General features: G+C 33.9%; 221 protein-coding genes, 5 pseudogenes and 5 riboswitches (2 of these 231 only partly in view). Of the genes and pseudogenes, 86 read left to right on the forward strand and 140 right to left on the reverse strand.

What is annotated here, in order from left to right:
• The 9 genes from EQM13_RS15880 to EQM13_RS15920 form a co-directional block, all read right to left on the reverse strand.
• Positions 1-427, reverse strand: partial view of a GNAT family N-acetyltransferase gene (locus tag EQM13_RS15880; protein WP_128753184.1) — the 5' portion only. 35 nt of this gene lie to the left of the window's left edge; the window shows 427 of its 462 coding nt (coding positions 1-427); it begins with the start codon at positions 425-427; its stop codon lies beyond the left edge, outside the window.
• A 2-nt stretch (positions 428-429) separates the two neighbouring features.
• Entirely contained in the window at positions 430-1,071 is a 642-nt protein-coding gene (locus EQM13_RS15885; protein WP_128753185.1) for a Vat family streptogramin A O-acetyltransferase, read from the reverse strand.
• Positions 1,068-1,907, reverse strand: coding sequence for a nucleotidyltransferase domain-containing protein (locus tag EQM13_RS15890; protein ID WP_024040688.1), 840 nt, complete (start codon positions 1,905-1,907; stop codon positions 1,068-1,070). Before EQM13_RS15890 ends, EQM13_RS15885 begins: the two co-directional genes overlap by 4 nt.
• 18 nt (positions 1,908-1,925) lie before the next feature.
• Positions 1,926-3,143 (reverse strand): macrolide efflux MFS transporter Mef(A), encoded by a 1,218-nt coding sequence (mef(A), locus tag EQM13_RS15895; protein WP_128753186.1) that lies wholly within the window; start codon positions 3,141-3,143, stop codon positions 1,926-1,928.
• Positions 3,144-3,577: 434 nt separating this feature from the next.
• Entirely contained in the window at positions 3,578-4,168 is a 591-nt protein-coding gene (locus EQM13_RS15900; RefSeq protein ID WP_128753187.1) for a helix-turn-helix domain-containing protein, read from the reverse strand.
• A 36-nt stretch (positions 4,169-4,204) separates the two neighbouring features.
• Entirely contained in the window at positions 4,205-6,244 is a 2,040-nt protein-coding gene (locus EQM13_RS15905; RefSeq protein WP_128753188.1) for an AAA family ATPase, read from the reverse strand.
• A gap of 1 nt (position 6,245) precedes the next feature.
• On the reverse strand, positions 6,246-6,710 hold the full coding sequence (locus EQM13_RS15910) for a DUF6530 family protein (RefSeq protein ID WP_206172727.1): 465 nt from the start codon (positions 6,708-6,710) through the stop codon (positions 6,246-6,248).
• On the reverse strand, positions 6,707-7,051 hold the full coding sequence (locus tag EQM13_RS15915; protein WP_206172728.1) for a GIY-YIG nuclease family protein: 345 nt from the start codon (positions 7,049-7,051) through the stop codon (positions 6,707-6,709). The genes EQM13_RS15910 and EQM13_RS15915 overlap by 4 nt, the downstream gene beginning before the upstream one ends.
• Before the next feature lie 224 nt (positions 7,052-7,275).
• Positions 7,276-7,422: an integrase gene (locus tag EQM13_RS15920; protein WP_206172729.1), complete on the reverse strand. Its 147-nt coding sequence runs from the start codon at positions 7,420-7,422 to the stop codon at positions 7,276-7,278.
• A gap of 257 nt (positions 7,423-7,679) precedes the next feature.
• Between EQM13_RS15920 and EQM13_RS15925 the strand changes: the two genes are divergently transcribed.
• Positions 7,680-8,189 carry a helix-turn-helix domain-containing protein gene (locus EQM13_RS15925; protein WP_128753191.1) on the forward strand — a complete coding sequence of 170 codons (510 nt, stop codon included), beginning with the start codon at positions 7,680-7,682 and terminating at the stop codon, positions 8,187-8,189.
• Positions 8,190-8,284: 95 nt separating this feature from the next.
• Here EQM13_RS15925 and EQM13_RS15930 read toward each other — a convergent pair whose 3' ends face one another.
• The 5 genes and pseudogenes from EQM13_RS15930 to EQM13_RS15955 all read right to left on the reverse strand — a co-directional run.
• A complete protein-coding gene (locus EQM13_RS15930; RefSeq protein WP_128753192.1) occupies positions 8,285-8,536 on the reverse strand; it encodes a hypothetical protein in 252 nt (83 codons plus the stop codon).
• 411 nt (positions 8,537-8,947) lie between these two features.
• Complete coding sequence (locus EQM13_RS15935) at positions 8,948-9,193, reverse strand: accessory gene regulator B family protein (RefSeq protein WP_128753193.1); 246 nt, start codon at positions 9,191-9,193, stop codon at positions 8,948-8,950.
• A gap of 139 nt (positions 9,194-9,332) precedes the next feature.
• Positions 9,333-10,159: pseudogene (locus tag EQM13_RS15945) on the reverse strand (ATP-binding protein).
• A 111-nt stretch (positions 10,160-10,270) separates the two neighbouring features.
• Positions 10,271-10,651, reverse strand: a complete 381-nt coding sequence (locus EQM13_RS15950; RefSeq protein ID WP_206172730.1) for a LytR/AlgR family response regulator transcription factor — start codon at positions 10,649-10,651, stop codon at positions 10,271-10,273.
• 32 nt (positions 10,652-10,683) lie between these two features.
• A pseudogene (locus EQM13_RS15955) lies at positions 10,684-10,866 on the reverse strand (tyrosine--tRNA ligase); the annotation flags it as partial.
• 583 nt (positions 10,867-11,449) lie between these two features.
• Between EQM13_RS15955 and EQM13_RS15960 the strand changes: the two are divergent.
• The 7 genes from EQM13_RS15960 to EQM13_RS16000 all read left to right on the forward strand — a co-directional run bounded on the left by EQM13_RS15960 (position 11,450) and on the right by EQM13_RS16000 (position 19,869).
• A complete protein-coding gene (locus tag EQM13_RS15960; protein ID WP_128753198.1) occupies positions 11,450-12,349 on the forward strand; it encodes a helix-turn-helix domain-containing protein in 900 nt (299 codons plus the stop codon).
• Positions 12,350-12,363: 14 nt separating this feature from the next.
• Entirely contained in the window at positions 12,364-13,131 is a 768-nt protein-coding gene (locus EQM13_RS15965) for an ABC transporter ATP-binding protein (protein ID WP_128753199.1), read from the forward strand.
• Positions 13,132-13,133: 2 nt separating this feature from the next.
• Positions 13,134-13,904 carry an ABC transporter permease gene (locus tag EQM13_RS15970; RefSeq protein WP_128753200.1) on the forward strand — a complete coding sequence of 257 codons (771 nt, stop codon included), beginning with the start codon at positions 13,134-13,136 and terminating at the stop codon, positions 13,902-13,904.
• A gap of 48 nt (positions 13,905-13,952) precedes the next feature.
• A complete protein-coding gene (locus tag EQM13_RS15975; RefSeq protein ID WP_128753201.1) occupies positions 13,953-14,141 on the forward strand; it encodes a cysteine-rich KTR domain-containing protein in 189 nt (62 codons plus the stop codon).
• Between the two features lie 121 nt (positions 14,142-14,262).
• The gene (locus tag EQM13_RS15980; RefSeq protein WP_128753202.1) at positions 14,263-14,958 is read left to right on the forward strand and encodes an ABC transporter ATP-binding protein; all 696 of its coding nucleotides are present in this window, start codon (positions 14,263-14,265) and stop codon (positions 14,956-14,958) included.
• Between the two features lie 26 nt (positions 14,959-14,984).
• Positions 14,985-17,306 (forward strand): ABC transporter permease, encoded by a 2,322-nt coding sequence (locus EQM13_RS18570; protein ID WP_206172731.1) that lies wholly within the window; start codon positions 14,985-14,987, stop codon positions 17,304-17,306.
• 919 nt (positions 17,307-18,225) lie between these two features.
• On the forward strand, positions 18,226-19,869 hold the full coding sequence (locus tag EQM13_RS16000; RefSeq protein ID WP_128753203.1) for a recombinase family protein: 1,644 nt from the start codon (positions 18,226-18,228) through the stop codon (positions 19,867-19,869).
• A gap of 140 nt (positions 19,870-20,009) precedes the next feature.
• Here EQM13_RS16000 and EQM13_RS16005 read toward each other — a convergent pair whose 3' ends face one another.
• The 12 genes from EQM13_RS16005 to istA form a co-directional block, all read right to left on the reverse strand.
• Positions 20,010-20,423, reverse strand: coding sequence for a DUF3795 domain-containing protein (locus EQM13_RS16005; RefSeq protein ID WP_161567289.1), 414 nt, complete (start codon positions 20,421-20,423; stop codon positions 20,010-20,012).
• 8 nt (positions 20,424-20,431) lie between these two features.
• Entirely contained in the window at positions 20,432-20,845 is a 414-nt protein-coding gene (locus EQM13_RS16010; protein ID WP_128753205.1) for a DUF3788 domain-containing protein, read from the reverse strand.
• Positions 20,846-21,379: 534 nt separating this feature from the next.
• Entirely contained in the window at positions 21,380-21,874 is a 495-nt protein-coding gene (locus tag EQM13_RS16015) for a nucleotidyltransferase domain-containing protein (protein WP_000253894.1), read from the reverse strand.
• Positions 21,875-21,974: 100 nt separating this feature from the next.
• Positions 21,975-22,553, reverse strand: a complete 579-nt coding sequence (locus tag EQM13_RS16020) for a hypothetical protein (RefSeq protein WP_001286136.1) — start codon at positions 22,551-22,553, stop codon at positions 21,975-21,977.
• A gap of 27 nt (positions 22,554-22,580) precedes the next feature.
• Positions 22,581-23,495 (reverse strand): hypothetical protein, encoded by a 915-nt coding sequence (locus EQM13_RS16025; RefSeq protein WP_000998178.1) that lies wholly within the window; start codon positions 23,493-23,495, stop codon positions 22,581-22,583.
• Positions 23,496-23,522: 27 nt separating this feature from the next.
• Complete coding sequence (locus tag EQM13_RS16030; protein ID WP_206172732.1) at positions 23,523-24,377, reverse strand: hypothetical protein; 855 nt, start codon at positions 24,375-24,377, stop codon at positions 23,523-23,525.
• Positions 24,378-24,418: 41 nt separating this feature from the next.
• Positions 24,419-24,658, reverse strand: coding sequence for a single-stranded DNA-binding protein (locus EQM13_RS16035; RefSeq protein ID WP_000567890.1), 240 nt, complete (start codon positions 24,656-24,658; stop codon positions 24,419-24,421).
• Positions 24,659-24,798: 140 nt separating this feature from the next.
• A complete protein-coding gene (locus EQM13_RS16040) occupies positions 24,799-25,695 on the reverse strand; it encodes a DUF2268 domain-containing protein (protein ID WP_001167590.1) in 897 nt (298 codons plus the stop codon).
• Complete coding sequence (locus EQM13_RS16045) at positions 25,679-26,455, reverse strand: MerR family transcriptional regulator (protein ID WP_000062149.1); 777 nt, start codon at positions 26,453-26,455, stop codon at positions 25,679-25,681. The genes EQM13_RS16040 and EQM13_RS16045 overlap by 17 nt, the downstream gene beginning before the upstream one ends.
• Positions 26,456-26,605: 150 nt before the next feature.
• A complete protein-coding gene (locus EQM13_RS16050) occupies positions 26,606-27,190 on the reverse strand; it encodes a recombinase zinc beta ribbon domain-containing protein (RefSeq protein ID WP_240662953.1) in 585 nt (194 codons plus the stop codon).
• Positions 27,191-27,389: 199 nt separating this feature from the next.
• A complete protein-coding gene (locus EQM13_RS16055; RefSeq protein WP_128753206.1) occupies positions 27,390-28,076 on the reverse strand; it encodes an ATP-binding protein in 687 nt (228 codons plus the stop codon).
• Positions 28,069-29,541 (reverse strand): IS21 family transposase, encoded by a 1,473-nt coding sequence (gene istA, locus EQM13_RS16060; RefSeq protein ID WP_128753207.1) that lies wholly within the window; start codon positions 29,539-29,541, stop codon positions 28,069-28,071. Before istA ends, EQM13_RS16055 begins: the two co-directional genes overlap by 8 nt.
• A 223-nt stretch (positions 29,542-29,764) precedes the next feature.
• On the opposite strand from istA, the pseudogene EQM13_RS16065 reads away from it, so the two are divergent.
• A pseudogene (locus EQM13_RS16065) lies at positions 29,765-31,145 on the forward strand (transposase).
• Positions 31,146-31,436: 291 nt separating this feature from the next.
• Here the strand turns inward: EQM13_RS16065 and EQM13_RS16070 are convergent.
• The 6 genes from EQM13_RS16070 to EQM13_RS16095 are packed head-to-tail and all read right to left on the reverse strand — an operon-like array spanning position 31,437 to position 40,248.
• Positions 31,437-32,522, reverse strand: a complete 1,086-nt coding sequence (locus EQM13_RS16070; RefSeq protein ID WP_114218904.1) for a hypothetical protein — start codon at positions 32,520-32,522, stop codon at positions 31,437-31,439.
• A gap of 59 nt (positions 32,523-32,581) precedes the next feature.
• Complete coding sequence (locus EQM13_RS16075) at positions 32,582-33,538, reverse strand: HNH endonuclease (protein ID WP_206172733.1); 957 nt, start codon at positions 33,536-33,538, stop codon at positions 32,582-32,584.
• A 24-nt stretch (positions 33,539-33,562) separates the two neighbouring features.
• Positions 33,563-36,718 carry a type I restriction endonuclease subunit R gene (locus EQM13_RS16080; RefSeq protein ID WP_114218902.1) on the reverse strand — a complete coding sequence of 1,052 codons (3,156 nt, stop codon included), beginning with the start codon at positions 36,716-36,718 and terminating at the stop codon, positions 33,563-33,565.
• Between the two features lies 1 nt (position 36,719).
• Positions 36,720-37,703, reverse strand: a complete 984-nt coding sequence (locus EQM13_RS16085) for a DUF3644 domain-containing protein (RefSeq protein ID WP_066067885.1) — start codon at positions 37,701-37,703, stop codon at positions 36,720-36,722.
• Positions 37,704-37,705: 2 nt separating this feature from the next.
• Positions 37,706-38,836, reverse strand: coding sequence for a restriction endonuclease subunit S (locus EQM13_RS16090; protein WP_128753209.1), 1,131 nt, complete (start codon positions 38,834-38,836; stop codon positions 37,706-37,708).
• A complete protein-coding gene (locus EQM13_RS16095) occupies positions 38,833-40,248 on the reverse strand; it encodes an N-6 DNA methylase (RefSeq protein ID WP_320054953.1) in 1,416 nt (471 codons plus the stop codon). The genes EQM13_RS16090 and EQM13_RS16095 overlap by 4 nt, the downstream gene beginning before the upstream one ends.
• Before the next feature lie 339 nt (positions 40,249-40,587).
• On the opposite strand from EQM13_RS16095, the gene EQM13_RS16100 reads away from it, so the two are divergent.
• The gene (locus EQM13_RS16100; protein WP_128753211.1) at positions 40,588-41,151 is read left to right on the forward strand and encodes a hypothetical protein; all 564 of its coding nucleotides are present in this window, start codon (positions 40,588-40,590) and stop codon (positions 41,149-41,151) included.
• 549 nt (positions 41,152-41,700) lie between these two features.
• Positions 41,701-43,203, forward strand: coding sequence for a DNA (cytosine-5-)-methyltransferase (dcm, locus tag EQM13_RS16105; RefSeq protein WP_128753212.1), 1,503 nt, complete (start codon positions 41,701-41,703; stop codon positions 43,201-43,203).
• Between the two features lie 21 nt (positions 43,204-43,224).
• Here dcm and EQM13_RS16110 read toward each other — a convergent pair whose 3' ends face one another.
• Genes EQM13_RS16110 through EQM13_RS16130 form a run of 5 tightly spaced genes read right to left on the reverse strand, consistent with a single transcriptional unit; the run spans position 43,225 to position 47,418 of the window.
• Complete coding sequence (locus EQM13_RS16110) at positions 43,225-43,881, reverse strand: NgoBV family restriction endonuclease (protein WP_053965563.1); 657 nt, start codon at positions 43,879-43,881, stop codon at positions 43,225-43,227.
• 14 nt (positions 43,882-43,895) lie between these two features.
• Complete coding sequence (locus tag EQM13_RS16115) at positions 43,896-44,102, reverse strand: helix-turn-helix domain-containing protein (RefSeq protein WP_053965564.1); 207 nt, start codon at positions 44,100-44,102, stop codon at positions 43,896-43,898.
• A gap of 30 nt (positions 44,103-44,132) precedes the next feature.
• Positions 44,133-45,965, reverse strand: coding sequence for a coiled-coil domain-containing protein (locus EQM13_RS16120; protein WP_128753213.1), 1,833 nt, complete (start codon positions 45,963-45,965; stop codon positions 44,133-44,135).
• A 3-nt stretch (positions 45,966-45,968) separates the two neighbouring features.
• Positions 45,969-46,424 carry an ABC-three component system middle component 2 gene (locus EQM13_RS16125; protein WP_053965566.1) on the reverse strand — a complete coding sequence of 152 codons (456 nt, stop codon included), beginning with the start codon at positions 46,422-46,424 and terminating at the stop codon, positions 45,969-45,971.
• A complete protein-coding gene (locus EQM13_RS16130; protein ID WP_128753214.1) occupies positions 46,417-47,418 on the reverse strand; it encodes an ABC-three component system protein in 1,002 nt (333 codons plus the stop codon). The genes EQM13_RS16125 and EQM13_RS16130 overlap by 8 nt, the downstream gene beginning before the upstream one ends.
• A gap of 287 nt (positions 47,419-47,705) precedes the next feature.
• On the opposite strand from EQM13_RS16130, the gene EQM13_RS18410 reads away from it, so the two are divergent.
• From EQM13_RS18410 to EQM13_RS16370, 50 genes are all read left to right on the forward strand, one after another.
• On the forward strand, positions 47,706-47,864 hold the full coding sequence (locus EQM13_RS18410) for a hypothetical protein (RefSeq protein WP_170177317.1): 159 nt from the start codon (positions 47,706-47,708) through the stop codon (positions 47,862-47,864).
• 151 nt (positions 47,865-48,015) lie between these two features.
• On the forward strand, positions 48,016-48,654 hold the full coding sequence (locus EQM13_RS16135; RefSeq protein ID WP_128753215.1) for a hypothetical protein: 639 nt from the start codon (positions 48,016-48,018) through the stop codon (positions 48,652-48,654).
• A gap of 79 nt (positions 48,655-48,733) precedes the next feature.
• Positions 48,734-49,066, forward strand: coding sequence for a DNA ligase (locus tag EQM13_RS16140; protein ID WP_128753216.1), 333 nt, complete (start codon positions 48,734-48,736; stop codon positions 49,064-49,066).
• Entirely contained in the window at positions 49,059-50,180 is a 1,122-nt protein-coding gene (locus EQM13_RS16145) for a DUF2800 domain-containing protein (protein ID WP_128753217.1), read from the forward strand. Before EQM13_RS16140 ends, EQM13_RS16145 begins: the two co-directional genes overlap by 8 nt.
• Positions 50,181-50,193: 13 nt before the next feature.
• Positions 50,194-50,757 (forward strand): DUF2815 family protein, encoded by a 564-nt coding sequence (locus tag EQM13_RS16150; RefSeq protein WP_128753218.1) that lies wholly within the window; start codon positions 50,194-50,196, stop codon positions 50,755-50,757.
• Between the two features lie 62 nt (positions 50,758-50,819).
• Positions 50,820-52,760 carry a DNA polymerase gene (locus tag EQM13_RS16155; protein WP_128753219.1) on the forward strand — a complete coding sequence of 647 codons (1,941 nt, stop codon included), beginning with the start codon at positions 50,820-50,822 and terminating at the stop codon, positions 52,758-52,760.
• Positions 52,761-52,841: 81 nt separating this feature from the next.
• Positions 52,842-53,075 (forward strand): hypothetical protein, encoded by a 234-nt coding sequence (locus EQM13_RS16160; protein ID WP_128753220.1) that lies wholly within the window; start codon positions 52,842-52,844, stop codon positions 53,073-53,075.
• Positions 53,062-53,457, forward strand: coding sequence for a DUF7768 domain-containing protein (locus EQM13_RS16165; RefSeq protein ID WP_128753221.1), 396 nt, complete (start codon positions 53,062-53,064; stop codon positions 53,455-53,457). Before EQM13_RS16160 ends, EQM13_RS16165 begins: the two co-directional genes overlap by 14 nt.
• Positions 53,454-54,092: an antA/AntB antirepressor family protein gene (locus EQM13_RS16170; protein WP_128753222.1), complete on the forward strand. Its 639-nt coding sequence runs from the start codon at positions 53,454-53,456 to the stop codon at positions 54,090-54,092. The genes EQM13_RS16165 and EQM13_RS16170 overlap by 4 nt, the downstream gene beginning before the upstream one ends.
• Positions 54,089-56,335, forward strand: a complete 2,247-nt coding sequence (locus tag EQM13_RS16175) for a phage/plasmid primase, P4 family (protein ID WP_128753223.1) — start codon at positions 54,089-54,091, stop codon at positions 56,333-56,335. The genes EQM13_RS16170 and EQM13_RS16175 overlap by 4 nt, the downstream gene beginning before the upstream one ends.
• 236 nt (positions 56,336-56,571) lie before the next feature.
• Positions 56,572-56,862 carry a VRR-NUC domain-containing protein gene (locus EQM13_RS16180; protein WP_128753224.1) on the forward strand — a complete coding sequence of 97 codons (291 nt, stop codon included), beginning with the start codon at positions 56,572-56,574 and terminating at the stop codon, positions 56,860-56,862.
• 127 nt (positions 56,863-56,989) lie between these two features.
• Positions 56,990-58,228: an SNF2-related protein gene (locus tag EQM13_RS16185; RefSeq protein WP_454665255.1), complete on the forward strand. Its 1,239-nt coding sequence runs from the start codon at positions 56,990-56,992 to the stop codon at positions 58,226-58,228.
• Positions 58,221-58,439, forward strand: a complete 219-nt coding sequence (locus tag EQM13_RS16190) for a hypothetical protein (RefSeq protein WP_128753225.1) — start codon at positions 58,221-58,223, stop codon at positions 58,437-58,439. Before EQM13_RS16185 ends, EQM13_RS16190 begins: the two co-directional genes overlap by 8 nt.
• The gene (locus tag EQM13_RS16195; RefSeq protein ID WP_128753226.1) at positions 58,439-58,855 is read left to right on the forward strand and encodes a DUF1492 domain-containing protein; all 417 of its coding nucleotides are present in this window, start codon (positions 58,439-58,441) and stop codon (positions 58,853-58,855) included. The genes EQM13_RS16190 and EQM13_RS16195 overlap by 1 nt, the downstream gene beginning before the upstream one ends.
• Before the next feature lie 202 nt (positions 58,856-59,057).
• A complete protein-coding gene (locus tag EQM13_RS16200; RefSeq protein WP_454665261.1) occupies positions 59,058-59,324 on the forward strand; it encodes an HNH endonuclease in 267 nt (88 codons plus the stop codon).
• A 107-nt stretch (positions 59,325-59,431) separates the two neighbouring features.
• Entirely contained in the window at positions 59,432-59,983 is a 552-nt protein-coding gene (locus EQM13_RS16205; RefSeq protein WP_128753228.1) for a P27 family phage terminase small subunit, read from the forward strand.
• A 13-nt stretch (positions 59,984-59,996) separates the two neighbouring features.
• The gene (metK, locus tag EQM13_RS16210) at positions 59,997-61,169 is read left to right on the forward strand and encodes a methionine adenosyltransferase (protein WP_128753229.1); all 1,173 of its coding nucleotides are present in this window, start codon (positions 59,997-59,999) and stop codon (positions 61,167-61,169) included.
• Positions 61,150-62,391, forward strand: coding sequence for a site-specific DNA-methyltransferase (locus EQM13_RS16215; RefSeq protein WP_128753230.1), 1,242 nt, complete (start codon positions 61,150-61,152; stop codon positions 62,389-62,391). The genes metK and EQM13_RS16215 overlap by 20 nt, the downstream gene beginning before the upstream one ends.
• Positions 62,381-63,544, forward strand: a complete 1,164-nt coding sequence (locus EQM13_RS16220; RefSeq protein WP_128753231.1) for a DNA cytosine methyltransferase — start codon at positions 62,381-62,383, stop codon at positions 63,542-63,544. Before EQM13_RS16215 ends, EQM13_RS16220 begins: the two co-directional genes overlap by 11 nt.
• 136 nt (positions 63,545-63,680) lie before the next feature.
• Complete coding sequence (locus EQM13_RS16225) at positions 63,681-64,340, forward strand: virulence-related protein (RefSeq protein WP_128753232.1); 660 nt, start codon at positions 63,681-63,683, stop codon at positions 64,338-64,340.
• Positions 64,333-64,515, forward strand: coding sequence for a SymE family type I addiction module toxin (locus tag EQM13_RS16230; RefSeq protein ID WP_128753233.1), 183 nt, complete (start codon positions 64,333-64,335; stop codon positions 64,513-64,515). Before EQM13_RS16225 ends, EQM13_RS16230 begins: the two co-directional genes overlap by 8 nt.
• The gene (locus EQM13_RS16235) at positions 64,508-64,696 is read left to right on the forward strand and encodes a hypothetical protein (RefSeq protein ID WP_128753234.1); all 189 of its coding nucleotides are present in this window, start codon (positions 64,508-64,510) and stop codon (positions 64,694-64,696) included. The genes EQM13_RS16230 and EQM13_RS16235 overlap by 8 nt, the downstream gene beginning before the upstream one ends.
• A gap of 97 nt (positions 64,697-64,793) precedes the next feature.
• The gene (locus EQM13_RS16240; RefSeq protein ID WP_128753235.1) at positions 64,794-65,687 is read left to right on the forward strand and encodes an amidoligase family protein; all 894 of its coding nucleotides are present in this window, start codon (positions 64,794-64,796) and stop codon (positions 65,685-65,687) included.
• 110 nt (positions 65,688-65,797) lie between these two features.
• Positions 65,798-66,253, forward strand: a complete 456-nt coding sequence (locus EQM13_RS16245; protein WP_128753236.1) for a gamma-glutamylcyclotransferase family protein — start codon at positions 65,798-65,800, stop codon at positions 66,251-66,253.
• Between the two features lie 89 nt (positions 66,254-66,342).
• On the forward strand, positions 66,343-66,549 hold the full coding sequence (locus EQM13_RS16250; protein ID WP_128753237.1) for a gamma-glutamylcyclotransferase: 207 nt from the start codon (positions 66,343-66,345) through the stop codon (positions 66,547-66,549).
• Between the two features lie 104 nt (positions 66,550-66,653).
• A complete protein-coding gene (locus tag EQM13_RS16255; protein ID WP_206172734.1) occupies positions 66,654-68,219 on the forward strand; it encodes a terminase large subunit in 1,566 nt (521 codons plus the stop codon).
• Between the two features lie 96 nt (positions 68,220-68,315).
• Complete coding sequence (locus EQM13_RS16260; protein WP_128753239.1) at positions 68,316-70,238, forward strand: hypothetical protein; 1,923 nt, start codon at positions 68,316-68,318, stop codon at positions 70,236-70,238.
• 157 nt (positions 70,239-70,395) lie between these two features.
• Positions 70,396-71,637, forward strand: coding sequence for a phage portal protein (locus tag EQM13_RS16265; RefSeq protein WP_320054954.1), 1,242 nt, complete (start codon positions 70,396-70,398; stop codon positions 71,635-71,637).
• Positions 71,606-72,307 (forward strand): head maturation protease, ClpP-related, encoded by a 702-nt coding sequence (locus tag EQM13_RS16270; RefSeq protein ID WP_128753241.1) that lies wholly within the window; start codon positions 71,606-71,608, stop codon positions 72,305-72,307. Before EQM13_RS16265 ends, EQM13_RS16270 begins: the two co-directional genes overlap by 32 nt.
• A 14-nt stretch (positions 72,308-72,321) precedes the next feature.
• Positions 72,322-73,518 carry a phage major capsid protein gene (locus EQM13_RS16275; RefSeq protein ID WP_128753242.1) on the forward strand — a complete coding sequence of 399 codons (1,197 nt, stop codon included), beginning with the start codon at positions 72,322-72,324 and terminating at the stop codon, positions 73,516-73,518.
• Positions 73,519-73,527: 9 nt separating this feature from the next.
• Positions 73,528-73,749: a Head fiber protein gene (locus EQM13_RS16280; protein WP_128753243.1), complete on the forward strand. Its 222-nt coding sequence runs from the start codon at positions 73,528-73,530 to the stop codon at positions 73,747-73,749.
• 18 nt (positions 73,750-73,767) lie between these two features.
• On the forward strand, positions 73,768-74,070 hold the full coding sequence (locus EQM13_RS16285; RefSeq protein ID WP_128753244.1) for a head-tail connector protein: 303 nt from the start codon (positions 73,768-73,770) through the stop codon (positions 74,068-74,070).
• Positions 74,071-74,074: 4 nt separating this feature from the next.
• Positions 74,075-74,401 carry a phage head closure protein gene (locus EQM13_RS16290; RefSeq protein WP_128753245.1) on the forward strand — a complete coding sequence of 109 codons (327 nt, stop codon included), beginning with the start codon at positions 74,075-74,077 and terminating at the stop codon, positions 74,399-74,401.
• Positions 74,394-74,765, forward strand: coding sequence for an HK97-gp10 family putative phage morphogenesis protein (locus EQM13_RS16295; protein WP_128753246.1), 372 nt, complete (start codon positions 74,394-74,396; stop codon positions 74,763-74,765). Before EQM13_RS16290 ends, EQM13_RS16295 begins: the two co-directional genes overlap by 8 nt.
• Positions 74,762-75,091, forward strand: a complete 330-nt coding sequence (locus tag EQM13_RS16300; protein ID WP_128753247.1) for a hypothetical protein — start codon at positions 74,762-74,764, stop codon at positions 75,089-75,091. The genes EQM13_RS16295 and EQM13_RS16300 overlap by 4 nt, the downstream gene beginning before the upstream one ends.
• Positions 75,088-75,891: a major tail protein gene (locus EQM13_RS16305; protein ID WP_128753248.1), complete on the forward strand. Its 804-nt coding sequence runs from the start codon at positions 75,088-75,090 to the stop codon at positions 75,889-75,891. The genes EQM13_RS16300 and EQM13_RS16305 overlap by 4 nt, the downstream gene beginning before the upstream one ends.
• A 13-nt stretch (positions 75,892-75,904) precedes the next feature.
• A complete protein-coding gene (gpG, locus tag EQM13_RS16310; RefSeq protein ID WP_128753249.1) occupies positions 75,905-76,219 on the forward strand; it encodes a phage tail assembly chaperone G in 315 nt (104 codons plus the stop codon).
• Between the two features lie 193 nt (positions 76,220-76,412).
• The gene (locus EQM13_RS16315) at positions 76,413-79,112 is read left to right on the forward strand and encodes a phage tail tape measure protein (protein ID WP_161567290.1); all 2,700 of its coding nucleotides are present in this window, start codon (positions 76,413-76,415) and stop codon (positions 79,110-79,112) included.
• Positions 79,112-79,816, forward strand: coding sequence for a distal tail protein Dit (locus tag EQM13_RS16320; protein ID WP_128753251.1), 705 nt, complete (start codon positions 79,112-79,114; stop codon positions 79,814-79,816). Before EQM13_RS16315 ends, EQM13_RS16320 begins: the two co-directional genes overlap by 1 nt.
• Positions 79,816-81,717, forward strand: coding sequence for a phage tail spike protein (locus tag EQM13_RS16325; RefSeq protein WP_128753252.1), 1,902 nt, complete (start codon positions 79,816-79,818; stop codon positions 81,715-81,717). Before EQM13_RS16320 ends, EQM13_RS16325 begins: the two co-directional genes overlap by 1 nt.
• Before the next feature lies 1 nt (position 81,718).
• A complete protein-coding gene (locus EQM13_RS16330; protein ID WP_128753253.1) occupies positions 81,719-82,888 on the forward strand; it encodes a hypothetical protein in 1,170 nt (389 codons plus the stop codon).
• 9 nt (positions 82,889-82,897) lie between these two features.
• A complete protein-coding gene (locus tag EQM13_RS16335; RefSeq protein WP_128753254.1) occupies positions 82,898-84,571 on the forward strand; it encodes a hypothetical protein in 1,674 nt (557 codons plus the stop codon).
• A 15-nt stretch (positions 84,572-84,586) separates the two neighbouring features.
• Entirely contained in the window at positions 84,587-84,988 is a 402-nt protein-coding gene (locus tag EQM13_RS16340) for a phage holin family protein (protein ID WP_128753255.1), read from the forward strand.
• Positions 84,988-85,695 (forward strand): N-acetylmuramoyl-L-alanine amidase, encoded by a 708-nt coding sequence (locus EQM13_RS16345; RefSeq protein WP_128753256.1) that lies wholly within the window; start codon positions 84,988-84,990, stop codon positions 85,693-85,695. Before EQM13_RS16340 ends, EQM13_RS16345 begins: the two co-directional genes overlap by 1 nt.
• An 83-nt stretch (positions 85,696-85,778) precedes the next feature.
• Positions 85,779-86,192, forward strand: a complete 414-nt coding sequence (locus tag EQM13_RS16350) for a helix-turn-helix domain-containing protein (RefSeq protein WP_128753257.1) — start codon at positions 85,779-85,781, stop codon at positions 86,190-86,192.
• A complete protein-coding gene (locus EQM13_RS18415) occupies positions 86,185-86,355 on the forward strand; it encodes an SHOCT domain-containing protein (RefSeq protein ID WP_170177318.1) in 171 nt (56 codons plus the stop codon). Before EQM13_RS16350 ends, EQM13_RS18415 begins: the two co-directional genes overlap by 8 nt.
• A 48-nt stretch (positions 86,356-86,403) precedes the next feature.
• Complete coding sequence (locus tag EQM13_RS16355; protein WP_128753258.1) at positions 86,404-87,762, forward strand: recombinase family protein; 1,359 nt, start codon at positions 86,404-86,406, stop codon at positions 87,760-87,762.
• Positions 87,746-89,326 carry a recombinase family protein gene (locus tag EQM13_RS16360; protein WP_128753259.1) on the forward strand — a complete coding sequence of 527 codons (1,581 nt, stop codon included), beginning with the start codon at positions 87,746-87,748 and terminating at the stop codon, positions 89,324-89,326. The genes EQM13_RS16355 and EQM13_RS16360 overlap by 17 nt, the downstream gene beginning before the upstream one ends.
• A 100-nt stretch (positions 89,327-89,426) precedes the next feature.
• Positions 89,427-90,107 (forward strand): helix-turn-helix domain-containing protein, encoded by a 681-nt coding sequence (locus EQM13_RS16365; protein WP_128753260.1) that lies wholly within the window; start codon positions 89,427-89,429, stop codon positions 90,105-90,107.
• Between the two features lie 32 nt (positions 90,108-90,139).
• Positions 90,140-90,991 (forward strand): IS3 family transposase, encoded by an 852-nt coding sequence (locus tag EQM13_RS16370; RefSeq protein ID WP_255417576.1) that lies wholly within the window; start codon positions 90,140-90,142, stop codon positions 90,989-90,991.
• Between the two features lie 213 nt (positions 90,992-91,204).
• Here EQM13_RS16370 and ltrA read toward each other — a convergent pair whose 3' ends face one another.
• The 17 genes from ltrA to EQM13_RS16455 form a co-directional block, all read right to left on the reverse strand.
• Positions 91,205-92,488 (reverse strand): group II intron reverse transcriptase/maturase, encoded by a 1,284-nt coding sequence (gene ltrA / locus EQM13_RS16375; protein ID WP_128753262.1) that lies wholly within the window; start codon positions 92,486-92,488, stop codon positions 91,205-91,207.
• A 614-nt stretch (positions 92,489-93,102) separates the two neighbouring features.
• Positions 93,103-93,630 (reverse strand): hypothetical protein, encoded by a 528-nt coding sequence (locus tag EQM13_RS16380; RefSeq protein ID WP_128753263.1) that lies wholly within the window; start codon positions 93,628-93,630, stop codon positions 93,103-93,105.
• Positions 93,631-93,657: 27 nt separating this feature from the next.
• Complete coding sequence (locus EQM13_RS16385) at positions 93,658-93,966, reverse strand: hypothetical protein (protein WP_128753264.1); 309 nt, start codon at positions 93,964-93,966, stop codon at positions 93,658-93,660.
• Between the two features lie 17 nt (positions 93,967-93,983).
• A complete protein-coding gene (locus EQM13_RS16390; RefSeq protein ID WP_128753265.1) occupies positions 93,984-94,838 on the reverse strand; it encodes a GIY-YIG nuclease family protein in 855 nt (284 codons plus the stop codon).
• Between the two features lie 89 nt (positions 94,839-94,927).
• Entirely contained in the window at positions 94,928-95,740 is an 813-nt protein-coding gene (locus EQM13_RS16395) for a hypothetical protein (protein WP_128753266.1), read from the reverse strand.
• A gap of 154 nt (positions 95,741-95,894) precedes the next feature.
• Positions 95,895-96,797, reverse strand: a complete 903-nt coding sequence (locus tag EQM13_RS16400; RefSeq protein ID WP_128753267.1) for a 3-deoxy-7-phosphoheptulonate synthase — start codon at positions 96,795-96,797, stop codon at positions 95,895-95,897.
• A gap of 154 nt (positions 96,798-96,951) precedes the next feature.
• Positions 96,952-97,596 carry a type I restriction-modification system subunit M N-terminal domain-containing protein gene (locus tag EQM13_RS16405; RefSeq protein WP_128753268.1) on the reverse strand — a complete coding sequence of 215 codons (645 nt, stop codon included), beginning with the start codon at positions 97,594-97,596 and terminating at the stop codon, positions 96,952-96,954.
• 42 nt (positions 97,597-97,638) lie between these two features.
• A complete protein-coding gene (locus EQM13_RS16410) occupies positions 97,639-97,848 on the reverse strand; it encodes a helix-turn-helix domain-containing protein (RefSeq protein ID WP_058259153.1) in 210 nt (69 codons plus the stop codon).
• A 374-nt stretch (positions 97,849-98,222) separates the two neighbouring features.
• Positions 98,223-99,581: a 23S rRNA (uracil(1939)-C(5))-methyltransferase RlmD gene (rlmD, locus tag EQM13_RS16415; protein WP_206172735.1), complete on the reverse strand. Its 1,359-nt coding sequence runs from the start codon at positions 99,579-99,581 to the stop codon at positions 98,223-98,225.
• Between the two features lie 532 nt (positions 99,582-100,113).
• Positions 100,114-100,536, reverse strand: a complete 423-nt coding sequence (locus EQM13_RS16425) for a GTP pyrophosphokinase (RefSeq protein ID WP_071139256.1) — start codon at positions 100,534-100,536, stop codon at positions 100,114-100,116.
• A 107-nt stretch (positions 100,537-100,643) separates the two neighbouring features.
• Positions 100,644-101,213, reverse strand: coding sequence for a GNAT family N-acetyltransferase (locus EQM13_RS16430; protein ID WP_128753269.1), 570 nt, complete (start codon positions 101,211-101,213; stop codon positions 100,644-100,646).
• 89 nt (positions 101,214-101,302) lie between these two features.
• Positions 101,303-102,352, reverse strand: coding sequence for a 5-methylcytosine restriction system specificity protein McrC (locus EQM13_RS16435; RefSeq protein WP_071139258.1), 1,050 nt, complete (start codon positions 102,350-102,352; stop codon positions 101,303-101,305).
• Between the two features lie 5 nt (positions 102,353-102,357).
• Positions 102,358-104,343, reverse strand: a complete 1,986-nt coding sequence (locus tag EQM13_RS16440) for an AAA family ATPase (RefSeq protein ID WP_071139259.1) — start codon at positions 104,341-104,343, stop codon at positions 102,358-102,360.
• 106 nt (positions 104,344-104,449) lie between these two features.
• Entirely contained in the window at positions 104,450-105,472 is a 1,023-nt protein-coding gene (locus EQM13_RS16445) for a DNA adenine methylase (protein WP_071139260.1), read from the reverse strand.
• Positions 105,473-105,524: 52 nt separating this feature from the next.
• Positions 105,525-105,761 (reverse strand): hypothetical protein, encoded by a 237-nt coding sequence (locus tag EQM13_RS16450; protein ID WP_071139261.1) that lies wholly within the window; start codon positions 105,759-105,761, stop codon positions 105,525-105,527.
• A gap of 110 nt (positions 105,762-105,871) precedes the next feature.
• A complete protein-coding gene (locus EQM13_RS18890; RefSeq protein WP_255401533.1) occupies positions 105,872-106,006 on the reverse strand; it encodes a hypothetical protein in 135 nt (44 codons plus the stop codon).
• A 349-nt stretch (positions 106,007-106,355) separates the two neighbouring features.
• Positions 106,356-108,698, reverse strand: coding sequence for an ATP-dependent DNA helicase (locus tag EQM13_RS16455; RefSeq protein WP_071139262.1), 2,343 nt, complete (start codon positions 108,696-108,698; stop codon positions 106,356-106,358).
• A 210-nt stretch (positions 108,699-108,908) separates the two neighbouring features.
• On the opposite strand from EQM13_RS16455, the gene EQM13_RS16460 reads away from it, so the two are divergent.
• Positions 108,909-110,144 carry an aminopeptidase gene (locus tag EQM13_RS16460; RefSeq protein ID WP_071139263.1) on the forward strand — a complete coding sequence of 412 codons (1,236 nt, stop codon included), beginning with the start codon at positions 108,909-108,911 and terminating at the stop codon, positions 110,142-110,144.
• A 20-nt stretch (positions 110,145-110,164) separates the two neighbouring features.
• A complete protein-coding gene (locus EQM13_RS16465) occupies positions 110,165-111,529 on the forward strand; it encodes a B12-binding domain-containing radical SAM protein (protein WP_240662955.1) in 1,365 nt (454 codons plus the stop codon).
• A gap of 53 nt (positions 111,530-111,582) precedes the next feature.
• On the opposite strand, the gene EQM13_RS16470 is transcribed toward EQM13_RS16465, so the two are convergent.
• The 13 genes and pseudogenes from EQM13_RS16470 to EQM13_RS16530 all read right to left on the reverse strand — a co-directional run bounded on the left by EQM13_RS16470 (position 111,583) and on the right by EQM13_RS16530 (position 124,154).
• Complete coding sequence (locus tag EQM13_RS16470; protein WP_128753271.1) at positions 111,583-112,269, reverse strand: BPL-N domain-containing protein; 687 nt, start codon at positions 112,267-112,269, stop codon at positions 111,583-111,585.
• A 29-nt stretch (positions 112,270-112,298) separates the two neighbouring features.
• A complete protein-coding gene (locus EQM13_RS16475; RefSeq protein WP_128753272.1) occupies positions 112,299-113,030 on the reverse strand; it encodes a sugar isomerase domain-containing protein in 732 nt (243 codons plus the stop codon).
• Positions 113,031-114,152, reverse strand: a complete 1,122-nt coding sequence (locus EQM13_RS16480; protein ID WP_128753273.1) for a M20 family metallopeptidase — start codon at positions 114,150-114,152, stop codon at positions 113,031-113,033. It lies immediately after the preceding gene.
• Positions 114,136-115,422 (reverse strand): neutral/alkaline non-lysosomal ceramidase N-terminal domain-containing protein, encoded by a 1,287-nt coding sequence (locus tag EQM13_RS16485; protein WP_161567291.1) that lies wholly within the window; start codon positions 115,420-115,422, stop codon positions 114,136-114,138. Before EQM13_RS16485 ends, EQM13_RS16480 begins: the two co-directional genes overlap by 17 nt.
• Before the next feature lie 72 nt (positions 115,423-115,494).
• Positions 115,495-116,307 carry a PTS system mannose/fructose/sorbose family transporter subunit IID gene (locus EQM13_RS16490; RefSeq protein ID WP_128753275.1) on the reverse strand — a complete coding sequence of 271 codons (813 nt, stop codon included), beginning with the start codon at positions 116,305-116,307 and terminating at the stop codon, positions 115,495-115,497.
• On the reverse strand, positions 116,307-117,074 hold the full coding sequence (locus EQM13_RS16495) for a PTS mannose/fructose/sorbose/N-acetylgalactosamine transporter subunit IIC (RefSeq protein WP_128753276.1): 768 nt from the start codon (positions 117,072-117,074) through the stop codon (positions 116,307-116,309). The genes EQM13_RS16490 and EQM13_RS16495 overlap by 1 nt, the downstream gene beginning before the upstream one ends.
• 15 nt (positions 117,075-117,089) lie before the next feature.
• Positions 117,090-117,563: a PTS system mannose/fructose/N-acetylgalactosamine-transporter subunit IIB gene (locus EQM13_RS16500; protein WP_128753277.1), complete on the reverse strand. Its 474-nt coding sequence runs from the start codon at positions 117,561-117,563 to the stop codon at positions 117,090-117,092.
• 17 nt (positions 117,564-117,580) lie between these two features.
• Positions 117,581-118,000, reverse strand: coding sequence for a PTS sugar transporter subunit IIA (locus tag EQM13_RS16505; RefSeq protein WP_128753278.1), 420 nt, complete (start codon positions 117,998-118,000; stop codon positions 117,581-117,583).
• Positions 117,993-118,037 (reverse strand): annotated as a pseudogene (locus EQM13_RS19075) (KxYKxGKxW signal peptide domain-containing protein); the annotation flags it as partial. The pseudogene EQM13_RS19075 and the gene EQM13_RS16505, both read right to left, overlap by 8 nt.
• Before the next feature lie 138 nt (positions 118,038-118,175).
• On the reverse strand, positions 118,176-120,998 hold the full coding sequence (locus EQM13_RS16515) for a sigma 54-interacting transcriptional regulator (RefSeq protein WP_128753279.1): 2,823 nt from the start codon (positions 120,996-120,998) through the stop codon (positions 118,176-118,178).
• 314 nt (positions 120,999-121,312) lie between these two features.
• On the reverse strand, positions 121,313-121,810 hold the full coding sequence (locus EQM13_RS16520; protein ID WP_240662956.1) for an ECF transporter S component: 498 nt from the start codon (positions 121,808-121,810) through the stop codon (positions 121,313-121,315).
• Positions 121,811-122,023: 213 nt separating this feature from the next.
• Positions 122,024-123,367 (reverse strand): putative bifunctional diguanylate cyclase/phosphodiesterase, encoded by a 1,344-nt coding sequence (locus tag EQM13_RS16525; protein ID WP_071139265.1) that lies wholly within the window; start codon positions 123,365-123,367, stop codon positions 122,024-122,026.
• A 115-nt stretch (positions 123,368-123,482) separates the two neighbouring features.
• On the reverse strand, positions 123,483-124,154 hold the full coding sequence (locus tag EQM13_RS16530) for a TraX family protein (protein WP_206172736.1): 672 nt from the start codon (positions 124,152-124,154) through the stop codon (positions 123,483-123,485).
• A 299-nt stretch (positions 124,155-124,453) separates the two neighbouring features.
• On the opposite strand from EQM13_RS16530, the gene EQM13_RS16535 reads away from it, so the two are divergent.
• Positions 124,454-125,128, forward strand: coding sequence for a hydrolase (locus tag EQM13_RS16535; RefSeq protein ID WP_071139267.1), 675 nt, complete (start codon positions 124,454-124,456; stop codon positions 125,126-125,128).
• A gap of 11 nt (positions 125,129-125,139) precedes the next feature.
• Here EQM13_RS16535 and EQM13_RS16540 read toward each other — a convergent pair whose 3' ends face one another.
• Positions 125,140-126,030, reverse strand: a complete 891-nt coding sequence (locus tag EQM13_RS16540) for a DMT family transporter (protein WP_071139268.1) — start codon at positions 126,028-126,030, stop codon at positions 125,140-125,142.
• A 146-nt stretch (positions 126,031-126,176) separates the two neighbouring features.
• On the opposite strand from EQM13_RS16540, the gene EQM13_RS16545 reads away from it, so the two are divergent.
• From EQM13_RS16545 to EQM13_RS16555, 3 genes are read left to right on the forward strand one after another with little or no spacing between them, the layout of a single operon-like run.
• Entirely contained in the window at positions 126,177-127,466 is a 1,290-nt protein-coding gene (locus tag EQM13_RS16545; RefSeq protein ID WP_083381789.1) for an aminotransferase class V-fold PLP-dependent enzyme, read from the forward strand.
• A 24-nt stretch (positions 127,467-127,490) separates the two neighbouring features.
• Positions 127,491-127,967, forward strand: a complete 477-nt coding sequence (locus tag EQM13_RS16550) for a DsrE/DsrF/DrsH-like family protein (RefSeq protein WP_071139270.1) — start codon at positions 127,491-127,493, stop codon at positions 127,965-127,967.
• A gap of 46 nt (positions 127,968-128,013) precedes the next feature.
• The gene (locus EQM13_RS16555) at positions 128,014-129,336 is read left to right on the forward strand and encodes a D-serine ammonia-lyase (protein ID WP_128753281.1); all 1,323 of its coding nucleotides are present in this window, start codon (positions 128,014-128,016) and stop codon (positions 129,334-129,336) included.
• 44 nt (positions 129,337-129,380) lie between these two features.
• Here EQM13_RS16555 and EQM13_RS16560 read toward each other — a convergent pair whose 3' ends face one another.
• The 11 genes from EQM13_RS16560 to EQM13_RS16610 form a co-directional block, all read right to left on the reverse strand.
• Positions 129,381-130,337: an ABC transporter ATP-binding protein gene (locus tag EQM13_RS16560; RefSeq protein ID WP_071139272.1), complete on the reverse strand. Its 957-nt coding sequence runs from the start codon at positions 130,335-130,337 to the stop codon at positions 129,381-129,383.
• Positions 130,338-130,341: 4 nt separating this feature from the next.
• On the reverse strand, positions 130,342-131,400 hold the full coding sequence (locus EQM13_RS16565) for an ABC transporter ATP-binding protein (RefSeq protein ID WP_114218687.1): 1,059 nt from the start codon (positions 131,398-131,400) through the stop codon (positions 130,342-130,344).
• A 10-nt stretch (positions 131,401-131,410) separates the two neighbouring features.
• Complete coding sequence (locus EQM13_RS16570) at positions 131,411-132,466, reverse strand: ABC transporter permease (RefSeq protein ID WP_128753282.1); 1,056 nt, start codon at positions 132,464-132,466, stop codon at positions 131,411-131,413.
• The gene (gene opp3b / locus EQM13_RS16575) at positions 132,466-133,407 is read right to left on the reverse strand and encodes an oligopeptide ABC transporter permease (RefSeq protein WP_071139275.1); all 942 of its coding nucleotides are present in this window, start codon (positions 133,405-133,407) and stop codon (positions 132,466-132,468) included. Before opp3b ends, EQM13_RS16570 begins: the two co-directional genes overlap by 1 nt.
• Before the next feature lie 104 nt (positions 133,408-133,511).
• Positions 133,512-133,937: a periplasmic substrate-binding domain-containing protein gene (locus EQM13_RS16580; protein WP_128753283.1), complete on the reverse strand. Its 426-nt coding sequence runs from the start codon at positions 133,935-133,937 to the stop codon at positions 133,512-133,514.
• Positions 133,922-135,184: a peptide ABC transporter substrate-binding protein gene (locus tag EQM13_RS16585; RefSeq protein ID WP_161567292.1), complete on the reverse strand. Its 1,263-nt coding sequence runs from the start codon at positions 135,182-135,184 to the stop codon at positions 133,922-133,924. The genes EQM13_RS16580 and EQM13_RS16585 overlap by 16 nt, the downstream gene beginning before the upstream one ends.
• Positions 135,185-135,439: 255 nt before the next feature.
• Positions 135,440-135,557, reverse strand: a riboswitch (SAM riboswitch).
• Between the two features lie 189 nt (positions 135,558-135,746).
• Positions 135,747-136,502 carry a reverse transcriptase domain-containing protein gene (locus EQM13_RS16590; RefSeq protein WP_128753285.1) on the reverse strand — a complete coding sequence of 252 codons (756 nt, stop codon included), beginning with the start codon at positions 136,500-136,502 and terminating at the stop codon, positions 135,747-135,749.
• 541 nt (positions 136,503-137,043) lie between these two features.
• A riboswitch (SAM riboswitch) is annotated at positions 137,044-137,160 on the reverse strand.
• A gap of 82 nt (positions 137,161-137,242) precedes the next feature.
• Positions 137,243-137,902: an ABC-2 transporter permease gene (locus tag EQM13_RS16595; RefSeq protein WP_128753286.1), complete on the reverse strand. Its 660-nt coding sequence runs from the start codon at positions 137,900-137,902 to the stop codon at positions 137,243-137,245.
• 11 nt (positions 137,903-137,913) lie between these two features.
• Positions 137,914-138,540, reverse strand: a complete 627-nt coding sequence (locus EQM13_RS16600; protein ID WP_071139283.1) for an ABC-2 transporter permease — start codon at positions 138,538-138,540, stop codon at positions 137,914-137,916.
• Positions 138,541-138,544: 4 nt separating this feature from the next.
• Positions 138,545-139,399, reverse strand: a complete 855-nt coding sequence (locus EQM13_RS16605) for an ABC transporter ATP-binding protein (RefSeq protein ID WP_071139284.1) — start codon at positions 139,397-139,399, stop codon at positions 138,545-138,547.
• 2 nt (positions 139,400-139,401) lie between these two features.
• The gene (locus tag EQM13_RS16610) at positions 139,402-139,776 is read right to left on the reverse strand and encodes a GntR family transcriptional regulator (RefSeq protein ID WP_071139285.1); all 375 of its coding nucleotides are present in this window, start codon (positions 139,774-139,776) and stop codon (positions 139,402-139,404) included.
• A gap of 195 nt (positions 139,777-139,971) precedes the next feature.
• Between EQM13_RS16610 and EQM13_RS16615 the strand changes: the two genes are divergently transcribed.
• Positions 139,972-140,529, forward strand: a complete 558-nt coding sequence (locus tag EQM13_RS16615; RefSeq protein WP_071139286.1) for a biotin transporter BioY — start codon at positions 139,972-139,974, stop codon at positions 140,527-140,529.
• A 150-nt stretch (positions 140,530-140,679) separates the two neighbouring features.
• Here EQM13_RS16615 and EQM13_RS16620 read toward each other — a convergent pair whose 3' ends face one another.
• The 6 genes from EQM13_RS16620 to EQM13_RS16645 all read right to left on the reverse strand — a co-directional run bounded on the left by EQM13_RS16620 (position 140,680) and on the right by EQM13_RS16645 (position 152,455).
• Complete coding sequence (locus EQM13_RS16620) at positions 140,680-142,179, reverse strand: IMP dehydrogenase (protein ID WP_128753287.1); 1,500 nt, start codon at positions 142,177-142,179, stop codon at positions 140,680-140,682.
• Positions 142,180-142,315: 136 nt separating this feature from the next.
• Positions 142,316-142,642, reverse strand: coding sequence for an HAD family hydrolase (locus tag EQM13_RS16625; RefSeq protein ID WP_083381792.1), 327 nt, complete (start codon positions 142,640-142,642; stop codon positions 142,316-142,318).
• The gene (locus EQM13_RS16630; protein ID WP_071139288.1) at positions 142,597-143,580 is read right to left on the reverse strand and encodes a biotin--[acetyl-CoA-carboxylase] ligase; all 984 of its coding nucleotides are present in this window, start codon (positions 143,578-143,580) and stop codon (positions 142,597-142,599) included. The genes EQM13_RS16625 and EQM13_RS16630 overlap by 46 nt, the downstream gene beginning before the upstream one ends.
• A gap of 62 nt (positions 143,581-143,642) precedes the next feature.
• A complete protein-coding gene (locus EQM13_RS16635; protein WP_071139289.1) occupies positions 143,643-143,849 on the reverse strand; it encodes a DUF4177 domain-containing protein in 207 nt (68 codons plus the stop codon).
• A gap of 203 nt (positions 143,850-144,052) precedes the next feature.
• A complete protein-coding gene (locus tag EQM13_RS16640; protein ID WP_161567293.1) occupies positions 144,053-151,174 on the reverse strand; it encodes an S-layer homology domain-containing protein in 7,122 nt (2,373 codons plus the stop codon).
• 119 nt (positions 151,175-151,293) lie between these two features.
• A riboswitch (cobalamin riboswitch) is annotated at positions 151,294-151,481 on the reverse strand.
• A 200-nt stretch (positions 151,482-151,681) separates the two neighbouring features.
• Positions 151,682-152,455, reverse strand: a complete 774-nt coding sequence (locus EQM13_RS16645) for a DUF4430 domain-containing protein (protein ID WP_128753289.1) — start codon at positions 152,453-152,455, stop codon at positions 151,682-151,684.
• A 239-nt stretch (positions 152,456-152,694) separates the two neighbouring features.
• A riboswitch (cobalamin riboswitch) is annotated at positions 152,695-152,891 on the reverse strand.
• A 193-nt stretch (positions 152,892-153,084) separates the two neighbouring features.
• On the opposite strand from EQM13_RS16645, the gene EQM13_RS19080 reads away from it, so the two are divergent.
• A complete protein-coding gene (locus EQM13_RS19080; RefSeq protein ID WP_406565230.1) occupies positions 153,085-153,183 on the forward strand; it encodes a putative holin-like toxin in 99 nt (32 codons plus the stop codon).
• Between the two features lie 143 nt (positions 153,184-153,326).
• On the opposite strand, the gene EQM13_RS16650 is transcribed toward EQM13_RS19080, so the two are convergent.
• The 15 genes from EQM13_RS16650 to EQM13_RS16720 form a co-directional block, all read right to left on the reverse strand.
• The gene (locus EQM13_RS16650; protein ID WP_128753290.1) at positions 153,327-153,935 is read right to left on the reverse strand and encodes a hypothetical protein; all 609 of its coding nucleotides are present in this window, start codon (positions 153,933-153,935) and stop codon (positions 153,327-153,329) included.
• A gap of 130 nt (positions 153,936-154,065) precedes the next feature.
• Positions 154,066-154,746: an ECF transporter S component gene (locus EQM13_RS16655; protein ID WP_114218680.1), complete on the reverse strand. Its 681-nt coding sequence runs from the start codon at positions 154,744-154,746 to the stop codon at positions 154,066-154,068.
• Positions 154,739-156,346, reverse strand: coding sequence for an ABC transporter ATP-binding protein (locus tag EQM13_RS16660; protein WP_128753291.1), 1,608 nt, complete (start codon positions 156,344-156,346; stop codon positions 154,739-154,741). Before EQM13_RS16660 ends, EQM13_RS16655 begins: the two co-directional genes overlap by 8 nt.
• A complete protein-coding gene (locus EQM13_RS16665; protein ID WP_128753292.1) occupies positions 156,328-157,254 on the reverse strand; it encodes an energy-coupling factor transporter transmembrane component T in 927 nt (308 codons plus the stop codon). The genes EQM13_RS16660 and EQM13_RS16665 overlap by 19 nt, the downstream gene beginning before the upstream one ends.
• 22 nt (positions 157,255-157,276) lie before the next feature.
• A complete protein-coding gene (locus EQM13_RS16670) occupies positions 157,277-158,881 on the reverse strand; it encodes an S-layer homology domain-containing protein (protein ID WP_114218677.1) in 1,605 nt (534 codons plus the stop codon).
• Positions 158,882-158,895: 14 nt separating this feature from the next.
• Positions 158,896-160,215 carry a DUF4430 domain-containing protein gene (locus EQM13_RS16675; protein WP_128753293.1) on the reverse strand — a complete coding sequence of 440 codons (1,320 nt, stop codon included), beginning with the start codon at positions 160,213-160,215 and terminating at the stop codon, positions 158,896-158,898.
• A gap of 1 nt (position 160,216) precedes the next feature.
• Positions 160,217-162,646 carry a VWA domain-containing protein gene (locus EQM13_RS16680; RefSeq protein ID WP_128753294.1) on the reverse strand — a complete coding sequence of 810 codons (2,430 nt, stop codon included), beginning with the start codon at positions 162,644-162,646 and terminating at the stop codon, positions 160,217-160,219.
• Complete coding sequence (locus EQM13_RS16685; RefSeq protein ID WP_128753295.1) at positions 162,636-164,186, reverse strand: vWA domain-containing protein; 1,551 nt, start codon at positions 164,184-164,186, stop codon at positions 162,636-162,638. Before EQM13_RS16685 ends, EQM13_RS16680 begins: the two co-directional genes overlap by 11 nt.
• A complete protein-coding gene (locus EQM13_RS16690; RefSeq protein WP_128753296.1) occupies positions 164,187-165,032 on the reverse strand; it encodes a DUF58 domain-containing protein in 846 nt (281 codons plus the stop codon).
• A complete protein-coding gene (locus EQM13_RS16695) occupies positions 165,033-166,004 on the reverse strand; it encodes an AAA family ATPase (RefSeq protein ID WP_128753297.1) in 972 nt (323 codons plus the stop codon).
• Positions 166,005-167,519, reverse strand: coding sequence for a hypothetical protein (locus EQM13_RS16700; RefSeq protein ID WP_128753298.1), 1,515 nt, complete (start codon positions 167,517-167,519; stop codon positions 166,005-166,007). It lies immediately after the preceding gene.
• Positions 167,506-168,198, reverse strand: a complete 693-nt coding sequence (locus EQM13_RS16705; protein ID WP_114218670.1) for a hypothetical protein — start codon at positions 168,196-168,198, stop codon at positions 167,506-167,508. The genes EQM13_RS16700 and EQM13_RS16705 overlap by 14 nt, the downstream gene beginning before the upstream one ends.
• Positions 168,191-170,203, reverse strand: coding sequence for a hypothetical protein (locus EQM13_RS16710; protein ID WP_114218669.1), 2,013 nt, complete (start codon positions 170,201-170,203; stop codon positions 168,191-168,193). The genes EQM13_RS16705 and EQM13_RS16710 overlap by 8 nt, the downstream gene beginning before the upstream one ends.
• A gap of 94 nt (positions 170,204-170,297) precedes the next feature.
• Positions 170,298-170,476, reverse strand: a riboswitch (cobalamin riboswitch).
• Positions 170,477-170,519: 43 nt separating this feature from the next.
• The gene (nrdG, locus tag EQM13_RS16715) at positions 170,520-171,029 is read right to left on the reverse strand and encodes an anaerobic ribonucleoside-triphosphate reductase activating protein (protein ID WP_114218668.1); all 510 of its coding nucleotides are present in this window, start codon (positions 171,027-171,029) and stop codon (positions 170,520-170,522) included.
• A 10-nt stretch (positions 171,030-171,039) separates the two neighbouring features.
• Positions 171,040-173,367, reverse strand: coding sequence for an anaerobic ribonucleoside triphosphate reductase (locus EQM13_RS16720; protein ID WP_114218667.1), 2,328 nt, complete (start codon positions 173,365-173,367; stop codon positions 171,040-171,042).
• 334 nt (positions 173,368-173,701) lie between these two features.
• Here EQM13_RS16720 and EQM13_RS16725 point away from each other — a divergent pair, with 334 nt between their 5' ends.
• The 3 genes from EQM13_RS16725 (at position 173,702) to EQM13_RS16735 (ending at position 176,468) form a co-directional block, all read left to right on the forward strand.
• The gene (locus EQM13_RS16725; RefSeq protein WP_071139323.1) at positions 173,702-174,580 is read left to right on the forward strand and encodes a VIT1/CCC1 transporter family protein; all 879 of its coding nucleotides are present in this window, start codon (positions 173,702-173,704) and stop codon (positions 174,578-174,580) included.
• A 55-nt stretch (positions 174,581-174,635) separates the two neighbouring features.
• Positions 174,636-175,280, forward strand: coding sequence for a YiiX/YebB-like N1pC/P60 family cysteine hydrolase (locus EQM13_RS16730; RefSeq protein ID WP_071139324.1), 645 nt, complete (start codon positions 174,636-174,638; stop codon positions 175,278-175,280).
• Positions 175,281-175,409: 129 nt separating this feature from the next.
• A complete protein-coding gene (locus EQM13_RS16735) occupies positions 175,410-176,468 on the forward strand; it encodes a hypothetical protein (protein ID WP_128753299.1) in 1,059 nt (352 codons plus the stop codon).
• A 28-nt stretch (positions 176,469-176,496) separates the two neighbouring features.
• On the opposite strand, the gene EQM13_RS16740 is transcribed toward EQM13_RS16735, so the two are convergent.
• Positions 176,497-177,144 carry a pentapeptide repeat-containing protein gene (locus EQM13_RS16740; RefSeq protein WP_071139326.1) on the reverse strand — a complete coding sequence of 216 codons (648 nt, stop codon included), beginning with the start codon at positions 177,142-177,144 and terminating at the stop codon, positions 176,497-176,499.
• Between the two features lie 187 nt (positions 177,145-177,331).
• On the opposite strand from EQM13_RS16740, the gene EQM13_RS16745 reads away from it, so the two are divergent.
• The 4 genes from EQM13_RS16745 to hydF all read left to right on the forward strand — a co-directional run bounded on the left by EQM13_RS16745 (position 177,332) and on the right by hydF (position 180,971).
• Positions 177,332-177,724 (forward strand): hypothetical protein, encoded by a 393-nt coding sequence (locus EQM13_RS16745; protein WP_071139327.1) that lies wholly within the window; start codon positions 177,332-177,334, stop codon positions 177,722-177,724.
• Between the two features lie 355 nt (positions 177,725-178,079).
• The gene (locus EQM13_RS16750; protein WP_206172738.1) at positions 178,080-178,340 is read left to right on the forward strand and encodes a TM1266 family iron-only hydrogenase system putative regulator; all 261 of its coding nucleotides are present in this window, start codon (positions 178,080-178,082) and stop codon (positions 178,338-178,340) included.
• A gap of 26 nt (positions 178,341-178,366) precedes the next feature.
• A complete protein-coding gene (gene hydG / locus EQM13_RS16755; protein WP_128753301.1) occupies positions 178,367-179,767 on the forward strand; it encodes a [FeFe] hydrogenase H-cluster radical SAM maturase HydG in 1,401 nt (466 codons plus the stop codon).
• The gene (gene hydF, locus EQM13_RS16760) at positions 179,760-180,971 is read left to right on the forward strand and encodes a [FeFe] hydrogenase H-cluster maturation GTPase HydF (protein ID WP_206172739.1); all 1,212 of its coding nucleotides are present in this window, start codon (positions 179,760-179,762) and stop codon (positions 180,969-180,971) included. Before hydG ends, hydF begins: the two co-directional genes overlap by 8 nt.
• 50 nt (positions 180,972-181,021) lie before the next feature.
• Here the strand turns inward: hydF and EQM13_RS16765 are convergent, their stop codons facing one another.
• Entirely contained in the window at positions 181,022-181,603 is a 582-nt protein-coding gene (locus EQM13_RS16765; protein WP_128753302.1) for an ATP-dependent Clp protease proteolytic subunit, read from the reverse strand.
• Positions 181,604-181,715: 112 nt separating this feature from the next.
• Positions 181,716-182,372: a GntR family transcriptional regulator gene (locus EQM13_RS16770; protein ID WP_071139331.1), complete on the reverse strand. Its 657-nt coding sequence runs from the start codon at positions 182,370-182,372 to the stop codon at positions 181,716-181,718.
• Positions 182,373-182,592: 220 nt separating this feature from the next.
• On the opposite strand from EQM13_RS16770, the gene EQM13_RS16775 reads away from it, so the two are divergent.
• Both EQM13_RS16775 and EQM13_RS16780 read left to right on the forward strand, forming a co-directional pair.
• Positions 182,593-183,354 carry a dimethylarginine dimethylaminohydrolase family protein gene (locus EQM13_RS16775; protein WP_114218661.1) on the forward strand — a complete coding sequence of 254 codons (762 nt, stop codon included), beginning with the start codon at positions 182,593-182,595 and terminating at the stop codon, positions 183,352-183,354.
• Between the two features lie 69 nt (positions 183,355-183,423).
• On the forward strand, positions 183,424-184,884 hold the full coding sequence (locus tag EQM13_RS16780; RefSeq protein WP_071139333.1) for a basic amino acid/polyamine antiporter: 1,461 nt from the start codon (positions 183,424-183,426) through the stop codon (positions 184,882-184,884).
• A gap of 165 nt (positions 184,885-185,049) precedes the next feature.
• Here the strand turns inward: EQM13_RS16780 and EQM13_RS16785 are convergent, their stop codons facing one another.
• The 6 genes from EQM13_RS16785 to EQM13_RS16810 form a co-directional block, all read right to left on the reverse strand.
• Positions 185,050-185,808, reverse strand: a complete 759-nt coding sequence (locus tag EQM13_RS16785) for an ABC transporter permease (protein ID WP_128753303.1) — start codon at positions 185,806-185,808, stop codon at positions 185,050-185,052.
• On the reverse strand, positions 185,801-186,514 hold the full coding sequence (locus tag EQM13_RS16790) for a hypothetical protein (RefSeq protein ID WP_128753304.1): 714 nt from the start codon (positions 186,512-186,514) through the stop codon (positions 185,801-185,803). Before EQM13_RS16790 ends, EQM13_RS16785 begins: the two co-directional genes overlap by 8 nt.
• 1 nt (position 186,515) lies before the next feature.
• The gene (locus EQM13_RS16795) at positions 186,516-187,418 is read right to left on the reverse strand and encodes an ABC transporter ATP-binding protein (RefSeq protein WP_071139336.1); all 903 of its coding nucleotides are present in this window, start codon (positions 187,416-187,418) and stop codon (positions 186,516-186,518) included.
• A 220-nt stretch (positions 187,419-187,638) separates the two neighbouring features.
• Complete coding sequence (locus EQM13_RS16800) at positions 187,639-188,388, reverse strand: hypothetical protein (RefSeq protein ID WP_128753305.1); 750 nt, start codon at positions 188,386-188,388, stop codon at positions 187,639-187,641.
• On the reverse strand, positions 188,381-189,277 hold the full coding sequence (locus EQM13_RS16805; protein ID WP_071139338.1) for an ATP-binding cassette domain-containing protein: 897 nt from the start codon (positions 189,275-189,277) through the stop codon (positions 188,381-188,383). Before EQM13_RS16805 ends, EQM13_RS16800 begins: the two co-directional genes overlap by 8 nt.
• Before the next feature lie 218 nt (positions 189,278-189,495).
• Positions 189,496-190,203 carry an MFS transporter gene (locus EQM13_RS16810; RefSeq protein ID WP_128753306.1) on the reverse strand — a complete coding sequence of 236 codons (708 nt, stop codon included), beginning with the start codon at positions 190,201-190,203 and terminating at the stop codon, positions 189,496-189,498.
• 234 nt (positions 190,204-190,437) lie between these two features.
• On the opposite strand from EQM13_RS16810, the gene EQM13_RS16815 reads away from it, so the two are divergent.
• The gene (locus tag EQM13_RS16815) at positions 190,438-190,878 is read left to right on the forward strand and encodes a HEPN domain-containing protein (RefSeq protein WP_071139341.1); all 441 of its coding nucleotides are present in this window, start codon (positions 190,438-190,440) and stop codon (positions 190,876-190,878) included.
• Complete coding sequence (locus EQM13_RS16820) at positions 190,845-191,168, forward strand: nucleotidyltransferase family protein (protein WP_071139342.1); 324 nt, start codon at positions 190,845-190,847, stop codon at positions 191,166-191,168. The genes EQM13_RS16815 and EQM13_RS16820 overlap by 34 nt, the downstream gene beginning before the upstream one ends.
• Before the next feature lie 39 nt (positions 191,169-191,207).
• Here EQM13_RS16820 and EQM13_RS16825 read toward each other — a convergent pair whose 3' ends face one another.
• The 14 genes and pseudogenes from EQM13_RS16825 to EQM13_RS16885 all read right to left on the reverse strand — a co-directional run bounded on the left by EQM13_RS16825 (position 191,208) and on the right by EQM13_RS16885 (position 204,534).
• The gene (locus EQM13_RS16825; RefSeq protein WP_071139343.1) at positions 191,208-191,993 is read right to left on the reverse strand and encodes an ABC transporter permease; all 786 of its coding nucleotides are present in this window, start codon (positions 191,991-191,993) and stop codon (positions 191,208-191,210) included.
• Positions 191,994-192,023: 30 nt separating this feature from the next.
• Complete coding sequence (locus EQM13_RS16830) at positions 192,024-192,971, reverse strand: ABC transporter ATP-binding protein (protein WP_128753308.1); 948 nt, start codon at positions 192,969-192,971, stop codon at positions 192,024-192,026.
• A 134-nt stretch (positions 192,972-193,105) separates the two neighbouring features.
• Complete coding sequence (locus EQM13_RS16835) at positions 193,106-194,791, reverse strand: ABC transporter ATP-binding protein (RefSeq protein WP_128753309.1); 1,686 nt, start codon at positions 194,789-194,791, stop codon at positions 193,106-193,108.
• Between the two features lie 504 nt (positions 194,792-195,295).
• Positions 195,296-196,021, reverse strand: coding sequence for a LytR/AlgR family response regulator transcription factor (locus EQM13_RS16840; RefSeq protein WP_128753310.1), 726 nt, complete (start codon positions 196,019-196,021; stop codon positions 195,296-195,298).
• A 470-nt stretch (positions 196,022-196,491) separates the two neighbouring features.
• Positions 196,492-196,665: an ABC transporter ATP-binding protein gene (locus EQM13_RS18330; RefSeq protein WP_161567294.1), complete on the reverse strand. Its 174-nt coding sequence runs from the start codon at positions 196,663-196,665 to the stop codon at positions 196,492-196,494.
• A 499-nt stretch (positions 196,666-197,164) separates the two neighbouring features.
• Positions 197,165-197,854, reverse strand: coding sequence for an ABC transporter permease (locus EQM13_RS16850; protein ID WP_161567295.1), 690 nt, complete (start codon positions 197,852-197,854; stop codon positions 197,165-197,167).
• Entirely contained in the window at positions 197,851-198,714 is an 864-nt protein-coding gene (locus EQM13_RS16855) for an ABC transporter ATP-binding protein (RefSeq protein ID WP_206172740.1), read from the reverse strand. The genes EQM13_RS16850 and EQM13_RS16855 overlap by 4 nt, the downstream gene beginning before the upstream one ends.
• Before the next feature lie 210 nt (positions 198,715-198,924).
• Positions 198,925-199,390 (reverse strand): annotated as a pseudogene (locus EQM13_RS16860) (ATP-binding cassette domain-containing protein); the annotation flags it as partial.
• A complete protein-coding gene (locus EQM13_RS18335) occupies positions 199,390-199,950 on the reverse strand; it encodes a hypothetical protein (protein WP_161567296.1) in 561 nt (186 codons plus the stop codon). The pseudogene EQM13_RS16860 and the gene EQM13_RS18335, both read right to left, overlap by 1 nt.
• An 814-nt stretch (positions 199,951-200,764) precedes the next feature.
• A complete protein-coding gene (locus tag EQM13_RS16870) occupies positions 200,765-201,385 on the reverse strand; it encodes a hypothetical protein (protein WP_128753315.1) in 621 nt (206 codons plus the stop codon).
• 7 nt (positions 201,386-201,392) lie between these two features.
• Positions 201,393-202,766 carry a B12-binding domain-containing radical SAM protein gene (locus EQM13_RS16875; RefSeq protein ID WP_128753316.1) on the reverse strand — a complete coding sequence of 458 codons (1,374 nt, stop codon included), beginning with the start codon at positions 202,764-202,766 and terminating at the stop codon, positions 201,393-201,395.
• 151 nt (positions 202,767-202,917) lie between these two features.
• A complete protein-coding gene (locus EQM13_RS16880; protein ID WP_128753317.1) occupies positions 202,918-203,214 on the reverse strand; it encodes a PqqD family protein in 297 nt (98 codons plus the stop codon).
• Between the two features lie 59 nt (positions 203,215-203,273).
• On the reverse strand, positions 203,274-203,405 hold the full coding sequence (locus EQM13_RS18895; protein WP_255417530.1) for a hypothetical protein: 132 nt from the start codon (positions 203,403-203,405) through the stop codon (positions 203,274-203,276).
• A 385-nt stretch (positions 203,406-203,790) separates the two neighbouring features.
• Positions 203,791-204,534, reverse strand: a complete 744-nt coding sequence (locus EQM13_RS16885) for an endonuclease/exonuclease/phosphatase family protein (RefSeq protein WP_128753318.1) — start codon at positions 204,532-204,534, stop codon at positions 203,791-203,793.
• Positions 204,535-204,761: 227 nt separating this feature from the next.
• Between EQM13_RS16885 and EQM13_RS16890 the strand changes: the two genes are divergently transcribed.
• Positions 204,762-206,537: a DUF2207 domain-containing protein gene (locus EQM13_RS16890; RefSeq protein ID WP_071139349.1), complete on the forward strand. Its 1,776-nt coding sequence runs from the start codon at positions 204,762-204,764 to the stop codon at positions 206,535-206,537.
• On the opposite strand, the gene fni is transcribed toward EQM13_RS16890, so the two are convergent.
• The 5 genes from fni to EQM13_RS16915 all read right to left on the reverse strand — a co-directional run bounded on the left by fni (position 206,534) and on the right by EQM13_RS16915 (position 211,621).
• Complete coding sequence (gene fni / locus EQM13_RS16895) at positions 206,534-207,568, reverse strand: type 2 isopentenyl-diphosphate Delta-isomerase (protein ID WP_071139350.1); 1,035 nt, start codon at positions 207,566-207,568, stop codon at positions 206,534-206,536. The two genes, EQM13_RS16890 and fni, sit on opposite strands and share 4 nt — an antisense overlap.
• Positions 207,569-207,621: 53 nt before the next feature.
• Positions 207,622-208,233, reverse strand: a complete 612-nt coding sequence (locus EQM13_RS16900) for a DNA-3-methyladenine glycosylase (protein WP_071139351.1) — start codon at positions 208,231-208,233, stop codon at positions 207,622-207,624.
• Positions 208,234-208,269: 36 nt separating this feature from the next.
• Complete coding sequence (locus tag EQM13_RS16905) at positions 208,270-209,592, reverse strand: circularly permuted type 2 ATP-grasp protein (RefSeq protein ID WP_128753319.1); 1,323 nt, start codon at positions 209,590-209,592, stop codon at positions 208,270-208,272.
• Between the two features lie 15 nt (positions 209,593-209,607).
• Complete coding sequence (locus EQM13_RS16910; protein ID WP_234958809.1) at positions 209,608-210,906, reverse strand: glutamate--cysteine ligase; 1,299 nt, start codon at positions 210,904-210,906, stop codon at positions 209,608-209,610.
• 142 nt (positions 210,907-211,048) lie between these two features.
• A complete protein-coding gene (locus EQM13_RS16915; protein ID WP_071139354.1) occupies positions 211,049-211,621 on the reverse strand; it encodes a DJ-1 family glyoxalase III in 573 nt (190 codons plus the stop codon).
• A gap of 106 nt (positions 211,622-211,727) precedes the next feature.
• On the opposite strand from EQM13_RS16915, the gene EQM13_RS16920 reads away from it, so the two are divergent.
• Positions 211,728-213,086, forward strand: a complete 1,359-nt coding sequence (locus EQM13_RS16920) for an RsmF rRNA methyltransferase first C-terminal domain-containing protein (protein WP_128753320.1) — start codon at positions 211,728-211,730, stop codon at positions 213,084-213,086.
• 62 nt (positions 213,087-213,148) lie between these two features.
• On the opposite strand, the gene EQM13_RS16925 is transcribed toward EQM13_RS16920, so the two are convergent.
• The gene (locus EQM13_RS16925; RefSeq protein WP_128753321.1) at positions 213,149-214,114 is read right to left on the reverse strand and encodes a hypothetical protein; all 966 of its coding nucleotides are present in this window, start codon (positions 214,112-214,114) and stop codon (positions 213,149-213,151) included.
• A gap of 176 nt (positions 214,115-214,290) precedes the next feature.
• On the opposite strand from EQM13_RS16925, the gene EQM13_RS16930 reads away from it, so the two are divergent.
• Positions 214,291-215,655 carry an aldehyde dehydrogenase gene (locus tag EQM13_RS16930; RefSeq protein ID WP_128753322.1) on the forward strand — a complete coding sequence of 455 codons (1,365 nt, stop codon included), beginning with the start codon at positions 214,291-214,293 and terminating at the stop codon, positions 215,653-215,655.
• 108 nt (positions 215,656-215,763) lie between these two features.
• Here EQM13_RS16930 and EQM13_RS18780 read toward each other — a convergent pair whose 3' ends face one another.
• The 5 genes from EQM13_RS18780 to srlE form a co-directional block, all read right to left on the reverse strand.
• Complete coding sequence (locus EQM13_RS18780) at positions 215,764-215,934, reverse strand: hypothetical protein (protein WP_240662957.1); 171 nt, start codon at positions 215,932-215,934, stop codon at positions 215,764-215,766.
• 12 nt (positions 215,935-215,946) lie between these two features.
• A complete protein-coding gene (locus EQM13_RS18900) occupies positions 215,947-216,078 on the reverse strand; it encodes a hypothetical protein (RefSeq protein WP_255401570.1) in 132 nt (43 codons plus the stop codon).
• Positions 216,075-216,380 carry a type II toxin-antitoxin system RelB/DinJ family antitoxin gene (locus EQM13_RS16940; RefSeq protein ID WP_071139376.1) on the reverse strand — a complete coding sequence of 102 codons (306 nt, stop codon included), beginning with the start codon at positions 216,378-216,380 and terminating at the stop codon, positions 216,075-216,077. Before EQM13_RS16940 ends, EQM13_RS18900 begins: the two co-directional genes overlap by 4 nt.
• A 144-nt stretch (positions 216,381-216,524) precedes the next feature.
• Entirely contained in the window at positions 216,525-216,884 is a 360-nt protein-coding gene (locus EQM13_RS16945) for a PTS glucitol/sorbitol transporter subunit IIA (RefSeq protein WP_128753323.1), read from the reverse strand.
• A 40-nt stretch (positions 216,885-216,924) separates the two neighbouring features.
• Positions 216,925-217,929, reverse strand: coding sequence for a PTS glucitol/sorbitol transporter subunit IIB (srlE, locus tag EQM13_RS16950; protein WP_071139359.1), 1,005 nt, complete (start codon positions 217,927-217,929; stop codon positions 216,925-216,927).
• A gap of 394 nt (positions 217,930-218,323) precedes the next feature.
• On the opposite strand from srlE, the gene EQM13_RS16955 reads away from it, so the two are divergent.
• Positions 218,324-219,613, forward strand: a complete 1,290-nt coding sequence (locus EQM13_RS16955) for an IS110 family RNA-guided transposase (RefSeq protein ID WP_128751741.1) — start codon at positions 218,324-218,326, stop codon at positions 219,611-219,613.
• Between the two features lie 171 nt (positions 219,614-219,784).
• On the opposite strand, the gene srlA is transcribed toward EQM13_RS16955, so the two are convergent.
• The 5 genes from srlA to EQM13_RS16980 all read right to left on the reverse strand — a co-directional run bounded on the left by srlA (position 219,785) and on the right by EQM13_RS16980 (position 224,308).
• Positions 219,785-220,339: a PTS glucitol/sorbitol transporter subunit IIC gene (gene srlA / locus EQM13_RS16960; RefSeq protein WP_071139360.1), complete on the reverse strand. Its 555-nt coding sequence runs from the start codon at positions 220,337-220,339 to the stop codon at positions 219,785-219,787.
• Positions 220,340-220,356: 17 nt separating this feature from the next.
• Positions 220,357-220,809 carry a transcriptional regulator GutM gene (locus tag EQM13_RS16965; RefSeq protein WP_071139361.1) on the reverse strand — a complete coding sequence of 151 codons (453 nt, stop codon included), beginning with the start codon at positions 220,807-220,809 and terminating at the stop codon, positions 220,357-220,359.
• Positions 220,806-222,674 carry a BglG family transcription antiterminator gene (locus tag EQM13_RS16970; RefSeq protein ID WP_161567297.1) on the reverse strand — a complete coding sequence of 623 codons (1,869 nt, stop codon included), beginning with the start codon at positions 222,672-222,674 and terminating at the stop codon, positions 220,806-220,808. The genes EQM13_RS16965 and EQM13_RS16970 overlap by 4 nt, the downstream gene beginning before the upstream one ends.
• A gap of 19 nt (positions 222,675-222,693) precedes the next feature.
• Positions 222,694-223,497, reverse strand: coding sequence for an SDR family oxidoreductase (locus tag EQM13_RS16975; protein ID WP_071139363.1), 804 nt, complete (start codon positions 223,495-223,497; stop codon positions 222,694-222,696).
• Positions 223,498-223,735: 238 nt separating this feature from the next.
• On the reverse strand, positions 223,736-224,308 hold the full coding sequence (locus EQM13_RS16980) for a TetR/AcrR family transcriptional regulator (protein ID WP_071139364.1): 573 nt from the start codon (positions 224,306-224,308) through the stop codon (positions 223,736-223,738).
• Between the two features lie 220 nt (positions 224,309-224,528).
• Here EQM13_RS16980 and EQM13_RS16985 point away from each other — a divergent pair, with 220 nt between their 5' ends.
• Both EQM13_RS16985 and EQM13_RS16990 read left to right on the forward strand, forming a co-directional pair.
• Entirely contained in the window at positions 224,529-225,230 is a 702-nt protein-coding gene (locus tag EQM13_RS16985) for an ABC transporter ATP-binding protein (RefSeq protein ID WP_071139365.1), read from the forward strand.
• A gap of 8 nt (positions 225,231-225,238) precedes the next feature.
• Positions 225,239-228,286, forward strand: a complete 3,048-nt coding sequence (locus EQM13_RS16990) for an FtsX-like permease family protein (RefSeq protein ID WP_206172741.1) — start codon at positions 225,239-225,241, stop codon at positions 228,284-228,286.
• A gap of 81 nt (positions 228,287-228,367) precedes the next feature.
• Here EQM13_RS16990 and EQM13_RS16995 read toward each other — a convergent pair whose 3' ends face one another.
• On the reverse strand, positions 228,368-230,686 hold the 3' portion of the coding sequence (locus EQM13_RS16995) for a 2-hydroxyacyl-CoA dehydratase (protein WP_128753325.1). 1,944 nt of this gene lie beyond the right edge of the window; the window shows 2,319 of its 4,263 coding nt (coding positions 1,945-4,263); its start codon lies off the right edge, out of view — the gene reads right to left on this strand; the stop codon is at positions 228,368-228,370.

The raw sequence follows: 230,686 nt of genomic DNA on the forward strand, positions 1-230,686 counted from the left end.
CAATACCGTTTCGGATAACTTTATTTTCTGCTTCAACTGTATAACCTTGTTTTTCAAAAAAGGGCTTGGCGGTAATTGATGCATGCGTTTTAAAGTTAAATAAACCCACTTTTCGTGCGCAGCGTTCTAATTCTTTTACCAGAGCTGTAGCAATACCCCTACGCTGAAAATCCTTATGAACATAAAGTTTGTCCAGGTAGCCGGTATAATCCATGTCCGCAAATCCTACGATTCCTCCATTTATTACTGCTACCAATGTATTATGCGCTATAAAAGAACTATTCCAAACTTCCAAATCAACATTTCCCGTTGCCCATGCGTTCAACTGCTCATTTGTATAATCCTTGGAATTGATTGTATGCACAGTATCATAAAACAGTTTTGCCATAAAAGCACAGTCACTTGGTTTATATTTTCGGATTATCATAGTTACCTCTTTTTATTCATTAATTGCTCTAACCCTGCTTCGGATGTTAGCTCTTCAAGATTATTAAATATTTCCTCTTCGCTCCAGTTCCACCATTGAAGCTTTAGCAAGAATTCAATCTTTTCGTCACTAAAACGTTTTTTGATAAACTTAGCTGGATTTCCACCATATATTGTATATGGCTCAACACTTTTCACTACTGTTGAATTAGCGGCAATAATCGCACCATCACCAATTATAATGCCTGGAATAATAGTTGCATTTTGACCTATCCAGACATCGTTACCAATCACTGTGTCACCCTTAAAAGGAAGTTGTTCAATTGCAGGAGTTACTTTTTCCCATCCACAGCCAAAGATATTAAAGGGATAGGTCGTAATCCCATCCATTCTGTGATTTGCACCATTCATAATAAACTTAATATCCTCTGCAATTGCACAGAACTTGCCTATTATTAGTTTATCCCCTAGAAATTCGTAATGATGCTCTATATTATCATAAAATTTTTCAGGAGATTTATTATTGTCGCTGTAATAAGTGTACTCACCAATCTCAACATTTGGTCTTTTAGGTAGATTGCTTATATAGCAAACCGTCTTTATATTTTCATTCGGATAAAGCTTTTTCTTATCTGGCCCCGTCATTGAATATGGACTCCTTTCAGGTATTCAACCTCATTTACTAGTCTTTGAAGAATCTCTATTCCTTTTCTTGTACAATCTACATCAGTTGATATTAAGGAAATAACCTTATCGACCCTTTCCTTGTAATCGCTTGGCTTGATCTTAAAATCTTCAATCATCTTAACAGCCTTTTTTTCATTTATACAGTATTCTTTATTTATTGCAAACAAGACTTGATTAAGGGAAGATATGCTTCGAAAGCAATGTCCGCAAACATAGGATACATCGTCTTTATCAATATTGTTCTCAGCAAACATTAAAGAGAAACCTGCCTCAAACATAAAAAATTCAGTTAATCCCTTCTGCAAAGCGGTTGGATAACGTTCTGCTTGCTTTTTAAACTCATAAAAGTTTTCATCATTAGCATATTGTATCTTGCTGATCGCCAATTCTCCACGATACATAGCACTTATATAACCATGTGGATGCCCAGTCTGATAATTGGCAGTAACACTTCCTTGCTCCGTATCTTTGATTATTTGTTCCACCCGTTTTATATCACGTAAAATCAAGTCAACATGATACCCGTTTATAACTAACCATCCGCCACCATTAATCCAATCACCCCACGCTCCGGGAGGTACAACAAGGTCGATTCTATTCTCATCATCCAATTCTGTAGCAATTTGATTAATCGCTGTCAGGTCAAATGATTCTGAATTGTAATAGATTCCTATATCTATATCAGAATCCTCTGTATGGGTACCTCTTGCACGGGAACCCCCTAATACGATGCCTTCTATATAAGGCAAAGAGGATAATTTTTCTGTCACTGATTGAATAATATTATCTATCATACGAACACACCCTTTATTTTATTTTGCATCTAATTTTCTAATCTCAGTTATCATTGGGCAAACTATTGCAATGCAAATAATTAAAATACCTGATAGTAAAAACCAATGATTTACACCGATTTTATCAGCAAAGAATCCAGAAAGAATTAACCCAATTGGCATAGCAAGAGACATGATACTTCCAGTTAAAGAAAATACACGTCCTAAATATTCAGGCTTAATTTTCTCCTGAAAAAGAGCTGTTTGCACACCGCTGTAAAACGGAACCGAAAGCCCCATTATTGCACAGCAGACTACAAATATGAAAAATCCACTTTGAGGAAGTAATCCTGAAATGGTTAAGCTTATCCCCATCATAAAAATTGATGCCATTATTAATAAGATTCGCTTTTGGTAATTCCCAAATAACCCTAATAATAGACCCCCTATCAACATACCAGAGGCATAAGCAATCTCCGTAATAGAAATATGCATCGGTGTACCATTAAAATATTCCATAGTGATTAAAGGATATAATGCATTTATGGGCATATAAACAAACATATATAATGTTCCAACGAGTAATAAAGCAAATAATCCTTTATTTTGCCGTAGTACAGCCATTCCTTCTTTCATTTCTCCTATGAAATTTGGTTCCAAACTTTGCACTTGATCACCCAGCTTAGGAATACGTACAAGTGCTACCGTAATAGATGCAATCACAGCACCCAATACATCGATGGCAATAATAGCATTTAAATTCCAAACGGAGTATAGGAATGCTGCAACTGCTGGACTAACAATATAGCTTATAGACTGCAAAGACTGACTATAGCCTGCGCATTTCGTCAGCTGTTCTTCTGGTACTAAAAGTGGCGTAACCGCATTGAGTGCTGGGGTATGAAAAGCTGTTCCAATGCTACGGATAAACAATACTATCATAACTATCCAGACAGGTAGCTCCATATACAATGCAACAATAGCAAGCACTGCCCCAGCTGCTGCGATGATTAAATCAGCACCAATCATTATCTTCTTCCTATCATGACGATCCACTAGCACACCAATCGCAGGTCCAAAGACCGCATAGGGTAAAAAACCTACTAGTGAAGCCATAGACAAGACCATCGCAGATCCTGTTTTTTCTGTAAGGTAAAAAATAATCGCCATTTGCAGGATAGCACTAGTGATTAATGATACTGCTTGCCCTGCCCATATTGTATAAAACTTAAGTTCCCAATTGTTGTATTTTCCCATTTATATTATCTCCTCCATATTATTTTGCTTGAATTTCTATTTTGAATAGCATTCTAGGCAATAAAAAATGCAGGCCAAAATCCACAATGTGGCTTTTGGTCTGCATACATACAATTTGGAAACATTCATATTAAAGACATAGTTAAATAAAGCTATAGTTAAATGTTTTATATCTCACTGTAACTAATGAATGCTCAATATCGTATAAATAAGCATAACAAAAAAGCCTATCATCGGGGATAGATTCTGCTTTTTTTATTGCCAGCTTATCTTAAACGCATTGAGGCTGTCATAGTTTCGTTTCCTCCTAAACTCTTATTTGTATCAGCATATATTTTAACACAATAAGTCGTTTTAAACAACGTTTAAAATTGAAAAAAAGCCATGGACAGTACAACAAACATATACATCCCAGGAAGATAATATTGATTTAATTATAGATTACCTGAATATACCGATAAGCCATGCTTAATACAATAAACAAATAGTTTGCCACCGGTGGTTATAGGAAACCTACAAGTTGGACTTTGTTCTGGGTACAAGCGATTTAGAAATACTCTGTCACTTTTAACATAGGCCACAAAAGAAAGATAATGATCTTTGGTCATTGGATGGTCAAAAGTGGCAAAGTAATCAGTATCTATTTCCTCTACCGTGATTTTTGGTGCAATAGTTGCAACAGTAGGCAAGATACGTTCTAATTTTCTTCCGCAGCAGAAGATAGAGGCACTTCCTGTGCTCACCAAAATATTGCCACAGGAAGGACAGACATAAAAACGTACTTTATCAATATTGCCGCTATCTGGCTTATTTGATGTAATTTCACCCTCCATCATCTGTTTCATATCAACACCCAAAATAGCGGATAGTTCCGGCCACAACGACAGATCAGGACAGCCTAAACCACATTCCCATTTTGAAACCGTTTTATTTTGAATACCCAGTGCATCTGCAACATTTCTCTGGGTAAGGTTTTTTTCCTTTCGTAGTTTGGCAATTAATTTTCCTATTTTCACACAGTCCATGCCATCACCTCCATTTCTCTTTAGTATATCATAATACTACATGAACCTTGCGATTATTTGTACCAACCTTGCTGGAAGCTGCCTCAAATCGGTTATATCCAATGTATTTTCAGCTCCATAAAGTTCTCGGATAGCCTCCTTATCCTGCCCAATGGCGGCAGCAAGGAATTGTATGCCTTTTCGCCTAAATTCCTGCAAAGTATCTTTCATATCACACGCTGCCTTTTCACCTGAATAATCAGGCATAGCTTTAGGCTGCCCGTCACTGATGCTGATTATTAATTTGGTTCTTTGGGGCGTATTAAGCAATCTATCGGAAATAATGCGCAATGCCATGCCATCCCGATTGTTGCTGCGAGCCTGAATGTTCATAAGAGCATATTTTTCATCTGCATCTTTGCTTTCAAAGTCTACATAGGCATGGATGGACATTTGCTCCAGCTTGGAGCGGTCTGCTGTATCCCCGTAGACCATGATTGGAATACCGCATCTTGTGCAAAATTCATACAAGGCAACAGCAGCTTGCTTTGCAGCTTCTAATCGGCCAAAGGCTGACATCGAAGCTGATTCATCAATCCTGAGAGCAACCGCAATAGAGGGTTCTTCCTCAGGCGGACGCTTGCGGGCAAATGTGCGAAAATCCATAGAAGCAACCTGAGCCGCGCAAAATTTTGTGCCATACAACCTCGATTTCGCGAATTCAGCAGATAATTCATGCTCCAACAGCGGATTTGTTTTTCTGATTAATTCCCGAATAACTGGCATTAAAGTTGTCATCATACGGTTATACTCTTCCTTGTTCTGGTAGGTAACTTCCGGACGATGGACAATCAGCTTAATATTTTCATGGACACTTCCTTGAACACTTTGCCGTGCTTCCCTGTTCAACTGTTTACGAAATTCTTTTTTTTGTAATTCGGTTGTATCTGATTTATCGAGCTCATGATAGAATGGAGTGCCATTTTCCCCATTATCATTGCTTGAAATATCAGTATTTTCATCACTGCTCGTATCAGAATGCCCCTCACTGTCTTCTGATTTTCTCAGATGCACTGCATTTTTATCAGCTTGATCTGTCTTGGCAGAGAATTCTCCGTTTTCGGAAATATTAAGTTCCATTACTTCAGAATTTTCTCCGTCCTTTTGCGATTGACATATGTGATCCATTTCCTCAAGCTTTTCTGTCAAGCCATGACTAGCCAGTGCCTGCTCTAAAATAACAAGCTCCTGCGGATCGGTCGTGATTTTGTATAACACCTTATAATATAAACTTTTTTGGATTGAGGCACCACTTTGAACGGCATCCACCCAAAAGATATAGGAACGCATACCGGCCACACCTTTAATGGCATTGGCGCGGGCTGTCTCATCCAGCACCATAATCGTTTCAGCTAAAAGAGATAGTACAGGTTCAGATTCATAACCGGTCTTAGCTTTAACCCGCTCCATCATCACTTCTTTAGGCGGTAAATCTAGTTTTTCTGCATGCTGCACTCGATCTCGCAAAGCTTCATTTAAGGGCCGGAAGCCATTGTAACCGCGGTTTGTTGTGATAACCGCAATAAAATCAGGGTGACGATGCGCGATACGAGTTGGCAAGTTTAGACTGCCATCTGGTTCTAATGCGGAATTTAGCGCCATTAAAACAGCAGCATCCCGAATCACTGTCGGTTCCTGAATCTCCAAGAGCCATCCATTTTCATATGCACGAACAATTTCAGAAGGATAATAGCGATATTCAACCTTATCAGAATGACCATCTTCTTCTGACAGCACCGGAAGAATCGAACCCAGGACATCGGATTTATCCATATCTGCAAAACAGGTTACTTTCGTATAAGGCAGGTTAAAATCAGCAGATAAAGCTTTGGCAATCTGGGTTTTCCCCGAACCAGCATCCCCCTCCAGCAAAATGGTGCTGATTTTCATTTCACCGCGATTCCAATTTCTTACTACTTCTTGATATATACGTTTTTCTGCTTCACTCTCAATATGTGAAGGTGGTTTTTGCCAGACAAGGGACTTCTCCTCTTCTGATAGCTGTCTGGTAGGTGATAAAATACTGGTTTGTTTCATATTAATATAACTCCAATTCTTCTAAAATTCGGTTAAGCACCCGCTTGCGTTCTCCAATTATTTCTCCTAAATCATTTAAACTTTGAGCAAATGCTTTGATGTCCTCATTGATATTTTGATTGTCTACACACACTTCTACTGGTAATACCCCACCTTGTACTCCAACTCGTTCCACTGTGGGTTTTTCCGGGTCATATAAAAGGGGGAGTCGGTAAGCCTCCTTGAAGTAAAGCAATGTCCTGGACAAAAAAATCATCAAATCAAATATTTGATGGATGGGTAGCTCCTGGGCCAAAATCAATTCACCATCTTTATCGTTTTTCCAAATCTGTGCGGCAATCTGCATTTTTTTATTTTCTTCCAGCATAGGCGCACCTAGCGTTAAACGTTTGATGTCAGATTGATAAGCATTTCTGCCATCTATACGCTCATAACCATTTGACACCATAACAACTTTTTCATTCATCGCCATATCCTCCTTGCATTTGGATCAGCAGCGATACACTGTTCTCTCAAACTTTCTAATTTTGCTGTATGATCTTCACGTGGGTCATCATACTTTAACACTTTAATAACTGATAGTTCAAAGCCTTCAGAGCCATATTTGTTCCAGAGTTCCTGTAATCGTTTATTAGGATGCCAGTTGGCTGCCAATTTCATATTAATGCTGTTAAAGTCTGATTTTGTATCTTTGGAAATACCCAAAAATACCTCGCCAGTTTCTTTACAACGGTAAGATATTACTCCCATTTCAGGATGTCTGTTTTTATAAGCTTCTAAAAGCTCTTTTTTTCTTTTTGTATCCATCATTTTCACCTCGACTCTAGTATAAAACAATGTATCTCAAAATATAATCCACGCTCCGTAGACTATATGAATCCAAAATTATCCAATAGACAGTATTTTATAAAAATAGTAGCTTGTGCAACTTGCCGTTAAGTTTTTTCAATTTCCTGTATGACATAAGCATTATAAAAACGAAAAGCCGCCAATCAAGAGCTGTTTCCCTAAATCAGCGGCAAGCCTTATATCTAATTTTCTATATCTATTGCAATACTTGACTTAAATTCCACCTCAATTCTGTCATCATGCACCGTAACCCTTTCAATAAGCCGCCTTACTAATTGCTCATCATATTTCTCCAACTCGCAAGATTGTTCATTCAAGAAATCAGTCATTTCAGCGATTCGTTGCCTTTTCCCTTCTCGCTCTGCATTCTCTACTATATAAATTACAATGGCAAATAGCTAAATCCTCTTAGTGAAAAGCTTAACATATATATGCACATAGTTTTTTAACTTACCCTTGTTTTTATTTATAGAGCAAAGATAAGATTGAATCTGATTTATAGATAAACAACTTGGATGTTAAAATTTACTTGTATACTTATGTCTACCTCATCTGATACAATTAATATCAGAGAGGAGAATGTAATATGGCAAGAAAATGTGTTGAAGTCAAAACTTTACATGGATATACAATTGAAAATCTTAATGAGATTGAGAAAAAACTTAAGAGTGATTACTCAAAATCATTAATAAGGGCAGTTATCATGAGATATCAAGGCATTCATACATCTGTTGTCGCAAAAACAATTGGCAAATCTGTACCGTCAGTTACTATATATATTAATAGATGGAATGAATCAGGTATAGATGTCGCTGCCGATCTTCGTGGTGGCAGTGTAAGTACTTTTAACAACGAAATGCTTGATGACCTAAAAGATACTGTTATTAACAAAAATCCAAGAGAATTAGGGTTTACCGCAGCCACATGGAATACCCATATGCTCAAACAATATATTGCTGAAAAATATGGCTTAGAGTATTCTTCTGAATGGATACGACAATTGCTTATTAGATTAGGCTTTTCCTATAAAAGGGAATTATATCAGCCAACAAAGGCAGCCCCTGAACTACAGGCACTGTTTAAAAAAAATAGCTGACCTCTTGGATATTGTTGAGAATACAGAGGATATCTGCCTTTTCGCTATGGACGAAACAGGCATACGGCTTGAATCTAAAAATCACTATTCGTTGTTTATCTATATATTAATTTTTGTATTGAATCTTCAAAATATAAATTATCTCCATCATTATAATCCCTAAAATTATTAATAAATCCAGCCTCATTATCATATTTAATTTGTAAAAATAAATCTCCCATATCAATTTTATTATCTTTATTAGATTCTTCCAATTTAAGTGAATCGTTATTACCAACCCTATATACTCTTCCATTTAAATAATATATATTATCTTCTATAGAAGAAACATTTAATTTATTGGACAAATCAGCATTGTAATATTGTGCATAATAACATGTCCAATCTTTTGAATCAGTTACAACATATTGAGCTTGCCAGTCACCAAATTCATCGTCTGATTCCGGAAAATAAATAGATACTGATTTGTTCCTGCAGTTAACTGTTCAATCTCATCATGCTCGTCATCAAATAATGCTAAACTCATCTGTGCAGCTAGATCAAAAGGATTATCTCTATGACCATGCATCCTTATCGTTCCTACACTGTTATCTACTTCACTTTCAAAATATGCCGTACCTCCGACATCTCCTTGGTTAAAATCAATTGATTCTGAATATCTATATGTCTAGTCACTATCGTGTTCATAATAAGAATCATGACTTACGAACATATCAAGTGCTTCATCAAAAACCTTTATTGCTATTTCATACCAACTGTTATAAATTTATTTTTCCTAAAACCAACACGCATTCAGCAACATTGTCTTCCCCATGAATTACCAGCAAAATCAATGTGCCGAATTCAAAATCTAAAATCATCCTTGCTCTCTTACCATATACTTTTACCTCTTCAGCATCCAACGGTTTATTCATATCCCCCACCGGTGAGAGAATATATATAATCAGTCCTGAAATTGTGGAAGACGCTAGGCATTTTAAGAACTTCAACATATACTTTTTCATAAGCAATCCCACCTTTTTGTTTTTTCTAATTATATCAGATATTTAAGCTCGTACCGTTTATTGTAACGAAATGTATATATTTTTGTAATAAAATGTCAAATTATTTTTGGAAGCAAAAATAACATGCTTAAACCTTCTTTTATCCCGGCAATATTACAGTGACCTTAAACTCTTTATCATCGTAATGTATCTTTATATGGCCGTTATTTCTGTTAACAGCTTCTTCAACACTTTTCAATCCAATTCCATGATTTTTTTCATCATCTTTCAAAGTAAGCAATATCCCGTTTTTCTTTTTTATCTCTCCGTTGTATGTATTAATTAAGGTTATTAAAGCATTGCCTTTGCTGTAATTGATTTTAACAGAAAAAATTTCTTGCCGCTGCATTTGTCCAATGCGGTAATGGCATTATCCATAAGATTGCCAAGTATTACTGTCATATCATATGCGGATATGCTTAGCTTTTTCGGTACGTCTACTTCTACATGCAATTCAATGTCCATATTTTCCATTGTTTGCAGCTTGTAGTTTAAAATACTGTCTACAATTACGTTTTCCGAATTTGAATACACCGTCCTGGCATTGACAGAGGAAATAATATTGTCTACATATTCGCCAAACCTGGTGTCTTCTTTATTGAAATTCAGATTTTTCAACGCAATCATATGATTTTTTATGTTGTGCCGCACAGTCTGCACTGAGTCAAGCGACTTCCGCATCAAATCCAATTGTTTCTCATATGCCTTGTTTTGCTGCTTCAAAAGCACTTTTTCTGTTTTAGCGGAAAACGAAAGGTATAAAGTATCATATAAAAACAATATGGCAAAATTTGTCCCTAAAATAGAAATAATCAATATTATCATTTGAAATTGACCAAAGCTACCATTAGCAAAAAAACTTACAAATTGATATAATGACGCCAAAGAAACAAATATTGTACTGAACCAATCCGATTGAGGAATCATATTCACTGTACCCGAAAACAGGTATTGCAAAATACCCTGTAAAAGAAACAATAAACGTTTCTGTAAGCATTAAAACCATAAAGGACAAGCCGGAAAAAATGATTTTTTTTGCTAAGGAACCATGATAATTAAGCGACAGGCAGAAGAGCGGTGAGGCATAATAAACCTGCTTTTTGAAAGCTGCTCCATTACAGAATCAACAGTTCCGTAAAAATAAAATGTCCCTTTAAAAGAAATTAGTTTTATCTGCCTGCCCGAACTTTCAAAATAAATTATTTCTTTAACAGGCAATTTATACATCTGATTGTCCGTTTTAAACGAAAATGTCTTATTTTCTTTTTCAAGAAGCATTGTGGCAAGCTTTATATCATTTATTATTTTTTTTCTATCTAAAGGCTTCTGTAAAAAATGCAACGGCTGTACGTCAAAACGTTGCCTGTCATAGCTGCTTTTTGATAAAATATACACTATTTTTGTTATATAATCCTTCAATTCATCTCTTATAAAATGTCCAACCTCTACAACGTCATTCCATAAACCTGTTCCCCGGCTTTTTTCCTCGTCAATTCAACCCCGCCGATTATGTTTGACCACTGGCCGTTTCCGCCGAACTGCATCTTACAGCCGTATTTTTGGTTTAAAATATAAAAGTCATAGGACTGCATCAGCATGTAGCCGAATTCAAAGAATGTGAGCCCCTGCCGCATTATGGACATGACCATTATTTGTATGTAATGGCCTATGTGAAGGCTGTCGGCCGTAGGGTCGAATCCTAAGCAAATACAGAAACTCAATATATTAGAAACAAAAATCACAATTTATTGCGATTTTTTATTATCGATTTATTGCGCAACCTCTAACCTGAAAAACTTAGGTGGAAGCGTCCGAAAGGACGCGCAGCTGCACAATTCTATTGTGCGTTCAGTAGGGATTGGGAAGCCTTCCCCAACAAGCATTTTTTGCAAAATTAACCTCAGGGGAATTGAAGCAAAAAAGCAAGGTGTATACCATTGCCAAGATTATCTTGAATTCGTGATAACCGGTTTTATGGTTCCTGTTTTGTGTTCCCGAGAAGACCATTATAATGAAATTCTTCTGCTCAAAATGCAGACAATGGCTCACTTTACTTGTAAACAACCAAAAGTGAAGGTTATTACAACAAAAAATAGCGGGTATTGCAACTAAAAGTGGCGAAAAAACAACCAATAGTTTCATCATTTTATTGAATTCTGCGTGAAAATAGGTTAAGATAATAGCGTCGACTAAATCAAATAAGAGAGGGTACCCAACATGTTAACATCAATTATGATAGGAAATAAAATTAAAGAAGCTCGAAAAGAGAAAAAATTATCTCAAGCCCAACTTGCGCAACGACTATCCGTCAGCTCACAAGCGGTTGGAAAATGGGAGCGCGGAGAATCGATGCCGGACATCATTACTTTTAACCAGCTCGCGGAAATCCTGGGTGTTGATTTAAACTATTTCTCTGAGAGCTTCCAATCAGCAATCGCCAAAAAAGCGTCTGCTGATTCATCGGTTGAGCAATCAGTCGAACTGCCGCCCGAAAATGAAAATAAAAAGCTCGGTTGGGATATGTCAAGCGAAAATTGGGTGGATGCAGACTTTTCCGGATTAAAAAATCCGCATGGAAAATTTAGCTCTGCCAACATGCAGCGATGTCTTTTTATCGGTTCAGAGATGGCGGGGCTTCTGCTGAAAAGCAACAGTGTAAATAGTTGTGACTTCTCAAACTCCGACATCAGCAGCAGCCGCATTCAGAGTTCGGATATAATAAATAGTAAATTTCGGAACTGTTCATTAAAAGAAGTTGAGTTTTCTGGGAGCCGTATCAAAGGCTGCGATTTCTCTGATGCCGATTTTACGGGAGCGGCCATCAAATCTACTGAACTGTTAAAAAGTATAGTTACTGGTGCAGTCTGGAATAATACCACCTTTTATGCCGCACAGTTTAACGATATTGTTTTTGACGGCACATTTAACGATTGCTCTTTTGAAAACTGCGACTTTGCCAAGCTGACATTCCAAAATGCAGCGCTTATTAACACTTTCTTCAAGGGTAAGAGACTGAAGCGGATTCGGTTTATCGACTGCAAAGCAGACAGAATGACTTACGCCTTTTTGAAAAACGGGAAGGCGGACATGACCGGTATCACGTTATTAACACCATAAGGAGGGAAACGAATATGTCCCAAAATGAGATAGCCATCTCTGTACAAGGGCTTAAAAAATCCTATAAAAGTACGCCTGTGTTGACAGGAGTAGATTTTCAGGTAAGAACAGGCAGTATTTTCGCCCTGCTCGGCTCCAACGGCGCGGGCAAGACAACGATTGTTAGAATCCTTACCACACTGCTCAAACCGAATGGAGGGACAGCTACCGTCAACGGCTTCGACGTTACATCAAAACCCGACTATGTGCGGCAGTCAATCAGCCTGACCGGTCAGTTTGCCGCCGTGGACGAGATATTAACCGGGCGGGAAAATTTGATCATGATTGCCAAACTGAGGCACCTCAAAAATCCGCGTCAGGTCGCGGATGACTTATTAAAGCGTTTTGGCCTGCCCGATGCTGCTGACCGAAGGGTTTCTACCTATTCGGGCGGTATGCGCCGCAGGCTCGACATCGCTATGAGCCTTATTGGAAAACCGCAGCTTATCTTCCTCGACGAACCAACCACTGGACTCGACCCCGAGGCCCGCATCGAGGTTTGGAAGATAGTCAAAGAGCTTGCCGACAGCGGAACGACGGTATTCCTGACTACACAATATTTGGAGGAAGCGGAACAGCTTGCCGATCAAATTGCGATTCTACATGAGGGTAAGATTATCGCTAACGGAACGCTCGCAGAGCTTAAAAGTTTGTTTCCACCCGCAAAAGTTGAGTATGTTGAAAAACAGCCGACGCTCGAGGAGATATTCCTCGCAATTATCGGCAAGAAGGAGGAAAAGTAACGATGAAAAAGTACTTTTTCAGCGACATGGGCGTCATGCTTGAACGCTCCATGCGCCATATTACCCGCAGTATGGACACCATTATCACGGTCACTATCGTACCGATCATGATGATGCTGTTGTTCGTCTACGTATACGGCGGTGCGATAAAAACGAGTTTGGGCGTAAATGTGAATTATGTGAATTATATGCTGCCGGGTGTGTTGCTGATGGCTATTGCAAGCGGCATAACCTATACGGCCGTGCGTCTGTTTTACGATGTACAGGGAGGTATATTCGAGCGGTTCCACTCCATGCCGATTGCACGTTCCTCCATGCTGTGGGGGCATGTGCTAACCTCACTTATATCAAATGCGATTTCAGTTGTTGTCATCATTTTTGTTGCATTGCTGATTGGCTTTCGCCCGTCGGCGGGGGTGATGTCATGGCTTGCCGTGACCGGGATACTCGCGTTGTTCACGCTGGCCCTGACATGGGTTGCGGTGATTCCCGGACTGACTGCAAAATCGGCAGACGGCGCGACCGCATTCGCTTATCCGATCATTTTCCTACCGTTTGTCAGCTCCGCTTTTTCCTCGACCGCAACAATGCCTGCCCCCGTCCGCGCGTTTGCCGAGAATCAGCCCGCATCATCAATAATTGAAACTGTGCGCTCGTTGCTGAACTCCGAGCCTGTCGGCAATAATATTTGGGTCGCGCTTGCATGGTGCGTCGGAATTATGCTCGTAGCTTATATTTTTGCAATGCGCGCATACAAACGAAAAGCGGCTTAATGTGTGCTGGTATTCGTTTGGTATGGTTGTTAAGGAGGGGATGGTACGGTGTGCAAGAGCGAGTGGATATTATGCCCGGTCTGTGGCAACAAAACACGGGTCAAGATACGTGAAGATACAGTGCTTGAAAACTTCCCGCTATTTTGTCCCAAGTGTAAACAGGAAACGATAATCAGTGTAAATCATCTGAATTTGTCAGTTATCAAAGAGCCGGACGCTAAGACGCAGAGCCGATAACCGTGAGTGGAATCACAGTTGTCGGCTCTTTCTTTTATGATGCGCTGGATGAATTTATATATTGACTTTACGGCAGAAATGACTGCAGACATGGAACTAATAAAAAAATGAGGTGTTAAATATGTTTTTATCAGTATCAAACCTTACAAAAAGTTATCATACGGGGATTGTTACCCATGTGCTCAAAGATGTGGACCTGAAGATGGAAAGAGGACAAATCGGCGTAATATTAGGCCCCTCCGGTTCGGGTAAATCCACGCTAATGAACATTATAGGCGGCGTAGACCGGGCGGACGGCGGCACGGTCGAAGTGGGCGGCGAGCATATTACGGACTTCAATGACAATCAACTGGTAGAATACCGTCGAGAGCGCGTGGGTTTCGTATTTCAGTTCTACAACCTTATGCCAAACCTTATGGTAGCTGAAAACATTGAAGTTGTATCGAACATCAGTAAAAAACCACTTAAAACAGATGAAGTGCTTTCTGCTGTCGGTCTTTCCGATAAAAAGAACCGTTTCCCTCGGGAACTCTCCGGTGGCGAGCAGCAGCGCGTGTCAATCGCACGGGCCATCGTCAAAAACCCCAAGCTCCTGCTCTGCGATGAGCCCACCGGAGCGTTGGACCTCGAGACCTCCCGGGGCGTGCTGTCACTGCTCCAGAAAGTAAACGCGCAGTTCGGCACGACCATCCTGATGATTACCCACAACGTCGCCATCGCCGGCATGGCGCACGTCGTGTTCCGGCTGAGAAGCGGCGAGGTTGAGGAAGCCGCGCACAATTCCGAAATTATCCCGGCGGAAAGGATTGAATGGTAATGGTGCTGCGAAAACGCGTATGGCGTATGATCAAGAAAAACAAGGGCCGATATATCGGCATCGTGATTCTGATTCTTGTAGGCAGCTTATATTTCACCGCGGCTACGGGCATATCAACTACCCTCGAAAACATGGTCGTCGGGTTTGCGGAAGAATACAGGCAGGAAGACCTGACTTTTTCCACTGACAAGCCCATTCAGGACATTGCGGCTCTGGAGGAAGAATCCGGTGCGCTGATAGAAGCTTACCGGCAATACGACGTAAAATTGCCTAACGGGGAACTGCGTCTTCTCAGCCCTGGCACGAAGGTCAATATCCCTGCGGTAACATCAGGACGCGGCCTTGAAAATCCGGGGGATATTCTGCTTGATCCGCACTTTTGCCAGACACAGGGCCTCACGATCGGCGGTCAGATTGAGTTGAACGGCAAAACCTTTCGTATCGTAGGTACAATGGCCGTGCCCAATTACGTTTATATCATCAAGAATCTTCGCGATGTGCTGCCGACCAGCGGCTTTGGCATCGGGATCGTTTCCGGCGCGGATCTTTCGGCGTTCCCGGAGGCATCCAACGAGGCGGTTACGGTCTATGGAGCGCGTTTTCAGGACAGGAAAAACATTGATGCGCAGACGACAAAACTGCACGGGCTTTTAAGCCAAAAAGGGTATTCCCTTTCCGAGTGGCTGGACTCCGAGAATAACAAGCGCGTCAGCATGCCCTGGGGAAACATTTCCAGCATGAAGTCCATGAGCTTTCCCGTAGCGACAGCTTTTTTCCTTCTGAGTTGCCTGATTGTAGGTGTGATGATTATGCGCACGGTAAAATCCGACGGAGTAGTCATCGGAACGCTGTACGCGCAGGGCTACCGCCGCCGTGAACTGACCCGGCATTATATGACAATTCCCGTGCTGCTGTCCGCGGTGGGAGGTCTTGCCGGCACACTGCTTGCGCTGCCGTGTGTAAGGCCTGTTGTTAATTCTATGTTGGCTTCCTATATCCTGCCTGATAAAGGCAATACCTTCTCTCCATTAAACCTGGCGCTTGCCGTGCTGGTGCCGGTGGCTTTGATCGGCCTGTCGAGTTTTCTTGCGATACGCAGAATCCTCAGGAAAACCGCCGTCGATCTGATGAAAGGCGATGAGCAAAAAGCAAAGGTGAATTTTATTGAACGCGCACTCCGGCTGGATCGTCTTCAATTCAACACCAAATTCCGAATACGCGAGCAGGTACGAAGCATCCCGCGTCTGCTGTTCTTAGTGCTGGGCGTGAGCGCAGCGTCTATGATATTGCTGTTTGGTTTCACCTACAACTACTCAATGGATGTGGTAATGGACAAAGGGTCGATCACAAGGTACCAGTATCCCCTGGAGTATAATTTCAAAGAAATACAGAATTTGCAGGAGAGGGCCGTCCCGAAAGGGGCGGAACCGTACAACGCGCTTCGCTGTTACCCCGAAGGTCGGGAATCGGTCGAGTTTTATCTGGTGGGTATGGAGCCGGATTCCATCGGCTTCAAAGTGAACGACATGCAGGGAAACGCGCTGTCCAGGGACCAGGTCAATATCTCGTCTCCGCTGGCCAGCCGGCTGAAGCTTACGGAAGGGGACACGATCCGTTTCGTAAACAAGCTGGACGGAAAATCCTACAGCCTGGCAATCGACGGGATCGTCGAAGCCTACGGCGAGCAATTTGTTTATATGCCCTTTGATGAGTTCAACCGCATGACCGGTCAGCCTGTCGGAAGCTACAGCACCGTGCTCAGCAGCCATGAGATCGATTTTGACGAAAGCCTGCTTTCCGGCGTGATGGACGCGCGGAATCCCGAGGCGTATGAAGACCTAAACGCGCTTACGACGCTGATCGTCACGTCCGTAACAGCCCTGGCCGTATTGATCGCGGTCATTATTCTTTTCCTCGTGACGTCGCTGATGATCGACGAGAACCGGAACACCATCTCTCTGCTCAAGATATTCGGCTATCGCGGGAAAGAGGTGACGAATCTGATTCTGAACAGTTCCACCCCGGCGGTGTTTGTCGGCTTCTGGCTTGGGCTGCCGTTCATGCTGGCCTTCGGGAATGTCCTGTATGGTTACGTCGCGGAGATCACCAATATGCTGATACCCATGACGGTGAACCCGCTGTATGTCCTGATCAGCTTTGCATTAATCTTTGCGGTGTATGAGATCACCAAGCGGCTGTGCGGAAGAAAGCTCGCGAAAATATCCATGAGTGAGGCGCTGAGTGAATTACTTGGCCGCAGCCAATACACGCCGACAAATCTAAAGAAAAGTTACCACTTTTTTGTTCCAAGTATAAACAGGCAACGAAAATCAATGTATAACAACTGAATATGTCAGTTATCAAAGAGCCAGACGTTAAGACGCAGAGCCGATAACATGTGAGATCGCTCACAGTTACCGGCTCTTTCTTTATACTGACCGGACGTAATTACTGATATTTTGCAACGTATTCAAAACCGTTGCTTGGGCGACAAGGTGATTTATGTCTATTCAATGGCGGTTTTGAAATAGAAGTCAAAGCCGCCGTTTTCCTTGTCAAAAAGGAGTTTATGGAGGATACGATAAGTGCTCCTTTGTTATCCCTCACTTAATAGCGGCGGCTTTGGGATAGGAGGCTTTTTCATGTACTCGAAGTCGCTGTTTTTTGTGCGTGGGGGGCCGACACCTTTCGCGTAATTTCGTGTAAAGGTGTTTTTTGTGACTTCGAGGCTAAATATCATATCTGCTCCGGTTGCCGCTCACCGCCTGCCTCTGTTTCGATCTGCCACAAACCCCAAAAATCGAAATGGATGAAAGACAAATGGCAAAGATCAATCTGCGGGATTACTACCCGTTTTACAATGCTGACCTTTTTATTGACACACCCAATGAAGTGGCGGCTGTCTTATCGGAAGCCGAACGACTGGAACGAAACTATGGGTGTCAAACCGGTGGACGTCGCTCCATTTTCCGGAACATACTGTACAAGCGGTTTTAAAGCTACGATGCCGTGGCAACTCACCATACCCCCTTTTGTTGGGGGTATGGCAAATGCGACAAACTTTTCATAAAGAAAACAACTGCTTATAATTTATATAAGCAATACACTTGGAGGTGATTGCGAATGGAAAATATGCAAAGACGAAGGCATATCAGGATTTTATAAATGTACTTTCGCAGACTGTCAAAAAACATGGTGCAGAAGTTTTGGCTGAGATAAATTGTGCCAAGTAAAAATGTTTTCCAATAATTTATTGGAGGTATGGCTATGAATAGGAGCGGAAGAAAATGTGTGCTTTATCCTTGCGTTAGTACCGAAATGCAGGTTGATGGTTTCAGCTTGGACGGGCAGAAAAACAGCTTAAAGCGTTTTGCGGACAGGGAAGAAATGGAGATTGTAGACATTCACGAAGATCCCGGTAAATCCATAAAGGGCAGACCCGCCTTTAAACAAATGCTCTGTGATATTGAAAATGGCTTGGATATTGATTATATTTTAGTCTATAAGCTCCCCCGCTTTGGCAGAAACGCAGCCGATATTTTGAATTCCTTGGAACACGTTCAATCCTTTGGTGTGAACTTAATTTGCATTGAGGAAGAAATCGATTCCTCACAAACAAGCGGAAAGCTCTTAATCTCCGTGTTATCTGCCGTTGCTAAAATAGAGCGTGAAAATATCATTGAGCAGACAATGAACGGACGAAAAGAAAAAGCCCGTCAAGGCGGCTGGGACGGCGGGTCTGCTCCCTATGGTTACTACCTCAAAGACAAGCAGCTCTATATTCAAGAAGATGAAGCCGAAGCGGTACGCATTATCTTTGACAAATATGTGAATGGTAATATGGGGTTTTATAAAATTGCCAATTACCTTAATTTGCAGGGTATCCAAAAAATCAAATGTGCCAATGGTGCTCTCGCTGGGTGGAGTACGCATTTTGTCAGAATGATAATCGACAATCCTGTGTACTCTGGAAAGATCGCCTTTGGCAGACGAACGAGAGAAAAGGTCAAAGGCACGAAAAATGAGTACATTATCACAGATGATCAGCACGATGCTATTATATGTGAGGAACTATGGAACCAGGCACATGAAAAGCGAGAAATAGCAGGCATAAAATCCCCATCTAAAATTGGCCGGGACAGGGCACACTTATTAAGCGGCATTCTAAAATGCCCGAAATACGGTGGCCCGATGTACACCAACAAACACGCTTGGACAAACAAGGACAGTACATATAAAGAAATTTACTATTATATGTTCAGTAAAGCTCGGATAGCGCGGGGAAAAAACTGTGACTATAAGTCTATGCTCAAAAAAACCGATATTGAACCGCTTGTCATTGAGGCAATCAGAGAACTGATTAAAAATCAGGATTTTGTAACCGAAATCAAATCAAGGATAGGCAAGGAAATTGACACTTCCACCTTAAACAGAGAACCGAGCAATTATGAATCCAAGCTGCGTGAGGTCGAGCTTAATAAAACTTGTCTTGAAAATGAAATTGACAGCCTGCCGGAAGACACTCGTTTTAGGGAACGTAAGCTCCATGATATGACCTTCCGGCTTGATGGATTATATGACATCATCGTAGAACTGGAAGAAAAAATTGAGGACGTTAAGCTGCGCCGCAAAGCCGTGGAGCAAGATGCCATCACACCGGAAAACATCTACACCCTGTTGGCAAACTTTAATAATGTGTATGATAAAATCAGCGATGAAGAGAAAAAATCTCTGATTTCTTCGCTAATCAAAGAAATAGAGATTTTCCCATGTGACAAGGCTGAACTGCCTTTGAAGTCTATTTTATTCAATTTTCCTGCTTATAAAGACGGTGGAGATGTTTGTGGGTTTTTGTGGGACAAAAGTACGCACGTCTCAACGTGCCTTGAGAGGATAATAATGATGTCGTAGAAAGATAGTAGTCCCTTGGTGACAGGGTATAATTCCAAATAGAAGCTCCAATATACATTTTGAAAACATGAAATAATAGGCTTTATTAACTTATCAATACTTTGTCTAGCCCATGATATCAATCTTTTCTACTAGTATAATTAATCTTTATTATTTCTCCTATATTCATCAATTCTAGTCTTATTATCATATGCAAGTAAATACTCATTATATTGAGAAACATCATAATCAGCCTTTAATATTTTTTGTACTTCTTTTGCAGATAATCCCTTTCTTTTATTAAATTTATCACAGGGATAGTTGGAACATTCTCCACAATGAGAAAATTCTTCATTAATATCACATTTCCTTACGGGGCATTCAGTATCTATAAGTTTTGCTTCCGCTTTCTGGCATTTACAACCATCACAGTAAATATTTTCAGGTGGAATATCAAGGTCATAACAGCTCTTCCACATTTCAGAAAGTCCTTTTCGCTGGTCATTCTTTAATATATTAGGTGAATACGCTTTACATAAATCACAACAATAACCGCATTTACTTAGATTAGTCACATTCATCCCTACTTTCTATTAGGTTTTTTCTTTATTAAAATAAGCTTTTTAATATCTTCAATAGATAAATCACTATTATAATCTAAATATAACCATTTCCCATCATGATATTGGTGTGTATTATCATAAAAATCTTTTATGTACTGAGTGAACTCTTGTCTTGAATCTTCAAATTTTTCCCGTTCTGCTTTTCCAAATATTATTAAAATCCGTATACCTAGTTCTCGTGGGTATAGCGCGCAAAGGGTTTTACCACCTTTACGATATTTGAGTTCGTAAATACCTGTTTTCCCCCCTTTGTTCCACATAGACTCAACATTGTAATTTTTCTCAATAAAACTATTAATTTCAGACCATGCTTTGAATTTCTCTCCACCCATAATTTGTTGTAGTTCTTCTTCCATCGGTATTTTTTCTAACATTTCAATATACCTCCTTATCTATATCTATTTTATCAAGTTGAATATGACAGCAGTATGTCATGTTTGATATAAAAAGTTAAACATACCATACAATTTAAAGTTCTATCATCCTTACTTATGTACATCATATTATATAATTCATCTGCTAATCTCTCAACTGATAATTCTATCTTTTAAGCTCTATTTTCCAAACTTTCTTCTAAGATAACTCAAATTATTCTATGTCATCTATATTTTACCCTGTTTTTAAGGGTCGAAAAATGGTGTTTTTTTGCCGTTTTTCGACCCAAATCTCACCACAAAACCACTATATGTTGTGGTCAAACCCTATTACTTTTTGTCCAAACCACAATACGTCATCAGAATTGCTGCTTCAACGTGGCTCGAGAGGATAGAATGAATGTCATTTGAGTATGTCCGTTCTCGGAAACATATCCACTGCATTTTTGACACTATCGGTAGACGGGAACATATCGACTACATTAGCTTAGTTAAATTGAACGTGCTCTTCAGCTTAAAATTGGAATCCGTTTGTTACTTGTATTCACTCGGAACAGGAATATTAAATCTCTCGCACAATAGTTTTACATCATGCATATCATTTTCATCATGCTCATAGCCTAGATGAAATAACACTTGATTTTCAGCATCAATACATCTGACCATTTTATCGCCTATTTTCCCAATACCACTAAATACTTTTGGAGGATATGCTTCTCCTTCAAAAACAATGTATCCTTGTTCGTTGAACTTAAATATATGAAGGTCAATTATCCTACCTTTAGTATCCTTCCAAACCGTGTGAGATGTGGTGGTATATGCTTCTGTAACTTCAACAAAACCTTTTTCTTTTAATATCTCAACAAACTTTTTACTATTACTTTCCTCCACAAATAAATCAATGTCGTTGTGTGCTCTTGTTTCTTCTTCTAATAATGCATCTACTCCCCAACCTCCATCAATCCATATGTTAATTCCATTTTCTTCAGCGTATGTTATTATCTCAATGGCGTCAGTTTTACTTACCATGTAATCCCTCCGTTCAAATTTCTATCTAATTTCATAACATCCAGAAAAGTAGCCATGCTAAATTCCTCCCAGGTAATACTGTTAATTCACATAATCTAACTTAATAGCGCCTTTTCATATCCTCTTCGTAGGCGGCTAGAATACGCTGATATTCTTTTGGGTCATCATTCTCACAGTCCAGTTTTATCACTCGATCCACAATAGGGTCTAAAGAATCAGGGTTGTACCAAGGCTCCTTAATTGTAAGATATATGATTTTTTTGGTTTTTTGACGTTCAGCCATTTCTTTTAACATCTGAATTTCTTTTTCATTTTTTGTTACACTTTGAATCGGCCATATAATCATAAAGTCAAATTCATAATTATCGTATTTTTCACTATTGCCTTTAGTGGTTAGATTATCAAAGAAGATTGTAAGATTGGATAATTTCATTCCTTGCCCATATTTCTTCGGTACGTTAACTTTATAAAGTTCCGCCCATCGAAAAAAATTATCCATTCCATCTTTTGTTGTATGAATTAAATTAATTAGTCCTTTCAAGTTCCCTTGAGAATTCAAAGCTTTAAGAAGAGCCTGATGCTTTTCCTTGTCAGCAATACCTCGTAGTAATAATGTTTTTTCTGTTTCATTGTTCAAGAAATCAATAATCTGATCATATGCATTTTTTACGTCGGACATATTATTCACCCCTTCATTCAAAAATCACTATTTGTTTTTTGAATATACCCAAAATAAAATGCTATCTGTTAGTCTCAAACAAAACAGTGCATCTTCAATTGTTGGCGATTCAATAGTATTCTCATTCCTATGAGTCCCGTAATCAGACATCATAGAGTAAATCATATAAATTGTTTTGGTCTTTGTCAGCTTTCCATCTTTATTTTCGTTAAAAAAATCTGCTAAATCTTCTTTTTTTAGATCTGATTTAAGAGCCCTATCTAAGTCGGCGACCGTTGCAGTTGCACTGTCTCCGCTAGTGTTAAATACACCTCTCATCCACTTTGCGAAATTTTCAGTCCCTTTATATTTTGAAAATATACTTACGATACTTGTCCTACATGATTCAATACAAGCTCCTGAATGACCTTGTGTATAAGCATCAATTGCCGATTTGTAAGCATCATATACTTCTTTGTGGTTACTTTTTATCCATGATTCAACAGAAAACATCTCACTTACTCTGGCAAAATCACTTTCCATGCAAGCAGAAACTTTAACTTTATCAAATTCAATGGTTATACTTAACCCTAAAATCTCGTATAGTTTAGCTAGTTCTTCAAAGTCTTCATCGCTTTCTTCAGAAATATATCTTACATTGAAAGATTTAGTTATTTCTTTTAGCAGATTGATGATATCCTCATGCCTGTTTTCCTTATATAAATCCGAGAAAATACTATCTAAACCTAGAAACACATCGTATTCCTCGTTATTATTCTCAAATTTGTGTGCATAGCCTTGATTGTAGAAATAAGGTACTAGGTAGTCTATATATTTTTCGTAAAGGTCATTAAGCCCCAAGCATTTTAATCTGGCCTTAAATTCTGAATTTTTCTTTATAAAAAATCCTGGTCTGCTAACAATCTCTGCAATTTTTGAAAGAATTATTTCTTTATCATTCATTTTTTCACCCCATCTATGTTCATAAATCTATTGCTTTTTCAAAGCAGATAAAACCATCTCCAAATACTCCTGCCAATAATCACTATCGCCTTCTATGTCGTAAAGCCAATAATACATTAACAGTATTTCAAATTCTTGCTTTCTTCCTTTTGTGAAGGATTTTTTCGGCATCTTTCTATATAGTGAATCAAGGTTAAAGAGATTACTTTTCTGCTTATAATCGTAGTCGTACTTCCTCCAAGTATATTGACTCTTCTTTCTATGCGTTGATGGCCAAAGATCCTCGTTGTCATAAAAACTACTTATCCAACCATAGGCAAAGGCAAGAATATTAACCTGATACTTTGCCCAGGCTTTATCGATCCAATCAGTTATTTCTTCTGTTATTGATGGTATTCCGAAATTAAACCTTTGTTCGCTTTCTACCCTATGATAGTCTTTTATAAAAATAAAAAGCATCTCTGTTTGGTCCTTAAGAAACGGCAACTTTTTAATGAGCTGCGAATAGCAATCATAGGAAGCATTTCTAAATTCACTATCAGTACTATACAGAAAGAAAAACTCATTCGCCTTCATAATATTTCCAATGTGTTTGTGTATTTGCTTTCCGTATTCATTGTAAATACCAACAACCCATTCTCGAACTTCAGGGTCATACTCCCTAAGCTGCTTCCGATACTTATCTAGCTTTTGATCATGGAGTACCGTTTTTTCTTCGGCCTCGGTAATATTCAAATAATTACTAAAATACTCGAATACATAATCAACGCAAATTCTCATATTTTGTGTACGGGCATCAATGTCAAATTCATTGAGCTTATCCTCTTTTTTTCTGCGTGCAATGTATTCCTCTATACTTAGCATGTATTCACCGCCTTTCATATATGATTTTTCTATTCATTAATGAGATTTATAAAAACTCATTACAAATTAATCTTTTTGTATCTTTGCTGATTTGAAGAAGTCTTTTCAATAGCCTTTAAATTATCATTCATTTTACTAACCCGATTAAGAAATAAAGTTCCAAGCAAAAGCCGGTCCTTTCTTGGTATCCTGTTCCATACGTAACCCTTAAACAGATCCTTAACTAGAAAGACTTCACCTTCATTCAACTTTTCAGTTTCTCTGATAGCTTGTTCTAGTAACTCGTTAACATCAATCATCTTGTCCTCTCCTTATCAATAATAATATCAACAACATTGTTAATAATATTATATACACACTACTAACTTTTTTCAATTACAAAATAAAAACCGCCAACCAAAAGAATTTATCTCCTGATTAACGGTCACAAATGAGTTATTTATTTTGTAAATAGTTCGCAATTGTATAATATTTCCTTTGTATCAAGTAAGGTAGCTTCTTCTATTCCTACATTATTGACTTTCATAAAGGATTGTACCGCTTGGTAACCCACTGCATAACCAGCAAATGGTGATAAGCCAACAGGTTGATAGCCCTGTTCTTTTGCAATAGTGTCACCAAACATATAACTACTAACCTCAGCAAATCCTTTAACATCTAGTGACTCCTTTATTATCTCTGTTGAATATTCCAAGTCCTCTTTGTCAAAAGAAGTAACCCAAGGTCCTAAAAATTCATCACCATACAGTTCTCTTGCAAAAGACTCTGCCAACCCCTCTATAATTAAGTAATCACCAACAGTAACGTTCCCATGATCCCAATCAAAATATGAAAAACGGATATTATGATGAAATTCATGTGCAATTACAGCAGGTATCTTCGGAATATTATAGGAATTAGGATAAATAGATACTTGAATAAAACCTGGGATTCCACCGAACCCACAATATCCCTTTTGCAATTCGAGCTTTTTTGGATCAGCTATATACATTCCAAATTTTAACTCATCGGCATTTATTTTCAGATTATTTTTTTGAATAAAATTAACACAGATCTTCAAAGTGTCATAGGCAGTTTGAAGAGCTTGAATTTCTTTTAGCATCTCTAACGCAATCTTTCCAGTTTCGGTATTTGATATATCAAGGTAACCAAGCATTTTTGTAGCCATTATTACGTCATATCCATTAGGTTGATTTGCCTTTAATGGAACGTTAATGATATTCCACATTTTTTCAAAGGGCTTCATCATTGAATATCGATAGAAGTCTTCTCTCTCTTCTTCCATACTAAATAATTTTTCATATTGTTTAATTGTATCTTCAATTACTATTTGCATTGCTACCACCTTTCTTCTTTTGATTTACTGAAAAAATTTTCATTGCCTCACTCATAAACTTGGCCAATCCTTCACTATACTGATCAATGTTTTGTGTAAAGCGTTCATCTTCAATATAGAGTTGGCCTAATCCTTGGAAGGCATCAAGAGAATACTTACCAAAATTCTTATTTAAAAAGTCATACCATTCTTTAATCGTTTTTTGTACTTCTTGCGAGTTAGGAGAATAATTGCGAAGTTGTACAAGTTTATTGAAAATCACATCCCAATTTTGAGATAAATCTTGTTGTTCATCTATAGCCATGTCTCTTAATTTTGCGCTTATCTCATCAACAGGTTGATCCCCCCAACGCATGCGAGCCTCTTGTTCATACTGGTTGAGTCTAAAGTTAATACCCTCAAACCTTTCTTCGTTCGACATTTTAATTTCTCCCATCGTGTGTTTAATCGTTTTATCAATGGTTTCAATCATTTTATCGACTCTATTTCGTTTCTCAATTAACATTTTCCGTTGTAAGATTAACGCTTCCTGTTGATTAAATGAAGGGCTATTGATAATCGTTTTAATCTCCTTCAAGGAGAAATCAAGCTCTCTGAAAAATAAAATTTGCTGTAATTTTTCAAGATCCTCTTCAGAATAAAGCCGATAGCCAGAATAGGTGGTTTCTTTTGGAGTTAATAACCCAATCTGATCATAATGATGAAGTGTACGAACACTAACACCAACCAATTCAGCTACTTCTTTTACTTTCATACTCATGTCTTATATGCACCTCCTTCAGTTGTCATTATAAAGTATCACGTAACGTAAGGGTCAATAGTTAAATGAGGTAATTCAAACCCTGATCTTGCAGAAAAACCACCAACCAAGAGAATGATTTATCTCCTGACTGACGGTCAGCCACTAATGTTATATTTCTATGCCTATCTCAATCCCAGACTTGAATTCAACGGTGAGCTTATCTTCATATATCGTTACTTTCTCAATAAGTCGCCTTACTAACTGTTCATCATACTCCTCCAATTCGCAGGATTGTTCATTCAAGAAATCAGTCATATCAGCGATTCGTTGCCTTTTCCCTTCTCGCTCTGCATTCTCTACAAGTGCATTTTGCTTCAATTCACGAAGGTGGTAAATTTCATCAGCCATATCTTCATAGTCATTCTTGGACTTTGCTTGTATAAGAAGCCGTTGTTGTAATTTTTCCAATTTTCTATCAATATTATCTGTGGCATTATCATTTTCTTCATTAAGTACGGTGGCTATGTTTTTCTGTAACGTTGAGAGGAAGGGCTTTTTGTTAGCCAAAAGTTCGTTAATAGCCTTGACCACTGCTGTCTGTAATGTTTCCTCGTTTATGGTAGGAGCCGTACATTCAGACCCTTTTTCCTCCAAACGGCTGACGCATCTCCAAACAATAGACTTGTAGCCTCGGTTATTCCAATGTACCCGTCGGTAAATATCACCGCACTGTTTGAAACCGCGAATTTTCACGCGTTACCCCACGCCCGTTTCCTGTGCAAAAAGTTGTAGAGATTTAGACCCCCCTACCACAGAAACTGCAGAAAATCTCAAAAGTTAAGTAGTTCTTTAGTTTTCGTGAGATTTTTTGCATCTATATAAAACCGTTAATCGGCATAGTTTTCAAATTTGAGTATTATCACTTTTTTAGAAAAGAGGTGAGTGTTTTAATTTATCTGTCAGTCAAGCGAATGATCTGACAATTAGCTGTTATTCTATCTAACAGAGTCTGACAAAGATGTTTGTCTTCCACTGCATCTAACCATGCAGATATTTCACGATTGGTAATAAAAATCATACTTCTTGTTTCATTAAGAAAAGTAACTGCTCGATAAAAAGCCTGCAGCTCTGACCTGGTTGGTTCTAGATAAAATACATCATCAATAATAATCAGGTTGCACTCCCTCATATAGGAGAAGGTTGCTCTTGCTTTTGGGTTTATATCTTTGTTCTCTACAATAGATATAAAAGTGTCAATGGATGCATAGTAGGTTTTATGTCCATTGTCGATCACTGTTTCTCCAAGATGAACTGCAAGACTAGTTTTGCCTGTCCCGCATTTACCAAGCAGAATAACGTTTTGTTCTTCATTGAGCCACGTCAAATGGGATAATTGTTTTATCTGCCATTCCAAACCTTTGTTTAAATTCGATAATTCAAATACCTTGTTGGGAAGTTTGCTTGCCCTTCTTAGTTTGGTCTGTTTTTGCCTGGCTCGTATCTCTAGTTCTTTATGTAATATCATCTGGAGATAATCTAGGTTGGACAGCTTCTCATCATTCAAATCAATATATCCCCTGGCAATATTCCATAGATTTAGCTTCTTAGCCAACTCGCGGATTTCAGTTATATCAGCCATCGATTTCCCTCCTTATCTCCTTGCTACGTGTCAGATGATTGAAATACTGCTGATTTGGTAAGAACTTCTTTGCTATGTGCTCACCATACTTATACATTATGTAAGCCACAAGTTCATAGGCATTACAGCGTTCAGTCTCAATGCAGTATCTTATCCCATCAAGCATTTGCTCCATCGAATAGAACTTCGTCATGCGATTTAAGCGAATGCAATGGCTATTAAAATATTTTGGTTGTTCCTGTTCCATCCGCCGTATAAATTCCTGAGCGATTTCATGCTCTGCAAAATATTGTTTTATAATAGCATGAGAAACCCTGTTTCTGTTGTTTTTTTCCTCAGTTTTGAATATCTGTCCAGTATCTTCTGTTACTGGATACTTAGCTAATAATTCATTAGTATCAGTATCATAAAATAGAAGTATTTCACCATCATCCTCAATACGTATACGTTGATGTGCACCCATCATACCTACATCAATCTGATAACGATTCCCTTTATAACTGACCACTCCATTGGAATCAAAGGATGCCACAGTACTTGATGCCTCTGAATATGGTTTGACATGAATCAGCTGTTTTTGTTCTTCAATAAACATTTCTCGTGGCACTTTTCTAGTCACAGTATGAACTCTCCCGTTGCCTTCTCTATCCAACCATGCAAGAGCTGCACTGTTGAGACTGTCAATTCCGGTATATACCCTCCCCTCTAGAAAACTTTGCTTGACATATCCAATTACCTCTTCTACCTTGCCTTTACTCTGAGGATCTCTAGGCCTGCATAACGAAACACTGTAGCCAATACGCTTAACATATTCTTCAAAGGCCGGTACGAATATGATATTCCCTAGATTTTCGCTAACTACATAGACCCGATCAAGATCATATAGAATTGTCTGAGGCCTTCCTCCAAAGTACTGGAAAGCATAATTGTGAGCTTTTATAGCTGTTTTGGTTGTGAAGGGATCCGGTGAAAAGTAAACAAATTTCATTCTGCTATAACTCAGAACCATACAATAGAAATATACCCTCACAATTCGTCCATACATATCTTTAAGTTTGTACTGACCAAAATCAGCCTGCGCTTCATATCCTGGTGGCGAGACTTCACGTGGTGAGATTTTCCGCTTACTGGTATGCTGATACCCGTGCTGTTCCCTTAAAGCTTTCATGTAGCGATAGAAAGTAGCTCGTTTAACTTGTAAATCAGGAAAGGCTTCAATTAATTTGAGATAAATATTGGTGTCCCTGATCTGCGGACATAATTTCAATTGTTCTAATATGTACTGCCGGTAATTATCCATATGATACTTTTCCTGCTCAGCTTCCCTGGCATAATCCTCTTTGCTCATATTCCAGTATTTACTGACAGAAGTATAGGTGATCCCCATCGCTTTAGCAGTTTTGGTCTGGGCGAGTCCAAGTGCTTTATATTCCTGGATTTTTTGATATTGCTCTATACCAATCATGTTTTTCCTCCTTTAGTTTGTTATTAAAGCTAGAATACATGTACCAACGCAAGCATAGGCATCACCTCCTTAACATAATTTATAATAGGCGTTTGCGAAACGCCAAAACCCGTATAAATACGGGAATTTTTTTCTGCAAAAAAATATAACCCCTCACCGATTTATGGTAAAATTGAAGTGCCGAGCAACAAATCCACCAAAACCCGAAAGGAGTTATATGTATATGATATCACATAATCAGCTTTCTTTGGCAGATATTTTTTCTGATTGCAAAGAGAAATTTGAAACCGACAAATATCAATTTCTTTCCTTACTGGAAAATACCATTAATCTCGATGAGTTTATTCCTACTTCTTTTTATAATCATTTTTATGCTTCTACTGGACGTCCTCGTAAATACTATCTTCATTCTATGCTTTGGGCTTTGCTTCTTCAGCGAATCTTTTCTATCCCAACAGATACTCTTTTGATTATTTTCCTTAAATATTCTAAGGAATTAAGAGATTTTTGTGGATTTGATAAAGTTCCTGATGGGTCTAAGTTTACCCGTTTTAAACAAGATTTTTTGCTGGACTTACAATCTATGTTCGATACATTAGTTGATGTAACCGAACCGATATGCCAACGGATTGATGAATTTAAAGCATCTATGACTATCTTTGATACCTCTGGTATTGAAGCTTTTGTTACAGAAAATAATCCTAAGTATGCAAACAGGATTATCAAACAGCTTAAAGCTTTTAAAAAGGTTCATGGCCTTGATGATTCTTATGACCCATACAAAGCTGCATATAAATCTATGCCTTCTCATTCTTCTGCTAATCAGCAGATTAAGCAGCTCTACATTAACGGTCATTTCTGCTATGTTTATAAATTTGGTATGATTACCAATGGCCTCGGCATTGTTCGAGATATTTCCTTTTATAATAAAGCTTTCTTAGAAGCTCATCCCGATATCATTGTTGATAAAAAATCTGATTCTCCAGATGAAGATAAATCTCTCTATGATGCTAAGGCTGTGATTCCTGTATTAAAAGATTTCTTTGAAAAACATCCTCTTATTAATCCTAAGACTTTTCTTGGAGATGCCGCCTTTGATAGCTGCACTATTTACAAATCTTTATTGCAGGATATTAAGTTTGAGAAAGCTTATATCCCCCTTAATCATCGTTCTAAGATTCAGAATGAACAATGTCCTATAAATGAAAATGGTATTCCTTGTTGCCCTCATGATCATTCTCTTCCTATGAAATCAGAAGGAACTGCAAAGAGAAAAAATGGATTGGTACGTTTTAAGTTTTGCTGTCCTAAAGTAAAGTGGGTTAGGCAAGAAAATAAAAAGTATAAGCGTCAATGCTATTGCGAAAATCCTTGCACTGATTCTTCCTGTGGAAGAATGTTTTACATATATCCTGAAAAGGACCTTCGGGCTTATCCTGGAACCCTTCGTGGTACGGATGAATGGGATGAGACCTATAAAATACGTTGTGTTGTAGAACAATCCATCAACCATTTTAAAGAAAGCTTTTGCATTGCTAGTCGTAAAACTCAGAATGAAAAAACCCTTCATGCAGATTTACTTTTGGGTGGTATTACTCAATTAATTACAGTTGTTCTTGCTGATAAAATATATAAGCATGAATATATCAGAAGTTTAAAACCATTAATTGCCTAGGTATTTAATTTTTCGATTAATTCAATACTTTTATTTTTTGCACCCTTTTTTAAGAATATCTTAAGTGTAGATAGATATCTTTATCCTGCAAGCCTTATTCTCCATTTATGCATTATTGATAGATAGTTTCGCAATCACCTAATAATTTATAAACATTATTTGCATACAACTAAAAAACACCCATTAGGGTGTTTTTTTACATTAGGTCATAATACTGATTTTAATCCTGCAAATTTGTTATCCAACGTGTAAAAGGCTCTCTATGTCGCTCATACCACTGGCTCGTAGCCAAAAACTTCATTCCGTTAAATTCAAAAATCTCTTTCCAATAGCGGCCATACATTCCATCCTTAATTTGAACAGAAATATCTTTATCATCTTCAACTTTTCTAAGAAGTGGATAATCTATGTTCAGTACTTCTTTTGACCATTGCTTTGACAACATTGAGTTTAATTCTTTATCAGTAAATCGGTATTGCCTATTTGAAAGTTGCCTCAGTGTTTGTCGGACTAATTTCCCAATTTTGTCCTCGTTATTGTAATCATATTGCATAGTATCAAATTCATCTTTCACCTTCCCATTTTTATGTAATGCAGTATAATCTGCTCTTAGATAAACATAATAATTAGTCAATTTTATATTAAACTTCTTGAGCAGCTTCCTTATAAGATTTCTTATGCTGTTTGCACTCAAATTAGTCCAGACATAAATATCAATGTTTTTCATTTTGGCATTTTTTCTATCAACATGCTTTTTGCTGAAATAAGAAATCTTTCTTCCTCTCATGGCAGGGTCATTAATAAACTCTGAAAACTTAGCAGCATCTATCTCTGCTAGCAAATCACATGTTTGCAGCAACACATCTTTCCAGTCTTTTGCTGGATGTCGATTATTATTAAATAAAAATGCAACAACCTTTTTATGGGTGAAATCTTCATAAAGGGTATGAGGTATAGAAGAATCAACTGCATAATCCGAATAATTTGGTATGGTTCTCTGCTCTTCTATTTCATCTGGTTCTTCTTCAGGCTCTTCTTCATCAATTTCAGCATCTATGCTTATCAAAGTTGAATATTCATTAATTTCTTCTTGGATCTCTGCCACCGATTTAGAAAACTCCCACAATTCCATTCCTTTGTCAAAATCCTTATTCTTATGGAATTCTGCTATAGTCGTATTTGTGCTACTCAGCAGTCCATCCAATGCAAGGCTTAGTAAATCCAATGCATCAGAGATTTCAGTCGCATCCTCTGGAAAATACAGCTTAATAAAGTCGATCAATTTGTTGGCATCAATCTGAGCCATTTTACACCATCCCCCTTTTCAATAAATGAATAATGCTTACACCTTCTTTGTTCTATGACTTATCCCAAATATATATTCTCATTATGCCATTCTAAATAGTGTGGACCTGGAAGTTGTTCTTTTTTCCCCGGCAAAATTATCAACTTACTTCCATGGTGTGCATAGTACTCTTTTCCATTTCCAAAGTCTTCCTTGATGCGGCGGCTTACCTCAACATTGAATTCTTTATCAATTGTTATGTACCCCCGATCAAACAAGGTATGAAAATCTCTTCTAAGCAGTAGACCATTATTAATTTCATGAGGTCCATCAAGACTAAATGGTTTAATATGGGCTGCCTCTAATACGGGTAATGTCTTTTCACCAGTTATTGCACATCTTCTATGGTAAGCATCAGTAATAAGGATCTTGAAAGCACCCTGCCCTATTCTTGGTTTTATCTTCTGTTCTTTACCATATCGGCTATTTACGGAGTCTTCTCTCAGTAGATTTTTATTGAATCTCTGGCTATATAACACTTCCTGTATTTGTTGATATAACAGCTTTCCATAATGTTCAGAAGTATCGTACATCTTACCTTGTACGATATTTTTGCTCCAATTGTCCGGAACAGTGATCCAGTCATCTTCTTCTAAATAAAAAGGCATCGATAATATAATACAGCCAATCTGAGGATCCGGATCAGATATACGATTTGTCTTTCTATATTTATATATCCTGTCATGTAACTCGAATAGACTCCTAGCTCCATTAGCTAATCCAAAAGCTTCCCATGCTAATGAAGATGGTAATATTGAGAACTTCAGAAAAAAGCCACCGCCTACAATATAATCTTGTGGACTATGTAATTTAAATAAAAACAAATCCCCTTCATCAAGAGCTTTGAAATTTGTTTTTCCTCCAGGTTTCCAAAAGTTTACTTCGTCACATTTTGCCTGCTTTAAAGTTCTAAACCAGTCATAGTCCGTGATCCCAACATACATCTTCAATATCTTCACCAGCTTTCCTTTGTACACCAATAACGCTCGTCGTTAATGTTCCTACGCCGCCGGATAAGTAGTATATACAAACTCATAAATCTTTCGGCGATATTCATTTAATAATCTATCATCGTAACTATCAGGTAGTTCACTCCATAGGGTATCTCTGATAAGTATATCGACTGCTGCCTGAGTTTCTTCCTTTTCTGTCCAATGATCCAATTCACTGATTTTATCCTTGATTCGTTCCAATAATACCTTGGCAAGCTTTTTAATCTTTTTAATCTCTGACGGAGTAAGCGAGTCCTTTAAAAGCAAATCGTACATAGCCAATTCTTCGTCATTGTTAAATCCTTCCCGTACGTACCTTTTTTCCTCATCATCCAGATCATTTACGAAGTTAGTTAAGTCAATAAATGTTTTCTCTATGGCAGCTTTGTCCTGTTCAGCATTGTATTCCTCAATAATTTTCTGATATCGTTCATAATAGTTAATACGTGATGGGTTGCGCTTCATCATATTATCCAGCCTGTCATTGATAAGCTCCTGTAAATCTTTCATAAGAAGATTCTTATTCTTAACACGTGCAAATTCCTGCTGCAAGCGTTCAAAGTCAATATGGCTAATGTCAAAACGGCGACTTTCAACTAAGTATCCACTACCATCTTCGTTTACATGCTCTGGTAGCTTAACAACATTGATATATTCACTAACTATATTGTGTAGCTGAATCATTAAATCTGTATTATCCGAATGCTTCCTTTTTTCCTGCATCTGGTCATAAACTGCACTGATAGCATTTTTATAAGCTCGGTACTGATCTGTGACTTCTTGTTTTTCGACATACTTAAACAGTTTGAATAATTCCCTAGCCATAACTTCAAAACGTTTCTTCACTTCCTCTGAGACGCACATGGCATTGGCTCCCTCTTGAACCAAGGCCAACTTGTCAAAGTCAACTGCCTGAACGAGATCTAACAAGCTAAAACCATGCTGTTTCATGTATTCGATGATATCATTGGTTAATGCAATGATACGAGCAATCAATTCTGCTTTATCAGGAGCAGGATCAGATCCATCAGTACCGCCTTTAGTTTTTGTATAATCAGCCAAAGCCTTCCTCAGTGCTTTAACAACACCAACATAATCAACAATTAGGCCATTGCTTTTTCCCTCATAAACACGATTCGCTCGTGCTATGGTTTGCATTAAGGTATGTGCCTTTAATGGCTTATCCAAATAGATTGTAGAAAGGCATTTCACATCAAACCCTGTCAGCCACATAGCGCAAACAAATACGATTCGAAATGGATTATCAGGATCCTTAAATTCCTTGTCCATTTCTCGTTTTTCCATTTTGCTGCGATGGGGTTTAATATCCAGTCCCCATTTTTCAAAAGTAGCTACTTCATTTTGTTCCTGACTGATAATAACCGCCATTTCTGTGTTTTTCATCCACTCTAGCCTACGGCTGATTTCCATGTATTCCTGCTGTGTGGCTCCAGATAGCGAAGATTCAATTTCTTTTATTTTTAGCTCCCAATATTTCTGAGCTAAATTAAACATTCGAACTGCAGTTACTTTATTGATGCAAACAAACATGGCTTTACCCGTTGTCCACAACTCAGAGTAATGCTCTACAAAATCCTTTGCAATGGTATCCAAACGTTTTTCACTGGTAAGGACATGAATGTCCTTAGCTAGTTCCTGTTCTAGTTTAGCCTGCTGATTAACATCCAGATCAGCCTGTTCTATTGCATCTAGTAGTTCATCATTAATTTCAGGATTGTCTATTTCCAGTAGATCAGCTCTATTCTCATAATAAAGAGGAACCGTCGCTCCATCATCTACAGCACGCTTGAAATCATAAATGGAAACATAGCCGCCAAATGTTCTTTCGGTAATATTGTCATAAGCGAACAGCGGTGTACCTGTAAATCCAATACGGGAAGCTGTAGGAAGCAATGTACACATATTATCAGCAAATATACCATTCTGTGTACGATGGGCTTCATCTGATAAGACAATGATGTCATGGTTGGGAATAATTGGTGGTTCATCTGGTTTATTAAACTTATGTATCAATGTAAAGATAAAGCTTGGATTTCCTTTTAATTTCTGAATTAAATCTTCACCACTAGTAGCAATAAACTGTTTTGCTTTAGTGGTACCAAGTAAGCCACAAGCTTCAAAGGTATCACTAATTTGCTTATTCAACTCTTCACGATCTGTCAGAATAACAAAGGTTGGGGAGCCTGCAAATTTTCTGCGAATTTTTTGTGCAAGAAATACCATGGAATAACTTTTCCCGCTACCCTGAGTATGCCAGAAAACACCTAGCTTACCGTTGTTCAGTTTTCGATTCTTATAAGATTCAACAGCTTCGTTAACACCAAGGAACTGATGGTTTCTTGCCATAATTTTTGCCGTTGTACCACCAGAAGTATCAAAAAGTATAAAGTTTTCAAATAAATCCATAAAGTTTTTCTTATTACAAATACCTCTCAGCATGGTTGCCAGTTCCACAGAGCCGCTATCATCTTCATGTAGACGTTTCCAATCATTAAAAAATTCGTATTTACTACCCAAAGTACCTACTTTGGATTCCAAGCCATTGGACAACATAACAAAGGCATTGAAATGAAATAGCTGGGGAATGGTATCTAAATAGTCAGTGTAATTGCAGGTGTAGGCATCCTGTACATCTACATTTTGCTTTTTCAACTCTATAAAAAGCAGTGGAATGCCATTCACAAAGCCAACAATATCGGTTCTGCGACGATATAAATCACCGTGAATCTTCATCTCCTTTACAGCAAGAAAATGGTTCTTTTCAGGATCAGAGAAATTAAACACCCGGACCAACCTATCCTCCTGATCGCCGTTAGCTTTCTTAACTTTTATAGGAATGCCATCTCGAAGCATCCCATATTTTTCGCGATTAATCTGCATTAAGCTACTAGAGGATGTATAAGCAAGAAGTGTTTTAATAGCAGAATCACAATATTCTTCAGTTAGCCAGTCGTTATTTTCAAACAGTGCCTTACGAAGGTATCTGGTAAAAACAATTTCTTTATAACTTTTACGCCCGAAGGTACCATTCTCGCCGAGGACTTCCTTATTATAGGCAAACTGAACATCCCACTCTAATTCATCATGAAGTAGGTTTCCCGCACTATTTTGCACTAATATATTTTCAGAATATTCCCAGCTCATCTTATACACTCCCTTCGTCATACATTCTTATAACTTCATCAACTGCTTTCTCAGAATAAAAATACTTCTTTGTACCTGTTTTTATTTTGGGGTCTAAATATCTTGTCTGACATAATGTGTTATTCTTTTTTATTTCTTTCATAATATCATTGAATATACTATTAAACTTAATGTCTGGCCGATTCAGCTTAATTCGTTGCTGTAGTTCTTTATAGGATAACGGTAACAACTCAGGTTCCAATCGAACCAATGGTGCCTTCTCATCATCTGTAATTCGAACCGCTTTTATTAGTCTAACATCAGCATTTGCTTGGTCTATAGCAGCAACTAAATCAGCGTTTTCTGCCTTCTTAACACTCGCTGTAAATAAATCAAAACCAACGATAATTGTGTCGTGAACTTGTTCTTTGTACAAGGTCTTAATGCTGTCAAGTACTTTATTCACGAATTTATTGCTTCCTTTGCCACCCTTTTGTTTAAGATATTCCACAGGGTCAAAAGGTAGTTTCAAACCAACAGGTAATATTATCAGGTTATCATTTTTAGTAATGTCTTTATTAAAGTACTCCTTCAGAAAATTATCATAATTCAGTACTGCTTTGCTAATAAGCATAAAAATGATAGGATCTAACTTTTCATCAGCATAATGAATATTAGAACATCGAAATTCATTCAATAATATGATGTTATCAAACACAGCTTGAAATTCTTTGTTCTTTTTAACCGTATTTATATTATCTCGCACAAGCACTGCAGCTTTTGTTAATGAAATTGTATGCTCACTATTCTTTTCAAAGATTCTCTTTCTGCCTATAAACTTATATACATATGCTTTAAGCGCTAATTCCCAGGCGTTTACAATTAGTATAGTTGCCGTAGGATACCTATAAGGAATATTAGGCTTATTATGTATCTCAATTCCTGCAAATAGTGCAGCCTGTGATGAATCTAAAAGTAGTTTTGTGATAGATTTTCCTCTTGGCATTATTACACCTCAATTTCACCACTCATTAGTTTAGAAAGAAGTTTATCTCGTGCTTCTTTCAACTTCTCATTTTGCTTACTCAAAGCAAGAATATTGCTAAAGAATGGTTCAACCAAATTGTTAAATTTTTTAAGAATCTCATTTTCTGGCTTTAGTAACTCAATATTTTCAAATTTTGTCTTATTAACATTCGTCATTGTTGCGCCATTGCTTCCAACACCTTCAAGCAATGATTTTATTCCCTTCATCTTAAAAAACATATAATATAAATGATCTTCGTCATTAAGGACTATAGAATTTATCTGCTGATTTGTTTGGCATACCTCGTGAGTTATGCAAACAAGACCTACTGTAGCTATGCAAGAAACCATAATACTCTTCGGTGGCAAAAATTTATTCTTCTGTGTGTTTGCTCCTCTCTCAGATAATTTCACTTCGGTTTTTAATGGGTAGATAACACCATGCATATCTGGAATTTTTACAAAGGGTATATCTTCACCATAATTTTCGACTATCGCTGTAGATGGTGTTTTTCCAGTAATCACTTGTCCCATTCTCTTTACTCTAGTCAGTTTCCACCCCTCTGGTACACCATCTTCTATCTTAGTCTTTTCATGTCCAGGGAATCGCAACTTTACAAACCATTCTTTATATAACCACATGGCAGCCTCTTCCAGTAACTTAATCTGCTTTTGGTTATTTTCTATTAAATCATCATAAGCAGAAAGGATGTCTGCAATTCGCTTTTGCGTGGTGAAATCCGGAACTCTAATACTAATTGAGCTAAGTGTATTTCGATTTAAAGTCGGAACTGCAGAACCTCCCCCGTGCTTATCGGTAGAAAAATTCATTAAAAAATAATAAACAAATCTCGGATAGTTTCCTTTATAATCCTTTACATATAAGGTAGTATTATGTGGCCAGTAGTTATCATTTATATATTGAGCTTTGCCAAGTGTTCCAGATCTTCCAATAACAACTCCGGGACCATCAGCTTTATACTGATTATGATATCCCATTATTGATGTAGAACTTACAACTGGATAGGGGCCATCTATAAATTGTTCTCTAGTTAAATCATGACCTCTTTGAAGCTGTATAAAATCTATAAACTTTTTATTCTCCCACTTCATATCCCCAGCTCCTCAAAATTCGCCGAAATAATATCCATTAACTGGTTTGCTTCTGCCTGCAAAGTTAAGAGTTCCTTATGTATTTCAGTCATTCTTTCTTCAAAGTTTTCATCATCTTCTTCTACACGAGCTACTCCCACATATGCACCCGGAGTAAGGCTCCAGTTCTTTTCTTCTATTTCATCTATAGTTGCAACTTTACAAAGTCCCAGAACATCGGTATATGTGCCGTCTCCGAATTTTTCAGTGAGCCACTTTGCTTCTTTTATAACTGTGCGGCAGGCCTTGATTTGAGATACAACCTCCTCAATGCTAGCAGAAACAGACTTTTTAAAGCGATCCCAAGTTGATGCGGTTTCATCTATAGATTTAGCAAACTCCTTAGCCTCACCCTTCTCCAATCCATCACCGTACTCACAAAGAGCTTTTAACGAAGCATTAAGTTCTGTAGTATACTTTTTCAACAAATCATTCAGTGGCAACAGCTGGTTAATATCCTCTGCATTTTTTATGATATCTAAAATCTGAACTCGTAATGGTTTAAGTTTCTCGCCATAGCCTTTCAACAATACCGACACACTTTCAAACTCAGTATCGAGTTCTTTACAATCATTGATAATTTGAGTCCAATAATCCTGTAATAATTTTGCGTACTTTCCCTTTTCTCCACGATAGAGCCAGACTATAGCATTTAGGTTTTTCATCTGCCATTCACTCCACTCATTGAGTGTTCGATCCACTACGGTATAGTAATTACGTGAATCTATAAAAAGTACTTTATCCTTCAATTCTTCTTTCTTTCCCTTATCAAAGAACCACAGGGAGCAAGGTAATGAAACCTTGTAAAAGAAGTTATTAGCCACTGACATTAAACAGTCTACATGCCCGGTCTGAATAAGCTGTTTTCTTATTTCTCGATCCTTATTGCCGCTATCTGTAGCAGAAGCAGCCATAACAAAGCCAGCTCGTCCGCTATCATTTAAATATGCATAGAAATATGAAATCCAAAGATAATTAGCGTTAGAGACTTCCTTTTTCTGATTAACCCCCGGCAGCCCAAAAGGTAAGCGTCCTGCATTCTGAGTAGATTCTGCTTTTACTTTATCTACATTAAATGGAGGATTAGCCATTACATAATCGCAGCTACCTTCCAGATTATGAGCATCATGATAGAAGCTGTTAGCCTCATCACCAGATTTGATCTTTGCATTCAGACCATGTACAGCCATATTCATGATACATAACTTCGCATTAAACTCTACTTTTTCTTGTCCATAAAAAGTCATTACAGAATTAGCATTGATGCCTTCAGCATTAACAAAGTCACTGGAAGAAACAAACATCCCACCACTTCCACAGGCTGGATCTATGTTCTTACCGTCTTTGATACAATTTAAGAAACTAGACTTTATAAGATATTAAAGTTAAATTAACACTAAAGCCCTTGATATATGGGTTTTGTCTAATTTATATGTATTTAAAATTTCTAGATTCTTATGGCCAGTTAATAAATACAACCACCTATAACCTTTGACTTCTCCTATCATTTTTATTTTTGAACACACCATTCCTACACTTTATAGGAATAATTAAAATGTATATGCAAAATTAAAAGGTTCTCTATAGAGTGTATTATACTTGATATGTATGGGTTTAACCACCAGATTATAATAATTCTAATTTAAAATATTCTGCAAATAAAGTATACTAGAATTATAACCCTACTATTTATTTAAATTGGAGGAAGTCAAATGAGAGAAAACGAATGGACAAATAGTATAAAAGAATTACTCCAAGAATCTAACCTTGGAGATAATATTTACTTTGATACTCTAAATAAAGTACCCTATGCCCAGGAAATCCTATCCTATGATTTAGACTTTGAAAATGATAAAGAGCATACAATGTCTTTTGAAACTGATTTACTTGTTTTTGAGAAAGAAGAATCAATAAAGCCACGTATCATCATTGAATCTAAAATTAATAGCATTACAACCCATGATGCTATTACATATAGTTATAAAGCACAGACCCATAAAAATGTAACTCCATATATTAGATATGGGATTATGCTAGGGAATAGAAAACACTACCCCTTGCCTGGTAGATTGTTTAGGCACGGCACTAACTTTGATTTTATGATTAGTTTTAGGGATTTTATACTATCAAATGATGAGAAAATGGTTTTTATAGAACTTATTAAGAAGGAAATCTCTTATTCACAAAAGATTGAAGAAATGATTTATGAAAGTCGTACTAAAAATAGAAAGCATTATTATATTCTACAAAAGGAGCTACGACTTGAGGAAATGTAGATAGTAGGAGGTCGATATCTGATGGAAGATAGAACAAAATTAATAGGTGATATAAGAACTGTTTTGAATTTTTACCAATAATTATCACCTAATGAACTTTATTATAACCCCAAATATGAAGGAGATGACGATGGAAAATATCTCTATTTATGCCTAGAGCGTACTGCAATTGACCAAGCACATAATGAAAGGGCAACATCTAGTAGGTATGCTATTTAGTCACATGATATTCGTTTTCTTATAAAAAGTGCCTTAGATTAGATAATACGGAAAATAAAAACTCAGATTTAGTAAAAGAAAAATTGATTCTCGCACTTAATTCTATAGATGCCTTTGAAGATATTATGACTGTTTTTGATGGTGCGATATATAAACCTAAATACTCTGATAAACCACGAATATTTGACGGCTATTCTAGACACTTAGGAGAAAACAATAAATAGGATTTTTTATTGTTAAACTAAAGAAATAATTTTAGGTCGGGATTTAATTTACTTGAAAAAACAATGCCCTCATGTTATAATCATATTATTGAATGGAGGTATGAGTATGCATGGAGGAAATAGAAAAGGTGCTGGTAGAAAGAGCAGTATAAATAAAAAACAACCTGTAACGATTTACTTAAATAGCCAAGATAAAAAGTTCATTGAAGATGCACCATTGCCTGACTGCACTAGTTTTTCTGAGAAATGTAGAAAGCTACTTGAAATGGGTGTAGATAAATTAGAGTCAGAGCTTAATCAAGAAACAAATGAAGTAACTTATATTGATTTATTCAGTGGACTAGGTGGAATAAGAATAGGCTTTGAACAAGCACTTAATGAATTTGGATTAAAAGGTAAGTGTGTATTTTCATCTGATATAAAGCCCTCTGCAATTAAAGCATATGAATTTAATTTTGGAGAAAATCCAGAATGCGATGTAACAAAAATTAATCCTACCAATCTACCCAATTTTGATTTCTTATTAGCAGGTTTTCCTTGTCAGGCATTTTCACAAGCAGGGCTAGGATTAGGATTTCAAGATACGAGAGGGACACTTTTTTTTGATATCACTAAAATTTTATTAGCAAAAAGGCCAATTGGGTTTGTATTAGAGAATGTAGAAGGACTTGTACACCATGATCAAGGAAGAACTTTTAAGATAATACGTAAGACACTAGAAGACATGGGTTACTTTATACAAGCTAAAGTATTAAATGGAAAAGATTTTGGATTAGCACAGTCTAGAAATAGAATTTATATTATTGGACTTAAAGATATGCAAGTACAAGAATTGGTAGGGTTTAATAAGAAGACATCTGTGCTAGGGGATATTATAGATGAATCTACACCACCTATACAAACAGAATTTACTGAAAAGCTACTTTCCCATTACAAAATAGATGAATTATATGGGAAAGCTATAAAAGACAAACGTGGTGGTAGCAATAATATCCATAGTTGGGATATTGGATTAAAAGGTGAGGTAAGTAAAGAGCAAAAAGATCTTTTAGAATTGTTATTAAGACAGAGAAGAAATAAGAAGTGGGCAGACATAATAGGTATAAAATGGATGGATGGAATGCCTTTAACAGCAGAAATGATATCTTCATTTTATCCACATCCTAAGCTGCAAACCTTATTAGATGATTTAGTTACTAAGGGATATCTTGCTTATGAACATCCCAAGCAATTAATTAATAATAGAAGAGTAATAGATACTTCACTAGAGAAAGGATATAATATCATTACTGGAAAGCTTTCATTTGAATTTACCAAGATACTTTGCCCCAACAGTGTAACACCTACAATAGTTGCAACAGATGTTCATAAGCTAGCAGTACCAGTTAATGGAGGAATTCGAACCCTAACTATTAATGAAGGTCTAAAATTGTTTGGTTTTCCAGATAATTACCAGCTTGACTTTATGAAAGAAAGTGATGCATTCGATTTACTTGGTAATACAGTTTGTGTTCCAGTTATAAAAGCAGTGTCTGAAAAATTATTAGAATCATATTTAAAATCTACAAGTCGTATAGAGTATATGGAGAAAAAGAAAATGGTGCTATAGTTAAAAGCACCATTTCCTTTTTTAATAAGAGAGTACTTTTTCGAGCCATTCATCTGCTGAAAAAGGTATAGTAGTATTTGGGAATATTTCAAAAGTCTTTTTAACGGCATGTATAAATTCATTTTTATTTTTAAAACTTTTGTCTTCATCACGTGCAAAGTTAAAAGGTCTCATTGCATACGGCTGTCCACGTTTTACTTGCAAACCTATAGGATACTTTCTTGAAGGAGAAGTGATTTCCCAAATATACTTTAGATATACCTTTTTTACAATAAACCCTTGTGAAAATCCATCATCCATTGGCTGGTAACCTAAAATAAAGTAATGAGCATCTAATTTCCCAGGACTTTCATATGTTGTAGCTAGAAAGCTTGAAAAGTTTGCTAGGTCAAAAGCAGGTGAATTATTATAGTTCCATGCTTTAACCTCAACATCATGACTAGTGTTTCCAAACATAGCTACAAAATCGGGGAAAGCTTGGGTATTGTCTCCTGGTCTTATATCAATTCCCAGATGCTGAAACCAATTAGGTAACCACTCCTGTAAGCAATTACCTATAACATCATTTCCAGAATATACATGAGTTTTGTTTGCAAAATTAATTGTTATTGTTCCATGTTGCCCCTCGAGTTTATCCTGAGTTATTGAAAATAATTCTTCTAAATTTTTGATTTTCATAAAATCCTCCTATGTCATTCTTTTATCGTTTCCATAATATCCTCTAGATTACAATCTAAAGTTTCACATATTTTTAGCAACACTGCTGTTGTTATATTATCGCCCCTACCAAGCTTAGCTATTGAAGCAGAGCTTATACCAGTGGCAATTTTTAAATCTTGTTTATTCATATTTTTATCAATTAACAATTTCCACAACTTGTTATAGCTAATTCGTAGCATTTTGCCACCTCCGTTTTATCAATTGCTTCTTTAGTCACTATAAACATCATGTAAAAATCCATAACGGCTTTCTTTATATTTACTTTCGTACTTATTTTGAGTAAACTCTATTACTTTAGCACCACTTATTTCATACTCTAAATCTGGTAAGTCCTTTGTGTTTTCTACAACTATCATTTGTCCCTCTGATTGATTATCTATAAAATATTGGAATAGTGCTGTTCTCATACTAGTAGGAGCATTATCTTCAACCCCCTGATCCAAACCAAGTAAAGGTGTATCAACAACAAAAAGGCCAAGTTTATATAGGGCATCTTCTTGTAGATATTTTCTAAAAGTTAGTCCTAAGACAGTATTAATAAAAGCCCAATAACCTTTACCATGGCTATCTTCTTTTGCATATCCATTTACCTCTAAATCAAAGGTCCCCATGTTAAAATGAGCAGTATTTAAATTCTCGTATTTGCAATCAGTTAAAATTGAATATGCTATTTCATCTATCCGAGAATTAAAATTTACTGGAAAATGTTCCTTTGGTTTAAACTTGGGTTTATTTGAATCTTGGTTATTCTCTTGCTTTTGTAACTCTGTAATCCACTCTTGTGATACATTATGTAATACATCTGATTCTTGTTGAATTTGTATATAAGTGCGATACTGCTGTATCCCTTCTTTTAATTTATCTGCAAGTGGTGTAAGTTCTGAATTTATCCAATCTTCAATTTCTGTTCTTCGTTCTTCAATATTTTTAATTTTTTGTTCAGTATCATTTAAAATCGAAACAACATCATTTTCACTTTCAGATAAACCTTGTAATTGCTTTATGATGCGATTCAACTCAGCCCTTGAAGCTTCGATATAAGATTCTTTTTCTTTAGGCTGAAAGTTTCCATCACAAAAGGGACATTTTTTATTTTTATCTAACGAGTGTATATGTTTTTCACCATCAACTATAAAAGTAAGTCTTTTTATATCAGCTGTATACTGGGTTTTAAGGGATTGAAAATGTGAATATGTTACCTTAGTTTCTGATTCTTTCTCCTTGAAATCAAGTAGGGTGCTAAGCAAATCTTTACTTTCAGCTGTAGCAGCTACAATGGCTTCTTCAGTTTCTGTTAAATTATCAATTAATTTCTGCATTTCTAATTCAATATCAAAATTATCAAAAGAAAATAATACTTTTTGAAGTTCTTCTCTTTTTTTAGACATTTGAGTAATCCTACCATTTACAAATTGCCGAACAGCATCTCTTTTTGCTTTACTTATTTCGTCTTTATCTTGCTCCTCAGCATCTGGATAATCATTACCAGCAAGGAGGAAAAGTAATACTGCAAAAAAGTAAGGTTCTTGAGTAGGCGATGAGGGCAAAAGTACAGATTTTGGATTTTCAATATCTTGTTCCTTTAACCAGAAAAGTCGCATGATAGTATTCCATTTTAAACGTTGTCTAGTGAAATCTTGAGTGCTTATTATCATCGGTAGCTTATTAATTCCTATTAATTTAAGCCATAGCTCATTTAAAACAGGTCTTTTATTTCCACTCCCTTTATATTCAATATCATAATCTCCTGAATCTATTGAAGCTATATCTGATACTACATTAACTATATTTCTCCCTATTGATCGGGAAAGCTTTAAAGAACCATTAGGGGTTGTGATATCTAAGCTGACTCTATCGTATCCGGTTTGTTCTTTTTCAAAAGGTTTTCTTATAACTCCCATAGCAAATTGGATGGATTTTAAAACACAAGTCTTGCCAGAATCAGAAACACCACAAATAATATTTAATCCTCTATTAAATGTTACTATGGCAGGAGTTTTTCCAGTACCAGTTGCTGTAACTTTAGATATATAAAATGACATTTGTTACTCCTCCTTCCGTAGTAATTTAGATGCCTCTTGGCTAATCAAATTAAGAATTTCTTTTTCAGTTTTTGAATTTATATATTTAATGGCATTATCTACATTGGATTTATACTCTATAGCATAATCTGAAGTTAATTTATTACATAGTGATTGTCCTTTATCTGTAATAGAATAAAGAAATCCTTTCTTGGTGCATGATACTTTTACCATATCTTCTAGAACTAGTTCTTTTATTGCCTTTTGGCCTAATGCTCGCCTGATAGAAAATTCGGAGAAGCTAAATTCATTATTCCCATGAAGATTGTTGTCAGATAATCCAAACTCTTTAGAATAATTTGCAATAAAATCAACTGTGACAAGATTATCTAAAGTAAATCTACTATTTTTACACACAGATAAAACTAATAATAGTCTTATTGATATTTCAAATGTGGTATTAAAAACTATATCACTCATCTTCATTTACCCAGCGAATGCTACCTTCATTTACTAATAAATGACAAGTTCCTTTCTTTTCTTTTGGCCCTACAAGGTTTTGCATGTTACTAATAATAGAAGTCGTAGAACAATCTACAACTTTTTTCATCACAGCTAATAGACGTTTATACCCATCATCATAATCATCCCATAAAGTATCTTTTATATAGTCGTGGGTTTCAGATTTCCATTTCTTTGCATGTTCCTCTCCTTGGAAAATGGATTCTCTAATAAATCTATCTATACGAATAGCACTATAATAGTTGATTCTTTGGTCAGAGAAATTTCTTTTATATTTCATAGGCAGAGAGTCTAAATCAGCTTTTGATATTTCACCTTTTTTTATAGATTCAGCATAAGCAGCAAGTAGTTCACGAACATAGGCTTCTTCTTCAGGAGCAATATCTTTTGGTGGTTCAATTTCTTTTGGAATAAAAATTTCTGCATCACCAATATGTAATTTACCGTCTGATTCATCATAATAAATATTTTGACTAGGGAAGGATTTAAGTTTTTGAGTAGAACTAATATTACCTGAAAGCTTTTTACTAGAAGCTTCTCGACCTTCATAAATATCATCTAAAATTTGTAAGAATAAATCAGCACATGCATACCCTAAGTTATCATCAGAGTTAAAATCTGGAATCATTGTTTTAATTTCATCTTCTATAGCCATTTGATTATGCTCATTATATTCATTAATATAACTAGCAAATTTGTCTGTATTTTTACGACTAATGGCTTTATGTACTTTACTTGGATTTAAAGGGTTTGTACCATTAAATAGCCTGTCCAATGTATCTGGCTTTAACCCACCAAAAGGATTATATTTGTCACCATTAAATAATATTAATTCTTCATTAGTTTGTGGCTCCCTCATAATATTGTCGAAAAGTGACAGAAAGAACTCATGTGGTTTGTATGTGGTGTCACTGTGTTTAAACAATACATTAGCAAATTCACTAAAAAGCATTATCTGCCACCTCCAACTATAATTCCGAATCATTCCGAACCCTTCCGAGTCCTTCCTTAATGGAAGGATCTTTTTTTATATAATTTTATTAAGAATTAAGTGATATTAAAAAGGATTCAAGGATTAATAAAGTCCGTTTAAATTATATCACAAATATTCACGCAATACTAGAAACAAAAATTCACGAATGTAAATATAAAAACAACATTTGATGAGATTTTCTTTAAAAAATAACAAATGCCTGATTTGCAATAAAGGCAAATCGTGGAAAAAAGGAGGAAACCACCATGGAAGAAGTCAGAAATATTAATAAAAAACGTGTGGGTGATATAAGTCCTGACAAAAAAGTTTTTCAAATCTGCATAAAAGGTTGTCTAACTACAATCACTGCAAATCCAGATGGGACTTTAAACATCACCCATCAACATAAAAAAGATGTAGCTTAAAATTTAGTCACAACTTGATAACTGGAATCCGCCAGAACGCTAAGACGGCCGTGCGGGACACATTTATATGTGTTCCCCCATGCCGTCTTTTTGTTTTGAGGATTTCTTTCCTCTGGTGGATTTCAAATTGAAAACCTAAGGAGGAAATAAAGTGAAAAACTATCAAAACATTTATTACAAAGAATACTATGCACAAAATGAAAAAGGCGAATATGTAAAGGTAGACAGAAAAGTTTGTTTTGCCCCTGCTGAACCGCCAACCAAAGAAAACCCTTATAAGCAACGCTGGTTCTATGATGAAGAAGCTGGGTATGCTGTAAGACTTATTAGAAATCAAACCAATGAAGACATTCATCGTTTTAATAGCACTTCTTTAAAAAGAGAAGAAAGATATGAATATAGAAAATTCTCTTGTATATGGGAAAAAACCAAAAACTGTGACCAAAACTGTGAGCAATGTAATAGAAAAAACAAAAGTAGAACTGTTGAGCTGGATAAAACTTGGACAGGTAATGATGATGAAATGGAAAGTTCCTTCACCCCTATTGATACATCTCAAAATGTTTTAAAAAGTATAGAAGATAAAGAATTAATGGCAGCTCTCCTTGTAGCCTATGATGGCTTATCTTCTGAGGATAAATTACTTTTTAATGCCCTTATTAATAAAGAGAAGAAAAAAGTAATAGCAGAAAATTTAAATATTACCGTTGATGGAGTTAGATACAGAGAACTTCAGCTTCGTAAAAAACTCCTTTCACATAAAGACTTAAAAGATGTTTTAGAAAAATAAAAAGTTTTACTACGTATTTTGCCCTTCAGTGTCCTTTAGATATTGAAGGGCAAAAAAATTATGAAAGGAGAAAATCTATATGAGTAAAATGAACGAACTATCTCAAACCGTAGATGAATTAAAAACTGCTGCTAATATGCTTTTATCTGTAGCTAACTCACTTCTAGACTTATTCTCTGGAACTGGTGAAGTTTCAAATGCAACTATCGAACCAAAAAAGCAACCTGCAGTTAATAAAGAAAAACTTACTTTAGAAATGGTTAGGGCTGTTCTAGCAGAAAAATCTCGTAACGGTTATACGGATGAAATCAAAGCTTTATTAGAAAAACATGGTGCAAGCAAATTAAGTGAAATCGATCCTAAAAAGTATAAAAAACTACTAGAAGAAGTGAAGGTATTAGGAAATGAGTAAACATGCCCTCCTCTCCCCTTCTTCAAGTCATCGCTGGTTAAACTGCCCTCCCTCTCTAAGACTCGGCCAGAAATACGATGATACAACAAGTAGTTATGCAGCTGAAGGAACTGAAGCTCATCTATTAGGAGAGTATAAATTAAAAACCCTTTTAGGTATGAGAGCTAAAGACCCTACTGCTAATCTTGAATACTACAATGAAGAAATGGAAGAATGTGCTGAAAGCTATGCTACCTATATTCTAGAACTTTTAGAGGATGCAAAAACAAGATGCTCTGACCCTTTAATCCTAATAGAGCAAAGATTAGATTATTCAAAGTATGCTGAAGGCGGCTATGGTACTGGGGACTGTATTATTGTTTCAGATGACACACTTCATGTAATTGATTATAAGCATGGTACAGGAATTCTAGTTGATGCCAATGACAACTCGCAGATGAAATTATATGGGCTTGGAGCATTAGAGCTTTTTGATGGTATTTATGATATTGAAACTGTATCTATGACCATCTATCAGCCCAGAAGAAACAATATAAGCACCTTCACCCTTTCAAAAAATGAACTTTATAAATGGGCTAATGAGGTTTTAATACCTACAGCTAAGCTTGCCCTTGATGGAGAAGGAGAATTTAAATGTGGTGATTGGTGTGTTTTCTGTAAAAGTAAGCATGAATGCAGACATAGAGCTGAATATAATCTTGAGCTTGCTAAGTATGAATTTAAGCTACCACCTATTTTAGAAGATGAAGATGTAGAAGAAATTCTAAGTAAAATCGATGAACTTGTATCCTGGGCATCTAATATTAAAGACTATGCTTTACAATCCGCACTTCGTGGCAAACAGTGGCACGGCTTTAAACTAGTCGAAGGAAGAAGTAACAGAAAATATATTAATGAAGAAGAAGTTATTAAATTAGTTAAAACAAATGGCTATGACCCTTATGACCATAAAATCAAAGGAATCACAGCTATGGAGAAAACATTAGGAAAAGCTAGGTTTTCAGAATTGTTATCAGACCTAGTAGAAAAACCAAAAGGTAAACCTACTCTCGTTCCTGAGAGTGATAAACGACCAGCTATTAATACAGCTGTAGATGATTTTAAAGAAAATTAAGGAGGACAAATTTATGAGTAAAAATACTAATCCAATGAAAGTTATAACAGGACCAGAAACAAGATGGTCATTTGCAAATGTATGGGAGGCAAAATCAATAAACGGTGGTACACCTAAGTTTTCAGTATCACTAATAATTCCAAAGTCAGATACTAGAACTCTTAACAAAATTAAGGCTGCTATTGAGGCTGCTTATAAAGAAGGCGAAGGTAAATTAAAAGGTAATGGTAAAACTGTACCCCCTCTATCTTCTATTAAGCAACCTTTAAGAGATGGCGATGTTGAAAGACCAGATGACGAAGCTTATGCTAATTCATATTTTGTAAATGCAAATTCAGCAACTGCTCCAGGTATTGTAGATAGTAATCTTGACCCTATTCTTGATCGCTCTGAAGTTTATAGTGGTGTATATGGCAGAGCTAGTATTAACTTCTATGCCTTTAATAGTAACGGAAATAAGGGAATTGCCTGTGGTCTTAACAATCTACAAAAGATTAAAGATGGAGAATCTCTTGGTGGCAAATCAAGAGCTGAGGATGACTTTGCAACTGATGTAGATGATGATTTCCTTTCATAAAACTTTGAGGGCAGCAGGATTGAATCTTGCTGCTTTATCTATATCTAAGAAAGGAGAGTTTAATGAAAACATTAGAAATTGATATAGAAACTTTTAGTAGCATCAATCTTTCAAAATCTGGAGTTTATAGATATGTTGAGGCTCTTGATTTTGAAATTTTACTATTTGCTTATTCCATTGATGGCGGGGATGTTAAAGTCATTGATTTAGCAATGGGTGAAAAGATACCAAAAGAAATTTTAGATGCATTAACTGACCCTAATATTATTAAATGGGCCTTCAATGCTAATTTTGAACGCATTTGTCTATCTAGGTATCTGGGATACCCTACTGGAAAATATCTTGACCCTTCATCATGGAGATGCTCTATGATTTTGTCTGCTTATATGGGACTTCCCCTTTCTCTTGAAGGTGTTGGTACAGTTTTAGGACTTGAAAAACAAAAGCTTAAAGAAGGAAAAGATTTAATAAGGTACTTTTGTACTCCTTGTAAGCCTACTAAAACTAATGGGAAAAGGACTAGAAATCATCCCTACCATGACCTTGAGAAATGGTCAGCTTTTAAAGAATATAACAAACGTGATGTGGAGACGGAACTAGAAATTCAAATGAAACTCTCGAAATTTCCTGTTCCTGAACATATATGGCATGAATATCATTTAGACCAAGAAATTAATGATAGAGGTGTACTTCTTGATTTAGATTTTATAAAGAATGCAATAGAAATTGGCGACCACTCTCGCACTAAATTAATTGATGAAATGAAAGCATTAACAAATCTTGAAAACCCAAATTCAGTACAACAATTAAAAGGTTGGCTTGCTGAAAATGGTCTTGAAACTGAAAGCCTTGGAAAAAAGATTGTTTCAGAATTATTAGAAACAGCTACTGGAGATTTATCAAAGGTATTAACTCTTAGGCAACAAATTTCAAAATCATCCGTTAAGAAATATCAAACTATGGAAAATGCTGTAGGCTCTGATAATCGTGCTAGAGGAATGTTTCAATTTTATGGTGCAAATAGGACAGGAAGATTTGCAGGTAGAATTTTGCAACCTCAGAACCTTCCTAGAAACAATATTCCTGATTTATATGAAGCTAGGGAATTAGTTCACACAAACAATATAACTGCATTAGATATGCTTTATGATTCTATACCAGAAGTTTTATCCCAGCTTATTCGTACATCCTTTATTCCAAAGGCTAATCACAAATTTATAGTCGCAGATTTTTCTTCTATTGAAAGAGTTGTTCTAGCTTGGCTTGCAGGTGAAAAGTGGGTTCTTGATGCCTATGAAAGAAAAGAAGATTTATATATTGCTACTGCAAGTCAAATGTTTGATGTACCTATTGAAAAAATAGACAAAAAGAGTCCCTTAAGAGATAAAGGGAAAGTAGCTGACTTGGCCTGCGGTTATGGTGGCTCCGTTGGTGCATTAATTTCCATGGGTGCTCTTGATATGGGACTTGAAGAATATGAGCTTAAACCCCTAGTTGACTCCTGGAGACTTGCCAATTCTAATATAGTTAATTTTTGGTGGGATGTTGATAGAGCAGTTCTTAAAACTGTCAGAGAAAGAACTACTACCACTACTCATGGCATTGAGTTTTCTTATAAAAGTGGAATGTTATTTATTACACTCCCATCTGGTAGGCAACTATCCTATGTTAAACCCAAAATTGGGGTCAGTAAGTTTGGCTCGGATTGTGTAACTTATGAGGGTCTTGGTGGAACTAAGAAATGGGAAAGGATACAGTCCTATGGACCAAAGTTTGTGGAAAATATTGTTCAAGCAATTAGTAGGGATATTCTAATTTTTTCTATGGAGAAATTAAGACATTTTTCTATAGTAATGCATATTCATGATGAGATTATTATTGAGGCTGAAAAACATATAACTGTAGATGAGATTTGTAAAATAATGTGTCAAACTCCTCCATGGTCAAAGGGCTTAAAACTCCGAGCTGAAGGCTTTGAAGGAGACTTTTACAAAAAAGATTAAAAAACTACTACGGAATTTGGCAGGTACTGTCCTTTAGTTAATAAGGGCATTACCTGCCTATTAAATTTTGGAGGTGTTTTTATGTTTTATGTAAAAGAAAAAGTCAGCCCTTCAGTTGATGTAACTGTAGATATTCATGATGACAATGTCTTTTGTACCTGTCCTAATTGTGGGTGCGAAGTAGAAATTGACTTAGTGGAGCTCTTTGGTAATGGCGAAGGTGATTTGTATGGCACATCTGTATATTGCAGTGAATGTAGCAAAACAAAATTAAAAGAGTTAAAGAAGCGAGGTATCCAATATGACAATAAGTAAATTTAATCAAGAAGGATACTATGACCCTACTCCTTATGAAGCTTTAAAGAAAAAATATCTTCCCCTTGTTTATATTGCCTCTCCCTTCTCAGGTGATATGGAAAGAAATATTAAAAAGGCTCAGGGCTATTGTAGGTTTGCTATAAGTAAAGGATATATTCCTATAGCTCCTCACCTTCATTACCCTCAATTTTTAGATGATAAGGATATGGATGAACGAGAACTTGGACTCCGCTTTGCTCTTATACTACTTGGCAAATGTGAAGAATTGTGGGCCTTTGATAGAGTTTCTAAGGGAATGGCTGAAGAAATTGCTAAAGCCAAAAGAAGAAATATGCCAATAAGATACTTTAATTCTAGATGTGAGGAGGTTTCAAAATGAATGAACTAATTGTAATTGATTATAAAAATAATATTCCTACAGTAAATGGTCGTGAACTTCATGAGGCATTAAAAGTTGAAACTAGATATAATGATTGGTTTTCAAGAATGTGCAAATACGGCTTTATAGAGGGAAAAGACTATTACTCAATTTTGAGTAATAGGTCTGACGGTCTTCCTGGTAAGCCTAGAATTGACCACTCCCTAACCATTTCTATGGCAAAAGAAATCTGTATGCTCCAAAGAAGTGAAATGGGGAAAAAGTTTAGGCAGTATTTTATCTCCATTGAAGAAGCATGGAACTCCCCTGAAAAAATTATGGAACGTGCTTTATTAATAGCTCAGCAAAAAGCAAGGGAAGCTGAAATAAAAATACTTGCTTTATCAGAAGAAAATGAAAGTCTTGAAATTGCTTTAAATACCTCCCTCAAGTTTTATACCGTAGCCAAGTACAATAATGTTTTCAACATGGGTTGGAATTTAAAAGAATGTCAAAGTATCGGTAAAAGATTATCTGCATACTGTAGGTGCCACTCTATTGAAATAAGAAAATGTGAAACAAATGATGAAAGATTTGGAACAGTAAATAGTTATCCATTAACTGCTTGGGAGGACTTTTTGGAGGTGCTTGAATGATTAAATTTACCCTATACTCATCAAATGTTACAGGTAATCTTTCAAACTGCATCTACCCTAAAGAAGTTTTAATAACGGATGAAGTATCTATGGCAGATGCAATTAAATATGACCATGTTTCAGCTAAATTTAAAAATAATTATAGAAGTTCAGCCAACTTTATTAAGGCTGATAATACTGTACTTGATTGTGATAATGACCATTCAGACGATCCAAATGACTGGATTACTGTTAAAGATGTGGCTACAACTTTTGAAGATATCCCTTTTGTGGCTGTCTATAGTAGAAACCATATGAAACAAAAAGGAAAAAAATCTCCAAGGCCAAGGTTTCATATTTATTTCATGATTAAAGAAATTACTGATTCAAATTCATATACAAATTTAAAACAAAAAATTGCTAGGGCCTTCCCCTACTTTGATAATAATGCTCTTGATAGTGCTAGATTTATATTTGGTACTAGCACTCCAAATATAGAAATTCATGACGGTAATAAAAGTATTGAAGAATATCTTGATGCTGCAAGTTTTGAAGATTGGGATGACTCTACTGAAGAAATACAGGAAGGTTCTAGAAATAGTACCCTGTCCCGTTATGCTGGAAAAATTATAGTACGTCTTGGAAATACAGATGAAGCCTATGCCCTCTTTTTAAAAGAAGCAGAAAAATGTAATCCACCCTTAGATGAAGATGAATTAGATCTTATATGGCATAGTGCTATTAATTTTGGCAAAAGAATTTCTTCACAAGAAGGATATATTCCTCCAGAAGATTATGGCAGTGAAATACTTCTTAAACCTAGTGATTTTTCAGATGTAGGTCAAGCTATTGTACTTTCTGAAGAATATAAAGAATTTCTTAGATACTCCCCTTCTACCGATTTCTTAGTATATAACGGTAGCTTTTGGGAGGAATCAAAACCAAAAGCACAGGCTATTGCACAAGAATTAACCACCAGACAGCTTAAAGAAGCAGAAATTGAAATTAATAATGCTTTAAATGAAATGTCTGATAGTGGTGCTTTAAATATTGTTATGGAAAAGGGAACTAAAAAGGCAGCAAAGGATTTTAATGAAGTTCAAGATGAATCTTTTAAAAGATATGAATCTGCTATGGCCTATAAAAAATATGTAATTACTAGAAGGGATTCTAAGAAAATATCATCAGCATTAAAGGAAGCACAGCCTATGCTTGAGATTTTACCTAAGGATCTTGATATTGATGGTTTTTTATTAAATACACCAAAGGCTACCTTCGACCTTAGAAAAGGTATTGATTCCAAAATGGATCCTAGCTATTCTCACTTTATTACAAAGCAAACAAGTGTAAACCCTAATGATAAAGGCATGGACAAATGGCTTGATGCCATTGATGTATTCTTTTGTAAGGATAAAAGTTTAATTGAATATGTTCAAAGAATTGTAGGACTTGCTGCCATAGGCAAAGTTTATGTAGAAGCCTTAATCATAGCCTACGGTGAAGGCCGTAATGGTAAATCAACTTTTTGGAATGCCATCGCCAGGGTTCTAGGAAGCTATAGTGGCAATATTTCAGCCGACATTTTAACTGTTGGTTGTAGAAGGAATGTTAAACCAGAACTGGCTGAAGCAAAGGGCAAAAGGCTCCTTATTGCTGCAGAGCTTGAGGAAGGCATGAGGCTTAATACTTCTAATATTAAACAGCTTTGTTCTACAGATGAAATCTATGCAGAAAAAAAATATAAAGATCCTTTCAGCTATATCCCTACCCACACCTTAGTTTTATATACAAACCACCTGCCAAAGGTTGGAGCTATTGATGAGGGAACTTGGCGAAGGCTTATAGTTATTCCCTTTGAAGCAAAAATTGAAGGAAGTAATGATATAAAGAATTACACTGACTATCTAGTTGAAAATGCAGGTGGTGCAATTCTTACTTGGATAATTGAGGGTGCAAAAAAGGTTATTGATGATGATTACAACATAAGTCCACCTAAAAAAGTTAAAGACGCCATTAATATTTACAAGGAAAATAATAACTGGCTTCATCATTTTTTAGAAGAATGTTGTGAAATTGATGAAACCTATATGGCTAAATCGGGAGAGGTCTATGATGAATACCGAGCCTTTTGCCTTAGAATCGGTGAATTTACAAGAAGTACAACTGACTTCTATACTACTCTGGATTCACAGAACTTTGAAAGAAAAAGAACCAGTAAAGGGGTCATGGTAAAAGGATTAAGATTAAAATCAGAATTCCTATAAATAGCTATTTCCCTCAAAAGTGTAGATCAATGTATCTCTCTATTACAACTTTTTCATATAGATAAAAATAAAATATAAAAATATATATATAAGTTATATAGGTAACCTTCATTGATCTACATACCTACAAAAATTACTGATGAATCTAACTCCCCCAAACACTGATGAATAAAGGGTTTGGAGATATAAATCAAATTTGAAATTCATCATTAAAATATTTAGCAAGGTGAATGTCTATGAAAGAAAAAGCAATCGAACAAAAGCTTGTAAAAGAAATTAAATTATTAAAGGGTCTATGTTTAAAGCTTTCTTGTCCTGGATTTGCTGGAATGCCTGATAGACTTATCCTTCTTCCTAAAAGAAAGATTGGGTTTGTAGAAGTTAAAAGACAAGGTGAAAAGCCTAGACCCCTTCAAGTGTCAAGACATAATCTTTTGAAGAAATTAGGTTTTAAAGTTTTTGTCCTTGATGATGAAAAGCAAATAAAAGAAATAATTGAAGAAATCCTAGGAGGTGATGCCAAATGAAGTTCATACCCCATGATTATCAGAGATATGCTACTGAATATATTGAAAGTAAGCCTATCTCAGCTATATTTTTGGATATGGGCTTAGGTTAGGAAAAACAGTTCTAACTCTTACAGCTTTAAATAATTTGTTATTTGATAGCTTTGATGCACATAAGGTTTTAGTTATAGCACCACTTCGGGTTGCCAGGGATACATGGCCTGCAGAAATTGAAAAATGGAATCACCTAAAAGATTTAAAATATTCTATTGCCATAGGAAGTGAAAAGAAAAGAATATCAGCTTTAATGGAAAAAGCAGATATTTATATTATAAATCGTGAAAATGTAAAGTGGCTTATAGAAGATAGCTCTCTCCCCTTTGACTTTGACACAGTAATTATTGATGAACTTTCATCCTTTAAAAATCACCAGGCCAAACGCTTCCGTTCCTTAATGAAAGTAAGACCAAAGATTAAAAGGATTGTAGGACTTACTGGAACCCCAGCATCTAATGGACTTATGGATTTATGGGCTGAATTTAGGCTTTTAGATATGGGAGAAAGACTTGGTAAATTCATTGGAAAATATAGAGAAGAATATTTTGTCCCTGATAAAAGAAATCAGCAAATTATCTTTTCATATAAGCCAAAGCTTGGTGCTGAAAAAGCTATATATAAAAAGATTTCAGATATAACCATCAGTATGAAAGGGTCTGATTATCTTAAACTTCCAGACTTAATTGTAAATAAGGTAGAAGTTAATCTTTCTGAAAAAGAAATTAAGACCCTAGATACAATGAAAAAAGATTTAGTGGCAACTATTGATGAAGATGAAATCACTGCTTCTAATGCTGCAGCTCTTTCTAACAAACTTCTTCAAATGGCAAATGGAGCTGTTTATGATGATAACCAAAACGTGATACACATTCACGATAGAAAGCTAGATGCTTTAGAAGATTTGATTGAAGCTGCCAATGGTAAACCTGTTTTAATAGCCTATTGGTTTAAACATGACTTAGCAAGAATTACTAAAAGGTTTAAAGTAGAAAGCCTTAATACATCCGATTCCATTAAAAGATGGAACAATGGACAAATACCAATAGCTCTTATCCACCCTGCTTCTGCTGGACATGGGCTTAATCTACAAACTGGTGGCTCCACTCTTATATGGTTTGGCCTTACCTGGAGTCTAGAGTTATATCAGCAAACCAATGCAAGACTCTGGAGGCAAGGGCAAACAGACACCGTTGTTATCCACCACCTATTATCAAAAGATACTATTGATGAACAGGTAATGAAAGCACTTCAAGGTAAAGATGATATCCAATCCGCTTTAATAAATGCTGTTAAAGTAAATCTACAGACTGGAGGAAATAAAAATGGATGATAAATATGAAGATTTAGCAAATGCCATTGTTATTACAGCAGTTAAAGATTATAGGGATGTATTAAAAAAACTAAAAAAGCATCCAAATAGTAACTATTTGCAGCATACAAAGAATGAAATTGAACGGTTTTTTCACTCTAAATGGTACTCCGTGCTTACTGATATAGGCCCAGAATTCCTTATAAAAAAGCTTAATGAGGAGGTCATATAATGACAGCAAAAGAATATTTAAGTAAGGCCTATAGGCTAGACCAAAGGATAAACAGTAAACTTGAACAAGTGGCTTCACTTAATGAATTGGCTATGAAAGCCACTTCTACCCTATCAGATATGCCAAAGAATCCAAGTGGGACAACTTCTAAAATGGAAGATGTAATCTGTAAGATTATAGATTTACAGAATGAGATTAATAAAGACATTGATGAATTAGTAGATTTAAAGAAAAATATAGTAAATATAGTTAAGGTTGTTCCTAATTCAGAGCATCAAATGGTTTTAGAACTTCGTTACCTCTGCTTTAAAACATGGGAGGAAATTGCTGTTGAGATGGGTTATAGTGTTAGAAATATTTATAATTTACATGGTGCAGCTTTAAAAGAAATTCCCCCAATAAAAACTTTGCAGTGAATTTCACTATTTTGCATTAGCCTTTTATGATATTATTATAATTAGGAAAATATATTTAAAACCTTCACGGGAAAATCTGTGGAGGTTTTTTTATTTAAAAAATCGAGGTGATTCAATGCCAAGGAAACCTAAGAGACCTTGTTCCTATCCTGGGTGTCCTATCCTAACCGATGATAGGTACTGTGAAGAACATAATAGTTTGATGAACAGGAACTACAACAAGTACCAGCGGGACCCAGAGTCAAACAAAAGGTATGGTAGGTCTTGGAAGCGGATTAGGGACAGATATATTAAACTTCACCCCCTCTGCGAAGAATGTGAGAAACATGGCCGACTAACTAAGGCTGAAGAAGTCCATCATATCCTCCCCCTATCCAAAGGTGGAAGCAATGACTTCTCTAACCTAATGAGTCTATGCAAGAGCTGCCACTCAAGCATAACAGCCAAGAGCGGTGACAGGTGGGGGTAGTAAATCTCTAGAACTAAGCATCCTGGACAGCGGCGGGGAGTTCCGTGTAAAAAAATGCAGTTTCAAAGGGGGGAATAGGGCAGCAAAAAAGTGAGGTGTTTTAATATATGGCAAAAGACGGTACTAATAGAGGTGGTGCTCGTATTGGAGCAGGGGCTAAAAAGAAACCACTAGCAGATAAAATCGCTGAAGGAAATCCTGGTGGCAGAGCCCTTACAGTTATGGAATTTAAAAATACAGCAGACCTAGAAGGTGAAGAAATGCCAGAGCCAAATAAGATGCTAGAGGCTATTCAAAAGGATGGTAAAACCTTAGTTGCTGGTGAAGTTTTTAGAGACACTTGGAAATGGCTACATGAAAGAGGTTGTTCCTCCCTCGTATCCCCTCAGCTTTTAGAAAGGTATGCCATGAGTGTAGCTAGATGGATTCAATGCGAGGAAGCTATAACTGAATTTGGATTTCTAGCAAAGCATCCTACAACTGGAAATGCTATTCAAAGTCCATATGTTGCTATGGGACAAAACTATATGGCCCAAACTAATAGGTTATGGCTTGAGATATTCCAGATTGTAAAGGAAAATTCTCTAGCCGAATATTCTGGCGCAAATCCTCAAGATAATGTTATGGAAAGACTTCTTACTGCTAGAAATAATAAATAATTGGAGGTATAAAATGAAAAAACAGTTAACAGCTGAAAGTGTATGTATTGGTCATCCTGATAAGCTATGCGATTTAATTGCTGATAATATTTTAGATGCGGCTTTTAGAAAAGATAAATCTTCTAGGGTAGCTTGTGAGGTAATGGCAACCAAAGGAAAAATTATCGTGGCGGGCGAAATCACCTGTAGCGAAAAACTAGATATTAAATACATTGTTAGACGAACTTTAAAAGATGTAGGATATAACCCTCGTAAGTTTTCAATTTATGTATTTTTAAATAATCAAAGTGCTGATATTGCTGCTGGAGTAGATAATGCCATTGAAATAAGAAATGGCGAAAAGGATCCATATAGCTTAATTGGTGCTGGGGATCAAGGGACTATGTATGGTTATGCGACAAATGAAACTAAAGAGATGCTTCCCCTCCCTCTTGTCTTATCTCATAGAATTGTAAAAAGACTTGATAAGGCAAGAAAGGATAAATTAATAAAGGGAATCTTTCCAGATGGTAAAGCTCAGGTTACTGTAGAATACGATAGGGATAAACCAGTAAGAGTAAAAACTATAGTTATATCTATCCATCACCATAAAGATAAATCTTATGAGGAATTAAAAAAAGAAATTTTAAATCTTGTCCTCTACCCTGCTTTTGAAGATTTTCCTTTTGATGATGATACTGAAATATTAATAAACCCTTCTGGCAGATTTGTTATTGGTGGACCTACTGCTGATACAGGTTTAACAGGAAGAAAGCTAATGGTTGATACCTACGGTGGCCTTGCCTCCCACGGTGGCGGTGCTCTTTGTGGGAAAGATCCAACCAAAGTTGATAGAAGTGGTGCTTATATGGCTAGATATATAGCGAAACATATAATATGGAGCGATTTTGCAGATAAATGTGAAGTCGCTCTTTCTTATGCCATTGGGAAAGCAAATCCAGTTGCTTTTTCAATTAATACCTTTGGAACTAGTAAAGTTCCCGATGAAATATTAACCCTTGCTGCAGAGGAAGTATTTAATTTAAAACCTGCAGCAATTATTGAAAACCTAAGGCTTAGGGATATACATTATTCTGATACTTCCACTTATGGACATTTCAATAGCCCCTTATTCCCTTGGGAAAATGTTGATAAATACAATGAATTAAAAAAGGCGGTGGAAAAATATGCAGATAGAAAAAATTAGTGTTGATAAGCTTAATCCTGCTCCATATAATCCAAGGAAAGATTTAAAGCCTGGAGACCCCGAATATGAAAAATTAAAAAACTCTATTCTTACCTTTGGATATGTTGAACCAGTTCTGTGGAATAAAAGAACTGGAAATATCATAGGTGGTCATCAACGATTTAAAATATTAGTGGAGCTTGGCAAAACTGAAATAGATTGTGTTGTAGTAGATATAGATGCAGAAAATGAAAAGGCATTAAATATTGCTCTTAATAAAGTAAGCGGTGATTGGGATAAGGATAAATTAATGCTTTTAATTACAGATTTACAAGGAGTAGATTTTGATGTCTCACTTACAGGCTTTGACCCTGCTGAACTAGATGACCTTTTTAAAGATTCGCTAAAGGATAATATTAAAGAAGATAATTTTGATATAGAAGAAGAACTTAAAAAAACTGCCATTTCAAAGCTTGGTGATTTATGGCTTCTTGGCAATCACAGGCTTATCTGTGGTGATAGTACCAACCCTAAAACCTACGAAGATTTAATGGATGGCAAACTAGCAAACCTAACAGTTACAGACCCACCCTATAATGTTAATTATGAAGGAAGTGCTGGAAAAATTAAAAATGACAATATGGAGAATGATGCCTTTTACAACTTTCTGCTTGCTTCCTTTCAAGGTATGGAAAGTGTGATGGCAAAAGATGCTTCTATTTATGTATTCCATGCAGATACCGAAGGCTTAAATTTTAGAAAGGCATTCTCTGAGGCTGGTTTTTATCTTTCTGGAACTTGTATATGGAAAAAGCAATCCTTAGTTTTGGGTCGCTCTCCTTACCAATGGCAACACGAACCAGTTCTCTTTGGATGGAAAAAGAAAGGTAAGCATAATTGGTACTCTGATAGAAAACAAACCACCATTTGGGAATTTGAAAAGCCCAAAAGAAACAAAGACCATCCAACTATGAAGCCAGTGGCACTTATAGCCTACCCTATTTTAAATTCAAGTTTGACTAATTGTATTGTTCTCGACCCCTTCGGAGGTTCTGGAAGTACACTTATTGCCTGCGAGCAAACAGATAGGATTTGCCATATAATTGAACTTGATGAAAAATATACAGATGTAATTGTTAAAAGATATATTGAGCAAGTCGGCTCCCATGAAGAAGTTTATTTAATTAGAAATGGAGAGAAGATTAAATATAAAGATATAGAAGGTGTTCTAAATGAAGCATAAGGAATTAACCTTCATAGACTTCTTTGCAGGAGTTGGCGGTTTTAGGCTAGGATTTGAACAAGCTGGATTTAAATGTATAGGCTTTTGTGAAAAAGACAAATTTGCAGTTAATTCATATAGAGCCATGTTTGATACAGAAGGAGAGTGGTTTAGGGATGACATTACAAAAATCAAATCAGAAGAAATCCCATATGCAGATATTTGGTGTGGAGGAACTCCTTGCCAGGATGTTTCAATTGCAGGACAAAGAAAAGGATTATCAGGAGACCGAAGTGGTCTCTTTTTTAAATTCATTGAACTCCTCAAAAGTAAAGATGAAAAAGATAAACCCACATTCATTGTCCTTGAAAATGTTAAAGGACTTCTATCAAGTCACAGAGGATTCGATTTTACAGAATATCTCCATCAAGTTTCCCAAGCTGGGTATGATGCAATCTGGCAAGTGCTTAACTCTAAAGACTTTGGAGTCCCCCAAAACCGAGAAAGAGTATTCATTATTGGATATCTTAGAAACAGAGGTAGACGAAAAATATTACCTATCGAAGGAGAAAACCAATCAGCTATTAAGCAAATTATAGGTGGATGCCAAGGTGATAGACTATTAGACCCCAAAGGAATATCCTGCACCCTTACTGGAAATGGTGGTGGCTGGGGTGGAAAAACTGGACTTTACTTTATAGATCAATCCAATACTAAGACAAAAATTACAGAAAACTCAAGATGTATAACTTCAAGATATACTGCAGGAATAGTAAATAGAACTGCATCTAATAGTGCTGTTTTAGAAAGTCCTGTAATTAAAGTTAGAAACGGAACTAAAAAAGGATATGCCAAGGCTTGCCTTGGAGATGGTATAAGTTTAGCTTACCCTAATAGCAAAACAAGAAGAGGAAGGGTTGGAAAAGGTGTAGCACAAACTCTTGACACATCTTGTATGCAAGGAACTTTAACTAAAGACTGCAGAATTAGAAGGCTTACACCAAAGGAATGCTTTAGACTTCAAGGGTTTCCAGATGAATTATTTGAAAAGGCTAAAGAATTAAACTCTGATGCCCAACTATATAAACAAGCTGGAAATGCAGTTACTGTAAATGTGGCCTATGAGATTGCCAATTCTATTAAAAACTCAAAATCTAAAGAAACTCCTAAATAATCAAGGCCACAGTTTGCCCTGTGTGCCCTTTAAAGAAAGCTTTCGAACATTACCTCGGCCAATATTTAAATATAACTTGCTATTTACATCCCTTTGAGTGATATATGGTACAACTACATTATTTGGAGGGATTAGAGTGGATAGAAAAGAATTAGTTAAAATCCTAGGTGAACACTTAGGAGTAAAACCAAAATATCTAGGAGTACCAAACTTTAACTACCAAGTCGGGGAATTTATAATAGACAGAGAAGGGAGAATTCTAACAAAGGCAGGTGATGAATTGAAACTTGAAGAAATATTGAATTCAGCTGAAAAAGAAACTACAACTGTTGAAATAACCATCCCTTTAGAAGGTCATAGTGAGAATACATTAAAGACTTTAATTAATATGATTTATAGCAAACAAACTCTTATTAAACAATCATTTCAACTCAATAAAAACCTAGTGGAAAAAGAAACAGTCGAAAAATTAAATGCAGCTGAAACCATGGAGGAATTTAAAGATATTCTTGTAAGTCAAAATATTAAAATAGATGATGAAAATATTATTTTTACAATAAACACAGATTTAGTTAGAGCTGCCACCCTATTCTTTGGACTATTAAATGAGAAATCAAAGGAATTAAAATATGCATCATCAAAGCCAACTGAAACAGATAATGAAAAATATGCTTTTAGAACCTGGCTTATGAGACTTGGAATGATTGGTGATGAATATAAGGAAACCAGAAAAGAATTACTACAAAATCTCAATGGAAACTCTGCCTTTAGAAATGTAGGTGAAAGCCATGAATAGAAGAAAACTAAAAGTATATGAAGCACCTACTGGAACAACTAAAAGAATTCCTTATATAAGACTTCAAGGTAAATGGCTTCTAGAACTTGGCTTTGAAACTGGGGATAATATAATAGTTAAAGAAGAAGAAGGTAAATTAATAATAGAGCATGGAGATGTGCTAGAAAATGAATAAACCTAAATGTAAATTAATCGGTGAAGATGGAAATGTTTTTAATCTTATGGGCATCGCTTATAAAACTTTAAAAAGAGCAAATTTAAAAGAAGAAGCCGATGAAATGATAAAAAGAATAATGGAATCTGGATCTTATATGAAGGCCCTAGCCATTATTTCTGAGTATGTTGAAATAGTATAAAACACTGTGTTTCTTTTGAAAATAGTACTTGCTATTTATCCCTTTCTGAGTGATATATGTATGTAACAAAAAAACACACAGGAAGGGGATAGGAACAATGCTTACAAGGAACTTTGGAATTGAAATTGAACTTACAGGAATAACAAGGGAAAAGGCTGCAAGAGTTATAGCTGAACATTTAGAAGGAATCATTAGAAAGGATAGCGGAAACTACAAGGTTACTACACCAGACGGAAGAACCTGGCAGGTAGTTTATGACGGAAGCCTAAGATGCCAAAGAAAAGCAAATGGCCAAAAGGTTGCAGCAGAAAGAGAATACAGTGTAGAAATAGTTAGCCCAATCTTAACCTACAAAAAAGACATAGAGAGTTTACAAGAGTTAGTGAGAAAAATAAGAAAGGCTGGAGGATTTGCAAACAGCTCTGCGGGAATACACATTCACCTAAATGGAGCCGACCATACACCAAGAAGCCTTAGAAACTTTGTAAACATTATCTACTCAAGGAACGACCTGCTTTACTCAAGCCTACAGATAGAGCCAAGCAGAATGAGATATTGTAAAGCCCTAGACGAGAAATTAGTGGAAAGAATGAACAAGAAAAAACCTACAACTTTTAAAGAAATTGAGGACATTTGGTACGAAGGCTACTACTCAAGTAGGGGTAGACATTACCATGACAGTCGCTACCACTTCCTAAACTTACACAGTTTTTTCAACGGGGTAGGAACAGTAGAGCTTAGGGGTTTCAACGGAACCCTTCACGCAGGAAAAATTAGAACCTACATCCTTTTGGCCCTAGCCATGAACAACCAAGCCTTAACTCAAAAGAGTGCCAGTAGCAAAAATCCACAGATAGAAAACCCAAAGTTCGCCATGAGAACCTGGCTTAACAGAATAGGATTTATTGGGGAAGACTTCAAAAACCCAAGGGAACATTTAGTAAAGCACCTAGAAGGAAGTGCAGCTTGGAGGTTTCAAGAACTAGCTTAAAACCACGAGGGGGAAACCCCTCTTAAGCTGGTAGAAGGGTATAAAATGTACCAACCTAAAACAAAAAGCCTACACAGGCGAAACTGTGGCGAGTGAAAGGATGATAAAGAATGGATAAAAGGTTATATGTAGCCTATGGTTCAAATCTCAATGTAGAGCAGATGAAATACAGGTGTCCTACTGCTAAGGTTTATGGAATGGGAATATTAAAAGATTACAAACTTTTATTTAAAGGTACACCACATAATGCTTACCTAACCATAGAATCTGCAGAAGGCTCTAGAGTACCCGTTGTTGTTTGGGATATAAATCCTAGTGATGAACTATCACTGGATAGATATGAAGGTTACCCTAACTTTTATTACAAGAAAGATATACCAGTAGAACTTAAAACAGGCGAAGTGGTAACAGCCATGGTTTATATTATGACAGATAAAATTAAAGATAGAATAAACTTAAACCTTCCAAGTGAATATTATTTAAATGCAGTAAGTAAAGGTTATGAGTATTTTGGATTTAATTTTAAATATATTGAAGAAGCACTTAAGATAAGCAAAAATAATTAAAATCTAGGCCCACAGCTTGCCCTGTAAGGCTTTTATATAGAGCTATTGGTACAATTACCCTACCAAGATAAAGGAAGGAAGCGGTTTTGATGGATAAATTTTTTAGTCAGAAATATTGTGATAGGTGTGGAAAAGATTTAAAAGGCGGAAGAATAATGTCTATGTTTAATGAGGATTGCATCTGTATGGAATGTAAAGAGAAAGAAACAAAGGATAAAAGTTATAAAAAAGCCAGAGATAAAGAAATTGAAGAAATTAGAAAAGGAAATTACAACTTTAAAGGAATAGGGAAATAAAAAAGTTAAACAGAATTTTATAAGAGGCCTTCGGGCTTCTTTTTACTTATAGAAAGGAGGCGGCACTAATTAGAAAACTGAAAGATTATAAACCTACTAAATTTATGGCCAAGGATTCAGTCTATGATGAAGATGCCGCTGATTATGCTGTTTCATTTATTCAAGCACTTACTCATACTAAAGGTAGATGGGCAGGAAAGCCCTTTGAATTAATAGACTGGCAAGAACAAATTATAAGGGATATTTTTGGAACTATAAAACCTAATGGATATCGCCAATTTAATACAGCCTATGTTGAAATTCCAAAGAAAATGGGAAAATCTGAATTAGCTGCAGCTATTGCTCTCCTTCTTACCTGTGGAGATGGCGAGCAACGGGCTGAGGTTTATGGCTGTGCTGCTGATAGAAATCAAGCTTCTATTGTTTTCAATGTTGCAGCTGATATGGTAAGAATGTGTCCTCCTCTAGCCAAAAGAGTCAAGATTTTAGATTCTATGAAAAGATTAATCTATCAGCCTACAGGAAGTGTATATCAAGTCCTCTCTGCTGATGTTAAAAATAAACACGGATTTAATACACATGGTGTTGTATTTGATGAACTTCACACTCAACCAAATAGAAAACTTTACGATGTTATGACCAAAGGAAGTGGTGATGCTAGAACCCAACCTCTTTATTTTTTAATAACTACTGCTGGGGATAATCAAAATAGTATCTGCTGGGAAGTCCATCAAAAAGCTGTAGATTTACTTGAAGGTAGAAAAACTGACCCGACCTTCTACCCTGTTATTTATGGTGCTAATATGGATGATGATTGGACAGACCCTAATGTTTGGAAAAAAGCTAATCCTTCCCTTGGAATAACTGTTACTATGGATAAGGTTAAAGCTGCCTTCGAGTCTGCAAGGCAAAACCCTGCAGAAGAAAACAGCTTCAGACAGTTACGATTAAACCAATGGGTAAAACAGGCAATTAGATGGATGCCTATGGATAAGTGGGATGCCTGTGCTTTTAAAGTAGACCCAGAAGATTTAAAAGGTAGGGTTTGCTATGGTGGACTTGACCTTTCTTCTTCTACTGATATTACAGCCTTTGTTTTGGTCTTTCCACCTATTGATGAAGATGATAAATATAGCATCCTCCCCTACTTTTGGATACCAGAAGAAAATATTGACCTTAGAGTAAGACGAGATCATGTAAATTATGATTTATGGGAAAGGCAAGGTTTTATAAAAACTACTGAGGGTAATGTTGTTCATTATGGATTTATAGAGAATTTTATTGAAGAATTAGGTATGGAATATAATATAAGAGAAATCGCCTTTGACCGCTGGGGAGCTATTCAAATGACACAGAACCTTGAGGGTATGGGTTTTACAGTAGTACCATTCGGTCAAGGTTTTAAAGATATGAGCCCTCCTACTAAAGAATTAATGAAACTTACTTTAGAAGAAAAACTAGCTCATAGTGGCCATCCTGTCCTTCGCTGGATGATGGATAATATCTTTGTTAGAACTGATCCTGCTGGAAATATAAAGCCTGATAAAGAAAAGTCTAGTGAGAAAATTGATGGTGCTGTTGCTACTATAATGGCTCTTGATAGGGCTTTAAGAAATGATGGCAATACTGGCAGCAGTGTTTATGATGATAGAGGGATACTCATTCTATAATAATATAATATAGTTATGATATACTTTAATTAAATAAATGTCGATATTTAATTAAAGGGGGAGAGAACAATTGACTGGGAAAAAATATATGATTATTTGAAAAATGAAAAATACTACGGTACTGGTATTACAGGCCCTAAATACTTAAAACTATTGAAAGAGGTTAATGAGGATAACAGGATTTTATTTATTGATTTTCACAAATATAATGTTTCTAACCTTCCTAAATACGATGATATATATAGTTTATATTATATTAATGCAAAAAATGATATAAAGGATGCAGAAACCAGTTTAACACCACTTAAAAGACATAATTTTAGCACCGATGAAGATTTTGAAAAATATATTGATAAATGTGTGCAAGGTAATTTAAAGTCTACTTTACAACAATATAAAATAAGCCGAAATTATCTATTTCAATTTTTATTAGATAACGAAATTAATAGTACTAAATTAACTGAATTGAATCAGAAACAGATTGATAATTATATATGTAGATTAGTTAATACTACAAGTGATAGAGTAATAGAAAGATATTTAAATAGTATAAATAACTTATTAGTATTTCATCAAGATAGCATGATGAATGAAATTTCTTTAGACATAAATAAAATAATGAAAGATGTACCTATGTGGGAAGGTTTCCCCTGGACTATCGATGAAGCCACAAAAGAACATATTCAGTTTTATAATTATTGGCTTAGTAATTATGGAAAAAATGTTTTTATTGAAGTAAACGGAGTTTTGAGTTATTTATTTTTTTATATATATACTATTATTGCCGATTTCATTAAAACCAAGGACATAACTAAATTAAATAATGAATTTGAAAAAATGTATAAAAATTACGGCCATTATGAATCTATAAGAGCATACTTATCTTCCTGGTGGATGGATGCCTACTTGTGGGTAGGAGATGATAGAAAGTACTTAGAATACAAGATCAAAAACTTTTTAAGAACAGATAATACTCTAAATAGTTCGATTAGTCTTGATAAAATTATCGATGAAGTAAATACATCAAATGATATAGACTTAATAAATGAGTCATTCTTTCTAGTTATGAAAAATACAAAATCTCTCACAAATTATGGATTAAATAATTTAGAGGGGATGATAGAATCTGCTAAAATGTATCTAACGGACTTTAAGGTAGAAAAAGGAATGTATATACGAGATTATTTTTATAATAAATTTGATATTTGGAACCTATCTGAAAAAGATTATAAGGAGTTAGAAGAATATATAGCCGGTGATAACTTTAAAGTATATCAAGATAAAAATTATAAAACAAAATCAGAATGGTTCCATATACTAAAAGCGAACCATGAAAAAATTTCAAAATATAAAAGATCAGAGATTAAAGATTTAAATAAAATAATAAAGAATCCAGAGAAATACTCATATGAAAAAAGAAATTATTTTGATGATGATAAGAGTTATCGTGATTATCTTGAAGAACAAGTAGAATATGCAAAAGAAAAATTATTTTATATGAAATACAGGAAGTCATATTTATTTGGTGGAGTACCAAAGGATTTTTTAAGTGATGATTGTTACATTATCAAAAAAGAAATTCCTCAAATTTTAGAAGAAGCTTTTATTGAAAAAGAGAGTAGAATTGCAAAAGAATGTGAAAACTTGTTAAGAGAAGAAAGAGGTATCCCAAAAATTGGGGAAGGTTGGATAAGTGAAACTATTTTATATAAACAAGTTATAGAAGCCTTCCCTGATGAAAAGGTAATCCATCATGGAAGACCACCTTGGTTAGGTAAACAGCATTTGGATATATATTTTCCAGAGAAAAATATTGGTATCGAATATCAAGGACAACAACATAACGAACCTATTGAATATTTTGGTGGAATAGAAGCTTTTAAGAAACAACAAAAAAGAGATAACAAGAAAAAAATGTTATGTGATAAGAATAATTGTAGCTTAATATACGTTTATCCTGATTATAATTTTGAAGATATCAAAAATGAGATTGAAACTCTTCTATTATCTAATAATTAAAGTTGACATAACCCTCGTGCAATGTGAACTGAAGGAACACTGGAAATTATAAAACGTTAAATGTTAATGCTTTTATATACACAAAATAGATATTTTTAAGCACCCTCACCTTGAAGGTGCTTTTTCATGCTCATTTTAAGGAGGTGATTGTATTAGCATTTTTTCAAGAGTATTTAAAAGGGAAGCTAGGCCAAAAAACTCCTTCTTTGGTTCTACCTATAGCTTCTTCTTTGGTTCAACTCCCAGTGGAAAAACAGTAAACGAAAGAACAGCTATGCAAACAACAGCAGTTTATGCCTGTGTTAGGATACTGGCTGAAACCATAGCCTCCCTCCCACTACACACCTATATTAATACTGAAAATGGAAAGGAAAAAGCAATGGATCATCCACTCTATCCCCTGCTATCTTCTTCTCCTAATCCTGAGATGACTTCATTTGTGTTTAGAGAAACACTCATGGGTCATCTTTTATTATGGGGAAATTCCTATTCACAAATAATTAGAGATGGTAGAGGAAAAATCATAGCTATCTATCCCCTGCTTCCAGATAAAATGACTGTAAGTAGAAGTGAAAAAGGGGAAATCTACTATGTATATAACAAAGAAGGCCATGACTATATTTTGAGAAAAGAAGAAGTCCTTCACATTCCAGGACTAGGCTTTGATGGCCTTATTGGCTACTCACCAATTGCTATGGCTAAGAATGCAATAGGAATGGCAATAGCTACTGAAGAATATGGTGCTAAGTTCTTTGCTAACGGAGCAAATCCAGGTGGAGTGCTAGAGCATCCTGGAATTGTAAAAGACCCACAGAGGATTAGGGATAGTTGGAACTCTGTATATCAAGGAACATCCAATGCCCATAGAGTCGCAGTTTTAGAAGAAGGTATGAAGTTCTCCCCTATTGGTATTCCACCAGAGCAAGCACAGTTTTTAGAAACAAGAAAATACCAAACAGAAGAAATATGTAGGATATTTAGAGTCCCCCCTCACTTGGTTGGTGATTTAGAAAGGGCTACATTTTCAAATATTGAACATCAATCTATAAGCTTTGTAGTTCATACAATTAGACCTTGGCTGGTTAGAATTGAGCAATCTATTAATAAGTCTTTATTTACAGATAAAGAAAAACAGAAATACTTTGTAAGCTTTGTAGTTGAGGGTCTTCTACGTGGAGATTATGAATCAAGAATGAGGGGTTATTCTATAGGAATACAGAATGGTTTCATGTCTCCAAATGATATTAGAAGATTAGAAAACTTGAATCCTATCCCTTCTGAAGAAGGCGGAAACACATATATGGTTAATGGTAATATGCTTAAACTTAAAGATGTCGGTGCATTTGTAAAAGAAAATACTGGAGGTGATGAAAATAAAGAAGTTTTGGAACTGGATTAAAAATGAAGAAGGAGAAAGAACCCTATATTTCGATGGATATATTGCACAAGATAGTTGGTTTGATGATGATATAACTCCTAAAAAATTTAAAGCTGAATTAATGGAATCAGATGGAGACATTTCAGTATGGATTAACTCCCCAGGTGGCGATGTGTTTGCTGCCAGCCAAATCTACAATATGCTAAAAGAATACAAGGGAAAAGTTACTGTAAAGATTGATGGTTTAGCTGCCTCTGCTGCTTCAGTTATTGCCATGGCAGGAGATGAAATTTTAATGTCCCCTGTCGCCATGCTTATGATTCATAACCCCTCTACCCTTATTTGGGGCGAAGAAACAGATATGGTAAAGGCTAAAGAAATGCTATCTGAGGTTAAGGAAAGTATTATAAATGCCTATGAAGTAAAAACAAATCTACCAAGAAATAAGATCTCTAAAATGATGGATAATGAAACCTGGATGAGTTCAAATAAAGCTGTTGAACTTGGCTTTGCAGATAAGGTTTTATATGAAGAATACCCTTCTAATAATCTAATAGAAGATGGTTTTATCTTCGATAAAGTAACGGTAATAAACACACTAATTAATAAGTTTCCTAAAAAGGAAGATCCACCAATTAGTAATGGTACTTCTTATGAAGAATTAAGTAAAAGATTAAATCTAATAAAATAAATGGAGGGATTAATTTGAATAAAATAATAGAACTAAGAGAAAAAAGAGCGAAGCTTTGGGAATCTACCAAGGCTTTTTTAGATTCAAGAAGAAATGAAAATGGCCTTCTTTCAGCTGAAGATACAGCTACCTATGAAAGAATGGAACAAGATGTGGTAGATTTAGGTAAGGAAATAGAAAGACTTGAAAGACAAGCGGTACTTGATTTAGAACTTTCAAAGCCTACCTCTTCCCCACTCTTCAACACCCCTAATAACAATATTGGAGAAGAAAAGAAAGGCCGAGCTTCTGATGAGTATAAAAAAGCTTTCTGGAACACCATGAGAAATAACCCTACACCTGAGATAAGAAATTCTCTTAAAATTGGAACAGATAGCGAAGGTGGATATTTAGTACCAGATGAATTTGAAAAAACTTTAGTTGAAGGCTTATTAGAAGAAAATATATTTAGGACACTAGCTACAATAATTAACACATCCTCAGGAGATAGGAAAATTCCAGTAGTAGCTTCAAAAGGTAATGCATCGTGGGTAGATGAAGAAGCACCAATTCCAGAGTCTGACGATAGTTTTGGACAAATTTCAATAGGTGCTTTTAAATTAGCAACAATAATTAAAATATCAGAAGAACTTCTAAATGACAGTGTATTTAATTTAGAATCATACATTGCTAAAGAGTTCGCTAGAAGGATTGGTTCAGCTGAAGAAGAAGCATTTTTAATTGGAAATGGAACAGGTAGACCTACTGGAATATTCAATAATACAGGTGGTGCAGGTGTAGGAACAACAGCATCCACTCAATCAACCATTAAAATTGATGAGATAATAGATTTATTCTATTCCTTAAAATCTCCATATAGGAAAAAAGCTACTTTTATAATGAATGATTCTACTGTGAAGGAAATTAGAAAGCTTAAAGATGGAAATGGTCAATATATCTGGCAACCTTCTATCACTGCAGGCGAACCAGATACAATTCTTAATAGACCAGTTAAAACTTCCTCTTATGTTCCTGGTTTAGCAGCAGGTGCAAAGCCTATAGCTTTTGGAGACTTTTCATATTACTGGATAGCTGATAGACAAGGCAGATCTTTCCAAAGACTTAATGAGCTTTATGCTGTAACAGGACAAATTGGATTTAAAGCAAGCCAGAGAGTTGATGGAAAGTTAATCCTTCCTGAAGCTATAAAAGTATTACAAATGAAAGCCTAGGTGATGAATATGAGTAATGTAAAAAACTACAAAGAACAAGGCAGTGAAAAATGGGTTGTTAATGGAATACTTGAAATAACTGAAGAAGGAGTACTTCTTTTAAATGGCAAACCCTTAATTAGGGCAGAATTTCAAGAGGAAAGTACAGCTACTACCATTGCCGATTTAAAGGCTGACTTTAATTCTTTACTAGAAAAGCTTAAGTACGCAGGATTAATGGAAATAAAATAATGGCAAGGTGATGGGTGTATGGTAATAACTTTAGATGAAGCAAAACTATATTTAAAAATAGATAGTGATGAGGAAGATACACTCATCACTTCTTTTATTCTTACAGCAGAGGAAATCTGTGAGGAAATACTAAGGTTTCCCCTATCTGAATTTGAAGAAACACCAAAATTGGTAAAACAAGCTATCCTCTACTGCGTTGCTAATATGTATGAGAAAAGAGAAGGCTCCTACTACTATATGAAAAATGAAAGTGGTAATATTTCTGAAACCATTGAGATTATGAAACTAATTCTTGGTAATCTTCGTAAGGAAAGCTGGTGATTCTATGGAAATAGGTTCTTTAAACAAGAGAATAACCCTTCAAGAATTAAAGTTAACTGTTAATGAAAATGGCTTTGAAGTTGAAGAATGGATCCCTTTTAAAACAGTATGGGCAGGGGTTTCTAATCTTCATGGAAGAGAATATTTTGATGCTGCAGCTATCCAAATGGAAAATACAGTTAAGTTCACTATTAGGTATCTTCCTGGAATTGACACAGCTATGAGAATATCATTTAAAGATAAATATTACAATATTACATCCATAGACAATATTAAATACAGAAATAAATTTATTGAAATAAAAGCTATGGAGGTTGATTTAAGTGGCTAAGCTTGAAGTAGATGGAATGGAAAATTTACTAAATGAGTTAGATAAATTAGGACAAAAAGGATCTAGGATTGAAAACACAGCCTTAAAGGAAGCTGGAAATATAGTTAAAGAATCCATAGTAAACGAAGTACCCGTAAGAACAGGAAAGTTAAAGGAAAATATTACTGTATCTAGGGTGAAAACTAAAGATGGTGTAAAAAAAGTAGAAGTTGGACCAGGTAAAGATGAGTATTATGCTGCTTTCTTAGAATTTGGAACTACTAATATGGATGCAAATCCATTTATAAGTAGAGGTTATGAAAATTCAAGAGAAGAAGCTGAAAAAGTAATTGTAGAAGAAATCAAGAAAGGATTAGGACTATGAACATAAATAATGAAATAATAACTGCACTTAATGGAATTAAAGTACCAGTATCCTTTCAAACATCAAAGTCTGAAAAATACCCTTATATCACCTTTTTCACATATTTAGATAGGCCTACTCTCCACTCTGATGATAAGGAGATTATCACAGGATATTTTATTCAAATAGATATATGGTCTAAAACAGACTATACTAATTTAGCAAAAGAAGTACACCAAAGTATGCTAGCAGCCAATTTTATAAAACAAAGATACTTTGATTTATATGAAAAAGATACTAAGGTTTACCATAAAGTAATGAGATTTTTAAAGGAGGTCGAAAAATGAGCCAATATGGATTAAAAGATATACATTTTGCAATACTTGAAAGAGATACTAAATCTGAGGTTAGTTACTATGATGTTGAAGAAATTTTAGGTGCAATTAATGCAAAGATAAACCCAAATGTTAATACACAGGAATTATATGCTGATGATCAATTATGGGAGTCAATATCTGCCCTTGGGAAAATAGAAGTTGAAATTGAAACAGCAGATCTTCCACTTAAAACTAGGGCCAAGGTACTTGGAAATAAATATGAGAATGGAATCTTGATCGAGAATAAAGATGATACTCCTCCCTACCTTGCACTTGGATTTAAATCCCTTAGAAAAGGTGGAAAATACAGATATGTGTGGCTACTTAAAGGTGTAGCACAACCCATGGGTGAAGATTTTACTACAAAAAAGGATAATGTGGAACATAAAACACCTGTTATTAAGTTTACCTTTATGCCTAGAAATTATGATGGGGATTGGAAAAGGACTGCAGATGAAGATAGTTTAGAATTTACAGGAGCAAATTCATGGTTTAGTGAAGTTCCAATTGATAGCCCTCCCCTCTCCCCTGCTGATAAATCCGAACTATTATCAGCAATAGGAGTTGCACAAAATGTATTGGAAACAGCAAATATTGGAACTGAAATTGGAAAATATCCAGAAGAAGCTTATGAAGTCTTTAGTAATGCAATAGATGATGCACAAATAGTAGCAAATAATAATAATGCTACTCAAAGAGATGTGGATAAGGCTAAGGTAAATTTATCCCTTGCCCTTCTTACATTTCAAGGTACAAAAATACTAGAATAAAAGGAGAATTTTTATGGAGATTAAACTTTTAATAAACGATAAAGAAAAAACCTTTGTTTCTAATTTTATCTCAGCTCGAATGCTAAGAAGAACTCTTGAAATATCAAAGAAAGTAAATTTTAATGATATGTCCCCTGAAGAATTAGACACTATGGTTGATTTTATTGTAGAAATATTTAAGGGTCAATTTACTCGTGATGATGTATATGATGGCGTAGCCTCTAAAGAATTAATACCTACAATAACAAAATGTATAAATGAAATTGTAGGTGAAGTAGCTGTTGCTACTGGGGTAGATGAAAAAAACGAAGTAAGGGAAATTCAGTAGACCCAGAAGAATTTATCGACAGTATCTACATTTCCCTTCTTGAGAATAATTGGACACTTAATGATATAGATTCCATGGATATAATTTATTATTTAAAGCTACTAGATAAGAAAGTTCAAAAAGAAAGAAAATATATAGATGATATTTTATAACACCTATAATAGGTGTATTTTTTATGCCAGGAGGTGAAAAATTGGCAAGGGAAATAGGAAGTTTAAATGTAAAGATAGGCCTAGATAGCAGTGGTTTCCAAAATGGAATAGCAAGTTTAAATAGAGAAATGAGAGTTTTATACTCCCAGTTCAAAGCATCTACTGCTGCCCTTGGAGAACATGGTAAAGGATTAGAGGGACTTAAGTTAAAGTCAGATAGTTTAACTAAGCAAACTGATATACAAAAACAAAGAGTTGAAGCCTTGGATGCTGCCCATAAAAAATCAGTAGAAACAAAGGGTCAAGATGCAAAGGCAACTAAAGACTTGGAAATTAAACTTAATAATGCAAAGGCAAAGTTAAGCTCCATGGAGCAGGATTTAAAGAATGTAAATAAAGAAATAGAAACCCAATCTAGCTCTTGGTATAAACTAGGTCAAGCTTTAGAGCCTATAGGAAATAAGATGCAGGATATTGGTAAAGGAATGGAAAGTGTAGGTAAAGATTTAACCAAAACTGTCACCTTGCCAATTGCAGGAATTGGAGCTGCAGCTATAAAAATTGGCATGGATTTTGAAGAATCTATGAGCAAGGTTAAGGCAATGTCTGGAGCAACAGGTGAAGAAATGGTTTTACTTGAACAAGCTGCAAGAGATGCTGGGGCAAGTACATCTAAATCTGCAAAGGATGCTGCTGATGCTTTAGGCTTTATGGCTCTAGCAGGATGGGACTCTACTACTTCTATGGAGGCATTAATGCCAGTTCTTCGTTTATCTGAAGCAGGAAATATAGATCTTGCAAAGGCATCTAGCTTAGTAACAGATTCCATGTCTGCTATGGGTCTTACTACACAGGAATTACCTGGATACTTAAATATTGTAGCACAAACTGCAAGGTCTAGTAATACAGATATAGACCAAATGGCTGAAGCATATCTAAAAGTTGGAGGTACTTTAAGAGGCCTTGGAGTTCCTCTTGAGGAGTCTGCCTTGGCTCTTGGACTATTAGCCAACTCTGGTATCAAAGGCTCGGAAGCTGGAACGGCACTTAATGCTGTAATGACAAACCTTACAGCACCAACTGGTCGGGCAAAACAGGCACTTGAAGAACTTTCTTTTTCTGCCTTTGATAGTGAAGGAAACTTTAAGGGATTAGAAAATGTGTTATTTGATTTAAAAGATAAATTAGCTGGAATGACAGAGGAGCAAAGAAACACCTATCTTGCTATGATTGGTGGAAAAGAACATGTTAAAGATTTAAATGCACTTCTTAATGGGTTAGATGATAGTTATGATGATTTAACCGCTAGTATTAAAGAGTCCGATGGAGCCCTAGAAGATGTTGCAAAAACTATGCAGGATAATAATAAAGGATCTTTAACAGCTCTTAAATCTGCCATAGAAGAATTAGGGCTTAAAATCTATGATGTTTTAAAACCTTCTATAGCTAATATTATAGAAGCTATTCAAGGTTTTATTGATAAACTTAATAGCCTCTCCCCTGCTCAACAAGAAACTATAGTTAAGCTTGGATTACTTGTTGCTGCAATTGGCCCAGCCCTTCTTATCTTCGGGAAGATAATAACTGTAGTAGGTAGTGCAATAACTGCCTTTTCCACCATATCAACAGCTGTTGCAGGTGCAGGTGGTGCTATAGCAGCTTTAACAGGCCCTATTGGAATTGCCATTGCAGCTATTACAGCTATCATTGGGATTGGTGTCACACTTTATATGAATTGGGATACCATCAAAGAAAAAGCAGGATTGTTAAAAGAAACTATCTCCGAAAAATGGAATGATATAAAAGAAAACACATCTGAAGCTTGGGAGAATGTAAAGATTACTGTATCTGAAAAATGGGATGATGTTAAGACTAATACCAGCGAGACTCTTACAAATATTAAAACTGGTGTTTCTGAAGGTTGGGAAAATATAAAGACTAATACATCAGAAACTTGGGACACTATAAAAACTAATACATCTGAGTCCTGGGATAATATAAAAACTACTATTTCAGATAAATGGGAAACTATTAAAACCAACACATCAGATACACTAAATAACATTAACTCAAGTATTTCTGAAAAGTGGGATAGTGTAAAGACCAAAACTTCAGAAACCTGGGAGAACTTAAAAACTGATACTTCCACCTCTTGGGGTTTCATAAAGGATAAGATTGATGAGCATGGTGGTGGAATTAAAGGTATTCTTGGAACTTACATGGATGGATATAAATTAGTGTGGGAAACTGGTTTAAATGCAATGAACACTATTACAGGCGGTAAGTTTAATGATATGGCAGAGAAAGTTAAAGGAGCTTTTAATAGGATAAAAGAAGGCATCCAAAGTGGATTAGATAAAATTAAGGATTGGAATAATCAAAGAGTAGAAAATAAAGAAGCGACATTCACTACTAGGATAAGAGAAGTATTTGAAACCGTTGGAAATAAAGTAAAGAACATAGGAAGAAATGCTCAAGGTACAGATTATTGGAGAGGTGGACTTACTTGGGTAGGTGAAAGAGGACCAGAATTAGTAAATCTCCCACGAGGTTCTAAAGTTTTAAGCAATGAGAAATTAATGGAAATGATAAAAGGCAAAGGGCAAACAAATACCAATAACTCAAACCTAACAATCCACATAGATAACTTTAACAATAATACAGATAAGGATATAGAACAACTTGCTTATGAATTAGAATTCTACAGACAAAGAGTTGCTATGGGAAGGGGTGGTATTTAGTGATTAGCTTTAACTTTGCAGGAAAGGATAGTTATAAAGACTATGGAATAATAATATCTAAAAGACCAAATCTCCCCTCACCGAAAAGAAGAACTTCATATATAGACATTCCAGGAAGAGATTCAAGTTTAGTTTATGATGAGGAAACTTATGAGAATATAACCATAGGAGTAGAGTGTAAAATCAAAGATGGTAATTTGATAGATAAAATAGATGATATTAAAGCATGGCTATTTTCAGCGGGAGAGAGTGACTTAATATTTAGCTCCCAAGATGATAAAAAGTATAGAGCACAAGTGGTTAATAGTATTGATTTTTCTCAGGTAGTTAAGATTTTCTCGGAATTTATAATAATATTTAATTGTAGGCCCTTTAAATATGCAACTTATAATAATATATTTACAATTGTAGAGTCAGGCTCATCCATAATAAATGTAGGAAGTATAAAAAGTGAGCCTATAATATCGGTATATGGTGAAGGGAATATTGAATTAACAGTAAATGAAACTAAGGTTAATTTAATTAATATAAAAGATAAGATTATACTTAATTCAGTAATTCAAGACTCTTATAATGATTTAGGAGAGAATTTAAATAATGAAGTAAAAGGTGAATTTATATATCTAAATCCTGGCTCTAATAGGGTTGAATGGACTGGTAACGTAAGTAAAATTGAAATCCTCCCAAACTGGAGGTGGCTATAATGATTACTATTTATGATAAGAAAACAGGGAAAGGAAACTTTGAAAATAACGGACTTTGTGTTTTAGATGAATGCATAATGGCTGAAATTACTCATGAATTAAATGGAGAATACAGTTTGGAAATTGAGTATCCAGTAGTGTCTCATAAGGCTCAATACTTGGAGGAATTAAATATTATTAAAGCTGATGGCCAGCTTTTTAGAATATATAAGGTTGAAAGAATTCAAGATAAGATAAGTAAAATTAAAGTGTGGGCAAGACATATTTTTTATGATCTTGCCTATTATTTTATAGAATCTGTAAGGATATTAAATGCTAATACTAAGGAAGCTTTAGAAGGAACAATCCCCCCTGAACTTCAAGCTGTATATGACTTTACAGCACCTGAAGGTGGTATTGCACCTTTTATTGCAAAGGAAATTAATGCAGCAGATGCAATGTATAGGCTAATTGAAGTTTATGGTGGCGAGATATACAGAGATAATTATAAGGCACATATTAAAGATAAGGTAGGCACTGATAAAGGAATATTAATTAAATATGGTAAAAACATTAGAGGAATGAAGGTCATAGAAGATACCAGTGAAATGGCTACAAAAATATATCCAGTTGGTGCAAATGGGCTATTACTTTCTGAAAGATATATTGAAGTTTCAGGAGATAAGGCTGATATTTTACCTTTTCCTATAGTTAAGAAAGTTGAATTTAAAGAATGTAAGGATGTTGACACACTAAGAGTTAAAGCAAAGGAATATGCTGAAAAAGTATCTCTTCCTAAGATATTTATTACTATTGATTTTTTAGAATTAAGTAAGATAGAAGAATATAAGGATTTTAAGTGCCTTACAGAAGTAGATGTTGGAGATATTGTAAAGGTAAAAAACGAAAGGCTAGGATTTACTACAGAACTTAGAGTAATAAAAAAGAAAGTAGATTTAATAAATCCTATAAACACTAAAATAGAATTAGGAGACCCACTAAATACTATAATAGAAAAAATAGATACATCTAGACTATTAGATGAAATTAATAGTGCCATAACTGGAACCTTAAGCAGCATGATAATTAAGAAAAATACTGAAGTTATAAATGTTACTACAACTAAATTTGCTGCCATGGTGTTTGGAATTACTGCAAAAGCAGATACAAATTTAAACTGTAATATTACTATGACAGGCAAGGCAAGTGAGGATTGCTCCATAAAGATATTATTTTCTCTTGATGGAGTATATTATGATTTTAAGCCTATTCAAAAATTAGCTAAGGGTGACAATGTTATAGGACTTCCCCTTCCTATGCCACAGGTTACTGCAGGAGATCATACCTTTATGGTGGAGTTAGAAGTAACTAATGGAAGTTTTGTTATTGAAAAGGGAAATCTTCAAGTAACTGTTGAAGGTAGAGACTTAGAAGGTGGACTTAGTGCTAGTATTCCTAGAGCAGAAGTAATTTATAGTTTCTTATATAATTTGTTTTATATAAAGTTTTCTAAATATAAGTATAATGAAAACTATTTATTTAAAAGTTTAGAGCCAGATAAAAAAGATTTTATAATAAGCTACACTGAAGATGATTTTAGTCAAATCTTTAATAGCTATACAAGAACTATGGACTTAAATATTGATATAGAAGTAGTAGGAATAATTGAAGGGTTTTCACCAGATAACAGTAGTAAATATTTGTATGATAATGAGTGGATAGCATGGAGTGCTGATTTTGATAAAAACAAAGACGGAACTTATGATTATTATAATAAAGTCAGCATATCAGAGCCTAAACTAATAGAAGAAGGAGCATTTGACTCAAGATTAGAAAAAGGAGTTTTATATACGGCTACATTACCTAATAGAAACTTATACAATAACTTACTATCTATCAGCTGGGAATTGGAGGAGATATGATATGGGAGTAAGACCTATAATGGCAAACCCAAAAGGAAGTTCTGGAATGACTCTTTATGGTACAAGAAATGATGATTCTACAGTAACTTTACCTGACATGGGATTTGACTTTATGTACAATGGAGATTTAATTAGAACAATTTATACAAGTGGTAACTCGTGGATAGGTATTGGTTCATCTTCAGAGCATATTAAAATTAATAGAAGGGATACAAGTTATAATAATTTATATTACTCATCAGAAGAGGAAAATGGATATAAATTATTTAGGGTAAGGTTTGAAGGAAATAGTACCTATAATGGCTGGGGAAATAATAATTTAGTTTGGGAAGTTTCTTTTTATGAAACAGGTGTTATTCAAATAGTTATAGAAAAGACTCCGAATACTGGCACAGATAGCTTTGTAAATCCTGGAATAGGAACTCAAAGTATAACATTAGAAACTGGCAAATCCTATGTCTTAATTTCTGATAGTAAAGATGGGAAGAACTATAAGGTAACAGAAGGCTTATATTTTCCCGATAAAGAAAGATTTTTAATAATTGATGATGAAGGAATAAAGAACTTTCAAGAAGTGGAAAGTATTCCTAAATGGGTTAAGGTTTCTGATATGCCAATAACTGAAGAAATATTATTAAATTATGGGAATGATATTTTACCTTCATCTTTGGAAGGTATAGTAGGAGATTCACCAAAGGTTTATTATTATACAGATAACCCCGATGTAGTAGAAAGACAAGAAAAATTTAAATTTAGAATAAAAATAATAGCAACAAGTCTTCCTAAAGTCATAGAACAAAAGGAAGATTTTTTTATTCCTAGTGAGAAGTTGATATCAAATATAATAGCAGAAGTATCTACAGATATAATAAATAATAGTGGAAATATAACTAAGACCAATGGAATAGTAAGGATAGCTTTTAGTGTGGACAGTGGAGAGACTTATCTTACCTTTAATATAAATGAAAATGATTATAGGGAAGTAGATATTAAGAATTCTTTAGAATTTCTAGATAAGGGAATAAATCCAGAAAACCTAAACTTAATAAATTATGAAAGATTAAATGAACTGATAGAACTAAATAGAAAGATTAGATTTGCCTATATATTAGAAAAACCTACTCTTTCAGATGTATGTAAGATTAAGAAACTTAAAATTTTCTATAGTTGAGGTGTTTATATGGTAGATGAAAATTTAAGGGAATGTATTTCATATAATAAAGATTTCATAAATGGGAGTATTATTACTAGTAAAAAATATAAAGAAAATCAAGGTATTAAAGGAAAGGTGCTTCTAGAACTCTTTGATGCAAAAACTAACAAAAAATTAAAAGAAGCATATACTGAAAATTTAATTCCAGACCTATACTTCAAAGATACATTCTTAGAACTTTTTGTACAAGGAATTATGGGTGCTGGGAATACAAGAAGATGTGAAAATTATACATGGTTTAATTATCTTTACTTAACCGACAGCGACAAACCTGAGAATATAAATGAACAAAGGGTTATGGGAAATGTTATCGGTTTTGCAGGGAGAAACGAACCCTATTCAGGCAATGATCCAATAAGAGGAACTGTCAATAGGTCTGAGACTAAATTTGAGGTAACAGATAATAAAATAAAGATTAACTTTGTATTTGACTTTCCAACTCATGCTGCAAATGGAAGAATAGAAAGTATTTATTGGGCAGATAGTGACCCTGAAAATAAGGATTATTTTTATAGAGGTGCTGCATTGTATGGGAGAGAATATGAGGATAATAGTTATTATATTAATAGTGAAATCAATCCAAGAAGATATTATGCAATTAATAGGTTGTTTTCCTATGCAAAAACTATAAAATTCATAAGTCCTACAAAAGGATGGCTTTTAGCAGATGGGAAGAATACAAGTATAACTCAATCAAGTTATTTACAATTTCCAGAGAGCCTTAAAGGACATTGGCTAATGATACCTTTCGATATTAATACTAATGACATAATTATATGGGATCAAGTAACAAGATTATTAAACTATGAGGGAAATGCTCTTGTATCAGATAGTAGTCATGCTATTAAGAAATATGATGGGCTATATCAAGCTTGCCCATATATACAACCAGATGGTGAAATGGTTTTTATAGGATTTTATAATTATTCGTATTCAGGAGATAATTATTTAAGAATTTATAAATGGAGTAAAGTAGGAGTACAACTAAGTTTTGTAGACATAAACATGAGCCAAGATTTTAAGGATAAAGATTATAATGTATCATTTAATTATAAGCAAATAAATACTGATGGAGTATTTCTTGATGGCTGTATTGATATTATAGGCTATACTACAAGAATGGATGACCAATTTAATGAAAAAGTATATACTAGTAGATGGCTAAGGGTTGATGCTTTAGGTAATAAAGTTCAAGATATGAATATTAAACCTAAAATAGGGAACTCAACTTGGTTTGAAACAAGGGGGCTTGATAGTGGAAATATTGAAAGAAGATGTTATGTTTACGATTTTTATAGAAGTGCAAATCGAATATATTTATACTATACAAACACTCAAGGGGGAACTAGCTTTTATCAAGTAATAAATAAGCAAGGGAATTTATTAGAACCGTATAAGAAGAATTTTTCTATAAATAGTAGTTATTATGGTTATTATAACATACTTGGTACAGACAGATGGATAAGTAGGTATTATGGGTCAAGTAGTAATAGTTTATTGATACAAGCACTTCTTACTAGTAAGCCTATAGGAGCACATACAAAACTTGCACAGCCAGTTGAGAAAACAGAAGCAAATACAATGAAAATACAATATATGTTTGAAATAGACTTAGTTAATTATGGAGAAGATTATTATTAAATGGGAGGGATTTGATTGAAAGATATATTAAACTTAATAAAGGGAATTTTCACAGCTATCGGAGGATACTTAGGCTATGTACTAGGTGGACACGATAGCTTTTTATATGCCCTTATAGCCTTTGTGGTTATTGACTATTTAACAGGTGTAATGCTTGCAATAATTAAAAAGGAAGTTTCGAGTGAAATTGGTTTCAAGGGAATATTTAAAAAAGTAATGATATTTTTAATGGTAGCCATAGGACATACCGTAGATGCATATTTAATAAAAAACGGTGGAGCAATAAGAACAGCGGTAATATTTTTCTATATATCAAATGAAGGAATAAGTATCTTAGAAAACTCTGCTAATATTGGACTGCCTATTCCTGAAAAGTTAAAGGATGTGTTGATTCAATTAAAAGATGGTGATGAATAATGAATTTACAGAAATTGATACTTGTAAATAATGAATGCTATAAAACTGGAAAGACCATAGTTCCTAAAGGGATTATGGTTCACTCTACTGGTGCTAATAACCCTAACCTTAAAAGATATGTAGGTCCAGATGATGGACTCCTTGGAAAGAATCAATATAACAACCATTGGAATCAGCCCTGTCCAGATGGTAGGCGGACTTGTGTCCATGCTTTTATAGGAAAACTTGCTGATGGGTCTATTGCTACCTACCAAACTCTACCTTGGAATCATAGGGGTTGGCACGCTGGTGGAAAAGCAAATGATACCCATATAGGCTTTGAAATCTGTGAAGATAATCTTAGGGATACCCCCTATTTCAATAAAGTTTATAATGAGGCTGTAGAGCTTTGTATTCACCTTTGTAAAACTTATAATCTTACTGAAAAAAATATTATTGGCCATTATGAGGGCTATAAACTAGGAATAGCTAGTAATCATGGCGATCCTAGAAACTGGTTTCTAAGGCATCAGAAAAGCATGGATACCTTTAGAGCAGATGTAAAAAAGGCTCTCACCTCTCCCCCACTCTCCCCTACCCCACCTCAAACCACTAATAAATTATATAGAGTTCAAGTAGGTGCCTATTCTGTAAAAGCTAATGCAGATGCAATGCTCAAAAAAGTTAAGGCAGCTGGTTTTACTGATGCCTTTATAAAATACGATTAATTAAAATTTACTACGGATTTCTCCCCTCACTGTCCTTTAGATAGTGAGGGGTTTTTCTTTTGCCTCTTAGGGGGAGGTAAACCATGAATGAATTACAAAAGCAACAAATTATAGAACTTAGAAACCAAGGTATTAGTTATTCAAAAATTGCCGATGCTCTAGGTATTTCAATAAATACTATTAAATCTTTCTGTAGAAGAAATAATTTAAGTGGTCATATTGGCAAAGAAAGTAAACAAATTAATAAAACATTTTGCAAAGAATGTGGAAAAGAACTAAAACAAACTCCAGGTAAAAAACCATTAAAGTTTTGTAGTGACAAATGTCGTGTTAAATGGTGGAATGCTCATCCAGAGCTTGTAAATAGAAAAGCCATTTATTCCTTTATATGTACCCACTGCGGCGAGCCTTTTACTGCATACGGTAATTCCAAAAGAAAATACTGCTCCCACTCCTGCTATATCAACCATAGATTTGGAGGTGATATTCATGAGTGAAGAAATGTTTAATACCGAAAAAGACTATGGAATCACTATGGCTATCGCCAAGTCTATGCTAGAAAAAGGTCTAATTACAATTAGTGAATATGACCAATTTAATGAAGAAATGATGCAAAAATACAAGCCTAAATTAGCTTCTTTATTTGCTATACTTCCTTGACTTTATGGGCTTTATAAGTGATGTATAGTAAGGAAAGGAAGTGATTAAATGAAGACTATTAGGAAGATAGAGGCCACTCTACCTAATCTTCCAAAAAGAAAAAAGGTAGCTGCTTATGCTAGAGTTTCAGAAGAAAAAGGTCGTACCTTCCACTCTATGTCTGCACAGATAAGCCACTATAGTTCCTACATCCAAAAAAATAAAGAATGGATATATGCAGGAGTTTATGCAGATGAAGGTATTTCAGGAACAACAGACAATCGAGCTGCATTTCAAAGAATGATTGAGGATTGTAAAAAAGGTAAAATCGACATTATCTTAACTAAATCAATTTCAAGATTTGCTCGTAACACCATAGACTTATTGGAAACTGTAAGATATTTAAAAGATCTTGGAATTGAAGTTCGATTTGAAAGCGAGAATATTAGCTCCCTAAGCGATGATGGGGAACTTATGCTGACCCTTCTAGCCTCTTTTGCTCAAGAGGAAAGTCGCTCAATTAGTGAAAATGTCAAATGGGGTATTCGTAAAGGATTTCAAAAAGGAATAGTAAATTCTTTCTGCATCTATGGATATAGGTGGGATGGTGAAAAGTTTAATATTGTTCCAGAGGAAGCTGAAGTAATAAAACTTATTTTTGATAATTTCCTTAATGGTCTCTCCGCTGAGCAAACAGAAAAGCAACTCAAAGAAATGGGCATTAAATCTTATACTGGTGGACACTTTTCAAATACTTCTATAAGGGCCATCCTAAGGCAGGAAAAATATACTGGGAACTCCCTCCTTCAAAAAACTTATGTTGAAAATCATATAACACAAAAGACAAAGTTAAACAAAGGTGAGCTTCCTACGTATTATGCTGAAGATACCCACCCTGTTATTATTGAAAAAGAAATCTTTGATAAAGTTCAAACTGAAATAGCAAGAAGGCGTGAGCTTGGAGTATTTGCTAATAAGGCTATAAAGACCACCTGTTTCACAAGTAAAATTCAGTGCGATAATTGTGGCAAAAATTATAGACGAAGTGGCAAAAGGCAAAGAAAAGACCCTAACGAAATCTATTATATTAGAATTTGCATAACTAAAAGTGAAAAGGGGATCTCCCACTGCCATGCTAAAGATGTACCAGAAAAAGTTCTTGAAAAATATTCTGCTATGGTTCTTGGACTTGAAGAATTTGATGAAGATATATTCCTAGAAGAAATAGAAAAAATCGTAGTTAAAGGTCAAGATGAATTAATATTTCATTTTTACGATGGACAGATAGTTCATCAAAAATGGGAATCAACTGCCAGAACTGATGCATGGACCGAAGAAAGACGTGAAGCTTGGGCTGAATACCAAAAAGGCAATAACCATGCTGCTGGGCATAAAGGTAGGTGGCATAAAAATGACAAGGACAGTTAGAAATGTAACAACCATACCCGCTACTATTAGCAGGTTCACATCTACCCCTATTAATGAGCAAAGAAAAAGAAGAACTGCTGCTTATGCCCGTGTTTCTACCGACAGCGAAGAACAAGCTACAAGCTATGAGGCTCAAGTTGATTATTATACTAGCTACATCAAAAGCAGAGATGATTGGGAATTTGTAGATGTCTACACTGATGATGGTATTTCTGCCACCAATACAAAACATCGTGAAGGCTTTAAACGAATGATTGCTGATGCTCTTGACGGTAAAATAGATTTAATAGTTACTAAATCCGTCAGTAGGTTTGCTAGAAATACAGTAGATAGCCTTACAACGGTTAGACAGCTTAAGGAAAAAGGAATTGAAATATACTTTGAAAAAGAAAATATCTGGACATTAGATTCCAAGGGTGAATTATTAATTACCATTATGTCCTCCCTTGCTCAAGAAGAAAGCCGTAGCATTTCAGAGAATGTTACTTGGGGACAAAGAAAGAGATTTGCAGATGGTAAAGTTACCGTACCTTTTAGAAGGTTTTTAGGCTATGACAAAGGTGAAGATGGCAACCTAGTATTAAATGAAAAAGAAGCTATCATAGTAAAGCGAATATATGGAATGTTTCTACAAGGCATGACCCCTTATGGAATTGCAAAAGAATTAACTAAAGATGGCATCCTCACTCCAGGCAAAAAGGAAAAATGGAGTGCTGGTACAGTAAAAAGTATACTAATGAATGAAAAATATAAAGGCGATGCTCTCCTACAAAAGAGCTATACAGTAGATTTTCTAACTAAGAAAAAGAAAGTAAATGAGGGAGAAATTCCTCAATACTATGTAGAAAATAACCACGAAGCTATTATTGACCCTGCAGTATTTGACATGGTGCAACGAGAACTTGAGGCTAGACAAGCAGGTAAAAATAGGCATAGTGGAACACATATATTTGCAGGAAAGATTAAATGCGGTGAATGCGGGAGTTGGTATGGCCCTAAAGTCTGGCACTCTAACAGCAAATACCGCCGCACAATTTGGCAATGCAACCATAAATTTGATGGAGATGAAAAATGCAAAACATCCCACCTTGATGAAGATACAATTAAAGATATATTTATAAAAGCTACAAATGAATTACTAGCCAATAAGGATGAGATTATAGCAAACTTTGAAACTATTAAAGCAACCTTATTTGATACTAAAGATTTGGAAAACAAAAAGACTGAGCTTCAAAACGAACTAGAAATTGCAGCTGAAATGATTCAAGATATTATTAATCAGAATGCCCATACAGCTTTAGACCAAGAAGAATATAAAAGGAGATACGAAAGCCTCGTAGAAAAGTTTGATACCACTAAGGCTAACCTAGAGCTTACAACTGAGCAGATTAAGGATAAAATAACTAGGCATAAAAACTTGGAAATCTTCCTAGATGAGTTGCAAAAACAAGATGGATTAATTTCAGAATTTGACCCACTTTTATGGAATAGTCTAGTAGATTACTTGACAGTTTATGAGAAAGATAAAATTCAAGTGAGTTTTAAGAATGGTATAAAAATATAAGTAGGATGAAATCCAAAAAAAACACTCGCCTTGTCTGATATGCTCCCCTTAAGGTTGACAGTTGAAATAATAAAACTGTTAATCTTAGGGGGAGTTTTCTATGTCAAAAAGGTCAAAATATACTGGTGAACAAAAGCTTCTGATCTTGCAAGAAGTGGAAAATGGAGGTATTAGCTTAAATAATGCCTCAGAAAAGTACGATATTAATGAGTCAACTATTAGAGATTGGGCATTAAAATATGAAAGTCTAGGAATTGATGGTTTAGAAGAATCTCGAAGTCTGAGCCACTACACATCAGAGTTAAAAAAAATGGCTGTTGAATCCTACTTAAACCACGAAGGATCCCATCGGGATATCTGCATGAAATATGGTTTAAGAGATACTAAGACTCTACGTTCTTGGATAATAAGGTATAATACTGGTAAGAGTTTAAATAATACGCCAGGAGGTACTTTAAGAGTGGATAAGGGAAGAAAAACTACCTTCGAAGAAAGAATAGAAATCGTAAATCATTGTCTAAATACTAAAACAAATTACCGGGAAACGGCGGAAATTTATGGTGTCAGTTATCAACAAGTATATTCTTGGGTCAAAAAGTTTGAAAATGGTGGAGAAAAAGCACTTATTGACCGCAGAGGGAAGGCAAAAGAAGAGAATCAACTGACTGAATTGGATAAACTAAAGATTGAAAATCGTAAACTGAAAAAAATTAATGAAGAGCTAGAAACGGAGAATGAACTGTTAAAAAAATTGGAGGAACTCGAGAAGCGATATCGCTAGGCCTAGTTCCATCCTTCGTACTTCACACTGCTATTGAAGAACTGCGCAAAGAAGGCCATTCTATCTCGTCTCTATGCAGAACAGCAGGAATATCTAGACAAGCCCATTATCAGTATATGAAAGTAGATCACACAGCACAACAACAGACAGATGAAGAAATCTGCAAACAAATTGCTAGAATTTATGACGATGTCGAAGGTATTTATGGTTACCGGCAAATGACATTAGCCATGAACAGAAAGCATAAAACTAGATATAATCATAAACGCATTTATCGCTGGATGCGAATAATGGGGCTAAAATCCGTCACCCGCATCAAGAAAAATACCTATAAAAAGATACCAGCTGACCATGTCGCTGAAAATATTTTGAATAGAGAATTCATAGCTAAGAAGCCAAACCAAAAATGGCTCACCGATGTCACTGAATTTAAAACTAATGAAGGAAAAGTCTATCTCAGTGCCTTCTTTGATTTACATAGCAATCGAGTAGTCTCTTGGAAGTTTGGTGCCAGCAACAACAATCAGCTTGTCTTTAGTAATTTAAGAGAAGCCTTAGAAGAGAACCCATACGTAACACCGATGATTCATAGCGATCGTGGCTACCAATATACTTCCTATGGTTTCAGAAAGATAATAGAATCCAGAGGACTTACTCAAAGTATGAGTCGCGTAGGTAAATGCATAGATAATGGCCCTATGGAAGGTTTTTGGGGCAAGATAAAATCTGAACGGTACCATCTTCATAGAAAAAAAGCTGTATATAAAACAAGGCAAGAATTAATAGATGATATTGATAGATATATTAGATTTTACAATAATGAACGACCACAAAAGGGTCTGGAAGGAGCAACTCCTCAAGAATACTACTTACTAGCTGCCTAAAACCTAATAAAAGTATTTCATTATGTAAGTTTATTTAACTCAGATTGCTAGCATTAACACGGTATGTAAAAAAATCTTGTGAATGCAACAGTCTAAGACTTATTAGATTATAATCTAATGTAATGTTCTATGAAAGTAGGTTAGTAAAATCGAGTAGGGGAAATTTAATTTCCCCTCTCACACCACCGTACGTACGGTTCCGTATACGGCGGTTCAATTAAATCTAACATTACGCCTGTGTTCATAGTAGTCTAAAGGACTTACTAAACCTCTTTTGGTTAAAATCTCCTTTGAGATTGCTCTTGATACACAGGTTTTTGTCGCTACAAAATAGTACCTATCTCCACAGTATGAGGTCAATCTTGCTAAGTCTTTACTAATCCCTAACTTTTGTAATCCCCATTGTCTTTTTGATGGTACTTTCCACATCTTCCAGATTATCATTCTAAGTCTTGTTCTAAGTCTTGAGTCTATTTCTGTAAGTGTCCCTTTCATGGAACCTATCAGGAAATAGTTTATCCATCCTCTTATCACTTGATTTAATTTCTTTAGTCGTTCTGTAAAGCTAATAGACCATTTCCTTTGCGTCAGATTTTTAAGTTTATTTTTAAAACTTTTAATGGAATCTTGATGAGGTCGTGCTTTCCATTGCTTAACTCTTCCATCTTTCCAAAATCCAAAGCCTAGATATTTCAGATTAGTTGGTCTTGTTATTCTACTTTTTGATGAATTAACTTTTAGACCTAATTTTCTTTCAATCCAACTGGTAACAGAATCCATTACTCTTTTTGCTGATGCCTTGCTTTTTACTGTTATGATACAATCATCTGCGTAACGGACAAAGTTTAGTCCACGGCTTTCTAGTTCTTTATCAAGTTCATTTAGCATAATGTTGCTAAGAAGGGGTGATAAATTTCCTCCCTGTGGTGTTCCTCTTTTTGATGGCTGATATTCACCTTTATCCATTATTCCCGCTTGAAGGAACTTTCGAATTAGTGACTCGGTATCGGGGTCGTCTATGATACTGTGTACTAGACTCATTAGTTTGTCTTGTGGAACTGTATCAAAGAACTTTTCCAAATCAATGTCTACAACCCAGAGGTATCCATCATTAAAATATTCCAGTAGTTTTACTACAGCCATTTCACAGTTTCTACTCGGTCTAAATCCATAGCTGAATTCTGAGAATTCCTTATCTACTATAGGGCTTAATACCTGTACTATTGCCTGTTGTATTATTCTATCCATGACTGTAGGTATTCCTAGCTTTCTAGTGCCACCATTAGGTTTTGGAATTTCTACTCTTAAGACTGGTTGTGGTTTGTAACTTCTTTCTTCTATCTCAACTTTAATCCTTGACCAACTTTCTCTAATGTATCCATCAATTCCATCGATGGTTATCCCATCAATTCCACTTGCCCCTTTATTTGAGCTTACGCTTTTAAGTGCTTGATACATATTTTGTCGGTCTAGAATTTTGTCTAGTAATTTTGTCATAATGTGCATTCTACTCCTTTTCGCTTACTTGGAAATATCTTAATTTCGTGACCTTGGGCTCCTTTTACGTTTTCACCTGTATCAATCAGACTATTCAAGCTACATCCATTTTGTATTGTGCTCTTTAATTGTTCAGTCCTTCACTAAAAAAAAACTTAGCTACTATGACCTCTGCTGACTTCTCATGATTAGTTGTTACTATTGTAGCGCTCATGAGACCTCACGGGTTAAGCCATATATCTTTCCTCGTTTACTTGCAGGATTTACGCATTAGGATTACGATTACCTTTTGGACTTCGTTGTCTTTAGCCAACTTATCCACCTAACTCGCCTTGTATCCTGTTTCTGTTCGTCAAGCCACGATTTCGCTATTGCTTCCTCTCTCCCACACCTCACGATGTGAAACTTGCAAGTTGCTATCGGGTTCGTCGGTAACTACGCCCCTTAGGACTTTCACCTTAGACATATGACATGCCCGTCAAACGAAAAAAACCAGCTAGACATTAGCCTAGCTGGAATAAAATTATTTTTTATTTCATCTGTCAACTTGACAGGGTGCACCTCAGTCCAAACTGCGGGTGTTTTTTTTATAAGACAAATCCCCAAAATCAATGCTATGGTAAATTTATACCCTTTGATAATAAAAACATCCTAATTGCATTGTATATAACTGGTGCTCCTGCGGTAATACCCGCTACAGCCACATCTCCTCCTTTATCTTTTAGAAAGTCCCATAGCGGATGATTTGAATCGATTTGTTCTTGGATAAGTTTCAAAATTTCCTGTTCAACAGCGACACCATCTTCTGTAGATGAAAAAATATTTTTAAGAATTGCTAATTGCTGTTCATTTAATTCTAGCTGCTTGTTTTGTAAATCAATTTGTTCTTTTAATATTGTTATATAATCATTTTGGTTTACTATAACATTTTGTAAATGCACATTGGTTTCACTAGTATTTATTGCTGTTTGTTCAATTGCTTCCTGCGTCTTTTGTCTATTCTCATAGTTCTTCGCTAATGCTTTTTCTAATTCTTTATTTTGTTCTGGCGCTTTAACTTGGAAACCTGTTACAAAATTTTGAGTATGAGATAGTATATCATACTCAAGCGGTTTTGAAAATTCCCATTTTTTCTTATCCATACTTTCTCCTTTCAAAATAGTAAGTTTTTAGAGTAATTCAAGCATTTTTTTTATAATAGGTGTGACTTGTCCTTGCTCATACCTTATTTCAAATTCTCCATTGGAGAAGTGATCCTCTCTTAAAAGCATAGTTAATAATGCTGTACATAAATCATAATTAGCTCCTACTAGACGCTTTAATTCGGTATTAACATCTATAGGTGCGGTTGTCATATAATCTATATAATTAGTTTTAAGATCACCTATTTGTTCTAAAGTAAAATAATAGCTTTCCACTAACCCTGTATTCGTCTTTAACAATTCAAGTAATGCTTTTTTCTTTTCTGCATTGATCATTGACCTACCCCCTAATCCTAGTTCTTGTTATATCCAAATATTCTAGTCTGCAATATTTCTTTCCACCAAGATTCTCTTTCTAATATAACAAGATCATCTACCTTTGCATTATAATTTTCAAGAATAGAATAATGGAAGTTTACTTTTATATAATCAAAACCTTTCATATTTACTAATTCTACTAACTCTTTGTTTCCACCATGACCATTTTCAATATAGCTTCTCCATCGCTGTAGTAGCATTCCATAATCACTTGTGGCGGAACCAACATACATCTTCCCATTAGTCTTATCTGTCAATAAGTATACTGCCTTTTGATTTTCTAGGGCTGCGATCCAATCATTTTTTCCGTATTTAATTATGGTTTCCAATTGCTTATATGATAATCTAACCTTATCATATCCAGGAAAGTCTTCACCGCCGTATAAATCTGGTAAAATTGTTTTTATGCTACTGTCTTCTATATACTTCGAAAGATTAAAAGTATACCGAGCAAAAGTGTTCCCCTTAACAAGTTGAATAACTAACCTCCCAAAATAAGGCTTATACTTATCAATGATTTTTACTTTTGCAAATGTATTTTCTGGTACTTCAATAATCTCTGCTGCTGAAGTAAAGAGCCATTCATCATCTCTTAATCTTACAAAGCTAAATACCCATTGACCTGGTCTAAAATTTCTTTGATTACCATACCATCCCCAATAACCACATTCAGGGCAGGTCCCATTTCTTTTATCCATTTCATCACAACAGAGCCAAAGATCAATATATGCCTCTCCACCTACTCCAGCTTGCATATTAAGTTCTATTTTGCTATTATTAATCTCTTCAGTGTTTAAACCTAGAATATCATTTAGTTTTATATGGTTCATAACTTATTACCCCCTTTCCCCTATCATATAACGTCATTTATACAATTTGCCTGTTCTCTTATTATTCTAATGTTTTCTTAAATACTTAATTAAACCATCAACTCAGGCATATCTTCCCAATAATCACTTAATTCTAAAATCTGTTTTTTAGCAGCATATATCATTTGGATAGCAAAATATGTTACTGGGGTTAAGCCTAATCCATCCCTATTATTAAGTGTTTCAATAAGAATTGAATGAGCGACATCAATATGAGCCCCTCGTTTATCGGACATATGTTTAATAAAATTATATAGATTTAAGGAGTTGTACCCAATTTTATCTAACATCTCAAATATTTCTATATTTATTAAACTGTTATCTGGATCCTTTTTAGTATAAATAATTATCTTCTCACCCTTAAATTGCACTTCTTCTTTTTGATAAAATGAATCTAATTTTGCCCTATTTTTCCTATCTAGTTTATTTTTTATATATTCATATGTGAAATCAGGAAACATTTTGCCTATGGTTTCAGGTGTTCTGTTAAAGCTAGATATACTCTGTTCTAACCATTCTTTAACAGGCATCCAATCCTGCATCGATGAAATTTTATATGGTGGCAAAATAACTTTATGTCCTTCAGACAATTCCGATTCAACACCTATTAATTTTGGCATTAAAAAGTCTGGACAAATTTTTATTAGCACAGAATTTTTTTCACAAAGCAATTTTCTTATTGGCATTATTATAATTCTATCAAACACAGGTGCGTATTGTTCTTGTGATTTATTTTGTTCTGCCAAACAATATCTAACTATATCGAACTCTGTTTTAATTTCTTTAACCATACCATTTCTTGATAGTTCAAATTGGTCCACAAAATTCAACTCTGTTTCATATGTATCATCAACACATCTCATATGATTTCCTCCTTATAATTCAAAATAACCGAGTTTCCTCGACTTCTGACTTGCACACCCCTTTATGACCCCTTTTGTTAATTACAGATTGAAATTTGTCACTTATTCCTTTCTACTCAAAAAATATAGGGAATAAATAAAACTATTTTAAATGCTATTCCAAAACAATGGTTTCCACATTAGAGGCACTCAACGCAGTAAGCAATACTGTGTTTTCAAGTGTTCCATTCCCTTTTGCTATATCAACTAAATCCACAAGATCGATGTCTCCATTTATCAGACCATAAACAATAGGGTAATAGTCTTTTACCTCTTCAAAAGCATCATAATCATATGCTCTAATATCCACCAGATCTTCTCCTACACGAATGCCTCGATAATCACCAGTTTCAGTATCAAGAACATAAGCTCTCTGGTCTTTTACAAGCCGATCAATTACTTGCTCGAAATCATTATTGATTGGGAAGTACACCATTGGAACTTCGTATCTATTACTAGTCAAATCGTTAACCATATATCCAATCCCATACAGGCTAACTTTTACTTGAAGCCCAGCTTCTATACCAGCCATTGCAGAACTACCAGACATTAAAGCAGGAATTCCTTCATCGTCAACCCAAATAATATCTCGCTGTGTATCCGAAGGATTATATCTTTTGGGGAAAATTCTCTGTGTAGTTTTTAAACCAGTACCAATCGCCTTGAATCGTCTGGCAGTAACTCCCCATGCATTTTTACGCCTCGAAAGTTGAAACAACTGTCTATTCAGATGTTCATCTTCTTGGCAACGTCTTACAAGGACAGCCTCTGCAATTTTTCCAAGCAAAGTCATGGCTGTAATATTTACATTGGAAACGAAGATCTGTTTTAAAACTAAACGATTATTTTGGTATGAAATATTTCCAATATCATCCTGTAAAATCTGTATTAATCCCCCACCTCGCACAGGAATAAGAATATCTGTAGAACGGCGTCCATATTGAAATTCATTATAAGGTTGCGATGATATCAGATTACCATTCCCATCTACTAGCCCAACAATTAAACTACTCTGCATCAAATTCCCCCTCTCCTGGATATGAAGATAAAAATTCTTATTTGTCTGTTTAAATTATACCTTATAAAGGATATGTAAAACCACCCTTAAATAAAAAATAGCCGAGATTTTCTCGACTTCTGCCCTGCACACCCCTTTTTAAGTTTGCACACCCCTAGGCACAATAACTTTTAGGGTAATTAAATTGTATCAATCTCTGTAAGATTATATCCAATACTATCCCTTGAGTTGGCTCAATTATATTCACAATCATCTTTACTAAAGATTTAGGTGTAAAGAAAACTCCATCATCCGATGCGATAGCTGAAGCAAACTTATTTAAGAAATACTCATAAATACGACCGAGGATATCATCGTTGATTTCGTTTAATGCACTATTGTTAAAAATACGCAATAATTCTTTCAACAAATCATTTCTAAAAGAAGTATATGTTTTAGGTAATATTCCTTTCAATTGAGTACTCTCTGCCTCAATTAACTCCATAGCCTCATTGACTGCCTTCCCACAATCAGCATCGTCTGGCAAATTGAGCAGATAATCATATCGTGCCTTCTCAGGTAAAAAGATAGCACTTTTCTGCTTAAAATCACTTGACTCAACAGGAAGTACGCGACCATTACGTACAGGACGGTCTTTTAGAATTTCAGCTTCCACGTATTTAAACCGACTATATGCATAACGCAAAAAGATTAAACCAAGAACCGGCATGCAATATTCTTGAGAACTTAATTTAGAACCTTGACGTAAGAGATCTGCTGATTCCCATAATTCTGATTCTAATTTTCTTATATTTATCATTAAACAAGCCTCCATTTGATTGATATTTCACAATAATAAATACTAATTCCGTTTGGTATCCATTTCCATGATATCACAGACGTCACATTCCAACGCTATACAGATTTTTTGTATTATTTCTGTACTAACATTTTCGTTTTTACCAAGCTTTGTGATCGTAGCAGAACTAATGCCCGCGAGCTTTTGCAGGTCTTTCTTTTTCATGTCTCTATCAATAAGAAGCTTCCAAAGCTTTTTATAACTAATTGCCATTCTAATCACCTCTATGTATGTATAAGTACATGATATCATTAGCATCATTATATTGCAAACATTTTCTTTACGTCCGCATGATTTTTGATTTGTATTCAATAATTCTTATTCCAAATCCTTCTAAATCCTATCCTATATCCTATCCTATATCCTATCCTATATTGTCAGGTGTATAGAATGTTACATCCATCCTGTCTCCTCAACCCTACTAATTTATCTATTCTGTCCACTCACCCCTATCTAATTTCAGACTCATTTTTACCACAAAAAAACACCCTCGATATGTTTCCACGTACACATATCGAGGGCTTAAGTCGAGTAGACAGATTTACTTTCATTTTATAAAACTCAGTATTCTCAAGGCTTTCCGGACATCACTTTCTAGACATCAATACAACCGTCTCAACGTGCCCCGCTCTCGGGAACATGTCTATAATCTTAACTTTCTTTACCCTATAGTTCCTGTCTTCAAATATTCTCAAATCTCTTACTAAGGTCACGGGATTACAGGATATGTATATAAATTCTTCGGGATTAAAGTCTATTATCTTGTTAATAGCCTTAGGGTGTATTCCCTGTCTCGGAGGATCTATTATTATTAAATTCGGCCTCTCATTAAGATTATCTACCTGGTTCAATACGTCCCCACAAATAAATTCCGTATTATTTATTTCATTTAGCATCAAATTTTCTTTTGCCATTTCTACGGCTTCTTCTTCTATTTCAATTCCTACAACCTTTTTTGCTGAAGAAGACATAATGATGGAAATAGTTCCTGTTCCACAATATAGATCAAATATTGTCTTATCTCTTAAGTCTCCCGCAAATTCTCTTGCCGTTGTATAAAGCCTTTCTGCACCAAAAGTATTGGTCTGAAAAAAAGAAAAAGGAGATATTTTAAATTTATATCCTAAAAGTTCTTCTGTTATATAATCTCTTCCATATATGATTTCTACCTTCTCCGGAATTATGGAATCAGAAACACGGTCATTAGTCGTGTGAAGAAATCCCACTATATGGCCATCCAGCTTTATATTTTTCAATTTTTCTGCAAAGCCGTTCAATTCCAATTCCTGTTGAGAACTGGTCACCAAGTTCACCAATATCTCTCCTGTAGAAAGAGCTTTTCTGATTGCAAGATGTCTTAATACTCCAATATGGTTTTTCTTCTTATAATGGGGAATATTCATTTCTCTGAAATATTTCGATGTTTCTTGAAGAATTGTAGTGAAATCTTTATCGGCAATAGTACAATTCTCCACTTCCGATATTTCATAAAACCTTCCTCTTTTATGGAGGCCCAAAACCAAATCCCCATCTTTAAAAGCATCGCCAAAGGTATACTCCATTTTGTTTTTATATCCCTTTATTTGAGGGCTTTCTTCTATTCCAAGAAATTCTCCCATTTCAATATTGGAAGAATCAAACAAATCCTTGACTCCTTCAGTCTTTATCTTAAGTTCATCCTCATAGCTTAGAGTTTGATAGTAGCAGCCTCCACATTCCTTAAAATGAGGACATTTGGCTTCCTTTTCAATTGGGGCCCTTTCAACTACCCCCAATATATTCCCATCAATATGGCTTTTTCTCTTTCGTTTAACCAGTACTCTTACCTGCTGGCCTTCTATTCCGCCCTTAACAACTACTTTTCTCCCGTTATAATTTCCTATCCCTTTATTGGGAAATATAACTTTATCTATATTTATCTCTATAATCTCTTTTTTTCTTTTCACTTTACCACCCGTTCTAATAATTCTTTTTAGTATGAAGTATCCAACATAATGTAGAATTCTGATCTTAATAATTTTCATAAGCCTTTCTTTATAATTAGAATTCGGTTTGAATAAATCCTCCAAAGTATAAAACTCTTCTGTATTTAAGTCTATTATGTATAAAATTATTATATAATTATAAAAATTTTATATCAAGTTAAAAATAAGTGGAGTTCTTGATACTATCAAATAATATTTTTTATTGAGTTTTCTGCTGAAATACTAAAAGATCTCGTCTTTTAAGGATATTCAGGTAATAACAAAGTAAGAACATTAAAAAAGGCTGCTACCAATATACATAACTATTGCAGCGGGTGAAAAACTTTTAAAAAATATCTACAAAACGACATTATTAAAATTAAGTGAAAATCTTTATATAGGCCAATCTAAACGTGGAGATTTAGCTGGTATTTATGGAGCCAATGTAAAATATAACAGAAACACAACCATTTATTTCAATTTCTCTAACATTATTAAACTCATTATTTCCTTCTTATCCAAGTGTTTCAAGTATCCTATCTGCCGCTTTACGATATTTTTCTATTCTTTTATAATCCTTTTTAGTAGGATTTGCAATTCTAGTTAAATCCATATTATCGGACAAATCAGCTAACTTAACATAACAAGCTATCTTATTTCTCAAAATCCTATCAATAAATTCATCATAAGTTTCATTCTCTCTCCTTGTTAGTGCATCCAAAGCAGATAATATATCTTCAGAAAAGCCTTCATTTTTTAAGTAATCTAATGTAATATTAGTATCTTCAATTACATCATGAAGTACTGCACAGATTCTTTCTGTTTCAGTTCTTCTTGTAAACATTACTCTAAGAGGATGCAAAATATATGGTTCACCTGCCTTATCTATCTGACCTTGATGTGCTGTTGAAGCTACTAAAATTGCTTTATCGAGCATACAACCCCTCCTCCATTTTTAAGTTATAAAATCACTTTATACGATTATTAATCGGAAACCTATCTTAAAACATTAATAAATTTTAGATAACCACAAACATATTATACTTATGCAATTTCGACGTCCGACCTTAACCTCGAAAATAAGATTAAATCAACAAGGCCTTTTCCTTTCCAAATATAACCCTGCCGAATGGTTCCTTCTTTTATATAGTTATTTCTTATCAATACATTTTGGGATTTGATGTTTTCTGGCATAACAAGAGCTTGTATCCGGTTAATACCGATATTGGAAAATAAATACTCAGTCATAGCCCTAACTGTTTTTGTAGCAATTCCTTTACCCCAAAATTGATCGTTTAATCTATATCCTATTGTTATCATATTTACATCCCGATGGTAGTCAAATATTTCAGCTACGCCTACAATATTATTAAGATTACTATTTAAGCATATTCCAAGAAATATTGCTTTTCTTTTAAGAAAATCCCTTTCAAAATGCCCTATCATATTTGCAACCGTATTTTTATTCTTTTTCAACATCACAGGCGAATATTGAAACAGTTTTTCGTTACTGTATATTGCATAAAGGTTGTCAAGGTCAGACTCGACAATTTTCCTAAGTGTAACTTCATTTGATACAATATGAGGAAATTGTTCATATGGATTCTTATTCATAATTTTGATATCCTCCTTTTATAATAAAATTAGCTTATGTAGGAATTATTGAAATCTTAAATTACTGTTTTAGCAAAGAGTTTCATAATTTATAATACCAACGATAGTAATCTATCTGATATATCTTTCCATTCTGTATTAAGATTTAGTGTTCTTATTTCTATCCTTTTTCCCAGTATCGGAAAATTTGCATTAATCTCTTTCTCTATGGTTGGATATAATAACATTCCTTTTATATCACCTGTAAAATTGCTATTGTTTACATATGCTAATATTTGAAACAAATGGGCAGTGCGAACCTTTTCAATCTCTGTCCAGTTACTCGAAACCAGTGTCTGTGAATAATATTTGGTATCAATTATTAACTGGGTGTTTTTAAACTTGTTTTCAATTACTATATCAGTTCTCATTTCCGGAAGCAGTGATAAATCTTTTTCATTAATTTTCTCGTCTAAATTCCATTTTAATTTAGGAGAATGAACATTATAAATTGTTCCATCCAAATGAACCCTATAAAAATTTAATACAAATCTTTCATAAAGTTTTGCCATCTGATTGTCCCTTATAAAATCCGAAAATGAAAATTCATTATCATCCTCATTAGTAATTAAACCGTAATAGATTAATTCACTAATATTTATTAACATTCGGTAGTGATAATTATTTCTATTATATCTAAGGGAAGAAAAGAGCGCCTTAGAAAGTTTAATATCCCGAATATCCGAAAAATGTAATCTTGTTTTTAATAGTTTTTTTCTTAAATTAACGTCTAACTGGGGTGATTTTATTAATATATTAATTGTAGCTTTTATAATCTGATTTAACTTAATATCCTCTGAAAAATCATCAAACTGACATATCATACTTCCATTGTAAAAAATATGTGTTTTTATCGAATCTGATATATTTATCTTCCCTTTAAGTGTTGATGTTACTTCGTTTTCATGTATATAGTATCGACTAAATCCTCTCTTAATCAAACTGCTTGTCCCATTAATATAGATTCTTGCAAATAAGTTATATATATTATCAAATTTTTCACTGCCTAAAAAAATATTATCTGATTGTTCAAGCACATTCCATGCATAACATAGCATATAATATATGTTTTTTATTGGTATTTTAGGGCTACCGTTCATATCAATCACCTTAATAGCTCTTTAACATAGTTTTTAGTTTTTTCTTCTTCGTCAAACCAATATTCTTTAATAAGTGGTTCAATTTCATATTTTATTATCTCTTCATACCATTTATCTGTATCTATATAATCACAGAAATAGCTATGCCCAATTTTAAAATCTTTACCCAAATTGGTATCCTTTTTAATCTCTAAATTAAGACTTCCCATTCTCATCTTTATTTTATTTATTAATTCTTCACTAGCTCCTTGTGACAGGAGACAGTTTTTAAATGCTTCTGTTTCAAATGCAGGTTCTAATTCAACAAAACAGAATCTCCTTCTTAAGGCATAATCTATTATTGCTAAGCTTCTATCAGCAGTATTCATCGTACCAATAATATATATATTTTCCGGCACATAAAAAGACTCATTTGAATAGGTGAGTATTATCTCCTCTCCACGTTTATCGCTTTCTATTAACATCATTAATTCTCCAAAAATTTTACTCATATTACCACGGTTAATCTCATCAATAATGAAATAATAATCATTATCCGGATTCTCTGATGCCAATTTACAGAATTGATAGAACGGTCCCTTTTTTAGTTCAAATCCTGTACCATTAGGCTTGTATCCCATAATAAAATCTTCATATGCATAACTTTGATGAAACTGGAGTATTTTTATTCTTGATTCATCTTTTTCTCCTATCAAAGAATAGGCTAATCTCTTGGCTGCATATGTTTTACCTACCCCCGGGGGACCTTGTAAAATTAAATTCTTTTTTCTCATTAGTAATGATTTTATTGTTTCATATTTTTCTTCACTAATAAATACATCCGATAAAAAATCTTGTTTTGTATAAGATTCCCGGATTGTTTCATCTGGTACAGAACCGTCTTCATTTATTATCTCATATAATTCATAACAAAAATCATCAAAGTCAGTGATATTTGTCAATGTCTTGGTTGCAAATTCATTTTCTAATATCCATTTCCCAGCTTTTATCCATTTTACTTTTCTAATATGTTTATATTCATCACGATCATCATATTCATAATCTGAAATTACTTCTCCAACACCTAAAAGCGTTTTACTTCCCGCTTTAGCAAATATCCTATCTCCTACCTGTATTTCATGGCAGAATTGCCATAATGCAAGGCCATCATTTGTAGGTCTATTATCAGGTTCATATAATTTATTTAATTGATCGATAATGTCGATTTTTGTTTTGTATTTTCGTAAATCTCCCATTTCATCCCATCCAATAGCCATAATGCCTTGTATTCTAAATTCATCCCATTTATAGCCATTTTTACCAGGAGTATAAGACCAAATTTTTTGTCCGCTTGTTCTCTCTGTAGTTATAGTTGAATCCCAAATTTCCCTGATGCCTTTTTGATAAAAAATTTCAGAATATAGGAATCCATCATTCATAGAGTTCTTGCACCTTATCCCAATATCTCTCATGCTATCAATAATGCTTTCATATTGACCGTCAAAAAATGTTCGAGAAATAGCTTGTCTGTGTGCTTCCTTAAAAGTAGTCAGTTCTCTTAAAGGATTTTGAATATATTTGAACGCATTTCTTATCATTTCCGGTAAATTTTCTAACGAGTTATCCAATTTATGGCTTAATAAATTTTGTACCCAAACATTTTGCCTAACAAAGGTTAATGCCATTGTACGTTTATCCTCGTATTGATTTAATTCGTTTTTCATAGCAGCATTTTGATCAATATAACTAATTAACTCACCAATTATTAATAATACTTTGTGTTCTATTGAATCTATATTATATTCTTTCAATAATTTTTTATAAGAAAAAGGTTTACTTTTTGTTTTATTTATTAATATATTCAAAATAGACTTATTTATTTCAAGATTTATGTATTCATTATATTTATCAATTGCCTTCTCAAAATAAAACTCTTCACTTTTTCTAATTCGTTTTACTTTTGGTACATCTAAAAAAGAAAGTAATTGTTCCTTATATTTTATTAAATTCACAATATTTACCCCCTCATATCACTTGGCATTATTATCAGGTATTATGAAATCAGAAACATTGTCATCAGTCATGTGAAGAAATCCTAACAGCATTATAAAAATGATATCACTTACATTTAACAATAAAAAGTCTTTCCTTATGATTTTCTATTCTTCTTTTACCGCTTGTATAATATTTAAAATTCTTTTCTTTGATGGAAACCTGTCCTTTTTCATTTAATATCTCCAGTATCTCTTCATCCGAAATTTTTGCATTAGATCTGCTGTGACCTTTCTTCCCCATATTATTATAAGATACAATGATATATCTTGCTTGAATATCTTTTATTAACTCTCTGAAAGCTTTCGGCGCTTCTGCAGTACAGTATTTGCTTCTTCCCATAAATTTATTTACAGCTTTTCTGGCCACACCTTCAACCTTTGGCTTGTCCCACTTCGATATGTTTTCAAGAAGATGGTATGTATCCGAATATTGTCTGGAATTATACGGTGTATCCACATATACAATATCGCTCTTTATATTTTTTACCAACAAATTTGCATCCATATTAAATATATCATTATTCTTATTTCTTTCATCATTTATAGCAGGTACCTTCAATGATAACGGAGGATTGATAGATTTACTCCTTCTGAATGTATCATAATGTCCGCAGGTATTCGCCGTCCTGTCCATCCCATACAGAAGTGAAGTTATCAATATCGCTTTTTCTCTAAAATTTATACGTGAAGAAATATTATCTATTTCTTCACGTATAGTACCTATCTTTTTGGCATCCTCAACAGAGAAATAATTTCCTCCAAAATTTTGAGATACATAATTATCTCTCTCGCATTTTATATGATTAAATTCTCTGATTAATCCTTCAATTTTTTTCCTATCATATGCTTCATTCCCCAACCAGGTAACATAAGCAAGATAATTGGAATAGAGAATATCATTTATAATAATCTTGTTATCGGCTTTATTTAAAGAATGAGCTACTATTCCGGTTCCTGCAAAAATATCGGCAAATGTATTAAAATTTCCACATTCTTCATATATAACTTCATTTATAAAGGGAATCAATTTATTTTTGTTCCCCAAATATCTTCTGTTTTCTATATACAATTTGTTTTTATCAAACATAAAAAATCTCCTTTGTCTATCTTCTTTAGTAGGGTAAGGTATATTTTTATAATTACTTATGCATTTTTTCTTCGCCTATTACATCATATCGTATTTCCCTGCTGTATTTAATCATTCCTCTTGATTCTCCGCGCATTTCTGATAAGAGCTTTAGTTCTCTCCCGGTAATCCTTATTTCTTCATCACTTATCTTTTTCCCTTTTCCATTGTACTTATAACAGATATAATTCTTATCATCTTTTAGCTCATTAGTTCTAATATTCAGGCTTCTCAATTTTTTCTCAAACATTATACCATCCCCTTATTACTTTTAATAATATTATACTATATTGGAAAATTAATTATATTATTAAAAAAAGATTTCCGAATATAAAATTATATGCGGAAATCTTTTTGCTTCTATCTATAATATTCATTTATAAATTCAGCTGGAATATTTGAATATTTTTTGTATTCTATTTTTAAATATTCATTTAGGCAATATTTATTACCCAATTTTAACTTTCCTAATAAGTATTTAAAAAATACTTCCATTTAATAACACCTCCATACATAAAAATAATGTTGTTCATCCTCTTCAGAATTATCACTTTTTTTCCTCCTTTCTTGATATATAAAAAACCGCAGAAAAATCCTGCGGTTTTTAGGCACAAAAAAAGTCACAGCTCTACTGTGACATTTTTACATATATATTTTAAATAATATTTAAAAAGCTACATAAACATAACCCCAGGGGCATTCATCATATTTAATACATTAAATTTTCTTAAATAAGCCATATCTATTAAATTCAACATTGATTCATTTCCCCTTTCTTAAATATTATTATCCAACACTAAAAAATTTTACCACTTTTCACATCACATGTCAAGAAAAATATAAATCATATTTTCTCAGAATTCCAGAACTCGTTTAAAACAAATTTCAACTTCTCCTTGCTGCTTACTCTTTTAAAATGTTTCCACTCATGGGGAAATAACTCCATATACTCAGGCGTTAAGAATCTGTCATCAATAAGAAGTACCATTCCTCTGTCTTTTTCTGTTCTTATAACCCTTCCTGCCGCTTGAAGAACCTTATTCATTCCGGGATACATATATGCATATTCAAATCCCAAGCCATTTTTATCTTGAAAGTAATCCTTTATAATATTTCTCTCCAAGCATATCTGAGGAAGTCCGACCCCTACATTTATAGCTCCTATAAGCTTATTTCCTATCAGATCGATTCCTTCGGAAAACATTCCTCCCGTCACTGCAAAAGCCAGCTTTGTTTCTTCGACGTCAGTAAATTCCTGTAGAAATTCTTCTCTTTCTTTTTCGTTCATAGAAGGTTTTTGAATAAAAACATATATATCACCGTTTCTCTCAATAAATTTCTCATAGACCATCATCATATACTCATAGGAAGGAAAAAATATAAAATAATTTCCTCTTTTTCTCTTAGTAGCTTCCTCTATATACTTTACTATATCAATAAGGGAATTGTTTCTGTTTTTATATCTCGTCGATATATTGCCTGCAATGACCAAGCATAAGTTTTGCCTGTCAAAAGGTGAAGGAAGCTTCATTGCATAATCCTCTTCTCTTCCTCCGAGAATCTCCTTAAAATATTTTAGAGGAGTTAAAGTTCCCGAAAAAAATACGGCACTTCTTCCCCATTTTAATGTCTCACTCAGTACATGAGAAGGGTCCAAACAAAATATCTTTATGCTCACATCCTTCTCATTGCTTTCAGCATAGGTCACAAATTTTTCATCATAGTATTCCGCTATTCTTAAATATCCTAAAAGCTCAAAATACATATCAAGTACTTCCTCATAGAAAACCTCCGCTTTGTTTTCAATTAGCCAATTTTCCAGATATTTAATCACTCCTCTGATTAAAGGATATATATCACTTATTTCATCTTGCTGAACATAATACCCTTTATCATTACATAGCTTCTTTAAATCCAGCATAAAACTATTTAGTTTACCGAACCCCTTGAAAATTTTCTCATCCTTACCTTTAAACAGCCTTTTCAGATTTAAAAAGGAAGATTTTTTCAACTCCGTTGAATACATCTCTCTTCCTCTATCCACAAGATTATGAGCTTCATCAACAAGAAACAAATAATCTTCCTTTATTTCAGTAAAAAATCTTTTGAGGGCTACTCTCGGGTCAAAAACATAATTATAGTCACATATTATTAAATCGCAAAAAAGGCTTAAGTCTAAAGAAAATTCAAAAGGACATACCATGTGTTTCTCAGCATATTTCTCTATAATATCCCTGGTGATAATGTCTTCGTTTTTTATAATCTCCATTATAGCTTGATTCACCCTATTAAAATGACCTTTTGCATAGGGGCAGTCCTCAGGGTTACATTTGATTTCTTCGTTAGAACATATTTTTTCTTTAGCCGTTATTACTAAGGTTTTCATATTAAGTCCTTTTTTTCTCATTTTCTTTGCGGCATTTAAAGCAGCTTCTCTTGTAATAGTTTTGGCCGTCAGATAAAATATCTTATTAACCAAACCCTCTCCAACAGCTTTTATTCCGGGGAAAAGCACGGATATGGTCTTTCCTATTCCCGTGGGGGCCTGAACAAACAAATTTTTTCTGTCCACAATGGCATTATATACTGCTACAGACATTTCTCTCTGTCCTTTTCTATATTCTCCAAAGGGAAAATCTAACTTTTTAATCGAAAAGTCCCTTCTTCTATCAACATCCAAACTTAGTTCAGCCCACATAATATAATCATCAATCAATTTATAAAAAAACTCTTTTAGTTCTTCTAAAGTAAAACTCTTTCTAAATTTCTTTGTTTCTCCTGAGCTTAACTCATAATATGTAAGATTTACATCTATATTATCTATATTATTCTCCATAGCATACATATAGGCATAACACTTGCCCTGTGCCCAATGAAGAGGGTTATAGTCCTCTTCTATATCCTTCAAAGATTTGAGGGTACTCTTTATTTCATCAATAACCGTTACCTCTCCGTCAGCAAATATGCCGTCAGCTCTTCCCTCCAACGTTATGGCAAATCCTTTATATGAGAAAGAATATCTCAAAAAAACTTCAGCATTATATTCCGAACCATAGGACCCCTGAACGGTTCTATGGGCTTTAGTTCCTTCCAATGCTCTGCTGTTGCCTATAAACGTAGAATTCAGATCTCCGGATCTCAATACAAACTCAACTAAGTTTCTTACAGATAATTTTATTTCCTTCATTTTTATACTTCACCAATCTTATCTATATTTTGCTCTTTGTTTAAGCAATATTTATATAGATATTTCTCCACTATTTTATTATTTCCCTTTAATTTTTCAATTTTTTCTACGCAAAATATTTTTTTATTAACAGAAGCCAAAAACATGTAGAAACATTTACAAATAGGGTAATTTAATATAAAATATACGTTAAAGGAGGGGTAATATAATATGAAAAGTTTTGAAACAATGCTTAGCGATTATGCTCGTGTTGTAGTAAAGGTAGGATTAAATTTGCAACATGGACAAACCCTTTTTATTAAGGCTCCCATTGAAGGAGTAGATTTTGTAAGGCAGGTAGCCAAATTTGCTTATGAAGAAAAAGCTAAGGAGGTTTATGTAGATTGGAATGACGATTTTTTAACAAGGATGAAATACATAAATTCTCCTATGGAAGTATTTGAAAACTTTCCCAAATGGAAAGCCGATGCAATGGAAAGCTTAGCAAAAGAAGGAGCTGCATTTCTATCTATATCTTCTTCAGATCCTGAACTTTTAAAGGGAGTAGATCCTGAAAAAATTTCTACCGGAAATAAAGCCGCCGCCATGGCAATGAAAACCTATATGGAATATGCAATGAACGATCTCATTACTTGGTGTGTAATTTCAATTCCCACTATAAACTGGGCAAGTAAAGTATTTCCTCACAACTCTCCGGAAGAAGCATATAAAAAATTATGGGACAGCATATTTAAAACGATAAGAGTCGATAAAGAAGATCCCATAGAAGCTTGGGAAAACCATATTAAAAATATAAATAACAGAATGGAATTCTTGAACAAAAATAAACTTCGAAAATTTTATTATACTTCCTCCAACGGTACCGATTTAACTATCGAGTTTCACGAAGATCACTTGTGGTGCGGAGGCGGTGATTACAACAAGGACAATACTTTTTTTGTTCCGAATATGCCTACAGAAGAAGTATTTACTCTTCCGTTAAAAACCGGCATAAATGGAATAGTATTTAATACAAAACCTTTAAACTACAGTGGAAATGTAATTGATGGGTTTAACCTCACATTCAAAGATGGAAGGGTAGTAGATTTCCATGCAAGAAAAGGAGAAGAAATTCTTAAAAAACTTTTAAATACAGATGATGGAGCAAAATATATAGGGGAAGTTGCATTAGTTCCATTTTCTTCGCCTATATCAAAGTCTAACATTACCTTTTTAAATACTTTATTTGATGAAAATGCCTCCTGTCATTTGGCTCTCGGAAAAGCTTACCCTCCTTGTCTTAAAGGTGGAGACAAAATGAGTGAGAAAGAACTTGAACAACATGGAGCTAATGATTCTTTAATCCATGAGGATTTCATGATAGGTTCCCGTGACTTAAATATAATGGGAACGACTTCGGATGGAAAATCCATGGAGATATTTAAGGATGGAGAATGGGCATTTTAAGAAATAATTTTAAGAAAAGAGTGATCAATACGAAAATAATATTTATTGTGCCTACTTCAGCTATAAGGAGAAATCCCATATACAGATTCGGAAGTCTAATTTACGGACATTCAAATTCAATTACCGGCCCTTTAATACTCGGCAAAATTTTAAAGGATAAAGGTCATGACGTTGAAGTTTATGAAGAGCTTTATAACACATTGGATTTCAACAAATTTTTAGATGCGGATATTATTATGCTCTATACAATGACATCAAATTCTACCCGTGCTTATGAGATAGGCGATTACTTTAAATCAAAAAACAAAAAAGTTGTAATCGGAGGAATGCACGCATCAGGCGTACCGGAAGAAGCTATTAAACATGCCGACCAAGTTGTGGTCGGAGAAGCAGAAAAGGTAATCTCCGATATTGCAGAGGGAAAAATAACAGACAAAATAGTTTATTCTCCCTATGTGGAAAATTTAGACGAAATTCCGTTTCCCGATTATACTCTTTTGAAAACACCATGCAGTGCTGCCAACGTAATGACATCCAGAGGGTGCCCTTTCAGCTGTATATTTTGTACAACATCGAGAATGTTTCATCCCTATAGAAAGAGGAGTCCGGACAATGTCATAGAAGAACTAAGGCTATATAAGAAGCTGGGATTTAAATATGTAAATTTTGAAGACGACAATTTTACAGCAGATAAGGACAGGGCCAAGGAAATATTGAGAAAAATGATTGAAAACAATTTAGTATTTAAAGAAACATTTTTCTTCGGAAGAACGGATATGGCAAATGATGAAGAACTGTTGGATTTGCTTCATCGCGCTCATTTAAACAGAGTTCTCGTAGGTATAGAATCCTTGAACCAGGAATCTCTGGATTATATAAACAAAAAACAAAAGATTTCTGATATTGAAGAATGTGCCGCGGCTCTTTTAAAACACAAAATTAAATTAATAGCAAGTATAGTGTTAGGCCTTGATACTGACAATCAAGAAGACATCAAAAGAAGCGTTAATTTCTGTAAAAATATAAATGCCTATCAACTTCAGCCTGCAATTTTAACTCCATACCCTAAGACTCCCCTGTATGAACAATTAGTTAAAGAGAACCGCATGCTGGATAACGACTGGGAATCATTTGACATGATGGTTGTTAATTTTGTTCCCAAAAAAATGTCGCCTTGGGATCTTCAAAATGAATTTTTCCATGCAGTAAAATCTTTTTATTCCTTTGCGTCTTCTTTTAAGATTTTTAAATATTTCGGTTTTGATGCAGGTATGAGAAGACTTGGACTATGGATTGCTTCACTATTAGGAAATTTAGGATTTAAAATAGCTTCCAAAACTCATAACGGAAATATTTACAACAAACTAAAAGAAATAAGCAATTAAAGATTAATAAAGAATCGAGAGCCTAACAAATACAAATGCCCTCGATTCTTTTATTAACTTGTTCTTCCTGCAGCCCATAGTATTCCTTGAATAAACATTCTTTGGAGTCCCTCTGTTAATTCAGGGTGAAAACTAAATAAAACGCATTTTCCATATCCATAAGTTGATGAAACAAGCGCTGATGAATTTATCATAAGGTTCGATTTGTTATTATTTTGGCCTATCCCGTCAGCAAAAAATGCAAGCTCGTCATAATCTGAAAGATCTAAATAATTTCCTGGTTTTAATAATGGACCGTTTTCATAATATGCTGTAATTGTTCCATAATAACCATTTATAATAGGATGAGTTGGATCAGTTATTTTAATCTTTACATTTCCCGAACCTCTATTCCAATGATCAATATCTATGGCTTGTGCATTTACAATTACCAAATTTGATGTCGATTCATTATATCCTTCAACAGCTAAAAACGCTCCGGCACAAATTCCTATATAGCCTCCAGAATTTTTAACAAAACTTTCTATCATGGAGCAACCTTTTTCCCCAAGAGCTTTAGCTTGTCCTGTTGCTCTTCCTCCAGGTACAATAAGCACATCAAAGTTATTAAGTTCTCCATTTACGACATCCTTTTCAGTAATCCCTTTAACTGATATTCCATATAATTCTATAATATTTATTATTCTATCATAACTTTTCTGTGATGTTGAATCACTAATATATAAAACAGCAGTTTTCATAATATCTTCTTCTTTCTATGCAACAATTTCTATAGAATTTTTATCTTAGATCTGTATTTTTCAATAAGGACTTTATTAAATCTATCTCCTTCGTCAGTATTACTACTCATGAACACTGGCGGTGTAATTCCCAGTGATAATAGTTTCTCTATAATATTGGTTACTATGATATTAACAATAAGTATACAGGTCATAGATGAAGTAGGTGCAACTCTTTGATCTAAACCTTTAAATTTAATCGCTGCATCTCCAGGAATTCCACAATTATCTATTACATAATCAGCTATTTCATAAAGTTTCTTGCCGCTTTTATGCCTTGATGAAACCGTTCTTGAATGTTTTAAGGATGTAAGTGCTACTGTTGTAATTCCCATCTTTTTTGATTCTATCGCCATTTCTACAACAGCATTATTTCTTCCAGAATTGGACACTAGAAAAAGTATATCCCCTTTTGAAATTTTGCTTTCTTGGATTAATATCTTACCAATTCCATCTATCCTTTCAATAAAAGTACTCTTGTATGCACCTTCATGAAGCATAAGTGCCGGTTCCAATATTGGATATACAGGTATAAGCCCTCCGGCACGATAAAAAGGTTCTTCACATATCATATGAGAATGCCCAGTTCCAAAAAAGAAAAGCATCCTTTCATTTTTAATTGCTTCCGTACATAGATCTGATACCTTCTCTATTACATCAGACTGAGTTTCTTCTATTTCCTTTGTCAAATTATTAATAACTTCTATATATTGTGTATTCAATTAAAGCCCTCCATTCGCAATATTTAATATTATTTGAGATGCAAGTTTGATTCTAAAAGGAATACTATCAACATTTACAAACTCTTTTTCCGTATGAGAATTTTCTCCTTCAGGTCCTAATCCATCAATTACTGGTATGCCACACATCGCAGCAAAAGAAACATCTCCTCCTCCTCCCGTTTTTCTTGGCTTTATCTCCTTGCCCAACTTTTCTGCTGTATATTCTGCTATGTCAAATAACTTTTCACACCTTTCATTAGATACTAGAGGCATCCTTTCAGATATGATTTCAATATTTGTCCATGTACCTTCAACATGGTTATTATTTATTATATTCTTAATCTTTCTCTTTAAAGATTCTCCATCACCTATATTAAAATACCTTATTTCAATAAAAGCTTCAGCATGGTCCGCAATAATATTCACCTTTTGTCCCCCGTTAATAGTACCAACATTTACAGTAATATCTTTTTCAATATCAACCAAATTATATAAATCACAAACTTTATAAGCAATCTCTTTTATTGCACTTTTGCCCATATTATAATTAACTCCTGAATGAGATGATATACCATTCACGCTCATTTTAAAACTAATTATTCCCTTTCTCTCAGTAGTAAGGGTTCCTGGTTTTGCTGATTCAAAAGAAAGGCAAGCAATGGATTGTCTTGCATTTTTCAATATATAATCTTTACTATAATTAGAACCTATTTCTTCGTCAGTATTTAAAAATACCAGAAGTTTAGTATTTTTTGGAAGAACATTAATTATATTTTTAATTGCAAATAAAAGTACTACAATCCCGCCTTTCATATCTAATACACCAGGACCATAAATAAGATCTCCTTTCTTAATAAATGACCTTATCTTTGCAGTTCCAGAAGAAAATACAGTATCCATGTGTCCTAATAAAAGTATTTGTCTATCTCCTTGCCCTACCCTACACTCAAGAAAATCTCCCACATCTTTCTGAGTTATTCTTGATACCGCCATTCCTGCTTTTTTAAACTCATTTTCAACAATTTTTGTAAATTTATCTGTATCCCTTTTATCATAACTTCCGCTATCCATATTTACAAATTCTTCTAATATTTTTAGAACATCATCAATACATTTTCTCATTTCTGTCCTCCGATAATTTTTCAAGTAATTTGTCTTCAGAATCTCTTTCAAATGGACATGCGACAACTTCGTAAGTCATTTGATTGAATTCTTTTGTAGGAGGCATATAACCTCCATATCCTCCACAATAGCCAAATATAAATGTATGGTTAACACCAAACTTTTTATTTATTATATTTTGAATTTTTATTCCTGTACTATAATATATTTCTAAAGGAATTCCTATATAAGCTAGTTTCCCTATTATCACAAGGGGAATTTTTATTTTCTTGAAATATTTCCCATTTAATTTTATTACATCAGGAATCACCTCAAACTTTTTATTTGGACGATTTAAAACCATTAATGAAGATTCAATATCCCTTTTTTGTCTATAATCATCTGTAAGTAAAAGTTTTTTATTTAAAGCGTCTACTCTTGCCTTCTTCTCATCTTCTGTCAGAGCTTCTCTGTATTTTAGTAATAGAGCAAATTCTTCTGCAACTATATCTTCCGCATAAACTTCAGATAATCCTTCGTCATCAGTATCCAATATTTGTTCTGCAAGTGATCTGCCCAATCTTTCCGCCTCATCAAAAGATGATTCTTTTTTATAGTATCTTGTACTTATATCTCCAGCTGCCCCATTCATGAATAAAAATTTATTAATTCCTTTATCATTGAAAGTTAGTTCCATTCCATATATTAGATCTTTCGAATAATACAAATTATTCTCATCAAGAACTGTCATATGGCAAGGAAAATTTATCAGTAGTATATCTTCTCCGTTTCTTTTTATTTTGAGAAAATAACACTTTATATATTTATTTTTCTTCTCGATATTAGGTGAATTTCTCTTTAAACCAATACCAGTAATATTTCTATATCCAAAAAATACAGCCGATTTCTTAAGGTCGTCCTCAGCATCTAAAAATGCCAGTTTGCATTTTGAAACAATATCATCCACATATTCAATATTATATCCATCTCTGTTTAAAAACAGATTTGAAGGCCCACTATGAGTATGAGTTGCACACACAAATATAGCTTTTCTTGTTAACTTTTCATCTATATTTATTAATGCATCTTTTATTTTATTTGTAAGAGTTTCATCAACTCCTAAAAGATCTAAAGAAATCATTACAACACTATCACCATTTATTTTTATAATAAGACATCTTGCATAAAGATCATCATGTACATCTTTTGCCATTTTATGTCTGTTATCATATCCAGACATAGTCATTGGTTTATTTGGAGTAATTATCACCTTTGAATAACCGACAATCATATACATACCACTCTTTTCTTTAATATATTTAAACTTTCTGAAAAACAGGGAAATATATATCTTTCCCTGTTTTTATAATACCTTAACCCATTTAAGTAAAATTGACAAAACTATTATTGAAAGTAATATCACTACAGATGATTTCTTTCTTTTAATCATGCGATAACATATTAGTGTAACGATCAGCGGTAAAAGAGATGGCATTATCCCATCCAATATCTTCTGTATAACGATCTTTACCTTATTAACAGTTATTACAGCAGAGATATTAACAATCACCATTTGAGGAATAAGTCCACCGACAATTACTAAACCTAATATCGTAGCAATTGTAGTCCCTCGTTTAAGAATATCAGAGTTTTTTATCTCGTTTAAAAAAGATGTCCCTTTTTCGTATCCTAAACTAATACCATAATATTTGGTAATAAGAGTTATTGTTGCAAATAAAAATGGAAAAATCATAAATACCGGATTACCTTGAGATGCAAAAGAAGCTCCAAGGCTTTTAAATATAGGTGATAGGGTAAGCCAAAAAAGACTATCACCTAATCCTGCAAGCGGTCCCATCAGTCCAACTTTAACAGCTGATATAGCCTGTCCCATGTTATTTCCACCTTGTTCTTCCATCGCAGCCGTAACACCAAATATTGGACCTGATAGAACTGGATTGGTATTAAAAAATTCCAGATGTCTCTTCATTGCTTGAATTTTTTCTTCTTTTGTACTATTTTTGTATACTTTTTTCAGAATGGGTTTCATAACAAATAAATAACCCAGGTTTTGCATTCTTTCATAATTCCATGAAAGTTGAAATGCTAATAATCTCCAGAACATTTTATTTAAATCTTTTTTATTTATTTTTTCTTTTACTTCGTTCTGATCCATTATAAGTCAAGACCCCCTTTCTTAGAAATATCCATATTCCCATTATCTTTGTTTGTAAACATATCATATGCAAAAGCAGCTATTATTCCAATAAGAGCAATACCGATAGTCGGTATCTTCAAATATGCATTTGAAATAAATCCCAGTAAGAAAAATATCCATAATTTTTTATTCATCATAAATGAAAGAAGCATTCCAAAACCAAGAGCGGGCATTATTCCTCCTGCTACACTAAATCCACTTGTAATAACTTTTGGTATTATCGCAAATAACTTTTCAACATATTCAGAGCCAAGATAAACTGCAAGAAAAACCGGTATGAACATTCCCACTCCAAAAATAACTCCGCCCATCAGATGATATTTATCTATCTTATCAAGGTTACCTTCTTCAGCAACTCTATCTGCCTTATGGGTCAGTGATATAGTTATTGTACGGAGCAATATGCTAAGCTGTTGGCATACTAATGATATAGGTACTGCCATAGCAACTCCTGCAACTACACCCTTTCCTGAAATAATCCCAAATGCAGTTCCTAATATTGTACCTGTTATTGTATCAGGCGGTACATAAGCACCAATGGATACGACTCCCATCCACATTAACTGTAGCGTTGCAGCTATTATCATTCCTTGTTTAAAATCTCCTAATATAAGGCCTGCTAATGAACCTAAAATTAACGAATTACTCATTCCAATTTGTGGACCATAGTTGTCTATATAACCTATTGCGCTTAAAAGCCCTAACAAAACCGCTTTCGTTAACAATTTTTCCCCCTCCTTTTATTTTATCAACTTCTTCATTGAAATTTGTTTATCATTAGGTAACATCTGAATTTGTACATCAATCCCCCTTTCCATTATTTTTTTAAATGCATTCTTGTCTGATTCATCAATAGAAACTGCTTTTGTAATCCAAGTTTTTCCGGATATAAACTTCATTCCTCCTACATTGAGAAAAGGAATCTTAACACCTCCTTCAAGAGTCTTTTCTACATCTGCAGGATTTGTAAATATAAGCATAGTAGATCTTTTAATTGGATTTGAATTATAGGCATTAATAAATTTTTCTACAGTAAGAGGCACAATTTTTACACCTGTAGGCCCTGCAAGTTGCATTACGGCCATTTGTACTTGATCCCTAGCTATTAAGTCATTTACTATAATAATCTGTTCAATTCCATATTGTTTAACCCATGTAGTTACTACTTGTCCATGAATTAGTCTATCATCAATACGGACAATCTTAATAGACATCTTAACACCTCCTCAAATTACTTCAATGAACTTTTTATTTTATTTGTTATATCAACAATACCTTGTTTACCAACATTACATATATTTTCAGAAATTTCAGCAATATTTTTATTTCTTGAAGTTAAAATTTCTAAAAGCATAGGCATGTTAAATCCTGATATCACTAATATATTATTTAATGATGCAGTTAATATGCTTGATGCATTGGAAGGTGTCCCCCCAATAATATCTGTCATAATAATTGCTCCTGCATTTTCTTTCACCTCATTAACTGCCTGTTTTAACTTGTTAACTGTTTCATTTAAATCCATACCTGGTACTACAGATATTGCCTTAATCTTTTCTTGACGTCCAACAATCATTTCAGCACTTTTTAATGCTTCTCGTGCAAAATAACCATGACTTATCAATATTATTCCAACCATTTCTTTATTCATAGATCTTTCCCACCTTGTACATTTTTTTATTTACTTTAGAATAATTGCAAAAATTATACCAACTAAAACATTAAAAATAGAGGGCATTAAAAATAGGATAGTAACCTATTCTAATACCCTCTATCTTCGATAAATAATGCACATTAATGCTGTTAATGCAGTTTAACCAATGCAGTTATACTGCATTCTCATCCTTTAATAATTCCACTATATAATAAATTTCATCATCTAAAATATCTAAATTAAATACTTCTTGTATTTTATTGATGGAATCCTTGACAGCTCTCCATAATGACTCATTTTCTATCATGTATTCTTTTATATCCACTCCTGCATTAAGATGATCTCTTTTAAAAAGAATCCGCTCTATCATACATGCAATATGAATATATATTCTAACTATAATGCTCTCTTTTAAATTGGTATATATTTTATTTTCAAGTGTAGAAATAAAATCTCTAACATACGGAAGTACCTTCTCCGCTGATAAAAATTGAAGATATTTTTCTATCACCTCGGTTGTTGCCTTCCAAACTATTTCCTTATTTATTTTATGTATGCACTCTTCGTCATTATATAATGAAATATCTGGATTCACAAGTTTAAGAAGTTTTTTCAATCCATTATTCATTATAATTTCCTGAAGAGAAATAAACGGATATTCTTCTATCATTGGATCAATACTTCCAACAATAGCCACAATATACTTATCCTTTGCAGTATCGGCAATTACCTCTCTAAATTGTTTATTGTTTGCTAAGCTAAGAGGTATAACTTTTACATTATATATGTGATTTTCAGTTAATATTTTTTTAATACTATCCTCAAGATAAAATGCCGTGCCCTGTCCAGAAGCACATACAGTATATATTACTTTTTTAATATCCTTGTTGGATTCTTCTTCGATTCTTCTTCTAAGTCTTTCATTTAATGTCTGATTCATATTTATAAGAGAACTTATTATACTTTCAATATCCAAATTTGGTATCAATGCTTTTCGAGCAGCCTCAATTACTGTAAGGGTACTTATATTATCAAGGACACGTACATCAACGCCTGTTTTCTCATGTATTATACTGCTAAAAGTTACGAGAGAACCCATATCTACTAAAAGTAATACCCCTTTCCCCTGATCTATCTTTTTCACCATATCAATGGCTTTTAATAAAATATCATCTGGTTTTTCATTCAAAGGCATATCTATTGAGTTTACAATATTTGTTCCAAGAAGTTCATTGGCTACACCGGCAAAATTTGAAGCAGTCGCCTCCCCATGAACTATGACAAGAATTCCTACATGATTTTCATTTTTATTTTCCTTAAGAGAACTTAAAACAATTGTAAGAAAATATTCTTCATATTCAGGGCAGCATATTCCAAACTCCTTTTCAATCTTTTTTATAATCCTTCTTGATGTCCTATATTCATCGGAATATTTTATTTTTATCTTCTCATCATTTGGAATACTCATATAATCTATATTTCTTAAGTCATATTTTATAGTATATATAAAATGTAAGGCAAGGCTGTAGTATATGCTTCTGCTAAGCGTGACTCCAAGCTCTTCATATATAACATCAGACATCACGTTTACTATATCAATTACATCATCATCAATAAAGTCGAAAATTTTATTTGCCGAATACATATCGTGACTAACAATTTGAGTAAAATCTCTAAAGGTTTTCTGTATATTAACTTCGCTATCAAGCTTCAAGTTCATTTTTTCATAAAAATATTTGATAAAATCATATTTAGGTTCTTGTATGGTGACTTCGGATAATGAATCTGAATTGAAACTATATTGGCTATCAACGAGCATTTTGTTAAGACGTAACCTTGTTTCTTTATCAAGACTGAGCAATCCATTTTTTATGTATTCAGGTACAAAATCAATAGTTACAAATACATTACTAAGTTTTTTAATACTAAACTCCAGAAAAGCTCTCGCTATTGAAAGCTGAATATCACTTTTGATCTGTCCAACATTTCCTACAGGGTTATAGGTAAGTAAAGCTTCGAACACATCCTTGTCCACAATAATATTATTATTTAGTCTAACTGCTTCCGCAATAAAAAATCTCTTAATTATTCCAAATCTTTCACTAAGCTTTCTCTCTCTTAATGGTGGAAGTTCTATGGACATAGGTATTCTTCTCGTAAATGTTTTCAAAAGACTTGAATCTGGATTTTCAGTAGTTGCTGCAATTATCAATACCTTTGCAGTTCTTTCATTATTAATTTCACCCATCCTCCTGAATATACCCTTATCTATAAAAGTAAACAACATCTCTTGACCTTCAGGTGGAAGTCTATGAACTTCATCCAGTAACAGTACTCCTCCATCTGCAATTTCAATAAGCCCTGGTTTTTCCGTTTCCGCGCCAGTAAAAGAACCCTTACTATATCCAAAAAGTTGAGATAACAAAAGTTGAGGATTATTTGCATAATCAGCACAATTAAAAACAACAAAAGGAGAATTACTGTTAAATATGCCTTCAGACTTACCATATTTATACATTGCTTCTGCAAACATGCTTTTTCCTACACCGGTTTCCCCAAATATTATGGTGTGAAGACCTTGGGGCGGATAAAGTATAGCCGCTTTTGCCTGCTTTATAGCTATAGAAAGGCTTCCCTCACTTCCTATGATATTTTGAAATATATCATTGTATTTCTCTTCTTTAACTTTATGCTTATCATTTATGAACTCATTTAAATTTTTACAGCAAAGGCTGTTACCCTGAAGCTTTACACTAAACATTTTTTCAAACGTTTCTCTGTCAAAAAAAAGTACAGGTTTGCCAGAAATCTTTATTAATTTACCTTCTTTGTAAAGATTGTTTAAATCGGTTGTAATATTATTCCTCTGAGAACCTATTAATTCAGCAATATAGCCTGCAGAGTAACCAACATTTTTTCGATCAAATATATCACTTTTTCTAACTTTTGAGGATAATGTTTTTATTTTTTCACCGACTCTATCAATTCTATTCATCGTTATCACCCTTTAAAGAAAGCATTGTTTATTAAATAGATGGATAACATCCATTCAGGATATCTTGGACTGTTTCATGAAAAAAATCATATCATTTAGTATTAAAATAAAGTCTTTATATTAGATATAAACCTGATTATATATAAAATTTTTCACATATTTATATAATAAACCCTTTTCCTTGTGTTCTTTCGTCCTTATTATTACCATTATCACATTATTCCTAATAATAAAATTATAACATAATTATTCAGAAAAATTATGTTATTTAGTATAAATAACATAATAAAAAGGAAGAGTAAATATCTCCCTTTTTATAAATTAAATATCCTCGTTTTTTTCAAAGCGGTTTTAAGTGCTATTGCCAGCACTGCACCTACTACTCCCTGAATCAAGTTGGCAGGCATGGATATGAGAGCAGCCTTTGCTCCATACATAAATATCTCTGCTATATAGTATCCCAATGCCATCCATATACCACCTATGATCATGGGCAAAAAAGGTAATTTCTTTCCCGTTTTTGTTTCCAATAATGCCGCACAGAAAAATCCCTCCAATCCCTTTACCACAAAAGTAATTGGAGCATAATAGCTATATCCCAGCAGAATATCGGCGAGAGCCGATCCCAGTCCGCCAACTACAAATCCTCCCTTTTTCCCAAACATAACAGCCGCCAAAAACACCACCATATCTCCCAAATTTAAATATCCTTTGGTTCCCAATATAGGAATATGTATAATCATAGTCATAACAACGGTAATAGCAAGCATTACTGCATACCTTGTAATTAAAATAAGTCTGTCATTCTTCACCTCATCCATCTCCCCATTTTATTATCAGTACTGTACCGGTACATTATATAGATTTTTATTATTGTATCTATATACATAATACAACTATAGGTACACTTTTTCAAGTATATTTTTTTTAATATTTTCCTATGGGTTATAAAAAATACACCTTCAAACATTAGATTTTCGTCTAACATTTGAAGGTGCACTTCATATGTCAAAGGTAGCTATTTTTTATATAATAATTTTTTTATCAAACAAGGTATGCAATTCAGTTATAGGTATAGGCTTACTGAATAGATATCCTTGAACTTTTGTACAGCTGCACTCTTCCAAATATCGAAGCTGGCTTTCTTCTTCTACGCCTTCTACAATGGCATCTAAATTCATCTTTTTAACTAAGGATATAATTGAACTTAAAATAGATTTTTTATAATTAACCTCTTCAATTTTGCTTATAAAAGATTTATCTATTTTTACTCCGTCAATAGGCAAGTTCTCAAGATAATTTAAAGATGAATAACCCGTTCCGAAATCATCAAGAAGAATTCTTATTCCCATATTCTTTAATTCCTTAAGGATATTTAATATATTATCCAGGGAAAGTATAAGAGAACTTTCCGTTATCTCTATATACAAACGAGTGGGATCAAATTTCGTTTCTTCCAAATTCTTCTTTACTACGGAAACAAAATCCTCACCTTCAAACTGTACGGCTGAAACATTCACCGCTATATCCATGGGATATTCTAAATTTTCACAAATCTTTTTCCCATCTTCCATTGCCCGGTTCAATATCCAATTCCCTAAAGGTTTTATCAATCCTGTTTTTTCACAGATAGGAATAAATTCTAACGGCGGCATGAATCCGAAGATCGGGCTGTTCCATCTGACTAATGCTTCCAAAGAAGATATTCTTCCTGTTTTCATATCAACTACCGGCTGATAAAAAAGAACAAATTCCTCATTTTTTATAGCATCTGCAAGGTTTTCTTTAATTTTTAGTTCAAAACTGTCTCCCTCTTTATATGTTTCAGCAGTCGTAAAGCTCTTAGGTCTTGAACTCCAAGAAAAAAGTTTGTCTTCAATTTTTTCTAATTTTTTTAACTTCGTACTGTTCTTATAAATATCTATAATAATAGAACTCATATTATCCAATATACATAGTAATAACCTATCGTTCTCTTTTTCAAACAATGCTTCTTTATGATCAGCATAACAAAAATAGTTTTCTTTTCCCTTAAGCTGAGCTCTTATTTCCTTCTTTAAATCCTTTACATCAAAAATTCCTGATATAAGAGTGGCAAAATGTTTGTAATTTTCAAATAGAGGCAAAACTATTATTGCGTCTTCTTTGTTCTTAAACAAGATACTTACATTTTTTTCTTTTTCCTCATTTATTTTATTCAGATTAAATAAAAGGGCCTTTTTATAATCTTCGATTACACCTGATCTAACTAATATATTCCCAGATTCATCTACCAATAAAAAAGATTTTTTAAATATATTGCTGTAACAATTGAACAAATCATCTAAATTTTTAAAAGGGATTATATACTCCAGCTCATCTTTTGTCACACCTTCACCCCCGGGCATTTAAACATAAAAATTTTTATCCCTTATATATTTCGACAAACATGCTTTATTTCTTTTTATATTTACAAAATATTATTTAGAATATCTTTTATCTATCTTATTTTAAATAACTTATCAATGCCAGCACTCCTAAATGTACCGGGTAAAATGAATAAAACACATATTTCAAACTATATCCCTTTTCTCCATTATAATAATTTATAAAGATCAAGGAAATTAAACATAATCCCTGTATAAGCTGATATCCAATCATTGAAGGTGTCATCTTCCCGCCTCTTAAAAACATCACTAAAATAGGAATCCCTAAATAAAGAAGGTTTAACCAGACCTGGCTGACAGCCATCCTTTTAAAATTATCGTGGAACTTATAAAACAAAAAAATCATGATTATTCCGTATATATTATAATCAGTATTTAAAAAATAAGCCAACATTCCTACTCCAAATACTACCCAGTAATTTTTGGTCTGATCATATTTGTAAATAGCATACAGTCCTAAAAATAAAGTGAAAAAAACATTCAAATAAAATCCTTCTCTGAAAGCAAAATAAAACGGAATCTGAGAAATAAGTGCAAATATAAAAAGCCTCAACATGTATTTTTTCACATCTTTCGTCTTAAAATAGCCTTCTGAAATGAGATAAGCAAATATAGGAAAAGCTAATCTTCCTATCATCCTAAGCCATATCATATCGGGAAAAAGCACTGCCCCTATGTGATCAATAAGCATAGTTATAATAGCAATAATTTTTAAATAAAATGAATTCAATTCATCACCCCTTACATTTATAAATTAAAATAAACCGTCTGTTTGTTATATCCTCATAATCATATAATATTATATTCCTTTGAAAATTTCAATTCGATTATGCTATTTCAGCACAAATCAAGAAAGCCATTTTCAAAACTCATTTTATATTGAAAGTAATTAAGATGAAATAGGATATTCCTATGAACTTAATAAAATTTCAGAAGAATAATTTATCTATAAATAAGTTTATTTAAATATAATTTAGGGTATTTATAATTAGATAAACTTACTTATTCATTTAGATGGGAGGTATAGAAATGGAAAAATTCATCCCAGAAGTAAAATCAAAACTTAGAAGTAAAATCATTGAAGTTCCTCCGGTAATATACAAGGCAAGTGGAATTAAAGTATTAGGCACCAGAATAAAGTCTCTTTTATTCTCAACAGATATTGCTATAATCAAAAATACCAATGCTAATTCCATAATAGCAGTATATCCATTTACTCCTCAGCTTTCTATCACTCAGGCATTATTAGAGGTTGCTCCGGTACCTGTGTTCGTAGGTGTAGGAGGTGGAATTACCACAGGAAAAAGATCCATTGCTATAGCATGGCAGGCAGAGCTGATGGGTGCCTATGGTGTAGTAGTAAATGCTCCTACAAGTATTGAAGTAATAAGTGCGATGTTCAATACAATAGATATCCCAATAATATGTACCATAGTATCGGAATATGATGATTATAAAAGAAAAATTGAAGCCGGAGCAAGAATATTAAATGTTTCCGGCGGTGCTGAAACAGCTAAAATTGTTAAAAAGATCAGAAATGACTATTCAAGAGAACTCCCCATAATTGCTACGGGAGGTCCGACGGAAGAATCGATTTTAGAAACCATAGAAGCCGGAGCCAATGCAATTACCTATACTCCACCATCCTGTGGCGAAATATTCGCGGAAATAATGGCAAATTATCGTAAAAATACAGAAAAATAGTGGCAATGCCACTATTTTTCCGCAATTTCTTTTCTCAAGAAACTCCATTTAGTTTCCGTTGTAATAACGGAAATCAATATTAATAAACATCCTATAAAAAGTCTTACAGAAAGTGCTTCCTTTAAAAATATAATGGAGAATATATTTCCGAATACCGATTCCATACTAAGTATAATAGCGGCATGAGTAGAAGACGTATATTTCTGAGCCACATTTTGAATCAAAAAACCTATTAATGTACTAAATAATGCTAAATAAACTATCGGAAAAATCATTTCTCCTGTAACCGACGAAACCTTCGGCTCAAAAATTAATGCAAAAATTAAAGATAAAATTGCCGTAACTGAAAATTGAAATATTGTAAGAAGTATAGGGTCATGTTTTTTAGAATAATATCCTACCGATACAATATGGCAGGCATAAAAAAAACCACCTATCAGTGTAAGCAAATCTCCCAAGCCCATAGTTAAATTCGCATCGAGACTCAGTACCCCTATGCCTACAAAGCATAATATTGCTCCTATAACTTCATAAATATTAGGTTTCTTTCTGCTTGTCAGCCAGTACAAAAATGGAACTATTACCACATTGCTTGCAGTAATGAAAGCATTTTTTCCTGCCGTAGTATATTCAATTCCGACAGTTTGAGCCAAAAAAGCCAAAAAAAGAAATATTCCTATTATAAATCCTGCCGTTAAATCATCCCTCTTAGTTTTTTTAACTTTCTTGAAAAAAATTAAAATTAATAAAGCAGAGGCAATTATAAATCTAAAAGCAAGCATATACAAAGGAGTTATATGATCCAATACATTTTTGGTTACTACAAAACTGCTTCCCCAGATTAGTGCTACAACTATCATTGAAATATCCGCATACAAACTTTTTTTATTAACTTTCTCCATATATTTTCCTCCAAGTAAACCTTATATATATTATTTTATCATAAATATTCAATATTTCTATACATATACAGAAATAATTTTACTCTATCCTTATCACAATTAATATTATATTAAATATAATATTACAGAGAAAAGAAGGTGATATTGTGTATAGAAATTTGGTTCATGGGCTAAATGTAAAAATTCCTTTAAATAATGACATCTATACTACTCCCATCAATTTTGACAATGCCGCCACTACTCCCCCTTTCCGTTCTGTGATGAAAGAAATCAATAGCTTTTCTCCTTGGTATTCTTCAATTCATCGAGGTACGGGATACAAATCCGAAATTTCTTCTGAATATTATGATCAAGCAAGAAATGATGTGCTGAATTTTGTTAATGGGGATAAGGATAATGATACAGTTATATTTTTAAAAAATACTACTGAATGTATAAACAAATTATCTTATAGAATTAAGGAAGAAATAGAAGGCGGAATAGTCTTAACAACACGTATGGAACATCATTCAAATCTTCTCCCTTGGAGGTTAAAATACCCTACCGAATATGTAGAAACAGATAAATGCGGAAGACTCTCCATATATGATTTAAATGAAAAGCTCAAAAGATACAGGGGCAAAATAAAATTAATGGCAATAACGGGAGCATCTAATGTCACAGGGTATACAAATCCTATCCATGAAATTGCAAGATTAGTACATGATCAAGGAGGAAAAATATTGGTTGACGGAGCACAGCTTGTGCCTCATCACCCTATAGACATGAAAAGTTCTGATTCCTTAGAACACATTGACTATCTGACCTTTTCTGCCCACAAAATGTATGCTCCTTTTGGAACAGGAGTACTTATTGGTCCGAAAAAATTGTTTGAAAAAGGCAGTCCGGAATACCCCGGGGGAGGAACAATTTCTTTTGTATCAGATGATTCTGTATTCTGGACAGAGCCTCCAGAAAAAGAAGAAGCAGGCACTCCAAATGTAATGGGAGCAGTAGCCTTGTCAAACAGTATAAAAACCCTTGAATCTTTAGGAATGGAGAATATCGATAATTATGAATTAAACCTTACTTACTACTGTATTACGAAAATGAAAAATATTCCTCATATAATCCTTTATTGTGACTTAGATTTTAATAATAAAATTTCCATAATACCATTTAACATAGAAGGAATACCTCATGAAATCCTTGCGAGAATTTTATCGGAAGAAAGGGGAATATCAGTAAGAAACGGCTGCTTTTGTGCTCAACCTTATGTGCAAAGACTTCTTAATATTTTACCGAATTCCTATATTTCCCGACCTGGAATAGTAAGAATAAGTTTTGGGTTATACAATACTTATGAAGAAGTAGATATTCTTATAGATTTTTTAACTGAAATAAGTTCTAATATACAATACTACAAGGGCAAGTATAAAAACCTCCTTTATTACTAAAAATAGTAAAAAGGAGGCTTTTTTATGAACAAAAAAATGAATATCCTTATGTTCAGCGGTGAATATGATAAGGCATTAGCAGCTCTTATTCTTGCCAACTCAGGAAAACAAATGGGAATAGATGTAACCATGTTTTTTACATTCTGGGGGTTATGCCTTGTCAGAGATCCTAAAAAAATAAGCGATGAAGATAAAAGTGCCTATGAAAAGATGTTTGCCAATCTTACTCCCAAAGGAATAGAAGAATCTCCTTTATCAAAGATGAATTTTGCCGGAGTGGGGAAAAAAATGTTGTTGGAGATGATGGAAGAAAATGATACACCTTCTATCGTCGATTTTTTAAATGGAGCCATAAAAAAGGGTGTCAAACTATACGGTTGTAAACTTTCCTTAGAGATAATGGGCTTTAAGGAAGATGAACTCTTGAAGGAGGTAAAAATAATCACTGCCGAAGAATATTTAAAAAATGCTTTGGAATCCGATATACAATTATTTATATAATTTTTGTGGTATTATATAATTATATAGATAAGAAAGGGTGGTAGTGATGGAAAACAGTATTGAGATTCCAAAGGAATACCTGGAAACCGTTAAAAATATAAAAACTCTTAAGAAGGTACTTTGGATCAATTCTCATAAAAAAAATTTCAGTGAGATATCAGATGCTTTAGAGATAAAAGAGGAAGAAATAAAAGATGCGGAAGAAAGATTAAAAAGGTTTGCTCCTTATTTAATTAAGGCATTTCCGGAAACTAAATCAACTAATGGAATCATTGAATCCCCATTAATTGAGATCCCTAAAATGAAAAGCAGAGCGGAAGAGGATATAAAAGAAAAAATATACGGAAAATTGTATATAAAATGTGACAACCAGCTTCCCATCGCAGGTTCCATAAAAGCAAGGGGCGGGATATACGAAGTACTTAAAAGGGCAGAAGATTTGGCATTAAAAAACGGGTTAATAAAAAAAGATGATGACTATTCCAAATTCTATAGCGATGAATTCAAAAATTTCTTTTCCGACTACACCATACAGGTGGGAAGTACGGGAAATCTAGGCCTAAGTATAGGCATAATGAGTGCTCAATTAGGATTTAAGGTAAAAGTTCATATGTCTGCCGATGCAAAACAATGGAAAAAAGAATTATTGAGAAGCAAAGGAGTAAATGTAGTGGAATATTCTTCCGACTATTCAAAAGCCGTAGAAGAAGGAAGAAAACTTTCTAATGAAGATCCCAAAAGCATGTTCATCGATGATGAAAATTCTAAGGACCTTTTCTTAGGATATGCTGTAGGAGCCTTCAGACTAAGAGAACAACTAAAAAAGATGAATATTCCAGTGGATAGAGATCACCCTTTATTTGTATATCTCCCTTGCGGCGTAGGCGGGGGCCCGGGAGGAATAGCTTACGGATTAAAGCTCATATACAAGGACAATGCTCATCTCTTCTTTGCAGAACCAACCCATTCTCCGGCGATGCTTTTAGGACTTATTACCGGACTTCATAACCAAATCTCCGTTAAAGATTTCGGATTGGATAATAAAACGGAAGCCGATGGATTAGCTGTAGGGAGACCTTCAGGTCTTGTAGGGAAGATAATGGATCCCATATTAGACGGTGAGTTTACCGTTGAAGACAACCAATTATATAGATTTTTGGCAGCATTAGCAGAAGAAGAAAAAATATATCTGGAACCTTCTGCTCTGGCCGGATTCCCGGGACCTGCTCTTATATCAAAAGAATATGGAGAAGAATATCTGAAAAATTCTACTCATATATGTTGGGCAACGGGAGGAAGCCTTGTTCCGGATAATATAATGAAGGGATACTATGAAAAAGGGAAGTTGCTTAACAACAGAAGAAAATAACCATAGGAAGTCGTCAAAACATTTAGTTTTGGCGACTCTTCCAACTATCCCTCTTTAGTTGAATCAGATAACAACAGTTGGTATTTTTTTTGATAAGCAGGGATATCAGCAATATCACAATAGACATAATGCCCGGGAATTATTTCACGAAGTTGGCTCGTTTCTGTTTGTACCAAATTGTTAAAAACAATACGATTTCGTTGCCGTTCATAATCCGGATCCGGCAGCGGTATAGCCGACAGAAGGCTTTCCGTATACGGATGCAATGGAAATTGATAGATCTCCTTTGCATTTCCAAGCTCTACAAGTTTACCTTGATACATAACACCTATACGATTACTGATATATTTTACCATAGATAAATCATGAGCTATAAACAAATAAGTCAAGTGTTTTTCTTTCTGCAATTTTTTCAGCAGATTTACGATTTGTGCCTGTATTGATACATCCAAAGCCGATATAGGTTCGTCACATATAATAAATTTAGGCCGTACCGATAATGCTCTGGCAATTCCTATTCTCTGTCGTTGTCCTCCCGACAATTCATGAGGATATCTATTTGCATGATCAGAATTTAAGCCAACAGTCATAAGTAATTCATTGACTTGTTCATCGCAGTCATCTTTATTCTTTGATAATCCATGGACTTTAATTCCTTCAGCAATAATATCCCTTACCTTTTTTCGTGGATTGAGAGATGCGTAAGGGTCCTGATATATCATTTGTACATCACGTCGAAACTGAAGCCAATCTTTCTTGCTATGGATTGTAGAAAGATCAACACCGTTAAAATAAATCTTACCGGAGGTCGGTCTATATAATTGTATAATAGTTCTGCCTGTTGTTGATTTTCCACACCCTGATTCCCCGACTAAACCAAAAGTCTCACCTTCAAATATATTAAAACTAATATTATCCACTGCTTTTACAATATTATTACCATTGGACCTGAAATACTCTTTCAATTTTTCAACTCGTAAAATTTCATTGTTAGTATTCATTTTGTTAACCCCTCTTATCTTTAAAACTTTGTTTTTTAAATTTAAAATACTGCTGACGAGCTACAATAGATTGAGGAATCTTTATTTCAGGAGCCCGTGAATCCAAAAGCCATGTTGAAGCATAATGAGTTTGAGATATTTTAAACATCGGCGGTTCATAATACGCATCAACGGTTAAAGCATACTGATTTCGCTGCGCAAAAATATCTCCCTGAGGAGGATCCAACAGATCTGGCGGACTTCCAGGAATAGCATACAAGCTATCCTCCTCGTTATCCAATGTCGGCATTGAACGCAGCAATCCCCAAGTATACGGATGTTGAGGATTATAAAATATTTCATCAACAGTTCCTATTTCCACAATCTTACCTCCATACATTACGGCAACTCTGTCTGCAATATTAGCAACTACCCCTAAATCATGAGTAACAAATATTATTGAAGTCGCTACTTTCTTTTGAATACTCTTCATCAAGTCTAAAATCTCAGCCTGAATAGTCACATCCAGAGCAGTGGTCGGTTCATCTGCAATTAATATCTTAGGATTGCAAGCTAATGCGATAGCAATTACAATACGTTGTCGTTGCCCTCCGGAGAACTGATGAGGATAATATTTTAAACGCTTTTCGGGTTCAGGAATATCTACTAACCGAAACAATTCCAATGCTTTTTTCATAGCTTCCGATTTACTCAATTTTTGATGTAAAATAACAGGCTCTGCTACCTGTTTACCAACAGTCATAGTTGGATTTAAAGAAGTCATCGGGTCTTGAAAAACCATTGCTATTTCTTTTCCGCGAATATTCTGCATCTCTTTATTGGTCTTTGATAATAAATCCTTTCCGTCAAAAATTATTTGCCCGCAATCAATACTGCCATTTTTTGAAAGCAATCCCATAATGCTTCTGCATGTCACGGATTTTCCCGAACCGGATTCTCCCACAAGAGCCAAAGTTTCTCCTTTATTCAATGTTAAAGATACCCCTCTTACGGCTTGTACTTTCCCTGCATATGTTTGAAACGAAACATGCAAATTATTAATTTCTAATATTTTTTCACTCATCTTAACCCTCCTAATCTTTCATCCTCGGATCAAATGCATCACGGAGCCCATCCGCCAACAAATTAAATGTAATCATGATTATGCAAATAGCAGCAGCAGGAAACCACATAAGATGAGGCAAAAATCTAAATGTCTTATATCCTTCATTTAGCAATGTTCCCAATGATGCATTGGGAGCACGCATTCCAACCCCAATAAAGCTCAGAAAAGCCTCAAAAAAAATTGCACTGGGAATAGTAAACATTGTCTGAACTATAATAATGCCACTCAAATTCGGCAAAATATGACTGACTGCAATATTTAAATATGATTCCCCAAGGGTCCTGGCAGCAAGCACAAACTCCTGATCTTTTAATTTCAATGTTTCGGCACGGACAACTCGAGCCATTGTAATCCAGCCTGTTAAACCCATGGCAACAATAATGGAAGTCACTCCCGGTCTAATAAATAAAAGCATCAGTATCACCACGACCAACGTGGGAATTCCGGAGATTATTTCCAAAATACGCTGCATGATTATATCCACACTATCACCTTTCCATCCCGAAACCAATCCATATGTTATTCCTATTAACAAATCAAAAAAAGCCGCAGCTAAAGCGATAAGCAATGAAATCCGTGTTCCTGCCAATACCCGGGATAATAAATCTCTGCCAAAAGCATCTGTTCCGAAATAATAATTGACATCATGAGGAACATGGGCAAGTTCATATTTATCAACCCATTCTCCCGATATCTTGGCCTTCCCGTTAAACCCGTTAATATTAACGTGAGGAATACGGGGAGGTAAATTAGCATGAGGAACATTTTGTAAATTGGGATCATGAGGGGTATACCATATAGAAACAATTTCAATTGATATAATCAGCAATAAAATAACCATTGAAACCACAGCCGCTTTATTTTTTCTCAGACGTCGCCATCCGTCCTGATAAAACGACAAGGATGGTGCAGCTATACGCTCATTGTCAAAGTGATAAGTTTCATCTAACGGCGTAAAATATGATGACGGAATTTCGGAATATAAATTTTTATTTTCATCTTTTTTATCTATTAGTTCATCCATTAGTATTCTCCCCCTCCTACTCTGATTCGAGGATCAACAATTCCATACAGAATATCCACCAATAAAATTATAGTAACAAGCAATGTGGAATAAAGCATGGTTACCGCCATAATTGTAGAATAATCATTGGTCATAATGGACTTAACAAACTGTTCTCCGATGCCCGGAATAGCAAAAATATTTTCAACTACCAACGACCCGGTCATCAAACTTACAGACATAGGTCCCAATATTGTAATCAATGGAATTAAGGCATTTCTTAACCCATGTTTGAAGGCAACTCTCCATTCACTCATCCCTTTCGCCCTTGCCAACTCAATATAATCACTATTCAATACTTCAATCATTTCAGTACGAATAAAACGAGCAGAATCTGCCATCGGTGAAATGGACAAAGCAACAGTCGGCAGAACCGTTGATAAAAATCCTTCGTTCCATAAAGCAATGGGAAACCACTTTAAATATACGGCAAACAAAAGCTGCAGAAGAACCGCAAATACAAAATTGGGAACAGATCGTCCGATAATAGCCGACAAAGATGCAATCCCATCTATAAAGCTGTTTTGAAACATAGCTGCAACCGTCCCTAAAATAATTCCTACGGTAGTTCCCAAAATCATGGCTTGTGCCCCTAATTGAAGTGACGGACCAATGCGTTTAGCCAATATGGACTTGACCGGTTGGTCGCCAAACTGTAGCGAAATGCCAAAATCTCCTCGAACCGCACCGGACATATAAATTATATAACGTTTCACCAAAGGTTTATTTAATCCATATCTTTTATTCATAATTTCCCGTTGCTTATTTGTTAACTTTGCTTCATTGTTATAGGGAGTTCCCGGCAAAAAATTCATCAGCAAAAACGTACACGAACTAATAAGAAAAAGTGTTATCAGCATATAAACTACCCTTTTTAAAATAAATCTGAAAAAATTACTCATATTTATCTGCACCTTTCTTTTTGTTGTTATTTCATATTTCTAAAGTTAGGTAAAGTCTATTTTTAAAATAGACTTTACCTGATAATCTAAAATTAATTGGTATATTATTTAACAATATAAGCATGGGTAATCTCTAATGGAGTACCTAAGTTGTGAGTAACGATTCCTTTAACCTTTGGGTTTATCAAATAACTTGACGCTCCCTGGTATAAAGGAGCAACAACTGCCTTACTCAAAATATATTTCTGTGCCTCCTGCAAATCCTTCCATCTTTTTTGAGGATCTGTTGAATCATCAGTTTTAATCTTTGTAATTAGCGCGTCATATTTGGAGTCTTTATACTGCCCGTGATTATGTTCATATGTTGAGAAAAACAGATTCAAGTAACTAACCGGATCAAAATCTCCGGTCCAACCGCCGAGAGCCAAATCAAAATTATAAGCCATCATCTTTTCAAAACGAACTTTTGCGGGAACATTGCTCAAATTAATAGTCAGTCCCGATAAATTAGTCTCTAATTGACTTTGCAAATATTCCCCGTTCTTTTGGCTCCTTCCGTATCACTGGTGATTAACGTCAATTCAACTTTTTCCACTCCCAATTCGCTTTTAGCCTTTTCCCACAGTTTTTTCGCTTCCTCAACATCCGTTTTTACCAAGACACCTGCTTCATCCGAAAAATCCTTCCCTGTATCTGGATTCGTCGCAATTCCTTTAGGAATAATTCCCGTTAAAGGTCTTGAGCCATCGACAAGTATGTTGTTTACCAACTCATCTCTATTGATTGCCAGTGAAATTGCCTTTCTGAAATTTTCATTTTGCAGAGTGGGGCTTGAACTTATGCCAAATTCAAGATTAGAATCTGTCAGAGTAAGTACCGAAAGAAAGTCATCATTATTTATATACTGACTGATATAATCTCCAGATAAAGATGTAGCGTCAATAGCTCCTGATTCGTACAGATTAATTCCAGTTCCCGTTTCTTTAACAACCTGAATATTGATTTTATTAAGTTTTATATTATCCTTATCCCAATAATTTTCATTCCTTTGATAATTCCATGTAAGACCTGTACCATCCCAGTCTTTCAGGACAAAGGGGCCATTTCCTAAAGTATTTTCACTTGTTGTTCCGTATGCTTCCCCCTTAGATGTTGCAAATGCTTCATTCTGAGGAAATAAATTTACAGATGATAATGAAGATGTAAAATACGTATCCGGATATTCAAGGGTTACTTTGAGTTCCGTATCACTGACGGCTTCAACTCCTAATTCCGAAGGATCTTTTGTCCCTTCATTAATTGCTTTGGCATTCTTTATGTTGAAAAATGTACTTGCGCTTTGGGCCGCCGTTTCCGGTGCAAATAACCGTCTCCATGCAAAAACATAGTCTTTAGCGGTCAATGGATCTCCGTTTGCCCATTTCAAATTATCCTTAAGTTTAATAGTGTACACCAAACCGTCTTCACTGATTTGAGGATCCCCTTCTGCCTCTACTGGAACGGTTTTATTATCTCCGTCAATTTTATATAAACCTTCTGCAAATATTTCAATTTGGGAAGAACTCAATGTATCATAAGATTTAACAGAATCTGCAGTAGGCAATTCACTTGAAATAACCCAGTTCAATTCTTGCTTGTCAGCCAATTTTTCAGCAGAATCAGAAGATTTTTCACCGGATTCGGGTACACTTTCTTCCTTTGAAGTTTCTTTTGAGCAACCTGCAAACATTAAAGCCAATACCAATATCAATAAAATTAATCTTATTCTATTTTTCATGCTTATCTCTCCTTTTATTATTAAATTACTGTGAATAATTTTTCTTATAATATCGTTACAACATATTTTTATCATCCCCTTTATTAACACGAAAGCACACCTATAAGTCATAGGAAAACTTAATGTAAACTTAACCTTAAATAGGTTTTCAAAAAAGGCCGCTTCAATTTATTAGTACTTCAATAAAAGCCTTTTTCACAATTAAAAACCTACTTTCTTAATAAGAAAGCAGGTTAATAATCTAACTGGCATGCTTTCTTATCTCTCAAACCATCATGGTTTGCAGGATTTGGCACCTTTAAATAATATACTTTCATATTATTCAGGCTGCCGGGCTTCATCGGGCCAGTCCCTCTGCCTCTCTCGATAAGAATCAAAATTAACTTTTCATAACCCATAGGAAAATCCTATTTTACCTTAACGTAAACTTAACCTTAAATTAGTTTCAAAAAAGGCCGCTTCAATTTATTAGTACTTCAATAGAAGCCTTTTTCACAAATCGAGTAGGGCAAAATAAATTGCCCTCTCACACCACCGTACATACGGTTCCGTATATGGCGGTTCAATTAAATCTAACATTACGCCTGTGCTCATAGTAATCTAATGGACTGATTAATCCTCTTTGGGTTAATATAGCCTTAGAAATTGCTCTTGATACACAAGTTTTTGTTGCTACAAAATAGTACCTGTCTCCGCAATATGAGGTTAATCTTGCTAGGTCCTTGTTAACTCCTAACTTTTGTAATCCCCATTGCCTTTTTGATGGCCGATATTCACCTTTGTCCATTATTCCTGCTTGAAGAAACTTTCGGATTAATGACTCAGTGTCAGGATCATTTATGATATTGTGTACCAAACTCATCAGTTTGTCTTGCGGAACAGTATCAAAAAATTTTTCCAGGTCAATATCTACTACCCATAGATACCCATCGTTAAAATATTCCAGTAGTTTTACTACCGCCATTTCACAGTTCCTGCCTGGTCTATATCCATAACTGGTTCCTGAGAATTCTTTTTCTGCAATAGGACTTAAGACTTGCACTATTGCCTGTTGTATTATCCTATCCATGGCTGTAGGTATTCCTAACTTTCTGGTACCTCCATTAGGTTTTGGAATTTCTACTCTTAAAACTGGTTGTGGTCTGTAACTTCTTTCCTCTATCTCGACTTTAATTCTTTGCCAATTTTCTCTAATATATCCGTCAATTTCATTGATAGTTATTCCATCAACTCCACTTGCGCCTTTGTTTGAACATACACTTCTAAAGGCTTGATACATATTTTGTCTGTCCAGAATTTTGTCCAGTAAAGTTGTCATAATGTGCATTCTACTCCCTTTTCGCTAGCTTGGAAATCGCCTTAATTTATTGACCTTGGATTCCTTTTACGTTTTCACCTGTATCAATCAGACTATCCACGCTACATCCATTTTGTATTGTGCTTTTTAATTGTTTAGTCCTTCGCCAAAACTTATTTAGCTACTATGACCTCTGCTGACTTCTCATGATTCGTTGTTACTACTGTATCGCTCGTGAGACCTCACGGGTTAATCCATATATCTTTCCTCGTTTACTTGCAGAATTTACGCTTTAGGGTTACGGTTACCTTTTTGGACTTTATTGTCTTAAGCCAACTTATCCGCCTTTCACGCCTTATATTCTGTTTCTGTTCGTCAAGCCACGATTTCGCTATTGCTTCCTCTCTCCCACACCTCACGATGTGAAACTTGCAAGTCGCTATCGGGTTCGTTGGTAACTACGCCCCTTTGGACTTTCACCTTAGATATATGACATGCCCGTCAAACTTAAAAAACCTACTTTCTTAATAAGAAAGTAGGTTAATAATCTAACTGGCATACTTTCTTATCTCTCAAACCATCATGGTTTGCAGGATTTGGCACCTTTAAATAATATATTCTATATTATTCAGGCTGCCGGGCTTCATCGGGCCAGTCCCTCTGCCTCTCTCGATAAGAATTGTTTGTAAAACATATAAACTTGATTTTTTATATTGTGTTTAGTATACATTGGAATTAATAAAATGTCAAGCAAAATTACTTCAAAATTCTCTTTTTAAATATAATTTTTTAGATATAGTTAAAGATATGATATATACTATTACTGAAACAGCCAGAAATATAAACATGCCCTCATTTGGATCAATTTCGGATATATTCTTTAAAATCGCCGTTCCTTGAAATTTTTTTCCTAACTTTGTTACTATAGACGGCAATATAAATATGAAAACCCATAAAATCATATTAAATGTCCTCATCCCTTCTCCCATTTTAAAATAAAATGGATAATATAAAGAATAAAACATGAGAATAATAATTATTGAGATAGATATATCCCACAAAGCCATGGGCTCTCCTTGAACCCCCGCTACAAATAATTTTATTAAATTAGTAAAAATATACATAATTATCCCGTTAAAAACCGCAAAGATCAGCGAAGATGCGTATTTACTTTTAACAATATCAACTCTGTCGATAGGTAAACTGTTTAAAATAGCTTCTGTACTGTTTCTGCCGTCATATCCGTTGACATATATGATTACAGCAAAAGTAATCATACAGATGGACATAATATACAATACATGGACTGCTACACTTATAGGCTGTGTCAATCCCATAGCCGCCAAAAATAAGACATATATAACGGCAAATATATTAACATTACGAGAAAGCCTTAAATCTTTAATTATCAGATTAATCATATAATCACCCCTTATAAATCCTTATTTTCATATAATTTGATGGATAAAATCAATGATATAATCCATATTATCAGAGCAATTACAGTTGTACTTATTTCTTTCCCAACTATTAAATTTGAAAAGAGGCCGTTTCCTCCGGCACTGTTAGAAGCAACAAGAAATATTCCCATATAGACTGCCATGTATGCTATTTGAGCAATTCTTGGTTCGAATTTTAAATAAAAGGGAAAAACAACTGCCGTAGAAATCAATAATGTCGGAAAAGCAATCTTAATCATAGAAATATTAAAGTAACCAATATTATACAAGCCCAACATATTAATTATCCACAAATAAATTCCTACATATATAATTGAAAATATAAAATATATAATCAATTCCATATACCTACATAAGACTACTTCTTTTCTCGATACAGGGAGGGAATTAATCATTCTGTCAGTATTCCCCTTTACATCATAGGTAAATGATGTTATACATAAAAGATAAGAATAACTGCTGATTAAAATAAAATACAACCATTCTGTCTGGCTGGCTTCAATTACAAAGAGCATCAGCGGTATATAAAATATCAGAAATATCTTTTCCCATGTGCTTGAAAATACAAGCATTAAATCCTTCTTTATCAATCCCGTCATCTTTTTACCTCCTTACCGTATAAACCATTATATCTTCAAGACTTGCCTTTTCTACAAGTATGCTGTCTCCGAATTTTTGTTTCATCTTTTCAACATTATTGGTCAAAGCCTCGAATCCCACAGATGTTTCACGAATTCCTATAAATTCTTTTCTTATGTCTTTATCAAGGAGATCAGTTCCTCCCTTGATCAGGACATAATTTTCCATGACTTCATCCTTTGATTTCGAAAATACTATATTTCCTTTATTTATAAATGTTATATAATCAGCTATTTTCTCTAAATCCGTAGTTATATGAGTTGAAAAGAACACACTTCTCTTTTCATTCTGAATTATATTATAAAGGATGTCAAGAATATCTCTTCTGAAAACTGGATCAAGACCGGAAGTAGGCTCATCCATGAGTATCAGATCCGCATTATGAGACAGAGCTATGGCAAGAGAAAACTTCATCTTCATCCCTTTTGATAATGTTTTGATTTTGGATTTCGGATTTAAATCAAATTCTTTTAAATAATGCTTAAACTGATTTTCATCCCAATTTTTATAAAAACTTGATACTATATTTTTCATCTGATTTATGGTTAAGGTTTCGTAATAATAATTTTCATCATACACAAACCCTATCCTGTTTTTAACTTTTTTCTCATCTTTTATATTATCCATTCCAAAAATCTTAATATCTCCTTCGTCTTTCTTAAGCAAATTCATTATAAGCTTTATGGTAGTGCTTTTCCCCGCACCGTTAGGCCCTATAAATCCCATTATATACCCATATTCCAGTTTAAAACTGATATCATTTAGGGTAAAATTTTTAAAATTTTTCTTTAATTTATTTACCTCTAAAATATAATCCATAATTATTCCTCCTCAAACAATATTTTCAGCATTTCTTCAATTTCATCATAACTAATCCCTAAAAGCCTGCTTTCTTTAACTATTTCGGACAACTTTTCTTCTATTATCTGTAATTTTTTCTCCTTTATAAGTTCCTTGTTTTGTAATGCTACAAAGGAGCCTTTCCCTTGAACGGTTTCTATAAAACCTTCTTTTTCTAATTCCTCATAGGCTCTTTTGGTAGTAATGACCGATATACTGAGATCCCTCGCCAATCCTCTGATTGAAGGCAAAGCTTCTCCCTCCTTCAGTTCTCCTTTTATTATCATTTCCTTTATTTGATTGACAACTTGTTCATATATAGGCTCATTAGACGAATTGGATACTATAATTTTCATAGAAATCCTCCTAAAATAAACTGTTTATTTTGTATATACTGTATATATAATATATGTACAGTATATAATTATATAACTTAATTGTCAATATATTTTTAGCAAACTTTTCATGTATTTTATTGACAAAAAATCCATATTGATTTATTATTAATGTAAACTTATTTTAAAATATTGGTTTACAAAGGAGATGACATGATGAAGATATCTTCAAAAGAAATAACATTAGTGGCTTTATTTGCCGGATTAACTGCTATAGGAGCATTTGTCAGTATTCCGTTAGGTGATGTACCTATTACATTACAAACATTGTTTGTTATTCTGTCGGGACTTATTTTAGGGCCTAAATTAGCTGCTCTTTCCCAAATCATTTATGTAATATTAGGTTTGATCGGTATTCCCATATTCGCCAACTTTACGGGAGGCCCTCAGTCGGTATTAAAACCCAGCTTCGGATTCTTAATCGGATTTATATTTGCGGCTTTTATAGTAGGCAAAATAGCAAATACGGGAGAAAAAATAAATAAGAAAAGAATTTTGGCTGCTGCCTTTGCGGGAACCATAGTAATTTATCTATTCGGATTGCCCTATATGGCGTTTATATTGAACAAAATCATGGCAAAAAATCTTCCGACATCGGTTATTCTTAAAACAGGGTGTATAATATTCCTTCCGGGGGATGCTTTAAAAACCGTAATATCTTCGTTAACAGCTATAAAAGTACTGCCTAAAATAAATAAGGTACACAGCCATTAGCCAAAAACAAATTAAAGTCCTGATTAACAGGACTTTAAAAATATAAAATACCATAACTTATTTACAAACTGAGCATATTCAATGCCAGCAATATTATATAGATTATCTGCAACTATTGCTAATTCCTTATTCAATATACAATCAATGAACTCACTCCATCATAGGTCGTGACACTAAATCGTGAGCACCGCCCTCAACGATACTTGATGGCGAAACTATAGTCAAAAGAGCATTCTTTTGGAAGTCATTTATTGTTTTGGCACCGCAGCTAATCATCGCTGATTTCAATTTTGCCAGAGTTATCTGCAAATTTTCATCTAGTCCACCCACATATGGAACAAAAGAATCGACACCTTCTTCAAAAATAATATCGGGTCTGCCTGTATCTAAATAACGGCTCCAGTTTGCGGAACGTTTTGTCCCTTCACCCCAGTGTTCTTTAACAACTTGATTTCCAATATGCGTTTTTTTGCCTGGGCTTTCATCAAATCTTGCAAAATATCTTCCCAGCATTACAAAATCCGCTCCCATTGCAATTGCTAAAGAAATATGATAATCATGGACAATACCGCCGTCAGCACATATGGGAATATAAACTCCTGTTCTTTGATATAAGGCATCCCGTTCTCGTGCAATATCAATAATAGCGCTTGCTTGTCCTCTTCCTATCCCTTTCTGTTCGCGAGTAATACAAATTGAACCACCTCCAATTCCGACTTTTACAAAATCCGCACCCGCCTCCACCAAATAATTAAATGCATCCGGATATACAATATTCCCTCCGCCAATCTTTATTTTGTCTCCATATTTATTCTTAATCATCTTTATCGCATCAAATTGATATTCACTGTACCCATCTGATGAATCAACGCATAAAATATCAGCACCTGCATCAATTAGGGCAGGAACTCGATCCATATAATCCCATGTATTAATAGCTGCGCCTACCATTAAACGCTTTTGAGCATCAACCAGCTGAGAAGTATATTTTTTACTTGCATCATAATCTTTTCTGAATGTCAAATACTTCAGCCTTTTATTCCTATCAATAATCGGAAGGCAGTTAAGTTTATGCCTCCAAATTATATCATTAGCCTCATGAAGACTGATACCTTCATATGCAACAACTAATTTGTCAATTGGTGTCATGTATTTATCAAGGGAATCATTAGGATCGATTCGACTTAATCTCAAATCTTTACTCGTCACCAATCCTACAAGAATATCATTGTTACATCCATTTTCAGTAATAGCTATAGTAGAATGTCCTGTCTTTGCACGTAATCTCATAGCTGTTGCAACTGTATCTTTGGGTGATAAAGTTGTATCACTTGCTACAAAACCAGCTTTATATAACTTAACACTTCTTACCATTTTACATTGTTCTTCAATTGACTGTGAACAATATATAAATGATAATCCTCCTTCTTGTGCCAGCGCTATTGCCATTCTTGCATCAGAAACCGACTGCATAGCAGCCGACACCATAGGAATGTTTAATCTCATAGCATCAAGATCACATTTATCAGAAACCTTGGTTAGATAAGTAGTTAAAGAAATATTTCCATGTGTACAATCCTTCGTGGTTAAGCGTGGGATTAACAAAAACTCGTTAAATGTATGACTAACACCATCAATAATATCAGCCATTTTATATCACCTCTTATAATATTTTTTAGAAAATAACTTAAGCAAAACATTACTCATTTTTCGATATATTTTTTTATTTTCTTTGTAATACCCTAAATTTTAGATAGCCTAATCAAATATTGTTTTTTTAATTCTACTACCCATTAAGTATAATTTCAGGCAACACTCCTAAACTAGATATTTCATAAAACTTTGTTTTTCCACTGATATTATCATAAGTTTTTCCCTTTCGATTTATCAAAACCGAATCTAATCCATAATTGGCGGCACCCTCTATATCCTCAATAACATCATCCCCAACCATGATACAGCGTCTTTTCTCCAAAGTCTTATTTCTAAAGATAAAATTGAAAAATAATTTATTTGGTTTAGATACTCCTATTTCTTCACTAAATATGAAATTTGAAAAAATAAATTCTATACATATCCTTCCAATCCTCTGACGGATACCTCGCCTGAAAATATATTTTCAATGCTTCCGTCTTCAAACATTACAATTAACTGGCCTTCATTGTTTATATCCAAGGCTTTCCCTGTTTTTGTTTCTCCATCTTTTATTACTCTGACTTTTTTCCCTATCAAGGCAGAATTTTTTTTGCATATTTCTATTACTTCCGAAATTTCATTATCCTCTTTAAAAGGTATGTAGAATTCTTCAAATCTGTTTAATATGCCGGCCAGTAGTTCTTTTCTGTTAATTTCTTTATTTTGTTCTATTTTCAACGAAGTAGCTTTATTTATTAAATTCTCGGAAAAATCCTCTCTATCCATATTGACATTTATTCCAATGCCCATTATAACATAATTTATCATATTCAGTTCGCAGCTCATTTCCGTAAGAATCCCGCAGACTTTTTTACCGTCTATAACTATATCGTTAGGCCATTTTATTTTAGAGTATATTCCCATATCTTCTAAAGCCTTGTTTACCCCTGCCGCTCCCAGCAAAGTTATTTTCGCTACTTTCGTAGGTTCCGTTTCGGGTTTTAATATCATGCTCATCCAAATACCCTTTTTGGGGGGAGAAACCCAGTTTCTATCAAGCCTTCCCTTACCCTTTGCCTGTTCCTCCGATATAACCACTGTCCCTTCCGGATTCTTTAAAGCTATTCTTTTGGCTTCCATATTTGTGGAAGATATCGTATCAAAATAACAAATATTTCTTCCGACAAATTTGGTGCTTAAATATTCTTTTATTTCTTCGTATGTCAGTACATCAGGTACCGAAACAATTCTGTAGCCTTGTTTTGGAACTGATTCTATCCCGTACCCTTCTTCTTTTAACACATTTATGTATTTCCAAATAGCTGCCCGGGATACTCCTAACTTTTCACCTATCTTTTCTCCCGACAAAAATTCATCTTTATTGTTTTTTAATAACCTTAAAATTTCATCTTTCATATATACCACCTTTTATAGTAAAAGTCTACTTATAATATAGCATATATCGGCTGATAATTAAATTAATTACTTTCTCTCTCAAATATGATTTGATAGCAATAAGCGGCATAAACACCTGCTTTCTCATTTGGGGGAATAACAATTTGTACTAACCTCCAACCATTTTTAGCTTCTCTTAAAATTACCTCTTTACATATTTCAAAGGAATCCCCTCTTTTCGTTTTAAAATCCCTTGCAATCTGTACTTCTTCAAATTTGTATTCGTACATTTTCATCACTCCCTATCTTTTCTTATCCCTAAAAAATATATTATTACAGTTATATATCCATTTATCAGTAACTATGACATACCATATTTTATAATCAGCGTCAAGGAATTTTCCTAAATTTTATCATAAAAAAAGTGCGGGTTCTAAGAACCCGCTATAGAAGATATTTTGTAATATCTTCCTCTATATTAATATAAGAGAGCCTACTTATTTAAGATTAATTCATACAGCCTGTAAAGCATCACCGCTGTATTTCCTCTTGTTGCCTTTTCCTTGGGATTAAAACTGTTTTCGTCCAATCCCTCAAATATCCCGTTATATTTTCCTATTGCTACTCCTTTTCTTGCCCAATCCGATATTTCGTCTGCATCCGTATATTTTATTTCTTCTTCTTTCTGTTCCCTATAAAAGTTATTTTTCAGTATATTTCCTATTATCTTTGCCATTTCTTCGTTGGTTATATTGGCTTGAGGTTCGAAGATTTCCTTCGTTTTCCCATCTATAAGCCCTTCTCCATATACTGCACATACTGATTTGTAGTACCATTTATCTTTTGATACGTCTTTGAATGGCAATTCTTTATTTCCTTCTTCGTCATATTTCATCATCCTTGATATTAAGACTGCAAATTCTCCTCTTGTTATGTTCTCATTGGGAGCATATTCTTTTTCTGTTCTCCCTTTGATTATCCCTTTTGAACTCAGGCTTCTTACTGCTTCCCCTATTATATCGTTTCCTCTAATGTCTTCAAATTCTCTATCTCCTTCCTGCGGAATAAATCTTCCCGTATTCATTGTTATGAATTTAACCGTATTGTCTGTATTGTCATATACTCCTCCCAGTTCTTCTTTATTCCCTTCATTGCCTATCTGCAATACTCCTATATTAGACTGTGCTTTTATTTCTTTTGTATAAGGAATCGATATTTCTATTGGCTTGCTTAGCACTATCTCTTTTCCGGCTTCATCTTTTATTGATATTTCTACTCCATCTGCTATTTTAATAATTTTTATATCTAATTTTTCACCTCTGTTTATCAATTCTTCACATAAGGATACTATCCCCAGTTCTGTTTTTATTTCTATTGTTTCTATTCCTTCCTCTTTAGCTTTGTTTAATGCCTCTTTTGCTATGGCCAGTCCTATTTCATATCCTTGTTCTTTTCCTATTTCTATTATTTCCTTATTTTGTATGCTCCTTGTCGGCTCTATATTTTGTTCCTTAAGTTTCTGTTCTATTGTTTTTGCTGTAGTTATAAATTTATTGTTTATATAATCTTCCCCTATTGTTCTTTCTTCTTTTGAAAGTTTTACTGTCGAAAGTTTTTCTGATCCTTTTTCCACTAATTTTGCGGATATCGTTTCTATTTTCTTTCCATATTCCTTTCCTATATTTTTAACTATCTTACCTTGATTTGTTATGGTTTCATTTATTAGTTCTTCCGTTTTCTTTTCCGATAGTGTTTTGTTTATCAGTTTAAGTACAAATTCCAGTACCTTTTCCGAAGTTTCTTCTATTTCTTTTCTGTTCTCCTGCAATTTGGCTTTTTCCGATGCCCTAATAAGTATCGATTGTATCTGCGTATTCTTTGATAATACTATACTCATCCCTTCTTCTGTGGTTATCCTGTCTGCCGCTTTATTCATTATTGTTAATACGTCTCTCATATCTTGAGCTATTTTTAATGCAGTTTTCTCTTCTTTTATCTCTTTTCCGTCTCTTGCTAATTTCCCTACTGCCGATTCCACTGCCCTTAATATCTGATCTTCCGTGGAATTAGGATCTGTTACCGTTTTGTATTCTATTTCATATTCGGAATTCTTTATAGGTTTTACCTTATCTTTTCCTTCTTCTTCTCCTGTAACTTCCTTCTGAGGTATCTCTTCTCCTGTTACCGTTATTTTTACAGGTACGGGACGAATTATATTCCTTATACCTTCTCCGCTGAATCTTTCTGCCGATACATAATATGTCCCGGGGCTGTTGAATTTCAATACTGCTTTTCCGTTCTCATCAGTAACTGCCGGCTCACCGTCTACCGAAAATGCATCTTCGTTTACGTATATTTCCGCATTATCGACTTTGCCTTTTACCGTATTTCCTCTTCCGCTTTCACCGTTTAGGTCTGTTGACTCTCCTGTAAGAGTTACGGTTAATTCCTCTCCCGTTTTAACACTGGTTTTGTTGGCAGAAATCTTTGTATACCAATTCTCAAATCCGTAGGCACCAAAATACCATTCTATTACATCCCCGTCTTTAAGATAATATTCTTGGGATCCGTAATTAGGAAGCCATCTGTTTACCCTGTACATCCAACCTGACGTAGATCTGTAATCGAATTCCCTGTCTCCATCCACCATAGCAAGATACAGTGACCAACCGTAATCCTGATAATCATAATCAACCCCTGCAGCTTCCATAGCCCTTATCGTGGCATGAGCCACAGTAGGTCCTTTGAATTTTTCTTTTCCCCAACCCTTTGACGGTGTGGCGGAACTTCCGCCTGCCGGCCCTAAATAATCATCCAATCCGAACCTCGATACCTTTATATCTCTCATAGATACTACAGTATGATCATATCCCTCAATTCTTATCTGTACGGTAACTTCTTTATCGTTAGGATCCGCCGGAGGATTAGGATTGTTTGGATCCGTCGGATCGTTTATATCTTTGGTTTTTATTATGATTTCATCACTGAAATCCGAAATATTTCCAAGATTATCAACTGCTCTTATTTTATATTTATATTCCGTATTATAACTTAAGGCATCGGGATCAACAAAAGAATCTCCCTCGGCATTTCCTAAATATTTGCCGTCTCTATAGATTTCAAAATACTTTATTCCCGATTGGCTTACTGCCGTTATATTTTTTAATGTTACTTTATTTTTACTTACTTCATAATCAAATTTTACTCCCGTCGGTTTTGTTTCATCCCCGAATACTCCGTATATTGAAGAATTATTGGTAATGTTTACGGTTAACTTTTTATTGGAAACATCATTCCCGAGATATTCAAATTTGTTGGAAGCATTGTTAAAAATATATATGGCGGATTTGGTTAAATCTTCTCCTGAATTTACCGGCATTCTAAGTAAAATATCATACGATTCGTTTACGCCTTCAAGAGAAATTTCTATTATCTTTCCGTGTAATTTAAGGGAACTCTCTTCTCCCGGTTTTTTCGAATCTGTTACATCCGAGACCATTATAGTAGAAGAATCGGGATTATATGAGGATTGAGGAAACTCAACGTCTATCCCGCCGGCAAAATACATTTTACCGTCTTGAGAAATTTTTACTTTTTTACCCAGTTCAATCCTATCATGTTCATCTTCATCATCATGAGTCCAGTCGTAAATGGAACCCTTGCCCTCCACAAAGAATATATATTGATCCAATGCATAGAGAGCCTGTTCCGATGCCATGCCGTTAGTTGCCAGACTTCCACCTACTTCCGTATGAGCTATTCCTCCGTCAGCAGTTTTAAAGCTTAAAAGGGCTTCCACTAAATTTTTATTCTTTGTAAATTCAGGTCCCGTCGGATCCACCCCGTTGGTACAAAGTCCCATTATCACTTGAGAGCATGATTCCGAATTTACCGTACCCCACGAAGCAAATCCGCCCTCAGGTCTTTGAATTTGTGAAAGAGCATCTACAGCTCCTGCAATGGCAGCTTGTACCTGAGGATAATCTTTATTGTTATAGGGTGCAAGAGCAGTCATTACCATTCCGCTCATATCGGGATCCGGATCCGTTCCCTTTCCCCCCAACTGCCAACCGCCATTTGTACATTCATTATTAAGAAGATACTGAATCATCCTGTCTCTATTCCACTTAGCATCAGCCGGAATATCATACTTTTTACTGTCCACCGCTATAAGTCCGAAGGCAACTCCGTTGTTCCCTTGTCCTTCTATATCTCCGTTATATATTTTCTCTATAAGGTTATACCCGCCTATATTGGTAGGATCTCCTCCCGCTGCCGTAACTCCTAAAGTTATTCTTTCGTAATCTGTTATGTTGGGAAGAATTCCTTTATTCATTACAATATAATTTTCAGTCGATTCCAAATAACTGCTCGGAAGGCTTTTTCCTGCCCTGTTCACTCCTACGGAAACCCAGTCCATGCTGTAATGGTTGGTAAGTACCACGTCGGAAAGGACATCAACAGTACTTCTCACTTCATCAACAATAGCATCACTTATTTGGAAAGAAGCTGAATATTCCTCTTCCTCTCCGTTTATTTTCAAAATAAATTTATACAGACCTTTTTCCAATGTGGAAGGAATAACTATACTTCCGGAATTATATCCTGAGCTGGTAGATGAGGTCTTTCCTTCAATACCTATCTGATTTCCTCCTTCATCCGTTACGGGTTCATCTTTGGCATTATATAAATATATATTATAATCCGTATTTGAATTAACGCCCTTAACTCCGAACTGGAACTCAACTGTCGTTTCTTTTCCCTCAGCTATAAAGTTTTTGTTAATCACGAATCTGTCCAGCAATGCAAAATATCCGTAATATTTATCCCCGTCAATTGAAAACTCCAAAGCATATTTTCCGCTGGGAAGTTGGTTCAGTTTTCCCATGTTCTCGGGAGTGTTTAATCCTGTATTAATATTGCCCTCCAAAATCCCTTGGGATAACACTACTTCTTCCCCACTAATCAGCGGATATTTCCCGTTTATATAATCATAAACTTTGAGTTCGTATTCTTTCCCTTTATAAGACTCTCTGTCTAATCTAATATTCAAGTCAAATGTGGTATTCTTAAATATCAGGCTGTTTACATTAATCGTGATATCCGCCGTATAGCGTACTTGTAGAGCAGCGGTATAAACTTCCCCGTATCTTATCTGGAGGCTGTAAGAACCTCCATCGAGCTTATCGGGAAGAGAAATTTCTCCTTCATATTGGCCCTTGTCATCTAATTTTAAAGAATATATGGACTTTCCGTCTATTAGAACTCCCTGCCCCGAACTTTCATTATTGAGAGACAAAGTAACTTCTCCCTCAGCCCAGGCCGGAGTATCGAGTTGCACATACAATTTGTTTCCGTCAGCTGTTTTATTTATTTTCGGATACTCTCTTACGGAAAAAACCCACTGTAGACTTTCAGAAGATAATTCGTTTCCGTCCACAATCAAACTAAATAAATAATAAATAAACCCTTGGTCTTCTCTTAGTTTCAAATCATGAGGCAAAGTAAACTCTACAGTTGCCAGTCCATCAAGATCTGTCCTTCCCGAAGCCTCAATTTCGTCTGTTTCTATTCCTTGGGTTTTATTTGGCGACAGTTTGATAGTAAAATCCTTTTCGGCTTTTTCTCCTATATTTACATATATTTTAAATTTAACATCTTTTCCCCATACGGCTTTATAGGAACTAATCCACTCATATCCGTCATCTTCATCAGGTCCACCGTATACCGCATAGAGTTTTCCCTGGATAAAATTATCCGGATCATATCTGTCCGCCTCAAGGGTTATGGGATTATATACTATCCTTATTGGGATCTCCTTACACTTGATTCCTCCCAATTCAAGGACTAAGCTGTATTTGAGTGGCTTTATATCTTTAGTTAGAAGAATTTTTACACTGGTTTTCCCACTCTCGTCAAGATATCCTTCTTTTAAGGTCTTGACTTCCTCTCCGTCTTCGGTTTCACCTTTTATAACTAATTTAAAATCTTTTTTCGCTAGACCGGCAGCCTCAATCTCAGCCTCTATGGTATCCTTATTGACTTCAAATATTCTTTTTTCCCCTATATCAAATTTAGAAACGGGATCATATACTATATCTATAGGAATCTCCTTATACTCGATTCCCTCCGATTCAAGGACTAATTTATATTCGCCCGTCTCAACAGCTTTGGTTAGAGGAATTTCAATATGAGCATCCCCTGCCTCGCCAAATTTTCCCTCTTCTGAAATTCCGGTCGGATCCCCTGTTTCATCTTTTATAACCAATTCAAAATCTTTTCCAGCTAAACCGGCAGCCTCGATATCAGTCTTTATAGTATCCTTATTGACTTCAAAACTACTTTCTTCTCCTATATCGAATTTAGAAACAGGATTTTCAACATTGATAAAAGGAACGCAATAATAAACATTCTTATTTGTGTAAAAATGAATTCTTAATACTGAATTGCTATACTTCATTATATTTGCAAGAGAAACTTCTTCAGAATTGACAAGAGAAATTTCTTCCGAAGTATATCCGCCTTTTCCGTCTAATGATTTATTATTCAATAGCTCTGTGAAATCTGTGCTATCCCAGGAATCCCCATCTTTAATACATATATCTTCTATCTCACTATTAGCCATTTCAGGAATATTCAAATTTATAACAAAGCTTTCTCCTGCTTTTATACTGCCTCTATTGTAAACAACTATAGAATTCAACGGAAACGGTACGGTGTAAATATTCGAGCCCGATTCTATTCTCAAAACGGCTTTAGCCCATTTTAAATCTTCGGGAATAGATATTTCTATATCCTTCGAACCGGTATTTTCTACTGCTATTGATTCATCCGCATTATAAGGGTTAACCAAATATATTTTTAAGTCAGAACTATAAATTTCTTCATTTATGGTAGCGGTTATGCTGTCATTGATAAACCTTCCATTCTTGTCATAAGTATTAATTCCGGTTTTATCGTAAGTAACAATATCAGTAAAATTTATATTTACCTTTTCGACAGACAGTTTCGAATCACCAACAGCAAATTTCAAAGCATACGTATTGTCATTTATGTCGTTGGATGCAAGATATCCCGGTATCGAAATGTCGATACGGCCCGTCCCGTTCTCATCTAATGTTACCTTATCTAACGAACCTTTATCTTCTCTAGTATAACTGTCATAAAAAATTACATCCACATTTTCATTTTTATGTTCCGGATAATTTATAGTTCCCGTTATATTTTCTCCTGCCGAAAATATATCTTTATCAAAGCTTATCCCTTCAGATACTTCCGACTGTTCTTCAATTTCATCATTCTGTTCGGACTTTTCTTGGTCTTCCCCATTAGAAACAATATCCTTGTTTTGACCGGTTTCTTCCGGAACTGCAATATCCTTTGTTTCTTCCCCTCCTTCCTTCCCCGGAATTGTTGTATCTTCCTCATTGGATTCCTGAGGAATTACATCATTTTCTTCATCTGCATGATTTTCCGTATTCAAATTGTCCTGTGCATATGATATACCCCTCGGAAAATCCTTAGAACGAAAAATCTCTTCGTAAAAAGAACTTCCGTTAGTAAATATCATTGTCAAAACTATACATAATGATAAAATACGTTTGAACCTTTTCATTAACATTCCCCCTCTTTATAACTAAAAAAATAAAAGTCCCGGTTTCCACATAGAATCCGAGACTTTTTAACAGTCAACAATTTATAATAAATTTCATTTTACCTCAATCCCGGAAGGTTAACGTTATCCCCATATAGGCAGGTCTCCTGACTTATGGCTCAACGCCGCCTTTCCCCTTCCCAAAAATAAAATTTTCAGTGGTATATTTGAAAGGCCGCTCCCCACTTACAGTGACCGGATCGCTCAGGATTTTCACCTGATTCCCTTTTAATCTCTAAAAACAGAGAACCTAAAGGTAATATTCAATTATTCAATAGTTTACTTCCAAATCTATTTTTATTATATAACATATTTTGATTATAAACAACACCATAAAAAATTAATTATTATTCAAAAATATAATATTTATAAAAAATAAAGGAGATATCATGATGATATCTTCTTTATTTTTTACTGAGTTCCCCTTAAAAACTTTTAATAAAAATGAATATATTTATATTAAATATTCTATAACTGTACCCTCACTATCTCCGATTTGACAATTTTAGGGCAATGGTCTGGATTTTCTGTTTCTCCATACCATTTTCCTTCCACATAAGCTTTTACATTTTTCCCCTTAAACTTTTTTAAATTAGTTTCATTAAACACGGCTTCTCCGTCGTTTATTGTGGCATATATTTTATTTCCCGAATCATCTTCCAATACAGCTCTGCCTTCATCTAACGGAACCGTAATTATCTGCCAATTCCATACATCTTCAAATATCTCTGCCTCTACATTTATTATCATGTTCCCTGATGAATCAAAGTCTATATCATTATCATCAAGGATTGGGAAATAGGTATAAGACGGACATGCATAGTACCATGTAATTTTATCTCCCTCTGAAACTTTAGAGTTGGCCGGATCCCCTGCGGAATATCCATGAAGAACATTATTCACTCTGAACATCCATCCCGAATAATAATCTTCATTGGGAAGATATCTCATTTCATATTCCCCGTTTATTCCTCTGACATAAGTTCCGGCACCTGAACCGGAAGCATCCAAAGGAATGCCATTATCTGAACAAATCCTCTGCAGAACATCAAAGTATGTTTCGTCTGTATCTGCTGCAACTTCTTCACTTTGAAATACAATGCCGCCTTTATCCGAGGTGCTCACTATTTTATAGCTTATTGTGGCGGGAGCTCCAAAGACTACATTTGATAAAAATAAAGTCAATACCAAAATCAGTATACTAATACTTCTGAACTTGTTAATTTCTTTAAATTTTTTCATAATATTTCCTCCTTAGATTTTTTATTTTTTAAAGTAAATACCTTTTGCTGCTGTGTATCTCCTCCTTTCTGAACTCTTATGTTTATCCCTTGTCCCCCCTTACCCTAATTTTGTAAAAAAATAAACAGCTCTGACTTCCGATAAAAGTCAGAGCTGTTAAACTCGTTAAATATTATAATTTACGATATTTATTATATTAAACAGTTAAGTATAGTTTCACATGTCCCTTTCATCGGAAGGTAATGCAATATGTCTAAGCAGGTATCCTGACTTGTGGATCAAAGCAACGTTTTCCTTCGTCTTCCCATTTACTATCTAAACAGTGACTTCTTGAAGGAACGCTCCCCACTTACAGTGACCGGATCGTTCAGGATTTTCACCTGATTCCCTTTTAATCTTTGTCTTGAGATAAAGAACTCAAACAATTTATTATTAAATTGTTAAAAGTTTAATTTTTTTACTATAATCAGTATACCATATAAATCTAATTACTTCAATATTTAACAATCAAATTTTGTAATATTTTTAAACTTTCTTTAAATGATATTTTATTGTACAAGCATGAATATTTTGGTAAAATAAAAGAAAGGTAATCGGAAAAAGCAGGGTGTGTTTGCCGGTGGTGCGGTATGACTGCATATCAAGCAATATCATTAATGATTGCGTTTGGCGTGTTGTTGGTATCGCTTATCTCCTATTTAGATAGGAATAACAATCGAAAAAACTAATCACCCTGCCACTAACAGGGTGATTATATAATGTAATCAACTTGATGGTAACCGCACCATTGCGGTACCGATTACCTTATTAATATTATACCATAAACAGTTAAAAAGTAAACATAAAACAATTTTGAATTTTCTCTTTTTACTTATTTTACCAGCCATATCAATAAAACAGCAAACCATACCACATTTTCTAAATTCATAACTACGGTATTAAGTTTTAAGTATTTTAAAAATTTTGGTTTTTTATTAATACTACTGTTAAATAACATATTTAAATAAAAAAGGGTCAATATACAATAAACAATACCTATCATGAAAAATATTGTTTGTTCGTTTAATTTAAAGCAAATCGTAAGAAATATAGCCCATATGCCTTTAAGAAACCCAGCCGTTAATTCAACTAATCCGCCTAAAAGGCCATTCAACATCCATTCATCTCTGTTCTCCCATAAAATCTTGTCTGTACCTTGAACCTTTGCAGAATATGATAAATGACCTGCTTGTAACAGCATCGTAAATATAAAAAGTAAAAGCGACAATACGCCAAATATTGTCCCAATCATCAAAAAGTCATACTCCTTCATTTTAATATAAATTGCAAAAGGGATCGGAAGCCAACAAATAAACATTAATGACATTAACAAGTGCAAAAACCCGCTTTCATTGTCTAACAACAATCTCTTAAATGAGCAGGCTATAAACATGAATAAAAGTATTCCGATTACTCCCATAATCAAGGTTATAACAGTCAACAATAATTCCTCCTTTCTCAATACAATTTAGAAAAATAAACCTATTAAGACAATAAACTGAAGTATTACATAACGATTATTCATACTAATAATATCACAAAAGAAAAAAGAGAAAAAATTAATCTTTATCTTATAAATCGTATTTTATTTTAACTCTGTCAAAAATCTTTTTCCAACTCTTACTGAACATGAGTATAAATACCACATTGGAAACTGCATGGTTTAAATCCACCTTAAAACTGGTTATACATGACACTAAAAATACCTGAAAGGAAAATGAATCAGCACCGAAATACAGGACATACCATATATTCATTATCCAGCCAAATAAAAATCCCCATATAAATCCAAATATACTCTGTCCGATTATATTCTTCATAAATTTTGTATTTCTCAATATTCCCGCCGAAACCCCCATCATTCCCCAGCAAAACATCTGCCATATAGTCCAAGGTCCTTGGCCCATAAACATATTTGAAACAAATGCCCCCAAGGCGCCGACCATAAATCCCGCTTCCTCTCCAAAGGAAAGAGCAGTCATTATTATAACAAAGGATGTGGCTTGTACACTGGGTATGGCTGCAAAGGGAACCCTGCCGAGAACCGCCGCCGATGCCAGTATGGCAATCAGTACCGTATTTTCTGCTTTCAGTTCTTTTCTTTCAAACTTAAGAAAAAAGGGAACTAATGACAAAAAAATTATCAGAATACTGAAAATCATATAATGTTTATCCGTCCACAATACCGAAAATATCAATATAAGTATACTTCCAAGCAAAATTAAAATGATATATTTTTTCGAATTAATCATCAATTATCAAATCCTCCTTGATAACCCCTTGAGGTATTATATCTCTGAATATCCTGTTAATAGCTGTTGTGTAGAAATAATTTCTGCTGAAAAACAGAGAGGGAATATCTTCAACGGCTATTTCTCCGTTAAACAGCAAAGCACATCTGTCGGAATTTTCCGCTGCAAATTCCAAATCATGAATAGACATAATTACAGTCATTCCTTTGTTTTTCAATTTATCTATAATATGTTTAAGAACATCTTTAGATATAACATCCATCCCCTTAGTGGGCTCATCTAAGAGAATCACATCTGGATTTGTCATGAGTATGGAAGCCAATATCACCTTTTGTTTTTCTCCTCCGCTCAAATCATATGGATGCCTCTTCAATAAATCTTTTATAGAAAAAAGTTCTATAATCCTTTCGAATTTTTCATTTCTAAAATCCTTATTTTCTTTTTCCTTACATATTTCTTCTTCCACGGTGTCATAAAGAAAATAGCTCATTGGATTCTGAGGGAGATATCCTATTTTAAAATCATTCGATAAGATCTTTCCCCTTTGAGGTTTGAACATTTTCCCTATTATTTTAAGAAGAGTCGATTTTCCGGTTCCGTTGCCCCCCAATACTGATAATACTTCTCCCTTGTATATTTTCAGGTCTAATTTGTTTAAAATATATGGACCTTCTCTTACATACTTAAATGAAATATCCTTCAAATCCATAATGACGGAATCGAAATTTTTTGAATTAATTTCTTTTCCTTTTATTTTATTTATATCTATGCCGCTGAGCCATCTTTTCCCTTCCCTGACCGTAATGGGAATATTGCCGATTGCCGGATTCTTCTCCTTTTGAAAATAAAATTGGGTTATTGTCGGAAGAAATTTCATATATAATTTATCTTTCTTATCATATATACTTTTGGCAACCTCCTTAGGCCTTCCGTCATACTCTATTCTCCCATTCTTAATCATAATAATCCTGTCGGCTATAGGAAAAACTTCTTCCAACCTGTGCTCAGTCATTAAAACCGTCATAAAGAAATCCCTGTTCAACCTATATACCATCTGAATAAAATCTTTGGCTGAAACCGGGTCAAGCTGAGAAGTAGGTTCATCGAGAAGAAGTACTTTCGGATGAAGACACAGTACCGATGCTAAATTGAGTATCTGTTTCTGTCCTCCCGACATGTTTTTTATCTCATCGTAAAACTTATTTTCCATTCCAAAAAAATTGAATATCTCTCCAATCCTCTTTTTCATCTCCTCCGAGGAATATCCTAAATTTCCTAAAGAAAAAGACAATTCATGGCATACTGTATCCGTCACGATTTGAGCTTCCGGTTCCTGAAATACCATCCCTATTTCTTCAACTGCAATTTTCCTATCCATTTTTTCAATGGACTGTCCCTTATACAATATCTCCCCTTCTTTTCCCCCGTTAGGTGCAATTTCCTTTTTCAACTGATTTAAAAGGGTAGTCTTTCCGCATCCGGAAGGACCGCATAATACTAAAAATTCCCCCTCTTTTACCGAAAAGGAGATATTATCCAAAGCCTTCTTCTTTTGATTGGGATAAGTAAAGGATAAATTTTTTATCTGAATTTGTTCCATTTCAATCTGTCCGTCCCTTCCAAAACAATAGGAATACTCATATATAAAATAAATAATATGTACAGAAATACATCTTTTAAATTAAACAATATATTTCCCACTTTCGGATAAATTTCAAATTTTCCGTAACCTAAACCGTGCAAAACAATTATCAAAAATATTAAAGACAAAAGAACCAAGAAAACCGTCCAATCCCTTTTATCCATCCTGTAGTTATTATAAAAAGTTCTCCTGTGTACAACTCCGTATCCTCTCCCTTTCATGGATCTTGCCGTCTCAATGGATTCTTCCAAGGACCAGGCGATAAGGACATTTAGTATTTTCATTCCGTTTTCCAGCCTTTTTTTAATTTTTCCCTCTTTTGTACTGATTCCCCTTTGCTCCTGAATCAGTGATATATCTTGAATTCTATCCTTTAAAAGAGGCACAAATCTCAATATCATCATGACAATCAGTCCCGTATTCGGTGATATATTTGAAAAAAGAAACAAAATTTTTTCATTTGTCATTATTTGATTAAATGATATAAATACAAAAAGTATGATTAAGAGAGAAAACATCATTACAATCCCGTATACTACGGATTCCAAAGTGATAGGACGGCTGAAAAAATAAAAAATTATCGTATTCCCTTCATGGGATATGAAAGGGTTTATCAAGGCTACCATCATTCCTATAAAGAGATAAAACTTCAAACTTTTTTTTAAGGTTCTTCCCTCATCTCCTATATAATTGATAAATATGGTTAAAACCAAACCCGTAAATATAAATAAGGGATGCTTTATCATCATGGAAAAAATTATTACTCCTATGTAATATATTAAACAAGGGAGGGGGTGCACAGATGAAAATCCAATATTCCTGTCACGGGCTAAATATTTTTTTTGACTTTCAGCTATATTTTTCATCTGTTCTTCCCTCCAATTAGATTTAATTGTTAATATTCAAAAATTGATATAAGCTCCATGCACATTGAGCTCTTGTAACTGGTTCTTTAGGCTGAAAATTTTCATATACAAGACCTTTTTCCTTTGCCAAATTTATATACCCTTCAACCCAATCTCCGCCTCCTGTTTTCAGTTTGTCGTCCTCTTCTTCAAGACCTGCCGCTCTTATTAAAATTATCATAAGCTGTTCTCCCGTTATGGGATCTTCCGGTTTAAATGTATCTTCGGTAACTCCGGTGATATATCCCTTTTCCGCACTTACTCCTATATTCCCGTAGGCCCAGTGGTCTTCAGGTACATCATTAAATTTACTTTCTCCCGAATAATCTCTCGCTTCGTTTCTGAATCCCTTCCCGTTGTTCAGCATCTTTGTAAATTCAGCTCTTGTTACGTTATTATCCGGTTTAAAAGTACCGTCGGTATATCCCGATATGATATAGTCATAAACCAAATCCGCCGTTTCTTTAAATGCATAATCTCCCGGTTTATAATCCTTAAAAAGATATTTTTCCCCTTCAGGTCTGTACTTTTCATAAAGCATATCGTAGGCTGACTTCTTGTTATAGGCATCTGCCATTCCGTATAATGCTTCATAAGTAGACATACTGTTTTCATATACATCTATCATATCGTCTTCTTCCAATACATGAACAAAGCTTCCGTCGGAATTCTGAAATCTCAGAAGAGATGTAACGGGGTTTTGTCCCTTTGTATTTGTCCATTCAGGCCCCATGGGATCCTGTCCGAGTAATGTCAATGCCTGTATGGCCCATGCACAGCTTTCGGGATTGTCGGTCCCCCAGGAATGAAATCCTCCATTCGGAAGCTGTTCATCATGTAAAAACTGTATTGCTTTGGCAACTACAGGATTCGATTCATCTTCCCCAAGTATGGCAAAAGCCATCAGTGCTGCTGCCGTCATATCCACATCGGAAACAATATAATCATAATCCTTAGGATTATCAAAATATTTTACATCCCAAGTAAATCCTCCATCCTTATGCTGCTGCTTTTCAAGCCATTCCACACATTTATCCCTATTCGGTATTGGTTCTCCGGCACAATGTAGAGCAATAACCCCAAATATATGAGCATTTATTAAATTGTCCCCCACGGGTTTCCCTGTTTTATTATCCGCTACGGAATCTGCAAAATGCCCGTTTGGAAGCATTGTATCTTTTACAATCTGAACCAAATTCATCCCGGCGAAGTTTCTCGGATCCTTTCCCGCCGCACAAATACCGATAATGGTTCTCTGAAAATCTGTATTCTTGGTTTTGGAAAGACCGACCCCGTTTTTAGCTTCTTCTTCTCTGAAATAAGCTGCATTTTTTCCGTCTACGGTCCACTTAGGACCGCTTACATCTTCTCCGAATCCGAATAATCCAAGGGCAGGCCAATCCATTATTCCTTCATATTTTTCCGACTTATAGGTTTTATGATAATATTCTATTGTTTTCTGAGCCGCCTTATAAAGCTCTTCCCTTGTTAACGAGGATTCGTTAGCGGCAAAAACACCTGTACATATATTTGTTGATATAATCAAAACGAGCAATAACGATACAATTATTCTTCTCCTTCTATTCATTCATATCCCTCCCATTATTTTAAATACGGTACTTTTTCAACTCCATTCTTAGAAACCACTGCTCCGAAACAATCCTTGATCTTTTGGGGTTCATTGAGAAGCACGTTATACGCCATTTTAAATCCTTCATCATCGGTTCCTGTTACAACCCATATGGGCTTTGTGCTTCCTATTCCTGCTGCATAAGCATATATTGCCCCTCCCTGGTCATAGGAAGAAACAGTTTCCCCTTTAAAGTTTAACGCATGGACTTTCCCCCCCTCAAATTTTGAATTAACTCCGACAAATTTATTTTTTTCATTGATATCCTTCATCAGATTTATTTCTTTTCCTTTGCTGTTCGTTATATTGCTTTGGGTAACCAAATCATCCCAAACACCCAATACAATATAATATTTTTTGGGGTTTTCGATAAGTGTTGCATCATATTTTCCTATATCTATTTGTGTAACTCCTTGTTTTTGCAAGCTTTTCTTTAACCTCTCAGCCTCATTGGCATAAGAAGACGTATACAATATTACGGTTCCCGGATTTTTCCCCTGAAATCCACTCTTAAAAGGTTGCGGATAAGAGCCTATTACTGCGGGTATAAACATTGTTATACTCCAATCGTGATAATCCCACCATATTACATCTCCCGGTTTAGGCCTGTATTCCGCTACCCCTATAGGAGCAAGGATGCCGTTGACCCAATAAAACCAGTCTTCTTTCTTTCTTTCATCTCCCGTAAAAAATGTATATTTTGATTCAATGCCGTTAATGGCATTAACGAATCCTCCTCCATATCCGGTTTGAATATCAAGATTCCTAAACAGGACTTCCATTCCCACTTCGTCTTTTACCATTCCCACATTTTTCGCAAAAATTTTTTTATGCCCAAATCCTGTAGTGACTATCAGATTAACTTTATATGGACTTTCAATATCTCCCGATGATTTATATTCATCGGAATTTTTCTTTGCCGGTGTGCCTTCCTTGTACTTCTTTTCTCCCTGGACAGGCCCTTTATAATTTTTGTATGTTACACCATCTATCACTACCACATTTTCTTCTTTTTTTGTCTCTTCCGTCTTTTTATCTTGGGATTTGTCTTGCTCACCCTTTGTTTCTTCCGTATTTTTATCCTTTTCTTCCTTTTTATCCTCTTCTTTATTTTTTAAAATCTCTACAGGGCTTTCTCCCTTTGACCCTGATATGTCATTGTTTTCTTTATTTCCCTTATCTTCAATATTAGTTATTTCTTTAGTATTGCTTTTCCCGCATCCCGTAAGAATTGAAAAGGACATTATCAAAATCAACAAAACAGATATAAACCTTATTACTTTCTTTCTCACACTAATTCCCTCCAAACTTTTTTCTGACCCAAAGATCCGATACAAATAAAATTCCGGCCAAAGGTAAAAATATATAATTCATATTTATATCAGAATAACTCTTATCCTTTATAGGAAGTGAAAAAATTTCCGTTTCACCGTTTATTACAGTGTATTTACTCATAAGTTCCAAATTTTTATCCTTTTCTTCCTCCAAAAAATATTCCGGAGAATAATCTAAGTACAGCACTCTTGTATATAATGAATTTGAACCGTCTTCATTGCTTACCTTTAAATTAACTATATAACTTCCTTTTTTATTTAATATTATATTTTGATTGAATTTTCCTTTTTCATACTGTTTCATAGCGAGTTCGTAATTTTTTCCGTCGGGTTCCGTAACGGATATATCGACTTTTTCCCCATTTTTCTCAGTATCCACATATATATCAGCATTCCCACCTTTTTGGATAATCTCAATGTGATCTTCTCCCGAATTTCTTTGACTTAAAAGATAGTCTATTATATTAGACCAGTTTTTCTCAAACCCTTCCCATTCTATCCAATCTTTGCTCCACTTTCCGCTTAAATCGGAAGTCCACACCAAAACATTTCCCGAACCGTATTGCCATTCTGCCAAAAGGGGTTCATCCAAATCGGTTTTCAATATTAAATTTGCCCTGTCCTTTAAGCTGGTGGAAATATATCCCTTTATTTTAGGCAGAAAATTTTTGTTTATTATTCCCGAACTATTGACCAGTTGGGGATAAAAGGCTCTCTCGTTTATATACTTTCTTGTTGCCATATAGGTTTCCTTGGCAAATATTTTAGGAATATCTGCCGGATCTTCTACATAATAACTTCTCCCCTTTGTTTCCTCACTTAGATATTTTAAAAACTTCTCATCGGAATCCTTTCCCACGGCAATTGTCGATAAGGTAATTTCCTTTTCTTCCATCTCCTTTAATATATCTTCATACCCTTCCTTTTCCCCTTCCCCGTCGCTCAGGAGTATTATGTGATTTATTTTGGTATTACCTGAAGACAGTGACTTTATACTTTCCTTTAAAGAAGGCATTATCAAGGTCCCTCCCTGAGCTTTCAATTTTCCTATACTTTCTTCAATATTTTTTTTATCCTTGATTTTCCCATAGGGAACAACCCATTCTGTCCTATCCGAAAATCCTATTACTCCTGCCCAATCATTGTCATCCAATATATCCAGGGAAGATATAGCCGCTTCTTTGGCAATTTCTATTTTTTTTACGCCTCCTGTTTCATCTTCCATACTTCCCGAAGTATCTATTGCCAGAACAATTCCCGAATTAGGCTTCTTTTCATTTCCTTTTATCTGACTTTTAACAGGAAGCATCGATTCCAATAAGGTATCCTTATAATTTCCCATGGAGAAGGTGTTTTCTCCTCCTATTACCAGAAGGCCCGTCCCCTCTTTCTTAACACAGTATTCCAAATTTTTTTCCAATTCCTCCGATATATCATCATGGGAAACATTGGTCAATATTATTTCGTCAAACTGTACCAAATAATCAACAGAACCGTTCACTTCTTTCGGAGTATAATGGGATATCTGAATACCTATACTGTTTAAGAGATTAGTCACATTTTTCGTATCTTCCTTTGTGCCCAAAATCAATATCTTTGGGCTCCCGGCGGGATTTAATCCTATAGTGAATACATTATTATAAGAGTTTGTATCTCCGTCAGCTTTTATCTCTCCCTTTAAACTCTTCCAACCGCTGTCCTCGGGGGAGATATCATATTTTAATGAATTCAAGCCTTTTTTTATTTCTATTCTTTTATTCAGTATCTCCTTCTCATCTCCATAGAGATGAAAATCGGCAGTTGTACCGTAATTTGAATAAATTTCTACCGACAGTTGAAATTCCTCGTTATTATAAATTTTTGCAGGTACTTTCATGGATTTCAGCTGGCAGTCATTTTTATCCGCTCTTTTTAAAGGATATATGAACAAATTAACATTTTCTTCTTTTAATTTTTCTTCTACCTGTTGATAACTTCCCAAATTTTCAATCCCATCTGTGAATAACACAAGATTTTTATTAACATCCTGAGGAAAAGAGTCCAAAGCAAACCGAATTCCGTTTTCAATATTTGTAAAATCAGGGTTTACATTTGTATTAAATGCAAATTTTTCTTTCTTATCGGTCAAAGGCATGTCCGTCATTGCGTTTTCCCCGAAGGAAATAACTTCTGTAAGGCTTTTTTTATCCTTCTTCTGAATTTGTTCGTTTATATATTTTTCTATTGATTCTTTACTTTCAGCCGTGCTTAAGGATCGGTCAACCAAAAATACGGTATCGTCTTTTTTATTAACTCTGTGAATTCTTATGTCAAAAAGAGAAAGAATCAAAAGAATAAAAACTCCCGTTCTTAAAATAATCCACAAATTCTTTTTAATTTTAGAAAGCATTTTTGTACACCTTCCATTCCATTACTAACAATACCAAAGCCAAAAGAATCGAATAATTTTTAATCGGCTTTAAAGGAGTATAGGAAACGGCTTTTCTTTCGTTGGCATCTCTATTATTCATATCCCCTACAACCAACTGAGAAGGCGGGTTTGTAAATTCTTCTTTATCTAAAAGATAATCTCCGTCAAAAAACCAGCCGATACTTTCCTTTATAACTATGGGAAAATATGGAGTCATTACAAAATTGGTATTATTGAAGTCCAATGAAGAATACATGACCTTTTCGCCTTTCTTCATGCCGTAAACCATGAAGGAACCCCCTTCTCCTTTCAGCAAAGGGTGAAAATTCTTTATATCATTTAAATACTTAGCATTGTTTACATATGTTTTGCTCATGTCCAAGTCTGATAAAAAACTTCCCTCATCTTCGTGAATTTCTTCAGTCCGGGTTTTTAAGCCAGAAATTTCCCACTCGGGATCTAAATACCATACGCCTGAATCTTCAATATTATTTTCAGCGGATTGATTATCGGCAAATATATATAAATCAAATTTTTTATCACCGGAAGAAATCTTGTCCTTCTTTACATAATTAATTTGAGGAATACTTTTCAATGCACTGTCAAAAAAAAGGTTATCCCCTACTAAAACCACGCTCTTCTTATATTTCTGTCCCACAGGAATCGTATATTTATTGTCTTCCGATAAGGAATCCTCATTTTCTATGCTGACAATAAATACATTTTTTTCCTTTTTAGGGTGAAAAAACATATCCTTTTCTTCTCCAGGCCCGATTGACCATTTATCTATAGCCTTATTCCCTTCTTCATCGGATATTGATATATGAACTTCTTTTCTCTTTGAAGAATAATTTTTTATTTTATATATCAAATCTCCGTTATAATAATCATAGTAACCATATGTAATTCCCAAATTATCAAAATCCTTCCCTACTTTTATTACACTGCCGTCAAAATTTACATCCTTATCCGTTATGAAAACTTTTTCTCCATCAAACTGAGATTTTATTTCCGAGAACTTGTTCAAATTCAGCGGAAAATCCGAGCAGCTTATTTTTTTTAGTATATCAATTCCTTCCTTTTTACTTCCCCTCTCAAGAAGTACATTTTCATCACTGTCTATAAGGACTAAATTTATCCTTACATCATCCTTTAAAGTATGAAGAAATTTGTTTATTTCTTCTTTAGCCAATTGGAAGTGGCTTTCTCCCTTCTCCACAGAATTCATGGAGATGGAAGAATCCAAAAATACCGTTATTTCATCTTCAGCTTTTCCTTTAACCAAATACGGATCCGATAATGCCAAAGCTATTGATATTACAATCATAATCTCTAAGAACAGAAGAAGGTATTTATTGATATTTTTTGTTCTGATTCCTTCTGCTTCTTTTAAAACTTCATCCCATATTTTTATACTTGATATCTTTATTTCCTTTTCCTGATGTTTTTTAAAATAAAGAAGCAGAATAAGAGGTATAAGAAGTACCGGCCAGAGGCCCTGCATATTCAAAAGTCTCATTTACATACCTCCAATAGTCTTTCTTAGAATTTCTTGAGGGGAATCGCTGCTTAATGCAAAAGTATAAACTATATCCCTTTTAAGAGACATGCTTCTGTTGTTGTCTATAAATGAATTAATCTTTTTTTTGTACATATCCTTCATAATCCTGTTAATATCTATCTTTACAATTTCATTAGTCTCCTTATCAATTAACTTTAACTTATCGTTAACTTCAGGTTCTACTTCATCTTCGGATAATATTTGAATAAATAAGACTTCCTCTCCTCTGCCGCATAAAAAATCCAGTACTTTATCAATATTCTCACCAAATCCGTCTGTTATGAGAAAGGTTATTCCTCCTCTTTCTCTGTTGAATTCATTTAATCTTATGATATTTTCATAATCGGTCATGCCCTCACAACTTATGCTATCCAACACTTTAAAAAGTTGATAAAATTTATCTTTGCCTTTAATTGATGTTTCCCCATATGTTCCATTATTAAGGGGAATAAAACTGAATATATCTCCCTGGTTCAATGTCAGATATCCTATCCCTTTAGTTAATGTCTTTGCAAGATCGAATTTCACGGAAGTTCCATAGTCCATTGAAAGGCTGTTGTCCATTATCACTTTTATATGTATTGTCTTTTCTTCTGTAAACTGCCTTATATATAAATTTTTGGTTCTCATGTATGCCTTCCAATCGATTCTTCTGACATCATCCTGAGGAATATATTGTCTATGATCATAGAAATCCATGGAATTTCCAAGACTCTGGGATCTATAATTTCCTGTCTCGCCGTAAGTCAGCTTTTTCCTCGGCTTGATCTTTAAATCACTTATCTGTCTGAGAAAATCATCCATTTATTTCACCTTCTTCAGCACTTCCTCTATTATATGATCTGCTGTCATTCCGTCAGACATTGCTCTGAAATTCAAGCAAATCCTATGTCTCAAGGACAAATAGGCGGAATAATATAAATCCTCCAACGATACGTTATACCTTCCTTCAATTAAAGCTTTAGCTTTGGCTCCCAAAATCATTGATTGAGTTCCTCTCGGACTTGACCCCCATTTTACATATTCCCTGACAATATCCGAACCGGTCTTTTCCGGATGAGTTTCAAGTGTTATTTCTACGGCCTTTTCCTTTACTCTTTGACATAAAGCCACATGTCTTACTACTTCCTTCATCTGAAGAACATCATCTTTTCCGGCCTTTTTCTCTATATTTAATTCTTCATTGTCTCCCACAGTCAAATTCACTATATCCATCAGTACCTTTTCATCAGGCATATCTATATTCAGCTTAAACATGAACCTGTCCAGCTGAGCTTCGGGAAGAAGATAAGTTCCTTCCATTTCAATAGGATTTTGGGTGGCAAGAACAAAGAAGGGTTCCTCCAGCATATAAGTATTTTTGCCTACAGTTATGGATTTTTCGGCCATGGCTTGAAGAAGTGCGCTTTGAGTTTTGGGAGTCCCTCTGTTTATCTCGTCTGCTAATATCAAGGAACTGAATATGGGTCCTTTTTCAAAGGAAATATCCATACCGTTTCCGTTATTTTTTATTATCTCGGTACCGATAATATCCATAGGCATCAAATCGGGAGTAAACTGTATTCTTGAAAATGGAAGATCCAATACCTTTGACAAAGTTTTTATTAAGAGGGTCTTCCCAAGACCTGGTGCTCCCTCCATAAGTATATTACCGCTGCAAATTATTCCTATCAGTGTATTGCTCACCACTTCATCCTGACCTATAATCTGCTTTTTTACTTCTTTCAGTACACTCTCAAATTTTCCCTTGAAATTCAGTATCATATTTTCTTCCATCTATTTTTCCTCCGTTAATATTTCAAAATATCTGTTTACAAGCTCTTTATTTTTCTCTGGTATCTTATATTTATTAATGTACTTTAATTTGTCCTTCTCAAATTCTCTATAGCTTCCGGTAAGTAAATTATCAATTCCCGATGTTCCTATACCATTTTCATTGGAGTTTGTAATTATATCTCCTTTTTCTCCCTGGACTCCCTGTATATTTAAAAGGTTGGATTTTTCGTTATCTATTCTTGTGGACTTCGTACTTTTTTTCACATTCCCTTCTTGCAAAGAAACATCATTTTCCCCTTTGCCGTCTCCTCCGATTCCTCCGCTATCATCATAATCCCCGAGGCCTTTTCCTGCTATGGATTCTTTGTAGTCTCCCTTATTTCTTTCACCTTCTTCGTAATTATCCCTTTCTCCAGAGGTAAAACTTTCGGTTTTATCCTTACCTCCGATACTCTCAAATCCGTTCCCGTCCTTGTCCAAAAATCTCTCCTTCATGTCATTCAAATCCACCTGAGCTGTCTCTACGGAATTTGAAAGAGATTTTCCATCAGCAATATTCCTAACATTCTCCTTCCAATCATCGGACTTCAATTCCCTTTCCATTTGATTTATAACATTTAAGTCCTTTTGAGACATCTTTTCTTCTCCGTCGGATTTCATATCTTGAATATTTTTTAAGGCTTTTTGCCTATATTCTTCCGACAAATCGCCGGAAATGTTGCTCACTTCTTTATTAAGGGAGGATTGAATCCCCGTCCCGTTAAAAATACTTGCTATTATACTATTATCTTGATCATATTTCTTATTTATATTATCCAAATCCCGTTGGGCATCTAAAATATGATAGGCTCCTTCTTCATAATCATAAGTATCCGAAAGTTTATCTATCAGTTTTTTTAATGTTTTCTTCATCTCTTTTTCTTCTTCTGATGTAATATTGCCGTTTTTTTCTTCTTTTTTAAGATCTTCCACAATATTTTCTACTTTTTTTCCTTCCTCTTTTAAATCCTTATTTATTTCTTCTCCGCTTTGTGCAATATCCCGTTTATTTGAAGGAATAAAAAATATCCCCAGGGAAATAAAAAAAATAATCAATGATATTAAAATCATCTTTTTATCTATCTTAATATGATATTTCTTCCCTATATCTTCCTCTGAAAGAGCTTCCCTCATCTCATCAAAAAAAGCATCATATATTTCTCCATGACAGTTTCTGTATTCCAAATAAGTTGAAAACCTTTCTTTAAACCCTGTATCGTCTCCAATTTCTGCTGTTTCTTCAATGGATGGAATTTTGAAAAGAGAATAAAGCACTCCCAATAATAGTCCCCCTTCAACAATATAAAAAATCTTTTTCCCTACATAAACTATCGGGAATACATGACTTAAAACGGCCATCAAAAAAACCGTGCCGGAAATCCCCAATCCAAAATAGACAGTGGTATTTAATAATCTGTTCAGCCATATCTTTTTTCTCAATTTTTTTAAAACAGTAAAAGCATTATTTTTTTTCATAGCAAGGCCTTCCATGCTTAATAAGTATACTTATTCCCAAGGATATTAAAATCCAGAATATGCAGAAAATACCCAAAGGTTTGTGTCCCAGATAATTTGGCTGACCCAGCTGTGAAGCAGCCGTTCCCGCCGAGGTCATCACGGGATTTAAGAAAAATATAAGGGGAATTCTCCTGTCGAATATCGATACTATAACTAAATTCCTATATTCATAATAATAATAAAAGAATATCAAACTGAATATTATTACCGTACATATAAATATCTTGAGTATAAGCTGTATATGAAAATCACTTTTTCCTTTATACATCATCATGTTTTTAATGCTGATAATTACCATTGCCCATATATATTGGATAATAAGAGGGAAAAGGCCGTACAATCCGCTCATATTGTTTACCGATAAGAGTAAAATCGTATGAGGAAAAGAAGATAATGTAAACATGGCAATATGAAAAAATCCTTTCTTTTCCCATTCCCACAATGTTATGAGAATCGAATTCAATATTAATTGAAATATGGAATAATAAAGATACATTTTACCCGTTAAATCTTCCTCGTAAGAATTATCCGTTAAAATTATCATGAAAAAACACCCTAAAAGAACTATGGTATTAATCAATACATAACTGAATATCAGCTCTCTGTTTTTTTTACTCATCTCTAAAAAATTATTCATTATTCTCACCTGATTTTAATTTCCCCCGGAGGGATATTTGAGGAAGCATAATTCTTCCCTTACCGGTTATCTTAATGGTCAACGGACCATTTTCCGTAAAATTCTTCACTCTGTCACTCTGAAATAATTGAGACGATAATTCTTCCCATTTTTTATCTTTTTGATTTAATGCCTCTATTTTTAAGCTGCCATAATCAATCTTTGCTCTAAGATTCAGGGATTCAATATCCCCTCGCACAGGCATAGGATAGTATAAAAGAAGTTCTTCTCCCTCTTCCAACGTATATTCCCTTATATATTCATCTTCCGAGTATTTAGTATAGTTTTTAACCGGACAAATAACTCCGAAGGGAATGTTTAAATGTTCTTTTTCTTCAAAATCAATTTGAAAGACATTCATTGTATATGTCTTTTCATCTTTATCCTTTATTGTACTAAATCCTATCAGGCAGCAGTTCTTAGGATTACTTTCAGCATAGTAATACTGTTCAAACAGCTGTTTTTCTTCGTCATCTAATTTGACAGCAGTAGAAACCTTGTCCAAATAATTAAAATCGCCGGTATTCTTTAAATTTTCATCCAATCTATATTTAATATCCAATTTTTGTTTTCCGTTTAATGTTCCAATATTTATAACCGTATCTCCTATTATGATGAAGCTGTTATCCAAATCATAAGGGAGAATATTTTGTATTTCACCTGATACAATTGAATTTTCGTCTATAGAAAGTTTCTGCACATAACTTTCTTTTTCATCCCGATTCTGAAAAAATATATGATACACCTCTTTTTTCAATGCAAGAACCTTTTGGTTTAAAGGCATAACATGAATATTGTCTTCTCCATATCCGTCCAAGAATCCATCATTCAGCTGAAATTCCGAATTCTCTTTAGTTCCCTTTACATATGCAACTCCTGTAGAGAAAACTCCTTCTCCGTATTCCTTTATCTCAACCTTTCCCACATTGCTTCCATAGATATTTTCTCTAAAAAAAGCTATTAAAAATATCAAAGAAAAGGCTCCTATTGATATTCCAAATATTTTACCTCTTTTTTCTCCCAATCCTATAATAAGAAATATTAAATAAACTATCAGTAAGGACAGAAATATATAAACCAAATTATAACTGGGTTTCAACAGAGAATTTCCTATAAAAAACATATTTTTCCACTCATTTTCCCTGTTAAAAATATTTTCAGGTTTGATCAAATCGTTAAGATTTAAATATGTAGCATATTTTTCAATTGATTCTTTTATGTTATCTAAGGATATCGTTTCCAAATTTTCGTTTACGGGTACAACGTTACCTTCTCCCAAATGCCAAATCTCTTCTTGATTTAAATTTTTAAATATTCCGGTTAAAGTTTTATATTTGTAGGTTTTGTTTCCAATGAAAATATTGTGTCCTCTTTTAACCCATTGAATAAGATTTTGCCCGAATTCTTCCGGTAATTGTTCTGAATTGTAGTTCTCTATAAAAACCATATCTAAATTTTCAAGTTCTTCTTCATTCAGGCTGAGGTATTTGGTCAAATCAACTATTTCTATATCTTCCATGGGAATAAAATTTAGTTTCAATTGGCTGAGATAATTCAATCTCTCCGGTTCATCGGATAATATTCCTAAGACGGTTGTTTTCTCGGAAATAGGTTCAAATGGGATTTCGACGGAATTTATCTTCTTTCCTTTATTCTCTAACGTTACTTTTATTTTACCCTCGGAATCAGGTATGGGAATGGAAAAATAATATACTTTTTCACTATTATCATCTATCTTTACGGGTTCATAATATTTCCTGTTTTCAGTTTCTATGCGGATTATACCTTCATCTATACCTGAATTTCCGGTACTTACGGTGATTTTTAACGGATTTACACTTTTCAGCTTTACTTTTCCGCCAAATCCGATGATTCCTGTAATTCTTGTTTCGCCGCTTCCATAGGATATCCCCCATGAAGATAATATTATAAAAATTAACAAACCTATTCCAACTAATTTTTTCACATTCCCACACTTCCTCTTAAAAATAAAACCCTCTTCCAAGGAAGAGGGTTTAAATTCATTTCACTCAACCTTCCCTTTCCTCTAAGTCGGAGTATCGAGAAGAAATACAACACCAAGTTTTCTGGCTTTCAGATCATCTTTAGGTCGAACCTTCCCATTTGTATACAAACAGTGGCAAAAACACCAACCTAAATTCCTGATTACAGCTGCGACTACAGCAAGGGCTTTTCACCCTTTTCCTTATTGTGCTATATTTTATCTTTTCCATATATTAAATTACTTTCATCAACATTATATTCCATGCAAATTAATATTGTCAAGGAGTTATAACTATAGGCTCCCCACAAAGGATAGAATCTTTCACGTCTATAATCCTTTGGTTTGAAGAACCCCTGAATTTCAGCATAATGCTCCTTTTATCTATCTCAAAGGGACCGTCTATGAGAATATCCGTACATCTCATTAATCTCTCCCAATCCGGTCTGTCATAGAAACTTTCAATTATTTTCTCATAAGTATATCCCGTATAAGTTATGACATTTAGCCCCATTTCCTTTATTTTTTCTCCTAAAACCGCAAAACTTTCAGCTTGCTCAAGAGGTTCTCCTCCGCTGAAGGTTATTCCGTCTAAGAGAGGATTATCCTTTACCATTTCCAAGATATCTTCAATATTTATCAGTCTGCCGCCGGTAAAAGAATGAGTCTCCGGGTTATGGCATCCTTTACAGTTGTGTTTACAACCTTGAGAAAAAACTACCAGTCTTATACCGGGTCCGTCAACTATAGATTCTTTAATTATTCCTGCTATTCTTAAAAAATCAGTCATATCTGTCTCCCTATTTTACAGAGCAGGAAAAATGTTTAACTCTGTCCCTTTCCTCTGCCCTTTTTGCATCATTGAAACGGTCTAAGGTCCCCACCAAATATCCTGTAATACGTCTGATCCTCTCAAAAGGTATATTGCCTTCTTCCCTCCCGCATTTAGGACAGGTATCGCCGATAATTCCGGTATATCCGCAGACGGGATCTCTGTCCACGGGATGATTTATTGAACCATAGCCTACTCCGGATTCCTTCATTACTCTTATAATTTTTTCAAAGGCTTCTAAGTTTTGAGTCGGATCTCCGTCTAACTCCACATATGTTATATGTCCCCCATTTGTAAGAGAATGATATGGAGCTTCCGTTTTTATCTTATGAAAAGCGGTTGTTTCGTAATATACAGGAACATGGAAACTGTTTGTATAATATTCTCTATCCGTTATCCCTTCAACGGAACCAAATATTTCTCTGTCCATTTTAACAAATCTTCCCGCTGTCCCTTCCGCCGGAGTAGCAAGAAGGGAAAAATTCATCTTATATTTTTGGCTTGCTTCGTCCATTCTCTTTCTCATATGCCCTATAATTTCAAGGCCTAATCTTTGCGATTCCTCGGATTCCCCATGATGTTTTCCCGTAAGTGCTTTCAAACATTCGGCAAGGCCTATAAATCCCATAGTCAAAGTCCCATGTTTCAATACTTCTCTTACCTCGTCTTCTTCTCCTAATTTATCCGAATCAATCCATATTCCCTGCCCCATGAGGAAGGGGTAATTTTTTACCTTTTTGCGCCCTTGCATCTCAAATCTTTCCAACAATTGATCGATAACTAAATCTATAACCTTATCAAGTTCCTTAAAGAATATATCCAGATTACCTTTGCTTTTCAGCCCCAATCTCGGCAAATTGACAGTAGTAAAGCTTAAATTCCCTCTTCCGTATATTATTTCTCTGTCGGGGTCATAAACATTTCCTACAACTCTTGTTCTGCATCCCATATATGCAATCTCCGTTTCCGGATGGCCCTGTTTATAATACTGAAGATTATACGGTGCATCCAAGAACGAAAAATTAGGAAACAGTCTCTTTGCACTTACTCTGCATGATAATCTGAACAGGTCATAATTTGGCTCCCCTTCATTATAATTAACTCCTTCCTTAACTTTAAAAATCTGTATCGGAAATATGGGAGTTTCTCCGTTTCCGAGGCCGGCTTCCGTAGCAAGAAGAAGATTTTTCATAACCATTCTGCCTTCCGGAGACGTATCGGTTCCATAGTTAACGGAACTAAAAGGTATCTGAGCTCCCGCTCTGGAATGCATAGTATTTAAATTGTGTATAAATGCTTCCATTGCCTGAAAAGTTTTTCTGTCCGTTTCTTTCAACGCATTTTTTTCTGCAAATTTTTGGGCTTTTTTTATCAATAAAGGATCTTTTATAAGATCAGAAAGATAATTAAATTCCGCTTCTTTATACTTCTCGTTATTTGCAATGGAGGGCTTCAATCCCTTTTCTTTGTGAATGTTATCAAAGATATCTATAATTTTATCTTGAATTTCTCCATCCTCCGTCAACAACTCAAAGACTTTTAATAAATTTACTCTATATAATTTTACATATGTTTTTTTAACCCCCGGTGCCATTCCGTAGTCAAAATTCGGTATGCTCTGACCACCGTGCTGGTCATTCTGATTGGACTGTATAGCAATACAGGCTAAAGCGGCATAACTTTGAATGTCGTTAGGTTCTCTCAAAAATCCATGGCCGGTACAAAACCCTCCTTTAAACAGCTTTACGATATCTATCTGGCAGCAGGTAGTAGTCAGCATAAGAAAATCCAAATCATGTATATGAATATCCCCTTCTTTGTGAGCTTTGGAATGTTCGGGCTTTAATATAAACAAATCATAAAACTGTTTCGCCCCTTCGGAACCAAATTTAAGCATGGTACCCATAGCCGTATCTCCGTCTATGTTGGCATTTTCCCTCTTTAAGTCATTATCCTTGGCATCTTTAAAGGTCAGATCTTCGTATACCTTCATAAGTCTTGTGTTCATTTCCCTTACTCTGTTTCTTTCGGCTCTGTAGAGAATATACTCTTTTGCCGTACGGGCATGACCTGACTCTATAAGTACCTTTTCCACTATATCCTGTATTTCTTCAACTTCGGGTACCTTATGTATATAATCCCGTTCTAGTATTTCAGCAACTTCTTCCGATAAAGCAACTGCCATATCATAATCCTGTCCTCCGGCCGCTTTTGCTGCTTTAAATATAGCATTTGAAATCTTTTCAATATTAAAGGGGACCTCTCTTCCATCTCTTTTTTTGATCTTCGTAATCATTTTAGCATCTCCTTATTTTTATAATGAATAGGATAATATGACAAAAAAATAATAACAGCATATACTATATGTTGTTATTATATGATAACAAGTATCTATATAATGTGTCAAGTGCAAAATTTAATGCAGTAATAAAGTTCCAGTGAATATATCGGGACTACTGATAAAGTCGTTATTTTTAAAAATTACTCAGTAAAAATGCGGATTTGGAGATACAAAAAATTAAAAAATTGGACTTTTTCACTGGTCCCGAATATATCCAGTGTCTTGATGTTATTTTATAATAGAAATATAATATATTCAAGATATGATTAAAGAAAGGAGCAAAAGTTTAATGGAACAAAATAATAAAGAAAAAAATTATTTTTTGTTAAGTTGTCAACAGCGGGAACGGGATGAAGCAGAACTGTATAAAAGAATTTCCGATCGCATCAAGGATCCTGAAGCAAAAAAAATCTTAAAATCCATATCTCAGGATGAAAACTCCCATGCCGAAAAATTTGCTTCATATTCTAACCAAATTCTCAAACCTAATATGAGTCGGATAAGGTTCTACAACTTCATAGCAATTATGTTGGGATATACATTTATGCTTAAAATGTTTGAAAGAGGAGAAGAAAAGGCAATCAATTCATATAAAGCCCATATAGCGGAAATACCTATGTTGGAAACCATCCTTCGTGATGAGGAAGCCCACGAGGCAAAACTCATTGATCTATTGGATGAAGAAAGATTGCAATATGTAGGAGATATGGTATTGGGCATGAATGATGCTCTTGTGGAATTAACGGGATCATTGGCCGGATATACCCTTGCCATGCAGAATACGTCGGTTATAGCTATGGCCGGCTTGATTACCGGAATTTCCGCTACTCTTTCCATGAGTGCATCAGGATACCTATCATCTCGGGCATCAGGGAACAAAAATGCCGTAAAATCTTCTGCCTATACAGGTATTGCCTATTTGATTACTGTAGTGCTGTTAATTATACCTTATTTGCTGTTCTCTAAAGACAATTATATTCCGGCATTGATTGTAACAATGCTTATTGCTATTTCCATAATCGCAGGGTTTAATTTTTATATTTCCGTTGCTAAAGATGAACCATTTAAGCGTAACTTTTTTGAAATGGCAGGCATCAGCATGGGTGTAGCGGTGATATCCTTTATTGTAGGTATAATCGTTAAACAGGTATTGGGAATTGATTTGTAATAAATAACACCCTACAGGAATATAATTTATTAACAAATAATACTGGGGGTGTCCTATGAAAAATTTTAAAAAATGTATTTCATTTATCATTATTGCAGTTCTATTTTTAAGTTTATCCATTCCATCCTTTGCAGAAAAAGAAAAAATTTTAACGGCTGAGGAAGTATTTGATTCGGAAACTGTGGAAAAAATAAAAGAAGAAATAGAAAAAAATTTAGTAATCGTACCGGATAAAACAGAAGATGCGGATAAAGAACAAAATAATTCCTTTGGAACATATCCTACAAGAAAAGGTGTAATTCTTGTTACGGCAGATAAACTCAAGGGAATAATTCCGACAGGCCATGCAGCTATAATATACAGTTCCGGTACAGTTGTGGAATCTTTGTCAAATGGCGTGACCACCGGAAATAATGATTGGAACCGTACCAGAGGTACATGTTACGGAGTTACTGTGACAAGTACAACTATATCTGAAGATGCATCGGCTGCAAATTATTGTTACAACAAAATAGGTTTGCCTTATAATTTTAACTATCTCAATCCTTATACAAGAAGTAAATTTTATTGTTCGCAGCTTGTTTATGCCGCATTTTTAGATTTATATGATATAAATCTCGACACAGCCGCATTCGCTATTGCAGTCCATCCTATGGAATTAGTAAATACAGATAAAACAATGACCATATATGAAAAATAATAAAAAATAGAAAGGGCTTCTATTGAAGCATTAATATATTAGGGCACTTCTCAAACAATCTTATTTTCAATACCGTTGTTTTTGGAGTGCCTAATTTTAACTTTAAGAAAATAATAAGGAGGAAATCAAATGATCAAAAAATTCTTGGGAATTACATTTTTATCTGCTATTGTGCTTATAGGATGTACAAATACGGGAAATATGGTAAACAGTAATTCAAATCTTCATATGGGTATTATTGAAACAACAGGGCAATCAAATGAAACATACTTAACACTTTTAGATCAAAATCTGAAAGTAATCAAACGGGAAAAGATTGAATTGGGTTCCATGGGTTCTCCCTTTGATCTTCCCAGAATATTCAACGGCAGTATGTATGTTGTACCAAAGGGCCTAATAACAAAGGACCTGACTGTCGTATTCGAATATGGCTTAAGCAATGGAAATACAAACACTTATGACGTGAAACAGCACAATATAAATACCTTTGCTGTAGATGAAAATTTTCTTTACACCGCAAATACTTTAAATATGAGTTCAATTATCACCAAATGCAATAAATCAACAAATAAATTGGAGACACTGAATATAAATAATGTCTACATCAGCAGATTAGATGCCTACGATAATACTCTATATGCTTTCGGCGAAGAGATGAATGATGAACCGGCGCATAAATCCTTCCTATATTTGATTGATCCCGTGAGTTTAAAAATAAATGATATTATAGATATTACAGAATGCGGAACGGGACAATATTATAGTTTAAAAATAAATGATAAAATATATTTTACAAATCAATATGATATAGATGGAAACCCGGGTTATAAATTAAGCGTATTTGATATAAACAATAAAAAAGCTGAAAACTATGAGCTTAAATCGCCTTTTCCCTATCAAATCTTTGAATATAACAATAAACTTTTAATTTCTCATTATGACCTTGTTCAAAACAGAGGAAATGACTTAACCATATTTGATCCTACGGATCACTTGCAGAAATTAACTACTTTTAAAAACTCCATCGGTCAAATTTATGTATTTGGAAATACGCTTTATTCTGCTGATTTAGAAAATTTATATGTATATAACTTAGAAAATTTTAAGTTGGAAAAGACCATTGATATATATTCCAAAAGGAATGAAAAAATGTTCTTCTACTTTTCAAGCTTTTTCATCAAACCGTAAAATCAGGTTTCCCATTATCATATTTATTCTATGATTTAATAATTAAGCCCAAGAGTTGAGACAGCTCACATGCCTGGGAGGGAGTAACAACCGCCCCTTTCAGTTCATATCCCGAAACCACAATTCCTTCAATATCATCGGTAGTAAAATCAACATCCTTTAAAGAAGTATGCAAAAAATCAGCTCCATTTAGTTTGCATTTATGAAATTCAATAAATTTCAATTGACAGTCCTGCACATTTCCATTTGTTAAATCAGAATCATCGAATGATGTATTTTTTAAATTGGCGGAAAATAGATTTATATATTTACAATTACAATTAGTCATTAGCATATTGTTTAAATCAGTACTGGCAAAATTAGCCCCTACTGCCTTGCAATTTCTAAATTCAACCCGGTGAAAAATACAGCTTTCAAAATCAATATTGGAAATATCGCAGCTTTCAAATACAACATCAACAAAAAATACCTTATTCAATTTACACTTTATAAAGTTACAATTTTCAAATATGCAGTCGTTAAATTCAATATTACGTACTTGTACATTTTCTACATAGCTATTGTCAAAATGAGACCCTTCGATATCCTCTTCGTCTTCAATTCCTTGCTGTATGGCAGATTGAAGATCAACATCTTCCTTAAGTACCTTTGACAGTTTTGGTTTAGTCAGTTTCATTTATACTCCTCCTTAAACTTTTGACGGTTCCCTTCATAGGATTATACCATTATTGATATACTGTCATACATTAATAATAGCATATATTAATTTTTTTCCTATTGTTTTTATCGGGTTTTATTGTAATGTAAAAACAGTCATAGTATAATGTATTTATATAACTATCTTGAAAAAGGAGATATGATTTATGAACTGGCTCAGAAGAGTAATGTTAGGAAGATACGGACCCGATCAGTTATCTATTGCCTTGATGATTCTTTATATGGTATTATCGTTATTGTCACGGTTTACCAATGTTTATGTACTTTCCGTTATTTCTTTGATTCCCCTTGTGTTTTGCTTTTTCAGAATGTTTTCCAAAAATATACAGAAGCGTTATCAGGAAAATAATATTTTTATGGGATATTATAATAAAGTAAAATATGGATTTTACAATAAAAGAGACAGAATAAGGGATATGAAGATATATAAATATTATAAATGCCCCAATTGTTCAAATAAGCTTCGGGTACCAAGGGGAAAAGGAAAAATATGCATTACATGTCCCAGTTGTAAAACCAAATTTATAAAAAGAACTTAAATATTTTATAAAAAAGGCTTCTTTATATATATTTTAATAGAAGCCTTTTTTTATATTCCAGTCATTTAAATTCTTGTAACTCAAATCTGTTGATTATCTCCTCTAAAAAAGTTGCACAGCTTTGATACATTTATTTAATATTTGTAATCCTTATTGACTTTTAGATATAATATTGTTAATATATTATCAGGAACATAATCCGAGTTTTTTGAGAGTATTCTTGAGTCATTCGGATAAAAAATACAGCCAATACCTGACGGGTTGAGAATGATCTTACCTGAAAGGGAATCGGGTCTCTGACTACACCTGACTTCCTTTGAGAGGAAGTTTTTTTATGGAGAAAGGAGGAAAATTTTTGAAAGAAAGAATTGGTGTAATAAGTGCCATCCTTGAAAACCCTAAAGGTTCTCAGTATGAATTCAATAAAATAGTCTCTGAATATAAACGGATAATTAAAGGCAGAATGGGGATTCCCTTTGATGAAGAAGACATTTCGGTAATATCCATCACCGTTGTAGGTACTTTAGACGAGATCAACAGCCTTACAGGTAAGCTTGGAAATTTACATGAATGTATAGTTAAAACTTCAATTTCAAAAAAAGAGTTGGACATATAATTAAATCACGAATAGGGGGAATTAAAATGTATTCGGAAGATTTTATCAACGATGATGAGATATTCAAACTTTTAGAGGAAGGGAAAAATGCCGAAAAGAACGAAATAAGAGAAATAATCAACAAGTCGCTTCAAAAAATTCGTCTTGAACCTATAGAAACAGCTAAACTGCTCCAAACAGAAGATAAGGAGCTTCAAGAAGAAATATTTGCTGCCGCAAGAAAATTAAAGGAAAGGATATACGGAAACAGAATAGTATTTTTTGCCCCTCTGTATATAGGAAACAAATGTATAAACAACTGTTTATATTGCGGTTTCAGAAGAGACAACAAGGCCATAGTCCGTAAAACTCTCACGGAAGAAGAACTTGTAGAGCAAGTAAAAATTTTGGAAAGCAAAGGCCATAAAAGGCTGATTCTCGTATATGGAGAGCATCCGTTTTACAATGCGGATTTTATAGCGAATACCGTAAAAATCGTATATAATACAAAAAATCACAATGGAGAAATCAGAAGAGTTAATATAAACGCTGCACCTATGGATGTAGAAGGATATAGAAAACTAAAAAAAGTCGGAATAGGGACTTTCCAAATATTTCAGGAAACATATCATCACAAGACCTACAACATTCTTCACCCGCAAAATGATATGAAAGGAAATTATCCTTGGAGATTATATGGACTGGACAGGGCAATGCAAGGAGGAATAGACGATGTGGGAATAGGAGCATTGTTTGGGCTGTTCGATTGGAAATTTGAAGTAATGGGACTTTTATATCATGCCATTCACTTGGAAAAAACCTTCGGAGTAGGTCCCCATACTATTTCATTCCCGCGAATTGAACCGGCGATAAATACAGAATTTTACGATCAAACAAAATACAAGGTTTCCGACGAAGATTTCAAACGGGTAGTGTCAATCCTTCGTCTTTCCGTACCATATACGGGAATGATACTTACTGCAAGAGAAACCCCGGAAGTAAGAAGAGAAATAATTCCTCTTGGAATATCCCAGATAGATGCAGGTTCAAAAGTAGGTATAGGAGGATACACCAAAGATGACTACATTCCGGAAAAGGAACAATTCCATCTCGGAGATATCCGTGCCCTTGATACGGTAGTAAACGAAATGTGTGAAAACGGCCATATCACTTCCTTCTGTACGGCCTGTTACCGAAGCGGAAGAACGGGAGAGGATTTTATGGATATGGCGAAACCGGGACTGATTCAAAAATTCTGCGTTCCCAACGGTATACTCACATTTAAGGAATATCTTCTGGACTATGCTTCAGAAAAAACAAGAAAAAACGGAGAAGCATTGATTAACAAAGAACTCGAAGAAATAGGAGAGTCCGATCCGGGAAGAAGAAAAATGATAGAAGAAAAAATAGCTCTACTGGAAAAAGGAGAAAGGGATATATATGTATAGTGAAAACACTATGAATTCCACACCAAATTCCAACAGAATTACCATATCAATATATGGGAAAAGAAATGCAGGTAAATCTTCCCTTTTAAATGCCTTAGCAGAACAGGAAATATCTATTGTAAGCAATGTAGCCGGAACTACTACAGATCCTGTAAAAAAAGCTATGGAGTTAATACCCATAGGCCCGGTACTGTTCATCGATACGGCCGGAATTGATGATGAGGGAGAACTTGGTGCTTTGAGGATGAAAAAAAGTATAGAAACTGCAAGAAGAACCGACATAGCACTATATGTAATGGATATAACAGATATAGATGAAGATTCATTAAATTCTATGGTCCACAATTTCAACAAATATAGTATTCCATATATTCTCGTTATGAACAAAATAGATGAAGTCAGTGAAGAATATTTAAATAAAGTAAAAGATAAATATAAAAATGCTATATTCACTTCATCAACAAAAAAAATAAACGTGAATATGCTCAAAGATGAATTAGTCAGAAGAATACAATCTGTTGAAGAGGATCAGCCTATTATAGGAAATCTCCTTCCTTATAATGGGGATGCCGTCTTAGTTGTTCCCATAGATAAAGAGGCCCCCAAGGGAAGACTTATATTGCCTCAGGTTCAGGTAATAAGAGATCTCCTCGACTACGGAATCAAAACTCACGTAGTAAGAAATACCGAGCTTGAAAGTACCATAAAGGAATTGAAAAATATAGATTTGGTAATCACAGATTCCCAAGCTTTTAAGGAAGTAGCCGAAATAGTTCCGAGGGAAATAAAATTGACATCCTTTTCGATACTCTTTGCAAGGCAAAAGGGAGATTTGGAGGAATTTATAAAGGGTGTAAATGCAATTTCCGGTCTTCCCGATAATGCAAATATACTTATTGCCGAAAACTGTACTCATAATACCTTCCACGATGATATAGGAAGAGTTAAAATACCAAAGCTGTTAACGAAAGTAACTAAGAAAAATTTTAAATACACTTATAAAACAGGATATAATTTTACAGAAGAGTTGAAGGAGTACAGCCTTGTAATCCACTGCGGAGGATGTATGGTAAACAGAAAGGAAATTCAAAGCAGAATAAAAATATGCAGAGACAATAATATTCCTATTACGAATTATGGTATACTCCTTGCTTATTTAAACGGCATATTAGACAGATCTATAGAAATATTTGATTTAAAATAGCATCAAAAATAATAAATAATTCCCATCTCAATACAGATGGGAATTATTTATTATTTATTTAACAGTTCATCACTTCGTGTGATAATCTTACCGACGATACCATAATCTATAGCTTCTTCAGCGCTCATCCAATAATTTCTGTCCGTATCTTTATTTACCTTTTCAAGGGGTTGACCCGTAGCATCGCTTATCAATTTATTTATACGACTGCGGACACGTACAATTTCATTTGCTTCAATCTCTATATCTGTACTTGTGCCGCTTGCTCCGCCCATAGGTTGATGAATCAAATATCTTGTATTAGGTAATGAAAGACGGTATTGTTTCTCGGATGCAAGAAAAATGGTTATGCCTGCACTTGCGACCCAGCCTGTACCGATAATATATACTTTCGGTTTTATAAACTGAATAATATCATGAATAGTATCACCTGATTCAACATGGCCTCCCTGGCTGTTAATAAACAGCTTTATCGGCTCATCCCCTAATTCCTGCAAAATTAACAACTGTGAGCATACTTTCTGTGCAAGTTCCTGACTTATTTCGCCGCTTATAAACACAGAACGGGACTTTAATAATTTGTCCATTAAGAATTTGTCCATATTGCTTTGTACATCCTGAGCATTTTCCATTATAAAAAACCTCTCTTCCAGATTATTCAACTAATGCTATTAAATCCATTATATTATTTATAAAATTATGTGTCAACATACACAAAATATAATCAGTTATTTTCTTAATCAGTTAATCCCAAACAGAATCAAATTTCGCATATGATAAATTCCAGTGAATGTTTCTTAAGTAGTTATCAATCCCTTCTTTATCCCTATTCTTAAATAATTCAATAATTTTTTTGTGCTGACTGTTTGTTTCCTTTAAAATATTATTTACTTCTTTATCTGAACCTTTAATATTATACTCCTGCTTTATTAAGCTTTTTTTGAGAGTATCTATAATCCTTATTAATTCAGAATTTTCTGAGGCTGATATAAATATTGAATGAAATTTCATCTGTAGTTTATAATAATCCTCGAAACTTTCATTTTGAATGGCCTCGTCTATTTCTTCAACTATTTTCTCCATATTAATAATATCCTTTTCGGTTAAATTATCTACGGAAAGTCTTCCCGCCAATCCTTCCAGCACTCCTAAGATTTTATATATTTCTCTTATCTTCTCCAAAGGGACTTCCTTCACTATAAAACCCCTTCTCGGATGTCTTTCCAATATCCCATCGCTCGCTAATTCTATTAATGCCTCTCTTACAGGAGTTCTGCTTACATTTAAGGTCTGGCATATATTGCTTTCGTTGATTTTTTCCCGCGGTTTTATATTGTTGTTTCTTATTTCTTCGGATATATATTCATAAACATAATCCTTTAATGTTTTGTAGATATTCATTTTTCCTCCTAATTAACTTTTTAAATGTATATTGTATACAAATAACTATATCATATATGGAAGATTCGTTCAACTTTAGAAGTTTTCCAAAAAAATCTTATTTACCAAACCTATTTATTAATTCTATACTTGCAATTAAAATTAATACGTGGTATATTGTATTCAGTATATAATATATTGTATACAATATACCACGTATATATAATAGGGGGAATAAAAAATGTTTAAAAACGTAATTGTAAGAAAACCATGTAAGGCAATGGTAAACGGAATAACTTCCGCAAATTTGGGTAAACCCGACTTTGAATTAGCAAAAAAGCAACATGAATTTTATATTGAAACTTTAAAAAAGTGCGGAGTGAAAGTTACAATATTGGATGCGGACGAAAAATACCCTGATTCCTGCTTTGTTGAAGATGTTGCATTGTGTACAAAAAAATGCGCTATTATTACACGACCCGGGGCTCTGAGCAGACGCGGTGAAGAAGTAGAAATGAAAGAAGTTTTGAAAAAGTTCTACTCGGACATTGAAGAAATTAAAGAACCTGGAACAGTAGAAGCAGGAGATATAATGATGGTAGGAGATCATTTCTATATCGGATTGTCTGCCAGAACAAATAAAGATGGGGCAGAACAAATGATATCAATCTTAGAAAAATACGGTTTTTCAGGTTCTGTAGTTCCTCTTAATGAGATGCTCCATCTAAAAAGCGGACTTGCATACTTGGAAAACAATAATCTTTTAATTGCGGGAGAATTCATCAAAAATCCTGTTTTCAAAGATTTCAACAAAATAATAATACCCGAAGATGAAGGGTATGCCGCAAACTGTATATGGGTAAACGATCATGTTCTTGTTCCCATGGGTTATCCAAAAACTCAAGAGGCAATAAAAAAATTGGGATACAAAGTTGAAATAGTTGATACTTCAGAGTTCAGAAAATTAGATGGAGGTCTCAGTTGTTTATCCTTGAGATTCTAATCCAAAATCTTTTAATATATCAGAGTCCGTCTTATATAAAACGGACTCTTAATATAAGGGGGTTAAAAAATGACTGAAAATAAAGTTAAAAATGTACAGCAGACCGAAGGATTAGGATTTCTCAGGCTCACCGCCGTTGCATTAGGTGCAACGATAGGAGGAGGAGTATTCAGTCTTTCAGGGGATATGGCGGCAAACGGAGCAAACACTGCTGCAGTATTGGCAGGCTGGGGAATCTGTGGCATCGGAATGCTCTGCTTAACTTTATGCTTCTTTGAATTGAACAAAAGAAAACCAAATTTGACAGGCGGAATATACAGCTATGCAAAGGAAGGTTTCGGGGATTATATAGGATTTAATTCCGCATGGGGATATTGGATAAGTGCTCTTCTGGCAAATGTATCATATGCGACCTTGTTGTTTTCGGCTATCGGGTATTTCATACCTGTATTTGAGCAAGGAAACAATCTTATTTCAATTATTTGCGCTTCTATTTTAATATGGATTATGAATTATATGGTTTCAAAAGGAGTAAAGCAAGCGGCAGGTATAAACCTTGTTGTTACAATAAGTAAAATAGTTCCGATACTAATATTTATTATAACAGTATTATTTATTAAAGCTTTTGATCCTAAAATATTTATGAGCAACTTTTGGGGGGAGCCGGGAGGGCCTTCATTTTTGGAACAGATAAAAGCTACAATGATAACTACTGTGTGGTCATTTATAGGAGTTGAAGGTGCCGTAGTTATATCCGGAAGGGCAAAAAAATCGAGTGATGTAGGTAAAGCTACAGTTTCGGCATTTCTCGGAGTACTTTTAATCTATTTACTTGTTTCTATTCTAAGCATGGGTATTATGACAAGAACAGAATTAGCAGCTCTCGGCAATCCGCCCTTAGCTTTTATATTTGAAAAAGCCGTTGGAAAATGGGGAGCTTCAATTATAAATTTCGGTGTTATACTGTCTTTGGCCGGTGCCACATTGGGATATACGATTATCGCTTCCGAATGTCCTTATATAGCTGCTCAAAACGGAGTATTTTCAAAAGCATTTGCAAAAGAAAACAAAAATCATGCCCCTATAAATTCACTTTTACTTACAAATTCTATTATACAGCTTTTCCTTATTATAACATTTTTTAATGCAAGCACTTATCAGATATTTTATACAATTTCGGCAGGAATGATAATTCCTCCTTATCTATTAAGTGCTCTTTATTTTCTTAAAATTACAATTAAAAAGGACGGGTTCGAGAAAGATTCTTCCTCGGATGTACTAAAAAATAGAATATTGGCTGTTCTTGCAACTATATACGCCTTCTGGCTTGTTTATTCCACCGGTTGGCAGTCTCTGCTTATAATGGCAATATTGTATGCACCGGGTACATTGGTCTATATAAAGGGTAAAAGAGAACAGAATAAAAAATATTTCGATAACAGCAGGGATAGGATATTACTTGGACTTATCATCGCTCTTGCTGTATTATCCATTATTCTTATTGCAAACGGAACTATTCATCCCTTTTAACAAAATATAAATTAACAGCCATGAGGACGATTGTGTAACTTTCATTCTCATGCTCATGGCGGTTAAAAGAGTTCCCTTAATTCCTGATACCATCATTTTATCCCATTTTTTAAATAAAAAATTATGCATTTTCAATATATATAATTTTTACTTAATTTGTCTTCATCAAATCGAATCTATAATTGCTTTATCTATCTTCGGAACAATTAATTTTCTAAAAATAAGATAAAGTAAGATTAACTGGACCGATAAGATAAAATAAGTGAAAATTCCGGATAATATGAGACTTTCCAATCCAAAAAAATTGCGAAAAAGATTGAATAAATAGGTTATAGGAGAAATTAATGAAATAACTCGAATTAGCTTAGGGGAATCGGCATAATATGTATAGCAAGAAGAGAACAGAAAAATTATATTAATAAATAAACCGCTGAAAGAAAATCTTTTTGTAGCTATGGTTAACATGGAAAACGCCGCACCGAATAAGCAAATAAAAAGAAAAAGATATATTAAAAACAATATAACCCTTAATATAAGAAAAGCATTAAATTTCAATTTAAATTCAGTTAATAGGGATAACAGAATAATTATTACAACCACCTGAACCATATTGGAAAAAAAGTAAAAGAGAGACTGAGCCGCTACATATTTTTCGATGCTCAAGTTTGACATCTTAAATTGAACCATTTTATTGGAAATAATTTCTCTATATAATTCAAAATTAATGCCGACAATAACAGACATAATAAAATTAACAGCCGTCATTGTCAGAACCGCAAATTGAATATTAAAATCAGTATTTTTCAAATACACGGAATATATATAATAAGGAATTATAAATAACAACATTCTAAAACAAGACAGCAGGTATTCAGTTAAGTTTCTTCTGTAATAAAATATGTCTTTCATTATCAAACTAACCATAAAAACCTCCTGAATGCAAATATTTCCTTTTGCTGCTTCTCACCAATAAAAATGATAATACGAAAAAACCTACCCACATGACAAATCTGTGAGTTATTTCAACAGACGGAGAATAACTGAATTCCATAATATTAGTAATCGGTAAAATCCTTGCAATATATTTAATAAATATAGGCATTATCTCAATGGGATACAAAACCCCACACAATGCATAAATCACATCCATAAGAAAATTAAAGCGATTAAAATAATTCGGTGTTTTCATCTGAACAGCCAGTAGAATATAACTCATCAACAAATTATTTATAAAAACCAGAAAAACGCATAGGCAAGCAAAAGCAAAATCAATTTTTAAATTAAAAATAATATTATACAAAAATAACGTTATAAAAAGTGAAGGAATATATAATACATTTACTGCACATGTCTGAAAAAAACTGAAAGAAAACAGTGATGTTGCCGATATCATTACATCTTGGATTTTTTCCGTATTAAAAGTTTCCATTCTCCTGTTAACTACTTCAAATATAGAAAAAGAAAAGCAAGACCACAGGCATAACCTTAAGGTTGTTCCTTCATCTACATAACCGCTTATTGCCATACCTATAAATAAAGGCGGCAAAATCATATTAAAGGGTGAAAGCAAAAAAATCTTTACCAAATTCCACTTATTTCTTGCCAAACTTAAAAACAATAGACGAAACATTCTAAACCACACTCTCCTTGTTTTTATATATATAATAAAAGAAGATATCCTCCAGCTGAATTCTTCTTTCCTGAAAAGATTCAATAAAATCATTTGATGAAAACTTTTTAAAGTCGCTTAATTCATGGAATATCATCATTACCGTTGAATTATTTTGATGAAATACAATATAGTCCTCCGGATTCATATTTTCTGTAAAGGGCTTTAATTTCCCATCCTCACATGGAAAATGAATTTCATAAATCTTTTTCCCAAATTTATCAAACAAATCACCCATACTGCAATTTTCAATTATCATTCCTTTATTTAAAAATACCACTCTTGAGCATAATCTCTCCACTTCATTCATAACGTGAGAACTTATAATAACAGTGACTTTAAATTTTTGCGACAGTTCTGACAGCAAATTATTTATCTCCACTTTTGATATGGGATCTAATCCGCTTGTAGGCTCATCTAAAATCAACAATTCCACGTTTAACATCATGGTTTTAATAATATTCAGCTTTTGTTTCATTCCTGTTGAAAGGGTCCTGACAAGTTTTGATTTCCTGTCATATAGATCTACCAACTTTAACATTGAATCAATCTCATCCATCGTCCTCTTCTGCTTGAACAGGCTTAAAGAAAATTTTATATTCTCAAGAACGGTCAGTTCGTCATACAGTTGATTGGAATTCAATATCAAGCCGACTCTCGTATTTTTTTTATCATTCTTTTTAAGTAATTTTAATTCATCATAACTCGTAGGCACTAACAATCCGCTCAATATTTTAATCAGTGTCGTCTTGCCGGCACCATTAGGCCCTATCAATCCCAATATTTCGCCTTTGGATATTTCCAAATCAATGTTTTTTAAACTGAAAAAATCATTCCCTTTATACTTTTGACAAACATTTTTCATTGATATTAAGCTCACTATGCTCTCTTTCAACCTCCATGGAATCATTATTTAATTTTTAATCCCTTCTATAATTATTAAATTCTACATTATTTTCCTAATTCCTCTAAAAAGAGAGAACAATTTTATAATATATACAGGGAATTGAATTAATTTATTTTAATATTTCAGCTGAAACCCCTTATTCTTATAAATAAAAGTTCGAGGGTAGCTTTCATTTACATCATCCTTTAATATCTCGATTTTTAAATATCATGATTTGACTTGCAAATGCAAGAACAATATATATCGTTATGCCTATAATAAAAGAAGTATCGAACTGTCGGAAGTTGATCCACATAGTTTGGGCATTTTGGGATAATGTTGACACGGAATAGTTTGTAAATTTTTCTATAATCGGAAATACATAGGCCATGATATTAAATACAAAAAGTACCACACCCATTATTAATGTCAAAAATAACACCAATGCGGGAACCGTCTTTTGAAAGCAGAATAAAAAAGCAGCAGCAATCTGAGAAAAAGCAAGTGTTTTTAAATAGGTTATAATCCCCATAACCGCAATTGATTGAATATCCTGTGCATATACGGCTAGATGCCCACCCGCAATCATAAACGAAATAAGATAAACAGCACCCAAAATCAAAAATACTATAGCCGAATATAAGATAAATATAACGGCCTTAACAAGCAGATATGCCAATCTATGCAGTCCGGTACCTATAATCTTTATAAGCATTCTGTCTTTTAAATCATCTCCGTAAACGGCTAAAAATACCTGTGTGCCCACAAATACAGGTAGTAAGGAAATAATACTCTGTGCACTTTCAAGCAATGTGTTAGGTGTATAAAGATCTTGTATAGCCAAAAACAAAATACTTATAATATATACGAAAATCAAAAAAACATAATAAATAAAACTGCTTCGTTTATGAGTTAAACGCCATATTTCAGATTTAAAATAATTAAACATTCGTATTGCCTCCTATAAGATTCAAGAAATATTCTTCCAAGGATACCTGATTCACCTTAAGCTGCATCAAGTCAAGACCGTTTTCCACCATACATTTGGCAATGATATAAGGTCTGTCTTCATAACCGGGCAAAATAATTTCCTTATTTTTAGTTACCCTGTAATCAGTGATTTTTAATTTATTTTCTAATAATTCACAAGCCTTCTTAAGCTTGTTTACTTGAAATATAAGACCTTGATGTATGTTGTTATGCAGTTCTTTTGCACTAATTTCCTGCACTAAATAACCCTTGTTTATGAATCCGAAACGAGTGCCTATGAGATTTAATTCTCCCAAAATATGAGAAGAGATCAAAAATGTAGTTTGATATTTTTGATTAAGCTCCATCACAAGGTTCCTGAAATCCGCAATTCCCTGAGGATCTAAACCATTAGTCGGTTCATCAAGTATAACCATATCAGGATTTCCCAATAAAGCCTGCCCAATTGATAGCCTTTGTTTCATTCCCGTTGAAAATGTGCTGAATGTTTTTGTCGAATTTTTAAGTCCTACAAGCTGTAAAATTCGGTTGATTTCCTTTTCATCTTCGATTCCTTTAAGCTTAGCGGCAAACATCAGATTATCATGAGCATTTAAATAAGAGAAAAATCCGTCTTCCATCATAAAGCCAATAGAATGGCGAGCCATTTCCAAATTATAACTTTCTAAAAAAGTAATAGAACCACCCGAAGGTTTGATAAGTCCCATTAAGAGTTTAAAAATAGTGGTTTTCCCGGCACCATTTTTGCCTATTAAACCATATATGTCTCCTTTTTGTACAGACATAGAAACATTGTTAACCGCAAAATAATTACCATATTTCTTTGTCAGTTGCTGAGTTTGAATCACACTATGACCTCCTTGAGCTTAACTTTCATTTATTAAACATCTGAACTTATTTTTGAATCACTAAAATACTTTTCACATCTTTTAAATCTTTCATATGGTCAATTTCTGGGCTATATAAATTTTAAGTCTTAAAATCTCTTGTCGAGTCTATTATACTCAATAAGAAAATTTAAGACTTAAAGAAATAATAAAGAAAAAATAAAGATTTCTTGATAAATCTATAAAAATATCAATTTTTTGTTTTCAATTATAATTTTAAATAATCCTTTATTGTCATTTTTATCTATATTAGTTTCTTCAGTATTAACCCCTATGTCAATATCACTTTCCGTATTATTATATTCTGTACCTTCCTTTACTAAAAATTTTATCAAAATAACACATAAAAATATGGTTACCGCATTTCCTATAAACAAATATTTTGTATAATTATTAAATATAGTACCGCCAACAAGTTGTCCTACCGAAAGCCCTATATTATGCCCCAGATACAACAAAGAAAAAGCTGTGCTTCTGTTTTCATTATTAGTGAAGTTGGAAACCATGGCAGTATTGGAAGGTTGAGAAATTCCATCTGATACGTTGGCTAATATTAAAAATATAATCATTATTCTTGAATTCAGTAAAAATCCGCATATCAGAAATAATATTCCGGTAAACCCCGAAAACAGCATGAATGTGCTTTTATACTTCCACCTGTCAGCCAATATTCCTCCCAATATCGAGGCAGGCACATATATAACCGATGTGATCAACATTATTATCCCTGTTTCAAAAGGACTGTAATTCATTTTTTCGGTTAATATTAATGTAAGAAACGGATAAACAAAATTTCCTACAGCATTAATTATTCTTATAAAAAACAATACATACATTTCTCTCGGTAAACCTTTGTATTCACTTATGTTACTTTTTATATTCAACATATTAACTGTCCTTCTTTCATGTTATAAGGGTTTATATTTGGCTGTCAACATCTACATTGTTTTCCTTATTTAACTATATCACCATCGAAAAATATATCAATAATAAATATCGCCTTCAATTTATGTAATGTAACAGAGTAACAGATTATACTGTGGAATATTTTTTCTTTTTTCATTTTAATAGTGAAACCTATTAGAAAATTGGATATAATATGTATAAGGATGTGATATATAATGGATAACAGAGAAAAATATGAATACTGGTTAGAAACTGCTAAATATGATTTAGAAACAGCAAAGATAATGATGAATAACGGAAGATATATTTATGTTGTTTTTATGTGTCAACAGGCAATAGAAAAACTCACCAAAGGAATATATACATTATATACTAATAACGAACCACCATTAATTCATAATATTTCGAGTATATTCAATTACCTAAAGAGAGAAATTAATTTTAAAGAGTATTTATCTATAAATGAATTTGAATACAATTTAAATAATTATAAAAGTTTTTTCGCTGAACTATTATCCTATTATATATCTGGCAGATATCCTAGTTATAAGGAAAAAATGTCTAATTTGATAAATTCAGATAGAGCTAAAAGAACATTGGCTACTACAGAGGAGGTATTCAAATGGATAGAATCCCTGAGTCAATACAAAAAATAATCAAAGATTATATTAGAAAATTAAACAAGAAGATTGTAATAGATAAAGCTATATTGTTTGGATCTTATGCAAAAGGCACTCCTCATAAATATAGTGATGTTGATTTAGCAATCTTTTCGGATTATTTTAAAAACATGAATAGGATTGATGGTCTTTACTTTTTATTGTTAAATGCAGTGGATTATGAAATTGATCTTGAACCGCAACCATTTACTATGGATGACTATAGACAACCTGTCGGAATAGTAAAGGAAATAATAGAAACAGGAATTGAAATTCCAACGATATAATGCTAAGGATGACCTGATATAAAATTCTCTATTAAAAACTTAAAATCTTGAAAAAGAACCTTCTTTTGCTGCCTTTTTAAAGCTCAATTTGAATATAACTATTCCCAAGATTAAATATGCTATGGAATTTATAAATAAGAACAATATATCTTGTCCCCCTATATTATAATTCGCACCTTCTATATTTTTTAGGAGGCTTACACTTTTAGTAAATGGAAGAGAGTATATAATCTTTTGAATTTTGGATGGCAGTACCGAAAGATCAACAATGCTGGTCCCAAGAAAAAGAATGCTGATAATAAAAGACAGTTGTCCCACATTTTTATATATCAAGGTTGCCCCTCCTATCATAAAGGAAAAACCTGCTATTCCCAATAACGATATCATAAATATCATTATCGTATCCATTCCTATATCTAATTTAATATTTGTGGAAATCATCAGAAGCAAGCTCAGCAGCAGTATCAATACAATATTTCTTATAAAATATATTATTAATCTTATTACATATATCTCCATTATACTATGATGGTTTATGCATACCTGTTCAAAGGTCCCTTCCAACAATTCTCTGTAGATTCCGTTATTCATAAAACTAATTGTAAATGAAAAGAAAAACCAGCATATGTACCCTACAAATTGTGTAGTAACCGCCCTGTTTATTTCCTCGGCAGACATTATGTTCATATTGCTTTTAATAAAAATATACAGTCCTATAAACACAAAATAATATACCAGCATATCCGCTAAAAAATTCAAAAAATATCTTCTTTGAATTATTAACATCTTTTTGGTTTCACTTTTAAATATATTGAGTATCTCCATATTACTCATTCCTCCATAAAATTTGGCGACTTAATTTTCCGGTACGGATTTCACCGTCTTTTTGTTACCTATCACCTCGGTAAATATATCTTCAAGGTCGCTTTTTTTCTTATATATATCCTTTATATTCATTCCATTCGATTTCAAAAGATTTAAAAAATCAAGAATTTCATTGTCATTATTCAATGTAACCATGAATTCAACACTATCTTCAAATTTTTCAATTTCCACATCAAATTTTGCTTTTATGATTTTTTCTGTATCATCACGGACGCCGTCTGCTTCTACAGCATAAACAATACTTTCGGAATACCTGTTTAGAAAATCAATATCCTCATCTAATACCATCGTCCCGTTATTTATTATGATAATCCTATTGCACAATGAGCTGATAAAATTAAGGTCATGGGATGTTATTATCATGGTTCTGTCTTCTTTTATCAAATTCTTCAATACATCACGTATAAGCAAAACCGATTGAACATCCAATCCCAATGTAGGTTCATCAAGAAATAAAACCTTTGGATTATGAATTAAACTGCAGCATATAGCAACCTTCTGCTGCATCCCTCTTGAAAGTTTGCCGCATTCCATATTTCTTTTTTCTGTTAAGCTAAACATTTCCAAGTATTCATCCATCTGATTCCTTATTTTTTTCTTTCCGATGCCCTTCATGCCCGCAAAATATTCTATATTCTCAACGGGAGACAGTTTCCAATAAATATTTCTGTTTCCTTCCAATACGGCTCCTATATTTTTTAAATACTGTTTCCTGTCTTTCTTCAATGAATAACCGCAACATTCCACGTCCCCTTTTGTAGGTGTAATCAAGCCGCAGCTCATCTTTATGGTGGTAGTCTTTCCGGCACCGTTAGGGCCTAAAAATCCGACAATATCTTTATCATTTATTTCAATATTTAAATTATTTACAACAACATGGTCCTTATATTGTTTTGATAACATATTATACTTCAGCATTAAATTAACCTCCTTAACAAGAGTTTACGTTTCGCTGCCAATCTCTATATCGTTTCCCTGATTTTAATTATATCGCCTTAAAAAATATATCAATATTTAAAGCATCTATGCAACCTGATGGCTCTATGCCATACTTATTTAAAAACATTATACAAACTATAAAAATAGCCCTTCTTGTCCAACAAATCATAAAAATTGCCTTGTTCTTCTATTTGACCGTCTTTCATAGCAATAATCGAATCGTATTGTTTCAGTATACTTTCCGAAAGGTTATGAGTAACAACTATGCAAGTCAACTCATCAATATCGAGCAGTGAATTTTCAATACTGTGGGCAGTTTCACTATCAAGTGATGATGTTGCCTCGTCTAATATCAATATAGGCGTCTTTTTTATAATAGCTCTTGCAATAGCAATACGTTGTTTTTCACCGCCTGAAAGAAGTACCCCGTTTTCACCTACATTTTCAAGCAATTTTTTAGGCTTACTGTTTACAAAATTATACAGTCCGCATAATTTAATGGTGGTATTTATTTCATCATCACTATAATCTTTGTATAAAGTTATATTATCCTTTACAGTCGAATCAAAAATAAATACATTTTGATGTATTATAGACATTATTTTATATATATCATCAATATTGATATTTCTTATATCCGTACCATCCATCAATATATTTCCGGAAAAGTTATCATAATATCTGAATAATATCCTCAAAAAAGTGGATTTTCCACAACCGCTCTTTCCTACAATGGCATATTTTTTACCTTTTTCTATAGTTAAATTTATATCCCTTAAAGTTTTTTTATCACTATTATAAGAAAAACTTAGATTACTAATTTCTATTTTATCGTTAAAATCATCTTTAGATATTCCGTTTGATGCCAGTTCTTTTTTGGTACAAATGGATTCAATATTATCGGCTATCAATTTAGTGGATTTTAGTTTGTTAATTCTTTCCGAAAACCTGCTTATAGGCGGCACTACGCTATTCATAAGCTGTATCGCTGCAAAAAGAAGTCCAAAAGTAATTTTCCCTTGTATAAAAAAATAAGTCCCCAATAAAATAGCTACAAAAAATATAGAAAAGCCAGTACCTTGAGATAAAGTTTCCACGCCTGCACTAAATTTTGTAAACTTAAATTTGGAATCCTCTGTTTTGAAATTATAGTTGCTAAATTCCTCTTTTATACTGTCTTCTATGTTAAAACCCTTTATTATTTCAAAACCGCTGAATGTATCTTTCATATTTATAGTTAAATTTGATAATGAATCGGAATATTTTTTTCTCAGGCTGCTTACGGTTTTAGAAAATATTATAGGTATAATCAGTGTAATAGCTCCCACTATAAATACCCCTGCCGCAATTTGTACATTTACTTTAAAGATTGCAAAAGTTCCGATTGCCAGTGTAGCCAACTCTCCAATCAAATCAAGCAAATTTATAAAGTAGTCCTGCTCCAATATATTTATATCATTTGTTAAAGTTGAAATATAAGAAGCACTATTTTTGCTGATAAAATCCGGCATGTCTTTATCTATAACATTAGTATATATATCATTCCTCAGACTTTGTATATTTTTTTTGACAAACACTGCTTGAGTTATTTTTCTAAGATAAATTATAAGAAAATAACATATCAAGTACAATACAATATATTTTAAATTTTTAATAAAACCCGGCATGTCCTTGTTGGTGCCAAAATCCAAAATATATTCAATTAAAAATGCTATTGATACATCTGCAGCACCTTCTACACATCTTATAAAAACGCTTAAAAAAAATATTCCCTTATACTTGAAAATATACTTTTTCATTACAGCCTCCCAATATTAAAAATTTCTATATCGCTTTCCTAAATCAACTATATCACTATTAAAAAATATATCAATAGAAAAGCTTAATTTTTTTATCGTATATATTAATTTTTATTATTATAAGATTGAATATATTAATAGAAAGCGACATCATATTTTATTATATTAATATGATGTCGCTTTCTATTAATATATAATTCGAATTTAAGACTAACATAAGGAATCAATTTCTTTTAACATTTCAAAAGCGGAAATCCGTTAAAAAATTTAATTTTTGTCAATGTTAATTATTTGATCGTTTATTAGCATTAGTTATAATCTTAACTATAAATACAGCTAAAATAATAATTAAAATTAAGATAAATGCCAAAGCAATAATTTTTTTCATTTTTTTGTTTATCCCCTTTATTCTTTCAGAAATAATTTATATTCCAAACTCATGTGAAAATTCTTTATTTCAATCCCAAATCTCAGTTCAAATTTATCTTTTGTTTTATTAAAACCTCAATTCCAAGTTTCAACGATACAATTAGCTGAGGTAATTTTGTTTTCAAAATCTTCCTTGTATTTCTCCCCTATTGATATAGGTTCTTCTATACTTATAAGTTTAATACTGTCATTATTAAATTTTTCAATATACCTAATATTTACTATATAGCCTCTATGGCACCTTACAAAGTCTTTTGTCAGTTTATTTAAATCATCCAATAGCTTTTCCAAAGTAAACGTATAGGAAGAAAGAGAAATTTCTTTATTAACGGTGAATACATTTATTGATTTTTTTGCCGATTCAATATAAATGATTTCATTTGTTCTAACAACATAGGAAAAATCTTTTTTCTTCAATATAATGTATGGTCCGGAATTATCGCACAACTCCGATGGATTTTTTCTCCTGTTCTTTTCTATAAAAAAATCGGTTACATAATTCCAACAATGCATTTCCTTTAACATATCGCTTTTTGCCATAGAAACGAAAAAAACAAAAAATATAGGTGTTAGTCTATAAACATCCATATTTCTTATTTTTTTAGCTAATCCAATAGGTGAACAATTCTTTAAACCAACATCCAGCATAAATAAATCATAACGATCTGTTTTTATATATCTTAGGAATTCTTCAACACAATTCGCTACAGTGATATTTAAATCGCTACGTATAGATTTTTCTGCTTCTGCCAAACTCTTTACAAAAATTGAATTATCTTTGACCAATAGCAATTTATTCATTTAAATACCCCCTTCGAACATTTATGTTAATTTATTTACTTCTATAATTATTATAATTCTACATTATTTTTTTATTTCCTCTAAAAGAATTAAATAATATTATTTAATTTTATAATTATCAAATACTTATAAAAAACAATTTTTATATTATTTGGATATGACTCTCCTAATGATAATTCAGGCTTAGAGCTATCAATTTTATAAAAATTATAGAAATATCCTTTTTTCTCTATTAATTCATTAAAATTTGCATTTTTTGCCATACTCCCTTTATCTATAAATAAAATTTCACCATATCTTCTAAATATATATCCATTTAATTTATGAGTTACTGTTATGATTGTTACATCATCTATACCGACTAATATATCCTCAATATTATATGCGGTTTAAGTACCTAATGCCGATGTGGCTTCACCTAAAATTAATATGGGAGTATGTTGTATTAATGCTCGAGCTATTGCTATCCTCTATTTTTGTTTTCCAGATAGGTCGGAACCATTTTCCCCGACTAAAGAATTCAATCCTTTCTCCATATTATTAATAAACTTATCTGCACCGCTTATTTGTAAACTTTCAGATATCTTATTGTCAGAAAAGTCTTTTGATAAACATATATTGTATTTTAAAGATTTATCAAACATATATATTTTGATGTATGGTTGATATTAACCTTACAATGGACGATTGGTTCACTGTTCTGATCTCATTCTCATCAATCATTATTTCTCCATCATAATTATCATAATAATCTAAAATCAATTTAATAAGAATTATTTTATCACATCCGCCTTCCCTGACAATCGCATATTTTTTGTTTTTTTCAAATTTATATGTAAAATTGTCTATTGCTTTTTGCTCCCATCATAAGTAGATGCCTTAAAATTAGGAAAAGATCACAAATTAGTTAGCCACATAGAGAAAAAGATTAGAGATGAGAAATATTCTCCAGATGCTGTAATTTGACATTTGAAACACTCTCTTAAATTTTGGTTATACTTAGTTTTGGGGGTTTTCAAAATACCATTTAATTAATTTACTTTTGGTTATAATATTTTTTATCTATATTATTATATTAAAATTTCTTTAGAGAAAAAATCTTTGGGAAAGAGCCAATCTCATTTTGTAAAAAATACCTTTTTTCTAATCTACCATTCTTTTTCGATATGAGTATATAAATAGACAAATACTAATTAGTAGCCATGTCGAAATGGTAGCACAATTAAATTTCATATTTTGTTTTTTTAGTAATTCTAACATCGCATTCGTTGGTAAATAGCGTGCAAACATTCCAATACTATCATTTAAATTGCCAAGAGCAGTAGGAATTAATAGAATTAAAATCAAAGGTGTCGATAGAATGCTAGTTGACATTTGATTTTTAGAAAGTATTCCTATTACAGCGCCTAAGCAAATTAAACTTATATTTGTAATCGAAGAAGTTAAAAAATACCAGCTATAATCTATAGTCGCACCAGTTAATAAATACACAATGGTCCCGACAAACTGAGTTAAACAAAAAATTATAAACGTTTTTGAAAATAAGAACTCAATTGGAGACACATTTGCAAGCATCAATGTTCTTAATGTATTTTTTTCTTTTTCTTCTGATATTGAAATTGCCATTGAAGATATAGGCATTGTGCATACACTCATTAATAAACCAATAGTAAACACATAAAAAGAATCCATTTTTTTACCACCAAAACTAAATTTATGATAAAGTTCCGTGAATAATATCGGAAGCAATGTAAAAATTATTGTATTACTATTTCTAAGATTATTACGAATATCTTTTATTAATAAAGCCTTTATCTTATTCAGTTTCTTCAATATAAATTCCTCCCAGTAATTTTAAGAAAAACCTCTTCTAAATTTGGTTCTGATGAGTGTATTGTAAGTATGCCTCCATTTTTTTCAAACCAATTCATAAGATCATAAAGTCCTTCTTTGTTCTTCTCCACTATTTTTTGTTTTCCATTTTTAGCCTTTGCATATACTGTATCGTTGCTATATTCCAGTTTTAATTTTTCTGGTGTATCACAAGCACATATTTTCCCTTGATTAAGAATTGCAACCCTATCACATAATTTATCTGCCTCTTCCATATTATGTGTTGTGAGAAAAATTGTAGTTCCAGTATTATTTAGTTCAATAAGATATTCATGTATATTCTTTGCAGTTATAGGATCCAATCCAGATGTTGGCTCGTCTAAAAAAAGTAGCTTAGGTTTATGTAATATAGCACAAGCAAGCATTAATCTTTGTTTCATACCTTTCGATAAATTACTTGCCTTTTTTTTACACTCATCTATAAGATCAACTGCTTTTAATATTTTTTCTATTGTAACTTCAGTTAATGAGTGTATTCCAGCAAACAATTCTAGATTTTCTTGAATAGTCAGTCGTTCATAAAAACCTGTCGTGTCAGATAAAACACCAATATTATCGAAGAAGTTATTCTGAGACAGTGCAATAGGATTCCCAAATATTGATATTTGACCTTTATCAGCATTTAATTGTTTTGTCAATAATTTGATTGTTGTTGTTTTACCTGCACCACTTGGCCCTAAAAATCCAAATATTTCTCCTTCATCAACTTCAAAAGATAGCCCGGAAAGGGCTTCTTGTTTCCCAAAAAATTTATATACATCTACCATTCTTATTAAAATATCCATTACTATTTCCTCCATTATACACTTAAGAAAATATTTTTAGATATATTCGCTCGATTTCTTGCATATTAATATTTTCAAGCATTGCTTTTCCTTCTTTTATAAATACCACCTTTGTAGCAACATTTTTTACAAAATCAAGTACATGACTTGAAAGGATTGTAATTTTCCCTTTTATACTACGCTCTCGTAACAACTCCTTTAACTTTATCAATGTCATCGTGTCTATTCCGTTTGTTGGTTCATCAAGTACAAGCAGATATGGATCCCCGACCAAGGAGGCTATTAATGCTACTTTCTTCCTTTGTCCTTGTGACAAATTTTTTAATTTATAATCTGCATATTGTTCTACGTTAAAGTAATATATTAACCGATCAATATTCTCATATGTTGTAATATTTTTCATACCAGCAATAAATTTTAAAAATTGATAGGCATTCAAATTATCAATTAAATATGGTATTTCAGGTAAGTAGCCAATTTTATTTTTGCATTGAAAAATCGGTTTCCCGTTAAGTAGACATTCTCCCTTATCCTGACGATGTACATCACATATTATTTTGAGCAATGTGGATTTACCAGCTCCATTTGGCCCAACAATGGCTAAAATATCGCCAGAATTAGCTATAAAATCAGCATATAATAAACCAATCCCAGGAGCATATTCTTTTGAAATATTATAAAGGCATAACATTAATCACGACCTCCACAGAAAATTTTTTGCGCTTTCTTTGTTGCTATCAACAAATATAAAACCGGAAGTGCCGGGAAAATCACAGTAATAAAAAGTAAAATAGTAAGTATTATTATAAATTTATCCTGAGAATATAAATATCTCATAATAAGAACACATTGCATAGCACAAAGAAGTATGTTAATTATCAATACTATGCATAGTATTACAATCAAATTCATAACTGAATAAGAACCATTAAGTAATGAAATTTCTAAAAAAGTTAACGATGGAATAAGCAGTACTGTCGAAACACTAAAAATTTTTGATACAAAATATTTATGTTGGCTAATAGGTAGGGTACGTATAAACGATATGTTTGACATATCATCTTTCATTATTTCTTCACTAAGTGTTGAGGTTACAAACGTATAAATAATTGCTATAAGATAATTAGCATGTATATTGAAGTGGTATATTGCCGAAAGGCAACCTAAAATCAATGCAATAATATAAAATGCAGCAACTATAGGATTTGATAATGAAGATATTATATCTTTATAAAAGAGATTGCAATACATATTTGTAAAAATTTTTTTACTATGCTCTTTAATTTTTCGTCTTTTTGTATTTAATATGATTATTTCATAGGTATGATCTTTTGTACTATATAAAATTAACCATACAAAATACAAACATAGGATATACCACTTAGCGACAAAAAATTTAGAATATAGAATCATAAAAACACTATTGCCACCTTTATAGATAAATACTGATATAATTACAGCTAACAATGGTATACATAGTAGAATGATTGATATACATCTATTTTTGACTATCCATTTTTTAATAATGGTATATAAATCATATATTGCTATCGAAATTACAATAATCCCCCAAAAACTGTATATCGCCTGATACACAGCAGTACCATTATTAACATTCCAAAAAAGAATACATAATAAAGTATACACCAAAGCACATGGTAACACTTTGCAGCATATAACGAACCCACGAAAAAAAGAAGAAAGTTGTAGTGACCGAAAGAAACGATATTCTTGTGAATTTACATATCTTTCCATACAAAAAATGCCAGAAACACAAAGAACGATAAATAAATAGATTTGAATGATACAAACACGCATATGTATTTTATTACTTACAAAAGACATATGAAGTACGTCTTCCATGATAAGCAATAAAAATATAGATAGTATTAATATGACATACAATATTTTCTTAAGTATACTTGTATTAATTTCCATATGCATATAGTAAAAATACTTTTTCATTCGGATTTCAACTCCTTGTAAACATAATCATAAACGCTTCCATTCAGATATTTCTTCCGTGTCTATATGCTAGCAGATAAGAGAAAACTACTTGTAAAAATCAATAATTAGTATTTATAAACATACTCTTTATAGTATCGAATACATATCGTATATTAGAAGTATGTTTTAGAGCCTTAACAAAAATATAGCCATCACTTTCGTAGCCAACAATCTTTGATGGAAATAAGGATAGTATAGGCAATATCAGTAAAGATATCGCAATAGGTTTCCTGTATCTAATTTTTAAAAAATATATAATAATAACAACAGTTAATGAAAATAAAAAGGAAAAAAAGGCACCATTAAAAGCAATAGATGCTAAGTCCTTTTCCTTTAAATCTGATTTTGTAAATCGAACAGATGCACTATAACATAATAATGGTATTGTTTTAATATAAATCACACGTAAAATAATACCTTGAATTGCTGAAAATCGGCCTAAATGTACAGCGGTTAGGACATGCAATGATTCTTCAACTGCTAAAGATAGCAGAAAAGAAAAAGTACATATTGGCAAAAGAACAAGTTTTGTCTCTTTGAAAATATCAAATAAAGATAACAGTGCAAATATAAACAAAATTTTACTTTTGCATAATACACCATGTCCTAATATAGAACGCACTATCTGTAAAAAGGAAATTTTCTTGTTTAAGTACATCTGTAAAATTCTAAGATTCATTTTTGCATTATTCTCCTTTAACATTAAAAATCGATTTTCGTATATATTCAGTACGTTTTTTATGCGATTCCGAACAATTAATCGACTTGCTGGTAGAAGCATCAAAAAAATATGTTTGTATTTCTTGTGTTGTAAGGTGTTTAGTATTCATAACAGAAGTATACGTAGTATAATGATCCCAGTTCTTATCAAATATTTCAAGACCAAGTTCATCAGCATGGTTAAACATATATGTCCCTGGATAAGGAGTTGAGATTGAATATACAATATACGCCCCTATAGATGATAACTCTTCTGCAAAAGCAATACTTTCTTCTGTTGTAGTTCTTGTATCATCAGGATTCCCGATAATAAAGCAGCATGAAGTTGGAATTTCAGCTTCTGCAGCTAAAGAAAAAGCTTTTCGTATTTGTTCCAAGCTTATTCCTTTTCTCATACTATTAAGCATAGTCTGAGAGCCACTTTCCACGCCAAACTGTATAGATACACAGCCGCTTTTCTTTAACCATTTCATTAGATCTTTGGTTACAATATCTACGCGTGATTCACAAGCCCATTGAAAATTATTATCTTTATTTTTCTTTTTAGTAAACTCGTTAATTAATAATTCAAGACGTTCTACATCTGCAGTTACAGTATCATCAACAAAATGAAAATAGTTAATACCTAGTTTGGTTAAATAGTCTATCTCATCAACTACACTTTGCGCACTTCTACTTCTGTATCTTCCACCTCCCATAGCTCCAGCAGCACAGAAAATACATCTACCAGGACAACCTCTGCTTGATGAAATTGTACCAGGAGTTCTATACTTATTAATTTCAACAAATTTTCGTTCTGGAAATGGTATCTCATCCAAATTTGTAATAAAAGCTCGATTTTTCGTTTTCATAACTTTATTTCCATCTCTATATACAATGCCTCTTATTTCATATAAAGATGTGATACTTTTCCCAATATAAAAATCGCATAACTCCTTAAGCGTTTCTTCTCCCTCCCGTAGAGAAATAATATCAACAAATGAATTTTTCAACGCATCATTATATTCAAATGTTACATGAGCTCCACCCATAACAATTATAATGCTATCATCCGTTTCTTTACAAAGTTTTGCTATGCGTAAACCGCATTGATATGATTCTGTAGTTGTTGAAATGCCAATTATACGTGGCTTTTTAATGTTTATTATATCAATTATAGTACCAATATTGTTGTGCTCAAGTTGAAGATCACAAATTTCAGCAACATAATTATGGATTTTAAGGTATGTAGCAATACTACAAATTCCAAGTGGAGGATAACTTGTAACACGATTAGATATCACTGCCAGAGGAGATGGAGAAGGTGCTGCAATTAATAGTACATCCAATAACCTTTTCATTTTTTCCCTCCTTAAGCAAAATTCTAAAAAGATACTGCCATATTTTGAATAATTTCAAGACCATAACTAAACTGTAACAGTAGATACAAGCATAATCAGATATATTAATTAATGTAAAAAATAATTACCTACTCTACTTATTTATATACATCTATGCTAAAGGATCCCAATTATATACGATAAGATCTTTCTCAGCCATCTGATCGAGTAGTAAACAAACATCTCGATTAATTTGATCTATAGAAGCTCCTGTAAAGTTTTCAGTAATCTTTTCACCTAATTCACGTATAGTTGCGTTACCATCTATTCGGGCCCAAAGGAATGCCCCTACGCCAGATATCCTAAAAATGCCTTCTCCTTTTATACTCGCAACATACAATTTAGTCTCTTCTTTATCTGTTTTAAAAATAGAAGTCCTACGCCATGGTATATAGTCAAGTTTATCCATAATTTTTCACCTCAATTAATTATGTAGCGAGAGATTCAATAATTTTTAATTAATTATAACTACTCACCAGGAGATGGTATTAAAACTCCTACAATAACAATTAAGACTCCAACAACAATAGGAGCGTGCGTTTCAACAATATCAGATTCTTCTACCCAATCCATAACAGGTGATGAATATACTTTCTTCATTATGCTCACCTCCTCTCTTTCTCTTTATTCTTATACTCGCCAAAAGAATCTCTCGCTATTTGTAACCAGTAAAAAAACAAAAACACAGTATGACCCTAACGTAATATTCTTATAGTAGATATTTATATATTATTAATTTCAGTATACAAATATAGTTCATAGGTAGCTCCGATCACAATAATAAATATTCTTTGTTGCCATCTTCATAGGATAAAAGGTAAAACTAAGTCCACAAATAAGTATTACATTTTATAATATCAGCCCCCACCCCTATATCGTTTTCCTACCTTAATTTTATCACTCCCCCAAAACATATCAATAACTTTGGACAAACAGTACTTTTATCAATATGAACAGTCTATTTATCAACATAAATTATTTCCCTTCAACATTGACACAACTTTACCGGCCTATGATCCGATATATCGGCAGACAGTACTTCACTTCTTAAAACATATGTCGAAAGTCCTCTCATAAACAAAAAATCAATCTTCGGATTGTCAGGGTTATTATAGCAGTTCAAAGTACAGACTCCTGCGGGGCCGATGTCAATCATGGGAAAACCGTGATTAATCATTATATCATAAGTGTCTGAACCTTCCCGCGCATTTAAATCTCCTCCAAGAATCAATCTTTTGTTAAAATAACCTTTATTGTTTAATATATCCTTTATCTGCTGTGCCTGAATACTGTGATCTCCTTGCAGTCCCAAATGAAATGTGCCTACATATGTACAAAAATTGTCCCCATCAACCCTTGTGAGAAGAAAACTGCGGTCTTCTCTGCTGTTTACCTTGGGCAAGGAAATTTTTAAAGCAGTTGTCAAAGGATAACAGCTTAAAATTGCATTCCCGTAATAGCCCGGATTCATATTTTTAGAGACAATATGCTCATAATTCCAAGCCTTTCCGGTAATTGAGGTAAGTTTGTCGGCAATATATGCGGCCTGATGAATTTTTATACCGGATCGCAAGGTGCAGGCATCTACTTCTTGAAAACAGGCAGCTGAAGCTTTGGAATCCTTAACAGCTTCTGCAATTCTGTCCAAATTTTTCGTCTTTGGGATTGGATAACTGCCGTCTTTATTCTGTCCGGCTTTAATATTCCATGTGAGAACATTCATGTACATTATTTTCACTCCCCGATTTTCTATTTTCATATAATAAGCTTTACTATTTATTTTGTTAATATATATACTGCCAATATATAGATAATTATGTTCTAAAAACAATTATTATTGCATCTATTACAAAAAGCTGATAAAATCTTATCGATATGAATATATTACAAGATAAGTGAAAAAAATATGCCGTACAAAAAGGAGTGATATCAATTAAAAAGTTATTCAGATACTTTATGCCTATAGTTTTTGTACTATTTTTGATTGTTTCCTTTTCACCAGGAGTATCAGCGGAAAGTGATATTCTTATTAACAGATGGATAGTAAATTCACAGCTTAGGAAAAACGGAGATTTATATATAGAAGAGGATTTGACATTTAAATTCAATAGGGATTTTAACGGGGTATTCAGGGATGTCAGTTCAGAAAAAACAGACGGAATAAAAGGTGTTCAAGTTTTTCAAATGGTAAACGGAAAAGAAATTGAATACAAAGAAAAGGATAATGCTAAAAATGGAGATAGCAGGGTATTCAATATAGATAGAAAATCAGACAACAGCCTTATAACCATATACTCTCCTTCGGAGAACGAAGAAAAAACATTCAGAATTAAATATACCGTTAAAAATGTTGCCGTTAAATATAATGACACGGGAGAATTGTATTATAAATTTCTTGGAGACGAAAACGAAACTCCCATAGAATATTTTTCTGTAAATATAATACTCCCTCAGGATAGAACAGATAGAGTTAAAATATTTGCTCACGGGCCTTTAAACGGAACAATAAATTTTAAAGGCAATGATGTTGTTCATTTGGAAGTAGAAAATGTACCTGATAGAACATTTATTGAGGGCAGGATACTTTTCCCCACGGAATTTATTTTAAACTCCGAAAAATCGGTTGACAAAAATAATTACAACGAAATATTAAAAGAGGAAAGTCAGCTTCAAGAATCAGCAAGAGAAAAAACCATCAGAAACGAATATATGGGAAATGTTTTTAATTATATTTCCCTGATATCGGGAGGTATAGTTTTAATTCTCATTTCTATTTCACTGAGTAAGTTCAAAAGAGAAAATGACTTGTATGAAAAGGTGAATCCTGATTTTATACCTGAAAAGTGCAGCCCTGCTGTAGCTTCATATCTCTGTAATATGTCCGTAACAACAAATGCGGTAATTGCAACGATATTGGACTTAGCCAGAAGAGGGTACTTAAAAATCGAAGACGGAGGGGAATACAAGAAAAATTTAAATAATATAATCATAACTAAAATTAAAAATGAAGAGGCTGATCTATTAGACCATGAAAAATATTTTATGAATTGGATTATAGACACTATTGGAGAAAAAGGCAGAGTCACCACGGAAGAAATTGAAGATTACGGAAAGAAAAAATACAAAAGCTTTTCACAGGAATATTATCAATGGCAAAAATTGATTAAAGAAGAATCAAGAAAAAGAGGATATTTCGACGGAAAGGGAAAACCTTGGGGCATTATGTTCATCATACTATTTCCTGTGTTATTGGTTATATCAGTTATGGATTTCGTGTTTGGGGAACCGTATGGATTTTTCCCTTTGATTATGTCCATATTTTCCTTGATATATGGAATAATTCTTTTGCTTAGGCCGTCGGATTTAGGTAAATCCCAGCAAAGAAAATGGAAAGAGTTTATAAAATACATGAAAGAAAAAGAAAATACACAGGAAAAGAATATCTTTAAATATCCTCCGGATACAGCTTTGATATATGCTTTGGCTTTAGGCATTAACAGAAAAACATTAAACAATTATAAAGTCCAATTTTCCGATGACTATTATTATAATAATAACGGATGGATTTACTGGTATTTTCTTATGAGTTCAACGAAAAATAACACGTTTGACAGAAGTATTAACAGTGCCTTCAGCCCTGTTGCTCCTTCTTCGGGAAACATCGGCAGCGGCGGCGGCTTCTCCGGAGGCGGAGGTGGCGGTGCCGGAGGTGGCGGTGCCGGAGGATTTTAAATGAGATCTTTCAATACCCCTTTAATTTTATAAGGGGTATTTTTTAATTCCGATAAATTTTCTTTTCCCAACAGAAGCATAAGCATTTTCAGTTTATATACAATCCCATGAATATATGTATAGGCCCCTTCGTAACCGCTATAGAGAAGGTGCTTTAAAATTTCTCCCGTTATGCCTACCATTTCGGCCCCCAATATTAAAGATTTAACTACATCCTGAGAATTTCTGATTCCTCCGCTGGAAATAATATGGACATCATCTTTAAATCTTCTGCACTGAATAAGGCTTAGAGCAGTAGGTATTCCCCAAGAATAAATATCCGAAAAATCCATTTCATCGTTTCTTTCATTTTCTATTTCTATAAAATTTGTTCCGCCTGCTCCTGATATATCAACATATTTAACTCCCGCATCATATAATCTTGATAATACATTTCCCGATATTCCAAACCCTACTTCTTTTACAATAACAGGCTTGGAAAGAGAAGAAACTATATTTTTGATATTTTCCAAAATGCCTTTAAATTCTTTGTCCCCTTCTTTCATTACCAATTCCTGAGCTGTGTTCAGATGAAGCTGAACAGCATCGGCATCTATCATATCTATGGCACAATAAACATCATCTAAGGAAGAATGAGCATTTAAATTGGCTATGACTATTCCTTCCTCTCCCATATTTTCTCTTACTATTTTAAATGATTCCCTGCTCCCTTCATTTTCCAAAGCTATGGTTTGGGAACCTACCGCCATGGGAATACTAAATTTCCGAGCCAATTTTGACAAATCTCCGTTTATTTCCCGGGAAAATTCCGTTCCTCCCGTAACTGCATCTATCATTATAGGATATTCTGCATATTTCCCGAGAAATAAACATTTTGTATCTATATCCTCCAAGTTCAGCTCGGGCAATGCATTATGTTCAATATATATGTCTTCAAACAAATTGCTTCTATTATGGTTGGATTTAAGAAAATAATCTATATGTTCCTTTTTTCTTTTCTTTCTTATATGAAATTCTCCGTTGTTTTTCATAGTATTCCTCACATTGTTTTATATAATTATCATGTGTAACATTTAATCTTATTTTAACCCTTTTTTGATACAAAAGGACTGCCTTTAATATAAAATCTCAGAAGAAAATCTTTTGCTTCCTCCGCATAATCTATACCTATTCTTTTGGTCTTTATTATATCGAATTTATCGTTATTTCCTTCTTCTATATAAAAAGTATCCCCTGAAAGCATATTTCCGTTTAATTTTTTATCTATTCCCATAGCCATACAAAGCTTTCCCGGTCCGTTTGTCAGATTTGTTATTTGAGTGGATGTCAAATCTTTATATTCTTTATTAAACCTGTTTAATGCCATAATATCGTGGCCTTCCAAGGGCTCCAATGCTCTTATGAGGACTGCCTCCGGAATTCCTTCTTTTTGAGTAACAGCATTGAGGCAGTAATACATTCCGTATATAAAATATATATAAGCTCTTCCCGGCGGCCCATACATGATTTCCACTCTTTTGGTCCTTCTTCCTCCGTAGGAATGGGCCCCTTTATCTGTGACTCCCATGTAGGCTTCTGTTTCTACTATTTTTCCTTTGAGAATATTTCCGTTTATATTATGAACTAAAATCTTTCCCAAAAGTTTCCTTGCTACTGTTTCGGTATTTTCCAAATAAAAATTATCATTAAGTTTCATTCTTATCTTCCTTTATATGTCGAAATAATAAAAAAATCATTTTTCTTCTGCAACTATATTAGGAACGGTATAGTAATCATGAAGTCCGGAAATAATAGTACTTTTCCCCAGTCTTGTATAAAGGCCTTCAAATTTTTCATTATACATGAATATCCCCGTTATCGTTTTAAGTTTGCTAACTTTAAGTTTTCCATCCTCGAAATTGACAAATTCCCTGGTAAAGGGCTCACAGAATTCCTGGCATATATATTCCTTCCCCAAAGATTCGTCTGCTATTCTTTTCCAATCTTCTGAAGAAAAACTCTTCCCTGCATATACTCCCTTTGATGCATACAGGTCTTTAGGCTTCAATATATATTTATCCTTATTTTTCAATACCTCTTTGTATATATCTTCTCCGTTGAATTCCTCCGTATAGGGGATATGCTTTTTTATAAAATTCCTTTCCTCTTCTGTAAGAAACTGTAATGTTTCCTTTTCATGAAGTACTTTAAATATTATTTTATTGTGCATTATCTGAGATTTAAGGGAGCCTATCATACAGACACTGCCGTCTTTATATGCATTGACCAAATCCTCTATTTCATCGATTCTGTCTACAAATTCCTTTGTTACTATTCTCCTGTATATTAAATCAATTTTTATATCCTTAAAATACAATTTCCCGTCAATATATTTCAGCTCTCTCGGATCTGCCACTACTGCCTTAAACCCCTTATTTATGTAAGCTTTTTTAAATTCTTCAAATTCATAGGGAGTTCCGCTTTCTTTAAAGTCCACAATAGCTACATTTGGTTTTTCTATATCAGGATTAAATTTTTTAAATATTTTAGTGCTTTCTTCGACCCATTTATATATTAATTCAAAGTAACTTATATTATATTTCTTCTTCATATTATTGATGGCTTTTGTATCCATCAGTATTCTTGCCAATGTATTGTCTTCATTCATGGCAGAAGATCCGTCCGTATTAAATTCACAGAACTTGAAATTATCTTTCCCGCCATAAAATATATCAAATCTTCCGATAGGTACGTTTATATGATATCCCTCATCAATCAATATGAGATCTTCCAATAATTTGGAATATTCAAATTTAGTTCTGTACTCCGGAAAATCCATGTACCTCTTAGCCACTTTGTTGGCTATGGACATGATGATCTTACCTATATATTCGAAGTCCTTCACATCTTCCGGAGTATAAAACATAGGATGATATAAAAAGGGCACAGGTTCTCCTTTATATATGGCAGTAGAATTTCTGACTGCCTCCAATGTTTTTTTATAATCTTCATAGTATTCATAAGGATTCTTTTCAATCAAATTTATATATTCATTGTTTATTTTTTCCCAGTCCATCTTTATTCATCTCCGCTATATTATATTATTTATAACACACCAATTCAAAGACTCTCTTTTCCCAAGTCTCATATTCCCCTCGGTTATCTTGCGGGGCGTTTTCTCTTCCCTTACCATTTCCTCCAAAGGCAAAATATAATCTAATTCTTTGCCGTTTAACCCTTTCTTTGAAATATCCAACAACCATTTTTCCAAATCATTAACTTTTCTTCCCAAGTATATTCCGCCTAGTCCCTTCTCGATTATCTCCTTCTTTCCTTTCTTTATATCTTCTGCTTTCATGTTCTTTATATGGTCATATAAAAAATTAAGACTATCTTCATTATAAAGAAGACCTTTCCACAATGCTATGGCAGAAAAATTCAAAGGGTAAGGGACTCCGTCCATAATCCTTATTTCAATATATTTTTTGGTTCTTACGTCGGGGAAAAACATGGTCAGCGCATGTTCCAGTTCCTCTATTGAATAATGATTCGGGTCAAACATCTCTTTAAATAATTTTTCTCCGGTAAAATGATCTCCTTTTTTATCTTCGGTAAATATAATGGGCCTGTTTAAAATATACTCCGCATATTTTGCATATCCGAAATCTTCGTCAAAGACTCCCTCTACAGTACCGCATCTGTCTTTATCACAATTTTCCCATATATAAGTCCTGAGATTAAACTTATTCCATATTCCCCCTTCAAAATACAAACAGTTATCAAACATATCGTATATAACAGGTGTTAAAGCATTAGCTATACGTGTTTTTTTAATATAGTCTTCCTCTGACTTGTAATCTACGGATACCTGAAGAGAAGCAGTTCCTTTCATCATATTATGAGCATGGGAACCTTTGGTCTTAAAATATTCATACATAAAGTCGTATCTCTGCTTGGGAATAAGCCTTATATCGGATATCTTCGTATTGGGCTGGTACCCCACAGCAATAATATTTTGATTTTTTTTCTCCAATATCGGAATTATATCATATAAAAAATCAAAATACTCTTTTTCAATATCCTTTATTTCCTTAAGAGGCTCTATACTCAGCTCAATTTGACTTCCCGGCTCTAAAGTTACAGTGGTGTTGTTTTTATTTATAAGGCCAAGAAGGTTGTTTCCTTCATACATTCCTTCCCAGCCTTTAAAAAGCAAATCCTTTAATGTCTCTTCTACTCCGTTATCTCCATAATATGAAACGGTTTTCAATGTATTTTTGTCTATAATGAAATGTTCTAATTCTACTCCCAACTTAAAATCTTCTTTTTTCTTTTCATTGTTTCTGAAATACCGAGTTATTTCTTCTATCTGCTTTTCATAATCTTCCACTATTAGCTCCCCTTCACAATAAATTAGCATCTCTAAAGATTTTAAACCTATTTTAATATATATACCCTAATGTTAAAAAAATAATAGGCTTTCCCATACTAAATTAAAAATATAGAAAAGCCATGATGATATCTTAGTATTTCTATTGATACCTTTCCTCAACCATATTTAAAAGTATGTCATTTTTTAATTCGTCTGATTTTTCTTTCCCCGATATATATTCTATAAGTTCAAGGGCAAAATATACTGCCGCAGCAGGTCCTCTTGCAGTAATAATATTTCCGTCCCGAACTACCAAGTCTTCTTTATAGTTGCCTCCCTTCAAATCTTCTTCAAATCCCGGATAGCTGGTTATATCTTTTCCTTCAATAATTCCCGCTTCTTTTAATACTATAGGTCCTGCACATATTGCTCCTATCAATTTATTTTCCTTATAAAATTTCTGCACTGTATTGATTACCGCTTTACTGTTTTTCAAATTTTCAGCTCCCGGCATTCCCCCGGGGATTATTACTCCATTGCAGTCCTCAATATTTCTTATATTATCAATAAGTAAATCAGCTTCCACAGGAATATCATGTGCTCCAATCACTATTTTGCTCTTGCTTATGGAGCATGTTTTAACCAGTATATCTTTTCTTCTTAAATAGTCTACAACCGTTAATGCTTCCACTTCTTCAAATCCGTCGGCTAATAGTACCAATATCTCTTTCAAAAAAATCCCTCCCTAAAAACTTTCTATTACTATTATATAATACCACAAAATAAATTTATAAATCAGTAATGTAAAGTGATATACTATAAATAAAAGGAGAAAACCTATGATATTACCTTTAGAATATAAAGAAAAAATGAAAAAAATGTTGGGCGAAGATTATCTTTCTTTCATAAAAAGTTATGAAGATGAAAGAACATATGGCTTAAGAGTAAATACCATTAAATTATCAATAGATAATTTTTTAAATATAAATGATTTTGTTTTGAGTCCTATTCCTTGGTGTAAAGAAGGTTTTTATTATCTCCCCGGGGATAATCCGGGAAAACATCCTTATCACGAATCAGGAATGTATTACATACAGGAACCAAGCGCCATGGCAGTAGTCGAATTTCTAAATCCTCAGCCTAATGAGAGAATACTTGATTTATGTGCCGCTCCAGGCGGAAAATCCACTGCAATTGCGGGAAAAATGAAGGGAGAAGGCATCTTAATATCTAATGAAATAAATCCTAAAAGAGCAAGGGTTCTCTCGGAGAATATCGAAAGAATGGGAATTGAAAATACTATAGTAACAAACGAGCCTCCTGAAACTATTTCAAAAAAATTTAGGGATTTCTTTCATAAGGTATTGGTAGATGCCCCCTGTTCAGGTGAGGGAATGTTCAGAAAGGAGCCCTTGTCATCAGAAGAATGGAGTTTGGAAAATGTTCGTACCTGTGCGGAAAGGCAGCTAAATATCTTAGAATATGCAAAAGATACGGTCATGAAAGGCGGATTATTGGTCTATTCCACCTGTACCTTTTCTCCTGAAGAAAACGAACAGGTTATAGAAAAATTTTTAAAGAAAAACAAAGAATTTTCTTTGGAAAAGCAAAAAGATTTTTATCCATTTGAGCATGGACAAAATAAATGGACTGTAAGTAATTTTAAAGAGATAGATAAAGCCATCAGAATATGGCCCCATAAAGTAAAAGGAGAAGGCCATTTCATAGCGGTGATGATGAAAAACGGAGGTAGTTCTGCCCACTTCAACAAAGTTAAATATCCCCTTGATAAAAATAAATTGAGGGATTTTTATCAATTTGAGGAAGATTATCTTAAAAGGGATTTGAACGGAAATATATTCCCTTTTGGAGATAATATATATATGTTAAAGGAAAATATAGATATAAAAGGCTTAAAGGTGCTAAGGCCGGGTCTCCATATAGGAATATTGAAAAAAAACAGATTTGAGCCTTCTCATTCTCTTGCCCTTTATCTAAAAAAGGATGATTTTAAAAATTCAATATCATTTTCCTCCCACAGTGATGAAATAATAAGATATTTAAAGGGTGAAACATTAAATTTTCATGGAACAAAAGGATGGAATTTGGTTTTGGTAGACGGATATTCCATAGGATGGGGAAAGATGAGTAATGGAGTACTTAAAAATCATTATCCTAGGGGATTAAGGTGGCTATAATAAAAAATAAGCATAGTTTCTACATTTTTCTGAAGGGGTTTAGAAACTATGCCTGTGGTGGCTTATTTATTTTCTTCTACTTTAGCTATTGCTTGATTATGCAGCTCAATCACTTTTGCTGTAATACTGCTGTCTATTTTCAACTTATTTTGCTCTATTGCCTTTATATATTTATTAACAATATCACCGGAAATAGTATCGGCATTATTGTTCACTAATTTTTTATAGCTTGTCATTACCTCGTTGTGTATTAAGCCTGTTTGATAATCATATATGGGAGAATTATCGCCTCCCTGCAGATACATTATCAGATATTCTCCATACAATCTGGTTACTTCTTCGGATTTAACTCCTGCTTTATATTTTTTCAAATAGTTTTCGGTTTTCAACAATCTCTCTCCAAGTTCATCCCAGGATATTCCAAGTTCTGCATCTCTCATAGAAGGATCTGAGGATTCCATTGACTTTATATCAATATATTCTTTAATCCCATCCGGCAAATATTTTTCATAATCCTTATATCGGTCATAATCAATAATAGGATAATAACTTCCTTCTCCTGCCATCAATTTGTATTTTCCGTCATATATATTTGTAATAACAGATTTTAAGCTTTTATCTTCTATAGCTTCAATCTTAGATGAGTCAAAGCTAAAAGGTCCTCCAGCTTTAATGATAAGGTCTTGTCTGTTTCCTTTAAAAAGTTCATCTATGTATTCCTGTGAAAAATATTCCTGAGATTCTTCCAAGCCGATGATCATCTCCTGAGCATTTTCTTTGCTGACTTTGGCAATATTGGCATCGATATATTTAGCTATTTCAAAAGGTTTTTTATTGCCGGAGGTGAGCTTTCTAAATCCTTCCATAATTTTTTTCTCATTGTTTTCGGTCAGTTTTTCGGATCCGTTGGGCTTATTTTCTCCTGTATTTGTATTTCCCCCATTTTCTTTCTTCTTATTACAGCCTATTATTAAAATAACTATTAATAGTATGATAATAAATGAAGCTATCCCTTTTTTCCATCTCATAACATTACCTCTTTCATTAATCTTTGTATCCCGTTAATACAATTATACTAAAGTAAAAATTTTTTTCAAATTTATATTCTTTTTTAAGTATACCAGAATTAAATCAGTTATGAGTTACAAAAAAGTTACAAATTTTATGAAAAGGGGTATAGTATTATTAAAAGCAGGTGATAAAGATGAATAATTTAGATGTTATTTTAGATAATCAAAGGGATTTTTTTAAGTCAAAAGCTTCCATAGACATAAATTTCAGAAAGGGCGCTTTAAATAAATTAAAAAATTTAATAATTTTAAATGAAAAAGAAATATTGGATGCCTTGAATTATGATCTTGGTAAATCTTCCTTTGAAGGGTATTCCACCGAAGTAGGACTCATATTAAGTGAAATAGCGTATGCAGTATCCAATTTAAATAAATGGAGTGCCGTAAAAAAAGTAAGGACTCCTATTACAAATTTTAAATCACAAAGCTACATATATCCGGAGCCTTTCGGCAACACCCTTATAATATCTCCTTGGAACTACCCCTTTCAATTAGCTTTCGGGCCTCTTATAGGGGCTATAGCCGCCGGAAATACCGCAATTATTAAACTGTCAAGTACTTCTGTCAATACTACCAGAATAATCGAAGAAATCATAAATAATAATTTTGACAAAGGATATTTATACGTTGTTACAGGAGAAGAAGGGAGGAAGGCAATAGACAAAAAATTTGATTATATTTTTTATACAGGCAGCCCTTCTGTCGGAAGATTGATAATGGAAAAAGCTTCAAAGAATTTAACTCCCGTAACCCTTGAACTTGGAGGAAAAAGCCCCTGTATTGTAGACTGGGAAGGAGATTTAAAATTGTTCGCTAAAAGAATAGTATGGGGAAAATTTCTAAACTGCGGACAGACCTGTATAGCCCCTGATTACATTTTAGTCCAAAGAAAAATAAAAGATGAACTTATAAACAATATGATATATTATATAGAAGAATTTTACGGAAAAGATCCTGAAAACAATAAAGAATACGGAAGAATAGTAAATCTCAATCATTTAAACAGATTAAAGAAACTTATTGAAAAAAGCAATATCGTATACGGGGGAAAAATAAATTCAGATAATCTGTATTTTTCTCCAACAATACTAAAGGACGTAACTTGGGATGAACCCGTAATGAAAGAAGAAATATTCGGTCCAATCCTTCCAATCCTAGAATATGAATCCTTAGATGAAGTGATAGACATAGTAAATGAACATGAAAAACCTTTGGCTTTATATTTCTTTTCAAATAATGAGAAAAAAATTCAAAGGATAATAAGAAATACGTCCTATGGCGGTGGGTGTATAAATGACACTATAATGCATATCGCAAATTCAAACCTTCCTTTTGGCGGTGTGGGAATGAGCGGAATAGGCAGCTATCATGGAAAGAAAAGTTTCGATACCTTTACTCACTATAAAAGTGTCCTAAGAAAAAGCACTAAAATAGATATAAATTTAAGATATCCTCCCTACGGAGATAAGCTGAAATTTATTAAAAGGGTGTTAAAGTAATTGAGAGATTTTTTATATAAAAATAGCAAAGAATACGCTATCCTTTGCTATTTTTATTATCCCATTTATTTTACTATGAAGATATTATATAAATTCTAATTTTATTTATCAATATTGATTAATCTTTTTAACCCGTCCTCCATACATAACACGAATGACAGTAACTGCTTTATCCTCTAACTTCGGAATATAGAATACAACGAAATTATCTACTACCATTTGATGTAGTCCTCTACTATGCCACGGCTCATTTTCAAATGCCCTAAATCTATCAGGCATTTCATCTAAACTTTATATAGCTTTCTCAATTCTCTCTAATTGCTTAACTGCTATTCCGGGTTCAAGCAGTGTAAATGCAATGTATTCATATATACTTCTTAAATCTGCATCTGTTTGTTCCGTTAATACTACTTTATATTTCATATCTCATAATCCTTGCGAATATCCGAAAAAGTTTTCTCTGCCGACTTTGTATTCCCTTGAACAAAATCCGCATAGCCTTCTTCAAGTTCCGCATTTAGCTCTTTCTCTGTTAAGCCGGCTGTTCCCACAGGCTTTGTTGCAGGAAGCTTAACATCAAAGGGAATTCCTCTTTGCATAACAACTTGTTTTAAAAACATATTCACTGCATTAGATACCGGAATTCCCAATTGCTTAAGAACTAACTCTGCCTGTTCCTTAAGTTTAGGTTCAATCCTTATATACAGATTTGTTGTTTTTGCCATTGCCAATCACTCCCTCCATATATTAATTATATGCTATTATATATACAAAAGCAATACATTTGCCAAAATTATAATGTATACCACAAATTCAAGTTTTCCATTTGAAGGTGTAGGAATGACAACCTTTGCTATTTTTATATTTTTTTACAAAATAATAGATATTTTCGTTCCGATTTGAATGACTGGGTATTCTTTCTCTTCTACATAAAGAGTACCCGGCAGTTTTGCTTTTGTAGAACCATCAAATTTTATTGTAATATGTCCTAAATCATCTAAATTCTTTTTTACTTTTTCTCCCACCGCTGTTATTTTATAATCCTGTTCATCAAATTTTAAGGTCATACCGGGCTTTATCTCCCTTTCGCTTTTATTCATTTCAATATTAAAACAATAATCTGCCAAAGTATCCGGTGCATTTTCACCAAAGAGTATTAATAAGTTTTCATGTTTAAACAATTCTGCATTCAAGCCAATTCCTTTTACTGTTGTTTCAAAAATTTTCATCAGTTATTCCTGTTCCTTCCTATATTATAATTATACTTTATTAGCTATACAATCCAAAACTGGCAAGCCATGCAACAATCACCCGAGGCACACCGTTTAAAAATCTCGAATATAAAACAGACGGAACACCTACTTCAACAGTTTCCGCATCAGCTTCCTCTAACCCTAAGCCAACTGGAATAAAATCACAAGCATTTTGTGTATTAATTGCAAATAAAGCTGGCAGAGCAAGTTGAGGAGGAATATTTCCCTTTCCTATTTCCACTCCTATTAAAGTACCGATAATTTGTGCAATAACTGCCCCCGGACCCAATAAAGGAGACAAAACCGGCAGAGAGCAGATTAATCCGATTATAATTAATCCAATAATATTTCCCGCTAAAGGAGTCATAATATTTGCAAACCAATTTCCGACTCCTGAACCTTCTATTATTCCGATTAGTAAAGATACAAAAGCCATGAATGGTATAACTGTAGTTAAAATTGTTTGAACCGCACTTCTTGCCGCTTGATTAAAAGTAGCTACAATTTTACCTGCTCCCATTCCTATACGGGCAATAAGACTTTTCTCAGATTTTTGTTCGGTAATCTTTTTAGTAGTATCGTACTTATATTCTCTTTTTACTTGTTTATTGCTCTTTTCAGCTTTTTCGGAAGAAGCTTCTGATTTGTCGGTTAATTCTATTTGATTTACGCCAACGGCAGACACATATATATCATCTGTAATATATTTTGCTAAAGGTCCGCTCTTCCCTGTAGGTACAATATTTACTGTCGGTATTCCTTTCTGAGGATAAATCCCACATCTTAATGTCCCTCCACAGTCAATTACAGCCAATGCGATTTCTTCATCGGGAATCGACGTCTTGAAACCATTAACTATTTCCATCCCTGATAACTCTGCCATTTTATCAACTATATCAGGTTTTTCTCCTCCTCCTGTTACATATAAAATTTTATATCTTTCTTCGGTCGGAGTAATTATAAGAGGTCCTCCAAAACCACCGCTTCCTTTTTTTATTTTTATACTTCTGTACTTTGCCATCTAAAATTCCTCCTTGTACAATATAGTTATAATCAAATTACAGTTTTCCACTGTAATAATTATCAATTTCTTAAATAATAATATAGTCTTCTTTTCTAATCATTAAATACATTTCTTTGGCTTCTCACCCTAGCCATAAAGCCAGTTTAATTTGGCCTGAACCATGAACAATATTGTATAATTAATTTATGGATTTGGAGGTTGATGCAATTCCTCCTAGGACGCCTTTATGCGACTACCTGTAAAAAAGAGTATCTATCCATTCTCATAAGATTACATTATTTGGCTGGTTGAGGCCAGTTAACACTGGTTCCTCGTGTCACATGCAAGGTTGTGTACTTATTTGAGAAGGAATGGATTTCTAAATCCAAATACTTTATTTAGGAGGTTTCTTATGGATTATCCACCTGTAGCTGGAATTGATGTTGGTAAAAATTTTAGTGAGATGTGTATTTTGTCCCCTAATAATGAGATTTATCATCGTATTAAGATCTATCATGATTCAATTGACAGTATTAAAGAGGCTATAGGTCTATTGCAAAAAGCAGAAAAGGATTTTGCAATTAGGCCTGTCGTAGTCTTAGAATCCACTGGGCACTATCACAAAATCCTCTTCCACTATCTTTCTGATTCTGGATTTGAGGTCTCTATCATAAACCCCATCCAATCTGATTCTATCAAAAATATTGGAATAAGGAAAGTAAAAAATGATAAATTTGATGCCCATAAGATTGCATTGCTTTATAGGTTTTCTTTTATTAAGACTACTGTTGTTCCTGATGATGTTATTGACTGCCTTAAAAGCCTTTGTCGCCAATATTACAAGTTAGGTGATGAACTTACTACTTACAAGAATAGGCTTATTGGCATTATTGATCAAGTAATGCTAAACTTTACAGATGTCTTCCAAAATGTATATTCAAACACTGCCTTAGCAGTACTTGATAGGTATCCTTCACCTAAGCAAATTCTAAAGGCTAACAAACAAACATTAATATCACTTATTGAAAAAACTTCTAAAAAAGGTTTAGCGTGGTCCACTGAAAAATATGAACTTTTGGTTTTAAAAGCTAAGGAATTTAAAGATTTAAGCATCAATAACCCTGGAAATCTAGCCATTCTCAAAGTTAATATTTCCATGGTAAGAACCTTACAAGATGCCCAAAAAGACATACTTGACGCAATTAATGAAATTATTTTAGCAGATTCTTTAGAAGATAATCCTGTATTGGCACCTATTATTAATCTGCTATGCAGTATTCCTGGTATCGGGATACTAACTGCTGCCACGATACTTGCTGAGGTTGGTGATTTTTCTGCATTTTCTAGCCCCAATAAACTTGTAGCTTTCTTTGGAATTGACCCCTCTGTTAATCAATCGGGTGAATTCACCGGAACCCGTAACAAAATGTCTAAAAGGGGCTCTAGATTGCTTCGTAGGGTCATCTTTACAACTGCTTTAGCCAATATTCGAAGTAAGAGAAATGGTGACAAAACTAATCCAGTGCTCTATGAGTTCTACCAAAAAAAGTGTACAAACAAGCCCAAAAAGGTTGCATTAGGTGCTGTAATGAGAAAATTAGTAAATATTATATTCGCCGTCATGAGAGACAAAAAGCCTTTTGAGCTAAGAACCCCAGAAGAGCATGAGGAACTACTTCTTACTAGGTCTTCAGTAGCCTAATGATCTGTATTTAATGTTTAGTTTTCAAAGAACAATTTTAAATAACAGCTTCGTTTTTTAAACCAATAATCATTGGTTTATTAGGTGTGCATTTTTTTATTATTAATTTTTCAAAAAATATTTAATATTATTTTGCTAAAATCTATTGACTTTAATTAGCTGGTCTTTTTCTTATTCAGCTGTTACTTTCGGTTGTTTGCTTAACATTATATTTTGTTGTTTACAAACATAAGCTGTTGTGAAATCTGTGACCCAGCCTCCAATAAAATTCATCAGTATCCCGACTAACATATATCTAATTGCTAAATCCATGGTGTTTAATCCTAACTTTTCTATTCCTTGAGCAATACCGAGGTAAACGAAGAGTTCTCCCGGATTAATATGAGGAAATATGCCATTGCTTGTATGGCAAAATTGTGCTAAAGATGCAAAATAGCTTGGCTTATAATACTCCGGCAAAAACCTGCCCAATGTAAAGGACATGGGGTTTCCCAGCATAAATGCAGCTAAAAAGGGTAATATTAAATATCGGGTAAACGGATTTTTTGAAGAAGCCTTTGCAATCTTTGTTACTCTTTCTTCCCCCAGGAGGCTGATTATGGTATTCATTAATACCATCAGCATTAAAACAACAGGCACTATACCTTTCATCCATCCTAAAAAGGTATTCCCTCCTGTTTCAAATAAATTCATAAATCCCTTAGCAATCTTTGCTACTGCTGCCATTATTCAACACCATCCTTTTAATTTTTTATTTTTAATAATTTTATCTTCGAGGTTAGCAGAGCAAGAGGACTTTTTGTTTCAGGTATTTTCTCTCCCCGGCTAACATGCAGATATACATCTCTTGCATTTAATATGGTTTTCTTAGTCAGATTGTTTTCTCCGCAATCAATTAAAGAATGCTCATTTATCAACTGAATATATTGTCCCGTCAGTGAGATAATAGGTTTAAACTTAGATAATACTGTAATTCCCTGCATTTTTACAGCTTCTAAAATTTCCCCGTTATCATCTGTTGCCAGCATAACAATAGTACCAACATGAAATTTTCCCGGCCTTTTTCCTATCGCTACTTTTCCTTTATTTTTCAATCTACCGTATTCTTCATTAAAATGTCGAATTTGCTTTGCCCCAAAAAACACTTGCAATAAATAGGCCGAGAGTACAAACAATCCAAATATATATATATTCACCGCAATATTCCCTCCCTTTTTAAAAGTGAAATAAATTCTTTTCCATTTGTTGTTTCTCCGATTTTCTGATGAATTTCTTTTCTTCTTGCTATTCGAAATATCAAATCATACATTTCCAGTAAAGAATTCTCAGCACCATCATCTATATTTTCGGGTATTCCTGCCAAAAATACGATTTGAATACTTTGATTTCCAACAAATAGTTGATTTTTAAATACTCCTACACTCAACACTATTTTATTAAATCCTTTATTTAACGTATGGGGAAACGCAATCCCCTGCTCAAAGATAGTGGACTGTTTTTTTTCTCTTTCCTGCCATAAATTTATAAAATTAGGATTTAACTTCTTATCTTTAATCAATCTACAAATCATAAACTTAACATTATCAAAATAACTTTTTTCTTCGTCCAGAACGGTAAATGAAAAATCAATGTAAGCAATATCAAAATTTTGTTCCTGTTCTATTTTATTCCACTCGCTAATAACCCAGTTGTTATCAAATAAATTAGCCACTTGAATTACAGGTATTCTTTTATCTATTTCTATGGGAAACGTGGTAAAAACTGCAAAAAAAATTTTAAAATTTTGTTTTGTGTAATTTTGCTCCGAAAATTGCAATATAGTCACCTCAGGTCCCAAAATTTCCTGAATCTGCTTCTTTATTAACATTGACGTGCCTTTCCCAAAATTACTTACTATCGCAATCTGTTTTTGCCTGTTTTCTCTGTCTTTATGGTATAAAATTAATTCAAAATATACGGCAAGATAACTGATTTCCGGTTGTGCCACACTTATCATTAAACGTGACTCTATAACATTCGCAGCCATCTTCGCCAATTCATAAGAAAAAGGATATTTCTTTTCAATCTCGTCATAGAACAAATTAAACGATTCTATATGAAATACAAGCCTGTTCACCATAAACATCAAATGATATTTCATTTCTTCAAATAACTGATTGTCATCTAATTCAAGCATAAAATTTGCCCTGATTTTCCTTATCATATCATTGAAAAGGTCTTTTATGCCTTTTTCATATTTCTCCATACTCTCCTTCTTTACATAAGCAGAATTTCTGATATTAACCGGGAAAATGACAAAGTCTCGATCATACGGCCCCAAGGCTATGTCATATTCTTTTTCCAAATGATAAAGAAACCTCTTTATAAAGCTTGAATTTCCTTCATAATTATTATAGTAAGGTATTTCCTTGTTTATATAAAAGCCTTTTCCTACTCTGTCTAAAGTAATACCTACAACTTTTTTCATGATAGCCGTATTATAATTGCTTAACTGGTATTCTTCTGCAATTTTGTCTATATATTCGACTGTGCTTTTCTTTAGTTTGTAATCCGCAAAATAATAATCATAAACATAATATAGCAATAACAACCGTCTGTTTAATTCGTCCCCGACAATTTTTATACCTTTGTTCGGTATTCCATATAAACTTATGCCAAAGTCTGAAATTATTTTTTTTATATTCTTCACATCTTTGTTTACCGTTCCTCTGCTTACTTCAATTCTTTCTGCCAAACTGTCCATTGTAACAAATCCCTTGGTATTTAACAAAGTTTTTAAAATAAAAGCTATTCGCTTACTTGAAGAATTAAAGTCCATATCCTTTTTCAGTTCTCCGTTCATAATTTCTTTAAACGCCGAATAATTTTCGATATACAAATAATAGCTGCCTTTTTCCCACAATATTGATGCTATTCCTTTAAGTTGATCATTCAATAATTCAATATTCTTTTTTAAAGTCTGAGAAGTTGTCTGAGTAATGTCACTTAGTTTTTCAACAGTAATATATTCCTTTACTAAAAGTGTATTTAAAATTAGATACCACTTTTTTACGAGAGACACTAACACCTTCCTCCATTCTTTAACCTCTGCTTTTCCCTCCTGCAACATTTGTAGTTATTCCTGTAATATAACTGGATCTGCCGGATAAATAATAGCATACTAAATCCGCTATCTCAGAAAGCTTTCCACTCCTCCCCAATGGTATAGTACTTGTCCTACTATAATTTTCCCTTAGTTTTTCTACGGTAATTCCTCTTGTATATGCCAAGGCAGTTTCATATTCCAAAGTACGTAAGCCGGTCTCTTCCATTATGCCGGGAGCAATCCCCACTACTCTTATATTTGATTTCCCCAGTTCTTTCGCCCAGGACCTGGTAAAACTGTTTATGGCAGCCTTTGTAGCAGCATAACAGCTTTGACCTTCTGAACCTTCAAGGCCACTTTCAGAAGACATGTTTATAATCACTCCTGAATTTTTCCTGACAAGAACTCTCGCCACAGCTTGTGCCATTAAATAGACACCTTTTTGATTAATAGTTGTCATTTTATCAAATACATCTTCAGAAAGCTCATATTTACCATAAAAATGCTTTTTATCTACTAACAGCCTTGGAATATTTATTCCCGCATTATTTACAAGGCCGTCTATTGTCCCTAAAGCCTTGAGAGTTTCTTCAACAACTTTTTCCGCATCCTTTTTTGACGATACATCTGTTTTTACAAACAACAAATTATCATGTTTTTTCCCATTATCATGAATATCTGCATTAACTACCTTTACCCCTTGCTCCAATAATTCTGTTATTATACTTTCTCCGATTCCTGAAGAGCCTCCCGTGACAATTACAACTTTTCCGGAAATCCCTAACCAGTCTGTTGACATCTTTACACCTCTCTTTCAATAGTTTTCTGTTTACATTAAAAAGTATATATCTAAATGCAGCTTAAATTAATACACTCTTTTTAAAGCAATAAGAAAATAAGGTATACTAATTAACAACTTAAAAACAAAAGGATAAAGCAAAGAACTGATTCTGATTCGTTCTTTGCTTTATCCTGAATTTCTGCCTTCAAAATATTGATAATCAAAAAGTGGCTGTAATGCAAAAGTTAGTTATCATTTAAATAACCGATGATCTGCCGTTAATCGCTATTTTTAATATCAATTCCGCCATTTCATTGGGATGCCTTTTCATCCCACCCTTCAGCCACATCTGAATGACTCCGACAGCACCGCTTGCTAAAAAATAAAATATATATTCCGCATCTTCTTTATTTAAAGAATTATCTCCGATAACGGATATAAAATGCTGCCTGCCAATAATCTTTATAATTTCCTGTTGAAATTTCATATCTCTGTTTGAATTTAGTAAAAGGTCAAAAAGTTCTGAGTTTTTCTTTATGTATTCTAAGATTTTTTCAATCATCTCCGTAGGTACAACTTTATTGTTTTTAAAATCGTATCCCTTCAAATATTGATTAATATCATCAATTACTTCATTTTCAATCTGCTGAAGCAAATCATACTGATCTACATAATGTGCATAAAAGGTCGTGCGGTTTATATCTGCATCATCACAGATTTCTTTAACAGAGATTTTTGAAATTGGTTTTTGTTTTAGAAATTTAACAAAGCTCTCCTTAATAACCATTTTGGTATATTTTACCCTCCTGTCGATCTTTTCTGCCGCCATCTAAGTCCCCCCCTTATAAAAAATTTATAAACAATTTTGTCGTTTTCTAAACATTTTTTGAAAATCTGCTGTGAAACCTACACTTATTAAACATCTGATTGTTGTATTTATTTCATGATGTTAGTATAATTTATTCATGTTGTGTTTGTTCCATGATGTTAGTATATTGCATTAATGTTTAATCGTCAACATTATGTTGTTTAAAATCGGAGGTGTAGAAATGGCATTTATTGAGTTTGAAAATGTTGAAAAAAAATATATAGTCGGTGATTTAGCGATTACAGCAGTTGATGACTGCTCTTTTTCAATAGAAAAAAATGAATTGGTTGTTATACTCGGTCCGTCGGGGGCGGGAAAAACAACGGTGTTGAATCTGCTCGGCGGGATGGATAGTCCAAGCGACGGCAATATTACAGTTGACGGAAATGAAATCCATAAATATAACAAAAAGGAACTGATAAATTACAGGCGTAATGATATTGGGTTTGTATTTCAGTTTTATAATCTTGTGGAAAATCTAACCGCACTGGAAAATGTTGAGCTTGCGTGTCAGATATGTCCTAATTCACTTGATCCCAAAACAATTTTAGAAAAGGTCGGTTTATCGGAGCGTATAAGCAACTTTCCCTCTCAGTTGTCGGGTGGAGAACAGCAGCGTGTTGCCATAGCGAGAGCGGTCGCAAAAAATCCGAAGCTTCTCTTGTGTGATGAACCTACCGGCGCACTTGACAGCGTAACAGGACAACGGATTATTGAACTTTTACAAAAAAATTGTAAAAAAATGGGCATGACTACTGTTATAATTACTCACAATACCGTAATTGCAGATGTTGCAGATAAAGTTATTAAAATCAAAAATGGAACGGTCAAAGATATTATTATAAATAAAAATCCCAAAAAAGCAGAAGAGATTGTGTGGTGATCAGTTTGTTGTATAAAAATACCCTGATTAAAATAAAAAAATCTATTGGCAGATATCTGTCATTGTTTATTATTGTTATGGTGGGTGTAGGCTTTTTCGCAGGGGTACAGGAAAGTGCGCCTGATTTAGTTGCTGTAGCCAATCATTATTATTGCGACCATAACTTAATGGATTTTAAAATCGTCAGCTCAATGGGTCTAACAGATGGTGATGTCAATGCGCTAAAAACTTTGAAAAATGTAAACACCGTTATTCCGAGTTATTCTTTGGATGTTTTGGATCAGAATAAAGCGATTCGTGTTCATGCAATTGAAAAATCAGTCAATAGGGTTCAACTTATTTCCGGACGGATGCCTAAGACTGATAATGAATGCATTGCGGATAGTAAAGCCTATAAAATCGGTGATAAAATCAGAATAACAAGTGATGTCGGCGGAAAATTAAAAAATACCGAATTTACCGTTGTTGGTACGGCAAAATCGGTACTATATTTGACAAATAATTATGGGAGTACCAATATTGGCGACGGAGAATTATCATCTTTTATTTTTATAAACAAGGATAATTTTATGTTAGACGCTTACACCGAGATCTATCTCGTTGCCGCAAGCACTAAAAACACTACTGCATATTCAAAAGATTATAATAGTGTGGCATCGCAACTTAATAATGAACTGATAAAAATTAAACCGGAAAGGGAAAATACACGGTATCAGGAAATTTATAAAAAAGCAAATCAGGAAATAAACAAAAATGAAAAAAAACTGAACGATGAAAAGGCAAAAGGTGAAAAAAAACTGGTTGATGCAAAAGCCAAGCTTGATGACAGCACACAGAAGCTGAAAGACGGAAAAAATGAACTTGCTAAAAACGAGACAGACTTACAAAAAAACATTAAAAGGCAAAATGCAGAGTTTGAATCCTCTAAAGCTAAAATTGCAAATGGCTGGAACGAAATCAATTCCGCGCTAATACAAAACGGCGTTAAAAAAGAGGAACTACCCACAAAAATCAACAAGTTGAATACTGCTATTGGATCTATGAAAACACAACTTAGTCAGCTTCCTTCCGGAAGTCAGGAATATGCCAAACTCAGTGTAACTATAGATCAATATTCCAAGTCTCGTGAAGGACTCTTGAAACTCAAAGAATCAGTTGATACATTAACAGCTCAAGAAGCAAAACTTAATAAGGGAATTGAAAACTTTAACTCCGAAATTAAAAAAGCTCAGGACAAAATCGCAAAAGGTAAAAGTGAAATAGAGGAAAATGAAAAGAAATTGAAAGACGGATATGCGGAATATAATAAGAATTTAGAAAAATTCAATACAGAAATGGCTGACGCACAGGAAAAAATTGATGATGCCAAAAAAGATTTTTCTGATATTGAAAAAACACAATGGCATATTTTTGACCGAGATGCCGCCATCGGCTACAGCGAATTAAAATCCAGTATAGATGTGATCACCTCGATCGCCGCTGTTTTTCCCTTCTTTTTCATACTGATCGGAATGCTTATGGCGTCCAATTCAATGGCTCGTATGATAGCGGAAGAGCGAAATGAACTCGGCATATTAACCTCACTCGGCTATAAAAATAGCAGTATTATTTCCACATATATCTTCTATGTTCTGTCTGCTTCGGGCTTAGGTGCAACAGTAGGATTTTTTGCGGGGTGCCGTATTATACCACCGCTTATCTACTCAAATTTTTCAAATTTTAAATCTAATTTGCCGCCCCTTATCATCCAATATGATATGATGACATTTTTGCTGATTTTGACGATTACATTAGCGCTTATGGCTTTGGTGACAATAATTTCATGCAATAAAGAATTAAAACAGAATCCTGCAGCTTTAATGCGTCCGGTTCCGCCTAAAAACGGGCAAACAATTTTTCTCGAAAAAATTGGGCCAATATGGAAACACCTTTCCTTCACATGGAAAATCACCATGAGAAACATGTTTCGATACAAAAAGAGAGCCCTTATGACCATAATAGGCGTGTCAGGTTGTACTTCTTTGTTACTTGTAGGATTTGGGCTGAAGGACAGCATGGATGGCGTTGCGGAAAAGCAGTACGGTGAAATTTTTCGTTATGATGACATGATAATTCTCAAAGATGAAACCAAAAATATCAGTAAAGATTTAGAAAATCTTTTAACAAAAGAAAAAATAGAAGAACCTCTTTTAATAAAACAGACTGCCCTAAAATGTGAATCCAATGATAAATCACTTGATGCCTTTTTGATCGTGCCGAAGAACGAAAATATTTTTTATAAATATTATAATCTAAAAAGTGCGGATACCGGAAGTAAGTTAGCTTTGAATGATAATGGCGTCGTGATTACACAAAGACTCTCCAAGGTTTTCAAAGTTAATAAGGGAGATAACATCACTGTAAAAGATGCTGATAACAATGCTTATCAGTTAACTGTTGCAGATGTGGCTGAAAACTATAATGCTGATTATATTTACATGAACAACGCTTTGTATAATAAAATTTTCGACAAACCTGTATCCTACAATGCAATTGTATCAAACCATAGAGCTGGTGAAAAAGCTTTAGCCAAACATCTAATAGACAGCGACTTGGTTTTGAATGTAGTCTTTACTAACGATATGATGCAAAATGCCCTTGGGATTAGCGAAAGCCTAAACGGTATCATTGTCTTGATTGTGGTGGTTGCTTCCCTCTTAGCAATCAGTGTGCTGTATAATTTAACATCAATCAATATAAGCGAGCGAACGCGTGAAATTGCCACTCTTAAAGTATTGGGCTTTACCGATACGGAAACAAACGGATATATTTACCGTCAGACCTTTATCCTGACTTTAATTAGTATTGGGATAGGCCTAATTGGGGGGATTTTCCTTCATCACTTCGTTATTGATATTATTGAAATAAATGCGACTGTATTTTTCAAAAAAATTGGATGGCTCAGCTTTGTACTGGCATGTCTGATTACTCTGATATTCTCTGTAATCATGCAAATCATTACTTATTTTAAGTTGCAGACAATCAACATGATTGAATCACTTAAGTCGGTAGAATAGGGGAAAATTTTATATTTACGTATAACTACATCCTAAAAAAAAGGAGTCAGCGTCTATAAATTTGACACTGACTCTTTATCTTTAAATATTCAATGCTCTCTCATCCTTTTCTTTTTCTTCTTCCTCATCAGCATTATGGCGAGCCGTAGAAAGCATAAGTTTTAATCTGTTCAGTTGGTTTACCTCACTTGCTCCCGGATCATAATCTATGGGAATAATATTTGCCTTAGGATACATCTCCCTTATAGATTTAATCATTCCCTTTCCCGTTACATGATTTGGAAGACACCCAAAAGGCTGAACGCATACAATATTCTCTACTTCGTTTTCAATTAACTCCAACATTTCAGCCGTTAAAAGCCAACCCTCTCCGGATTGATTTCCTAAAGAGATAAAATTTTTAACCAATCCTGCCAACTCCTTAATAGACATTGGTGAAGAAAATCTTTCGCTCTCATTCAATGCTTTTTTTAAATCCTTCCTATAATTTTCTATATATGATATTGCAATATCACCGAAAAATTTATTTCTTTTTCTCTGAGATAAATATTCTGCTTTGAAGGTTTCATTATAAGCACAATAAAGAATAAAATCCGTCAAATCCGGAACCACAACTTCTACTCCCTCTTTTTCCAAAACATTTACAATATCATTATTGGCGGTAGGATGATACTTAACCAGTATTTCTCCAACTATCCCTACTCTTGGTTTCTGTATATCATATATATCAATATTATCAAAATCTTCAACTATTTTCCTGATATTATTCTTATACAATTTTTTACTTCCATTCTTTAAAGATTCTTTACATCTTTGATTCCATTCCATATACAATGAATCTGCCGACCCTTTTACTTTTTCATAAGGTCTTACCCTGTATAATACTCTCATAAGGAGATCCCCGTATATTATTGCCATCACACCCTTTGATGCCATATCCATCGAATAGGTAAACCCGGGGTTTTCTTCCATGCCATAGGCATTCGCACTAATGACTGGAATATTTCCAAATCCGGCATCTTTTAAAGCTTTTCTTAAAAATCCAATATAATTTGATGCTCGGCATACTCCTCCTGTCTGAGTTATGATGACTGATGTATTATTTAAATCATATTTCCCGGATTTCAGAGCTTCTATAAATTGTCCTACAACTATTATTGAAGGATAGCAAGCATCATTATTTACATATTTTAACCCTTCTTCTATGGCACCTCTGTCTACAGACGGAAGCACTTCAAAATTATATCCACAATCTCTCATGGCTGTTTGAAGTAAATCAAAATGAATAGGGGACATTTGAGGCGAAAGTATGGTATGTCTTTCTTTCATTCCCTTAGCAAAAAGTACTCTTTTAATTGGTCCTCCTACTTTATGAGGCCTGAATCCTCTTTTATCTCTTTCCATCAGCGCTGCATTCAATGAACGGATCCTTATTTTAGCCGCTCCTAAATTATTTACTTCATCTATTTTTAATAAGGTATATATTTTTTCGTAGTTATCCAATATCTCATGTACCTGATCCGTGGTAACAGCATCAAGACCACAACCGAAAGACGTTAATTGAACTAATTCCAAGTCATCTCTTTGAGCAACAAAACTTGCTGCTCTATACAATCTTGAATGATAAGTCCACTGATCTACTACTCTTAAAGGTCTTTCAACATTACCTAAATGAGCAATTGAATCCTCTGTGAAAACAGCCATCCCTAATGATGTAATAAGATTTGGAATTCCATGGTTTATTTCCGGGTCAATATGATATGGTCTACCCGAAAGGACTATTCCCCTGATCTTATTTTTGCTTATATAATCTAAAGTTTCCTCCCCTTTCAATTGAATATCCTTTCTATAATTAGCCTGCTCTCCCCATGCTTTTTCTACAGCTTTATCTATTTCTCTGCCTCCGATTGAAAATATTTTAAATTCTTTTTCAAGTCTGTTCTTTAAACCTTCTTTGTCGTCAAAACTAATAAACGGATTCAAAAAAAGTATATCATTCTTTTTTATATTATCCATATTATGTTTTATAACCTCCGAATAGGAAGTAACAATCGGGCAATTTAAATGATTATTAGCAGTTTTATCTTCCTTTTTTTCATAAAATACGGAAGGATAAAAAATGAATTTAACTTTCTTTTCAATTAAGTCTGAAATATGCCCATGGACAAGCTTAGCAGGATAACATGCGGTTTCACTGGGAATCGTACTGATTCCTTTTTCATACATGGCTCTACTCGATGGAGCCGAAAGTACAACTTTGAAATTCAGTTCCGTAAAGAAAGTAAACCAAAAGGGATAATTTTCATATATATTCAATACCCTCGGTATTCCAACTGTACCCCTTTTTGCTTCTTCCTCATTCAAAGGTTTATAGTCAAAGGTTCTTTTATATTTATAATC

Source organism: Acidilutibacter cellobiosedens, from assembly GCF_004103715.1.
Taxonomy (GTDB): domain Bacteria; phylum Bacillota; class Clostridia; order Tissierellales; family Acidilutibacteraceae; genus Acidilutibacter; species Acidilutibacter cellobiosedens.

Coding starts and splice junctions, on each gene's coding strand:
- EQM13_RS16945 (WP_128753323.1), bottom strand. CDS start 216,884: ATGAAAATTTTTGAAACAACAGTAAAAGGAATTGGCTTGAATGCAGAA.
- EQM13_RS16505 (WP_128753278.1), bottom strand. CDS start 118,000: ATGAATAAAGAAATGGTTGGAATAATATTGATAAGTCATGGTTATTTT.
- EQM13_RS16055 (WP_128753206.1), bottom strand. CDS start 28,076: ATGGCTGATATAACTGAAATCCGCGAGTTGGCTAAGAAGCTAAATCTA.
- EQM13_RS16120 (WP_128753213.1), bottom strand. CDS start 45,965: ATGTCATTTTATATATCTAAAGTTACAGCAACTGGTACTGGAAAAACT.
- EQM13_RS16455 (WP_071139262.1), bottom strand. CDS start 108,698: ATGAAGGAAATAAAATTATCTGTAAGAAACTTAGTTGAGTTTGTATTG.
- EQM13_RS16400 (WP_128753267.1), bottom strand. CDS start 96,797: ATGCAGAGTAGTTTAATTGTTGGGCTAGTAGATGGGAATGGTAATCTG.
- EQM13_RS16230 (WP_128753233.1), top strand. CDS start 64,333: ATGAATAGAAGAAAACTAAAAGTATATGAAGCACCTACTGGAACAACT.
- EQM13_RS16685 (WP_128753295.1), bottom strand. CDS start 164,186: ATGAGACTTTTGAATATGCAGGGCCTCTGGCCGGTACTTCTTATACCT.
- EQM13_RS16360 (WP_128753259.1), top strand. CDS start 87,746: ATGACAAGGACAGTTAGAAATGTAACAACCATACCCGCTACTATTAGC.
- srlA (WP_071139360.1), bottom strand. CDS start 220,339: ATGGCAGCAGTAGCAAAGATTGCTAAGGGATTTATGAATTTATTTGAA.
- EQM13_RS16770 (WP_071139331.1), bottom strand. CDS start 182,372: ATGAATATCTACAAAACATTAAAGGATTATGTTTATGAATATATATCC.
- istA (WP_128753207.1), bottom strand. CDS start 29,541: ATGATTGGTATAGAGCAATATCAAAAAATCCAGGAATATAAAGCACTT.
- EQM13_RS16430 (WP_128753269.1), bottom strand. CDS start 101,213: ATGAATAAGAATCCATATGAACAATTTCCTCATATTGTATCAAATGAA.
- EQM13_RS16830 (WP_128753308.1), bottom strand. CDS start 192,971: ATGCTGAAGTATAATATGTTATCAAAACAATATAAGGACCATGTTGTT.
- EQM13_RS16240 (WP_128753235.1), top strand. CDS start 64,794: ATGCTTACAAGGAACTTTGGAATTGAAATTGAACTTACAGGAATAACA.
- EQM13_RS16620 (WP_128753287.1), bottom strand. CDS start 142,179: ATGGCTGATATTATTGATGGTGTTAGTCATACATTTAACGAGTTTTTG.
- EQM13_RS16470 (WP_128753271.1), bottom strand. CDS start 112,269: ATGAAAACTGCTGTTTTATATATTAGTGATTCAACATCACAGAAAAGT.
- EQM13_RS16245 (WP_128753236.1), top strand. CDS start 65,798: ATGGATAAAAGGTTATATGTAGCCTATGGTTCAAATCTCAATGTAGAG.
- EQM13_RS16285 (WP_128753244.1), top strand. CDS start 73,768: ATGGTAATAACTTTAGATGAAGCAAAACTATATTTAAAAATAGATAGT.
- EQM13_RS16145 (WP_128753217.1), top strand. CDS start 49,059: ATGAGTAAACATGCCCTCCTCTCCCCTTCTTCAAGTCATCGCTGGTTA.
- EQM13_RS15900 (WP_128753187.1), bottom strand. CDS start 4,168: ATGGACTGTGTGAAAATAGGAAAATTAATTGCCAAACTACGAAAGGAA.
- EQM13_RS16220 (WP_128753231.1), top strand. CDS start 62,381: ATGAAGCATAAGGAATTAACCTTCATAGACTTCTTTGCAGGAGTTGGC.
- EQM13_RS16350 (WP_128753257.1), top strand. CDS start 85,779: ATGAATGAATTACAAAAGCAACAAATTATAGAACTTAGAAACCAAGGT.
- EQM13_RS16665 (WP_128753292.1), bottom strand. CDS start 157,254: ATGAAAAATATAGCTGAAAGTCAAAAAAAATATTTAGCCCGTGACAGG.
- EQM13_RS16445 (WP_071139260.1), bottom strand. CDS start 105,472: ATGTTTGATAAAAACAAATTGTATATAGAAAACAGAAGATATTTGGGG.
- EQM13_RS16660 (WP_128753291.1), bottom strand. CDS start 156,346: ATGGAACAAATTCAGATAAAAAATTTATCCTTTACTTATCCCAATCAA.
- EQM13_RS16825 (WP_071139343.1), bottom strand. CDS start 191,993: ATGGAGATACTCAATATATTTAAAAGTGAAACCAAAAAGATGTTAATA.
- EQM13_RS16515 (WP_128753279.1), bottom strand. CDS start 120,998: ATGAATAGAATTGATAGAGTCGGTGAAAAAATAAAAACATTATCCTCA.
- EQM13_RS16080 (WP_114218902.1), bottom strand. CDS start 36,718: ATGAGCTGGGAATATTCTGAAAATATATTAGTGCAAAATAGTGCGGGA.
- EQM13_RS16645 (WP_128753289.1), bottom strand. CDS start 152,455: ATGAAAAAATTTAAAGAAATTAACAAGTTCAGAAGTATTAGTATACTG.
- fni (WP_071139350.1), bottom strand. CDS start 207,568: ATGAAAAACAACGGAGAATTTCATATAAGAAAGAAAAGAAAAAAGGAA.
- EQM13_RS16010 (WP_128753205.1), bottom strand. CDS start 20,845: ATGTTAGAAAAAATACCGATGGAAGAAGAACTACAACAAATTATGGGT.
- EQM13_RS16745 (WP_071139327.1), top strand. CDS start 177,332: ATGAACTGGCTCAGAAGAGTAATGTTAGGAAGATACGGACCCGATCAG.
- EQM13_RS16345 (WP_128753256.1), top strand. CDS start 84,988: ATGAATTTACAGAAATTGATACTTGTAAATAATGAATGCTATAAAACT.
- EQM13_RS15960 (WP_128753198.1), top strand. CDS start 11,450: ATGTTAACATCAATTATGATAGGAAATAAAATTAAAGAAGCTCGAAAA.
- EQM13_RS16560 (WP_071139272.1), bottom strand. CDS start 130,337: ATGAATACTAACAATGAAATTTTACGAGTTGAAAAATTGAAAGAGTAT.
- EQM13_RS18335 (WP_161567296.1), bottom strand. CDS start 199,950: ATGTATTGCAATCTCTTTTATAAAGATATAATATCTTCATTATCAAAT.
- EQM13_RS16035 (WP_000567890.1), bottom strand. CDS start 24,658: ATGATTGATGTTAACGAGTTACTAGAACAAGCTATCAGAGAAACTGAA.
- EQM13_RS16775 (WP_114218661.1), top strand. CDS start 182,593: ATGTTTAAAAACGTAATTGTAAGAAAACCATGTAAGGCAATGGTAAAC.
- EQM13_RS16300 (WP_128753247.1), top strand. CDS start 74,762: ATGAACATAAATAATGAAATAATAACTGCACTTAATGGAATTAAAGTA.
- EQM13_RS16270 (WP_128753241.1), top strand. CDS start 71,606: ATGAAAATAAAGAAGTTTTGGAACTGGATTAAAAATGAAGAAGGAGAA.
- EQM13_RS16090 (WP_128753209.1), bottom strand. CDS start 38,836: ATGAAGTGGGAGAATAAAAAGTTTATAGATTTTATACAGCTTCAAAGA.
- EQM13_RS16985 (WP_071139365.1), top strand. CDS start 224,529: ATGGCATTTATTGAGTTTGAAAATGTTGAAAAAAAATATATAGTCGGT.
- EQM13_RS16235 (WP_128753234.1), top strand. CDS start 64,508: ATGAATAAACCTAAATGTAAATTAATCGGTGAAGATGGAAATGTTTTT.
- hydF (WP_206172739.1), top strand. CDS start 179,760: ATGTATAGTGAAAACACTATGAATTCCACACCAAATTCCAACAGAATT.
- EQM13_RS16140 (WP_128753216.1), top strand. CDS start 48,734: ATGAGTAAAATGAACGAACTATCTCAAACCGTAGATGAATTAAAAACT.
- EQM13_RS16480 (WP_128753273.1), bottom strand. CDS start 114,152: ATGAGAAAATGTATTGATGATGTTCTAAAAATATTAGAAGAATTTGTA.
- hydG (WP_128753301.1), top strand. CDS start 178,367: ATGTATTCGGAAGATTTTATCAACGATGATGAGATATTCAAACTTTTA.
- EQM13_RS16305 (WP_128753248.1), top strand. CDS start 75,088: ATGAGCCAATATGGATTAAAAGATATACATTTTGCAATACTTGAAAGA.
- EQM13_RS16335 (WP_128753254.1), top strand. CDS start 82,898: ATGGTAGATGAAAATTTAAGGGAATGTATTTCATATAATAAAGATTTC.
- EQM13_RS16190 (WP_128753225.1), top strand. CDS start 58,221: ATGGATGATAAATATGAAGATTTAGCAAATGCCATTGTTATTACAGCA.
- EQM13_RS16890 (WP_071139349.1), top strand. CDS start 204,762: ATGCCTATAGTTTTTGTACTATTTTTGATTGTTTCCTTTTCACCAGGA.
- EQM13_RS16150 (WP_128753218.1), top strand. CDS start 50,194: ATGAGTAAAAATACTAATCCAATGAAAGTTATAACAGGACCAGAAACA.
- EQM13_RS16025 (WP_000998178.1), bottom strand. CDS start 23,495: ATGAATGATAAAGAAATAATTCTTTCAAAAATTGCAGAGATTGTTAGC.
- EQM13_RS16735 (WP_128753299.1), top strand. CDS start 175,410: ATGATCAAAAAATTCTTGGGAATTACATTTTTATCTGCTATTGTGCTT.
- EQM13_RS16885 (WP_128753318.1), bottom strand. CDS start 204,534: ATGTACATGAATGTTCTCACATGGAATATTAAAGCCGGACAGAATAAA.
- EQM13_RS18780 (WP_240662957.1), bottom strand. CDS start 215,934: ATGCCTGATAGATTTAGGGCATTTGAAAATGAGCCGTGGCATAGTAGA.
- EQM13_RS16175 (WP_128753223.1), top strand. CDS start 54,089: ATGATTAAATTTACCCTATACTCATCAAATGTTACAGGTAATCTTTCA.
- EQM13_RS18890 (WP_255401533.1), bottom strand. CDS start 106,006: ATGGAAGTATTTTTTAAATACTTATTAGGAAAGTTAAAATTGGGTAAT.
- EQM13_RS18895 (WP_255417530.1), bottom strand. CDS start 203,405: ATGAAGAAAGTATATTCATCACCTGTTATGGATTGGGTAGAAGAATCT.
- EQM13_RS16410 (WP_058259153.1), bottom strand. CDS start 97,848: ATGGCAATTAGTTATAAAAAGCTTTGGAAGCTTCTTATTGATAGAGAC.
- dcm (WP_128753212.1), top strand. CDS start 41,701: ATGCATGGAGGAAATAGAAAAGGTGCTGGTAGAAAGAGCAGTATAAAT.
- EQM13_RS16205 (WP_128753228.1), top strand. CDS start 59,432: ATGGCAAAAGACGGTACTAATAGAGGTGGTGCTCGTATTGGAGCAGGG.
- EQM13_RS16780 (WP_071139333.1), top strand. CDS start 183,424: ATGACTGAAAATAAAGTTAAAAATGTACAGCAGACCGAAGGATTAGGA.
- metK (WP_128753229.1), top strand. CDS start 59,997: ATGAAAAAACAGTTAACAGCTGAAAGTGTATGTATTGGTCATCCTGAT.
- nrdG (WP_114218668.1), bottom strand. CDS start 171,029: ATGACTGATTTTTTAAGAATAGCAGGAATAATTAAAGAATCTATAGTT.
- EQM13_RS15885 (WP_128753185.1), bottom strand. CDS start 1,071: ATGACGGGGCCAGATAAGAAAAAGCTTTATCCGAATGAAAATATAAAG.
- EQM13_RS18410 (WP_170177317.1), top strand. CDS start 47,706: ATGGAAGAAGTCAGAAATATTAATAAAAAACGTGTGGGTGATATAAGT.
- EQM13_RS16290 (WP_128753245.1), top strand. CDS start 74,075: ATGGAAATAGGTTCTTTAAACAAGAGAATAACCCTTCAAGAATTAAAG.
- EQM13_RS16765 (WP_128753302.1), bottom strand. CDS start 181,603: ATGGAAAATGCTCAGGATGTACAAAGCAATATGGACAAATTCTTAATG.
- EQM13_RS16955 (WP_128751741.1), top strand. CDS start 218,324: ATGGATTATCCACCTGTAGCTGGAATTGATGTTGGTAAAAATTTTAGT.
- EQM13_RS16130 (WP_128753214.1), bottom strand. CDS start 47,418: ATGCTTTTTAGTGAATTTGCTAATGTATTGTTTAAACACAGTGACACC.
- EQM13_RS16015 (WP_000253894.1), bottom strand. CDS start 21,874: ATGGTAAGTAAAACTGACGCCATTGAGATAATAACATACGCTGAAGAA.
- EQM13_RS16875 (WP_128753316.1), bottom strand. CDS start 202,766: ATGAAAAGGTTATTGGATGTACTATTAATTGCAGCACCTTCTCCATCT.
- EQM13_RS16590 (WP_128753285.1), bottom strand. CDS start 136,502: ATGACAACTTTACTGGACAAAATTCTGGACAGACAAAATATGTATCAA.
- EQM13_RS16570 (WP_128753282.1), bottom strand. CDS start 132,466: ATGGATGAACTAATAGATAAAAAAGATGAAAATAAAAATTTATATTCC.
- EQM13_RS18570 (WP_206172731.1), top strand. CDS start 14,985: ATGATCAAGAAAAACAAGGGCCGATATATCGGCATCGTGATTCTGATT.
- EQM13_RS15915 (WP_206172728.1), bottom strand. CDS start 7,051: ATGGATACAAAAAGAAAAAAAGAGCTTTTAGAAGCTTATAAAAACAGA.
- EQM13_RS16900 (WP_071139351.1), bottom strand. CDS start 208,233: ATGAAACTTAATGATAATTTTTATTTGGAAAATACCGAAACAGTAGCA.
- EQM13_RS16980 (WP_071139364.1), bottom strand. CDS start 224,308: ATGGCGGCAGAAAAGATCGACAGGAGGGTAAAATATACCAAAATGGTT.
- EQM13_RS16535 (WP_071139267.1), top strand. CDS start 124,454: ATGGAAAAATTCATCCCAGAAGTAAAATCAAAACTTAGAAGTAAAATC.
- EQM13_RS16725 (WP_071139323.1), top strand. CDS start 173,702: ATGGAACAAAATAATAAAGAAAAAAATTATTTTTTGTTAAGTTGTCAA.
- EQM13_RS15890 (WP_024040688.1), bottom strand. CDS start 1,907: ATGATAGATAATATTATTCAATCAGTGACAGAAAAATTATCCTCTTTG.
- srlE (WP_071139359.1), bottom strand. CDS start 217,929: ATGGCAAAGTACAGAAGTATAAAAATAAAAAAAGGAAGCGGTGGTTTT.
- EQM13_RS16730 (WP_071139324.1), top strand. CDS start 174,636: ATGAAAAATTTTAAAAAATGTATTTCATTTATCATTATTGCAGTTCTA.
- EQM13_RS16600 (WP_071139283.1), bottom strand. CDS start 138,540: ATGACGGGATTGATAAAGAAGGATTTAATGCTTGTATTTTCAAGCACA.
- EQM13_RS16485 (WP_161567291.1), bottom strand. CDS start 115,422: ATGATTGTCGGTTATTCAAAGGTGATAATTACTCCAAATAAACCAATG.
- EQM13_RS16200 (WP_454665261.1), top strand. CDS start 59,058: ATGAACAGGAACTACAACAAGTACCAGCGGGACCCAGAGTCAAACAAA.
- EQM13_RS16100 (WP_128753211.1), top strand. CDS start 40,588: ATGAGAGAAAACGAATGGACAAATAGTATAAAAGAATTACTCCAAGAA.
- EQM13_RS15965 (WP_128753199.1), top strand. CDS start 12,364: ATGTCCCAAAATGAGATAGCCATCTCTGTACAAGGGCTTAAAAAATCC.
- EQM13_RS16785 (WP_128753303.1), bottom strand. CDS start 185,808: ATGGTTAGTTTGATAATGAAAGACATATTTTATTACAGAAGAAACTTA.
- opp3b (WP_071139275.1), bottom strand. CDS start 133,407: ATGAGTAATTTTTTCAGATTTATTTTAAAAAGGGTAGTTTATATGCTG.
- EQM13_RS16020 (WP_001286136.1), bottom strand. CDS start 22,553: ATGTCCGACGTAAAAAATGCATATGATCAGATTATTGATTTCTTGAAC.
- EQM13_RS16655 (WP_114218680.1), bottom strand. CDS start 154,746: ATGATTAATTCGAAAAAATATATCATTTTAATTTTGCTTGGAAGTATA.
- EQM13_RS15970 (WP_128753200.1), top strand. CDS start 13,134: ATGAAAAAGTACTTTTTCAGCGACATGGGCGTCATGCTTGAACGCTCC.
- EQM13_RS16790 (WP_128753304.1), bottom strand. CDS start 186,514: ATGTTTCGTCTATTGTTTTTAAGTTTGGCAAGAAATAAGTGGAATTTG.
- EQM13_RS16975 (WP_071139363.1), bottom strand. CDS start 223,497: ATGTCAACAGACTGGTTAGGGATTTCCGGAAAAGTTGTAATTGTCACG.
- EQM13_RS16540 (WP_071139268.1), bottom strand. CDS start 126,030: ATGGAGAAAGTTAATAAAAAAAGTTTGTATGCGGATATTTCAATGATA.
- EQM13_RS16000 (WP_128753203.1), top strand. CDS start 18,226: ATGAATAGGAGCGGAAGAAAATGTGTGCTTTATCCTTGCGTTAGTACC.
- EQM13_RS15925 (WP_128753191.1), top strand. CDS start 7,680: ATGGCAAGAAAATGTGTTGAAGTCAAAACTTTACATGGATATACAATT.
- EQM13_RS16720 (WP_114218667.1), bottom strand. CDS start 173,367: ATGATTACGAAGATCAAAAAAAGAGATGGAAGAGAGGTCCCCTTTAAT.
- EQM13_RS16180 (WP_128753224.1), top strand. CDS start 56,572: ATGAAAGAAAAAGCAATCGAACAAAAGCTTGTAAAAGAAATTAAATTA.
- EQM13_RS16490 (WP_128753275.1), bottom strand. CDS start 116,307: ATGGATCAGAACGAAGTAAAAGAAAAAATAAATAAAAAAGATTTAAAT.
- EQM13_RS16425 (WP_071139256.1), bottom strand. CDS start 100,536: ATGCTCGATAAAGCAATTTTAGTAGCTTCAACAGCACATCAAGGTCAG.
- EQM13_RS18415 (WP_170177318.1), top strand. CDS start 86,185: ATGAGTGAAGAAATGTTTAATACCGAAAAAGACTATGGAATCACTATG.
- EQM13_RS18330 (WP_161567294.1), bottom strand. CDS start 196,665: ATGTTTGATAAATCTTTAAAATACAATATATGTTTATCAAAAGACTTT.
- EQM13_RS16280 (WP_128753243.1), top strand. CDS start 73,528: ATGAGTAATGTAAAAAACTACAAAGAACAAGGCAGTGAAAAATGGGTT.
- ltrA (WP_128753262.1), bottom strand. CDS start 92,488: ATGACAAAATTACTAGACAAAATTCTAGACCGACAAAATATGTATCAA.
- EQM13_RS16045 (WP_000062149.1), bottom strand. CDS start 26,455: ATGAGTATGAAAGTAAAAGAAGTAGCTGAATTGGTTGGTGTTAGTGTT.
- EQM13_RS16835 (WP_128753309.1), bottom strand. CDS start 194,791: ATGAAAAAGTATATTTTCAAGTATAAGGGAATATTTTTTTTAAGCGTT.
- EQM13_RS16615 (WP_071139286.1), top strand. CDS start 139,972: ATGAAGATATCTTCAAAAGAAATAACATTAGTGGCTTTATTTGCCGGA.
- EQM13_RS16705 (WP_114218670.1), bottom strand. CDS start 168,198: ATGAATAATTTTTTAGAGATGAGTAAAAAAAACAGAGAGCTGATATTC.
- EQM13_RS16500 (WP_128753277.1), bottom strand. CDS start 117,563: ATGTCTATTAAGATTGTCCGTATTGATGATAGACTAATTCATGGACAA.
- EQM13_RS16550 (WP_071139270.1), top strand. CDS start 127,491: ATGAACAAAAAAATGAATATCCTTATGTTCAGCGGTGAATATGATAAG.
- EQM13_RS16435 (WP_071139258.1), bottom strand. CDS start 102,352: ATGAACGGTAGCCCTAAAATACCAATAAAAAACATATATTATATGCTA.
- EQM13_RS16740 (WP_071139326.1), bottom strand. CDS start 177,144: ATGAAACTGACTAAACCAAAACTGTCAAAGGTACTTAAGGAAGATGTT.
- EQM13_RS16700 (WP_128753298.1), bottom strand. CDS start 167,519: ATGAAAAAAAATAATGCTTTTACTGTTTTAAAAAAATTGAGAAAAAAG.
- EQM13_RS16110 (WP_053965563.1), bottom strand. CDS start 43,881: ATGAAAATCAAAAATTTAGAAGAATTATTTTCAATAACTCAGGATAAA.
- EQM13_RS16855 (WP_206172740.1), bottom strand. CDS start 198,714: ATGGAGGAAATAGTAATGGATATTTTAATAAGAATGGTAGATGTATAT.
- EQM13_RS15910 (WP_206172727.1), bottom strand. CDS start 6,710: ATGAATGAAAAAGTTGTTATGGTGTCAAATGGTTATGAGCGTATAGAT.
- gpG (WP_128753249.1), top strand. CDS start 75,905: ATGGAGATTAAACTTTTAATAAACGATAAAGAAAAAACCTTTGTTTCT.
- EQM13_RS16330 (WP_128753253.1), top strand. CDS start 81,719: ATGGGAGTAAGACCTATAATGGCAAACCCAAAAGGAAGTTCTGGAATG.
- EQM13_RS16670 (WP_114218677.1), bottom strand. CDS start 158,881: ATGAATAGAAGGAGAAGAATAATTGTATCGTTATTGCTCGTTTTGATT.
- EQM13_RS16405 (WP_128753268.1), bottom strand. CDS start 97,596: ATGATAAATATAAGAAAATTAGAATCAGAATTATGGGAATCAGCAGAT.
- EQM13_RS15980 (WP_128753202.1), top strand. CDS start 14,263: ATGTTTTTATCAGTATCAAACCTTACAAAAAGTTATCATACGGGGATT.
- EQM13_RS16365 (WP_128753260.1), top strand. CDS start 89,427: ATGTCAAAAAGGTCAAAATATACTGGTGAACAAAAGCTTCTGATCTTG.
- EQM13_RS16840 (WP_128753310.1), bottom strand. CDS start 196,021: ATGAATAAATTGCTATTGGTCAAAGATAATTCAATTTTTGTAAAGAGT.
- EQM13_RS16160 (WP_128753220.1), top strand. CDS start 52,842: ATGTTTTATGTAAAAGAAAAAGTCAGCCCTTCAGTTGATGTAACTGTA.
- EQM13_RS16325 (WP_128753252.1), top strand. CDS start 79,816: ATGATTACTATTTATGATAAGAAAACAGGGAAAGGAAACTTTGAAAAT.
- EQM13_RS16610 (WP_071139285.1), bottom strand. CDS start 139,776: ATGAAAATTATAGTATCCAATTCGTCTAATGAGCCTATATATGAACAA.
- EQM13_RS16170 (WP_128753222.1), top strand. CDS start 53,454: ATGAATGAACTAATTGTAATTGATTATAAAAATAATATTCCTACAGTA.
- EQM13_RS16820 (WP_071139342.1), top strand. CDS start 190,845: ATGGATAGAATCCCTGAGTCAATACAAAAAATAATCAAAGATTATATT.
- EQM13_RS16195 (WP_128753226.1), top strand. CDS start 58,439: ATGACAGCAAAAGAATATTTAAGTAAGGCCTATAGGCTAGACCAAAGG.
- EQM13_RS16635 (WP_071139289.1), bottom strand. CDS start 143,849: ATGTACGAATACAAATTTGAAGAAGTACAGATTGCAAGGGATTTTAAA.
- EQM13_RS16940 (WP_071139376.1), bottom strand. CDS start 216,380: ATGGCAAAAACAACAAATCTGTATATAAGGATTGAACCTAAACTTAAG.
- EQM13_RS16030 (WP_206172732.1), bottom strand. CDS start 24,377: ATGAAAGGCGGTGAATACATGCTAAGTATAGAGGAATACATTGCACGC.
- EQM13_RS16605 (WP_071139284.1), bottom strand. CDS start 139,399: ATGGATTATATTTTAGAGGTAAATAAATTAAAGAAAAATTTTAAAAAT.
- EQM13_RS16040 (WP_001167590.1), bottom strand. CDS start 25,695: ATGCAAATAGTAATTGAAGATACAATTAAACAATATGAAAAATTATTT.
- EQM13_RS16905 (WP_128753319.1), bottom strand. CDS start 209,592: ATGGACTGGGAAAAAATAAACAATGAATATATAAATTTGATTGAAAAG.
- EQM13_RS16450 (WP_071139261.1), bottom strand. CDS start 105,761: ATGTTTGAGAAAAAATTGAGAAGCCTGAATATTAGAACTAATGAGCTA.
- EQM13_RS16920 (WP_128753320.1), top strand. CDS start 211,728: ATGATATTACCTTTAGAATATAAAGAAAAAATGAAAAAAATGTTGGGC.
- EQM13_RS16630 (WP_071139288.1), bottom strand. CDS start 143,580: ATGAAAGATGAAATTTTAAGGTTATTAAAAAACAATAAAGATGAATTT.
- EQM13_RS16565 (WP_114218687.1), bottom strand. CDS start 131,400: ATGAGTGAAAAAATATTAGAAATTAATAATTTGCATGTTTCGTTTCAA.
- EQM13_RS16215 (WP_128753230.1), top strand. CDS start 61,150: ATGCAGATAGAAAAAATTAGTGTTGATAAGCTTAATCCTGCTCCATAT.
- EQM13_RS16385 (WP_128753264.1), bottom strand. CDS start 93,966: ATGATCAATGCAGAAAAGAAAAAAGCATTACTTGAATTGTTAAAGACG.
- EQM13_RS16595 (WP_128753286.1), bottom strand. CDS start 137,902: ATGATTAATCTGATAATTAAAGATTTAAGGCTTTCTCGTAATGTTAAT.
- EQM13_RS18900 (WP_255401570.1), bottom strand. CDS start 216,078: ATGAAATATAAAGTAGTATTAACGGAACAAACAGATGCAGATTTAAGA.
- EQM13_RS16585 (WP_161567292.1), bottom strand. CDS start 135,184: ATGAAAAATAGAATAAGATTAATTTTATTGATATTGGTATTGGCTTTA.
- EQM13_RS15920 (WP_206172729.1), bottom strand. CDS start 7,422: ATGACTGATTTCTTGAATGAACAATCTTGCGAGTTGGAGAAATATGAT.
- EQM13_RS16690 (WP_128753296.1), bottom strand. CDS start 165,032: ATGGATGATTTTCTCAGACAGATAAGTGATTTAAAGATCAAGCCGAGG.
- EQM13_RS16115 (WP_053965564.1), bottom strand. CDS start 44,102: ATGCTACGAATTAGCTATAACAAGTTGTGGAAATTGTTAATTGATAAA.
- EQM13_RS16255 (WP_206172734.1), top strand. CDS start 66,654: ATGGCCAAGGATTCAGTCTATGATGAAGATGCCGCTGATTATGCTGTT.
- EQM13_RS16810 (WP_128753306.1), bottom strand. CDS start 190,203: ATGTTGAATATAAAAAGTAACATAAGTGAATACAAAGGTTTACCGAGA.
- EQM13_RS16680 (WP_128753294.1), bottom strand. CDS start 162,646: ATGCTTTCTAAAATTAAAAAGAATTTGTGGATTATTTTAAGAACGGGA.
- EQM13_RS16085 (WP_066067885.1), bottom strand. CDS start 37,703: ATGCCAAGAGGAAAATCTATCACAAAACTACTTTTAGATTCATCACAG.
- EQM13_RS16070 (WP_114218904.1), bottom strand. CDS start 32,522: ATGGCTCAGATTGATGCCAACAAATTGATCGACTTTATTAAGCTGTAT.
- EQM13_RS16815 (WP_071139341.1), top strand. CDS start 190,438: ATGGATAACAGAGAAAAATATGAATACTGGTTAGAAACTGCTAAATAT.
- EQM13_RS16930 (WP_128753322.1), top strand. CDS start 214,291: ATGAATAATTTAGATGTTATTTTAGATAATCAAAGGGATTTTTTTAAG.
- EQM13_RS16155 (WP_128753219.1), top strand. CDS start 50,820: ATGAAAACATTAGAAATTGATATAGAAACTTTTAGTAGCATCAATCTT.
- EQM13_RS15905 (WP_128753188.1), bottom strand. CDS start 6,244: ATGAAACAAACCAGTATTTTATCACCTACCAGACAGCTATCAGAAGAG.
- EQM13_RS16800 (WP_128753305.1), bottom strand. CDS start 188,388: ATGTTTAATTATTTTAAATCTGAAATATGGCGTTTAACTCATAAACGA.
- EQM13_RS16925 (WP_128753321.1), bottom strand. CDS start 214,114: ATGAGATGGAAAAAAGGGATAGCTTCATTTATTATCATACTATTAATA.
- EQM13_RS16355 (WP_128753258.1), top strand. CDS start 86,404: ATGAAGACTATTAGGAAGATAGAGGCCACTCTACCTAATCTTCCAAAA.
- EQM13_RS16870 (WP_128753315.1), bottom strand. CDS start 201,385: ATGAATCTTAGAATTTTACAGATGTACTTAAACAAGAAAATTTCCTTT.
- EQM13_RS15935 (WP_128753193.1), bottom strand. CDS start 9,193: ATGAAAAAGTATATGTTGAAGTTCTTAAAATGCCTAGCGTCTTCCACA.
- EQM13_RS16460 (WP_071139263.1), top strand. CDS start 108,909: ATGAAAAGTTTTGAAACAATGCTTAGCGATTATGCTCGTGTTGTAGTA.
- EQM13_RS16695 (WP_128753297.1), bottom strand. CDS start 166,004: ATGGAAGAAAATATGATACTGAATTTCAAGGGAAAATTTGAGAGTGTA.
- EQM13_RS16795 (WP_071139336.1), bottom strand. CDS start 187,418: ATGAAAAATGTTTGTCAAAAGTATAAAGGGAATGATTTTTTCAGTTTA.
- EQM13_RS16165 (WP_128753221.1), top strand. CDS start 53,062: ATGACAATAAGTAAATTTAATCAAGAAGGATACTATGACCCTACTCCT.
- EQM13_RS16125 (WP_053965566.1), bottom strand. CDS start 46,424: ATGAGTGATATAGTTTTTAATACCACATTTGAAATATCAATAAGACTA.
- EQM13_RS16880 (WP_128753317.1), bottom strand. CDS start 203,214: ATGGATAAACTTGACTATATACCATGGCGTAGGACTTCTATTTTTAAA.
- EQM13_RS16380 (WP_128753263.1), bottom strand. CDS start 93,630: ATGGATAAGAAAAAATGGGAATTTTCAAAACCGCTTGAGTATGATATA.
- EQM13_RS16250 (WP_128753237.1), top strand. CDS start 66,343: ATGGATAAATTTTTTAGTCAGAAATATTGTGATAGGTGTGGAAAAGAT.
- EQM13_RS16640 (WP_161567293.1), bottom strand. CDS start 151,174: ATGAAAAGGTTCAAACGTATTTTATCATTATGTATAGTTTTGACAATG.
- EQM13_RS16395 (WP_128753266.1), bottom strand. CDS start 95,740: ATGAGATGTGTTGATGATACATATGAAACAGAGTTGAATTTTGTGGAC.
- EQM13_RS16390 (WP_128753265.1), bottom strand. CDS start 94,838: ATGAACCATATAAAACTAAATGATATTCTAGGTTTAAACACTGAAGAG.
- EQM13_RS19080 (WP_406565230.1), top strand. CDS start 153,085: ATGACTGCATATCAAGCAATATCATTAATGATTGCGTTTGGCGTGTTG.
- EQM13_RS16555 (WP_128753281.1), top strand. CDS start 128,014: ATGGAAAACAGTATTGAGATTCCAAAGGAATACCTGGAAACCGTTAAA.